This is a genomic window from Paenibacillus sp. (assembly GCF_035645195.1).
In the GTDB taxonomy this organism is placed as follows: Bacteria; Bacillota; Bacilli; order Paenibacillales; family YIM-B00363; genus Paenibacillus_AE.
Window position 1 is genome coordinate 57,672 of the sequence record NZ_DASQNA010000025.1, and the last position, 230,686, is coordinate 288,357.

The following is a 230,686-nucleotide window of genomic DNA, read 5'->3' on the forward strand; positions in this document are numbered from 1 at the left end:
GCGCACATCCCCGCGATCATCGCCGCGGCGAGGGCGAGCGATACCCGCTTTTTCCAAAACTGCAATTGCAGCAAGCTTTGTCCCTCCTTTCCCAAGTCCGGATGCTACATTCGGAACAGCAGCTCGTTGTAAATCGTGTATACGAAGAGCCAAGCCTGTTGAAATAAGGTGTAAAACAGAACGAACAAAAATACGATGATGCCCATAGCCGCGACCGTCAGCGCCAACGACTGCACCGTCCGCGCGAAGCCGTAATCGTGTACGATCTGCATGCCGATCAGCAGGAGCGCGCCGCTCCACAGCGTGCCGACCGTCGTCATATAATGGAGAAATACGCCCTCCTCCCGCAAAAACACGTTGCTCAGCGCCGTCGCAAGCAGGAGGGACGCGACATACGGCACCAGCGCATAAGCGCTGACGATCGCGATTTGCGCCGCCTTCCCTTCGCCGTCGAGCCAGGTGGCGACTGCCCAATTGCCGACCACCCAGAGACCGAACAGCAGCGCCGTTTTCGCCCCGATCAGCCATACGTTCAAATCGTCGGGATCGTTCATGTTGAAGGCGTACCCCGTGTTCTGCCGCTCCATCATCGCCGCCGCGAACCACGCCGCGACGATGACGACGGCTTGCATGGGCGAGCCTTTGCCTTCGTCTTTGATCGCGCCGAAGCTCTCGAACGGATGAAATACGATTTTAACGAGATTCATCATAGCGCTCGTTCCCCCTTGGCCCCCGCTTCAGCCCGCGGGCCGGCCTGCGCGCCGGCCCGCGCGGCGAGGGCGGCGCGAAGCGCGCGAATCGCTTTGTAGGCGTAACGGCCGGCGATCGCCGCGAGCAGCGCCGTCATCGCGATCGGCAAATTCGCCCGCACCGCGTCGATCCGAAGATACGCGAAGCTGTCCGAGTAGCCCGACCGGTCCGCCCCTAGCTTGTAGTAATGCATGGCGGCGCGGTAATCCCCCTGCTTCTCGAGCGCTTTGGCGATCCCGACGTACGCGATGCGATTATGGACGTTCCGGACGACGACGTCCCGCCACACGTCCGCGGCTTGTTCGTACAGCCCTTCGTTGTACAGCAGCGTAGCCTTGTAGACGAGCTCCCCGTACTCCGTCCGGCGGAACGCCGTGACGTTCCGTTTGCCCGCGTCCAAGACGACGATCGCATCGCCCCAATACGCGACGGCGGCGGGCTGCAGGAACGTCCCCTGCTGGTTGCCCAGCGCGCCGAAGACGGCGACCGGATTGCCTTCCTGGTCGTATTCGAACACCCGGCCGCGGGTGCGGTCGAGCCCGGCGATGAAGCCGTTCCGGTCGACGTCGAGATCGACGAACGACGTGTCCAGCGCGACCGCCCCGACGACCGGGACTTCCCGGTCGCCGAAATCGCCGCGGCCGTCGCGCCCTAGAAGTACGTTGTTGCCGAGCGGGTTCAATTTCTTAATTTCCTCGCGCGAGTTTTTCGTCACGACCGTCGTCGTGTAGACGAAACCGTCCCCTCCGATCGTCACGTTGGAATATTCGATCGGCAGCAGCTTCGCCATCCCTTCCCGCTGCTCTTTGGACAAGATGCGCTTCCAGAACGTCTCGACGAGGACGGCCGGCGTCACTTCCACCTTGTTGCTGCCGAAGTAGCCGAGGAACGCCCCGTCGCGGTCGAACTGCATCAAGCCGAAATATTGCCCTTCGGACAGCACGTAAATGCGCCCCGCTCGATCCGCGGTCACTTTCACCGGCTTGAACGCGAAATCGTCCGGGATAAGCGCGTGCCTCGGCTTCTCGATGACGAGTTCGACCTCCCCCCGAGGGCCGACGCGCAGGACGCGCCCGTTGCCGCGGTCGGCTACATACATCGCGCCGTCCGGCCGGACGAAGACGCCGGCAGGCTCCTTCAGCGCCGTTTCGCTGCCCTTGAGCCGGAACGACTCGATCGCCTCGACCGCTTGGAACCGTTCGTCGACCTTCACGATGCGGTCGTTGCCGGTGTCGGCGATATACAAAAACCCGTCTTCGGCCGCGAATAAGTCCTGCGGTTCGTCGAAGTGCCCGACGCCCGCGTCCGCTCCGGTATACGCAGCCGCCGGTACGTAGCTGGTCGGCGCCGCCTTCGATTTCCCCCATTCGTCGTACACGTAAGCTTGGTAAGGCGCCTCGGCCCGCGCCGCCGGCAGGCAGAACAGCAAGGACGGAAGGAGCGCGGCGGCGGCGAGCAAACAACATTTCATTTTCATGACCTCTGCCTCTCCCTCACTTGATTCCGGCGAACGTCATCGTCTCGACGACTTTGCGCTGGAGCAGCACGAAGACGACGATCGGCGGAAGCATCAGAATGACCGACGCCGCGGCTCCGGCGCCCATGCGGGCGATCGGGTCGCCCGCGACGATTTGCTCCAGCGCCATGCGGAACACCTTCAGCGACTCGCTGTACACCAGCTCCTTCGGCGAATAATTCCACAGGTTGATGAACTGGAAAATGACGACCGTCATGATCGCCGGCTTCGTATTCGGCCAGACGATGCGGAAGAACGTCGCGAATTCGTTCGCCCCGTCGATCCGCGCCGCTTCCAAAATCGCGTCGGGCAGCTGCTCGATGAACTGCTTCATAAGAAACAGCCCGAGCGAAGCGCCGATCCAAGGCAGAATCAGCGCGGCGTACGTGTTGACCAGCTTCAGCTCCGACATCAGAATGAATTGCGGCACGAACGTCACCTGCGGCACGAACATGAGCGCCATGACGATGACGGAGAAGATCGCGTTCCGACCGGGGAACCGGTGCTTCGCCAGCGGATATGCGGCCATCGCGGCGAACGCGACGTGGAGAACGGTGCCGACGACCGCCACCAATGTCGTATTGAACAAATAGCGGAACAGGGGCACCCACATATTGGTGGCGAGTTGAAACAAATCCCCGTAATTCGCGAGCGTCGGCCGCGCGACGGAGAACCGAGGCGGAAACTGCATCAGCTCGTCGATCGGCTTGAAGGACGTAATGACGGCGAACGCGAACGGCAGCGCCGAGAACAGTCCGAGCAGCGCGACGAAGCCGAAGACGAACGCGTTGCCGGCGAGCGAGCGCCGGGCCCGAATGCCGGCCTTGTTGCGAACGATGCGTATCATAAGGCGCCCTCCTTCGTCATATTCCCACTTTGTGCAGCAGCTTCGTCACCGTCCGGTTCGTCGCGACCATCATCGCGAACAGGACGACGGCCATCGCCGACGCATAGCCCATTTCGTACCGGATGCTGCCGAAGTCCATAATGTGCGTGACGATCGTCTCCCCCGCGTACTCGGTGCTCGGGAAGCCGGCGAGCTGAATCGAGACGTCGGCGACGCCGAACGAGATGACGATTTGCATGACCGCGCCGAACACGAGCTGCGGAATCATCGAAGGCAGCGTAATATACCACAGCTCTTGGAACCGGTTTTGGATGCCGTCGACGACCCCCGCTTCGTACAGACTCGGGTCGACCGTCTGCAGCCCCGCGACGAACGCCAGGAAGCTAATGCCCATGCTCATCCACAGCTGCACCAGAATAAGAACGCCCAGCAAATAATTTTGGTCGATCAACCACGCGACGGGCTCGCTGACGATCCCGAGGCTGAGCAGCGTGCCGTTCAAATATCCGTAAGCGTCGGGACTGAAAATGAGCCGCCACATCGGATAGACGGAGACGCCGACGATGGCGGGGATGTAAAACAGCACCATCGCGATCGACCGGATCGTCCGCGACAAATCGTTGATGATCCAAGCGACGACGAAGCTGAGCACGTAGCTGACCGGCCCCGTCACGAAGGCGAACAGCATCGTGTTTTTCAGCGCGACGATGAACACGTCGTCGTCCAAAAACAGTCGGATGTAGTTGTACCAGCCGATGAACCGCGGCGGTTCGATCAGGTTGAAGTACGTAAATCCGAGCGCGATCGACAGCGCCACCGGCACGATGGTGAACGCGATAAAGAAAATCATGTACGGGGCCATTAACAAGTAACTTTCCCGGTGTTTGCCGAGTGCGGACGCCCAGCCTCTCATCGTTCGCTCACCCCGAATTCATACCGCTTCCTTAGCAGTTCTTCATTGATTTGTTTGTTCCAGGCGAACAGCGCTTCCCGCGGATTTTCCATGGAAAATACGACGCTTCGGAACGCGTTGTCGATATTTCTCGATGTGTAGTAGCCTCCCGGCAGTTCGGGAATTTCCTTCACGTGCCGCCATTGCTCGAGCAGCGCCGACTGCTCGCCCCGGCTCCAGTTCGTGCGCGCGAACGCGTCGAGATTCGCCGGCGATCTTCGGCCGAGCACGCCCATTTCGTTCTCCAACTCGAGCGCGAACCGGCTTTGGGTGTCGGCTCGGTTCCACCATTTGAGGAACGTCCAGGCGTCCTCTACATTGTCGGCGTCCTTCAAGATGATGCCGGCTTTCCCCGTGGCCGCCGTCGATCGGTCGACGGCGCCGTCCGGCTGCCGCACGCCCGGAATCGGCCGCATGCTCCATGTGCCCGCGATTTCGGGCGCCGCTTTGACGAGCCGGTTGTACAGCTTATAACTTTCGATCACGATCGGCATTTCGCCGGAACGGAACCGATTGAACGAGTCCTTGTACAGCGGGTAATCGTACAGCCGGTAAAAGTCGGTCCACTGCTTGAACGCCCGATACGCCTCCGGCTCGTCAAGGCGCGTGGCGGCGCCCGCCTCGTCGTACATGCCGGAGCCGTTCTGCATGAGCAGCGTCGGGAACAAATTCAATGTGCCCGTTCCGCGCGCAAGCAGCTGGTAAGCGTCCAAATCTTCGTAAGGCAAGCCGATTTGGAGATGTTTGTTTTGCAGCGCCGGCGCGATGTCGAGCAGCTCCTCCCACGTCTCGGGCGGCTCGATGCCGAGCTCCGAGACAATGTCGTCCCGCACGAACATCATGAAAAATTCCTGCTCGTCGGGTATCGCGTACGTGCGGCTCTCGTAACGATACGGGACGAACGCGGACGGCATGTACGGCCGCGCGACCTCCTCGAAATCCTCGAACGCATCGAGCGGCGCGAGCGCGCCCCGGAAGGCGAGATTCATCGCGTCGCCGCGATTCGTCAGCAGGCTGACGTCCGGTCCTTCGCCCGACATGACGGCCGGCACCAGCGCGTTCTCGACGAGATTGAACCGCACCGCGATGCCGGTTTCGGGGGTGAACGCCTCGTCGATCAACCGTTTCACGACGTACGCTTGGTCGCGTCCGAGCCCCGTCCACACCTCGATGGAGTGTTCCCCGTCCGCCTCGTTCCCGAGCGTATCGTAGTTTTCCACGAACGAACCGGCGAACGCCCGCAGCTCGTGAGCCGCTTTGCCAAGCGCGCTCGCCTCGGCCCGAGGCTTCGGCTCCCCCGGAGAAGCAAGGTATAAATAATCCAATTCCAGCGGCTGGCTCGTGACCGTCAGCATCCAGTCCGCGAGCGCCGTCAAATTCGTTTTGTAGCTGTCGAGCCGTCTCGGAATCGTGTCCGGCCGGTCGATAAAGCTGTCGATCTGCCGCGCGAGCAGCTCCAGCGAGCGTGTCCCGGCGTTCCCCCCGCCCGTCAGCGATTCTAGGCGCTCGGCTTCCGCCTTCATCCGCTCCGACAGCGCTTCGAACGCGGGCAGCAGCTCCGGGATGCTCTTCTCCAGCTCGTAATCGCGGTACGGGTCGGGCCGGACGCCCGTAATCATGACGATCTGCCGGTACATCCGCTGGTGCTCCGCCGTCATGTCTTTGACCGCCTGGATGGAAGGCGCCAATTCCCCGAGCGTGACTTCCATACGAATTTCATGCATGCCTTTCGTCAAATACACGAGGTACGGCTTGCCGTTGCCGCCGCCCGGCTCTCGGACCGCCCAGTCGAGCCCGTAAGGGAAGCGGACGTTTTGCAGCTCCTCGAACGGAACGGCGCCGTCGATCGCGATCTTTCGGGACACGAACGCGCCCTTCACCTTGTTTTGGCGGTAACGCATGCCGATTTTGTACCAACCGTCCTTCGGAACCTCCGCCTGCCAGCTGATCCATTGCCCCGGCGTATCCCAGTTGCTGCCGCCGATCGTATTCACTCGAAGCTTCACCGGATGGTACGGCTCCGTTAGCGGACTTGCGCGGTCCATCGTCGGATACAGCCCCGAGGACGACTTCAAGTACGCCTGCTCGGCCTGCATCTTGACGATCACGTCGCCGGCGCGCTCGGCCTCGCCCCCCGCGGCTGCAACGCCTTGGCTGCGGACGTACTCCGCGTACGGCGCCGGAGCCGCCCGCTTGGCGAGCGTTACGTCCGCGATGACGGCTCCCTCCCGGACGCTCTCGATCCGGATCCGGCGGCGCCCCTTCTCGAGGTCAAGCGCCAGCGGCTCGATCTCGAGCTCGCCGGGCCGCAGCACCGCGCCTCTCATCCACATCCGCTGCTCGAGCTGCCGCGGCCGCAAATCGTTGCCGCGGCTTTGCCTGATCGGCCCCGCTTCGTCGCGCCACGCCCGAGTCAGCCGCAGCGGTTCGCCGCCGGCCGCCGGCTTCCCGTCGACGGTCATCGCGAGCTCGATATCCTGCCCGGTTCCTTCGAGCGGATAATACCCGACGGTTACCGTATAATCGCCGGCTTCGGGAATGTCGACCTCCCATTCGATCGCGTCCCCTTCGTTCCACTCCGCGACGTTCCTCCGGCCTTCCCATTCCTCCAAGCTTCGCGCCGTGGACGCTTCGCCGATGCGGCCGTCGGCCGCAAGGACCAGCCCTTCCGCCGCGGGCGTCGCGTCCGGCGGGACGAAAGCCGCCGTCGCCCGCTCGCCGCCATCGGTCGGGACGGGCGACAAAACCGCGTATAAGGCAAAGAACAAAAGCGCGCAACCGACCGGCGCCAAAAACCAAATGTTGTTCGTCTTCACCGTCGACCCTCCGGGTACCCATGAAAGTGTTCGTGCTCGTGAGTTCAGTTATAGCAGAGCCGCCGCCGGATGAATTTCACGATTCTCCGGCGGACGGTTTCAATTTGCTCAGATTTTTCGATTCGGCTTACCGGGCGGGCCGCAGGAAGTCCCCGACGAACACGTTGACGTTCCTCGACAGCTTGCCCGCTTCGTCGGTCACCGTAATTTGCGCCTTCCCTTCCCGGACGCCTTCGACCGCGTACGAGCCGTCCTCGTTCCTGCGCACGACCGCTACCTTCTCGTCGCTGGAGTAGGCGCGGACGGCTTGATTCGCGCCCGCCGGTTCGATCGCCGCGGCTAGCGCCGCCGTCTCCCCCGGCTCGACGTGCACGATGCCGGGGCTGACCCACAGCCGGAGCGGCGTCTTCCCGTCGGGATCCTCGTCCCGCCAAATCGTTCGCATCGGATAGAACGCCGCGCGATGCAGCACCGCCTCCCCGTCCGCCGCGAACAGCTCGAGGCCGTCGCTCGTCGGCTCCGGGAACACGATCGCGCTCAGCACGGCCTCCCCGTCGTTCGCGAACACCTCCACCGTCGTCTTGTCGACGAACAGGCGCAGCTTGATGCGGCCGTCCTTCAATTTCGCCGGCGCCGTCATCGCTTCGGCGAAATTCGCTTCGAAGCCGCTGACGCCGGCGTTCGTCCGGTCGAGGACGAGCTGCTGCGCTGCCGGGTCGTACGTCAGCTTCGTCTCTTGGCCGCCCCCCTTCAGGAAGGCGACGCCGAACGGATGCCCCGTCTTCGGCGACCATTCCAGCTCGAGCTCGAACGAGTTCCCCCGCACGCCATCCAGCGGATTGGGCCCGCCCGCCGCGATCGTCCGCCGCTTGACCGTCACCGGACGGCCGCGCAGCGCTTCGAGCTCCCGAATCGGCGTCTGGACGAGCCGAACGCCTTCCCCGGGGATGTCCCGGAGGCTCAGCGCGCGCGGAATGGACAGATTCCCTTTCCACTTACCGGTCGGCTGCGCGAACGGATACCGCCAATTCGACATCCACCCGAGCCAAATGCGGCGCCCGTCTTCCTTCGGAATATCCGAATACGTGATCGCCGCGTAAAAATCTTTGCCGTGGTCGGTCCACAGCACGTCCGCCGGCAAATTGTCGTTCGTAAACGTGGTTCCGTCGAACCGGCCGATAAAATATTGCGCCTTCGATCCTTTCGTCGCGGCATTGTTCCCGATGCTCACCGTCAGCACCCACTTCGTCTCGTTCGTCCCTTCGACCGGGAGCTCGAACAAATCCGGGCATTCCCACACCGCGGCATGCGAGCCGTGACCCCAGCCGAACTCGCCCGTCCATTCCCACTCCCGCAGGTTCGGGGAGCGGTAAAACCACACCTTTTGATCGACGGACACGACCATCACCCACCGGCGCGTCGGCTCGTGCCAAAACACCTTCGGATCCCGAAAATCTTTCTGTCCCGGATTCGGGATGACCGGATTCCCGTCGTATTTCGTCCACGTTCGTCCGCGGTCGGCGCTATAGGCGATGCTTTGCGACTGCACGCCGTCCTTGAAATGCGTAAAGACGGCGACGAGCCCCGGTTTTCCTCCAAAGAAGCCGCTCGTGTCCCGCCAATCGACGACCGCGCTGCCCGACCAGATGTCGCCGAGCTCGTCCCGAGGCAAAGCCAGCGGCCGATGCTCCCAATGGACCAGGTCCTTGCTGATCGCGTGCCCCCATTGCCCGCTCCGCTGATACATCTGGTGGTACTCGCCCTCGAAATACACCATTCCGTTCGGGTCGCTCATATTCGCGGTCTCCGGCGACAAATGGTACTGGGGCCGGTACTTCTCCGTGTAATACGCCGGGTCCGGATGGTATCGGTGCTCGATCCGCCTTGCGGTTCCGCCTTCCCCGCTTTGCGTTGTCTCCCAAAACAGCGCCGCCGCCGCGACGGCCAGCGCCGACGCGGCGAGAACGACGACGCTGCGCGATTTGCGATGCGCCATGAAGCGACAGCCCCCGTTCCTTCAGTTTTGCTCGTTCATTGTACCCGGCGCCGGCGCGGAAACCTTTCGATCTGCTCGGGTCTTCGCTTTTCATTTGCTCAGCAATGCGAAAAAACCCCCGGGTTCCCGTAGGTCCCGAGGGTCTGAAGCTTCGGTTATTCGGTTGGCCGCTGCGTCTCGCCCGGCTGCGTCTCGCCCGCCATCGTCTCGCGGTACTCCTTCGGACTCATGCCGTAAAATTTCCGGAACGACGTGCTGAAGTAGCTCGAGCTCGAATAGCCGACCAGCGTCGCGATGTCCGTCAGCTTCAAATCGCTTTCGACGAGCAGCTGCGCCGCTTTTGTCATCCGCAGCTTCGTCACGTATTCGCTGAAGGTGATGCCCGCGTTTTGTTTGAACAGCCCGGAGAGATAGTTTTCGTTCAAATGGAACAGGTCGGCCAAAGCGGACAGCGTCAGCTCGTACGAATAATTTTCGTCCACGTATTTGCGAACGGCCTCCGCGAGGGCGGAGCCGCCCGCGTCTTTCGCTTTCTTTACCGCATCCATGACGCGCTGGGCCAGCGATCGGAGCTGCTCGAGGATGTCCTCTCGGGACCGATGCTCCCAGACGGTCATTTGGCACTGAAGCAGATGCTGCTGCAGCGAGGCGTCGCCGGTATGGAATTTCTTCGCGACCGACGCGAACAGCAGCAGCAGCCGGAACGTCAGCGACGCGAACGCGAACATCGGCGTATCGCGATGCTCGGGAAACAGCGCGCGCAGGTGCTGTCGGAACGCGTGCAGATCCGCATGCTCCAGCGCGGACGCGATTTGCTTCTCCAGCTCCGGCGTCAGCGCGTACGTCGATTCGAGCGCGGCCCGCTCGCCGTCCCGGACGGTGTCGTGCACCGTGCTTTGGCTCCATGACAGCATGCTGGACGCGTACGCGTTCTTGAGCTGCTTCAGGCCGCGGACCGGCTCCCCGACGCCGACGACGCAGTCGAGCCGCAAATACCGCCTGACGTGGTGCCGCAGCGCCTTCGCGAATGCGAGCGCCGCCCCGTCGTTCTCGTCCTCTCCGTCCAGCATGACCAGGAAGTGCATCATCGCCGGTCGGCTGACGTCGTGGAACGGCACGATGCGCGGCCAGCGCTCCGCCTCCTCGCGGCAGAGCATCTGGTAGGACAGCTGCAGCAGGTCGACCCGGTCGCTCCATTCGTCCAGCCGCCCGTACGGCACGCGCATTTCGGCGGCGACGATTTGCGCGCGCCGGTCTTCGGCCGCGAGGGCGGACATTTGGAGCTGGTACAGCCGCTCCTTGACCGCGGACAAGCTGAACAGCTCGCTGCTGACGAGCTGGAGCAGCAACTGCTCCTGCAGGATACGAAGCTGCTGGCGACTGTTCATCTGTTCCTGGAGCCGTTTCTGTTTTTGGTGCCGGTCCTGCTCCAGCTCCACCGCGATCCGCGAGAGGAGCTCTTGCAATTCGCTGCGGACGACCGGCTTGAGCAAATAGTCTTTCACGCCGAGCTGAATGGCCGCCTTCGTGTACTCGAAATCGGAATAGCCCGACAGCACGACGGTGCGAATCGCCGGATAGCGCTCATTGCAAGCTTTGATGAATGTAATGCCGTCCATCTGCGGCATGCGGATGTCCGAAATGACGAGATCGGGCGGCGGCCGCTCGGCCAGCAGCCGGAGCGCTTCCTCCCCGCTCCCCGCTTCGGATTCGATTCGAAATCCGGCCGCCTCCCAGTTGATTTTCGCCTTGATGCCGTTGCGAACGCCGGTCTCGTCGTCCACCAGCATGACCTTGTACATCGTTTGTCATCTCCTCGCGGCGGGAAATTGCAGCGTAATTTCGGTTCCGGCGTCCCGCTCGGTTCGCAAATGCAGCGTAAACCGCTCGCCGTACATTAACCGGCAGCGGGCGAGCACGTTGCGCAGGCCGATGCTGCGCCCGCCGCCGCCGAGCACGCGCTCCGCCTCCTCGGCGTTCGCCTCGGTCAGCAGACTTTCCGCGAGCGGCGCCGAAATGCCGATGCCGTTATCTTTCACGGTAAGGAAGAGCGCTCCGTCCTCCGTCCTCGCTTCGACCGAGACGATCGCGGTCCCCTGCTTCTCCAAGCTGTACTTCACGGCGTTCTCGGCGAGCGGCTGCAAAATAAACTTCGGAATAAGCACCGCGCCGGCGCTTTCGTCTTCCTTAATCGAAAACCGCAAGCTGTCGGCGTACCGGAGCTTCAGAATGAAGAGATAGTCCCGCATATAGTCCAGCTCTTCTTTCACTTGGACCAAGTCGCTGCTGAGATCGAGCGAATAGCGCATCATTTTGCCCAGCGATTCCGTGGCGTCCATGACGAGATCCTCGCGCTTCATCGCCGCCAGACCGCTGATGATTTCCAGCGTATTGTTGTAGAAATGAGGGTTGATTTGCAGCAAAAGCGCTTTATACTCCGCGTTCTTGCGGCGCAAATTCGTCTCGAATTCGGTTTCGATCAAATAGCGCAGCCGCTCCGTCATCCCCTGGAACGTCCGCGTCACGTACCCGATCTCGCTGTGCCCGCTGCGCACCGCCGGCATGAGCCGAAGCGCTTGCCCGAATTCGCCGCGCTCCACATGCTTCATCGCGTTCGCCATCGCGCTGAGCGGCTTCGTGATGCCGAACGACAGCCAGACGGCGACGAGGACGACGATCGCCAACATGAGCACGCCGACCGCGATCATCAACCGGCGAACGTCCTCGATCTCTTGATACAGCTCTCCCTCGGGGACGACGCCGACGATGACCCACCCTTGCGCCGGAAGCGTTCTTGAGAAAATCAAATACGTTTTCCCGCCGCGTTCCAGCGGCAGCGCCCCGTCCGGGACCGGTTCGACCCCCGAGCCGATCGCCTGCAGCGCATCGGCCACCACGGCCTGATTGTCGCCGAACGACTGCCCCAGCACGCTTTCCCCTTCGCTCGTGACCAAATACACCTCGCCGGTGCGGCCGAAGCCGATTTTTTCGATCGCGTCTTTCAGCACCTTGGTCGGATAGTTGATTTTCACGAACCCGACCTGGCGCAGCGTCTGCAAATGGACGAGCGGCAAGATCAAGCTGTTGACGCTTCGCTCCGAAAATAGCCGATCGGTCTGGTCGATGTCGAGATGCGTGCTCGTCCACCGTTGCCGGCCTTCGGCGAATTCCCGGTACCAGGCAGTTTCGGCGTACTGCCGGTCTTGCGTGTACAAGCCGCCCGACCGGTCGGAATACGCGCTGATCGTAATGCCGTTCGAGTTGTTGATCGCGAACGACGAGAAGAACTCCCGGATCCGCTGCTTCGCGAACACGAGCTCTTCCTCGGGCGGATGTGGATTAAGCTGCAGGGCTGCCCAGTCCTGCGTCATTTGACTGCTCATCACCTGCGTCCCGATATCTTCGACCTGAGTCAGCAAGGTAGTGACGTGAAACGCGAATTGATCGATCGTCTGCGTCGTCGACGTTTCGATGGACCGCCGAATCAAGTCGGCGGATTCCCTGCTCAAGATTGCGATCGCGGCCGCTAGCGGTACAACGCACAAAATGGAAAAGACGAGCATCAGCCTGCTGCGCAGCGAATAAAACAATGGAGTCCTCCCTCCGGCGGGCGCCGATTCTCGTTTCGCTTCCGCTTACGCGTTCGCGGGGCCGCCTCCCAGCGCGTTCAAGCCTAATGCGACGGCGCCGCACAAGCCGGCGTTGTCGCCTAGGCCCGGCGGCACGATGTACGCGTCGATGCGCTCCCGCACCGCTTCGTGGCTTACGTATCCGTTCAGCCGCCGCGCGACCCCCTCCCGAATCATCGGGAACAGGTGGCTTTGCTTCATGACGCCGCCTCCGAGGATGACCTTGCCCGGGGACAGCAGCAGGACGGTGCCGGCCACCGCCTGCGCGAGGTAGTGCGCCTCCATTTCCCAAGCCGGATGGTCGGCCGGGAGCTCGCTTCCTTTCGCCTGCCAACGCCGCTCGATGGCGGGACCCGACGCGAGCCCTTCCAAGCAATCCCCGTGATACGGGCAATTGCCTTCGTAGCGGTCCTGTTCGTGGCGTCTCGGCCACACATGCCCGCCTTCCGGGTGAACGAGGCCGTGCACAAGCCGGCGTTCTGCGTACACGCCGACGCCGATGCCCGTCCCGACGGTGTAGTAGACGCAGCTGGCGAGACCCGCCGCCGCCCCCCAGGTCGCTTCCCCGAGCGCGGCCGCGTTCACGTCCGTGTCCCAGCCGATCGGCACGGGGAAGGCGCGCCGCAGCGCGCCGACGAAATCGAAGCCGGACCATCCCGGCTTCGGCGTCGTCGTGACGCTGCCGTACGTCGGGCTGGCCGGGTCGAGATCGATCGGCCCGAAGCTGGCGACGCCCAGCGCCGCGATCGGCTTCTCCTTGAAGAACGCTTCGATGCGCGCCATCGCGCCATCCGGCCGATCCGTCGGGAAGGCGATCCGGTCGATAATTTCGCCGGACGCCGTCCCGATGCCGCATACGATTTTCGTGCCCCCCGCTTCTATCGCTCCAATATACATCTAGGTTGCTCCTCTCCATAATAACCGCCTTCGTCGGCAAAAAGCCTCCGGCGACGGAGGCTCTTCGGTGACCGCTATTGCTGCGCATGCAAATCCGCGTACGCGGCGTCGATGGCGTCGACCGCTTCGGCGATCGCCGCGTCGATGTCGTCCCTGCCGATCGTCGTCTCCTCGAACATCCGGTTGACCGCCTCGGACATTTGGGGGAAGATCGGCGTAATCGGCCGGGATCGGCCGAATTTTTGGTTTTGCGCGACGAAGATGTTTTTCGGATATTCGTTCAGCTCCGGAATTTCCTTGGCGACGGAATACCGAGCCGGGATGTCCTTCGTGATGGAAACGTACAGCTTTTGCCCTTCGTAGCCCGTGATCCAGTTCACGAACGTCCAGGCCGCGTCCTTTTTCTTGCTCGCGGACGATATCGCCAGCGCCCAGCTTCCGTTGGCGACCGCTTGCTTCGCGGCTTTCGGCAGCGGAGCGATGTCGTAATCGTCGCCTAATTCGAAGTCGGGGAAGTTGGCCGCGTAATGGGACAGCGTCCACGAGCCTTCGACGGTCATGCCCAGCTTTCCGTTCGGGAACGGATCGGGCGGGTACTCGAACGCGGACACTTTGTGCTTGTGATACAAATCTACATAAAATCGAATCGCTTGCTTCGTTTCCGGCGAATCCAGATACCCTCGGGCCGACGTGCCCTCGGGATTCATCACCTCTCCGCCGAACTGCCAAATAATCGGGTATTTGAAGTACGCCGTCGCTCCCGCGTTCTGAAACCCTTGCGCGGGATCGATGCCGTAAATCCCCTTCTCCCGATCCGTCAGCCGGATCGCCGCATCCAGCACCTGATCCCAGGTCATCGGCCGATCCGGGTCTTTCGAGGGGAGCGGGATACCTTTCTCCTCGAACATTTTCTTATTGTAAAACAAAGCGATGGACGACTCGGTCAGCGGCGCCATATACATGTCGCCTTGGTACATGTACGCCGACAGCGTGGAAGCGGGAATGTCGTCCGCGTTCCCTTCGGCCGCGAACCGCTCCGTAAGCGGCTCGAGCGCGTCCGCCTCGACGTAGGAAGCCATATTCGGCGCGTCGATCGTCATAACGTCGGGCGGATTGCCGGAGGCGATCGACGCCCTCAGCTTCGTGTCGTACCCGGAGTACGGAATCGGCGTCATTTCGACCCGAATGCCCGGATGGCGGGCCATGAACGTGGAGATGAGCCGCTCGTACGCGGCGTTCTCCGCGTCGTTGCCCGAATTACGCCAGAACGTGATCGCGACCTGCGGCTCTTCCGCCGCTCGCTCGACGCCGTCGCCGGCTTCCGGCCGCGAATCGCCGGCGCAGCCGAAGAGCGCGAGGCCGAGCGCCGAGGCCGCGAAGAGCGCCGCAGCCCGCGCGGCCGTTCGTATCGTGTGTCTCACCATGGATGACCCCTGTTCGTCTACAGTTTCATACTCTCGATTGTAACAGACCAGAGGCGCGCGATGATTCGATTTTCTCGGGTTCCATGTTTCGAAATAATCAGATTATGCGTTCGACGGCGCAACGGATTCCCAAATCGAGCGGATTCGGTAAACGTCCAGCGACACGATGCGCGCGCCTTCGCCTTTCGCGTACAGCGACAAAGCGGTGCTCGCCGGATCGGGGAAAATAAGGTCGGTCATGACCAGCTCCCCTTCGCCGGCGAACACTTCGACGGACGACCAGTCCGCGAACACGCGAAGCCGAAGGCGCCCGTTCTCTGCGCGGCAGGCCGCTTCGTGCCGGCAGGCGAACGCGTCGTGGAACGCCGAGGCGCCGGAGCGCGTCCGGTCGATGAACAGCGACTGCCGGACGGCGTCGTAGCCGATGACGGTGCGCTCGTCGCCCCCCGCGCGGACGACAAGGCCGAGCTCTTCGGCGTCCCCCAGCTCGAATTCGGCGACGATTTCGCAGCGATCCTCCGCCAGCCCTTGCAGCGGATCGTCGCCGGGCGCGAGCGGCGCGTCCGAGAGCCGGAGCGCCGGTTCGCCGCGCAGCGCGGCCGTCTCGGCGACGGGTTGCTGCACGAGGCGGACGCTCCCTTCCGAAGCGCGCAGGGACAGCGCGCGCGGCAACGTCATCGCGCTTCGCCATCCGGACGTCGGCGTCGCATTCGCGTATTTCCAGTTGCTCATCCAGCCGATGAACAGCCGGCGCCCGTCCTCGTCCGGCACGTCGGACCACGTGACGCCCGCGTAGTTGTCCCGGCCGCAGTCGAGCCAGCGGACCGTGTCGGGCGGATCCATGCTTGCGAACCGGTCCCCGTCGAACGAGCCGACGAAATATTGCGTCCGCGACCCCTCCGGCGCGTCAGGCGCGTCGCCGATGCTGACGACGAGCACCCACCGGGAGACGCCTTCCTCCCCTTCGACCGGCAGCTCGAACAAATCCGGGCATTCCCATACGCCCGCATGGGAGCCGTGATCCGCGCCGAATTCGCTGCAGAACGTCCAATCGATCAAATTCGGGGAAGCGTAAAACAAGACGCGGTCGCCGGCCGCCAGCACCATGCACCACCGGCCGCGGCCTTCGTCCCAAAATACTTTCGGGTCCCGGAAATCGACGAAGCGGTCGTCCTCGAGCACCGGATTGCCCGGATACATCGTCCACGTGCGTCCGCGGTCGACGCTGTACGCGAGGCTCTGGCGTTGGATTGCATCGCGCTCCCCGAGCTGAAGATGATGGGTGAAGACGGCGACGAGGCCCGAGCCCCCGCGAAAGAAGCCGCTCGTGTCGTTCCAATCGACGACCGCGCTTCCCGAGAAGATGTAGCCGTTGTCGTCCGGCTTCAGCGCGATCGGCAGCTGCTCCCAATGGACGAGATCTCGGCTGACCGCGTGCCCCCAATGCATCGGCCCCCAGACGTCGCTGTCCGGATGGTGCTGGAAAAAGAGGTGGTATTCCCCCTCGTAATACACCATGCCGTTCGGGTCGTTCAACCAAGCCGACGCAGGGGAAAAGTGAAATTGCGGTCTATATTTTTCTTTATAAGAGGTTGTGGTTAGCAAACTCTCAACTCCCATCGATAGTTTCTTTGTTATGCCTCCGTTAGGAACGCAGGCGTCATTTCCCAAACTTCTACCGCAATTCTCTCCGCCGGTCCGTCCGCCCACAGCCGCAGCCCTAAGGCGTCGCTGCGGGACGGGTACGTTCGCGTAGTCAGGCTCTTCCGTTCGTTCGCGTAGCACTCGATCATCGACTTATCGACGTAAATCGCGAGTCGCAGCGGCTCGCCGCCTAGGGCAAGCGTTCCGCCCTGCACGCCGCCGATCCGCTCGGCGGGGTCCAGCGTCGCCTTGCCCCGGTCGACGGCCAACCATTCCCGCTCTCTGTCGTACACGAGCAGCGTCTCTTCCTCTCCGCCGGGCGACCGCCTGAGGGAAATTCCGTACCGCCGGGCGCCGGCGTCCTCGAAGACGAGCCGAATTTCCAGCATGTCCCCTTGGATCGCGGCCAGCCGTTCGTTCAGCGCTTCGATACCGCCCCGCGCATCGACCAACTGCCTGCCCCGGAGCCGTCGCAGCTCCTCGATCGGCTCCACGCCGAGCGTCCCGTCCGGGCGCAGATACAAGGACACGGGCAGCCCGGCGCCGTGCGCCCAGCCGCTGTCGTAGTCGATCTGCGGCGTCCGCTCGCCCTGCGCGATCGTGAACAGCAGCGTTCGACCGGTCTTCGGGTCCGCCATGCCGCTCGGTCCGGTAAAGTGGAAGTCGCCGACGTCGATCAAGCCGGGCTCTTCGTCGTCCGGGGTAAACCGGCACGCTTCCCGATCCCACCGCCCGATCCAGTAGTTGACCTCGACTTTGGCGCCCGGCCCCCATGGACATATCAACAGCACGTGCTTGCCCGACGGCCGATACGCGTCCCCATCCCTCAAGGGCAGCGGCAGCAGCACCGGCAGCTCCCACATGACGCCGAGATACGGATATTTGGCGTAATCGCTCACGTATAGCGGGCCTCGGTACGTCCATCGCGTCATATCGCCGTCCGACGTATATACCGCAGCCGTCCCGCCTTGGCCCGCATCGCCCGTTCCGGTGCCGACGAGCATGTACCAGACGCCGTCTTCCTCCCAAACGAACGGATCGCGAAATTCGCCGTACAAGCCTTGCCCCTGCGTCTGCTCGACGATCGGCTCCGGATGCTTCGTCCAGCGCGTCAAGTCGCCGTCCCGATCTTCGGGGTACCGGCTTCTCGCGAGCGCGACCGACTGGGTCGGGAACGCGTCGAAATCGCCCGCCGTGTAAAACAAGACGGGGACGCCGTCTTTGTCGAAGCACGCGCTGCCCGACCAAATGCCATCCCGATCGAACCCGTCGCCGGGGGCGAGAGCCGGAGGCAGGTCGCGCCAGCGCACCAAGTCGTCGCTGACCCAGTGCCCCCAATGAATGTGGTTCCAGTACGGCCCTTGCGGGTCGTACTGATAAAACAGATGATATTTGCCGTTGAAATAGATCGGCGCATGCGGCTCGTTCATCCAGTGCGCGGGCGGACTCAAGTGGTACTGCGGGCGGTGGCGGTCGCCGGCGCGCTGACGGCGAATTTCGACGTAGTCGTCCGGCGGCGCCGCCGGAACCGCGCCCCCGTGCGCTTCGACATCGAGCCGGAACAACGCGGCGATTTCGCCCGCGTCCAACGCGCGGTCGTACACGCGAAGTTCGTCCATCAGCCCGTTAAAGTGATTTAATACGAACGCATCCGCCAGCACGACGCCGTCGTTATGACGTCCGACGAGGAAGTCGCCGCCGCACGGCTCGATCGGCGACGGATCGGGAACGATGCGCGCGGCGACTTCCTCCCCGTTCGCGTACAGCGCCATGCGCCCCGACCGGGCGTCGTACGTCGCGGCGACGAACGTCCATGCGCCGAGCGGCAGCGAGCTTGGCGGCGCCCAAATCTCGTGCCACGCCCCGTTCGCGCCGAGCTGCAGCGACCAAGACCCGTCCCGGTATAGACCGACGATGTAGCCCTGCGCTTTCTCCTGATTGTGTTGATTCACGATCGCGGACAGCTTTCCGCCGTCGCCGCGGCCGTACGTTCTCGGCGCGATCCACGCCGCGACGGTCAAGGCGTTCGCCGGCCGGCCGATCGCGCCGCTGGACCGCCGCAGGAAGGTGGAGTACCCGTCGAACAGCAGGCTGTTGCCTCTGACGCCGCGCCTTCGAATCGGATCGACAGGCGCTTGATACTTTCCTTTCCGCAAAGCGAAATGAATTTCGTCCTCCGTCCCGCCGGCGGCGTCCGACGCGTATCCGCCGCGCGCTTCGTCGAACGGCCAGTACGCCAACAGCCCCGCATTCAAACGTTCCAACTCGTGAGGCAAAGCCCTTCTCTCCTCCGTCATCCGTATGGGGGACAAGCCGGAACAAGCTTTTGCTGTTCCGGCTCGCCTTCGTGCCGTTTACTGCTGCGCCGCCAAATAACGGTCATATCCAGCCTGATGCACCTGCAGCAGCTCTTCGATGCCCATATTTTTGAGCGTCTGCTGGAATTCGGCCCACTCCGCTTCGACGCCGCCTTCGAGCAGCCATTTCGCGCGCATCTTGTTGACGTACGCGGAAATGTCGGGCTTGAGCCGCTCGATCGTCTTCAATTCTTCTTCGGTGAAGAAAATGTTCGGGAACCGTTCTTTTTCCATCTGCGGAACGTAGATCTCGACGCTGTCCTTGATCCGCTGAGCCGCGCGCGGCTCGATGTAGTCGACTTTGTCCAGATGATCGTACAGCAAGAGGCCGATGCCGTTCGAGACCGCGGAGCTTTGGCGGAATTCGCCAGGGCTGTCGACCGGCTTTTGGACGAGCTTGCCGGAAGCGTCCTTGTCGAACCAGACGCCGATCGGGCCGAAGCGCGCCTGCGCCGCCACCGTAGGCTCATAGAAAGAATCGAGCCACGCCGCCGTAATTTCCGGATGCTCGTTGTCCTTCGTGATCGTGACGCCGTCGCGGCCGAACCCGCCGCCGTTGTTCCACTTGACGACCATGCCTTCGAACGGAGGAACGAGCACCCAATGTTCGCCTCGCTCCGGCCCGACGACGTCGTTCTTATCCCACCAGATTAAAGAGCCGATCGTCTCGACCTCCGTCTTGCCGCGAGCAAAGTACGTGTCGTAGTCGTGCGTGAACGCTTCGAGGTCGACGAGCCCTTCGGCGAACCATTGGTGCAGGTAAGCCACGGCTTGCTTGTAGCCTTCTTGCTGCGGCGCGAACTGCACGTTGCCGTCCACGACGTTCAGATGATCGATGTAGGTCGGGTTGTTCGGGCGGTACGTTTTGTCCGGGACGCCGAACGCGCCGAACAGCACGCCGATGTCGCCCGTCCAGAAGTTGTCGATGTACGTGAGCGGAATTTCGTCCGCCTTGCCGTTCCCGTTCGGGTCGCGCGTCTTAAACGCCCGAAGCACTTCCGTGTACTCGTCGATCGTCTTCGGCACCTCGAGGCCGAGCTTGTCGAGCCACGCTTTATTCAGGTACAGGAAGTCCGGGTTGGCGCCGATCTCTTCTTGGCCGGAGCCGAATTCCTCCCCTTGCGGCAGCGAATAAATATGTCCGTCCGGGGCGGTGAGCTGCGCTTTAATGTCCGGGCGCGCGTCCAGAATCGCCTTCAAATTGGGCATATGGTTCTCGATCAAATCGTCGAGCGGGATCAGCGTGCCGTCCTGCGCGTACCGGACCAGCTCGCTGTCGGAGAACCGGCCGCTGAAGAAGAAGTCCGGCAGCGAGCCGCTGGCCAGCAGCAAATTGCGCTTCTCGATGTAGTCCGCTTCGCCGACCGTGTCCCACTCGATATGGACGTTCGTCTTCGATTCCAGCTCTTGGATCAGCGGCTGCTGGTTGAAATCGCTCGGCGCGAGCGGCGGGCGGTGCGCGACCGCTTTGAGCGTGACGGTTTCTTTGAGCGGGAACGTGACGTCGGCGCTCGCTTCGCCGCCCGTCTCCCCGGTTTGCCCTACGGGCGCCGGCTTCGACTCTTCCGGACCGGCCTCGCTGCCGCAGGCGGCGAGCGCCGCGGTCATTGCCGTTGTAACCGCTAACAATAATACTGTCTTGTTTCGCTTCATGTGGATGAACCTCCCTGATATGTGGATTGTCCCCTTGCGTTTCCCCTTGAGCTTGATTTATTCGAACGCGATTTCACCGCCTGCGTCACCTCCTTGAAGAAATCGCGCAAGTGCCGAAAATTACCCTTTCACGGAGCCGATGAAGACCCCTTTCACGAAATAGCGCTGCAGGAACGGATATAAGATCAAGAGCGGCAGCGCCGCCACGATGATGACGCCGTACTTGATCAAGCCGACGATGCGCTGCTTCTCCATCGCGGTTTGAATGTCGTCCACGAGGTTGCCCGACGGCTGATTTTCGATCAAGATGTTGCGCAGGATGAGCTGGAGCGGGTATTTCTCGCTGTCGTTCAAGTAAATCAGCGCGTCGAAAAATCCGTTCCACTGCCGCACGACCGCGAACAGCACGAGCACGGCGATGATCGGCTTCGACAGCGGGAGCACGAAGCTGAGCACGTATCTCATGTTGGTGCACCCGTCCACGACCGCCGCCTCGCGGATTTCTTCCGGCAAGCCTTGGAAGAACGTCCTCGCGATGATGATGACGAAGGCGTCCACCGCCGAGACGAGCACCACCGCCCAAATCGTATCCATGAGATGTAAATTTTTCACGAGCAGGTACGTCGGAATGAGCCCGCCGTTGAAGAACAACGTTACGGCGAAGAAGATCATGAAAGCGTTTCTGCCGAGAAAATCTCTTCGCGACAGCGGATATGCGGCCATGATCGCCAGCGTCGTGCCGATGAGCGCCGTCAGCGCGGCGTACAGCAGCGAATTCCGGTACCCGATCCAGATGGAGCCGTCGCGGAAAATGCGCAAGTACCCTTCGAACGTGATGCCTTGCGGGATAAGCCACACGTCGCCTGCGTTCACGCGGTTCGGGTCGCTGAACGAAGCGATAAGGATGAAGTAAAGCGGGTAAAGAATCATCAGCGTTAAACCGATCAGCAGCGAATAATTGAGGACGTCGAACGCGATGTCGCCGCTTGATTTTCGTCTCGATAATGCCGGCATCTTTAGGCCGCCCCCTTTAGAACAAACTGTTGCCGTTCATCTTCTTCACCGATTGGTTGACGATGACGAGCAGGATCAAATTGATCGCGGCGTTGAACAGCCCGATCGCGGCCGAGAAACTGTACTGCGCCCGCTGGATGCCGATTTTATACACGTAGGTCGGAATGATTTCCGATGCGTCCGCGTTCAAATCCGTCTGCATCAGGAACGCTTTCTCGAACCCGATGTTCATCAAGTTGCCGATCGCCAGAATGAACATGATGAGGACCGTCGGCAAAATGCCGGGCAAGTCGATGTGCCGCACCCGCTGCCATTTGTTCGCCCCGTCCACGACGGCCGCTTCGTGCAAATGCGGATCGATGCCGGCGAGCGCGGCGAGGTACACGATCGAAGCGAAGCCCGTATTTTGCCATACATCGGTAAACACGTAGATCGGCCGGAACCACTCCGATTTCCCCATGAACAACACCGGTTCGCCGCCCAGGGCGACGATGATGTTGTTGACGATGCCGCTGTTCGGCGAGAGGAACACATACACCATGCCGATCAAGACGACGGTGGAAATAAAGTACGGCGCGTAAATCGACGTTTGGATGAATTTTTTCAGCCGCCGGTGCGCGACCTGATTGATCATCAGCGCGATCAAGATCGGAATCGGAAACGCGATCAGCAGCAGCAGCATACTAAGAACGACCGTGTTCCTCAAAATTTGCGTAAAATTGTACGACTCGAAAAAGGCGACGAAATGGTCGAACCCGACCCACGGGCTGCCCCAGATGCCTTTCGCGGGCGAAAATTCCTTGAACGCGATCAAAATGCCGTACATCGGCAAATACCGAAAAATAACAAAGTAGGCGACAGGCAAAGCGATTAACGCGTACAGTTCCCAATTCGCCAATACCCGTCTCGCAGCGGTTCTCAAATGCGGCACAGGGCGCCCCCCCCGGTCTGAAGAATAAGTTTATACGATTACGTAAACGTTTAACTTGCGGTCAAAATTGTAAGGGGCGGCTGTTTCAGCACGAACCCCTCAAGACGAGAGCGGTATCCAAGCAATATTCTTCGAACGGCTTCGCGGAATCGGCGAGCCGCTCGAGCATGACTTCGGCGGCTTTCTCCCCGAGCTCGAAGGACGGCTGCCGAATGACGGTGAGCGGCGGCGTCGTAATGCGCGTCCAATCGTAGTCGTCGAAGCCGATGACGGCCAGCTGTTCGGGAATGCGAATGTTCATATCCTGTAAATATTTCATTGCCCCCATCGTGAGGACATTGTTGGCGATAAACAGGGCGGTTACGTTTTGTTCGTCAAGCAGCCGCTTGGCGTTTTCGTATCCGCTTTCGAAACTGGGGTGCGCGATCCTTACCATGTCTTCCTCGTAAGGAATGCCGTGGTCGGCCAGCGCCTGCCGGTAGCCGTTGAACCGTTCGTCGCTCGTCGAGATGCCGAGTCCGCCCGTGATCAATCCGATGTTCCGATGCCCCTTGTCGATCAGCGTCTTCACCGCTTTGTACGAGCCTCCGTACCCGTCGGCGATGACGCAATCGGCTTCGTACCCTCTCGCTCTCCGATCGATGAACACGACCGGGTAATTCGAGACGATGTCGTTCAAATAACTCGTCTCTTCGGCGATCGACGCGATAAACAAGCCGTCGATCTGCTTCGAGTTGAACAAACGGATTTGCTCGCGTTCGTCCTCGATCGACTCCGTCGTATTCGTGCTGAGCAGCAAATGGTACCCGTGATGCTTCAGTTTGCTCTGGATGCCCTGCGCGACCGTCATGAAAAAGAAGTTCGACGTGTCGGAAGGTAAAATCGGCACGACCAAACCGATCGTGTTCGTCTTATGGCTTCGTAAGCTTCTGGCCACGGAATTCGGCTGATAGTTCAGCAGCTTCATGGCCTCATACACTTTCTTTTTTGTCTTCTCGGATACGAATCTCGTATTGTTGATGACGTGAGATACGGTAGCGGTGGAGACTCCCGCTTGCTGCGCCACTTGGCGAATATCCGCCGGCATTTTCGATTCACCTGCCCACTTAGGAAAACGTTTACGTAACCGTTTTCTTTATTATATTCCGGGAGGTTAAGGCTGTCAACGATTATCGAGGTAAAATCCGGGACCGCGCCCCGCTTGCCCGCGCGCGGTCCCCGGCAGCAAGCGTCAGCTGTTAAATTCGTCCAGGCCCTTTTGGTAAATGTCCATGAGCTCCTGCAAACCGATATCGTTCAACTGCTGCACGTAAGCGTCCCACTCCGCGTCGATGCCGCCTTCCATCAACCATTTGGCTTTCATCTGGCTGACGATCGGCTTGATTTCGGATTCGATCCGGTTGATGCGGTCGAGATCCTCCGGGCTGAAGAAAATCATCGGATACGATTCCTGTACTTGATGCGGTTTGTAATACGTCTCCAAATCCTTCAACCGCTGCTTCGCGCGCGGCTCCATATCGACGACGGTGCCGAAATGCTCCCGCAGCACGACGAACGGACCGCCCGGCGCTACCTTCTGGCGATACTCGCCCATCGACACGCCCTCGGGAAGCTCTACGTTGACGAGCATGCCGTTTTCGTCTTCCTTATAAATTTCCCCGATCGGTCCCCAGTTGATTTGCGCGGACATTTTCGGCTCGTACAGCTGGTCGACCCAGCGCATCGTAATTTCCGGATGCTTGTTCGCGCTTGTCAGGACGAACGCGTCGCGGCCGTACTCGGAGTAGTTGGTGCGGCCGATCATAATTTCGCCGTTCACGCCTTTGAGCGGAGGCAGAATGACGTAATCCTTCGCCCGCTCCGGCCCGACGACTTCCTCGATCTCCCACCAAATGTACGAACCCAAGATCACGTCCTCAGACTTTCCTTTGGCGAACAGCTTCGTCGGGTCGTTCGTGACGATTTCGGGATCGATGAGTCCTTCTTGAAACCAGTTGTGATAAAATTCCAAAGCTGCTTTATACTCGGGCTGCACCGGGGCGTAAATGACCTTCCCGTCTCTCACGACGCGGTGATCGTCCCCGTTCGGATTGTCCGGAAGGCCGAACATGGCGAACAAATCCGCTTCGTTGCCGCACCAGCCCTGCCACCACCACGAGAGCGGAATTTCGTCCTTCTTGCCGTTCCCGTTCGGATCGTTATCGCGGAACGCCTTGAGCACTTCGTAATATTCGTGGATGGTCGTCGGCATCGCGAGGCCGAGCTTGTCGAGCCACGCCTTGTTGATGACCATAATGTTCGGCATGTTGATGAGATCCATCTCTTCCGCCCGCGGCAGCGAGTAAATATGTCCGTCCGGGGCCGTCACCATCTTCTTCAGCTCCGGGCGCTGCTCGAACAGCTTCTTGAGATTCGGCGCGTATTGATCGATCAAGTCCTCCAGCGGAAGCAGCACCCCTTCGGCCCCGTACTTGACCAAATCGTAGTCCGAGAAGCCAGAAGCGTAGAACGCATCCGGCAAATCGCCGCTCGCCAGCTTCAAGTTCTTCTTCTCTTGGTACCCGTCGCCCGGGATGTTCTCCCAATCGATATGGACGTTCGTTTGCTCCTCGAGTCGTTTGAAGATCGTCATGTCGTTATAATCGGGCGCGATCGGCGATTTCGGCGACACGAATTTGAGCGTCACCTTCTCGTTTACGATCGGCAGTCCGGCCGGGTTAAAGTTCGCCGCCGCGGCGCCGTCCGCGGACGCCCCGCCGGCCTTTCCGCTATCGCCGCTGGGGCCCCCCGACGTCGCGCTCGAGCAGCCGGCGACGAGGAGCGCCGTCGTCATGACGCATGACACTAAAATCGAATTCCGCTTGTTCATATTCCGGATTTCCCCCTACATCATAATTTGGAATTGAGACGAACCCTGCGAATCGATCGGCTTCCTTCGTTCGCATCCCCCCTTTCGCCGCGCGAACGGCGCCTCGCGTTACCCTTTGATGCTGCCGATCATGACGCCCTGCACGAAATACTTTTGGATAAGCGGGTACACGATCAGCAGCGGCAGAGCGGACACGATGATGACGCCGTATTTGACCAGCTCCGCGATTTTCCGCTGCTCCGCGAGCGACTGCACGTCGCCGAGCAACTGCGCGGACAGCTGGTTCTGGATCAAAATATTGCGCAGGATGAGCTGCAGCGGGTACATCTTTTCCTCGTTTAAGTAGATAAGGGCATCGAAGTACGAATTCCAGTGCCCCACCCCATAGTAGAGGCCCATGACGGCGATGATCGCCTTCGACAGCGGCAGCGCCATGCGGAAGAAGAAGCCGAAGTCCGAACAACCGTCGATTTTCGCGGCTTCGAGCAGTTCGTCCGGAATCGTCGATTGGAAATACGTTCGCGTCACGATCAAATTGAAGAAGGCGACCGCCTTCGGAATGATCAACGCCCACATCGTGTTGAGCATCCCTAGCTCTTTGACGAGCAAATAGGTCGGAATGAGTCCGCCGGAGAAAAACAGGGTGAACAGCAGGAAATACATGACGGCTTCCCGGCCGATCAAGTCTTTGCGAGACAGCGCGTACGCCCCTGCCAGCGTCATAGCGAGGTTAAGAGCGGTGCCGATGACCGTATATTTGACGATATTGAAATATCCTGTCCAAATGCGTTCGTCTTGGAAAATGCGTTCGTACCCGCTGAACGTCGGCTGGTTCGGCCACAGCCACATTTCCCCCGCCATCACCTTGTCGGGATTGCTGATCGAGGCGATCAGCACGAAATACAGCGGATACAAAACGGACAACGCAACGAGCGACAACACGATGACATTGAACGCATCGAATAAGCGGTCTCCTCTACTCGTTCTTGCTGCGATATGCATGCGGCGTTTCCTCCTTTACAACCCGGTTCCGGAAATGCGTTTGGCGACGATGTTGACGGTGACGAGCAAAATCAGATTGACGACGGCGTTGAACAGTCCGACCGCCGCGGAAAAGCTGTATTGCGCCTGCTGCAGGCCGACCTTGTAGACGTAAGTGGGAATCACCTCGGAAGAAGGCAAATTGAGCGGCGACTGCATCAAATACGCCTTCTCGAAGCCGACGTTCATGAGGTTCCCCACCGCGAGCACCAGGAGCACGACCGCCGTCGGAATGATCGTCGGTATGTCGACGTTCACGATGCGCTGCCACTTCGAGGCGCCGTCCACGATCGCCGCTTCGTGCGTCTCCGGATTGACGCCGCTCAATGCGGCCAAGTAAATGATGCAGGCGAAGCCGGTTTCCTGCCAAATGCCGGATAAGACGTACAGCGGTTTGAACCACTCCGGGGCGGACAAAAAGTTCACCGCATCGCCGCCGGCCAGCCCGATCGCATGATTGACCGGGCCGTGGTGCGCGAGGAACACGTACAGCATGCCGACGATGACGACGACGGAAATGAAGTGCGGCGCGTACAGCACCGTCTGGACGAACCGCTTGAACCGCTTGCTGATCAATTGGTTCATCAGCAGCGCCAGCACGATCGGCAGCGGAAAGCCGACGATCAGCGACAACGCGCTCAAGCCGATTGTGTTTTGGATGATGGTCCAAAACCGCGGGGATTCGAAAAACCGCTGAAAGTGCTCGAAGCCCGCCCACGGACTGCCGAGAATCCCTTTGGTGACGGAATAATCCTTGAACGCGATAATGACCCCGTACATCGGCAGGTATTGGAAAATCAAGTAGTACAGCACGATTGGAAACAGCAAGAGATAGAGCTGGTAGCTGTTGCGAATTTGTTTCCAGCGCTTTTTGTCTGTCATTGCGATGCCTCCTATTTGCGAAAACGTTTACGTAAACGTTTGCTTTTTGTTGCAAAAAAATAGTCCTAACATGAACTTCGCAAAATAAACTCCGTCGGCAGCCGAATTTCCTGCATGCTCGTCGACGGATCGCGGATCCGGTCCAAAAGCACCTGCGCCGCGACTTCTCCGACCGACTGGGAAGGCTGACGGACCATCGACAGAGGCGGTTTCGTAATCAGCGCCCATTCGTAATCGTCGAACCCGACGAGCGCGACTTCCTCCGGAACCGTCACTCGGTGCTCCTGCAAATACTTAAGAGCCCCCATCGTCATGACGTTGTTCGCGACGAACAGCGCCGTCGCCCGATGGTCCCGGTGCAGCCGGCACGCGAGTCGGTATCCGTGCTCGAAGCTGGAGCCGTGCTCCTTCGCCGCCTGCACGAGCGCATCGTCCGGCTCGATGCCGTGTTCGGCGAGCGCCCTGCGGTACCCTTGAAGCCGTTCCTCGCTCGTCGCGAGCGAGAGAGATGCGGAGATGAAGCCGATTCTGCGGTGGCCGCTGCGGATCAAATGCGTCACGGCGCGGTACGTCCCCCCGCCCCCGTCGGTGACGATGCTGTCCCCGGCGAACGCGCGCGGCTTTCGGTCGATGAACACGAGCGGGTAATCGCCCGTCATCGCCTCGCGGAGGTACGGCAGCTCCTGCGACGACGGGGCGATGATCAGCCCGTCGATCAACTGCGAGTCGAACACCCGGATTTGTTCCATTTCCGTCAGAGCGTCGTCGTTCGAATTGCTCAAGATTAAATTGTAACCGTTTGCTTTCAGCACCTTCTCGATCCCTTGCGCTACCGACATGAAATACGAATTGGATACGCCTTGCGGCGTCATCGGGACGAGCAGCCCGATCGTCCTCGACTTCTTGCTGCGCAAACTTCTGGCGACCGAATTCGGCCTGTAATTCAATTCGCGCATCGCGTCGTACACCTTCATCGCCGTTTCGCGGCTGACGTACCGGGTGCCGTTCAAGACGTGCGATACGGTTGCCGTCGAAACGTTCGCTCTGCGCGCGACGTCTTTCATTCCGACCATGTCGCTCTCCTCATCAAGTTAAACGTTTACGTAATCGTTTGACTTTATTATAAACGCTTACACTTTCAGGCGTCAATCATATATTGGATAATTTACCTTATTATATACGAATGGAGAAGGCACCCTCGGAGCGCGGAAGCCGCGCGCCGGGGGTGCCGGTTGGAATGCCTTGGGATTTATTTCTTTGCGGAACCGTTCGCGTCGACGGGGACATGGATATCGTCCAAATTGATGTGCCCCCACCCGCCGGTTTTCGAATCGACGACGCGCAAGTACAACTCCTCGCCGATGTAGGCCGACGCATCCCATGCGACTCTGCGGTATTGCTCCCCGTCGTGGCCGGTCGCTTTCATGAGCGTCTCGCCGGTCGAAGCTCGAACGAGAGCGATGTACAAGTTCTCGGGGTCGTACCCGCCTCCGATCAGGAAGTCGATGTTGCCGTCTCCGCCCAGCCGGAACGCTGCGGATCTCATTGCGCCCGTCGCATCGTCGCCGTACCGCGGATGGAAGCCCCAGTAATGATACCGGTTCGGATCGGCGCGGTCGGACGCTTGCTGGAACGGTCCGCCCCAGCCCCAGTCTTCGGCGTTCGTCACGTGATCGTTCGTGAACGCGCTGCCTTCTTCGACCGTCCACCCGGTCAGATCGCCGGTTTGGAAATCATGGTTCGCCAAATCGGACGTCTTCTTCGCCTTCGGCGCATCGTCTTCCGGCCAATATGCGCCGGCGGTTTCGCCGTATGCAGATCCGAGCGACCATACTTGAAGCGACTCGACGACGGCGCCTTTGCCTTCGCTCCACAGCTCCAAGCCGAGCGCGTCCGCTTGCGTCGGGTAGACGCGGGACGTGATGCTGCGTTTGCCGTTCGCGTACGCCTCGATCATCGAGCGATCCAGATAAATGCGCAGCTTCAGCCGTCCGTAGTCCAACGTCATCTTTCCGCCGTGAACGCCTTTCGGCACATCGGGGTCGAGGCTCGATTCGGTGCGGTCGATGTTCAGCGTTTCGGTTTCGCCGTCGTAATACAGCAGCGTCTCCTCCCGCCCGTCGCCGGTCGACCGCAGCTTCAAGCCGAGCGCCTCGGCGCCGTTCAGCCGCGCTTCCAGCACGATCTCGAGCATATCGCCTCGAGCTTTCTTCAGCGCCGCATCGGCCCGGGCCGCGTTGGCGTTCTTGACGTCTACAAGCAGCTCGCGGCGCAGCGACTTCAGCTCCTCGATCGGTTCGATCCCGAGCGTGCCGTCGTCTCTCAGGCTCAATACCAGCGGCAATCCCGCGTTGTGCGCCCATCCGGCGTCGTAATGCTGCCGCTCGGTCCGGCGATCCTGCGCGATGCTGAACAATATCGAACGCCCTTGGCCGTCCACCATGCCGCTCGGGCCGGTAAAGTGTTCGCCGAAATCGAACAGCCGCGGCTCCTCGTGGTCCGGGACGAACCGGTTCGCCGCTTTGTCCCACGTCCCGATCCAATGGAACACGTACTTCACGTTATGTTTGTTGTAGTGGTCGAACCACGGGTTGATCAGGAAGACGTACTTTTGCGCGCCGTCGTCATCCTTGCCGAGCGGCAGCAGCACCGGCAGCTCCCACACTTGGCCGGTCTGCGGATATCGCGCATAATCGCCGACGAAGAACGGATTTTCGTATGTCCAATTCACCATGTCCGGGGACGAATAGAGCAGCGCCGTGCCGCCGACGTTCTTGATGCCGGACCCGACCAACTGGTACCACGTGTCCCCGTCCTTCCATACGAACGGATCGCGGAATTGGCCGAACCACACTTCGCCTTCCTCGGCGGGCAAGCTTCTCGCCTGCGTCGTCACCGCTTGCGGCTCCATGATCCAACGCTTCAAGTCCGTATCGCCGTCTTCCTTGAACGCGCTGCGCGCGAGGCCGGTCGCTTGGTTCGGCACGGCGGCATCGTTCCCGGCCGTGAAGAACAGCGCCGGATTGCCTTCGTCGTCGACGACGGCGTTCCCCGACCATACGCCGTCCGGAGCGGCCGAGCCTCCCTCCGGCGCCAGCGCGATCGGCAGATCCCGCCAATGCACCATATCGTCGCTGACCGCGTGGCCCCAATGGATTTGATGCCAATACGGTCCTTGCGGGTTATGCTGGTAGAAAATATGATATTTCCCCTCGAAGTATAACGGGCCGTGCGGCTCGTTCATCCAATGCCCGGGCGCAATGAAATGATACTGCGGCCGGTACCGGTCTCCGTCGTATACGCTCCGGTCGAAATCGAGCTCGGGCTCCGGAGCGCCGGCTTCCGGGAAGGCTGCCGCGACCGACTCGTAATTCGCCCGGATGTCCTCGCCGCTTAACGCGACGTTGCGAATATGCACTTCATCCATCAACCCGTTGAACATGTTGGCGGTGAAGGTGCCGTTCACGACGGCTCCGGTATTGTGCTTGCCGATCAGGAACGGCCTTGCGGACGGCGCGATCGCGCCTTTCCTCGGCACCGTCGTCTCCCCCGCCGGTTCGCCGTTCAAATACAGTTTGATCTTGCCTTCGGTACTGCTGTAGGTGACGGCGACGTGCGACCATACGTATTTACGCAGCGGTTTGTCCTCGTCCGCCCACGCCTCGACCCAATTGCCGTTGATGCCGGCTTGGAACGACCACCGGCCGTGGCGGCCCATGCCCAAGATGTACCCGGTCCGCGCCGCCTTGTCGTGCTGATTCACGATCGCGGACAGCTGTCCGAGGTCCCCCCACTCGTACGATCGGGGCGCCGCCCACGCTTCGATCGTGATCTCGTCGTCCGGCTTCGCGATGGCGTTCGCCGGCCGTTCGATCCACGTGGAGTAGCCGTCGAACAGCAGCCCTTTGCCGCGCACGCCGTCTTTCCAGAGCGGATCTGTCGGCGGTTTATACTTCGCTTCATTAAATACGTAATGAATGTGGTCTTCCGCGCCTCTTGCACTGTCGACCGTCGTCTTCCCTTGGCCTTCGTCGAAGCTCCAGCCGCCGAGCAGCCCTTCGCCTCTCACCTGGAAGTCGTCGACGTTCAGATGGCCGGCGGGGCTTGCGTCGACGACGCGGAGGTACGCTTGCTCGCCGAGATAAGCGGTCGCGTCCCAGGTCACCCTCATATACGACTCCGAACCCGTCCCGGTTTGGCGGAACAGCTCAAGGTCGTCGGAAGAACGCACGAGCGCGACGAACAGCCGGTCCGCGTCCTGTCCTCCGCCGATCAAGAACGACACGTCTCCGTTGCCCGACAGGACGAACGGATGCGATCGCATCGTCCCGACGGCGGCATCCCCGCCCGGCGCGGCGCTTCCCGCAACGTGGTACGCCCCTTGCTGGCCGTACGGCCGGCCGTCGGCGTATGTCGCTTCGTTCGTCAGCGCGGCGGCGAACGCTTCGCCTTCCGCCGTCCAGCCGCTCAGATCGCCGGTTTCGAAATCCGGATTGGCGAGCCGGTTCGGCACGACCGGTTCAGCGTTGTAAACCTTGAAATCGTCGACGTTGATATGGCCGAAGCCGCCCGTATGGTAATCGACGACGCGAAGGTATAGATGTTCGCCGATGTATTCCGAAGCGTCCCATTCGACTCTCCGATACGCTTCGCCCATCGTCGACGCCTGCCCCGTCGCCTTAAACAAAATTTCGCCGTCGGACTCGCGCACGAGCGCCGCGTACAGCTTCGCGACGTCTTCGCCGCCCCCGATCAGGAAGCTGATTTTGCCGTTGCCTCCGAGTACGAACGTGCTCGATTGCATGACGCCGGTCCGCCGGTCGGAGAAGTCCGGATCGCGCGCGCCGGCGAAGCCCCAAGCATGGTATTGGCCTTGGTGGTTGAACGGCTGCGAGCCCCAATACGTCGCGGCGTCGCTGACCGGCGCGGCGAACGCGGAGCCGACCGTCGTCCACCCCGTAAGATCGCCGGTCTCGAAATCCGGATTGACGATGGTCTGCGGGTGCTGCAGCACGCGGAAATCGTCGACGTTGATATGTCCCCAACCGCCCGTATGCTTGTCGACGACTTTCAAATATACCCGCTCGCCGACGTAATCGGCCGCGTTCATGGACGTTCTGCGCAGCGTCTCGTCGTCCGCCCATTCCGTGTTGGTCGCTTTCATCAGCTCCGCGCCGTCGGAGGCGCGCACCAACGCGACGTACAGCCGCTCTAAGTCGTTGCCGCCGCCGATCAGGAACTCGATTTCTCCCGTGCCGCCCAGCGTAAACTCGGCCGAGCGCATCGTCCCTGTCGCGTGGTCGCCCGTCTTGGCGCCCCAGACGTGATACTGGCCCTGCCGCTCGAAGCAGCAGCCCCAGCCCCAGTCCGTGTCCGTCACGACGCTCGCGTTCGAGAACGCGTCCCCTTCCGTCGTCCAGCCGGTCAAATCGCCCGTTTCGAAATCCGGGTTCGGAATCTCATGCTCTGTGAGCGGTTTGCCGCCGCTCTTGCCGATACGGGCCGACTGCAGCGGGTAGATCCGCAGCGAAGCGACGGAAACCGCCCCGTTCTCCGCGAACAGCTCGATTCGATGCTTGGAAGGATCCGGGAAAATTTGATTCGTAAACACGACGCGGCCGTCGTCCGCGAACGCCTCCACGGACGTCTTATCGACGACGAGATGCAGCTTCAGCGCATCTCCTCCCGCCGCGTACTCCGCTTTCTGCGGGCTCGCCGCGAATTCCGGGCTGAAGCTTGTGACGCCTGATTGGCTCCTGTCGAAGAAGAGCTCCCCGACGGAGGCGTCGTAACCGAACGCCGTCCGCTGCCCGTCGCCGGCGTGCACGCGGAAGCCGAATCGGCCGTACGCGGCCTCGGTCACGGTCGCGCCGACATCGAATTCCGCGACGATCTCGTAAGCCTGGCCTCCGAGGTCGGCCAGCTCGATCGTACCGTTCTCGATCGTCCCAGGTGCGATTTCGATCGGGGCCCCCCGGAGCTGCTGCAGCTCCGCGACGGGCTGCTGCGTCAGGCGCAGGTCTCCGTTCTCGTCCGTCCGAAGCGTCAGCTCGCGAGGCAGCGACATCGTTCCGCGCCAGCCCGCGGACGGGATCGTCTGGGCGTAATGCCAATTGTTCATCCACCCCAGCCAGACGACGCGCCCGTCCGTGCCGCTGAACGTCATTCCGGCATAGAAGTCCGCGCCGTAATCGACCCACAGCGTCCGTTCCGGCGGGTTCGCATTCGTGAACGTCTTGCCGTCGAAGTCGCCGACGAAATATTGCATGCCGGAGCCGAACGCCGGCGCGCCTTGCGACACGCTGACCGTCAGCACCCACTTCGTGCGTCCGGCGTCCCCGTCGACCGGCAGCGGGAACAAATCCGGCGTCTCCCAAAACCCGCCGTGGAACCCGTGCCCGGCGCCGAAGTCGCTCTCGTGGGTCCAAGACTTCAGGTTCGGCGACGAATAAATCCGAACTTGATCGCCGATCGTCAGCGCCATGACCCACCGCTGCGTCGGCTCATGCCACCGCACCTTCGGATCCCGGAATACCGACAGCCCTTCCGGCTGCGGGATGACCGGATTTCCTTCGTATACGGTCCAGCTTCGCCCCTTGTCGCTGCTGTACGCCAAGCTCTGCACTTGACCTCCGGCGTATTCTTGCGTGAACATCGCTACCAGCGGGGGCGTCGTCCCGTCCCCGAAGCCGGATGTATTGTTCCAGTCCACGACGACGCTTCCGGAAAACATATGCCCGAGCTCATCGGGATACAGGGCGATCGGGAGCTCTTCCCAGTTCACCAGGTCGGTGCTGACCGCATGCCCCCAAAACATTTCGCCCCACGTATCGCCGCTCGGTTTATATTGATAAAACAGGTGGTACTCCCCGTCGAAATAGACGAGGCCGTTCGGGTCGTTCATCCAATGCTCTTCGGGGGTGTAATGAATGTAAGGACGAAGACGCTCCTCCGTGTACGAAGATTCCGCGCCTGCTGCGGACGCCTTCGGACCTTGCGGTACGTACGGAACGACCGTCGTGCACATAAGCAGCGCCGATAATATCCATATCAGCGCCCTGCTTGCCCCGCTCCTCCTTGCCGAGCTCCTGCTTGCCGCCATATTCGTTGCACCTTCTCTCCCTGAATGATTTACCTTTCCGCTACACCGCCTTCTTTCCCGCTCGAGCCGACGGCGGCGGAATGCGCCGGGCGGATCGGCCGCTTCCCGATCGATATGTCCGATGCATCGACACTCAACCTGCTTGATAGTCAGACGCGCTGAAAGGCCGATCCCCTCCTTCACAACAAGCAATTCAGTAAACGTTTACGTAAACGTTTACGTAAACCGTCGCAGGAAAGCCTTCGACCGTATGGCCAACCGCGGCTCCAGGGGGCGTAAAAAGCGCGTCTCCGTCCGTACGTAAACGTTTACAAACAGAACTTTATTGAATCCGCTTCCGTTTGTCAATAACGATGTTGGCGCGAGGCGAAAAAAAAGCGGATGCCGCAGCGAATTGATGCGCCAGCACTTTATCCGTTTGCTCGCTGTTGCGGCGCTGCGCCGCCTGAGCCGCGTATGAGTCATGCGGACGCAAAAAAACCGCCGAGCAGTACCTCGACGGTTTCGCACTTCGTTATTGCCCGTACGGATCGATCGTCCGGATCGTGCCGTCCTCGTTGTAATGCAGCTCCGTATACTTCACGCTGCGCTTGTTGTTGGCGCCCCCGGACAAGGAGCTGTCGTGGTAAAACAAGTACCACTTCCCCTTAAATTCCACGATGGAATGATGCGTCGTCCAGCCGATGACGGGCGTCAAAATAGTTCCTCTATATACGAACGGGCCCGTCGGCGACTCGCTGGTCGCGTACACGATGCGGTGGGTCGTGCCGGTCGAATACGAAAGGTAGTACAACCCGTTGTATTTATGCACCCACGGACCTTCGAAGTAGCGGCGATCCTCGTCGCCCGCCTCGATTCTGTTCCCGTTCTCGTCGACGATGGCAACTTCCTGAGGCGCGCCGCGGAACGACAGCATATCGTCGCTCAATTCTGCGACTCTCGGTCCGAGCGCCGGCTCCGAACCGGACGGCCCTTGGGCGTTCGGTTCGTAAGCGCCGGTCTGCCACTTTTCCAGCTGACCTCCCCACAATCCGCCGAAATACATGTACGCGCGGCCGTCGTCGTCCACGAGCACGGCGGGGTCGATGCTGAAGCTGCCGGCAATCGGCTCCGGCTGCGGCTGGAACGGCCCGTACGGGACGGAGCTCGTCGCGACGCCGATGCGGAAAATGTCGTTCTTGTCCTTCGCCGGGAAAAATAAGTAATACGTCCCGTTCTTGAAGGCCGCGTCCGGCGCCCACATTTGCTGCTTCGCCCACGGCACGTCGCGAACGTGCAGCGCTTCCCCGTGATCTACGCACGGGGCGCCGTCATCCTCCATCGACAGCACGTGGTAATCCTCCATATCGTATTGGTCGCCGTTGTCGTTCGACTCCCGGTCGTGGTCGAGGTCGTGGGAAGGGTAAATGTACAGCTTCCCTTCGAACACATGGGCGGACGGGTCGGCCGTATAAATGTGCTTCACCAATGGCTCGTTGCGTTTCGTCGGTTCCGCCATCGTCGTAGTTCCTCCTAAACCATAACGAAATGAAAAACCCGAATTTCTTAAGCGCGGGCGTGCAGCGGAGCAGGCGATTCGCAGCCGCTCTCCATCCGATACACTGTTCCGCTGTCGGAGCTGTCGTGGAAGCCGTGCATCGCTTCGAGCACGTGGAACGCCAGCTCGGCGTTTGCCCGATGCGGCCGGTTTTCCCGAATCGCGTTCGCCATGTCGAGGACGCCGACGCCGCGCGAGTTGCCGGCGTACGGCAGCTCGACAGGGATGTCCGTCCACTCCGTCTCGCCGAACCGCTTCAGCCGCACCGGGCCGCCGAACGTGTTCGGATCCGGCACCGCCAGCGTCCCCTGCGTGCCATAAATCTCGATGTTCGGCAACGTGCTGCCGGCCGGGATGTCGAACGACGTAATCATCGTCGCGATGGCGCCCGAGCCGAAGCGCAGCGTGCCCGCCACGTGCGTCGGCACTTCGACTTGAATTTTCTGCCCGGCCTTCGGCTTGCTCGAAATCGTCCGCTCCGCGTGCGTAATCCGCGTCATGCCCGCGATCTCCTGAATCGGGCCGAGCAGCGATACGAGCGCGGTCAAGTAATACGGACCCATGTCGAACATCGGGCCGCCGCCCTTTTGATAATAAAATTCCGGCGACGGATGCCAGTGCTCGTGGCCGCGGCTCATCATGAACGCGACGGCGGACAGCGGCTCGCCGATCGCGCCTTCATCGATGAGGCGCTTACACGTCTGGATGCCGGCCCCGAGGAACGTGTCCGGCGCGCTGCCGGCCCGGAGGCCCTTCGCCGCCGCCGTTTCGAGAATGCGGCGCCCGTCCTCGCGGCTGATCGCGAGCGGCTTCTCCACGTAGACGTGTTTGCCGCTCTCGAGCGCCCGCAGGCATACCTCCGCATGGGCGGCCGGAATCGTCAAGTTGACGACCAGGTCGACGTTCGGATCCGCGAGCAGCTCCTCCACGGAGCAGCCCTTCGGCACGCCGTGCTCGGCCGCCTTCGCTTTCGCCCGTTCGACATCGAGATCCGCGCAGGCGACGACGTCGACGCCTTCGAATTCCCGCAAATTTTTAAAATAAATGCCGCTAATATTTCCGGTTCCGATGATGCCGACTCGAATGGTTGTCACTGTACCCTCTCCTTCGTCCTTAAACGATGCTATCGCTCATGCCCGTATAGGCGCCCGCGCCTTGAGCGGCGGCGGCGTCCGCGCGCGCCTTGCCTTCGGCGGCCCAGAGGAAGCCGCGGCGCATGATTTCCGTCACTTGCGGCATCGCGATAATGTTCGCCTGGTGTCCGAGCGAGCAGTAGAAGACGCGGCCCGCGCCCCACCGTTTCGTCCAGACGACCGGCATGTCGACCGACTTGTTGGTCGTATGCGGGCCCGGGACGTTCGGGTTCGGGAACCGCGTCGTCGCGAGCACCTCGACCGCCGGGTCGACGTGCATGTAATACTGCTCGCTCTTCACGACGAAGTCGTCGATGCCGTCGAGCAGCGGACTCGACGAATGCTTCACGTTGACGACGTATTCGACGCCGTCGTTGCCCGGGTGCGCGACCCATTGGCCGCCCGTCATGAACTGCCAGTCGACGTTCGTGCGGAACGAGTCGCACATGCCGCCGTGCGTGCCGGCGATGCCGACGCCCGCTTGGACGGCGGCCAGCACGTTCTGCACGAGCCCGCCGTCGATTTGCCCCATCGTCCAGTTCGGCGCGATCAAATCGAGCGACAGCAGCTTTTCTTTATCGGCGAACGCGTCCAGCGTATCCGACACCTCGACCTCGAAGCCTTCCGCCTCCAAAATGCCGCGATACAACCCGGCGACTTCCTCCGGTTGATGCCCGAGCCAGCCGCCCCATACGACCAGCGCTTTCTTTTTCCCGTTGCTCATCGTTTCGCCCTCCTTTTTCGCTCTCGCCTTACATTTCGTCGACAGACACCCAGCGGCGCTCTTCGATCGACCGGTCGACCGCTTCCAACACCGCCTGACACTTCACCCCGTCATGGAAATTCGGCACCGGCTGCCGATCTTCGCGAAGCGCTTCCATCAATTCGTGCACTTCATGGATGAACGTGTGCTCGTAGCCGATCGTATGTCCCGGCGGCCACCAAGCCTGCGCATAAGCGTGGGACGGATCGGTCGCCAGCACGCGCCGGAAGCCTTGCACGTCGTCCGCGTCGTCCGTGAAATACACCTGCAGCTCGTTCATGCGTTCGAAATCGAATTTGACGCTGCCCTTGCTGCCGTTGATTTCGAACGAATTCGTGCAGCGGTGGCCTGCGGCGAAGCGCGTCGCTTCGAAGCTGCCGAGCGCCCCGTTCGCGAATCGCGCAAGGAACAGCGTCGCGTCGTCGACGGTGACGGCGCCCTTCGGCGCGTCTTTGCTGCCTTTGGCGCTGAGGCCCGTCATGGAAGAAGGCAGCGGGCGTTCTTTGATGAACGTTTCGTTCATGCCGACGACCTCCGTCATGTCGCCGACGAGGAAATGCGCGAGATCGATCAAATGCGCGCCGAGGTCGCCGTGCGAGCCCGAGCCCGCCACTTCCTTCTGGAGCCGCCAGACGAGCGGGAAATCCGGGTCGATGATCCAATCCTGCAGAAACCAAGCGCGGAAGTGGAAAATGCGGCCGAGGCGCCCTTCTTCTACAAGCTTCTTCGCAAGCTGGACGGCCGGCGCGAACCGGTAATTGAAGCCGACCATATGCTTGACGCCGGCTTGTTCGGCCGCCTGCAGCATCTCGCGCGAGTCGGCCAGCGTCAGCGCCAGCGGCTTTTCGCAGAACAGATGCTTCCCGGCCGCCGCCGCCGCGAGCGCGATCTCCTTATGCGCGTCGCTCGGCGCGTTGATGTCGACGAGGTCGATATCGTCGCGCTTCACGAGCTCCCGCCAGTCGGTCGTATAGCCGCTCCAGCCGAACTGCTCCGCCGCCGCGCGCACGCCCGCCTCGTCGCGCCCGCACACCGCCGTCATTACCGGCTTCAACGTGTCCGGAAAAAACATCGGTAAATCCCGATACGCATGACTGTGCGCCTTCCCCATAAACTTGTACCCGATCATTCCTACGCGAACGCCGCTCACATTCCATTCCTCCCTAAATGCAAAATGAGTTCTTATGTTATAAGGGACGAAGCCCTTACCACAAGCCGCGTGTCGAGCAGCTCCGCCTGCGGAGCCGCCTCTTCCTCTTCAGCCTCGATCTGATCCAGCACCCGCTCGGCCGCCCGAAGTCCGATTTCGTAAAAAGGGACGTGCACCGTCGTCAGCGGCGGATCCGTCGAACGGGAGGCGTCCGAATCGTCGTAGCCGACAAGCGCGTAATGCTCGCCGGCCTGCAGGCCGCGCTCCTTGAGCCCCTGCATCAGCCCGATCGCCATCCGGTCGTTCGCCGCGAACACCGCGTCGAACTCGCTTCGCCGCTCGTACAGCGCTTCGGCGAGGGCGATCCCGCTCTTGCGGCTGTAGTTGCCTTCGAACCGAAGCGCGGGGGCGTGCCCCGCGGCGCGCAGCGCGTCTTCGAAGCCGCGGGCGCGGTCGACGGAGTTCGAATACGAGGCCGGCCCGTTCACGAACGCGATGCGCCGGCGGCCGGACGCGAGCAGATGCTCGACCGCCAGCCGGCTCCCCGTCACATGGTCGGCGTCGACGAGCGGGAACGGCGTCGCGTACCGCTGGCCGACGACGCAGAACGGCCAGCCTTCCTCGCGCAGCTCGGAGAGCGCCCGCTCCTGCGCTTCGTCGGACGTTGCGCCAAGCACGATGCAGCCATCCACCTTGCGCATCCGGAAGGCGCTTCCATAGTCGGGCGGTTCGTCGGCCGCGCGGAACTGCACGAGCAAATGATAGCCTCGCCGACTCAGGGCGTGCCCGATGCCGGACAAAATTTCCGAAAAGTAATACGAAGAAAATAACCGAACGCCCGGGACGACAGGAAGGACGACCCCGATGTTGCCGCTCCGCTGCAGAACGAAGCTGCGAGCGATCGCGCTGGGCGTATACCCGAGCGCTTCCGCCGCTTCCAGCACGCGCCGCTTCGTCTCTTCGCGGATCGGCCCGACGCCGTTCAGCACGCGCGAGACGGTCGCTTCCGACACGCCGGCCAGCTCCGCCACTTGCTTGCGTTTGGACATGTGACCATCTCCTCCCCTGCCAGTGTACACGCGTACATTTTAGTCGAAAACAATACGGCTCCACCTTGCGGGGACAGCCGTTAGTTGTTGATGTACACGTGTACATTTTCGCATCCGTACCCCGGAGTTGTCAATCAAAATCGATGCCCGCGTCCTTCGCGCGGCGCCGGTTCTCGCCGCGAGGCGGCGATAAACCGGCGATGCCGCCAATCGCTATTTTTCCCTTCGAGCCAAATCGGCCAGCTGCGCTTTCGCCTCCGGACCGCATAACCCGCCGTGGTAGCAAATGACGCTGTCGATTTCGTACGGGAGCAGCTTCTCGAGGGAACGGACGGCCTGATCCATATCCAGCGTATACGCGGGACTCGGGCCGAGCAGCCGCCCGGCTTCCGCGACCGTCGCATCCGCCGCGATCAACGTCCTGCTCGGGTGATGGTACAAGCAGATGTGGTCCGGCGTATGGCCTGGCGTATGAATGACGGTAATGCCTCCGCAGTACGGCAGCCGTTCGCCGTCCGCCACGGTGCCGTCGACTTTCGCCTTCGGCGGAGTCGCGCCAGGCTTCATTTTCAGCGGCAGCCGTTCGCCTTCCACGTACGGCTTCGTCATCGCATGAGACAGCACTTGCACATGAGCGCCGCACGTGTCGACAAGCTCCGCCAGTCCGCCGAAATGGTCCAAATCCTGATGCGTCACGATGATTCGCGTCAGTCTGCTCAGCGGAACGCCGTGCTTCTCCGCTTGCTCCGCGATGTCCGCCGCCTGACCGGGCAGCCCGGCGTCGATCAGCACCGCCTCCCGCTCGTCCCAAATCAGCGTAGGATAAAACCCTCGCTCCGCGCCGATGCGAATCGCAGCGATGTTCGCCGCTTCCGTCATGGTCCTCATCCTCCCCGCAGCCTCGTTACCTTTCGGTCATTGCATCAGCAAACGAAATGCACTTCGCAATCTCCGGCCAACAAGCTTAACAGACCGAAGAGCTGCCCCCGCTGTTCGGGGGCCAACCGTTCCAACAGCGACTCGGAAATGTCCTTCTGGATCCGCTTCACGTTTTCGATATGCGGCACGGCCTCCGCGGACAACCGCAGCAGCGTCGCTCTGCGATCCATCGGGTCCGGCACGCGGATCAGCAGACCGTCGCGCTCCAGCGCGTCCACCAGATCCGTGATCGTTCTCGCTTTCACGCCCAGCTTCCCGGCCAATTCGTTCATTCGAATGGGTTCCGCCTTCCAAACCGCGAGCAGCAATCGCAATCTCGGTCCGGACAGCGGAAACGGCAATGAAAGCGCGGAAAGCCTAGCCTCGTATTGTTGTTGGATATGATGGGTGGACCGCAGCAGCAGTTGAATCACTTCGGCCGCTTGCGGCGCGTTTGAACTTGGGGATGTCGTCACCCTCCGGGCCCCTCCTACAGTAAACAATCGTTCCCCTCATTTTACTACATCCCGCCGCAAGCAAACAGCAAATTTCCGAGGGCGAGAAGAAAAGCTCTTCGTCTGGAAAGTAATCTCGGGCTGCCCCGACGCTCGGTTATTCAGTAATTTCTACGCGGTTCGATTCCGGATCGAGCACCACGCTCTCGTAATAACCGTCTCCGGTGACGCGCGGTTCGCTTAAGACGGCGTAGCCCGCCTCCCGCAGCCGATTCGTCAGCTCGTCGACCTTCGCGCGCGAGCCGGTCGAGAACGCCATGTGGACGTAGCCTAAGCCCTGCGTTTCGGCCGTATGCCGATGCGGCTCGCTTACGGTCGGCATCGTCATCAACTCGAGCCTCGCCCCCGAAGCGAAGGACAGGAAGTACGACGAAAATCGGTTACGCGGATTCTCGTACTTCTCGTTGGCGGTCCCTTCGAAAAAGGTTTCGTAAAATCGCTTCATGCCCTCCAAGTCCGACACCCAGACGGCCACGTGATCGATATGCACAATAAGTCCTCCTCGCTTATGTCATAAGTGGTTTGATGCATATATTAAGTTATATTGCTTAAACAATCAATATATTCCACTGAAAATAAGTAAATACGTGCAAATAACATACTTGTTTGATAAGGCTTTTTGCGCATACAATGGAAATAACGAAACGATGACGCAAGGGGAACGAACACATGGATCAGGACGCTCGGTTACAACAGATCGCGCAGTGGCTGCAGTCCCAGCCGCTAGTTACCGTGAGGGATATTTGCGAACGGTTCGGCGTCTCGCGGGATACGGCCCGCAGAGACTTGGTCAAGCTGCAGGAGCAAGGAACAATCATGAGGGCAAGGGGAGGCGCGGTCCCGGCGGCCGTACCGGATTTCCGGCAGCGGCAGGACGAACAGGCGGAATCGAAGCGAGCGTTGGCCGCGGCCGCGGCGTCATACATCCGCGACGGAGCGACCGTATTTCTCGACGCTTCGACGACGGTGTCCTATCTCGCCGAATTCGTGAAGGAGAAACGTCTGACCGTCGTGACGGCCTCGGTGCCGATCGCGCGCAGCTTCGCGGAGTTGGAAGGGACGGACGTATACACGCTCGGGGGCAGAGTAAACAAAAGAGATTTATACGCATCCGGCTCCATGGTCATCGCCATGCTCGATTATTTCCGGGCGGACGTGGCGCTGCTGGGCGCCTGCGGCGTCTACCGCGGGGAGATGACCGTGCAGGACGCGGAGGACGCGATGATCAAGCAAAAAATGATCGCCCGTTCGGACGAGGTGCTGCTGCTCGCCGACCGGACGAAGCTCGGCATGCGGCTTCCGTTCAGCGTCGGTGCCCTAGAGGACGTCGACGTGCTGCTGACCGACGCGCCGGCGGAGGCGGTTCAGCAGGCGAAGGCCGGCGGCGCCGCGCCCAAGCATATTCATACGGTCGGCATATGACCGCCGGCGCCTGCCGATTTTATGCGGGCGTACGATACTCGCCCCGCCTCTATTTTTCGATCGACACGGATGCAGGGACGACCCGTTCGTCCCTGCGCCGGAACAGCAGGTGCCCGAACAGCGACGCCGTCATCTGCTGGAACAGCATGCCGATGATGACCGGCAGCGCGACGGGCGGCGGGAAGTACTGAATCGCGAGCACGGCGCCGGCGCTAATGTTGCGCATACCGCAGTTGAACGTCATCGCGACCGTCGTTTCGCGCCCCCACCCGCACAGCCTAGCGACCGCATACCCCGCCAAATACCCGCCGACGACGACCAGCATGCAAACGGCGGCGATCCACGCGACGCGGAAGCTCAGCTCCGTAAAATACGGCGCGATAACCGCGCTGTTGATGAGGATGACGGCGGCGAGCCCCAGCTTCGAAAACGGCGCCAGTTTCGGCCCCCACGCTCGCTTCAACTCGCCTCGCGTCGCCTGATTGAGCGCCATGCCGACGAGCGACGGGAATACGACCATCCAAAACAGCCCCGTCATCATGCCGGCGACGTCCATCTCCACCTTCGCGCCGACCAGCGCCGACAGCGCTAAGGGAACAAGGAACGGCGACAGCATCGTATCCAGCAGGATCATCGTGAGCGTGAGCGCCGTATTGCCCTGGTACATCGTCACCCACATGAGACTGATGATGCCCGTCGGAACGGTAAGGAGCAGCACCAACCCCGTCGCCGTTAGCGGGTCGCCCGAGAAAAACAGATGTCCCGCTCCCCAGGCGTACAGCGGCATTCCGACGTGCAGGATCAGCAAGAACGCGAACATCGGGGCAGGCTGCCTCAATGCTTTCTTCATATCCCCGAAGTTTAAATTGAGGCTCCCGATGAACGTGATCCCTGCGAAAATCCACGGCACCCAGCCCGACCATCCCGCCGCGCGGTGCGAAAGGACGAGCCCCAGCAGCACGCTCGCCGGCGTAATGAGGGGCATCCAGTTTTCTAATTTTCGGTTCAATCGTTCTAGAATCGTAAGCGCCATCTCCTATCCTTTTAAGCCGCTCGTGCTGATGCCCTCTGCAATGTATCGCTGGAACGAACAGCGCGCTCCAATCGGTAATCGTCGAATCCGGATCGGAAAACATCCGTAGTCCAAGCGATACCGGATACAGCTTCGAATTATTTAAGTATAGCAGAGGACCCATGAAGTCGTCCCATCTCCTGCTTCATTTTTGTAGGTCAACCGCTCGTGCGGAGAAGCGAGGCGCCGTTACGACGGCGAACGGCGGTTGCGATACTGCCGGGGCGTCAGACCGGTCACCGCTTTGAACGTTTTGTTAAAATGCGCGATTTGGCCGAAGCCCGCGGCGAGCGCGATGTCGGCGATGCGGTCCCGCGTTTCCCGCAGCCGCTTCTGCGCCTCCCGAACGCGAACGAGGCGGACGTACTCTTGGTACGGGTATCCGGTGTATTTCGCGAACATGCGGCTTAAATGACCTTCGCTGATATGGAACCGCTCCGCGACGCTGCGCAAGGTCAGCGGCTCGCCGTAATGCTCGTTGATATAAGCGGCGATCTCCGACACTTTCAAATGCAGCGGCGGCGCCTCCTGCATTCGGAGCTCGGGGTCCGCCGGTTCGGCGCGGCGGATGTGGTGCAGCAGCTGCGATAGGAGCAAGCGGAGATAGTCGACGTAGTCCGGTTTGCGGTTCACGCTTTCGCGGATCATGCCGCGCAGCGTCGCTTCCACGACGTCCCGCTCCTCGGGCGCGAAGGCGACGACCGGCGGCAGCGCTTCGTGCGCGGCGGCGGCCGTCCCCAGAAACTCCGGCGTATAGTGCACGATGATTCGCTCGTAGGCGTACGCCTCGGCGCTGCTCGTTCGGTGCAGCTCGTGCGGGCGAACGATGACCATCTCGCCCGGCCTCGCCGTCAACACCCGGTCGCGGATGAAGAACACCCGCTCCCCGCTCAGCACATAAAACAGCTCATAGTACGGGTGATAATGCGGCTTCGGCATTTCCGCATATTCGCCGATCTTCGCGTATTGGACCGAAAAATCCCGGCCTTCCGTCCAATAGCGGGGATGAATGTCGTTGCGCTGCATCGTCGCCACCTCTACCCCTTCAAAACATCATGAAAAGCAAAGTTACTTCGTAATATAGCATGAATCAGGGAAGAAAGTATTCGTTTTATGAGATATGATCGGGGAAGTTAAAGAAAAAGGGGAGAATCGATGTGACGAAGCCTTGGTCGAGCTTGATGGCGGAATCGTTCATGGAGCAATACCCGCTCGTGTCCGACATGAACGGAAGAAGGCGCTGCTGGAATTATGAGAACGGATGCATCTTGACCGCGTTCGAGCGCATGTACCGAAAGACGGGAGACCGCCGTTATTTCGATTACATCCGGACGAATATGGATTTGTTCGTTCGAAACGACGGTTCGATCGATACGTACAATCTGAACGAATATAACGTAGATATGATCAATCAGGGCAAAACGTTGTTCCTGCTGCTAGCCGAAACCGGGGAGCCGAAATACAAGAAAGCCCTAGATCTGCTCGTAGCGCAGCTCAAGGGCCATCCGCGCACGTCCGAAGGCGGCTTGTGGCATAAGAAAATTTATCCGTTCCAAATGTGGCTCGACGGCGTATACATGACTTCGCCGCTGCTCGCGCAATACGCGGCGACGTTCGGCGACGACGAGTGGTTCGACGACGTGGCGCAGGAGATCGTCTTGATGGAACGGGTGTCGCGCGATTCGAAGACCGGCCTGCTGTATCACGGCTGGGACGAAAGCCGCGAGCAGCGATGGGCCGATCCAATTACGGGCTGCTCGCCGCATTTCTGGAGCCGCGCGGTCGGCTGGTACATGATGGCCGTCGTCGACGTGCTCGATTTCCTGCCGATCGATCATCCGAAGCGCGGGCTCATCGTCGGCTTGTTTTACCGGTTGGCCGAAGCGGTCGTCGCCGTGCAGGACGAACGAAGCGGGTTATGGTACCAAGTGCTCGACCAGGGCGACCGCGAAGGCAACTACTTGGAGGCGTCGGGCACGGCCATGTTCGCGTACTCGCTCGCGAAGGGCGCGCGTCACGGCTACCTCGGCGGCTGGGCGGTCGACGCGGCGCGCCGCGGGCATCAGGGCTTGCTCGACCGGTACGTGGAACGGGACGAGAACGGCGCTTACCATTTGAACGGTATTTGCAGCGTCGCCGGCCTCGGCAACAAGCCGTACCGCGACGGCTCCTTCGAGTATTACATCAGCGAGCCGATCAGCCGCGACGACCCGAAGGGCTACGCCCCGTTCATTATGGCGTGCCTCGAGCTCGAGAACTTCGACTGAATACCCGCGGGAAAGCCGGCCCTAGGCCGGCATTTTCTTTGCTTTCTACGCGGAGCTCACCGTGGGTTCCACGATCGTCAGCGTGCCGTTCGTAGCGTTCAAATTCGCCGCGGCTCCGATCGGAATCGCCGCTTTGTACGTGCCGTGGCCGGAGGCAAGGCCTGTCAGCAGCGGCTTGCCCAGCGGCACGAACACCTCGCGGATCAGGTCTTCGTACGAGGTGCCGTATGCGGTTTGGCAGCCGGTGCATTCGCCGAGCACGATGCCGATGCAGTCGCGGATTTTTCCGGCCTGCTCCAATTGCTGAACCATGCGGTATACGCGGTTGATCGGCTCGTGCGTTTCTTCAAGAAACAATATTTTCCCGCGCGTGTCGACCTCGTAGGGGGTGCCCAGCGTACCGGCCAAGGACGTAAGGTTGCCGCCGACGATCGGCCCGGTGACGTTGCCCTGCACGCGTCCGACGAGCGGACGTCCCTCCGGATTCGCGATCGTTCGCGAATCGGCCGTCGACGCCGTCGCGGCGTAAAATTGGTTGAAGTTGTACTCGGGTTCGGTGCCGGCGAAATTGACCAGCAGCAGGCTATGGAACGAGACGAGGTTCGAGAAGCGGTACAGCGTGTTCAGCAGCACCGTGATATCGCTGTAGCCCGAAACGATTTTCGGATTGCGAGCGATAACGCCGTAATCGAGATGCGGCAACACGCCCGCGACGCCGACGCCGCCTCTCGTCGGAAGAATCATCCGCACCGCCGGATTTTCGATCATGCTCATGAAATCGGCCGCCCGCTCCGCGTCGGTGCCCGCGAGGAAGCCGGCGGCGGCGTACACGTGCCGTCCGACGACGGCGCGGAAGCCGAGCGACTCGAGCCTCCGGATGCCGGCGTCGATCGATGCGGCCGACAGCGGGCTGCCGAGCGTCACGATGCCGATCGTATCGCCCCTGCGCAGCATCGGCGGTTTCGTTGCCAACGCCATCCCTCCCCATCCGTACCTGTCGTTACCGAGAGTATATGCTCGAACGGCAGGTCCGCATGATTCGACGGCGCAGGCCCGCATGCGTCCGCGGCCGCTAGAGCGGCTGCCAGCGAAGCGCCTGCTCCAGCATCGCGATCAGCGCCCGTCCGCGCGCGAGATCCGGCTTCGTTCGGAGCAGGCGGAACTGCTCCTCCGCGTACCGTACGTAATCGCCGCGCAGCCGTGCGACTTGTTCGCCGGTGAGCGCGTAAAGATACTTCGGCACGTCCGTGTAATCGAAATACCCTTCTCTGCTTTCGAGGAACGCATGCCCCGACTCTTGATACCACGCTCTCGCGTAATGCCGGAGCGCTTGCGCGGCCGTTTCGTCGCCGCCGGCGAACGCCGCGAGCCGGTCGGCGGCGATCAGGCTGCGGTAATCGGCCTCCGTCCCCGCCTGGTACGTGCTCGGCAGCGCATAAAATCGAAGCTGGGCGTCTAAGATCGCCACGTACCGCTCCGGCGACGCCCGGCCGGCGGCGAATTGGATCTCAATCGCCGCATGCGCGACGTCCCGCAGCAGGCGCAGCGCCTCCTCGGCCTCTTTCTTGCTCGGCGTGCCCGCGAAGAAGACGCCTTGATTGCCGGCGCGAATGTCCGCGCGGTCGACGGCTTCGTGCAGCGCTTCTTCGAAGCGGTCTTTGGCGTAAGGCGCCCACCGGTCGAAGCGCTCGATCGCTTCCGCGTCGATGCCGAATTCTCTGCGAATATAAGGCAGCAGCCGGATGCCGCCGCTGCCTCCCGCCTGCGCGAAAATATCGTGCAGAAATTTCTCCAGCGTTTTCGCCCGCCGGATCGCCTTGAACGCTTCTTCCGGAACGGCGTAGACGGCCGCCGCTTCCTTCCGCTCCAGTTCGGCGACGAACGCCTTCATTTCCGCCAACAGCTGTTCCTCCATCGCGAAACGGCCTCCTTTCTCTCTAGTATTCCATCTTTCTCCCAAAATCCATGCCGTTCGCGCGAAAAAGGCCGCCGGAATCGCTCCCGGCGGCCTTGAAGCATATTAATCCCAATCCGACGCCCAGCTTTGCGCGTAGGCGCCCGACGCCGTCGCGTCGGGAGACGAGGCGGACGAGGACGCGTTCGCCTGCGATCCGGCGCCGCGCAGCAGCCGGCCCGCCGCTTCGGCGGCGGCCGCGGAACGCAGCTTTCGACCCTCGCCCAGCTTATAATCGGCGCCGAGGTAATCGGCGAATCGTTTGCTCTCCGCCCTCCGAATTTTGCGCGCTTCCTTCCGTTCGGAGGCCGTTTGATAGAGCAGCATTTCTTCTTCCGTCTGCGGCACGACGCCGGGTACCGGCGTCGGCCGGTTGTCTTCGTCCAAAGCGACGAACGTCAGGAACGACGTGGCGCAGACGACCTTCTCGCCGGTCAGCAGGTCTTCCGTCGTGACGCGCACGAACACTTCCATCGACGTGTTGTGCGTCCACGTGACGAACGCGGAGAGGCAGACCGCGTCGCCTTTCTTGACCGGGTGCAGGAAGTCGACCGAATCGGTCGACGCGGTGACGACGGGGCGGCGCGCATGGCGCGTGGCGGCGATCGTGGCGACGTCGTCGATGTACGCCATCAGCTTCCCGCCGAAAATCGTGCCGTGATGGTTCGTGTCCGGCGGCAAGACGACGGACGCCTTGATCGTATAGGAATCGCTCGTAGGTTTCCCTTGCAGCGTCGTTCTCAGCATTTCGTTTCGACCTTCCTTCGAAAGTGATGCATATCACTGTACAGCGGAATGAAAGATAAGTAAAATACATACTCCGAATCGTTTTCATTCCGTTTGTCTATACATCCTTCCGAGAGGACGAAAACTTATGGACATCCGCCACTTGCAATATTTCGCGGCCGTCGCGCGCGAGAACAGCTTTACGAAAGCCGCGGAAGCGCTCCACGTCACCCAGCCGACGCTGTCCAAGATGGTCCGCCAGCTCGAAACCGAGCTGAACGCCGAATTGTTCGACCGCTCCGGGAAAAAGATCCGCCTCACCGACGCGGGCGAAACGGTATACCGGTCCGCGCTGCGCGTCCTCTCGTCGCTGGACGATATGACGGCCGAGCTCGACGACGTGCTTCTGCTGCGCAAAGGGCAAATTCGCCTCGGACTGCCGCCGATGATCGGAAGCCGATTTTTCCCGGCGATCATGGAGCGGTTCCACGAACGATATCCGGACATCGGGTTTCAGCTGTTCGAGCAGGGCGGCAAAGCGATCGAAGCGAACGTGCGCGGCGGCGAGCTGGACGTCGGCGTCGTCCTGCTGCCCGTCGAGAACCGGGAATGGTTCGAGCTGCAGCCGCTGTGGGAGGACGAGCTGACCGTCGTCGTCCCGCCTTCGCATCCGCTGGCGCCGCGCGAGCGGCTCGCGCTGCGGGAGCTGGCGGGGGAATCGTTCCTCTTGTTCCCCGAGCCGTTCACGCTCCATCATACCGTGAAGCGCGCCTGCCGGAACGCCGGGTTCGAGCCGAACGTCGTCCTCGAGACGTCGCAGTGGGATTTCATGACCGGCATGGTGTCGGCCGGCTTCGGCATCGCGCTGCTGCCGCGGAACATCGGCGAAACGCTGGATCCGTCCCGCTTCCGCGCGATCCCGCTTCGCGAGCCGGCGATCTCCTGGAATTTGGCGGTCATTTGGAGCAAGGAGCGTTACGTGTCGCACGCCGCCCGCGCGTGGATCCGATTTTTGCGGGAGGAAGGCGGCGCAGACGAATAAGCGGCGCGCAGGCCGCCGCGAGCGTCTTTAGGCGTCCCGCCCCGCGTTGACCGGATCGTGCTTTGCGGCCGGCGCTTCCAGCCGCCCTTCTTCCGCCAGCCAGCGATCCATGTCCGGGAGATCGAAATATCGAAGCATGCCCGGCAAAATAAAGCTTTGGGAATCCGTTTCGTCATAGAACGGTTCCTTGATCCAATCCGCGATGCTGCTCATACGGTCGTCCATGCGGACGCTCCGCACGCGGGGGTCGAGCAGCGCGGCTAAGCCCGCGTACACCGCATAGCGGCCGCATCCATACAGCCGTATATCGTCCGGATCGGCATTGCGCAGATGCGCCGCCAGCTCGACCGCGCGCAGAACGTCGTAGGTGCGCACCGCGGCCATACTGTCGCCGAGCAGGATGAGTTCGTCCGTCACCTTGTCGAGCGCGCCGAACCGCTTGAACGGTTTATCCTGCGGCGAGTTGAGGTGCGGCAGCAGCGGGCCGATCCCGGTCGGGTTCAGCACCAGCGCGATTCTTCCGGACATGCATGTTTCTTTGATCCATCGGTCGTGAGGGGTCAAGCGGTTCGTTCCCTCGTCCCATACGGCGATCGAGACCGGAAGCTTGCGGCCGGCCAGCTCCGCGTCGAAAAATTGCAGCGCGTGATTCATCAGCCCGCGCTGGCTCCACCAGACGGTCCGCCACACGTGCATGCCTTCGACTTCTCCTCCGCCGTACAGGCGCGGATTGAAATCGAATGCCGTCCTGCCGCGGTGGACGGCCGCGCGCAGCCAGTCGATCGCCTGCCGTTTGCGCTCCGCATCGGGGATCGCGAGCCGAATGCGCTCCGTTTCCTCGAGCCGCTCGACATTTTCCCGGTGCACGTTTTTCGCTTGGTCCAGCTCCCCGATCACCTGCCCGCTCTTCGTGCACCACAGCTGTTCCGCGGGCACCAGCCGGATGCGTTCGTCGGAAGGCACGTACTCCCGCCCCAGCAGATGCTTCGAGAAAAACCGCGTCGCCGCGCGGACGAGCGGCAAGGTGAACCTGTGCCCGGATTCGTCCTCGAAGATCTCCAAATCTCCGCCAGCCCCGTGCATCTCCCAAAACCGTCGGTTGACGTTCACCGTATGCCGGGCGGCCTCGATCGGCACGGAATCGTAGGTGGTGGCGAGCACGAGCACCGGCCGCGGCGCCATCGCCGTCACGATGTCTTCGTGGTCGAAGCCGAGCGCGGAGAAGCCGGGCCACTTCTGCTCGGCGTCCTGCGCTTTGCCCGTCATCAGAAAGTACGGCCGGTTCATGATGAAGCCGCCCGGCGCGGCGGCTGCGATGCGGCTGTCGTACATCATGACCAGCGACGTCTGGGTGCCGCCGCCGGAATGGCCGCAGACGCCGATCTTCGCGGGGTCGACCTCCTCGCGCTCGCACAAATAATCGATCGCCCGCACCGCGTCGTGAAGCATATACCGGGCGAGGTTGTCGCCCAGCGGCAAACATTGCCTTCCGACCTGCTCATGCTCGGTCACGCTCGTCATCGGCGCCGCCTTCTCGGCCGGGTCGTAGAAGCCGAACCGTTCCCCTTGTCCGATCGGGTCGACCGCCAGCACGACGAGTCCGGCATGCGCGAAGTAATGGCAAGGCGTCTGGTACTCGTCGCAATGCTTCGCTTGCTCGCGATGGCCGCACAGCAGCACTACCGCCCCGCGGGGCCGGTCGATGCCGTCGGGCACGTACAAATTGGCCGTCACGTACACGCGCGGGCGCGATTCGAAAATCACCTTCTCGATGCGAAACCCGTCGCACTGCACGACCCCTGTAATCCTTGGGTTCAACGGTGTATCGAGCGGCGGCAGGCCGCCGAGGCATCGCTCGATCCCTTCGCGGATGAACCGCTGTCTTTGCTGCAGTCCGGCGATGTCCTGCACAGCCTCGCGCGCGCGTTCCCCGCTTTCGGCGGCCCGCAGCGCCGCATCGTGAATCCACCGGGGCAATTGGCTCTTGATATCGAAATTCGGGATTTGGGTAGACTCCAAATTGCCGTACACGCTAATCACCCCTCCCCATTCAAAAGTTCGTCGATGCGGATCGGCCGGTTGGCGCGAACCGATTTCCAGACCGCTTCGCCGGTGAGCACCGACAAGGTGCCCGCTTCCGCGCCCGCCACAATGTCGTACTCGCGAGCCGGATCGGGACCCAGGAACAAATCCTCGAGAAGCAGCGGATCTCCGCCCCCGTGCCCCCCTTGCCGGTGCACGACGTGAATCGTTTCCTTCCCGCCGAACAGCGGGAAATAGTCGATCGTCTGCTCCCCGCCGTGGGATTGGCTTCGCTTAACCACTTCTTTGGTTTCGATTCGTCCCTTCGTGCCGTTGATCGCCAGGCGGTACCCTTCGTACGGCAGCGAGAAGTTGACGGAATAGCTCAGCATCGCGCCTTTGTCGTATTTCACGACGGCCGTGTACGTGTCCTCGATATCGATGTCCGAGTCGAAGATGCAAGCGTCCGGCCGGTACCCGGAGTAGCTCTTCGTTTTCGTATCGAAAAGGCTCAAATGGTCGTCTGCGGGCGCAACCGCCTTCGAGCGGGATGACCAGCGCATGTAATAGGCGCACTGCTGCTTCACCCGGCAGGTGCCGCAAAAGCGGCCGTCCTCCTTCGCCGGGTTGAGCTCCCCGTTCGAGCCGTAATAGTTCAGCGCTCCATACGCGAACGCCTCCACCGGCTTTTGGTCGATCCACCAATTGACGAGATCGAAGTGATGCGTGCTCTTATGGATCGACAGCCCGCCGGAAATTTCCCTCTTGCGGTTCCATCTTTTGAAATAGCTCGCGCCGTGATACGTATCGAGATACCAATTCAAGTCGACCGAAGTGACTCTGCCGACGCGTCCTTCGAGAATCATCTCTTTGATTTTGGAATGAATGGGATTATAGCGGTAGTTAAACGTGACGTATAACGTCCCCTTGCTGTTCGCCTGCGCTTCCAGAATGCGTCTGCAATCCGAAGACGTCGTGGCCATCGGCTTTTCCGAAATCACGTCCAAGCCGCGCTCCAGTCCCTGCACGATGTAGTCCGCATGGGTGTAATCCGCGCCGGCGACGATGAGAACGTCCGGCTTCGTCTCGTCGATCATCTGCGCGAATTGCTCCGGTCGATACGTCGGGACGCCTTGAAGCTCGGGAAATTTGGAGACGCAATTGTCAAACCGGACCGGATCCGGATCTAGCAGGGCCGCGATCTCGCAGTGCGGCCGGTAGGCGTCGAGCATCGGTTTAATATACATGCCGTTCGCCCTTGCGCTCACGCCGCAGATGGCATATCGTTTCTTCGCCAACGTCGCTCCCCCGTTTCTTCGTTGATCGTTTTCGTTCGTCCATTATACAAGCATCATTCGAACGGGGCGGGGTGGAATTCTGCTTACTTTATAGGCTGATCGCGCCGTCTCGCGGCGGACGGCTGGGCGGCCTGGCGAAGCCTTCGACCATGCTCGCCTCGTCGGCATGCCGCGGCCCGCGATGGCGAACGGGTGCCCGGGAAGCGGTAACCCGCCGCATCGTTCACCCTCCCCTCCAGCCCAGCTTGATCGAATCAGGGGGTATTTCGCCTCTTTACGCTAATTGACTTCCATAACCCGAGCGGTACACTAATGCCAACGAAACAATGGTTGGATCAAACCGGTATCGGAGGGACAGGGATGGAACGCTTTATCAAGAACGCAATCGATGTACATCGGATGGACGACGCGCTCGTGCCGCTGCGGTTTTCGAAATCGCAAATGGCTTATTTCGAACCGACGCCCTACAAATTCCGCAGCAGGAACGCTGCGGGCATTTGCCTTGACTTTATGACCGACTCCCCGTTTTTCCGAATGCGCTTTCGCGCGAAAGTGAAGCCGGGCACGAGCGAACGACTGTATTTCGATATATTGGCGGACGGCCAACTCGTCGACTTCCCCGCCGTTCCGATTGCGGACAAGGGCTCCGGCGACTGGACGGCGGAGCTCCCGGTCCGAGCCGGCGAACCGCGGCGCATCACCGTCTATTTGCCGTATCAAGCCGAAATCGCCATCGAACATATGGAGGTTGCCCAGGGTGCGCTATGGGAGCCGGCGAAGCCTTACGGCAAAAATTTGTTATGCCTCGGCGACTCCATAACGCAAGGGATGAACGCCGCCCATCCGTCGTCGACGTATGCCGTGCTGCTGTCGCGCGCCCTGGACATGAACCTGCTGAACCAGGCGGTCAGCGGCTATGTATTCGATGCGGGGACGATCGATCCCGAGCTGCCGTACCGTCCGGATCTCATTACGATCGCGTACGGCACGAACGACTGGACGGTTCGGGAAAGCGCCGAGCAGCTCGAAGAGCGGGCGGCGGCGTACATCCGTAAGGTAACGGCAACGTATCCCGGCGTTCCCGTGACCGTGCTGTCTCCGATCTGGCGCTCGGATTGCGCCGAGGCGAAGAGGACGGGCGAGTTCGCCGCTATTTACGACATGCTGGAGCGCGTATGCCGCGGCTTGGAGCAGGTCCGCCTCGTCTCCGGCATGACATTGGCGCCGCATCATCCCGCTTTCTTCGCCGACGGCCTGCATCCGAACGACGAGGGCTTCTTGCATATGGCGCTGAATTTGGTGAAAGCGGGCGTCGGCGATCTACGCTAAAGATGCGGACTGACGCCGCCTTCGCTTTGAATCGCTTTCGTCTCGTCGATCGCTTTGTTCATCTTTTCGTTGACGAGCCTCAGCGCCGCGGAGCTGTCCTTCGACTCTTCGAAGATGTGCGGGTTGAACACTTCGCCCACCTTCGGATCGATGAACGTCAGCCCGGGCCGGCGCGGAAGCGGCGCGGCGTTCTGCAGCGCGAAGAGCGCGTCTCGATCTTTGTCTCTCAATCCAGGCACGAATTGTCCGTACGCTTCTTGCACGGCGCTGCTCATCAGAGGGGAGCGGATGCCCAGCTTCGCCCTTTCGATTTGCACTTCCTCCGACAAGAGGTACGAGATGACCTGGAAGGCCAAATCTTTCTTATTCGATTGCTTCGAGATATACAATCCGCCAACGTAAGGCTGATACTTGGCGTTCGGCGCCTCCGGGAAGACGGGCACCGGGGCGACGTCGAAGTTCAGATCCGGGTATTCCGTCGAGTAATTGTAAATCCACGATTCCACATCGACCGCCATCGCCATTCGTCCCTTAGGGAAATCTCGGACCGTGGTAAATTGATTGCCCGGAATGTCGTAAAACCGCCTCAAATTGTCTACGATCTTCACCCAATTCTCGCTGAGCAGGTTCGCTTGATCCTCGTTCGGGTCGAGCGCCGGCTCGGCGAGCTGGTTTAACATCATGTAATATTCGGGATGCTGCTGGTAGCCTTTATAAGTGATGTCGCCTTCCTGCCGCGTCATATGCTTCGCCAGCTCGTACGCCTCGTCGTACGTCATGCCCGCCTTCGGATAATCGACGCCGAATTTATCGAATATGTCCTTGTTGTAATACAGCACGTAATCGTAGCCTTCGAAGGGCAGCGAATACAGCTTGCCGTCCGACGAGTTGAGCGAGAGCTGCAGGTAGGACGGATCCAGCGCGCCCGTGTCGAAATTGTATTTCTTGATCAAATCGCTCATGTCGTATTCCAAGCCGAACCTTCGAACGTACCGGTGCGCATTGCGGCGGGTATCCTCGAAGATGATGTCGGGAATCGTCCCTTTCGCGATCAAATCCTCGTATCGCGTTCCGTCGTCCCACAGCACATGTTTAATCTTGATGTCCGGAAACTTCTTGCGAATAAATTGGCCGATGTACTTCTCGAAATCTTCCTGCTGCACATAGCGCTTGGTCAAAAAGAGGTCGACGGTGTAAAAAAACAGCGTGTCCTCCGGCGTCGTGTTGACGACGCTCCCTTCCGGCGCCCCCCCGCCGGCCGCGTCCGACATCGCGCGGTCGTCCGCCGCGTCGGAAGCCTCCCCGCCATCGACCGGTTCGCCGGGGCTTCCGCCGAAGCACCCGGCAGCGACCGCGAACGTCAGAGCGAGCGCGATCGCTGCAGGCAAACCTTTTTTGTTCATCACTCAAATCCCCCTTGCCAAGGTAAAATGCGGCCGAATCCGCAAGCAAGCGTTTCCAGCCACTAACAGCGTATCCAGTCCGCATCCCCCAAACAATAGGTCGTTCCTGTCATGCGTAGGGCGGTTCCTTCGGTTATTGGTACCACTGCGCCTGCAGCCGATACATTTCCGCGTAATATCCGTTTCCGTCGAGCAGCTCGTCATGCGTCCCCATCTCTTCGATCCGGCCGTTCTTCATGACGATAATGCGGTCGGCCAACTTCGCCACCCCCAGCCTATGAGAGATGAACACGACCGTCTTCCCTTCGGCGACCCGCTGGAACTGCCGGTACATCTCCACCTCGGCTTTCGCGTCCAGCGATGCCGTCGGCTCGTCGAGCACGAGCAGCTCGCTGTCGCGGAAATACGCCCGCGCCACGGCGATTTTTTGCCATTGGCCTCCGGACAGCTCCGTTCCCCCGAATTCTTTGCCGAGCAGCGTGTCGTACGACTCGGGGAGCGTTCGTATGAAGGAATCCGCGCCGGAAAGCTGCGCCGCCCGCTGCACCCGTTCGTTGCTGCCCCTATGCTCGATGTCCCCGATGCCTATATTGTCGCGGACGCTGAGCAGCTGATACTTGTGGAAATCTTGAAAGATGGCCGTCGTTCTCGCCCTCCACGCGTTTTTGTCGATTGCGTTCGCGTCGATTCCCTCGATGGTGACGGTCCCTTCCGTCGGCTTATACAATCCGAGAAGCAGCTTGACGAGCGTCGACTTTCCGCAGCCGTTGTCTCCGATCAACGCAATTTTCTCGCCGGGTCTGATTTCCAAATCGAGATGGCGCAGCACCGGCCGATCGGTCCCCGGATAAGTGAATCCGACGCTGCGAAATCGAATGCCTTGCCGAAGCGGTACATCTCGCGCCAATGCGATGCCCGTCCGTTTCTCCTCCGCTAAATCCAAATATTCGAAAAACTCTTCGACGTAACGCAAATCGTTCTGGATGAGCGCGGCAGTCCACATCAAGCCGTTCAGATTGTGCTGGAACGACTGCACCGCGCGAAGAATGGCCGCGAGCCTGCCGATCGACAGTAAGCCGTTCGTCCCGAGCAGGAACAACCCCATAATGACGAGTGCGAAAACAAGCGAATGTCCGGCGGAGCTGACGAGCTGGAGACGAAATACGCGCCCCGCCAGCTTCAGCCGCTCGCCGACCAATCGAGCGTTCAACGACGTCCATGCCTGCAGCACATAATGCTTCAACCCGTACAGCCGCAGCTCGGAAGCCGTTTCCCGCGACGTCATCAATTGATGTAAATAATTAAGCTGCCGTCCGGGCGTCGTCTGCCGCCGATGAAGCAAATATCTTTCTTTCAACGACCTGACCTGCACGAACGTAAAGATAAGGCTGCCCGCGGCGAAAACGAGCGGTACCGCCCAGTGGATAAACACCAAATAACTTAATGTCGAGACGACGGCTACAAGATCAGCCACGAGATTGAATACGGAGGACAGCGTAGAGATAAAGCGCCGGTCCATCCCGCGGTTCACCCGCTGCAGGGAGTCGTAAAGTTCGGCTCGATCGAAATCCGCCAATGACAGCCGGTAAGCCTTCTGCATAATCTCGCTTTGACAGCGTTCCTTGACGATCTCCTGTACCTGGCTTGAAATCAAACGTCCGATCACGTGCATAAGCGCGGAGAACAATAAGGACAGAGTGAAGACGCTCAACCAAAGGGCCGTCTGCGGAGTCATTCCTTGCCGAGTTTGGACGGCGGCGCCGATCGCATCGACGAGATGCTCCAAGGAAAACAGCACGACAAGCGGAAGCATGCCTTGCGCCAGCCGGATCGCCAGCACCGATGCGATTCCTTTCGGAGACAGCTTGGCGCACAGCTTGACCAAACGCAGCAGCGTCGCGAAGCCGGTTCGATACACGTGCCAACGGCGTTTCGGTTCTTCAATCGACAAGCGCCCGCCCCTCCTTTCGACTACGCTGCTCATACCATTGCGACTGCAATCGAAACAGCGTCGCGTATTCTCCGTTCAGCTCAAGCAATTCGTCGTGGGTTCCGGCCTCCGCCAAGCGGCCGTCCTTCAAGAACAAAATACGGTCGGCGAGCCGAGCCGAGCCTAACCGGTGGGATACGATGAGTACCGTCTTGCCTTCGGACAGGGCGATAAATTGTTCGTACACCTCGTGCTCCGCGAAGGCGTCCAGCGCCGATGCAGGTTCGTCCAATATCAACAGCTCCGCATCTCGGAAAGCCGCGCGGGACATCGCGACCTTCTGCCATTGTCCCCCCGACAAGTCCCGCGACTCCTCGTATTGCTTCCCTAGCAGCGTGTCGTACCGATTCGGGAACCGCTCGATCGCTGCATGAATGCCGCTTCGCCTCGCCGCGGCTTCCACCATGTCTCGATCCGCGAGCCGCTCCACGCTGCCGAACCCGATATTTTCGCCGGCCGTCAATTGATAACGCACATACTGTTGGAAGACGGCCGCAGCCGCTTTCCGCCAGCTCGCGGGGTCGATCTCGGCGAGGTCGATGCCGTCGACCGTAATCCGCCCTTCCGTCGGCTTATACAACCCCAACAACAACAAGCATAACGTGCTTTTGCCCGCCCCGTTCTCGCCCGCCAAAGCGATGCGCTCGCCCGGCCGCAAATGAAAGCTAACGCGCTCCAATACGGGGCGGGACCGGCCCGGATACGCAAAGCTCACATTGTCGAAGCGAATGCCGTCTTTCAACGGCAGGGGGGCGGGCAATCCGTTATGGTTCTCTTCCTCGTCGATCTCCAAAAATTCCGGAACGACTCGGAAATTGAAAAAAAATTGAGCCAGCGCGCTTACCGACGAGGTCGCGGCGACCATCGTTTGCTGCAGCCGGTCGAGCATATAAAACGCCGATACGACCGCGCCGAGCGATGCGGCGCCGCGGACGCCGGAGTACGCCGCTGCGCCCATCATGACGAACAGAAATACGAAATATGCCGCTTCCCCTTTTACGATGAGCAGCGACTGTTTTTTTCTGGCCTGCCACAGCTCCGACATCAGCGCCGCCGTATATTGACGCCACTTGTCGATCACGAACGGCCCGAGCTGAAACAGGCGAAGCTCGGCCGCGGATTGCCTGCTTGTCGCCAGTTTCCGCCAATAGCCTTGCATTCTCCTCGTCGGCGATTGCTTGTACGTGACTTCTACGAACCTTTTGTCGCTTACGATATGAAAATAAAAGACGGGAACGCAGCATACGAGAAACAGCGCGGCGTACCCTGGACTTAGCCGATGGATCGCGTAGAAAATCACAAAAAACTGCATAAAGGCGCCGATCGCCGAGCCGACCTCCTCCAGCGCCCGCGCGACATACCCTTGCACTCGGACCGCACGTTCCAACTTATCGTAATACGCATCGCTCTCGAACGCTTCCAGCCGCAATTGCATGGCTTTCGAAAACGTTCGGCGGTTCACGACGAGCGTTACTTTCTCCTCTAACCGCGCCGACAAATACGGACGGATCGCCGAGGCGAACTGCTGAAACAAAATCGCTCCGACAAGAATGAATATATAGGGAAGGAAATGAGCCGCTACCTTCCAATACGAATCGGACCAGCCGCTAAAAACGGTCGTCTCGTCGATAAAACGGGTGATCGCGTACACTTCCGCGAGGCCGGTGACGCCCCCGAACACGCTTAACAGCAGCAGCAGGAGCGTCAGCGGCCAAGAAGCTTCGATCCAGATGGCGCCGATATATTTCGCGATACCGGCGGCTGTTTTCGCCTCGCTCGCGATCGTTTTCCAGCTCCGCATTCGACGCACAGGCACATCCTCCTTTCCTGCAAAGAAAGAAACCTCCGTTTCCACGTCGATCGGGTGTGGATCAGGAGGTTATAGGTTACCGGACGCAGCGCTCACCCCTTTAACACCAGGACGCCCGCGGGCGGAATGTTCGCGACGCCGCTGACGGCGGTTTCGCTCAGCATATCGATGCGCGGCTCTGCGCCGATGTCCACGGTTTGCACCTCGCCGGTGTGATTCAAGAGGAACGTGTACCGCGTTCCGTCTTTGATCCGCTGCGTCACTTCCACTCCCGGCGGCGCCTCAAGCGGAGGTTGAATTCCCTTGCGCGCGCACAGGTGAGCTGCCCACATTCGCAAGAAGGCGGGCTCCGGATCGGAGGCGGTGTACCACGCTTCGCCCTCGCCGAATCGGTGACGCGTCAGCGCCGGCGATCCCCTGTAAAATTCGTCGGCGAATTCTGCGATGACTTCGGCGCCTTCCGGATGGACGACTTCGCAAACGAGCTCGCACGTATACGTTTCCCCGAGCGCTTCGTTCTCCCGCTTGACGACGGCGGCGTTCTTCTGATTCGGGAACAGCGCGTCGATCTCCTCCACCCATAGGCCGAGCAGCTTTCTTAGTTCGCCGGGATATCCGCCGGGCACGATGAGGTCGCTCTCGTTCACAATGCCGCTGAAGAATGTGGCGATCAGCGTTCCGCCGCCTTCGACGAACCGTTCGAGCGACTTCGCCGCACCCGGCTTCACCATGTAGAGCAGGGGTGCCGCGATGATGTCGTACCGGCTCAAATCGGCGTCGATGCCGACGATATCGGTTTGGATATGGTTTTGATAGAACGCATCGTAGTATTTTTGGACTTGATCCAAGTATTTCAATCTCGTGGTCGGGCCGCCGCTCAGCTCGACCGCCCACCAATTTTCCCAGTCGAACAGGATGGCGACCTTGCTCTCCGTGCGCGAGCCGGTCAACGCATCGCCCAGCTTCGCCAGCTCATGTCCGAGCTCCGCGCATTCTCGGAAGACGCGCGTATGTTCATGCCCCGCGTGGTCGATCACGGCGCCGTGAAATTTCTCGTACGCCCCGAGCGAACGGCGCAGCTGGAAAAACATGATCGTCTCCGCGCCTCTGGCGATCGCCTGATAGCTCTGCAGCCGCATGATCCCGGGCCGCTTCAACGGGTTGACCGGCTTCCAATTCAGCACGCTCGGGCTCGATTCCATCAGCATGAACGGCGCGCCGTCCTTAAGTCCTCTCATGAGATCGTACCGAAGCGCCGTATAGCTCGAGGAGGCGTCGCTCGGCGGGTACATATCGAGCGCGACAATATCCATATGCTTCGCCCAGGCGGCATAATCGAGCGGTTTATACGTCCCGTTCCCTTGGAAATTCGTCGTGACGACCGCGTCGGGCATGACTTCCTTAATTGCGTTATATTCGGTTGTATAACATCGCAGCAGGCTTTCGGAAGCGAAACGATAATAGTCGAGGGTCATGCCTTGGAACGCCGTTTTGTCGGAGTCGCCCTTATCCAATCCTTCGCTAAGACCGCTCGGCAGCACGATTTCATCCCAATCGTAAAACGTATGTCCCCAAAACCGGGTGTACCACGCTTCGTTCACCTTGTCCAAGGAGCCGTATCGCTGCTTCAACCATTCTCGAAACGCTCGCTCGCAGCGGTCGCAGTAGCAGCGGATGCCGTACTCGTTATTGACGTGCCACAGGAGCAGCGCCGGATGGTTCTTATACCGCTCGGCCAGCTTGCGGGCCATTCGAGCGGAATAATGAAGGAAGGTCGGGCTGTTCGGGCACGAATTATGCCTTCTGCCGAATTTACGTTTATTCCCCTGATAATCCACGGCTAACACGTCCGGATATTTCCGCGCCATCCACGCCGGATGCGCCGCCGTTCCGGTCGCCAAACAGGCGTACATCCCGCCCGCATGGAGCAAATCCATGACCTCGTCCAGCCAATCGAACCGGTACGTCTCCTCGTCCGGCTGATTCAACGCCCAAGAGAAGACGTTCACCGTCGCGATATCGATGCCGGCGAGCCGGAACAGCCGCATGTCCTCGTCCCAGACCGATTTCGGGAACTGCTCCGGGTTGTAGTCGCCGCCGAATAAAATTTTAGGAAACGCTATGCCGGGCATCGCGATCCGCCTCCTCGAATATCGGGTCGGATGCGGCGACGCAGATCGTCCGGAATTCCTTCCCGAAATTTTTCGTCCGGTCTCCTTCCCGGTACAGCCTGCAGCCGGTGTAGAAGTGGTATAGCACGCCGTTATGCGTCACGACCGACGGCTTATGGGCGTGAATCGTATCGATGTCGTCCCCCGTCCCTACCGCAAGGATGGGCTCGGGAAGCTTTTCCCAATGAAACAAATCTTCCGACACGGCGACGCCTTCTTGCGCGCGCTTATAGTCGTACCCGAAGAAGTACATGACCCAGTTCTCGCCGTCGCGCAGGACGCACGGATCGCTGACGAACTTCGAATCCCACGCGTCCGGCGTCACCCGAAGGACCGGATTCCCTTCGTATCGCGCCCATGTCCGCAAATCCTTGGAAGACGCGACGCCGATCTGCTCGAGCCATTTGCCGGTTTTCTGGTTTTTCGCATTGTAAAACAAGTAAAAGGTTCCATCGTGTTCTACGAGACATTCTTTATATAGACCGCCGCGTTCCCAATCGGCGCCCTCTTCCGGCGTCAGGATCGGGTCGGGCAGTCGATGCCATTCGAGCAGCCGTTCATCGTCCGTCCAAGCGAGCCCGATACAGGCGGAGCCTTCCTCGTAGCCGTCACCCGGGTAGGAATGATACGCAAGCCAATATTTCCCGTCCCATTTTTTCAGCACGGGCGGGGCGTCCATCCGATTTTCGCGGAGCATCCAAGTCCCGGCCACGTTTCTGGAATCCCAGCCGTTTCCTTCCCCGCGGCGGAGAATGACGGAAAGATGCTCCCAGTGCAGCAAATCGTCGCTGACGGCGAGCGCCGTTTGGTAGCCGATCCCGTCGAATCCGACATACATCATGTAAAACTTGCCGCGGTGGCGGAAGACGAACGGGCAATCGACGGCCCGCTCGTCGAACGCGCCCGGCTGTCCCGAGCCGATCAGCACCGGCGTTCCTCGTTTATACGGGGTTGCATAACGTTCGATCATTTCGCAGCACCTTCCTTCGCCGCTTCGTCGCCGCGGAATTTCAAGGCGTTGGACAGCACAAGCGCGATGATCCAAGAAGGGTTCCACGTATTGCTGCCGCCGCGCTGATGATAATGGGTCGGGTAAAACCCTTCGCCCTGCTCGCCGACGACCGTAAATCCCCATTCCCCCGGCTCCCTGCAGATGCCTTGCCCCATCGCGTCGAACGACAGCCGCCCCATTCGCTCGTACGTCGGATTGCCGGTTAACCGGCCGAAACGCCATAATTCGTACGTCGGAAAAAACACATCCAAATGGTGGTTCTGCACGCTCACGCCAGGCCAGCCGACCGCGTTGAAGCCGGCTTCCCGCAGCCTCGATCCGCGGTCGCACACGGGGTTCCAGACGTAGACGTACGTCAGCAGCCAGTCCGCCGCGATTTCCGCCCAAGCTTTGTATTGTTCTTCCTTCGTGAGATCGAACAGCTCGTAAGCGGCAAGGAAGAAGTACATGCCCGCCTCTTTGTCTTCGCATTTGGCATCGAGCGTCGAGCGGGCGAACGGTCGTTCGAACGTGGCGGCATGCAGCTCGTAGTAGCGTAGCAGCGTCTGCTCCGCGCGTGCCAAGTACCGCGATTCGCCCGTTAACCGGAACGCTTTCAGCATCGCGATCGCGCACGGGATGCCGGCGGCCGTAATCATGTCGTCCGCGGGCGTTCCGTCTTCCAGCCAAGCGGCGGGATAAATTCCCGACGGCAATACCGCGCCGTCGAAGAAGTCGGCCGCATCCCGCACGGCGTCGACCCACGCGCCGGGCGCCGCCCCTTCCCGCTCCTTGAACAGCATCGCGATGTCCGCAAGGTCGGAGACCGTCTCGCCGTACGCCCTGCTCGAAACGGCGGGTTGTCCCTTAGACCGGAAATTTTCCCATTGCCCGTCGTTCAGCCGATACGTGCTTCGTCTCAGCCCGGGAGTCATGCTCTTGCTCTCCCGAACATAAAAGTCGACGGCCCGTCTGCAGCGGTCTATGCGCACGTCGCCGCCGCCTTCGAATCCGATCAAACCGTCGCACCATGCCAGCTTCAAGCACTGCCCGGTCCACCCGTACAGGAAATGAGGCGGATGGCGGGAAGCGCTTCCGAACGCATTCGAGTCGTTAAACTTCACGTACCCGGCGGCTCCCTCCGCTTCCCGCCACCGGTCATCCATCGCGTTCGTCTTGAGCCGAATCATGTCGTGCACCGTCAACGGCTTCGCCCCTTGCGGGTCGAACAACGCAATTCCTTTCTCCACCGCCTTGCGGAACCCTAAGCCCGTACGTTCGGCCGTTCCCCAGTCGAGCGCGTATTCCTTCGACAGCGAAAACCCGGGCGGGACGTCGACATACCCGCCGTCGTATGGCTGCGTCTTGCTTTTGCCGACGTACACGACGTCCTTCTCCCCGTTGAACATCAATACGCCGCTGAGAGAGGCGATCGTCGTCGCGCCGCCGTCGCGCACCGCGCCCAGCGAAAAATAGTTCACCTTGCCGTCCTCGGTTTCTACGTAAGACGGAACGGCGAAGAGCGTCAAATAATGCGCCGCCGCGCGCCCCGGCCACTCCACGTTGACGCATGGAATCGGCAAGCGGTGTTCCTCGCAAATAAACCCGTTCCCCGGGCCGACGCCCAGTCTCGGCACGACCCGCTCCGGATCCGCGGAAGGATTGTTGTTATAGATCATGTGCGGAATCGTCGCGTTCTCCGCCGCCCTGGCCGGGAGCTCGAGCGCGACGCCGACGGCCGCATCGGACAGCGCGCGGTCCGTCCGGTTGGTCCATACGACCTTGACGTACAGCAGATCATGCCGGCCGAACGAGAAGCTGACGAGAACGTGCAGCGGACCGAGCATGCCCGCGATCCGCAGCTCGCCGTTGTTTAGGACGATGTCTTCCCGGCGAAATTGCGTAACGTCGAACCGCCACGGCCTGCCCTCGGAATAGGTCAACAGGCGCTCCATGCTTCCGTCGAAGTACGCCTCGGCCTGGTTCTCATAGCGCAGAACGAGGCGAACGGAATCCGGCGTCGCCGTCGCTTCCACCCGCTTGCGACCGTCAAGGCCGGACAGCGTGTAACGAGTCATGGACGATTCCCCCCTCCCTCCGAACGGCGTCGCCGCCGGGAACGTAGTCTTCGGCAAGCCCTAGCAGCGACACGAGAAACCGGTCGAGCGTCGGGTTGAACCCAAGACATCCGGACAAGGGCAGGGCGGAGATGACGATTTCGCCTTTCCCCAACCGAAGCTTGCCGACGACGGGAAGCTTCCCTTTCCCCCCGGCTTCTTTGCGTTTGCGGTACGTGTAAGCGATCGGCTCTAGTCCCGCCCCTTCCAACCAGCGGTCGGCGGCCGGGCCGATCCGGTCGTAAGGTACGTGATAAAAGTACGACAAATCGTCCTCATGCATCCATGACAGCCGGCCGCTGCCGCGGTTGACGGCGAGGACGTAGACGCCTTTCATCGGCGCCGCTTTCACCTCGACCCCATCGATCCTCCAGGCGTCCGGTCCGGAAGCGCCCCGGAGGAGCATGACGGATGCGCCTTCTTTGACTTTCTCCACGATCCGGTCGTGATGGCGGGCGAAGTCGTCGCCGGAAGAAATGACGAGCGGATTCCCGTTCCAACGGTCGGGATCGAACGGCTCGCCGCCGAGCTGCAGCACCGAGCACGCCAGCTCGGCTTCGCCGCCGAGGTACGCCACTTTCGAAGCGGCGGCCCGCGCGCCGGCTTTGGCGAACGCCTCGAACGTGAACCGTTCCGTGTTCAGCGTTTCGCCCAGCTCGCTCATCAAGCAAGCATCGACATGCAGCGTTCGCCGGTCCGCCACCGCAGGCACGGGGATCCGGATCGTGCCCGCGTATCGGGCCGATACTCGTTGGACGCTCCCGGTTATTGCGTAGTGGCCGTATTCCCGCTCGTCGTCGCGCAGCGTCGCGACCACCCGGCAGCGGTCGAGATCTCGGTGCGTATCGTTCAACAGCCATGCCTCGACTTCCAGCGTATCCCCTTCGTACGCCCTCCACCGATCGCTTCTCAGGTTGACGCGGATCGGCTCGAGACACGCCTGATACGTGAAGAACGCCGGCTTCGGGATGCGGTCCGCGCCGACCAGCGCTTTCATCCAGCCGGAAGGCCACGCGTCGATCAACAGGTGGATCGCGGTGGACACGATATAGTCGGCACGCCTTCGCCAGGCGTCGGTCATCAATTTCGTTGCTAGGCTCTGGTGCTTCTGGCTCGCCCGCACCCACTCCGCGAGCGTGCGCTGCTCCGGGAACCAGTCGCCGTGCAGGCTGTAGGTTTGGGCTCCGACGATGCTGTCCGGGGTCCACGGTTCGCCCTCACTCGCCGGGAGCCATTCTTTCGGATAATGCTTCATCATGACGTCGACGTTGTCCAAGCCTTCCGTTCCGTACTCCCCGCACCCTGCCTTCCAGCCAGGCTTGATGGTCGGAAGGTAGCCCTTGTACATTTTGCCGAGGGGAATGACGTTGTCCGTGTACCACATGTTGTAGCAATGAAAGTCCGGCAGTCCTTCGCGCGTCGGGGGGTTGTAGTCCCCTTCGGCGTTCTTGACCGCCCGATCCGGATTTTCGATGTAAATCGCCTGTCTGGCGGCGACGAAGAACGCTTCCAGCTCGTCGCGGTGCAGATGGCGATGGCCTTTCCTTCTCTTTTCCGTCCGAGACGGCTCGTTGATCAGCGAAACCATTACCGCCGAAGGGTGGCTGCGAATCAGCCGTTCCATCTCGGCCGCCTGCCGCACCGCTTCGCTGAATTGATTGCGGCGAATAAATCCGAACGTCGGCAAGTCGCATTGATGCATCATGCCCAGCATATCGAAATAATCGTAAATTTCCTCTTGTACGGGACGCTGCGTAATCCGGTAGTAATTCATATTGGCGATTTTCGCGATCAGAATGTCGTCGATCAGCTGCTCGTAATTGCGGTTCATGACGCACTGCTGCAGATGCCCCATCTCGTTGGCGCCTCGAAGCATCACCGGACGGTTGTTTAGATAAAGCGTGCCTTTGGGCGTATCCCGTTCGTCCACATGAAATTTCCGCATGCCGAACGTTCGGTCCCTTACATCCAGCAGCTTCGTCGCCCTAAGGCTCACTCTGGCGGCGTACAGATGCGGCGCGTCCGGCTCCCACAACCGGAACTCCGGCAGCGAAAGCCGGTATCGGCAGTAGTTGAGGCCCGGTCCGGCGTACGCCACTTGGAACGTAACGGGACCGACCTTCTTCCCGGCGAAATTTTTCGGCATCAGCTCGATCTCGATTTCGAAGTTTTCGACCACGCGGTCCATCGTGTTCATGATGTCCGCCCATACTTCCGCGCTGCCGTCGTCGATGTTCGGCCTCACGAACACATCTTGAATGAACAGTTCCGAACGCTGCTCCAAATACACCGTATTGTAGATCCCGCCCCCTGGCGGGCAGTGATGCCATCCGCTGTACGGATCGTCCCAGCCCGGTCCGGTCGCCGCATAAATTTTGTCGCCGTCCAGCTTCGTGCCGCCGACTCCCATCATCGGGTAATCGTTCTCTACCTCGACCACCAGACTGTTTTCTTTGCGCAGCAGCGCGGTGACGTCGAACTCGAAAGGGGCGAAAAACCCTTCGTGCGAGCCTACGCATTTGCCGTTCACATATACCGACGTTTTGTAGTCGACGCCTTTGAATACGAGGTATACCCGCTTTCCTTCCGGAATCGGACCGTATTCGAAGGAAGCGCGGTAAAACGCGGTCCATTTGCCGTTCTCCCCCGTAGGTCCTCTGAAATCGGGAACGGTCACGGGCTCCCAATCGCCCTCGCCCTCCAAGACGCGGCGGAAATCGTCGTCTTCGGGCGTCCTGTACCGGAATAGAAATTCGGTAATCAGCAGCGCGTCTCTGCGGTACTCCGGTTCGGAAGTCAAATCGCGCAAATACGGACGGTACTGCTCCCGCAGCTTGTTCAACTGCTCCTGAAATCGGGCGAGCCGCTCCTCGTGCGGAATCGGCCGATCCGCAGGCGCCCGGTCGCTGCTGGGAGTAAAATAAGTTTTCTCGATCGGCATCGGGGGGATTTCCTGCAAATCGCCCCTTCCCGGATGTTCTCGAAATGCGATTTCCGCAAATTGATCCGGCTGCATCTCTTGCTCCAACGGTTCGTCCTCCTCTCGGCCTGCGTCCGCGGCGCCCGCTCCGGCGCGGGCGCCGCGATCCGTTGCGCGGTTATCCGTTCGACGCTTGGTTTTCCATCCCCGCGGCGCTCTTCGCCGGCTCCGGCGAAAGCACGTAGGTCTGCCCGGCGACCGCGTTGAATTCGATCACGAACCCGTCGGATTCGCAGACCACTTTCCGTCCGTCCGCCTCCACGGTCAGCGGCGCTTCCGGCCGTCGGCAGCCGATGCGGCATACGCCGTCGACGCCGGCTTTCAGGCGGCAGCTGACGAGCCGCCCGTCCGCCCATTCGAGATCCACCTCGAATCCGCCGCGGGCGCGAAGTCCCTGCACGCTCCCCCGCTTCCAGTCGCTCGGCAAAGCGGGAAGCAGCGCGATCTCGCCGCGATGGGATTGCAGCAGCATCTCCGCAATGCCCGCGATGCCGCCGAAATTGCCGTCGATTTGGAACGGCGGATGCGTATCGAGCAAATTCGGAAGCGTGGAGGAAGCCAGCAAGCCGCGAAGGTGCTCGCCGCATTTCTCCCCTTCCTCCAGACGAGCGTAAAAGTTCAGCACCCATGCCCTGCTCCAGCCGGTCCTTCCGGCGCCGTTCTCCAATCTTCGCTCCAACGTCCGTTTAGCCGCTTGAGCCAAGTCCGGGGTATGGCGCGCGTGAATGATTTCTCCGGGATGCAGCGCGAACAGATGCGAGATATGCCGATGCCCGGGCTGCGCTTCGTCCCAATCCTCCAGCCACTCCTGCAGCTGTCCGTGTTTCCCGACGGCGGGCTGAGGCAGTTTGCGAATGGCGTCGATCCATTTCCTGCGCATGACATCGTCGGTCTGCAAAATTTCCGACGCTTTGACGCACGCTTGGAACAACGTGTAAATAATCTGAGTGTCCATCGCCGGTCCGATGCAGAGGCTTCCGACGCCTCCGTCGGGACGGATGAATTTGTTTTCCGGCGAAGTGGAAGGCCCGGTCACGAGCCGTCCCTGCGCGTCCTCCGTAAGGTATTCCAAGAAAAACTCCGCCGCTTCCCGCATCACCGGGTACGCCCGCTCCCGGAGGAACGTTTCGTTCATGCCGTACCGGTAATGCTCCCACATATGGAGGGACAGCCAAGCCCCGCCCAACGGCCAGACGGACGCCGGCAAGTAATTGCCTTCGATTTGACTGGACCCCCACATGTCCGTATTGTGATGGGCGACGAATCCTCTGCATCCGTATACTTCCATCGCCGTCCTCCGGCCGTACGGAAGCATCCGCTCGATCAAATCGAACAACGGCTCGTGACATTCCGGCATATGGCACGATTCCGCCGGCCAATAATTCATCTCCGTATTGATGTTCAGCGTATATTTAGACTCCCATGACGGCGTGTAGCTATCGTTCCACAGCCCTTGCAAATTCGCCGGGTTCGATCCCGGGCGGGAGCAAGCCATGAGCAGGTATCTTCCGTATTGGAAATAGAGCGAAATGAGTCCGGGATCGGATGCGCCTTCTTTAAATTGCTGCAGTCGAACGTCCGTCGGCAGCGACGCGGCGCTTCCGTCGTTCCCGCTATCCAGCGTGAGCTTCACGCGGCGATACAGCGCTTCATGCTCCGCGACGTGGTCCTGCTTCAGCTGCTCGAACGGTTTGCGCGACGCCGCTTCCACTCGGTTCACGCATTCCGCATTCGGATCCTCGTGGCGGAACGTCGTCGCGGCGGCCAAGTACAATACGATCTCGTCCGCGTGACGAACGAACAGGAAATCCCCGACCGTCTGGACCAGTCCGCCCTTCGCCACGGCTTTAAGCCCCGTACTGAAAGACACCCCGCCCTCGCCGCAATTCCCTTGCATGAGCAGCGTATCTCGAGACGCCCGCAGCGTGCCGCCGTCGAAAGGTCTCCGGGTCAGATGGAATCTCATGTTGAGATTCCCCGGCTGCTCGCAAGTAAAGCGCACGACGATGACTTGATCGGCCGCGCTGCTGAAAATTTCCCGCTCGTACCGAACATCGTTCAGACGGAAGCTGACGCGGGCGATCGCCTGCTCCAAGTCCAGCTCTCGGCGGTATTCGGAAATCATCCCTTTCCCGCCGTTATGATAGAAGTTCAAGTCGCCGAGCGGCTGATACGGGTTCAGCGATTTCGGGATCGACAGCATCGCCATTTGCGCGAGCTCCTCCGCCTCCGTCTGCTTCCCTTCCGCCAGCAAGCGGCGAATTTCCGGCAAATAGCGCTTCGCGTCCGGATTGTTTCCCTCTTTGGGGCCGCCGTACCAAACGGAATCCTCGTTCAGTTGAATTCTTTCCTGGTATACTTTGCCGAAAATCATCGCGCCGAGCCGGCCGTTCCCGATCGGAAGCGCTTCGTCCCACGACTTGGCCGGCTTATTGTACCAGAGCTTGTATTGCATCCTCATTCCTCCGTTTCTTCGGTAGCGGAGATCTTCCGAATCCGCAAGGCGTAATATAGTTCCGCGGGCAGATCGATGCGAAGTTTGCCGCCGGCCGACTCCATCTCGTCGGTCACGGTCATGTTCCAGGTATCGATAACATCGACCTTGTAGCGTCCTTCCGGCAGCGAAAATTCGCGGAATAAGAAGCGGTGCGGGCCTAAATACTGCAAATAATATTCACCCGCGATCTCGAGCGTGGAGGCGTCCATGCGGTTGCCGCTGTAACGAATGTCATCCGGCGCCTCTTCAAGCACTTCTCGCAAAAACGCGATTCTTGCGGCGCTTCGTCCGCGAAGCTTTCCCCCGTGCGAGCGCCAAAGCCCCTCCTCCGGGCGCAAATACGTTTCCCCGTGAGTGACGAATCCGCCGCGAAACACCCCCTCCCATACGCGGAGCGTCATTTCCTCCGGGGTAAGACTGCCCCATGAGGTGTGGAGATTCCCTTCGCATCCGCAATCGTCGACGATGACCGGCTTCCCGTAATGCCGAACCCACTTCGAAATCGCCCTGACGTCTTCGGTTTGGATGCTCGCGTGCGTCACCCAAGGTTTTCCGTAATCGTACAGCGATTCGCCGCTGGAGATGGAGCGCAAGTGCCCTGCGTGATCGCATTCCTGCACGACGCGGAACAGCGCATCCCAATGCTCGGCCGTTTTGCCCTCCATAGCGCCGAAATCGTTCGCCAGCGACCACCACACGTTGCGGTACGCCGCGAAGCGCGCGACGACGTAGCGTACATAATGTTCGTCCTCTTCGGCCGACATCCGATCGAACCCCCAGCGCCCTCCGTCGTGCGGGTGAAACAAAACGAGTTCCGCTTCGATGCCGAGAGAGGACAAATCTTGAATGCTCTTCTCTAGGCGAGAGAAATATCGGGGGGTAAAGCGCGTCGGGTCGAACCCTCGCCCCGGCTTCGCGGCGAACGGGTAGAGGCTCGGCTCGGCGTCGTCGAAAGCGTTGGAAGTCGGGAAGACGCACATGCGCAGTTTGTTGAATGGCGACGTTCGCAACGTATCCAGCGTTTGCGCCTGCTGCCGTTCGCTTTGGAGATGCCAGACATCGCAAGCGGTGCCGAAGGGGATGTAGCGTGTCCCGTCGGCATACCGGAAGCCGCCGGCGTCTTTGACCGCGACGGGCCCTCGGTTTCCGGGCTGGGGAGGCGTACTTACAAATTCGCCTGCGATCCCGTTCAGCTCCGGGACGTCGCTGATCGTCTCATACGTGTAAACGCCTTCTTCTTGCGGCATAAAGCGGAGCTTGTAGACCGAATCTCCGTCGTAAAACCCCTCGACCTCGTATCGCTTCGCGTCTTTGGCGAATCGCGCGCGCAATCGCACGTCGACGAACGGGTTCCCGACCGGCGGCCCTTCCAGCGCCAGTTCGAACACGCCCCAGCGTTCCGCTTGTGTAGGCTTATGCAATAATCTCACCTTCCCGAACCGATTGCTCGTAATTTACGTCTTGCGAATGCGCAAAGCGATGTACGGCGTACCGGGTAATTCGATGACGCTTCTTCCCCGGAACGTTCCCTCGGCGGGCGACACCGTCATGTTCCACGTATCGATGATGTCGATGCGGTACGTCGAATGCTCGGGGAGGTCGACTTCGTAATAAGCATGCTGGCGGTTTCCGAGATATAGCAGCATGTAGGTGCCCTCCTGCCGCGAACGGATCCAGTCGTCCGGACCTTCCTCGAAGATGGCGCGCATGAAAGCGATCCGTTTGACGCTCTCCCCGTACAGCCTGCCTCCGGCGCTGATCCATGCTCTCGTCTCCCGATCGACGAACGCCTCGCCGTGGCCGGCATAGCCGCCGGCGCACATCGTCACCCAAAACCGATGCGTCATCTCTTCGCCGGAAATGTTCCCCCATCTGCGGGAGCTGTTGCCTTCGTACGACATTTCGTCGATCACGACGGGCTTCTTGACCTCCGCCAGCCACCGGGACGTCATGGACGCATCCCAATGCTGTATGCTTTGGTGCGTGATCCACGGTTTGGAAAAATCGTAAAGCCACGAGGATTCGTACATTTTCGTCCCGTTATGGATCGATCGCAGATGCTGATAAGGGTCGTGTCGCTGCACGAAGCGAAGCAAATCGTCCCAATCTTCTACCGATTTCTGCTTATTGAAATCGTATTCATTGGACAACGACCACCAGACGTTGCGGAACGAGGCCAAACGGGCGATCACGTAACGCAAATAAAAACGGTCGGTTTCGCGTCCCAAGTCGTCAAAACCCCAATGGCCTTTGTCGTAAGGGTGGAACAGCACCAAGTCCGCTTCGACCCCGAGGTTCATCAGATCTTGAATCCTGCGCTCCAAATGGGCGAAAAACGCCGGATTAAACCTTGTCGTATCCGCATCCTCCGGGCATGTGCCCGCGAAGGCGAACGCCGGAGGAGACATCGCGCGGGTAGGCAAGATACACATTCTCACTTTGTTGAAGGGAGACGCCTCCAAGCTGCGCAGCGTCATCTCTTCGAGCCGCTCGTCGCCGGCGTGCGTCCAATGGTAGCAGGTCGTGCCGAACGGCATATAGGGCGTTCCGTCTTCGTATGCGAAGCGGTAATCTCCCTTCACTCTCACCGGGCCGCGATTGCCTTCCGACGGAGCGACGCATCGGAATTGTCCCCTCCGACCGTCCAGTTCGCTTCGATTGCTCCGGGTTTCGTAGCGCCATTCGCCGATCCGATCCGGCATGAACCGAATTTTGTACGTCCCGTCGCCGTCGTAAAAACCGTCCGTTTCGATTTCGACGTTTTTATATTGAAACCGGGCCGACACCTGCACGTCCTGGAACGGGTTTCCTTCGTCCGGACCGCTCAGGCGAAGCTCGAATATGCCCCATCGCTCCGTCTCGCCGTCGATTCGCTCCGCGCACATAGGTCGATTCACGCTCCTCGCCTCAAAAAGCCTAATAATGCAAATAACAATTATTGGTTCTCTTGGTTTTTATCATTATACAAGTTTCAATTTGAGGCATTATAGGTGATGTTTACTTATTGTATAGGCGAATCGTGTCATTCCGCCCACGCCGATCCGGCGGAAGGATAGAAAAGGCCTCCGAACAGGGAGGCCCTTTTGCATAGTGCACCGCTTATTTTCCGTTTTATTGATGTTTCCACCAATCGCCGCCGGCCGCTTTGAGCTGGACCGTCTCTTCGATCTGTTTGTTCATGGCTTCCTCGATCAAACGAAGAGCCGTCGGCGTATCTTTCGATTCCTCGAAGATATGCGTTTGGAACACGCCCCATACGTTCGGGTTCACGAAGGTGAGGCCCGGCTTGCGCGCCTTCGGCACCGCCGGCTTCAAAGCGAAGATGTTATGAACGTCCTTCCCTTGCAGCTCCGGCACGTTCTGCGCGAACGCTTGAACGACCGTCTCGTTCATCAACGGACCGGCGAGCGCGTCCTTGGCCCTCGCCAGCTGCACTTCTTCCGAAAGCAGGTAGGAAATCACCTGGAACGCCAGATCCTTCTTGTTCGATTGTTTAGTAATGAACAGCCCGTTCAGGTTCGGCATGTATTTGGAATTCGGCGCCTCCGGGAACACAGGCACCGCCCCGAACGCAAAGTTCAAATCCGGATACTCGCGGGACCATTTCGTTACGTTCTCCAACGTATCGACCGAAACGGCCATTCTCCCCCTCGGGAATTCCGAGGTCGACGTGAACTGGTTACCCGGAATATCGTAGAACCGTCTCATGTTATCCACGATTTTCACCCAGGTGTCGGTCGTCAGCGAAGCTTTGTCTTCGTTCGGATCGAGGGCCGGTTCCGAGAGCTGATTGTACATCATGTAATGGCTGGGGTGCTGCTGCCAGCCTTTGTACGTGACGTCGCCGTCCTGTCTCGTCATCGTTTTGGCCAGTTCGTACGCTTCGTCGTACGTCATGCCGACATACGGGTAATCTTGGCCGTATTTGTCAAAGATGTCTTTGTTGTATACGAGCACGAATTCGTCGTTTTCGAACGGCAGCGAGTACAGCTTTCCGTCCGAAGCCAATTTCGAGTTTTCCAGCATCGCCTGGTCCAATACGCTCGTATCGAAGTTATACTTTTTGATGAGGTCGGACATGTCGTACTCCATGCCGAATCTGACGATCATCCTTGTCGTGTTGCGGCGCACCTGTTCCAGTACGATATCGGGAATCGTACCTTTCGCGATCAAATCCTCGTAGCGGGTGCCGTCGTTCCAATGCACGTGCTTGAGTTCGATATCCGGGAACTTCTTACGGATATACTGGCCGATCAGCCGCTCGAAATTTTCTTCTTCCTCGTAAATCTTATTTTGCGCCGTGTAGAAGAACAGCACGTTATCCGGCGTCGTGTTCACCGCCGCGGCGTCCCCGCCCTCCGTCGTTTCCGCATCGCCGTTGTTCTCGGTCGCGTCGGTACCGGTCGGCGCAGCGCCCCCGCCGAAGCAGCCGGCGGTCCCGACAAGTATAAGTGCGAGCGCAGTCGTCGTGGCAAACCATTTTTTCATCATCCAAGAACCTCCCTTTATGAATTCCAATTTGAGTAACCGTTTTCAAGAGAATCTTACTATAAGGCGAAGGCGTTATGATTAGGGTGACGTTCGACATTTATAGGCTGTTTACCTCATTTTCCCGATACGGCCCAAGTTAAGACGGCCTCGAGCAGCTTCCACCCGTCTTCGGTGTGATATACCACGCTGTCCGGATCAAGGTAGATGAACGCCTGGCGCGCCGGCACCGGATGGCCGTTTAAGTTTTTGCCGCCTTTCTCCACGGCGAAGACGACCGCTTTCTGCTCGTCGTCCGCCGCCGTCGCCACGATTTGCGCGTCGCCGCCCGGCTTCGCGAAGCCGATAGCGCCTTCCGATTTGTACACGTCGACGTTCCCGCTGAAGCCGGCCGCGATCGGGTGGTCGGGATTCGTGATCGCGATCGTTTGCCCCGGAACGGTCCCGTTGTCTACGGTATCGTCCCAACCGGCCAAATCGATGTCGCTTATGTTTTGCGGTTCGGCGTACACGACGGGTACCGGGGATTTGTACAGCTTGCTTCCGACTTTGCCGGAGCTGATGGAAGAGCTGACGAAGACGAGGTCGAAGCCTTCCGCCGATTCGGTCGTGAAGTCTCCGTCGAAAATTTCCGTCACCTCGAACCCCATCTTCTTTATTTGGGAGACGGTAAGGAAGTCCCCGCCGCTGCTCGCCTTCTCCACGTACAACAGCTTTTTGCCCTCCAAGGATACGGCGGCCGGCTCCGTCTTTTGGCATGCGGCCAACGATACGATCGCAAGGATCATGGCAATGAAGGTTAACGCCTTTCTCATAAAACAGCACCCCTCCGATTAAAATGATTTCGGCGGCGTCAGCACGATTTTGCCGTCCACCAACGATACTTGCATGCGGCTTGCGTCCCCCGCTCCGACCTCGTCGAGGTACGTTTTGGGGATTTGCAGCCGGCCCGCTTTGTCCATCACCGCGTACTCGATAAAAGCCTCTTCCTCTTGTTTCCGCATGCCCATCTCCAGCTCCATCAGCTCCTGGGCGTACGAAGTGCGGCGGACGATTTCCGAAGATGCCTTGCCGTCCCGAATCGCCACGACGCGGTCCACCTTTTTTGCCAATTGAGGATCATGCGTGACGACGACGACCGTCAAGCCGAAATTTCGGGTTAACTCCCGAAACAGCTCGAGAATCTGATTCGCCATTTTCGTGTCCACCGAACCGGTAGGCTCGTCGGCCAGCAGCAGCTTCGGCTGGTTGGCCAGCGCGATGGCGATGGCGACCCGCTGCTGCTCCCCTCCGGACAATTGGTTCAATCGGTTTTTCCGACGATGCAGCAATCCGACCGCATCCAGCAATTCGAGCGCGCGCTGCCGCTTGCGCCGCCCCCGAAGCATGATCGGCAGCTCGACGTTTTCCTGAGCGGTCAAATACGGAATCAAATTGCGAGCGCTGTTTTGCCAAATAAAGCCGACGGTTTCCCGCTTGTATTTCACCAGGTCGCTTTCCGTCATCTTCAGCAAATCTTTCCCGTCGACGGTCAAATGCCCGGCGGTCGGCCGGTCGAGGCCGCCGAGCATATTCAGCAGCGTCGATTTGCCGCTGCCGCTGTTGCCGATGATCGCCATCAGCTCCCCGGCTTCCACGTGCAGATCTAGTCCCTGAAGAGCGAGCACCTCCAGATCGGCGATCTTATACACTTTGACGAGACCTTCGCAGTGGATCAAGTTAATCCTCCCCCAGCTTGACGGCCTGATGGATTTTGATGCGGGACACGACGTAACCGAGAATCGCCAGCCCGATCGCGACCATGGCCGACACAATCATATACAGACGCATGTAATCGTCCGGGTCGAACGTCACCTTGAACGGCAATATTTGCGACTGCGCATCGAACGACATCTCGAACAGGGGCACGAACAACCGGCTGGCGATCGTACCGGTGTAGATGCCGATCGCGATCGACGCCGCCGAGATCAAGATTTGTTCGCCCGCAAGCATGGCGATAAGCCTCGAGAACGAGATGCCCATCGCGCGGAAGATGCCGAATTGGAGCGTACGCGCATGCAGCGAAATGACCCAATACAGCAAAAATCCGACGAACGTAATGCAAATCGAAATGAGAAAGTCCAGCGTCATCACGCCGTTGATCGCGAGAATGAACGGGTCGTTGATCGATTGAATCCGCTCCTGCCGCGCGTTCTGCACCGACAGCACGTCGTACCCTTTTTCGGCAACCGCGTCGTACACTTCTTGGCTGCTTGCTTCCGGCTGCAGCCTGAACCATACCTCGTACGGCTCGAGAGCGAGCTGGCTCTGGATGTACGGCAAATTGCCGACGATCAGCTTGGGCGTTTCGGCCCGCTCGCTTCCGGCGGGAACGTTCGGCAGGGGGTTCCAGGACGGCCAATAATCGATGATCGCGAATACGATGAAATCGGCTTGATCCGTTCCGCGCCAGCCGAGGGTGAGCGTATCCCCGGGCCGGAGTCCGAGCTCCGCGGCCACCGATCGGGAAATCAACACGGCGGACGGTTCCGAAGCCATGAGATTCAAGTAGCTGTTAAACGGGTACTCCAACAGCCCGCTTCGCATCCAGGCCGTATGGCCGAAGTCGTACGTTTCAATTCCCATCAACTGAACTTCGCTCTTGGCGGAATTCCCTTCGAACACGGCCGCGTCTTCCTTGATGAACACCTTCGCGGCGTGGCGGACGCCGGGAATTTCCGTGAAGGGCAGAAACGAGGGCTCGGAATATTGCGTCCTCCTCGGCGCCGCTTGAGAATCCCCCGCCCCCTCATCGTCGGAACCCGACAGGATGAGCGGCGGCGCGTCGTTCTGCCAATAAATTTGCATCCGGATGTCCGTCCCGATATCGTAATAAATTTTGTCTTCCACGTTCTTGTTGATCGTCCGGTTGGCGCTCGCTCCGAAGATGCCGGTGGCGATCGTCACGATCATGAACACCATGATGAATTGGTACTGGGAGGAAGACCGGCCGATTTGAACCAACGACGACGACAACGCCGGCGTCCACCAGCGCCTCCCCAGCCTATACACGAGGCGGATCAACAGCGGATACCACCGGAGCAAGAACAAGGCGGCGCCTAAAATGAAAAACGACGGTATTAAAAATAACAGCGGATCGATCCGGATATCGGCGGCGGAACGGATGCCGAACGACAGCATATGCCGAATGCGGGATTGGTAATTTTGCAACCCGTACAGCGCGACGGCGATGAGCGCGACGTCGATGAAATACTTGTGCCAGAACGACAGCTTTTGGAGCCTCGCCATCTGCTGCTTTCTTCCGACGATCGACACCCCTGTCGCAAGAAACACCGGGATTAACGTCATCAGCAGGGAAAAGCCGACGGCGGCCAGCGCGTATTCGAACGCTTCCCGGTTTACGGAAGCCTCTACCTTGGCGCGCTGCACGAATTCGAGGAACCCGCTCGACGCCCCGAGCAGCTTGGTCAACAACAAGCCTAAGTAAGGACCGGCGGCGAAAGCGATCGCGCCGAGAATCGCCCCCTCCGCCGCGTAGCTCGCGATAATTTGCCAGCGGCTGGCCCCGCGGCTCCGCAGCACGGCGATTTCCGTTTTCTGCCGCTCCGTAATTAAATTGGCTACCATGTATAGGTAGAAGGCGAGCATCAGCATGATCGGCACGTGCAACGACCACAGCAGGATGCGGAGCTTCGCCTCTTTTTCGAAATAAACGCCGAGCGTGCCCAGCGCCGGAACGTTCGAACCGGTATCTTCGAATGTGCCGTTCATGAATTTGCCGATCGACCGGTCCGTCCTGAGAAAATCGCCGACGGACGACAGCGTCATTTTCGAATAATCGAGAGCGAAGTACCAGTAGCCCGACTTGACCGGGAGCTTGCCGCCTAGAACGAACTCTTCGGTATACAGGTCGAAATCAAGCAGGAAGCTGCTTTTGTAGCTCCCCGGATGGTTATACCAGAACAAATCCGAGCGGTCGTTCGGTTCGATGACCCCGACAGGCCTGACGCGGATCGTCTCGCTCACGCCGTCGTCCCGAATGGTAAATTCGTTGCCGAGCACCATGTTAAACTCGGTCAGCGCCTCGGGTACGACGAGCGCCTCGTAGACGCCGTCCACCGCCTCTTTGGCGGGAAGACGGCCGTCCGTAAGGCGGACATGGCGCTCGATGTCGCTGATCGCCGTCAAATCGGCCCACACCATATTGTCGATATCGACCTGCTCCGCGCTGGCCGGCGCGAAGCTGTATTTGTCGGTCACGCGCTCCCGCACGAAAAATTGCACGGGGATGCCGAATTTGCCGCCCGCTTCGCGCAAATATTCGTCGGCGGCCGTCACGTCGCTCCCCTGCGAGTCTTCGGGGGTCAGGTTGGCCGATAACCAATAGGTGCCGGGATATTGATTCATCGAAATTTGCAATTGTTGAAGCTCCTTGATGAGCAAGCGGTGCAAAATCGCGTTCGTATAAATCGGCAAGCTGCTCGTCAAGGCGACGGTCAAGACAAGTCCGAACAGGAGGCTGAGCTCGAGCCATTTGTTTTTGATCATTTTGCGGATGATCATCACCACTAATGCCAACGTCAAGCCCCCCTAATAGTTCAAAATCACCTTTTGCCCTTCTTGCAGCCCTTGCCGGATTTCGACCTCCGTCGAGGTGACGATCCCTTTCTCCACATCTACTTCTTTGCGGCTTTCGCCCTCGAGCACCTGCACGAAATCGCGGTTCAAATACGTTTGCAGCGCGGAGCGCGGGATGATCAGAACGTCGTCCCTTCGTTCCGTCACGATCGTGATTTTCGCATGCGTCCCGATCCCGGCGTCTTTCGGCGCGTCCGGCACGTCGATGACGATCGATCGGGAATTGCGTTCTTCGATGTCCTGATCGTCGCTTGCGGGCGCCGTCAGCGGCGTTTGCACGACCTTCCCCTTGTACGTTTGGCCGTTAATCTCCACGTCGACCTCCATTTGGACGGCCACGCCCGCCAGGTCGGCGCGGTTGCCGGCCGTATACACGAGCTTCAGCGAAGACGGGTCGGAGATCGTGATCAACTCTTTGAACGCCGACACTTTGTCTCCGGGTTTCACGCCGTCGAGGTAAGTCACGATGCCGTCCATCGTCGCCGTCAGCCTCGATTTTCGAAGCTGCTCCTTTAGGACGTTCAATCGAATTTCCGCGCTTTTCAGATCGAGCATTTTCAAACGGACCGACGGATCGTCCGGTCCTTTGTCCGCCTTTTCCTGCGCCAGCGAAATTTTGATTTTTTCCATATCGATCGTTCTCAGCTCGATTTCCGCTTCCAGATCGTTCGTCTCGACGGAGGCCAGCACGTCGCCGGCTTTCACTTCGTCGCCTAGTTGCACCTGCATGCCGGAGAACGTTCCTCCGGATTCCGTGAAATACAAATATTCCATCCGGTCGGATTGGAAGGTCGCGTCGCCGACGATTTGTTTCATGATCGAGCCGCGCTTCACTTCGGCGGTGGCGATGTTTTGCTGCACCGGCTTGACCAGCGGCGGCTGCAGTTCCTGCTCCTCGACAGGCAGAAGGGAACAACCGGGCAGCGCGGAGGCGAAGATGACGCAGATCGCCGACGCACGGAACCATCTAGTCTTCTTTAACAATTTCACCATCCTCCAGTGTGTAGACGTGATCGACGATCTCCTTGATCGCGGGATCGTGCGAAGTCAATATAATGGTAATTCCCTCCTGTTGGACGAGGTCCCTGAACACCTTCATTACGTGAAGCCCTGTTTTGCTGTCGAGCTCGGCCGTCGGTTCGTCCGCCAAGATGATCGACGGCTTGTGGGCGATCGCTCTCGCGATGGCGACTCTTTGCTGCTCGCCTCCGGACATCTCGAACGGTCTATGGTGCATCCGTCCCTTCAAGCCGACCGCCTCCAACGCCGCATGCGCATACGCCGGGCATCGCGAAGCGGGCACTCCCGCGACCCGCAACCCGAACTCCACGTTTTCGTAAGCGGACATCAACGACACGAGCCCGAACGATTGAAAGATCAAGCCGATCTCTTTGCGGCGCAGCTCGTTGCGGCTTTTTTCCGGCAATCCGCCGATTTCCATCCCCTTGAAGTAGACGGCTCCTTCCGTCGGCCGGTCCAGCGCCCCCAGGATATTGATCAACGTCGTTTTGCCCGAGCCGGAACGCCCTCGAAGCGCGACCAGCTTTCTGGGCGGAATCGTCAAGTGAACCCCTTTCAGCGCATGCACCGCTTCCGCGCCGCGTCCGTACACTCGGGTAACCCCTTCCGCCCGCAACAGAGGTTCTGCATATTGCGGTTGTTCCGCTGCGCTCATCCTGCGCCCCCCTTTCGCCGGGAAAAGCTTCTACTATTCGACCAATCCAGTCCGTTCCACGCCTTCGACGAACCAGCGCTGCGCGAAGAAGTATAGGACGATCGGCGGGACGATCATCATGAACGTCGTAGCCATGCTGAGCGGTTCGGTATAAATAGACGGTCCTCCCGATTCCGCTTCGGCGCGCATGACCGAGGCGATTTTCGTGATGCCCATGGAGAGCGGCTGCACTTCCACATTCGACAAATACATGCTCGGCAAGTAAAAATCGTTCCACGTCCACACGAAGGAAAACAGGAACACCACGAGGATCGCCGGCTTCGCCAGCGGCATCATCACTTTAAAGAACACTTTGAATACGTTCGCGCCGTCGATCTTCGCCGCTTCTTCCAGCTCTTTCGGCTGCGTCGAGAAAAACTGCCTGTAAATGATGACGAACAGCGCGCCTTTCAACCCCAGCCCGAACATCGCCGGCACGATGATCGGAATCGCCGTGTCGAGCACGCCCAGCACCCTCGCGAAAATCAGATTCGGCAAAATCGTCAGCTGCAGCGGCACGATAAACGACACCAGCAAGCAGAAAAACAAAAACGATTTGAACGGAACCTTGAGCCGGGCGAAGGCGTAGCCTGCGATCGCGCACGAGAACGTCTGCAGCAAAGCGACCGACCCGGCGAGCAGCAGGCTCATGCCGAACGCCTTCGGGTATTCGAGCCACTCCCATACCTCTTGCAAGTGTCCCATATAGATGGCGGTAGGGATCCAGTTTACGGCGGGATCGAGCAGATCGTTGCCGTTCTGAATCATCATGGACAGCATGCGGAAGATCGGTTTCAAATAAATGTAGGCGGCATCGAGCAGAATGACGTAGATGAAGAGCTTGAACAATAATCCTTTGTCGGCCTCCCGGCCGAGTATGGCGAAGCGCAGCCTCGTGATCCGGTCCATCAGTCCGGACAAGTCCGCCTGCCGCGTCCGCAGTTTCATGTTTTCCAGCAGCTTGTTCACGCCGAAACCCCCTTTGTCGACTCGTTATACCGCCTGCTTGTGCGACTTCATCGTTCTGTGGAAAAGAATGAAGATCAGGCATAGGAAGGCGCTGATGATGACGAAATAAATCCAAATGAGCGCGCTGAATTGCCCGTATTCGCTGTCCCTGACCTTCGCCACGATCGGGTTCGTCGGAAACGTAAACAGGTCGACGACCGTGTAAATCATGTTCAGGAAAATAAACGGCGTCATCGCCGGAAGCGTAATTTTCCAAAACGTCGTCCACGGGCCCGCTCCGTCGATTCTGGCGGCTTCGTAAGCGGAGTTCGGAATCGTCTGCCGTCCGCCCAAGAAAATTAAGATTTGAACCCCCGAATACCACAATATCAGGACGAACGAATCTAAAATCCAAATGAGCGGCGTCGCCCAGGCAGAGGACAAATTGGCGCTGATCAGGTCCGAGACGTTGTACTTGGACATGAACCCGAGGTCGCCTTCGCCCTGCGTCAGAAATTCCTTCACGACCTCCCCCGTCGACAGGATGACCGGCAGGAAGAAGATCGCTCGGAACAAGGAACGTCCGGCGAATTTCTGGTTCAATATGATGGCGATCAGCAAGGCGAAGATGACGATGATCGGAATCATGAAGAGCGTCTTTTGCAAGAACGGCAATAAATCGTTGTACAGCTGGCTGCCGTCCTCCAACAAAATATATTTGTAGTTGGCCAGCCCCACGTCGTAGCTCGTCATCCCCGTCGCGACGATATTGACTTTGCGAAAGCTCATAAAGAACGAAAACCCGATCGGGAACGCCATGAACGCCAAAAATCCGATAAACCACGGAGCGATAAACAGGGTGCCTTCCAAGTATTCAATAAGCGAAGACCGCAATTTGAGCCTCTTGATCACTGGCCGGCACCTCCCGGAATGATGATGAAGTCCTGCGCCGGCACTTGAATGTCGCCGTCCGCGTACGGTTCCGTGTTATAATTCACGATAATTTTTTTGCCGTTTGCATATACGGTTTCCTTCACCTTGTCCGCCAACGTCCTGTGCCCGACGATGAATTGGTCCTGGACGTCGCCGAGCGCCTCGTTGAAGCGCGCGTATTCCTGCGTGACGCGCGAACCCCAATCTTCGTAATTGGTGCTGTAAAAGACGGTATTGTAGGAATTGATAAACTCCTTCGTCTCCGCGGCGGTAAACACGTACGACGGGGCGGCTCCGTACTCGATCTCGCGCAAGAAATCGTTCACGTTCTCTTCCCGGTTGTTCGCGTAGCGGAACGTGTACGACACCAATCCGTGCGTCGCGATCTGCGCGAACGGCACCGCTTCGTCCGTGAACAAGTCGTAGGAATAATCGGATGCCATCCCCTGGACGACGTCGATGTGCGGCAAGGCGTAAAAGTTTGAGCTTCTTCCGATGACGCCGCCCAATTCCTCCTGGATCGTTCGCAGGATCCTCTCCTGCACATCCCTAGCCTCGTCCCGGCCGGATCCGTATTTCGTATTGTAATCGCTGAACAAATGGCCGCCGATTCGGTTCACGGCAAGGCCGTCGACGCCCAACTTCTTGTAAGCGTCCAAATCCGCCTTGATCAGCTGTTCGGCGAATTTGTCGCTGACGACGGAAAGGCCTTCTTCCCCGATCGTGTGTCCGGCCAAATTGACCATCGCGTGGAATTCCTCGCGGAATCCGTTCGCGCCGGTGTTGTTGATGCCGTACACGGTGTCCAAATATACCCGGTAACCGAGACGATGCGCATAGTCCACGAACCGCTTCATGCCGTCGTAACCGCCGATGCGGGAATCTACCGGGAAGGTCGCCCCGAACGAGCTGACGCCCCCCTCCTGCCAACCGGCGTATGTCACCGTCATGTTGCGAATCCCGCCCGCATGCATCGAACCGACGATCCGTTCCGCTTCGGAGGTAGACGTCCCTTTAATGTAGACATCGGACAGCGTCCCCCGTTCCCGGTCGCCGCCGATGATGGAGACGTAGAGCGGGATATCCGAATGTTCGGGCGAAAAACGTTTCAAGCCTTTCTCGTCCATCAAATACTGGCGGTACCGGGAAGCCATGCCGACATAGTCCGTGCTGCCGCTGTCCAGCAAGTAATAGCGCGTCACCCGGTCGCTTCCGAACAATTCGTCTTCGTTATAAGAAATGAACCCCCATTCGACCGGATCGTTCCTTCGCGCGAACTGCAGGAAGCTGGCGCGGAAGTTCGTCTGAGACGCGATCCAGTTGTAATTGCTGAACACGCCCGCGGGGGACGCGACGATGTTCGCGTATTCTTCTCCGTCGTGAAGGACGGCAAGGAAGCCTTTGCCTCCCGACCTCATGCCGAATACGGGCATGCCCACCGGGTTGCGGTTATTGATCAGCCCCGGGAACGTCATGTCTCTCCCGTACACGCGCTCGTCGTAAATTTTATTGACGTTTAGCTTGTTGTCTTTGAACCGGATCAACGCGCCCGGACCGTCGGGAATGAACAAATAGCCGTTCGGATCTTCCTCGGTGTACTCGGCGCCGAAGAACGGATACAGCCTGACCCAGATCAACCCCAGATCCCTTTCGCCGATTCCATCCCGGACGACGGTCGTCTCCACGTAATCCTGCTCGATCTTGACGCGAACCGGAATGGAAAACCCTAATTCCGGCAGCTCGAACGTCATCTCGATGCCGCCCGGAATTTCCCGCATCCCGCTGACCGCGCCGCCCTCGGCGGATAAGCTCGTTTCTTTGGGCTGCAGGATCGGCTTTGAAAAATCGACGTACTGCAGCATCAGCGGCGAAGACAAGTGATGCTTCCATACTTTGGACACCTGCTCGCGTTCCCAATAGTCGGGATCCGGGTACGAGCGATATACGTTCCCGTTGCGTTTATCTTCGACGATGAAATGCCCGGTCGCCTCATGAACCTTCAACCGTAACGTTTCGTTTTCGGCGACCGGGCGAAAATCGCCGTCGGCGGGTAAGCCCGCCGTTTCGTCGCGAGCGGCGGCCGGCGCGGACGCCGCCGGCGCGGCGTTCGCCGTCGCCGTCTCTTCGGTGCGCCACTCGATCTTCGCGGTAGAAGCTATGTATGCGGCGGCGGCGACGAGGACGGCGACGATCGCGACGCGGGGATTCAACAAACGGAGTCGTTTCATCCATGTCATCGCAAAGCCACCTCCCTAAGAACTTCCAGCACGAACGAAATCAAATCGCGGGTCAACCCGACCATAATGAAAATCAGCAGTCCGAGAACCAGCATCGTGGCGAGCGTCAAAATGATATTCATGAGCGTCTCTCCGACGCTGTAATTGTGGATAAACTGAACCTTCCAGAAAATGAGCAGCGCCACCCAAAGAATCATGCCTTGATCGACGAACTGATACACGCTAGATTCCGACAGCGTCATCACGTTCGATACGATCGTCAGCGGGACGCCTACCACGATGTACGGCACCATCGCGTATGCGCTGCCGATGAATATATCTCTCAGCCGCCCCTCGCCACGGTAAATCGAACTGACGAGGTGATTCGCCGCGACCCAGGCGATCCACACGACGAAAAATTGCGTGAAAATCGTATACACATTGACGCGCAAGGCGTTGTTAAACACGAAGCTGGTATGGAACTCGCGAAACAGCATCGAAGCGTACACGAGGAGCAAGATTAGAATCGCGCTCCAGTAACTCCCTTGCCCCTCGTACCGGAGGGCCGTAAACCCGTCGATCGGATGCTTCAGCAAGCGGAACGCATGTTTCATATGCAGCGCGAACTCAGGAAGCTGCCTGCCGTTTCGATTGCGGCGAATGCCCCGCCCGCCGCGCTTCTTCGTCCATTTGTCGAACAGCTGCAGCAGGACGAAGAGGGCGAGAACGCCGCTCGCGATCCACGAGAAGTATTGCTGAAACCATCGCAGACGGATTTGCCAGTACGCTTCGGAATAGCCTTCTTTATCGCCGGCTTCGCGAAACAGCTGCTTCGCTTCTTCGAATTGCTCGTTCTTGTACGCCGCCTGCGCCAACGCCAAAATCGCGGGGTTGAACTGCGGATTCATCCGAAGCACTTCGCGCCACAATTGTTCGCCTTCCTCGTAAAAGCCCGACAAAGTCAACTGGTTCGCTCGGTCGACCAACTGAGCGAATTCCGACATGCGAAATTTTTGGACGATGTTTTCTTGGTCGTCAAGGACGTACAATTCGTTCTTCGAATTGAAATCGAGCGCGACCGGATTTTTCATCAATCCGACTTGAGAGGTGCCGAAATCGGACGGCCCGCCCCAGAAATACAGCAAGTTTCCATTCGGGTCGTAATGCGTAATGTATTTGAATTGTTTATCCGCCACCGCGATATTGCCGTTGCGGTCGACGGCCACATCGATCAACTGCGGCCATCGGGCGGCCGGATTCACGACGGACGTCCGGGCGTCCGATCTCAGATATTCCCCGAACGACCCGGTCGAGCCGCGAAGCAGGTTGATGCCGCGCGTGTTTAACTTCTTCAATTGATTGCTCCTCGCGGAACCGCCGGTCACGGTGTAAATGTACCCGTTTCCATCGGTTGTCAGGCTATTGATCGTCTCCGGTCTTTTCAGCACTTCCCGCTCGTACATCGCGTCGGTATACAGCCATTTCTTCAACGCTTCCAGCGGCGTCAACACCGTACGATTCGTGCCGAAGAACCCTTGAAACCGGCCTTCCGGATCGAGCACGAGCACCCCTTCGTAACTGCCTTGCGACGCCACATACAAAAACCCGCGCTTGTCGACGATGAGTTTCACGGGCGTAAACACGAAACTATCGGAAATAAATTTCGAATCCGGCCGCTCGTACTTCTGCTTCACATGGCCGTTCTGGTCGAGGCGCAGCACTCGTTTGTTGCCGGTGTCCGCCACGAATATATCGCCGTCCTCGGTGACGAATACGCCTTCCGGCTTGTTGAACGGATCTTCCGGGGAGGTCAGATACCTCAGGAACGTCCCGTCCGAGGACAAATGGACGATCCGGTTATTGCCCGTGTCCGCGATATAGATTTCGTCTTTGCCGTCGATAAACAAATCCTTCGGCTCTTTCAAAGAGGATACCGTGCGGACGCCGGGATCGTTCGGATCGGTCACGTACAGATCCGCGCCGATGACGCCCACGGGGAAGTAAGCCGGCTGCAGATATACCAAATGGCCGTAGCTGTTCCTCGTGTACGTCGAATATTTCACGTCGGCGAAAGCCGACGCCGGCAGCATCGCGGTGCAAACGACGACCAAGGCCAAGATCAGGCGCCACCCGCCTCGCTTTAGTATCATGGAAAACCCTCCAAATCCGTTTGACGTCTCTCACTTGATCCCCGAATGCGCCATCGTGTTGATCACCTTGTTCTGAAATGCCAGAAAAATAATGAGATTGGGCAAAAACATGAGCAGCGCCGCCGCCGCCGCCGCCCCCTGCCTGGCTACGTTGTTGGCCATATTGGAAGTGAGCGTCGAGATGAAAAACGGAAAGGTTTTCATCGACTCTTCCTGCATGAATAAAGACGAAGTCTCGGTGTTCCCCCAAGCGTTCTGGAAAGCGATGATGCCGATGGTAGCCACCGCGGGCAAACAGAACGGCAGGACGATCTTCAAGAAAATCGTCATTTCCCCCGCTCCGTCCACCTTGGCCGCGTGGATCAAATCGTCCGGCAGTTGATCGATAAATTGCTTCATTAGAAACACCCCGGTGGGGACGGCCACCATCGGGAACACGTGGCCGAAGTACGTATTCATAATGCCCAGCTGACTGACGACCAAATAACGAGGGATCGAAACCGTCTCCGGGGCGAACAGCAGCGTCAGCAGAATGGCTGCGAACACCGCCTTGTGCCCCGGAAACTTGTGCTTGGATATCGCGTAAGCGCACATGGCGCTAACCGCGGTCACGGCGACGACGGTCAGCGCGGCGACGAACACGCTGTTGAAAATGTAACGCGACATCGGAACGGCCGAATTTTTCGTAATCGCCCACAATTCCAAGAAATTTTGGAACGAAGGATTTTCAACGAAAATCGTCGGCGGGTACAAAAACAGCTCTTGATACGGCTTCAGCGCGTTGTTGAAGATGAACACGAGCGGCATAAGCATAAAGACGCTGAGCAAAACAAGCAGAACCGCCGCGACTCTCTCCGTCGGGCTCAAGCGAAACAGCTTCGAGCTCGTTCGCCACATCCGCACTTTGCGAAGCGCTGCGTTGGCTTGCATTTATTCGTCCTCCTTGGAACCGAAAATTCGCCAGCAAAACTTGTTGGCCACGTACATAAATAGGAGAAGGAATACGGAGAGCGCAGTCGCGTAACCGAGCTCCAGCCGGGTGAACCCGTAGTCGTTAATGTGGTTTACAACGAGATGGCCCGAATATTGCGGCGTCGGATTCATGCCCGACAATTGGGTTCCGATGCCGCCCGCGTTGAACGTGCCGACGATCGCCATCACCGCGCCGAACAGCATCTGCGGCTTCATCGACGGGATCGTGATGTACCAAATTTCTTCAAGGCGGCTTTTGATGCCGTCCAGCCTGCCGGCTTCGTACAACTCTTGATTCACGTTCAAGATGCCGGCCAGCATGGCGAGAAAACCGATTCCCATGCTGGACCACAAGGTGACGAAAATCATCGAATTCATCAAATGCTCTTTGCTCGTCACCCACAAAATCGGATCGTTGATGAATCCGAGATTAAGCAAATAGCTGTTCAAGTAGCCGATTCTGTCTCCGGAGAGGAGCGGCACCCATACGATCGTCATGATGAGCCCCCCCGTAAGCGACGGGGTGTAGATGGCGAGGGCGAACCATTTCCGCGTGACGGACGGCAAAATCGAGATCAGCCACGCCAGCAAAAAGGAAGCGATATATCCTCCGGGACCGACGATCATGGCGAACTTGAACGTGTTCGGCAGCGCGTATTTCATAAAGAGCAAATCCTGGGACAGCATATACCGGAAATTATCCCAGCCGACGAAGCGCGGCGGCTCCAACGAGTTGAACTGGGTGAAGCTGAGCAAAAAGGCGGCGGCGACCGGGATCATGATGAACAGCGTGAAGCAGATCATGAACGGCGCGATAAATATATACGACAACCGGTAGGACCAAATCAGCTTGGCGGTCGACGCCGCTTTCCGCAGCAGCTTGTTTCCGGGAACGTCAGGCGCGCGAAGCTTATTCGCTTCCATCTTCAACATAGCGGTCCACACCTTTCCACGGTTCCGTCACCTGCGGCAAATCCAGCGTTCGAACGACGTTCCCGTTCTTGTCGATCAGATTGAATTCCTGAAACTTGCGATACATCTCTCTCTCGATATCCTTCACGGCGGTCTCGAGCGAGCTTCTGTAATTGATGCCGTCCACGACGGTCCGGTTCCACGCGTTTTGGATTTCGCGGTCCAGGTAGTAAGAGCCGGGGACGTTCGGAACCTGCTTAAACCAACGCCACTGCTCCAAGATGCTTTGGAGGTCGTCCGCTTTCCAAGGCAGCTTGACGAACGCGTCGACGTTGGACGTATTCCAGCGGAACGTCACGCCGTTCACCGTTTCGAGATCGGTGCCGTAGCGCTCCTGTACTTCGGCGGACGTCCACCACTTCAGAAACTCCCAAGCCTCTTCCGACTTCTTCGTCTTTTTGAAGATGACGCCGGTGTCCATGCCCCCGCTCATCCATCGAGCGACCGTCCCGTCGGGCTGCCGCACGCCTGGAATCGGGGCTACGCCCCACAAGCCGTTCAATTCGGGAGCGGCCACCATCAGCTGAATATACGTGTTGATTTCCGAGATGCCGATCGGGTAAATCCCGCTGCGGAACGTCTGATAGAAGCTGGACGACTGACGCTCGACGGCGTGCAAATTGTACAAATCGGTCCACGTCTTGAACGCTTCGAACCCCGTGGGGTTATTAAATCCCGTCTTCATCCCGTCCGCCGTGAAAAACTCCGCCCCGTTTTGGTAGAAAATCGGAGTATACGGAACGGGCGGCATATTCATATTGTTTTGGTGCAGCGTAGGAAGCATTTTGTAAACGTCTTCCCACGTATCCGGAACTTCCAGTCCTAAGCGGTCGAGTATGTCTTTGCGGTAGTACAGCATCTCGAACGTTTGCGTTTCCGGCACCCCGTAATATCCTCCGTCGTAATACAGCGGGGTCCACACGCCCGGTGCAAACCGGTCGTACATCTCTTTAAAATCCGGAAACGTCGACAAATCGTAGAGCGCGTTGCGAACCGCGTACTCGAACGGCAAATCTTGCGATAAGCCGAGCGCGACGTCCGGGGAGATGTCCGCGGCGTTCATCAGCACGAGCAAATCCGATCCCGGCAGCAAATGGACCTTGACCTTGATTCCGGTTTGCGGCGTGAACATTTCGTCGGACAGCTGCTGCAGCAAATTGACGTAATCTCTGCCGCGCTGCACCCACACGTTCAGCACCTCTTCGTCGTCCACATCGGTCAGCCGTTTCTTCGTTTGGAAAGAATGCAGAAAGTTAAAAAACGCGCCTTTGAGGGTTTCCAACATGCTCGGCGTCATTTTAGGAACGTCTTGATCGGCAGGCACAATATAGATCCGATCCAGCTGAAGCGGCTGGCTGTTCAATTGCTGCACGTATTCCGCCAGCTTCCCTTGAATCGACACGAACTTGCCGCTTTCGAACGGAATGTCGTTGACGTCTCTCAGCAGCGTCTCGATATCTTTCTCCACGGTGACAATCCCTTGCGTGACGGCATCGGATCGTCCGTTCACCGCCTCGAGCCGCGCCCTGACGCCGCGCAGTTCGTCGTACACGCCGTTCAGCTGTTCGACAAACCCGGGCAAATCTTTCCTTGTGTTCCATGTTCGATTCGGATCGACGGTGCCGCCCGTCAACGCTTCGATTTCGAGCACCATCTCCTTCAGCTGCGAAATCAAACGTTCCAATTCCGCCGTAAGCGGTTTCACTGGCGCTTGCGTGACCCGCATCGATAACGTGTTCAAGCCCTTCTCCAAGTAAAATTCGAATGGCTTACCGTCCTCGTCCCGCAGCGTAACTCCCTGCCACCCCGTCGAATACGGAAAGCGGTAGGCTTCAAGCTCGGCGAAAGGAACCCTCCCGTTGATCGAGATCGTTCGGAACGACGAACGGTTGGAGGAATATACCTGCAGCGCGCGCATCCCGATTTTGTACAACCCGCTCTCCGGAACCTCGAAGGACCAGGCGATCTCCTGATTTCCAGACGCCCACTGCGTACCGCCGATGACGTTGTACGTAATATTCCCCCTTTTGTACGGCGAGGCGTAAATATCGTTGTCGTACCCTAACGCGATGGAGGAATCGTTTTTCCAGGCCGCTTGCTCCGCTTCGATCCGAATCGGTTCGGTTCCGGAGGCGTTGCCGTTGTCGTGTATGGCGCTGCGCACCGTCTCGTAATCGGCGGTCTCGACCGGCGGTTTCAACGTTACGGATTCGATCGCGACGGGGGAGCTGCCCGCGAAGCGCAGCGTATGCTTCCCCGGCGTCAAGTACCATAAAAGAGGACCCGTGTAAGCACCTGCCGAATCGCGCAGCGCTTCCGTCATCCATGCGCTCGCGTCGATCGTCTTCGGGCGCATCTCGTCGCCGTAGTCGTCCTTCTCCGCCGGAAACTGATCCTGCCACTTCCGATACAGCCGGATCGATCTCGATTCCAAATAGGGATTCCCGCCATCCAGCGCAACGTTCCACGTGATCGGCAGCCGGTTGGCGCCTTCTTGGATCGGGTAGTAAGAAACCTCGATGGCATACAATCCGCCGATTTCGACGTCCATGGCGTATTCGACCCACTCGTCGTTCGCCGCGTTCCAAATGAGGACGTTGTTTTTGCCGCCGTAGGCGCCTACGGAAACATTCGCGTTTTCGGACGTCCCGGCCAACGCCGTGCCGGGGATCGAGATCTGCCCGCTATGGCGTTCCGAAGCCCCTTCCTTTTTCCATGCCTCCAAAACTTCGCGATAAGACGGATCCAGTCCGCCCGGCGCCGCCGATCGGAGCCGTTCGCCGCCCGCTTCGGGACGTTCGGGGGACGCGACTTGTTCGCTCGACGTGGCGGAGACGGCCGGGTGCATGGCCAATGCCGCCGCCAGCGCGATTCCGGTCCAGGTCCGAGCTATTCGCAAGAGCGCTTTCAATTTTACCCCTCCACTGTCATCAAATTATTGCAGCAAGCTTTCGCCCGTATCCCTGTCGAAGAAGATGGCCTTGTGCAAATCCATCGTGAGCGTCAGCGGCTCCCCGTCCGTAAATCGATGTTCCGGGTGCGTGCGGGCAACGAGCAAGGAAGGCGCTCCGATATCCAGATACAAATACATATCGGCTCCCATCAGCTCGTAAATTTTCTGGATGCCGACGACCTGCGCGCGCGGGCGGGCCTCCTTCATCGCGTCGTCCAAATGGACATGCTCGGAGCGGATGCCCAAAACGACCGTTTTATTCGTTTTGTTATGCGCTTTCAATTTTTCCGACTGCCATGCGGGAATTTCGAGATAATAGCGGCTGGTATGAAACTCGAGCAAACCGGAGCCGCCCTCGGCAAGCTTGCCTTCGATGAAATTCATCGGCGGGGTGCCGATAAATCCAGCGACGAACATGTTCTTCGGGTTGTTGTAGATCGTCTGCGGCGTGTCCGCCTGCTGAATGACTCCGTCCTTCATGACGACGATTCGGTGGCCCATCGTCATCGCTTCCACCTGGTCGTGCGTCACATACACCGTCGTCACGCCGAGCTGTTTGTGGAGTTTGATCAGCTCCGTTCGCATTTGCACCCTGAGCTTCGCGTCCAAGTTGGACAGCGGTTCGTCCATCAGGAACACCTTGGGGTTGCGGACGATCGCTCGGCCGAGCGCCACGCGCTGCCGTTGACCGCCGGACAGCTGCTTCGGTTTCCGTTCGAGGAACGATTCGATTTCCAGCACTCTGGCCGCCTTTTTGACCGCGATATCGATCTCATGCTTCGGCAGCTTCCTCATGCGCAAGCCGAAGGCGATATTTTCGTACACGTTCATATTCGGATACAGCGCGTAATTTTGGAACACCATGGCAATGTCGCGATTTTTCGGCGGGAGATGATTGACCAGCCGGTCGCCGATATAAATTTCCCCCGACGTAATATCTTCCAATCCGGCGATCATCCGCAGCGTCGTCGACTTCCCGCAGCCGGAAGGGCCGACCATCACGAGGAATTCCCCCTCGTTGATTTTCAAATGAAAATCTTTAACGGCGTACAATTTATCCTTGCCGTAACGTTTCTCCACATGGTGTAACGTAATGCTTTCCACTGCGACACCCCCTGAAGGTTTTGATCGGTTCCGCCCCATCATTTTCTGGAAACTGATATCGGTTCCATTATACAAGCGATCGGATGACGCGATTATGGGTGAGGTTCATCCATTCTATAGGTCGATTGCGCCGCATTTCCGATGCAGGGATGTTCCAGCAAAAAAAGCGCCCCTGCCGGGAGTTCCCGACAGAGGCGAAAATGTATGGAGTAAAGGGGGAGAAGCCGCATTTCGAAAAATCTTTGCAATTATTGCACTTCTACATCAGTAGTAACGGTCTTCCCGTTCGGCAAGACGAACGAAATCGTGAAGCCGATTAAGTTATTATCCGACGGATTGCCGCTCGTTGGAACATACACGATTTTGTAATCGGGGCCGACATAGATTCGGTCTTGTGTTCCCGCAGCGGTGCCCGGCGCGAATTTGAGGTTGTTAATGACGAACACCCCGTTAAACAACCTGTTATAATAGAGGAATCTATCTACGCCGTTCGACTTTCCGCTATTGACTTCTCCGAAGTTGTGCACGATCGTGATCTGATCCATCACCTTGGCGTCCCACGGATACAACCCGTTCAAGACCGCGCTGTCAACCTTGTTATCCTGCTTCTTCGCTTTAAGTTCGCCCACTTCCAGCGGATCGTATTTGACCGTAACATCTTTGGACAGCATATGACTGCCGTTCGGCGAATTAAACAGAACGGTCAATTTGGACGTTCCGGCGTCGAGTCCGATAATGCGGTCCAATGCGCCGTTCACGGCTACGGCCGACGGATTCGAACTCAACACATTAGTAATCATTTTGCTCGGCAGGACGACTTTCCTCCCGTCAACGTCCTTCGCGCGGATTTCGATCGACGCCCCGAAGTCGTTATACCAGCTGAATTGGTACGTTGCGTCGGTGACGGTCGTCGTGATCCCGCGGTCGTACGTATACTTGCCAATCGCGTACAACGTGTCTTCTTCGACGTCGAATTCGTAGACGAGCGGCGGGTTTACCCCGTCGATCACGTCCGCCACGATCGATGCAGAGGAGAGCCGCTGCACCACCGTTTGATCCTCCGGGTTGATTTTGACGAGCGTAGCGGTTAAGCGGTACGATCCCGTCTTCGTTCGATCTGGAACGAATTCGATGTCCCTATCGGCAATATCCTTGATCTCCTTGATCACGGTCGGAGTGTCTTCGGACAGCGCGACCGCTCTCGTGGTGACGACGGCTCCGGCATCGCCGCTGATTCGTTCGAGCTTCATTTCGACTTTAATATCATGCAGCGCATTTTTGAAATCTTTATTGTATTGATCCAAGATGTCGAATTTCATTTTAGCCGGGGTCGTATTCAGCACCGCTATGCTCGTTTCGCCCCCGTCCACAACGATCGACGACGGTCTTTGATCGGTCGTTTTCGGTTGAATATGCAAATCGAACGTCGCTCGAACCGGCTCGCTGCCGCCGGTCATGATATAAACGTTGATCGAAGCCGGACCGAACCCCGTTATGCTGGCGATTCGTATTTTACCTTTTTCCTTGCCACGATCTTGAACCGCGACGTTTCTATTCACATACGGGGTAACAGTAACATCCGTGCGTACGGCGGGGTTGGCGCCCAGCGTAATCGGTCCCGTGCTTATGATCATCAGTTTGCCGGTCGTTTCGGCATTCACCACTTCGTCCGCCGTCAGCTTGTCGCCGTTCGCGTCCTTCACGATCATTTCGACATACTTATTCGTATCCCCGTCGCTCAACGTTTCGTCCAAATAAGCGAATTCGATGGAAGCCGGCAGCCGAGGCACGGCGACGCTGACCGTCTGCGTTACGGTTTCACCGCTCGCGACCGAGATCAGTTTAACGGTCGATTCCTTGTTACTGTTCAAATTCGGCACAGCGTCCAGCTGCAGCTCGGGGTACCCGTCGTTATCGTAATCGATGAATGGGTTGGCTTGCGGGTCGGACTTGAGCGCCTCCCCGGTAACCAATTTCATGATATCCCTTCTGACCGTCTCGAGATCGCGGACACGGAAACCGTATTGATCCAGTAAGGTCAAAGTCAGGTAAGCGGTGCCGCCCGGCTTCAGCACGGTGTCCTTCCCTTTTATTTTCAGCTCGCCGAGCTCGATCGTCTTCACGACTTGCGGATCGCCGACGGTGAACACTTGGTTGGCGGATACCCCCGACAGCTCGTTCATGAGGACGACCGGTACCGGAGTTCCTTTGGTTACATTTTTCAAGTCGATTTGGAGTGTTTGCTTGCCGGGAGTAAGGACCGGTACGGAGTTGTTCGGGTACGATCCCATCACTTTCACATGAAAACCGTCCGTCTCTTCCCCGTACTGATTTTTCATCTTGTATTCAAGCGTCACTTTCCCCTGCGGAAGCGTGGTCGACGGGGAGACGATGTCGATCGAAGCCAAAGTTTCGTTGTCCGCCTCGAACACGATCTCGCCGACCTCAACGGCGTCCTCCTCCAATCCGACGAGCTTGATCTTGTATTTGCCTTTCGTCAATTTTTTGTCCATCGTAATTACGGCGGACTTCGAATCGTCATCCCATTCGACGGTTCGATTCAGCGACGTGGCGCCGCTCCACACTTCCAAATCGGCTTCGACGTCGACGCTGCGGTTCAGCTTGACGGCGATGAGCTTGGCGCCGATCACTTCCGCTTCGACGATCGAAGCTTTCGCCTCCTCAGGTCTCGCGTCGAAAGCTGCAACCGCTAGCATTTCCCTGGTGGCGGGAACGGTTCCGCCGAACGTTCCGTCCTCGAGGTTCGACATGATCCCCTTCTCCAGCGCTAACGCGACGTAAGTTCTCGCCCAGTCACCCACCGTCTCGTCTTCGACGGGCGCGGTCGCTTTCGCCTCTTCCTCCAGACCGAGCCCTCGGATTAGGAAGGCCGCCAGCTCTTGACGCGTCACCTCGCCGCCCGGGTTGAACAAGGTCCCCTCGGGATCGCTGCCTTTCGTCAGCCCCGCCTCTTTAAGCGCTTCTATGTAAGGTACTGCATATGCGAATTCGTCAGTGACGTCGGAGAAGCTCGATGTTGTAAGCGCTTCATCAATAGGCAACGAAAAAATCAGGGCGATCACTTTCGCAAGCTGCGCGCGATTCATCAACTCGTGCAACCCGAACTCGGTTTCGGTCAAGCCGTTGAATACGCCGGCCCGAATTAACGCGTCGATTTTCCCCCGAACGTCTTCGGGCACATCGGTCAAATCTTCGAAGGAGTCGGCGCTCAGCCCGGCGGACGACGATTCCTCGTGGTCTTCCGACTCCGAAATCGCCTCCTCCGACGTCCCCTCGGCTTGCTGCTCCGCGCCGCTCTCCTCCGCCGCCTGAACGGCTGGAACGACCATGTAAAACATCAGCAAAACAGAAACCAACAAGCTCAATTTACGAAATCCCATCATCTCTACTAGCCTCCCGTCTAACAAATGGAATGTTCCGGATCTGGCATCGTTTGCATCCTCATTGTATCTCGCTTGTATGCAAAAGTTAGGGGGGATGTTCGACGATTGTATAGGTCGATTCCGCTTTTCACCCGACCGATATTTCCCCGTCTTCCGTTTCCTGGAAATTCTTCCGGTACTGCTTCGGCGTAACCCCGGTCTTTTTGCGGAACAGCGCATGGAAAAACTTCATATCCTGGTACCCGACATGGTTTGCGATTTCGTGAATCGATATATCCGTCGACTTCAGCAAATCGCAGCATTTTTGAATGCGCACGTTCTGCAAATACTGGGTAAACGTCAGCGAGGTCGATTTTTTGAACAAGCGCTGGAAATGGCTGGAGCTCATGTAAAAATAATCGGCTACCGTCTGTACCGTAATATTTTTGGAGTGATTGTTTTTAATAAAATCCACGATATCGTCCAGTTGGCTCTTGGGGGTAGGCAGCGCGCCGTACGTCATCTCGAAGCGCCGCATCAACGTCAAAATTTGCGCGAGCTGCGTGAACAGCATAATGCCGTAGCCCTTGTTTTTATTCAGATATTCCCAGTGCATGTCTTGGAAAATAGACAGAAATCTGTCGTGTTTGTCTTGAAAATGCAGCCACCGCGCGGAACACGTTTCCGGGCTGAAAATCATATCGCGGATCCCGGACTGTTCTCCGAAGTTATGCTCCCAATCTTGCAAGACCGAAGCGCGGAAAATGCAGTTGTAGACGACAAGCATTTTATCTTGCTTCGGTGAAGGCGGCCGAAACACATGCGCGGTGCCGACCGGAATGAGAAACACGTCCCCGCGCTTGACGGACAGCACCTGCTCCTCGATGTAGTGGTAACCGCTTCCTTCTCCCACAATGCAGATTTCGACGAAATCATGCGTGTGCAGGCTGGTTTTGAACGATTCTACTTCCCGATTTACAAAAATGTCGTCATCGTGTTCGAAGAAACGCTCGCCTTTTAATTGTTCGATTCTTCCGTTCATGATTTCCACCCCGGTTTCATAACGCGTAAATTGACCTTGATGCAATCACAAACTAGTTGTGTCCCCGTTCGATCCAATCGCTTTCCATGCGCACGTATTTAATCCCCTTGCGCAAATAAGAGAAAGCGATGTGGATGCGTCCGTCTCGCGTTTGCATAATCGAAGGGTACGAATACCCGATTTGCGAATCCTTGTACTCAAGATCGGCCGTTTGCACGTTTTTCATCAGCGCCAAAGGCCAGGTGTTCCCGTCATCCTCCGAAACGGCCAGCGTCAGCGGAGTGCGGAGCGGTTTTTTGCGCCATTCCCCTTTCCGTTCGATCCAACGGAACTGATCGCGTTCCATCGTGGCGTTGTTGAACACGATGGCGATCCGGCCGTCCTGCAGTTTGACCGTCTGCGTGGAAGAGTTGTTGTTCGGCAGTTCGCTCTTCGCAGGTACGGACCAGGTTCTCCCGTGATCGCGGGAGACGCTCGTGTAGATCCGGTCGGCCTGCCGGCTGCGATACATCGCGAACAACGTCCCGTCGTTCCGTTCGACCACGTTCATTTGCACCCTGTGGACGCTGCCCGGCACTTCGAATTCCTGCCACGTTTCGCCTTGATTCGCGCTGATTTTGACGACGCTGTAATGTCCTTCGCTCGTACAATAGTACGCCGGCAGCAGCCACTCTCCGGTTTGCAGGACGATCGGCGGATGGCGGAGAAAGATGCCGGGCTTGTCGTCGAACAGCACGCGCGGCTCGCTCCAGGATTGACCTCGGTTTTCCGAAGTCCTGACAACGACCCTGGACGTTTTTTGATTGTGCGGCTCGTTGGACGTATGGAACAGCCATAGCAACCCGCTCGGATCTTGGAACAGCACCGGATTTTGTTCGGACCGTTCGGGATCTCGCGTCAATTCGTCCGGCGCCGTCCAGCGGTCTGATCCCGCGGGCAGCCTGGACATGACTACGTTCGTATCGGGGTTGCCTTCCCCGCTCCCCGAAAACCAGACGCACAGCAGATCGCCGTTGTCGAGCTCCAACAGATTAGCGGCATGGTTGTCGTTCTCGTGCGAAATCGGCAAGTACGCTTCGACGATGCTCGGATCTTTGTCCGATGCGCGGATCACTCCGTCAAACCGATTCATGTCATTAATTCCTCCTTGTTATCGTTACCGGCAGTTCCTTTAACGGCGTCATGAACCGGCGGCCGGCTTCGCCGCGTGCGAATGCGTTGTCAATTCCCCCCTGTCCGTAGTGCCCTGCATCCGGCAGCGCGCGGTCAGTCCCTTCCGCGGCCGAGTTCGCGAAGCGGCAGCTCTACCCGGCTCAGCGCGGCGCTCGAATACACGAGTTCGCCGTCGACGAAAAGACGGTACCCTTCTTCGATTCCCGAATCCTCGCGGACGCCGGGTTTCCGGTAGGTGATCCGAATTTGCAGCCCTGCGGCCTTCACGCGGTCCAAGCAAAAGTAATCCAAACCGGCGTCCACGGGATCGAGGACCAACCGATCGCTCTCGACGGACAAGCCGGCGACATGGGAGACAACCAAATCGATGTAAAACGAATGATTGTATTCATGCTCGTCGCTGAGCGGTTCGCCGGTTTCGCTGTTGTAATGCTCCACGAGTCCCGGTTGGTTCAAGTCCCGATGAAAGAAGTGGAGGAACGAGTACTCCCGCAAATAATAGGCGAATTGACGGTCGAAGCGGTGATCTCTCCGCTTGCTCTCCTTCGCGAGCGCATCGAGCGCGATGGAATTCGTGTAAGGCCATGTCGGACCGTCCCAGACGCACCCGTTTCGGCCTTTGACGAAGTGCCCCATCCATCCCCCTTCTTTGGCGTAGGCGGGGCAATCGGCGGAGACGGACGGGAACGGACATTTCGTGCGAAACTCCTTCTCGTCGAACAAATGATGGATCAACCCGTCGTATCGTTCGTCGAGCATTTGCGCCCAGGCCGGGTAAAAGCCGACGATGTTTTTGACGAAAGCCTTTTCATCCGTTTGGTGGTGAAGATCGTAAAAGAAGCTCGTCTCCGCATCCCACATTTTCCCCAGCACGTCTTGCTTGATCCGCTCCGCGATGCCGCGGAAGACGGCCGCCTCCGGATCGCCCAGCTCCTCGCACAACCGGGCCACGCCGAGGGCGTTCAAATAATGGTACACCGTCCGGTCGACCCGCTTTAGATGGGTATATGTCTCCGGATCTTTCGGATTTTTCGGGTAATTGTGGAAATACCAATAGCTTGGTTGATATTCCTTGCCCGTGCGCGTGTGCCGGTATTCGATCATCAATTCGTCCCGCTCGTTGCCGTGAATGCTTTTCCACAGCCATACCTGCTTTTTCAAGGAAGGAAGCAATCGGCGCATCGTTTCGGCGTTTCTATGCACCAAATACAGCTGATACGCGGCCCAACAAACGAAGTTGGCGAACGAGTGCATCTTTTGGTCCACCGTCAGGCACACGAACAATCCGTCGTCGACGGCGCCTTCTTTCATGTTGTTCAAGGCGCCCTCGCTAACCGTCGGCTCGTGATACCACCTGGCGTCCGTAATATGCAGCGGGACCGATAAGTTGATCAGCTTGCTGAATTCCCATCCGCCCTTCCCGAACGGCGTTTTGCTCTTCTTATGCGATCTTCCCTCGTAAAACAACGGGTGCTGGAGCAGCCCGTACCGCGGATCCGCCAAATTGTGGCGAAGCAGAAACCAGCGGTACGCCCAGGTTCGATCCAGCAGCGGATCGCTGCTGCGGAAGACGGGAGCCTTCTCGAACCAGGCTCCGTACGCCGTACGGTATTCGGCGAAAACTTGTTCTGCCGTGTCTCCCCGATTCGCGTAGCGCGCAGCTCGTTCCGCCAGCCGGTCCGGCAGGTCCAGTCCCCGAATCCCCAGCGCGGCCGCGACGACGAATTGCCGGGATTCGCCGGGCTTCAGCCGCACCTCAGTAAGCAGCGCCTCGTCGCTCGCGGCCAAGACGGCATCGATATCGAAGCTGTAATGCTCTATGGGGAACGAGCCGTAGAGCTGCGCTTCGCCGCGCTTGCCGAAGTTCCGTTCGAACGTCGCCAGCCGAAGCACAAGATCTTCGCCGCTCCGGTTCGTCCACGTCTGACAGGAAACGGCGCAATCGTCCCAAGTGATAAATTTCCGTTCCGTAAAATGCAGAGCGCTGCCTTCATACTCTAGGAACAGATGGCTCGGGTACCATTCGGCACGGCACGGTTCGAAGCTGTCCGTTGCGCTATTGTCGACGGTAAACAGCAGCGGGATATTTACTTTATGAATGAAATCGAACCGGCCGGAAAATCCGGGTTTCGGATCGACATAGTCCGCCCATAGCCGAGCGCCCGTCGAACCGAGCAGCAGCGAACCGGGCCGGGTGCGAAGCGATTTTTTGCCGGCGGCCAGCCGTTCGTCCCAGTGCGCGATAGACATGGCAGTTTCCCCCTCCTCCGTCGTGCCGGATATCGGTGATGAAAGCGTTTTTTTATTTATACCCTTATTATAACTGCCTTTTTTATCCTGTTAATGCCATTTCTCCCTACAACTATAGGTGTATCGTGCTTAATTCGAAAGCGTTAGTTTCCAAAAGGCGATCCGCTCTCGTCTCCACGTATACGTAATGTAAATATCGTGTCCGTTCGCGATGACGGCCGGGTATGAATATTGCTTTTCGCCCCGGTCCAGCTCGAACTCGTGATCCCAGGTCATCCCGTTATCCTCGGACACGCGAAGGACGAGCGGCGTTCGCGGACCTTTCGTGCCCGTTTCCGGCCGCACAGGATTGTACACCAGCACGAGACGGCCGTCGTCCAGCTTCGCCAGATCGATGCCGCTGTTGTTGTTCGGAAGCGGCGTCGGGTACGCGGGGCACCACGTTTTCCCCCCATCGGCGGAATCGCTTCGGTAGATGGAGCCTTCCGTGCTGCGCGTCAGCATATGTACGACGCCGGGGGCGGACTCCCATAACGTCGGCTGAATGATGCCTTTGCCGATCAAGCGGCTGTGGTCGAGCGGCACCGTTTCGCTGCGGACCCACGTTTCCCCGCCGTCGCGGGAGATGTCGACGAAGGCGTCCCAAGCGGGCTCGACCGACGCCGGCGCTACAATCGTGCCGTTCCGTAAGACGATCGGCTTGTTTTTCACCGGCCCTCTCCCTCCCGAGCGGTCGCCTTCGACCAACGGAACGGGGGCGGACCAATGACGGCCGTCGTCCGTCGACCTCATGACCATCGTCGTCCACTCCGCTATGCTGTATCCAACCTTGTAATATAGAAACAGGACGCCGTCCCGTCTTCGGAACAGAACGGGATTCCAGTGCGGCACGCCTTCCTCGTCGGCTACCTTCTCGGGGGGCGTCCATCCGCCTTTCTCCCTTCTTGCGGTCCATATCGCGACATCGCCGGCCCGCTCTCTCGTTCCGCCGAACCAAGCGGCGATCACTTCGCCGTTCGGCAGAAGCTCGAGCGTGGAAGCGTGGCAGCTTAGGAACGGCCGGTCCTCCTCGAAAATAAATTCCTTCACGCAGTTTACGTATTTCATGCATAGTCTCCTTGTCTATATGTGCCGACCTCAGTGAATCGGTACGATATCGTATCGCTGCCCCGGAGCGGTTCGGAATGCGACCAAGCCGGCTTCGATGACCTCGGTCTCGACGTCGCGGCCCTCCTGCCGCACTCGGACCGGAACGCCGGCGCGCAGCCGGCAGCCGCCGCCGGACGCCGAGGTCACCGCCGCGCGGCTGAGCGAACCGCGCTCCCATGCGATATCGACGAGATAACCGCCGCGCGCTCTCAGCCCCGTCACGCTTCCCCGGTTCCACCGCTTCGGGAGCGCGGGGAGCAAGTGCACCGCGCCGTCATGGCTTTGAAGCAGCATTTCCGCGATGCCTGCCGTACCCGCGAAATTGCCGTCGATCGAAAAAATGTCCATCTTCACCTTCGGATGCCGATGGGCGTTCATCAAATTCGGATGCAGCCCGCCCAGCAGCTCCGTCAAGAAATGGTCGGCGGCGTCTGCCTCCTCCAGCCTTGCCCACAGGCTGATCAGCCAAGCGCAGCTCCATCCCGTGTGTCCCCCGCCGTGTGCGAGGCGCCGTTCCAGCGACTTGCGGCAAGCCTCCGCCAGCTCGGGATGACGGCGGAGCGTGATCCGATCGCCGGGATGCAGCGCGAACAGATGGGCGGTATGACGGTGTCCCGGTTCGGACTCTTCGAAATCTTCGTCCCATTCCTGCAGTTGACCGTACCGGCCGATCCGGAACGGAGGAAGGCGCGAAAGCGCCTGCTCCAGCTCGGAACGGAACGCCTCGTCCGTGCCCAAAATTCGGCAGGCTTCGATGCAGTGTGCGAATAAAGAGCCGATGAGCGCCATGTCCATCGTCGACCCTTTCGTCACGCTGCTTTCTTGTCCGTCCCCCGCGATAAACATATTTTCGGGAGATGTCGAAGGACATGTGACCCAATACCCGTCCTCGTCTTCCACCAGATAGTCCACGCAAAACATCGCCGCTTCCTTCATCGCTGGGTACCATCGTTCGAGGAACGCCCGATCCCGACCGAATGCGTAATGCTCCCATATATGGAGGCTCAGCCACGCGCCGGCCATCGGCCAGAACGCCCAGCTCGGCGATCCGCCGCTGGGAGTCGCGGTTCTCCAAATATCGATATTGTGGTGCGCGGTCCACCCCCGGCAGCCGTAATGCACGCTGGCGACTTTGCTCCCCGTCGTTCTCAGATCGTCGATCAAATCGAACAGCGGAAGATGGCATTCCGCCAAATTGCACACTTCCGCCGGCCAATAGTTCATTTCCAAATTAATATTGGTCGTCCAAGCGCTGCACCAAGGGGGCTGAATGCGATCGTTCCAGATGCCCTGCAAATTCGCCGGCTGGGTTCCGGGACGGGAACTCGCCAGGAGCAAGTATCTTCCATACTGAAAAAATAAAGCCGCAAGCCCGGGGTCGTGCTCGCCGTTCTTGACCGCTTCGATGCGGGCGTCGGTCGGCCGCTCGCTACGATCCTCTTCCCCGATCTCGAGCGCGACCCGGCGGAACAGTTCGGCATGATCGGCGGCATGGCGCTCCTTCAATGCGCGATACCCCAATGCCGCGGCTCGCTCCAGCCGTTGGGCGCACCGGCTGGCGGAGCGTTCCGCGTATGCCGAAGGATCCTTGTCGTATCCGGCAAAGCTTGTGGAAGCGGCCAGCAGCAGGACGATTTCGCCCGAACCGCTGACGCGAATTCGGCCGCCGCTGACCTCCACCTTGCCTCCCGGCGCCGCCGCGTGCAGGACGACATCGAACGCGATGCCTTTGTTCTCCGCATAATGGACGGGCTCCTCCGTTCGGACCGTGTTCGGAAGCACATGCGCGGGCGATCGCCCCGACATTGCGATCCGATCGGCGCCCGCCTTCCGCACCGAATACTGCAGCGGGCTGCTCAGCGATACCGTGAACGTTTGTTTGGCTTCGCTGTACAACCTCACCGCCATGACCTGGTCAGGGGCGGATACGAACACTTCGCGGCTGCAAGCGGCGCCGTTCAGACGGTAGGACACCCGCGCGACGCCTTCCGTCAAATCCAATTCCCTGCGGTATTCCGTCATTTCGCCGGCATCTTCGAACTGCAGTTCCAGATCGCCCAGTGGCAAATACGATTCCGTCCAAGGCCCTTGCATGTAATGCTCTATGGTTCGTTCCGCTTCGACGTACTGCTTCGCGAAGACGAGCTCCCGGACGCGGCCGAGATGCCGAATCGCATCGTAGCGAACCGGATCGCGCGGTTCTCCGGACCAGAGCGTCTCCTCGTTCAATTGGATCCGCTCGCGGCGCGTCCCGCCGAACACCATGCCGCCCAAACGGCCGTTGCCTACCGGAAGCGCCTCGATCCACCGCTCGGCCGGCCTTGCGTACCACAATTTCAGCTTGTTGTCGGACATGTCTCCCCTACTCCTCTCCCTGCCGCTTTCCCTATTTCAACGGCAGCGGCATATCCGTACGTTCGGATTCCGGCTCCTGGACGGACCTAACGACATGCAGCAACGCGAGCGGCGCAGGATCGTTCGTCAGCGCCAACCCGTCCGCCGTAAACCATCCGTCGCGGTATCGATTGCGGAGCAGCCATTCCCCCGCGCGGATCGCGTATTCGAGGTACTCGGCGCGTTCCGTGGCGCGGTGAAGCTCCAGCATGCCGTACACGAGCCGATGGTCGGCCTCCTTCGGGTCCGGCAGCCGAACCGTCCCGGCGCCGCCTTCGCTCTCCCCGATATCGCCGATGCCGAGACCCGCCGCGATGTCTCTCGCCATTCGCCACAGGAACGGGTCGCCGGACGCGCGGTACCCCGCCGCGTACATCCAAAAAAAATCGACGCTCGCGCGAATCGGACCGAACGCTCGTCCCTTCGGCCCGAAATACCCGTTGCGGTCGAGCGTCAACCCTTCGATGCTCCAGCCGTCCGTCAGCATCGGCGCAAAGCTGTTGTCTTGCCTTCGATACGACTTGTCGCCCCAAGCGGCCATCTCTTCGCTGGACCAGCGAACGAACTCCTCGCCGGCCGCGCCGAGCGTCTCCCCGATCGCCAGCTGGCATCGCTGCACGACCGGCCGAGGCTTAAACAGCGTCCCTTCGTAAACAAGGTGCCCTTCCGGAATGAGCGGCGCCAATTGGTACTGCGCGCGGTCTCCGCGAACCGACGGCCCGTCGCACCACGCGTTAGCCGATTGGCTGAATTGGTACCCGCTGATCCCGACCCCGTCCTGCCTCGTGTCCACATACCGTTTCGCCAGCCGTTTCGCCCAAGCGAGCGGATGCGGGTCTTCGGACAAATGCGACAGCATCGCGGCGGCATAATACAGGTCGCTTCCGGTGTTGACGAAGGTCAATCCTTCCCCCCAGAAGAACACGTCTCCCCCCTTGTATTCGCTGCGCCAAAGCGGCCCGAGGGGCGTGTTGTAAGGCCCGTGACGGTTGAAGTCGAGAATCGACCAATCGATCACATGCGCATTCCAAAACGCCTCGATATAGGCGCGGGTCGATGCGGGGTCCGCCGCCCACATCAACTCGTAGTCCGGATAATGGAATTTCAGCTCGTGCACCTTCTGCTTGTCGGCGGCGAATTCGATTCTTTGATGTTCCAAGTCGTAAGCCGTGTGGCCGCCCCAATGGATCAGACCGCTATCGTCGACGTGATGCCGGAACAGGTGACGCAACGCCGATTGCGCCGCCTCCGCGTAAGCGGGATTCTCCGTCAGCCGGGTCAATCCGGCAAGCAAACGCAGCCAATGGTGTTGGCTGGCCGTGTTCGAGAGCACGGCGTCCTTGCGTACGTGGTCGGTGTCCACCCGCGCCGGCAGACCGGCGGCGGCGTCCACCCCGTTCGCGAACAACGGCGTCGAACCGTACGGGTCTCGAGCCGCCTTCATCATGCGGTCCGCGTGGCTGACCGCCGCTTCGAGCAGCGCGCCAGCACGCTCCTTCCATGCCGATGTGCCGGAGCTCCATCGATTCCCGTCCATGCCGCATCCCCCCATAATTGAACGTTTCTGCGAAACGAACGTAGTTATTCGAACAGCCAATCGAGCGTGTCGACGCCGTCGTTGCGGTGTTCCACGTCCCGAGGCCGCAGCGACTCGTCTTCGCGGATGACGCCGAGCAGAAGGTACGCCCCTTTGCCGAAATCCAGCGTATGCCGCCCCGCTTCATAACGAATTGCGTGAACGTTGACGGAAGGATAAGCGAACAGGCGCAGCCCTTTGCGCAAAATCGGCATATATCCGCCCCGGTCGTCCGCGTGCGTATTTTCCTCCAACCTCGGGGGCTGCAGCCATTGTTCATCCGTCGAATTGAAATACCCGACCAACACGTGAGCCGGCTGCGGCAGCTCGATCTCCACTGCACGGCCGGCCGCGGCCGCCTCCCGTTGGCTGAAGCGGATCCCGGTGAGCCCTTCCAGCTCCTCCGCGCAGCCGGTAATCCGCGTATCCCCGTCCGTGAACGCGAATGCGCCTTTCTTCAGCACGTACGTCTCGGCGCCGGTCGAATGCAGCGCGAACGGCGCTTCCCGGTAAGCGGCGATCCGTTCTTCCTCGCGCCGAAGAGCCTCCGGCACGACGCCGGACGACAGTTCGCCGACATGCCGGCGGAAACGCTCGAGCTCTTGTTCGTACACCGGCAAGCATTCGCTCCAATGCCGGAAGGCGAACCCGTCTCGGATCGGCACTTTGCGCTGCGGCGTCTGCATGCTGTTGGCGTAGAAATACGTCCGTTTCGTGATCACCGTGAGCTCTCGGTAATGTTGAACGCTCTTCTCCAGATGGGAAAGCGCTTCCCTAAGCAGCTCCGCATGATCGAAGCACGTCTTTCTCGGCAGGTGCTTATACGTGAGCACGGCGATCGCCGCCCTTACTTTGTGCGAATAGAAATACACCATCCGACGGATCGCCTCCACGTCGTCGGCCAGCCGCTCGAACGATTCGCGGTCTCGGGCCGCGAACGCGCGCGCCGCTTCGATCGCGGCGGCCGCGGTCTCCGCGTGACGTTCCGCGTCGGCGATCGTCTCGGGCGGCGTCTCCCCGATATGCGGTTCGCCTGACAATTCCTTGACTACGTATTCCTCGAGACGTTCGCCCTGCGGCGATTGGGATTCCCATAAATCCGGCCACGGCATGTGACGGTCCGGGTTCGTCAGCTGGCTCATCGTCATGCCAAGGCTCATCGTTTGCCGATTACCTTCGGTAATGCCGAATCTTCGCAGCAGCTTCGGAGCGCACTCGCCGAACGCATCGTACGCTTCCAGGATCGCCGCGCCCGCCCGAGAGCTGCCGAATCGCCGGCCGATCGTATCCTTCCAGTACCGCCGCTCGGCCTCGGGATCGCGGTCAGGATTCCAGGCGTACCGGAACCATGCGGCGAACCAAATCCAATCCCGATCCATCTGACGCAGCCGCGGCTCCGTCCGGTCCGGCGAATACGGCCAATCCCAGAAAAACAGCGGATACAGATGGAGGCCGTTCGCATGGAGGCGATATTTCGCCGCTTGCATGCACTTTTGGATGAATGCCGGCGAGCCGTAACGGAACGGCTCCAGATTGGCCAAAATATGGACGTTGATGATATGCACCGATCGATGCGAGGCGAGCTGGCGATGAATGTCCTGCCACTTGCCGCGCGGCGTCCAGGTCGTCAGCGATTCTCCGTTGTACTTCGCTTCCGTATACAAGTTCGGATACAGCGGCAGCGCCGCTTCGACGACCTTGTTCGCGTCGATGGCGTGCGAGCGCAGGATGACCGGGGGGAGCTCCTTGACGCCGGACTGACGCAGCCCATCCCGGATGCCCTCCAGAATCGTTCCGGTAAACCACTCCGCCCCATACATTTGCCCCTGCAGCGCTTCCCCGAGGCAAACCATCAGCCCCGCGTTCGGATACGCGCTCACGAACGCCGCGAGCGACTTCTTGTAATAATCGCTCGTGATCGGAAGAGGCTTCGGTTGATGCAGCTTCAACCCGTGCTTCTGCGCGAACGGCAGCGGGATGTGTATGTTGTAAAATTTCATTACGACCCAGATGCCCCGCCGGCCCGCTTCTTCCGTCAACCATCGGAACGTATCCGCGTTCAGCGCGAATTGCTCGTCCGTCACCTCGAGCGCTTCCGGATACTCTTCCAGCCTCACGAGCGAGGAGAACGGATGGCCGCTCCACAGGTAAATGACATTGCAGCGCTCTTCCATTAGCATATCGAGGAACTCCGTCCACAGCGTCCGGTCGTAAAACCAAGGAAACCGGTCGGGCGTGATCGGATATTCGTACGTCTGACGGGGCGGTTCGACCGTCATCTTCTGCAATCCGATCGCCGGACCCCGCAGCCGAAAACGGGGCGCATCCCCGAACGCGAGATCGTTCGGCAGCTCCCCGGCGATGCGGATTCGGCGCGCAAGCTCCTGGCAGCCGTAAAGCACGCCGGAATCGTCTCCTCCGGAAACGGCCAGCAAATCGCCGGGGACCGACGCAAGATAAAACCCCTCGCTCCCCGGCGCGTCCGTATGATACAGCAGCACATCCCGCTCTTCCAACCCGCGCAAAAACTGCGACGCGCCGCGATTGCCGGCGTAAATTTTCCTTCCCTCGCCGGTTCGGTAACGGTCCCACTCCCAAAGCTCCGAATTCTCGTACACGTGATAACCGCATTCCTGCAGCGCAGCCTTCAGCAAATCGAGACCGTACCTTACCCTCGGCGAGGGATTTCTGTCGTATCCGAGACAAATATTGTCCAACGCGGACCTCCTTTCTGCTGCCGCGTTCATTGAATCTCTTCCTTTATGTAGCCTAATTCTTTGTAACGCCGGAGCAGCGTTCTAAGCTCTTCCTTCAAGGCGGGTTCCGGCGGGGCGATCGGAGGCCGGCACGGACCGGCGTTCAGCCCCATCATGTTCATCGCTTCCTTAAAAACGGACGGCAGCGTCGCTCGCTTGTACAGCTCCGACAACGGCCGCAGTAGCGATTGCGCTTCTTTCGCCGCGGGAAGCTCCCCGTTTTTCCATCGGGCGTAAATCGCGGTCATCAGCGCCGGAACGACGTTCGCCGAGCCGCTGACGCCTCCCTTCCCGCCTGCGGCGAGCGTCCACAGCAGCAACGAGTCGGAGCCGGACAACACCGCGAAGTCCGGCGTCGTTGCGTGAATATATTGTAAGATCGTGTCAAAGCTGCCGCTGCTGTCTTTGATCCCGACGATATTCGGAATGCTCGACAACTCGGCCACCGTCCTCGGTTCCAGGTGGACCCCCGTGCGTGCCGGGAAGTTATACAGCACGATCGGCAGCGACGTCCAGGAGGCAATGCTCTTGTAATGACTTATTAATTCCTGCTGTGTCAACGGCAGAAAATACGGCGTGATGATCGACAGCGCGTCCGCCCCGACGGCCTCCATCCTTTCCGACAGCTCCGCCGTTTCCTTCGTGCCGATTCCCCCCGTGCCCGCGTAAACCGGAACTCTCCCTCTCGTTTCGTCGACGACGATCTCCACGATGCGGATCTTCTCCTCCGCCGTTAACGAAAAAAACTCGCCGTTCGTTCCCAAACAAAACAAGCCGTCGGCCCCCGACTCGATAAACCGGTTGACGAAACGGCGGAGCGCGGGCTCGTTCAGTTCATGTTTTTCCGTGAACGGCGTGATCAGCACCGGAATAACCCCTTCAACACGCAGCATTATGATCCACTCCTTTGAGTTTCAATTTATTATGAAAGTCGAAGGCAGTTATAGGGGGTTTTACCCACGTTTATAGGTTGTTTTGCCCTTTTTCCCTTCCGCTTCGAACGGTCTTCAAACTAGCAACAAACAACCTATATTTATGGAATGAACCCCCTATAAACAGTAAACTCTCTTTCCGTACAATGTCTTTGTAAGCGCTTCTAAATCTCTGGAAAGGCGGGTGGCAGCGCAATGCCGCGAAAATCCGAAAATCGTTCTAACGGAGGGGAAACGCCATGAAGAAGCTATGGCTGCGTATTTTATTCATTGTTCTAGCCGTGTCGGTCATCGCGTCGCCTGCTCTGGCGGCACACAGCGGGGTCTCGAGCGCAACGACCAAGAAGGCGGCGGCGAACGCAAAGGAAGTATCCCCCAAAGGGAAGAAAATGGCGATCGTCGGGCGAACGGGCGGGAAGGCGGCGGAAGATCAAGCCATCGCGAAGCACATGAGGACGCTCGGCTTCAAGGTTACGCTCGTGGATGAAAAGAAAGTAACCGTCAAATCGCTGGAGACATACGATATCGTCTACTTCAGCCCGACCATGAACGAAAAGTATTTGAAAGACGGGCAAATGAAAGGACTGAAAGTGCCGCAGATTTATGGCAAACGGCAGGGACTCGCGGGCATTAAGTTAGTTCCGCCGCCGGACCCGAAGGACGATCCCGACGAGGATGCTTCCGACAAGAAAGACAAAATCAGGTCGATCAGCTTCGCGGACGCGAAGCATCCGATCGCGAAAGGGTTTAAAGGTCAGGTGGAAGTGTTCCGGAAGGTGGAGGCGAAGGAGAAGCTTACGCAGCTCGGTGTGGCCGGTCAAAAAATCGGCAAAAACGCGAAAGTGATCGCTACGGTGGCGGGACAACCGAAAGAGGCGTATATCTTCGTATACGAGAAAGGATCGAAAGCGGATGACGGCTCGGTCGTACCGGCGCGCATCGCTTATGCGTTCGGAAACATCGGTTTCCATGAACAGCTGACCGACAACGGCTGGAAGGTCCTCTCCAACATCGCCCTTTGGGCATTGCAAAAACCGTAATAACGCGGAAGACCCCTCGTCTGAGAAGACGAGGGGTCTCTGCTATTGCGCCCGATGCGTCGATAGGCGAACGTTAAGCTCGGGCCGAAGCACGATGCGCTGCTTGACGGAGTCGGCGTTCGCTGCGTTCTCGATCAGCAGCTTGAACGCCTGCTTGCCCATGCTGGCGATCGGCTGCGTTACCGTCGTCAGCGGCGGATCGGTTACCGTCGCCAAGATCGTGTCGTCGAACCCGACGATCGACAGCTGCTCCGGCACGCGAAGGCCGAGCTGCTTCGCCGCTTGCAGCGCCCCGATCGCCAGCACGTCGTTGCAGCAAAAGATCGCCGACGGCCGGACGGGCCGGTCGAGCAGCTCGAACGCGCCCCGTCTTCCTTCCTCGATCATAAATTCGCACGTGACGATATCGCCGTCGTCGAACGGGACGTTCATTTCCGCGAGCCCCTGCTTAAAGCCGCGAATCCGCTCGCGGCTGCTGCTCACTTTCAGATTTTCCGCCAAGATCGCGATCCGCCGATGCCCGAGCTCCGCCAAATGCCGCGCGGCCAGCACGCCCCCGACGTAGTCGTCGGCCACGACCGTGTCGGCTGCCTGCGCGGCGCTCTCGCGCGCGATCAGCACGAACGGGATCGACTTCGACTGAAGCCGCTCCAAGATGCCCGAGTCCTCGACGCCTGTGCCGATGATCATGCCGTCCACTCGCTTCTGCTCGAGCAGCGTAATGTACCGTTCCACCCGTTCGTCTTTGTTGTCTGTGCTGCAAATGACGACGCTGTAGCCAGCTACGTGCGCCTCGTCCTCGATCGCGCGGGCGATTTCGGCGAAGAACGGGTTGGAAATATCGGGGATCAGCAGGCCGAGCGTGAACGTTTTCTTCCCCATCAGGGCGGAGGCGATGACGCTCGGCTGATAATTCAGCTTCTCCATGATTTTGAATATTTGCTCGCGCCGCTTTTTGCTCACTTTGCCCTTGCCGTTGATGGCGTTGGAGACGGTCGCGATCGACACGCCGGCTTCTTTGGCCACGTCGTAAATGGTCGCTTTCATGCTTGCTCCTCTGGCGTTCAAACTGGGGGCGGCGCGCGGCCGTTCCCTTGCCGTTATTATGCGCGTTCCGGGCAGAGCTTGCAATACGCCGCTTACTTCGGTCCCGCCGTCATGATCCATTCATGGTCGGGGTCGTTGTGAAATTTCCAGGTGCGAGTCGGACCGGCCATCACGTTCAAATAGTAGACGTCATACCCGGGCGGCGCCGACACGGGATGATAACCGCGAGGAACGAGCACCGCTTCGCCGTCCTTCACGACGAGCGTCTCGTCGAGCGAACGGTCGTCGGTATACACCCGCTGCACCGCGAACCCCTGCTCCGGCTTCACCTTGAAATAGTACGTCTCCTCGAGCAGCGACTCCTCCGGCAGCGCGTCCCGGTCGTGCTTGTGCGGCGGATAGCTCGACCAATGCCCGTTCGGCGTGAACACCTCCACGACGAGCAGGCTGTCGGCCGGCTCCCGCTCCGGCAAAATGTTGTGTATGCGCCGTTCGATATTGCCATAGCCGCGAATTTCGACGCCGACCTGCTCCGGCGCGATGAGGCGCGCCGCATGTCCGCCGCGGCCCGGCGCCGTGCAGATCGCGAGCTCCACGTCCGTGCGCGCCTCCACCGCGTAGCCGTCGCCGCTCGGCACGTACACCGAATAAGGCGGCGTCCCCTCGAACACGCTCATTCTTCGGCCGATGCCGCGCCATTCGGCGCCGCCCGCAGCGACGTCCGCGACGCCGCTCAGCAGGACGAGGCACGCTTCGTTCGCCCCCGTTTCGCGGCGGAGCGTCATCCCCGCGGACAGCTTCGCGACTTCGAAGCCGACGTACGTCCATCCCGCCGACTCCGGCGTGATGGCGATGACCGTTCCGTCCGGTCCCGGATGTCGTTCGGGAGTGACGATGAGCTTCTGTTTCGTCATACCTGCACCTCCCTGTCGTTATTTCGCCGCCGGCTCGCGGCGCAGCTCGTTCAGTTCGCTAAGCTTGACGGCTCGGTTCAGCTTATAGCTCAGCTTCGCCGCCAGCGCGATCCGCTCCGCCTGCAAGCCATCTTCGCCGTCGATGGCGGGCGGCGCGCCGCTGACCAAGCTGTCGACGAAATGCTGCACCTCGTCCGCATACGCTTGCATATAACGCTCGAGGAAGAAATGCAGCGGCTTGTCGGACACGATGCCGCTCTCCGTGCTGACCACCGCCGTGCTCGGGTGATCGTTGGCGATGCTCACGCTGCCTTTGGAGCCGAACACTTCGACCCGCTGGTCGTAGCCGTACGCCGCTTTGCGGCTGTTGTCGATGACGCCGAGCGCCCCGCTCGCGAATTTCAGCGTAATGATCGCCGTATCGACGTCGTCGTATTCCGCGAATACCGGGTCGACGAGCACGCCGCCCTGCGCGTATACTTCCGTCACTTCGCTGCCGGACACGAAACGCGCCATGTCGAAATCGTGAATGGCCATGTCCATGAACAGGCCTCCGGACACTTTGATGTAGTCTCTCGGCGGCGGGCTTGGATCGCGGGACGTAATTTTCACGATGTGCGGTTCGCCGATGGCGCCTCCGGCAACATGCTCCCGGACGCGCTTGAAGTTATGGTCGAAGCGGCGGTTGAAGCCGATCTGCAGCTTCACGCCCGCTTGTTTGACGGCCTCCAGCGCCTTCTCCGTCTCATCGATCGACATGCTGATCGGCTTCTCGCAGAAAATATGCTTGCCCGCTTCCGCCGCTTGTCGAATGAGCGGAACGTGCGTGTCGGTGGAAGAACAGATGAACACCGCATCGATCAGCGGATTGCGAATAAGCTCGGAGCTGTCCTTGGTCAGGATGCCGATCCCTCGCGCCGCCGCCCAAGCTTCCAGCTCGGGTCCGGCGAACAAGTCGCTGACCGCGACGAGTTCGACGTTCGGATGGCGGAGCAGATTGTCCGCATGAATTTTGCCGATCCGTCCCGCGCCGATGATGCCGATTTTGATTTTGGTCATAGGGTTGCCTCCTATTTTTTCCCTGCGCTTCCGAACAGGCGGATTTTCGCCCGAACCGCGGCTTGAATCGCATCGCGGGCCGGAATCATATAGTTTCTCGGGTCGTACGCCTCGGGATGCTCTTCCAGATAGGCCCGGATGGCGGACGTGCAGGCCATTTGATTGTCGGTGTTGACATTGATTTTGGCGGTGCCTAGGGCGATCGCCTGCACAATTTCCTCCTCCGGCAACCCGCTGCCGCCGTGCAGCACGAGCGGCAAACCGGTTAGGCGCTGAATTTCGCCCATCCGGTCGAAGCCGAGCTTCGGCTGGCCGCGATACGGCCCGTGCACGGAGCCGAGCGCCGGCGCGAGGCAGTCGATGCCGGTCTCGCGGACGAGCCGGACGCATTCCTCGGGGACGGCGTACATCGCTTCCGCCTCGTCGACGACGAGATCGTCCTCCCGTCCGGTGATCCGTCCGAGCTCCGCCTCGACCGAAGCGCCGAGCGCGTGCGCCGCTTCCGTCACTTTCGCCGTGAGCTCGATGTTGCGCTCGAGCTCGTGATGCGAGGCGTCGATCATGACCGACGTAAAGCCGGCGTGCAGCGCGCGGATGCATATCTCATAAGTGGAACCGTGATCTAAATGCAGCGCGACCGGCACCGTGATGCCGTAATAGTCGATCAGCGAGCGGACCATCCCGGCGATCGTCGGAAGCCCGCCCATATACGGGATGTAGGCTTCGCTGACCCCGAGGATGACGGGGGCCTGTTCAGCCTCCGCCGCCTGCAAAATCGCCTGCGTGAATTCCAGGTTGTTCAAATTGAACTGACCGACGGCATACCGTCCTTCCAGCGCTTTGTTCAGCATCGCCGACATGGATACGAGCGTCATGCGGGTGATTCCTCCGTCCGTTTCTTCCGCCGCTTACCAGCGGGCGGTGACCATTTTTTTGCGGGTGTAAAATTCCACGCCGTCCGTGCCGTTCGCATGCAAATCGCCGTAGAACGACTTCTTCCAGCCGGAGAACGGGAAGAACGCCATCGGCGCGGGCACGCCCAGGTTGACGCCCAGCATGCCGGCGTCGATCGTTTCGCGGAACTGCCGCATCGCGGCGCCGCTGCGGGTAAATAAGCAGGCGCCGTTGGCGAATTCCGAACGGTTGGCCAGCTCGATCGCCTCTTCTAATGTGCCTACGCGCGCGATGGACAGGACAGGAGCGAAAATTTCGTCCTCCCAAATTTTCATCTCGCACTGCACTTGATCGAACAGCGTCGGGCCGACGAAATAGCCGCCGCCGCTCGCCGCCGCGTCCTTGCGGCCGTCGCGGAGCAGGAGCGCGCCTTCCTTCTCGCCGATTTCGATATATTTCAGCGTCCGTTCCTTGTGCGGGCCCCGAATGACCGGACCGAGGAATACGCCTTCGTCCATGCCGTTGCCGATCGTAAGGCTGTCCGCGGCTTCGACCAGCTTGGAGACGAGCGCATCGCCGATGTCTCCGACCGCGACGACGACCGAGCAAGCCATGCAGCGTTCGCCGGCGGAGCCGAAAGCGGCGTTAATGATTTCCTTGACGGTGAGGTCCAAATCGGCGTCCGGCATGACGATCGAATGGTTTTTGGCGCCGGCGAGCGCCTGGACGCGCTTGCCGTGGGCGGAAGCCGTCTTGTACACGTACTCGGCTACCGGCTGGGAGCCGACGAAAGACACGGCGGCAATGGATGGATGCTCGAGAATGCCGTTAACGACGTCATGCGCGCCGTGCACGATATTGAATACGCCCGCGGGAAGTCCGGCTTCGTGGAACAGCTCGGCCAGACGGTTCGCGAGCAGCGGCGTCCGCTCCGACGGCTTCAACACGAACGTGTTGCCGCAGGCGATCGCCAGCGGGAACATCCAGCAAGGAACCATCATCGGGAAGTTGAACGGGGTAATGCCGCCGACGACGCCGATCGGGTAACGGTACATGCCGGATTCGAGGTTCGTCGCAATGTCGGGCAGCTGCTTGCCCATCATGAGGCTCGGCGCTCCCGCGGCGAACTCGACGCATTCGATGCCGCGCTGCACTTCGCCGTAAGCTTCGTTGTAGCTTTTGCCGTTCTCCAGCGTGACCAGCTTCGCCAGTTCGTCCCAGCGCTCGACCAGCAGTTGTTGATATTTGAACAAAATGCGCGCTCTGCGCGGAACCGGCGTGCGGCTCCACGTTCGGAACGCTTCCTTCGCCGTTTGCACGGCTTGGTCTACGTCTTCCTTGGCGGATAGAGGCACGTAAGCGAGCACTTCTTCCGTAGCCGGGTTGTATACGGGATCGGTTTGCTGCGCGCGAGCTTCGACCCACTGGCCCCCGATCCAATTTTTCAACACTTGCGTCATCGCGAAAGCCCCTCCCTGGAATGGTTATTGACGTCGGTTAAACGACGATCTCTCCGCGCTCGCACCGGGCGATGTATTCGTGGACCTCGTCCGCTCTCGGCATCGCGTCGGAGCAGCTGTGACTGGAAATGACGATGCAGGCGGCGGCGCTGCCGAATACCATGCTTTTCTCCAGCGTCCAGCCCTGCATCAGACCGTACAGAAATCCTGCCGCGTAGGAGTCGCCCGCACCGAACGTCTTGACGACCTTCGCCGGGAACGACTTGGCGCGATGGCTCGCTCCGTCCTTCGTGTAGGCGATGGAGCCTTCTTTGCCGTGCTTAATGATGACAATCTTCGCGGAATAGTCGAACCATTTGCCTGCGGTTATTTGATCGTTTCGCTCCGGATTGTGTTCGAAGCGCTCCATCATGTCGAACTCTTCGCGCGTTCCGATAATGACGTCGCATTTTTCGGCGGCCAGGTTGTAGTAGACGGCCGTTTCTTCCGAGGACTTCCATGTATAAGGGCGGTAATCGAGATCGAATACGATGACGCAGCCATGCTTTTTGGCATAGCTCAGCGCCTGGAACACCGCTTCGCGGGAAGGGCTTTGCGCGAGCGCCGTTCCCGAGATAAGGAACATGTTCGTGCGCGCGATCAGCTCTTCGCTCACTTCCCCCGGCGTCAGCAGCAGATCGGCGGCGTTGTCGCGGTACATTAGAATGCTGCACTCGGTAGGGCTCTTAATTTCGGTAAAAGCGAGCCCGGTCACGGCCCCGGTCCGGTCCGCCACGACACTGCTCGTCTCGATCCCGTTTTGCTCCAAATATCGATGAATGAACCGACCCATTTGATCGTTCGCGATTTTACCGACGAAAGCGGTTCGCAGGCCGAACCGGGACATGCCGATCGTAATGTTGGCGGGAGAGCCCCCTACGTATTTCGTAAAGGTGCGCGTCTCCTCCATCGGGCGGTTGATTTCGTTGGCGTTAAGGTCGATGCACAGCCTGCCGATGGCGGTGAAATCGACGCTCCGGCCGCTAGGAAACTGGATGTAACTCATCGCTATTGCCCCGCTTTCGTTGAAATTAGGCGTTCGAGATACTTCAGCGCTCTGTCGGCGTATTCGTAAGCCGGGTAAACGGCCGGGTCTTGCTCGCCCTCCAGCATCGCCCAACCGGTATAGCCTCGAGCGATCAGTTCTCGCACGATCGGCCCGAAATCGAGATCCCCGGTCCCCGGTACGGTGAACACGCCTTTGCGAATGCAGGTTATGAAATCGGCGTTCTCGTTCCTGGCTTCCTCAAGGACGTTGATGCGCACGTCTTTCAAATGAACGTAGGCGATCCGGTCGTAATGCTTGCGCAGCACCTCGAGCGGATTCGCGCCGCCGTAGTACGCGTGGCCGGTGTCGTACAGCAGATGCACGAGGTTCGGGTCGGTCAGCTCCATCAGGCGGTCGATTTCGTTCGGACGCTCCACGACGGTTCCGCCGTGATGGTGATACGTAAGCTTAAGGCCGTGTTCCTTGGCGATCGCTCCGGCGGCGTTCAACCCTTCCGCCAAGCTCCGCCAGCCGGCTTCGTCGAGCCGCAGCACTTCTTTCTCGTTCGGCGTGCGGCGCGGATCGAAGTGCTGCGAGCCTCCCACTTCGCAAGTGCTGACGACCGTGCTGCCCATTTCTTTCAGGAACTGAACATGCGCTCGGTAGGCGGCAAGCTCTTGTTCGCGGTACGCCGGATCGGAGAACAGTACCGATTTCCACTGGGACACGAGCTGCAGGCCCCTCTTCTCGAGCTCCCGCTTCAGAACGGCCGGGTCGGTCGGATACTTACGGCCCATTTCCGTTCCGCGCAAGCCGAGCTTCTGCATATCGTCCACGATTTGCTCGAATGAGGTGCCCTCGCCGTGTTCTTTCACGTCTTCGCCGACCCAGTTGATCGGATGGGCGCCTAATGCAAACGGAACATTCCGCATTGGTCTTCTCCCCCTTCGTCGCTCAGTACGGTCTAGCCGACTGAATGCGCCGTTTCATTTCCTCATGCGCCTTCACGACGTTGCCGCTGACAGACACTTCCGGCACGCCGACGTTCCACCACGATTCGTAGCCGGACGTATTCGTGCCGGGCACGACCGGAATTTCAATCAACGTCGTGACAGCTTCTTGCTTCGCCTGCTCCAGCGCCTGTCTCAGCTCGGCCGGCGTAGACGCCTTGTAGGCTTTGGCTCCGAGACTGCGGGCATGCGCGGCGAAATCGATCGGCATATAGGCGCCGGTCAACCGGCCCGTCGCCGACTCCCGGTAGCGGAATTCGTTGCCGAATCCGTCGCTGCCGTGACCCCGCTGCAAATTGTGGATGCATTGAAAACCGTGATTGTCGAACAGCAGAATCGTTATTTTCACGCCTTCCTGAAGGCTGGTGACGAGCTCGGAATGAAGCATCAAGTAGCTGCCGTCGCCGACGAGCGCGTATACCTCGCGGTCCGGTTCGGCCATCGCCGCCCCGAATGCGCCGCTCACCTCATAGCCCATGCACGAGAAGCCGTATTCCATATGGTACGTTTTCGGCTGCGCCGGCCTCCACAGACGATGCAGATCCCCCGGCAGGCTGCCCGCCGCGCATACGATGACGGAGCTCGGGTCGATCGTTTCCTGGATGACGCCGAGCGCGCGGGTTTGGGCGAGGCCCTCCTCATGCTCCAGTGAGAACAGCCGCTCTACTTCGTCGTCCCATTGACGCTTCAGGTTCGCGATTTCGTCCTCTTCGTACCCGCTGCGGTAGCCCGCCCCGCCGAGCGCTTCCGCGAGCGCCGTCAGCCCCAGCTTGGCGTCGCCCGTCAGCGCGGCGCCGCTCCACTTGGCGGCATCCAGCGCGCTGACGTTGATGTTCACGAACTGCACGTCGGGCCGGGCGAACGCCGATTTCGAAGAGGTCGTGAAGTCGGAGTAGCGCGTGCCTACGCCGATCACGACGTCCGCTTCCTTCGCCAGCACATTCGCGGCCAGCGTTCCGGTCACGCCGACGGCGCCGACGTTCAGCGGGTGATTCCAAGGCAGCGAGCTTTTCCCCGCCTGCGTCTCCGCGACCGGAATGCCGAACGATTCGGCGAACGTCCGCAGCTCTTGAACGGCCGATGCGTAGAGTACGCCTCCTCCGGCGATGAGCAGCGGCCGCTTTTTCCCTTTCAGCAGCTCCGCCGCGCGGGACACCGCCTCCTTCGCGGGCGGCCGGCGGTCGATATAGTGAATCCGTTTCGCGAAAAATTCCTCCGGATAATCGTAAGCTTCCGCCTGCACATCCTGCGGCAGCGCCAGCGTCACGGCTCCCGTCTCGGCCGGATCGGTGAGCACCCGCATCGCCTGCAGCGCCGCCGACATCAGCTGCTCCGGACGAACGATGCGGTCCCAGTACTTGCTGACGGCTTTGAACGGATCGTTCGCGGAAATCGTGTAATCGCCCGGGACTTCGAGTTGCTGCAGCACCGGATCGGGCTGGCGGGAAGCGAAATTGTCTCCCGGCAGCAGCAGCACCGGGATGCGGTTCACCGTCGCCGTCGCGGCGGCCGTCACCATATTGAGCGCCCCCGGGCCGATCGAGGACGTGCAGGCGAAAATTTGCCGCCGGTTCCTTTGCTTTGCGTAAGCGGTTGCAGCATGGACCATGCCTTGCTCGTTTTTGCCTTGGATGTACGCGAGTCCGCCCGCGCTCCGCTCCAGCGCCTCGCCGATGCCGGTCACGTTCCCGTGGCCGAAGATGCCCATCACGCCGCGCACGAACTTCGTTTCCTCGCCGTCAACCGAAACATACTGTGCATCGAGGAAACGGACTAATGCCTGCGCCATCGTCAGTCGAATCGTCGCCATCGTTACCCCCCTAACAATTGGTGGTTAAGCGCTTTACCCTTTAGGGAAAAATATAATTGCACCAGTGATATGGACGCAATCGTTGTCTCGAAGATTTGTTCGGAAAAGGTTAGGTTAAGCGCTTTCCCTTAACTATACACCCAATTCCGCTGCCGTACAATGCTCTAAGCAAAATTTTTCCCTCTTCGCCGCCAGAACGTCGAACGGATAAGGGACATTTGTCGCCTGCTGACGCAGCCGTCTTGTTTCGCCCGCGGTGCGCCCCCCTCCCCCCGCAAAGCGAAAAGGCACCCGCTCCCGGGTGCCCCGCCTTCCTATCGTTTCAACATCCGAATGCCGTGCGTCGGCAGCGCCAGCTCGCCGCCGACCGCCTCGCCCGTCTCGAGATCGACGTAAGCGCGGTCGTCGAGCTTCACCGTCTGCGGCGCGCCGCTGAAATTCATGACGAACACGTACTCGCGTTCGCCGTCGGTCCGCGCCTGCGCGGTGACGCCCGCCGGAAGCAAGGCGTTCAACACGCGCGGCACGCCCGCTTCCGCGGCGACGCTCGCGTAGAACCGCTCGTAGAACGGATCCTTCGCCCTCGTCGCGAGATAATACGCCTTGCCCCGCCCGAACCGGTTGACGGTCAGCGCCGGGCGGCCGGCGTAGAAATCGCTCGTATACGTCGCGAGCACCTCGGCGCCTTCCGCGTGGATCAGATCGCACAGCTCGTGCGACTCGTACGCGACGCCGCCGTATACGAATCCGTTGGCGTCGTGCGGATGCAGCCCCTCGATCTCCTCGGACCAAATGCCGAGCGTCTTCCGCAGCGGACCCGGGAAACCGCCGAGATGGCACAGGTCGTTCTCGTCCACGATGCCGCTCCAATACGTCGTCACGAGCGTGCCGCCCGCTTCCACATACGCTTCGAACTTGCGGCCGGACGCCTCGTCGAGCATGTACATCATCGGCGCGACGACCAGCTTGTACTTCGACACGTCCGCATGGCGGCTGACGACGTCGACCGTAATGCCGAGCTCCCAGAACGCCCGGTAATGCTGCACGACCGTTTGCTCGTAATGAACGCCCAAGTTCCGCGGCCCTTGCGCGTCGCGCACCGCCCAGCGGTTGTCCCAGTCGAACACGATGGCCACACTCGCGTCCGTGCCCGCGCCGAGCACGTCGCCCGACAGCTTCTCGAGCGTTGCGCCGACCTCGGTCACGTCCTGGAACACCCGCGTGTGCTCGTGCCCGACGTGGTCGACGACCGCGCCGTGGAACTTCTCGCTCGAGCCCCGGCTCTTCCGCCATTGGAAGTACTGCACCGTATCGGAGCCGTGCGCGACCGCCTGCAGCGAGCTCAGCTTATGCATGCCGGGACGCTTCAGCTTGCTCACCGGCTGCCAGTTCGTCAAGCTCGGCGTGCTCTCCATCAGCATGAACGGCTTCCCCTTGAGCGAGCGGAACAGATCGTGGTTGAACGCGAACCACGATGCAACCTTGCTGTCGCTGCCGGCCTCATGCCATGTCGGATACGCATCCCACGAGACAACGTCCACGACGTCGGCGAATTTCCAATAATCGAGCCCGTCGAACAAATCCATCATGTTCGTCGTCGCCGGCAGCGACGGATTCGCGGCCTTCAGCGGCGCGACCTCATGGCGGTAGAAATCGATCGTCTGATCGGTGACGAAGCGCCGCCAGGCGAGATTTAGGCCGTGAACCGCCTTCTCCCCGTGCGGGGCGGGCGATTCGATCTGCGACCAGTCGGTGATCGTATGCGACCAGAACGCGTTCCACCACGCGTGGTTAAGCGCTTCAAGGGTGCCGTACTTGCGCTTCAGCCAGCCGCGGAACGCCTCTTGGCAGTAGTCGCAGTGGCACTCCCCGCCGTACTCGTTGGAAATATGCCAGCCGACGACGGCCGGATGGAACGCGTACCGCTCCGCCAGCTTCGCGTTCATGATCGCGACCTTCTCGCGGTACACCGGCGAGGTGTAGCAGTGGTTGTGGCGGGCGCCGTGCAGGTTGCGCAGCCGGTTCGCTCCGACGCGCAGCACTTCCGGGTACTTCGCCGACATCCACGCGGGCCGCGCCCCGCTCGGCGTCGCGAGCCATGCGTACAGCCCGTTCGCCGCGAAATCGTCGAGCACCTTGTCGAGCCATTCGAACGTGAATACGCCTTCTTCCGGCTCGAGCGCAGACCAGGCGAAAATGCCGAGCGCCATCACGTTCGAATTCGACAGCTTCATTAAGCGAATATCTTCTTTCAGCACCTCCGGAGCGTGCAGCCATTGATCCGGATTATAATCGGCCCCGTGCATGAAGACGGGGAGTTTGCCGCTGATCGGGGGAAAACGTTTGGCCATGCCGCTCATCGCTCCTTATGGGTTGGAAGGGTGTCCATCTTCTAATAATACTTCGACCGATCTCAGCTTATTTCCTGCGTAATCGAACAGCGTCAGATTGGACCAATTGTTCGCGTGCCCGACCGACCAGTCGTCCTTCGCCGGAATCCAGCACGGCTCCCACCAGTGGAAGCCGGCGCCGAGCCCGTTCGGCACGCCGCGGATCGTCTGCATGAACTCCCGCAAATACGCCGCCTGGCCTTCCACCGTCGCCGGATGCGGCGTCTTAAGCGGCGTGTCCGCCGTGACGATGAATTCGAGACCGTCCGCCGGCTCCGTCGTCCACGGGTACGCCGTCTCGACGACGACGATCGGTTTGCCGTAACGAAGCGCAAGGTCGTTCACATTCGCCGCTAAATCGTCGAGCGTCCCGTGCCACCACGGGTAAAACGACAAGCCGATCGTGTCGAAATCGACGCCGAGCGCCGCGAACCGGTCGTAAAACTTCACGCTGGACGCGTTGTCGCCTCCCCGGTCGATATGAATCATAACCTCGACGTTCTGATCGACCGCCTTCGCCGCGTCGATGCCCGCCTTCACGAGCGACGCCAACGCCTCCCACTGAACGTCCGTATCGAATTCGCCGTCGACCTTGCCGGTCGGCCACAGCATCCCCGGCGTTATTTCGTTGCCGATCTGCACCATGTCCGGCGCCGCGCCCGCTTCCTTCAGCGCCGTCATCACCTGCGCCGTATAGTCGTACACCGCCTGACGCAAGCCGCCCAAGTCGAGCGTCTCCCACGCCTTCGGCTTGAACTGCTTGCCCGGGTCCGCCCACATATCGGAATAATGGAAGTCGAGCAGGAAGTGAAAGCCCTTCTCCTTAATTCGCTTCGCGACGCCGATCGTACGCTCCAGATTGCAGAACGTGCGCGGCGGTTCGTTCCAAATGCGCAGCCGAATCGAATTGACTCCGTTCGCCTTCAGGATGTCGAGACAGTCTTCGGCCGCGCCGCCGTCGCGGAACGTCCCGCCCGCCGCTTCGATTTCGTCCAGGAACGAGACGTCCATGCCTTGAATGAATGCCGGTTTCATAGTAAAAAACGACCCCTTTACTCCGTGTAAATGTACGCCGCAAGCCGAGCGCCCGCCGCCTTCCGCGCCTTACTCCTTGACCGAACCGAGCACGAGCCCTTTCACGAAAAATCGCTGAAGGAACGGATACACGAGCAAAATCGGCAGCGCGCCGATGAAAATTTGCGCCGCGTTAATCGTCTTCTGCGACAGCAGCTCCATATCCTTCGGGGAGATGCTCATGTCGCTCATGTCTCTCGTAATGATGACCGTCTGCAAATACGTCGCGAGCGGATATTGATCCTTGCCGACGTACAGCAGCCCGTCGAACCAAGAGTTCCAATGGAACACCATGCTGAACAGCGCGAGCGTCGCGATCGCCGGCATCGAAATCGGCAAATAAATGCTGAAGAGCGTCCGGAAATGGCCCGCGCCGTCGATGAGCGCCGCTTCCTCCAAATCCTTCGGCACGCCGCGGAAAAAGTTGAGCATCAAAATCGTCAAGTACACGTTCACCGCCGCCGGCAGCACGAGCGACCAGAACGATCCCATCAAGCCGATTTTCTGAATGACGATGTAGAACGGGACGAGGCCGCCGTTGAACACCATCGTGAAGACGAAAATCCATGCGTACGCCGTACGGCCTTTGAACGCCGATTCCTCCTTCGAGAGCGGATACGCGGCCAGGAAGGCGAGGAACAGCGTCAGCGCCGTGCCGAGCACCGTCCTCTGCACCGACACCCACAGCGCGCCGAGGAAGGCCGGGTTGTTGACCGTTTTCTTATAGGGCTCGAGCGTAAAGTCTACCGGCCACAAGCCGACCAAGTTCGCGTCCGCCGCCGCCTTCGCGCTGAACGACACGGCGAGCACGTGGACGAGCGGAATGACGCACAGCAGTGCGAGGAGAGCGAGACCGGTCATGTTGAATGCGTTGAAAATGCGGTATTGCAGGCTTTTGTAGTACATGTCCGCACCTCCTTAGAAAATTCGATAGTTCGCCAGCTTGTAAGCGAGCCGGTACGAAACGACGATCAAGATCATGCTGATGACCGACTTGAACAAGCCGATCGCGGTGCCGAAGCCCATTTCGCCGTTCAATATTGCCGTCCGGTAGACGAACGTGTCGATGATGTCGCCGGTTTTGTAGACGAGCGGGTTGTACAGGTTGAAAATTTGATCGAATCCTGCGTTCAAAATGTTGCCGAGCGACAGCGTCCCGACGACGACGGCCATCGGCAGCATCGATGGAATCGTAATGTACAGCGTCTGCTTCAGCCGGCTCGCGCCGTCCACCTCCGCCGCCTCGTACAGCGACGGGTTGACATTGGCGAGCGCCGCCAGGAAGACGATCGTGCCGAAGCCGAATTCCTTCCACACCTCGGAAACGATGACCGTGACGCGGAACCATTGCGGGTCGCCGAGGAAAAAGATCGGCTCAATGCCGAACCATGACGTCAGGACTCGATTCACGAAGCCGCCGTCCGTCGACAAAATGTTCAGCAACACGCCGCCGAGGATGACCCAGGACAGGAAGTGCGGCAAGTAGACGAGCGTCTGGACGGCGCTCTTGAACAGCCGCTGACGAATTTCATTCAGGAACATCGCGAACGTGAACGGCGCCAGCAGGTTGAAGACGATTTTCAGCGACGCGATGATGAGCGTGTTCCAGATCACTTCGACGCTGTCCTGCCGCTCGAACAAATAACGGAAGTTGTCCCAGCCGACCCACGCCGAGCCGCCGATGCCGAGCCACGGTTTGAAGTCTTGGAACGCCATAACGATGCCGCCCATCGGCAGGTACGCGAATACGATTAAGAATAGTAGGGAAGGCAGGATCATGAGATGGAATTGCCAGTTGCGTCGAATCAGTTTCATCGAAAGCTCCCCCTAGCGGTATATACCGAAATTATATCAACCGACCGACTCCCGAAAGTAGAAGCCAAACGCAACATTCATGGCACGATTGCAACCTGTTCGTTCCGTCAAGCCAGCCGGACTCGGGGGAGCGGCGTCGTAAGTGCGCATATCGCTCCTGCTGGCTGCGGGCGAACGAAGTATGTACTCATAACGTCCCCCACTCCCGCAGGCTGCGGGCGCTCGCGGGGCTTGATGGGAACGAAGTACGCTTAAGAAGGGTAGGGTGGTTGCTTCTTTTGCGTACCTGCTTCCCATAACGTCCCCCGCTCCCGCAGATCGCGAGAGCTCGCGGGGCATGATGGAACGAAGTACGCTTAAAAAGGGTAGGGTGGTTGCTTCTTTTGCGTACCTGCTTCCCATAACGCCCCCCGCTCCCGCAGATCGCGGCCGCTCGTGGGGCATGATGTGAACAAAGTACGCTTAAAAAGGGTAGGGTGGTTACTTCTTTTGCGTACCTGCTTCCCATGTAACGTCCCCCACTCCCGCAGGCCGCGAGCGCTCGCGGGGCAAGAAAGGACGCTTAAGTAGGGCAGGACGGTTGCTTCTTTCGCTCAACGCAAAAACTCCGCCCGTTTCGCATGGAAACCGCGGAGTTTTCCCCTCGCATTCAGAGCGGCCCGCCGTTCGCGGACCGCTCTTGTGCTGCGCCTTATTTGTTTACGTTCGCATACCACTCGTTGACTTCCTTCGTAATCTGCTCGCCGCCCGCGGATTTCCACGAGGCGACGAACTGGTCGAACGAGTCGATCGGCTTCTGGCCGTAAATGATCTCGTTGAACGTCTGGTTCTCCAGCTTGTTCAAGTAGTCGAGCTTCGTCTTCATCGTTTCCGTAGGCGGACCCGTGAACATATCCTTGAAGGAGATGTCCTCCTGCGACAGCAGCACCTTCGCCGCCGCCGGCGTTTCCGGACCGTAGTTGTTCCTCACTTCCTTCTCGAGCCGCGTCGTCGGCTCCTTGCCGTCCGCGAGGTTGAGCAGCGCCTTCATCTGCGCGTCCGGAATGCGGGCGCCGTCGCGAATCAGGAAGTAACGCATCACGTTCACTTCGCCGCCCGGAATGTCCGACAAGTACAACGGATTGCCGTTCGCGTCGAGGTCGTAGTCGTAGCCTTTAAATATACCAATTTCGTATGGGCTGCCCGGTTGCGGATCGGCGATATGCTCGTACATGTAGTTCTGGTACGTGAACAGCGCTTCCGGGTTTTTCATGTTTTTGTTGATCAAGACGACGCCGTTCGTGAAATGCGTGCCGTGGCGGCCCGCTTTGCCGTCCGGACCGGCCGGGATCGCGTACGGCTTCCATACCGCGTGCGGCACGTTCTTCGCCGTATCGAGCAGCGGCCAGCCGCTCATCCAGTACGGTCCCGGAATGATGCCCGCCGTGCCCGCCACCGCCGGCTCGGCCGTCTTGTTCGCGTCCCACAGCGCGACCTCTTTCGGGATGAAGCCTTTCTCATGCCATTCCTTCAGCTTCGCGAGGCCGTCCTTCATGGCCGGATTCGTGGAGCCGTACTCCAGGGAGCCGTCCGCCGCGGCGTTCCATTGGTTCGGAATCGTGCCGAACGCGCCGAACACCCAAGACGGATCGCCCATCCATGTGTTCATATCGTCCTTGAAGCCGATGCTGAGCGGAACGACTTGATCCGGGGACAACCCGTCCGGATTGTTGTTCTTGAACGCTTCCATGACCGTCTCAAGCTCCGCGAGCGTCGTCGGCGCTTCCAAACCGAGCTTGTCGAGCCAATCCTGACGTATCCACAGCAGGTAATCGTGGTTGTACGCGTAATCGAGGAGCGGAATGCCCATCCGCTTGCCGTCGCGCATGTACGGATCCCATACATGCGGATCGATCGCCATCGCGGCCTTCCATTTGTCGGACGCATATTTGTCGAACAGCGGGCCCGCTTCTTGGAAGATGCCCGAATCGATCAAGTCCTGAGCGAGCGTCGGATCGTCTTTGCCGATCGTGATGACGTCCGGCATCGGTTGACCCGACGACATCGCGAGGCGCAGCTTCGTCGCGAACGCGCCGTTCGTGTCCGTGACGGACCACAGTGTATTGATCTGAATCCCGAACGTGTCGAGCGCCCATTTCGTCGCTACGTTGTTTTCGATCGTCTCGCCGTTTTTGAATTTCAAAGCCGGATCGACGCCCCACGCGACGTTGATCGCGACCGGCGGATCGTACTTATCCTTCAGCTCGCCCACAGCCGCTTCCGTCGAAGCGCTGTCGCCGGAAGTCCCCGCCGGCTCGCTCGCGCCGTCTTGCGCTCCGCCGCCTGCGCAGCCTGCAAGCAGCGTGAACGCCATGGCCGTCGCCGCCGCAGCCGTTACCCCTTTTTTCGCAAAGGCTTTCATTGCGTCGTTTCCCCCTTCGGTAATGTCTACGTTTTCATTATAGGGGGGCCGTATGTGACAGCCTATGTCGCGATTCGAACATTTCTGCACCTTTCGCAAGGGAAACGTCAATCGCGGAATTCGTTCGGCGTCATCCCGTAAAACTTCTTGAACATTTTGCTGAAATACTGCGGATTTTGGTAGCCGAGCTCGAGCGTAATCTCGTATATTTTCTTGTTCGTAGATTTAAGCAAATAATGGGCGCGCTCCATCCGCATGCGGATAATATAATCGCCGAGACTTTCGCCCGTCTCCGCTTTATATATTTTGGACAAATAGACGGGATGCAGATAGACGCGGTCCGCGATCGTCTTCACGGACACATCCTGTCCGAGCTCGCTGGAGACGATCTCCTGCACCTGCTTGACGATGTAGCTTTTCGTAAATTTGTCGTTCGCGGACAGCTCCTTCTCAAGCTTCTCCAGCATGCCGAGCGACCACGTCCGAAGCTTGTCGATCGAATGGACGATGCTGCGGTCGAGCAGGAAATCCATGCCCGCTTGGTCGATTTCCGCAATGAAGTGCCCTTGCTTGTGCGCCATGTACATGAAGGCGTTCGTCACCGACAGGAACAGCTCGTACAGATGCTCGCGGGACGCCCGGGCCTGCTCCAGCTGCGCGAAGACGTCGCCGATTTTCGCCCGCGCCGCCTCCCACTGCTTCGATTCCAGCAGATGAATGAGCGTCGGAGGCTTATACAGGCATTCGAGCGATTTGATGTGCGCTTCGCCGCTCCCCGGCGCCGAGGCGCGGTCTTCGAGGAACGCGATGGACCGCTCGTCGTCCGATTGCAGCAGCATCGCTCCGAGGCCTGCGCGGTACGCCCCCGGCAGCTCCTCCGGGAAAGCGAACCAGCCGGTGATCGCAAGCGAGATGCCGCCCTTCAAATAGTTGCTGACATGCTTCTGCAGCACGTGCGCATGCTGCTCCAGGAGCGCGCGCCGCGCCGCCTCGTAATCCTTGCGCATCCGAATCGACTGATGGTATGCCTCTTTCATCTGCGCGATGATCGCGAGGCAGTCGTGAGGCGCTTTGCCGTGCCACACATCGAACTCGCCGCCGAACACCTCTTCGGCGATGTTGCCGACGGCGTATTCCATCAGCGCGGCCGAATTGTGGTCCATCGCGCGGAAATGATTCCCCATTTGGACGAGAATCATGACGGCCGGCTCGTCGACCTTCAGCCGAATTTCGTACTGCTCCATTTTTTCCGTGATCGTTTTGTTAAGCAGCTTGCGCCCGAGCAGCAGATCGTGCATGAGGCTCGACCGCAGCACCGTGAAATCGGCTTTCCGGTTATGCAGCAGCTGATGATACTTTTCCGTTTCGCTCCATTCGTCCTTCAGCGACTCGATCGCATTCGATAGGCTCGCGATAAATTCTTCGTCGTTGACCGGCTTCAAAATATAATCGAACGCCTGCAGCTGAATGGCCCGTTTCGCGTATTCGAAGTCCGAGTGACCGGTCAGCAAAATGCAGCGGATATGGGGCCACCGCTTCGCGATCTCCTCGATCAAGCGAAGCCCGTCCGTCACCGGCATCCGAATGTCCGTCACGACGATATCGACGCTCTGCTCCTCCAGCAGCCCCAGCGCTTTCGCCGCGGAATCGGCTTGGTATACCTGCTCTACCTGCAGCTCTCTCCACGGAATCGTCTGCGCGAGACTTTCCGTCACGTACGATTCGTCGTCGACCAATAAAATCTCGATCATCGGCGTCCACCCCTTTTTGCGCTATTTTGCGAGCTCCTGCCTCTCCGGCGCGACGCGCCATTCCAGCATAACCTTGAGCCCTCCGAGCTCGGAACGGTCGAACCGGAGGCCCGCGCCTTCGCCGAACCGGAGCGACAGCCGCTGATGCACGTTCCACAAGCCGCAGCCCATCTCTTCATCCATCGGCCGATGGAGCTTGGCGAGCAGGACGCGCATCTGTTCCTCGGTCATGCCTTTGCCGTTGTCCTCGACGACAAGTCTCGCGGCCGTATCGTCCCAATCGCCGGAGATGCGGATGAAGGCAGAATCGGCATGCGACTCGATGCCGTGCAGCACCGCGTTTTCGACGAGCGGCTGCAGCGCCAGCGGCGGGATGAACAGCTTCTTCATCCGCGGCGGCAGGTCGATGGCGCACTGCAGCCGGTTCATCCGCATTTTCTGAATCTCCAAGTAACTCGAAATAAAGTCCAACTCCTCGCCGAGCGGTACGACGTCCCGTTCCTGCCTCGTCGTGTAGCGGTAGTATTTAGCTAAGTTTTCCGCCATCGCGATGACGGCTTGATGGTTTTTCAGCTTCGCCATGCTGGAAATATAGGAGAAACAATTATAGAAAAAGTGCGGATTGATCTGGGATTGAAGCTGCTTCAGCTTCGCTTCCCGCGAATGAATTTTTTCCAGATACACTTTCTCGAACAGCTCTTGAATTTGCTCGACCATCGAGTTGAAGCGCGTAAACACGAAGCTAAATTCGCTGTTGCCTTTCGGCGTCACGCGTATGGAGTAATCTCCGTTCTTCAGCCGCTGAAAGCCGGTAACGAGCTTGCGGATCGGCACCTGCACCTGCGCGTACAGCAAATAAGCTGCTAGAAGGCTCATGAGCAATAAACAAGCCACCGAATAATAGAACAACCGGCTCGACTGCTGTATCGGCTTCATGACTTCGCTCAGCGGCATGTAGTCGATCAAATACCATCCGGTCGTGTCCGAATGGACGATATTGACGAGATATTTCTCGCCGCCCAGCTCCACGGTCCGGTTTTCCTTCGGCTGCAGCGGCTCCCGCTCGAGCGCCGCGATCAGTCGATCCGCGAGCGTGCGATCGGCCGTCCGATTGTAGATGATGCCCGCGTCCTTGCGGTAATACAACGGGTCGCGCCGCCCGTCGCTTTTGAAGGTATCCAGCATGTCTTGAATGTTACCGCTGTCAAAACGCACTTCGATGACGACGGTGGCGCCGTTCGCGCCGCCCGGCCGCCGCAGCGTATCGTACGGCGAAACGGTAAACCACGAAAATTCGAATTCTTGTCCGGGCACGCCGGTTTTCTCGACATGCCAGCCCCGCTGCACGATGCGATTGAGCTGCTCGACGTCGTACGTGCGCACGTCGTTGACCGAGATGACGCGCTGCAGCTTCGGCGAATAAATGTACAATTGGCTCCGCCAGTTCGAAGAGCTTTCTTGTATGCGGATCTTCGTTTGAATTCGCTTGACGAGCGTAATCGTCTGGAGGTCCAGATGCCGCTGATATTCGAAAATATCGCGAAAGCTCTGGATATCCGGATCTTGGATAAGCAAATTCGGCCAAAGCGCCAGCAAATCGATGTTCGTATTGACTTGGTTTTGGAAAAACGTGAGCTGGTTGATATTGGACTGGTTCAGCTCCGATTCGAGCACGTTCGAGCCGGTTTCGTTCGAGTAGAAATATAAGCCGACGATCGGAATCAGCATAATCACGATCAGGATCACGATTTTTGTGAAAAGGTTGGATTTCGGCATCGCTGTATTCACGCCTTGTCGAAAAATGTCGTGTCCCTCCTATTATACTGGGATTCGGACCGCTCCGATAGCGGCAGACTTCGGCGCTCCTTCCAGCGCGCGCCGGCGCAGACGGCACGGAACGCTTCGTCCAAGAAATAGGCGGCGAACACGCCGAGCAGCCCCCAGCCGGCCCAAACGCCGAACGCGTAAGCGCCGGCCGTTGTCGTGAACCACATGCCGGCGACGCTGATGACGGCGACGAACCGGGCTTCGCCGACCGCCGTCAGCGCTCCGGTCAGCGTGAACGTCCAGATGCGCATCGGCTGCCACGCGAGGCACAGCAGGAAAATCGGCGCGGCCGCGGCGACGACGTCCGCGCTGTCCGTAAACCAGCCGAGCACCGGCTTCCCCGCGAGCGCGAGCAGCAGCGCCGCGCCGAACGACGCGAGCATGCCGATCTTCGCGCCGGCGTACGGGGCGCGGTACGCCGCTTCGTGCCGCGCCGCGCCTTTCAGCTGGCCGACTTGGATTTGCACGGCCATGCCGAACGCCTGCCCGAGCATGAACGGCAGCTGCTGCACGAGATTGACGTACGTGTAGGCCGCGAGCGGCGTCGCGCCGAGCCCTGAAACAATCGACACAACGACCATTTGGGAGGCGCCCCACGAAACCGACGTGAAAATCGAAGGCATCCCGATCGCGAACACGTCCCGCAGCAGCGGCTTGTCGTACCCGAGCCACGAGGCGAAGAAGCGGCGCGCGCCGAACGTGCGGAGCAGCACCCACGCGCATAGGCCGAGCGCGGCGAACCGGCTGACGACGGTGGAAATCGCAACGCCCTTCACGCCGAGCTCCGGCAGGCCGAATGCGCCGAAAATCAATCCGTAGTTGAGAACCAAATGCAGGACGTTCATCAGGATCGAGACGATCATCGGATCTCTCGTGTTTCCCGTGCTGCGGATCACTGCGGACAGCGTCATATGCAGCACGGCCGCCGCCATGCCCGCCCCGACGATGCGCAAATACGTCTCTGCGTGCGGCAGCACCTCCGGCGGGCACGACATGAGCCGCAGCAGCCATTCGGCGCTCGCGTATAGGAGCAGGCTGATCGCAAGTCCCGCATATAGATTGATTTTGACGGCCATGGCCGCCGTCCGGCCGGCAGCCCGGCGGTCGCCGGCTCCCCACCGGTTCGCCGTCACGACCGAGGCGCCGGAATTGACGAGGAAAAATATCGTCATCAGCGACATGACGATCTGGTTCGCTACGCCGACGGCGGACACTTCGTGGTCCCCCAAACTGCTGACCATCAACGAATCGACCGTACCCATAAGAAATTGAAGAATCATTTCGATCGCGAGCGGCCAGGCGAGCCGCCATAACGAGATCGGTTTGTCCTGCGCGTTCGTCATCGATGTCACAGCCCCTGTATGTTGCATCATAAAAGCGGAACCCCCCGCTGCTAGGAACGGGGGGTCGCCTGTCTTGTCTTTATGATACCGAGGTTGGAAGCGGCAGGAAACGACACGATTGCAACAATTCTGCAGTTTTCGCAGCCGGGCGCTTCAATGGCGCGCACATGATTTTCGCTTTCCGCGCGGTTACACTGCATTAGCGAACTTTCTGCACTAATAGCGAGTTTAGACTCGCTATTAGTGAGAAAAGCTCGCTATATTTTTCATTGCGGCGACGAGGGCAGAGCTATTCGAAGATTATTGCTGCGCCTGGTAATGTCCGGCGCCCGTGAGCCGCTCCTGAGGGAACGCGCGGCGCAGCGAGACGGTGACGATCGTCGCCGCGAACGCTTTGATCATATCTCCAGGAATATAAGGGTAAAAGCCGGCGGCCAGCGCCTTCGTCATCGGCAGGTTGAGCGACTGCGCAAGCCACGGCACTCCCGTGACGTACAGCAGCAGCGAGCCGAAGCAGGCCATGGCGAGAAACACGAGGACTGTGCCGCCGAAGCTTTGGCTCCGAATTTTGCCGACGACGAGACCGATGAGGAGCGCCGCGAACGGCCACATGACGACGTAGCCCCCCGTCGGGCCGAGCAGCGTCGCGATCCCGCCTTTGCCTTGGAGCAGCGGCAAGCCCAGCGCCGTCAGAACGACGACGAGCATCATGCTAAAGAAGCCGTAGCGCGCCCCGAGCAAGCCGCCCGCGAGCATGACCGCGAGCGTCTGCAGCGTAATCGGCACCGGCGTAAACCCGAGCGGAATGCTTATGTACCCGAACACGACGACCAACGCGGCGAACAACGCGCTGAATGCAACTCCTCGCAACGTAAACGACTGTTTCAATTGAATCCTTCTCCTTTTCTGTGATAAAGTAGACGTGTGATTGTTAACCTAATATACTCGATTCTGGTTAACAACAAGCAGACTGGATTATAACATGTCTTCGAAGGATTGAATAGACCGTATGGAAACAATTTTTATCCGGCTTCAGAATGCGACCGTCCGTTACATAGGCGCTCCGCTCGAGCGGCCGGCGGCGCTGGACGGCGTTACGCTCGACGTCGTGAGAGGATCGTGGATTGCTGTCGTCGGCAGAAACGGCGGGGGCAAAAGCACGCTGTCGAAGGCAATTGCCGGCATCGCTCCTCTTTCGGAAGGAATCCGCACCGTCGAGGGCGGCGGTTCCGTACATATGGTGCTGCAGCATCCGGAGACGCAGCTGCTCGGCGAAACCGTAGAGGAAGAACTATCCTTATGCGCGCCGTCAGACCGGTTCGCATCGGACCCGGAGCAGCTTCGCGCACAATGGCGGGGGCTGCTTCGCGAGCTCGGCTTGGCCGTCTCGCTCGATACGCCCGTGAAGCGGCTGTCCGGCGGCCAGAAGCAGCTGCTTAACATCGCCGGCTGTATCGCGGCCGGCGCCGACTGCGTCGTCTTCGACGAATCGACGGCCATGCTCGATCCCGCGTCCCGGCAGACGGTGCTGGACGCGGCGGCGGCGCTGCACCGCGCCGGACGGACGATTGTTTGGTCGACGCACCGGATGGAAGAGGTCGTTCGCGCGGGTCGCGTCATCGCGATGGAGCGCGGGCGGATCGCGTTCAACGGAACGCCGGAGCGGTTTTTCTACGGGGAGGACGGCGGCGCTGCCCCATGCGATGCGCTCGGCTTCGAGCCGCCGTACATCGTCCGCGCGGCGCGGGCGTTAATGGAGCGCGGATACCCGCTGGGCGTCGCGCGGCCGCTGCTCCCGGAATCGCTCGCGGAGGCGGTGGCGGCATGTCGATCGTAGCGCAAGGCTTGACGGTAACGGCCGACACGGGCGCGACGCTGCTCCGGAATGTCGGCTTTGCGGCGGAAGCGGGCGCCATCACGCTGATCGTCGGACGGACCGGCTCCGGCAAGTCGACGCTGCTGCGCACGCTGGCGGGGCTCGTTCCGCCCGCGAGCGGCAACGCCAATGTCGGCGGGCGGCCGCTGTGGGTCGGGAAGCGCCCGGATCGCGCGCTGTTGCTGGACATATCGCTCGCTTTCCAATTTCCCGAGCATCAGCTGTTCGCCTCCACGGTGCAGGGCGAATTCGATTATTCGCTTCGGCCGTTCAAGCTGCCGAAGGACGAACGCGCGCGGCGGACGATCGAGGCGCTCGACGCTCAAGGGCTGCCGGCTTCGATGCTCGCGCATCCGCCGCTGCTGTTAAGCGGCGGGCAGAAGCGGCGCGTTGCGCTCGCGACGATTCTTGCGCCCCGGACGCCGTGGCTGCTGCTCGACGAGCCGTCCGCCGGCCTCGACGCCGCCTCGCTGTCCCGTCTCGCCGACGAGCTGTCGCGCTGGAAGCGGAGCTGCGGCATCGTGCTCGCGACGCACGATTTGGACGCGTTCTTGCCGGCCGCGGACCGCGTCGTCATCTTGAAAGACGGACAGGTCATCGCCGAGGCGTCGCCCGAGGAGCTTGCGGACGATCCTCGGCCGCTGCTCGACGCCGGCGTCGGCCTGCCGGAGTCGATGCTCGCGGCGGCAGCGCTGCGGCGCGCCGGCGTCCCGGTGCCGGCGGGCTTGTGCCCGCCCGAGCGGCTGGCCGAGGCGATCGCCGCCTGGCCCGGCCCCTCCGGCGGCGCGGGCGAGCCGCAGCCGGCCGCCTCCACGGAAGCGGCCGAGCAAGCACCGCATCGGGAGCCGCCTGCGGAGGCGGAGGCTGGCGGCGCTGCGACCGACGGCGCAAGAGGCTTCCTGTACCGCTCGGACGCGACGCGGAAGTGGCTCGCCTACACGCTCGTCTCCGTAGGCATCATCCTGCAGACGGACTGGCTCGGCACCGCCGTCGCGGCGCTGTTCGCCGGGGCAGGCCTCGCGGCGCTGACGCCGCATGACCGGAGGCGCTCGCTCCGCCTCAGCCGGCCGCTCGTCTGGCTGATGGCGTTCGCGGTGACGTTCTCCGGCCTGCGATTCGGCGCGCAGCTCGGCTTTTCCGTCGAGCCGGCGCTCGAGACGGCCCGCAGGCTGATCGGCTTTTTCGAAATTACCGTCATCGGGCTCGTCTTCACGCTGTCGACCGGCACCGCCGAAATGAAAGCCGGGCTCGAACGCGGCCTCCGTCCGCTGCGCCGCGTCGGGGTGCCCGTCGAGGCGATCGCGCTCAGCGCGTCGCTTGTGCTCCGCTTCATCCCGCTCATTCTGGAGGAGGCGGACCGTTTCGCCGCGATCGCGGGGACGCGGGGCAAGCGGGGCACGAAGCCGGGGAAAGTGCATCTGCTCGACATCCCCGTCTTCGTCATTCCGCTGCTGACAGGTTTGTTCCAAGCTGTCGAAGATTTGATTTTGGCGATGGAGCTGAAAGGGATCCGTCTCCAGAGCGGCCGTTCGGACAGCGTCGGCACGCGCCGGACCGCGCCGCAGCGGCCGCGAGATCGCCGGACGTTATGGGCGGGCGTCGCGATGTTCGCCGCGCTCGCATGCATTCGATTGGTCGGGGAGGGTGTACTGTGAAGGTTCGGCTGCGAGGGCATCATTTATTATGTTTATTAGGCTACACCGGCATGGGGTACTCCCCGGGGTTCGTCCGAAACATGACGAGCGTGTACGAGCGGCTCCGCGCCGAGCCGTCGACCGTCGTCGACATCGTCCGGGGGCCCGACGATTTGTGCTTGTGTTACCCGGAGGACGGCCCGTACCATTGCGACGGGGAACGCGTGCACGCGCGGGACGACGCCGTGCTGGAGTCGCTCGGAATCCGTCTCGGGGAGCGGACCGAATGGCGGCGCATCGAAGCTGCCGTTCGGTCGAAGCTAACGCCGGACGACATCCCGCGCCTATGCGCGACTTGCCCGTGGCTGTCGTACGGCGTTTGCGAAGCGGGCGTCGCGCGAATCGTCTCCGGCGAAGGGCTGGCGCCGCTGCCGGATCGAACCGTATAACATTACAACGGCGGCAGGCCGGGGGATGCTGAACTGCACCCCGTCAAGTAGACAGTACAAATAATTAAAATTAATTAAGCGGCCTTTGTCCTGAATTCCATCGGACTGAGGCCGTTTAGTTTTGCTTGTAATCGTTCGTTATTGTAAAAGTGAATGTAGGCCTCAATGTCCCTCTTAAGCTCCTCAAAAGTATGGTACACGTGCAAATAATATTTCTCACATTTCAAGGTCCCCCAGAAAGATTCCATTGGACCGTTATCAATGCACCGTCCAACACGGGACATACTCTGAATTATTTTGTTGTCATCCAAGAGCTTCTTAAAGCCCAGGGAGGTGTATTGGTAGCCTCGGTCGCTATGAAGCATAGGCCTGCTCACAGGAGCTGCTTGTAAGGCTAAGTTCAACGTTTGGAATACAAGTGGATTGTTATTTGAACGTCCTAATACATAGGAGACGATGGACTTATCATGAAGGTCGAGAATGGCGCTCAAATAAGCTTTCTGACCATTACCGTACTTAAATTCCGTTACATCGGTGAGCCACTTTTCATTCGGAGCATCAGCTTGGAAATTTCGGTTCAGTAGGTTCTCCGCCAGCTGCTGCGGCGTCGCGTTCGTGTACTTCTTCTTCTTTCTCCGGATTACAGACTGGATTCCCATTACCTTCATTAACCGCCTTACGCGTTTATGGTTAATGGTTTTTCCAGTTTGTTTTCGCATATGAAGAGTTAATTGACGGTATCCAAAGGTGCGCTCTACTTTCTCATAGATGGTCATCATCACTTGGGTCAACTGCTCATTCTCCTCTTCGCGAGCACTGGGTTTACGATTTAGCCACTTGTAATAGCTCGAGCGTGCAATTCCTGCAATTACGCATAGAAGTTGAACGCTAATTGATGCATTCTTTTGGAGTGCTTGGATAGCAAGGTAAATCGTTTCCTGTCGTGTTTGTTTTAGCGTCGCCTTCTTTCGAGTTCCTCTAACTTTTTTAAAAATGCATTTTCTGCCCGAAGTCGCTCAATTTCGTGTTCCATCTTCTTCATCTTGAGTTTCTGTTGATCGGCCTCCGTTAACTCTTCCAGGGCTTTTTTTCTCCCTCGGCCATCCTTTAACGCATCCTGACCGCTATCTTCGAACTTCTTCACCCATTGGTATACTTGCTGGTAGGAGACCTGAAACTGTCCCGCTGCTTTTTGGTAATCATGTTGATTGGTCAGGCAATACTGGACAATCTCGATCCGTTCTTGCCAAGTCGTAGAACGCCCTTTTGTCATAGCTTTTGCTTCCCCTTTATAGGCTTTAAAGCTGCTATGACCATTATACTTGTTGATCCAATTGAAAAGCTGTCTCGTACTTGCAATCCTGTATTTATCGATGATCTGGTACTGAGATAATTTCCCCTCAAGGTAATCCTTCACCGCTTGGAGCTTAAGCTCTGCGCTATAACTTTGAAGATGCGCTCGGCGTTCCAGCCCTTCATATCCATACGTCTTGTACCGACGCTGCCATTTCATTAAAGTCGTCTTGTTAATCCCATACTTCTTCGCAGCTGCCAAAAAACCAACTTCCCCATTCGATACCTCTTCCAGAATGGCGAGTTTCTCCAATGCATTATATTTTCCTCTAGACATGAAAAAGCTCCCCTTACGGTAGCAGGTTTTATTATTTCACCTGTCTACCGTATGGGGAGCATATCAATGCCGATCTGCCGCCGTTTTTTAGTTTCCTCCCATAATATCCGACAGAAGCGACAAGCAAAGCACGATCGCCATCGCCGCCCCCGATGCGTGCGCCTTCCACCGATGGGGCGAGGAATTTCCTCTTCGGTGAACGGATCTCCAATATAGCACCGCCCCGCTCAATACCAGTACCGCTTCCACCGCGGCGCTGGCGGCCGGTATGTTCCACAGCCCCAATCCCAGCAGCGGGAAACCGCCGATGTTGCCGGGGACAATGGGCAGATCCGGACGATGGACAAGCAGATCCAACAGCCAGTGGCTGAACGCAACCGCGCCGACCACGATTCCGCTTCGCTTGCCCCATGCTTTCGCCGCAGCCAAGCCGGCGATTAAGGACAGAAGCAATGCGCCGAGTAACGAATGGGTATACATAGCATCGATAACGGCTTTGCCGTATCCGGTGCTCTCGATCGACTCCACGCCTGCCACCGTCAACGGAAGGAATGCGAGATCCGGCAGCTGCGTCGCCGTCAACAGCGCCCACAGCGGAACCTCAGGATGTCTGGCTTTTACAATTGCGGCAACTCCGAAATGTCCGGCGAACATCAGCCTCTCCCCCTTTCAGTTGTTACAGCAGAGATTCCAGCGATTCCAGCGACGTACAACGAGGTCAACATAACGTTCATAATACGGGATCACTCCTTAAGATAAGTTAACGTACTAGACATTCGTCAAAACTAATTTTATTAGTTTTTATTCAGAGGCATCCTGCTCACCTCTCAAAACTATCTATGTTTTCATTTTAACTAATTTAATTAGTTTCTGCAAATGTTTTTTTCTTTTTTCTTGGTTCTGTTAACACCCAAAGAAATAAGCCACTCCGTTGAGTGGTTTCCAAAGTCATGAATCAGCGGAAACAGCTGATTCTTCTTTTGCTTTTTGGACCTTTTGAGTACTAAGCAGAAAACTAACGAGTGCTGCAACGCTACAAACGTATGGGAGTAGATCATAACCCCAATGCGATATGACATAACCGCCAATCATTGACCCAAAAGTGATACCAATATACAGAGCGGTATTATTCCATGCCATAACAATTCCTCGTTCTTTGGGATATTCCGCCGCCAATCGAGCTTGATATGATGTAAAACCTGCATACCCAACCAAAGCCCATATAAACAGAAAGAAATAAAGCCAATCGCCGGATGAGAACAATATCCCCAAACAAATAAGTATTAGTGTCAATGAATTTAGCGCAGCCTTCGAAATATTCTCTACTCCAAATTTATCCGTTAATTGCCCGCTTGTAAGACTTCCAAAAACGGCACCGACACCATAAAAAGTAACAGCTAATGCGATTTCCGTTGATGTGAATTTATTTTCGGAGTAAAGAGCCGCACCTAAATATATATACAGGGTATACATAGAAATAGCCCAAATCGTCGTAACACATACGGAACCAAGTATTCTTGGCAAATTTCCTTCTAACGGATTTCTCGTTACATCTCTTTTAGGAATCGATCCCCATGTTTTGAAATTCACTACCGCCAATATGGTTCCTATGATGGTCATTACAACAAATACCGAACGCCACCCAAGAAAATGCTCTAATAACGTACCGAATGGCGCCCCTGCCCAAAGAGCCGTTAAGTGTCCCGAAACAACAATCGAAAGCCATGTTCCCCTTCGAGTTGGCGGTGCAATATCTCCAATGATTGCGTAAATCAAAGGAGTGATTGAAGCAACGGATAGACCGGCCAAAATACGGCTAACAATTAGCCACAAAAATGAAGGAGCAAAAGCGGTTAGCGCGTTAGAAACGGCGAACAGGAATAAACCGAACGTAATAAATGATCTCCGTCCCTTTCGATCTGAAAGCCATCCAAAGAAAGGAGCCGCAACAGCGTATGTAACTGCAAAAACAGTTACCATCCATCCGGTCGTTGCTGAACTAACGTGATATGCTTCCGAGATAAACGGTAATAATGGAGAGACCACGAATAAGTCAGTACCCATTAGAAATAAAGTTATCCAACCAACACTTAAACTTAACCGCCCTTGCATACTGGGTCCCCCCCCTTGCTAAATTATTTTTACATATATATTCTCAAGTGGCGTAAACGCGACTGCCGACGAACGACGACGGCCCGCAGAACTCCATTCGGAGCGCTGCGGGCCATCCAAAATCAGTTTATCATTCCCCATCGTACCGCTGCCATCCCGCCCCGCCGGGAAGCGGGCAGCTCTTCGCCTTCAGCTTCGCCGCGACCGGCACGATGCATCCGCACAAGGAGCACGTGTGACCGCCGAGCAGCTTCGGGCACGCCTCGCACTGCCGCAGACGCGCTTCATACACGTCGTCCGGCACGCAGTGGCCGCTTCCCGGCGCGAACATCGGCGCGGACAGCAGGTGCCGAATGCGTTCTTCCGTTACGCGAAATTCGTCCCTGCAGCCGCGGCAAGATCGATCGACCGCCGTCTCCACGTTACCGATCCGCCGCCAGCTCGAACACCGTCACCGACATCGGCGGCAGGTTCGCGGTCAGCGTATGCCCTTCGATCGCAAAGTCCGAGAAGGCGGCCGGCTTCACCTGCTCCGGCTCGTCGAACGTGTTGTGGCCGTCGATCCGGCCAGACGTCAACGTCGTCGCGGTCGCGCGGACGCCCCCTTCCCAGCCGCGCAGCTCGATTGCCGCGCTTGCGCTGCTCGCGTGGTCCAAATTGCACACGCTCACGTGCACCCGGCCGTCCGCGGCGCGGGAAGCGGACACGGACAGCTGCGGCAGCTCCCCCTTCGCGCTGTCGATAGCGCGAATCGTCTCATGCGCGTCCAGCAGCTCGGCGTCCTGGTGCACCTGGAACAGATCGAACACATGATACGTCGGCGTCAGCACCATCCGTTCGCCTTCCGTCAGCACGACGGATTGCAGCACGTTGACCAACTGCGCGATGTTCGCCATCCGGACGCGGTCGCAGTGACGGTGGAAAATATGCAGCGTGATGCCGGCGACGAGCGCGTCGCGAATCGTGTTCTGCTGGTACAGGAAGCCCGGGTTCGTGCCCGGCTCCACGTCGTACCACGTGCCCCATTCGTCGACGATCAGACCGATGCGCTTCTCCGGATCGTACTGATCCATAATGGCCGAATGCCGCGTAATCAACTCGTCCATATGCATCGCTTTCTTCAGCGTGCCCCCGAAATCGGCCTCCGGGAAGCCGGTCGCCGGTCCCTTGCTCGCCCACGTTCCGGGAATCGTATAATAATGAAGCGTGATCGAATCCATGAACCGGTGCGCCTGCTTCATGAGCGTCTCCATCCAATGGTAATCGCCTTCGCTCGGGCCGCACGCGATTTTGTGAATGCGGTTGTCGCCATAATTGCGCACGTACGTCTGGAATTGGCGGTACAGGTCCGCGTAATACTCCGGCCGCATGTTGCCGCCGCAGCCCCAGTTTTCGTTGCCGACGCCGAAATATTTCACCTTCCACGGCTGCTCTCGGCCGTTCTCCCGCCGCAGTTCCGCCATCGGGGAGACGCCGTCGAACGTCATGTACTCCACCCATTCGGACATCTCCTGCACGGTGCCGCTGCCGACGTTGCCGTTGATGTACGGCTCGGCGCCGAGCAATTCGCACAGCATCAAGAACTCATGCGTACCGAAATGATTGTTTTCGACGACGCCGCCCCAATGCGTGTTGATCATACGCTTGCGGCTTTCCCGAGGCCCGATGCCGTCCTTCCAATGATACTCGTCGGCGAAGCAGCCGCCCGGCCACCGCAGCACCGGAATGTTCAGCCGCTGCAGCGCCGCCAGTACGTCGTTCCGGATGCCGTTCGTATTCGGGATGTCCGACTCCTCGCCGACCCACAGCCCTTCGTAAATGCATCGTCCCAAATGCTCGGAGAAATGCCCGTAAATGTTTCGATTGATCGTGCCCTTCGACCGATCCGTATGGATCGTGATCCGGTTCGTCATTCGCTGATCTCCCTCTCTTTTCGCGGCGGTACTGACCGATCGTCGTTTCCCCGCCCGGCAACCCTCGCCGGTCCGCTTGTCTCATTATTTAGAATAATCCTCTTGCCGGCCGATTTGGAATGATATATTATCCCTTTTAACTGATCGATTGTACGAAAGAGAGGAAGAGTTTCCGGTGATCGAAATCAAGCGCTGCGGCTACAACGTCGTCCACCCGGACGGCCTCACGATCGACCGCCCGCAAGGATCGGGGGACTATTTGTTCCTCTTTTTCCGCAGCAAAATGGAAATCGAGGTGCGCGGAGAGCTCGTCGTCGCGGACAAAAACACGTACGTCATTTACAAAAAGGGCAGCAAGCAGTTTTACAGGGAGCTGGAAAAGCCGTTCGTGCACGACTGGTTTCATTTCGACGGCGAAGACGCCGAATCTTATATCGAGCGGCTCTCCCTCCCGTTCGACAAGGTCATGAAGGTGTACGATCCCTTGTACATTTCTAGAAAAGTGAACGACATTCAGGACGAAACGCTCCATAACGGCACATACCGCAAAGAAATCATCGATGCGACGGTGCGCTGCCTCTTGATGAAGCTCAGCGATATGCACAACCGGATCGAAGCGAGCCATCCGCTCAGCAAATTTTACGAGCCGTTCGTCCGCCTCCGCAACGCCATTCGCGAAACGCCGTCCGCCCCGCACACCGTCGATCGGCTGGCCGCGCAGGTGAACATGAGCCGGTCGCATTTCCAGAGCATTTACAAGGAGCTGTTCGGCGTGCCCGTCATGCGGGACGTCATCCAAACGAGACTCGAATACGCCATGTATCTGCTAGAAAATTCCTCGGACAGCATCGGCGACATCGCCCGCAGCTGCGGGTATGAGAACGACGTCCATTTTATGCGCCAGTTTAAGAAGTACATTCATGTGACGCCGAGCCAATACCGGGCAGCGTACCGAAGTTCTTGACGTGCGCCGCGCCAAAAAGAAAAACGCCTCGACAGCGAGGCGTTTTCTTATAGAAACTATTAATTCCGAATCAGGTAATCGAATGCGCCCAATGCGGCGGTCGCGCCCGATCCCATGGAAATGATGATTTGCTTGTACGGGCTGTTCGTGCAGTCGCCTGCCGCGAACACGCCGGGCATGCTCGTCGCGCCGCGGCTGTCGACGACGATTTCGCCGAAGCGCGTGCGCTCCACCGTATCGCCGAGCCATTCCGTGTTCGGCACGAGGCCGATTTGCACGAAGACGCCCTGCAGTTCGACATGCTTCTCTTCGCCGGAATCGCGTTCGACGTAGGTAATCCCTTCCACCTTGTCGGTGCCGGTAATTTCCTTTGTCTGCACGTTCTTCAGCACCGTCACGTTCGGCAGGCTGAACAGCCGCTTCTGCAGCACGGCGTCGGCTTTCAACTCGGGCATGAACTCAAGCACGGTGACGTGCTTCGCGATGCCGGCGAGATCGATCGCCGCCTCGACGCCGGAGTTGCCGCCGCCGATGACCGCTACGTCCTTGCCTGCGAACAGCGGTCCGTCGCAGTGCGGGCAGTACGCCACGCCTTTGTTCTTGAACTCCGCTTCGCCGGGCACATTGACGTTGCGCCAACGAGCGCCCGTCGAGAGGATGACGGTTTTGCTCTTCAGCACCGCGCCGCTTTCCAGTTCGACCTCGATGAGGTCGCCCTTCGAGAGGCGCTTCGCGCGCTGGAGCTTCATCACGTCGATGCCGTACTCCTTCACGTGCTCTTCCAGGCTGGCCGCGAGCTTCGGACCCTCGGTATACTTCGTGCCGATGAAGTTCTCGATGCCCAGCGTCTCCAGCACTTGACCGCCGAACCGCTCGGCGACGATGCCCGTGCGGATGCCTTTGCGCGCGGCATAAATCGCCGCGCTGGCGCCGGCCGGACCGCCGCCGACGACGAGCACGTCGAACGGCTCCTTGTCCGCAAGCTCCGACGCGTCCGGCCGCGAGCCGAGCTTCGCGAGAATTTCTTCGATCGACATCCGGCCGCTCCCGAACGTCTCGCCGTTCAGGAATACCGTCGGCACCGCCATGACTTTCCGGCGCTCCGCTTCTTCCTTGTACGCCGCGCCGTCGATCATCGTGTGCGTAATGCCCGGGTTGAGGATGCTCATCAAGTTGAGCGCCTGCACGACGTCCGGACAATTGTGGCACGTTAAGCTGATGAACGATTCGAAGTGATATTCCCCGCGAATGCTCTTGATTTGATCGATGACGCTTTGCTCGACTTTGGGAGGTCTTCCGCTCACCTGCAGAAGCGCCAACACCAACGAAGTGAATTCGTGACCCAAAGGAATGCCGGCGAACGTCACGCCGGTGTCTTCGCCCACGCGATTGACGCTAAAACTAGGAGTTCTAGGCAATTGCGCTTTTTCAACCGTAATTTTAGATGACATGCCGGCGATTTCTTCCACCAGCGCCAGCATGTCATTGGATACGGCATCGGACTCTGCGCTGACTTTCAGCACAATATCGCCTTCCATGAGCTGGAGATATTGCGCTAATTGTGCTTTTATATCCGCGTCCAGTGCCATTCGAGGTCTCCTTAGATCTTGCCTACGAGATCGAGGCTAGGCTTGAGCGTTTCGGAGCCTTCCTGCCACTTCGCCGGGCATACTTCGCCCGGGTTGTTGCGGACGTATTGAGCGGCTTTGATTTTGTTGACGAGCGTGCTCGCGTCGCGGCCGATGCCGCCGGCGTTGACTTCGTACGCTTGGATGACGCCGTCCGGGTCGATGATGAACGTGCCGCGCTCGGCGAGACCGGATTCTTCGATCAGCACTTCGAAGTTGCGGGAGATGACGTGCGTCGGATCGCCGATCATGACGTACGTGATTTTGCCGATCGCCGGCGAGCTGTCGTGCCAAGCTTTATGCGTGAAATGCGTGTCCGTCGATACGGAGTATACTTCTACGCCGAGGCTTTTCAGCGTTTCGTATTCATTTTGCAGGTCTTCGAGCTCCGTCGGGCACACGAACGTGAAGTCGGCCGGATAGAAGCAAACGACGCTCCACTTGCCCTTCAGGTCGGCTTCCGTAACCTCGATGAACTTGCCGTTGTGATACGCCTGCGCTTTGAACGGTAATACCTCTTTGCCAATCAGAGACATGCAAAATTTCCTCCTTAAATGTGGTGTCAGAACTAAATATAGCTTGCGCAGGAAATCGTTCGGACAAACCTACAACAAACTATATTTATTCTAATTTGGTTTTCATTATTATGTAGAAATCATTCGCTGCTACATATACTAATTTAAAAGTTTTTGGGGAGTTCTGTCAAGTGCGAATGAGACTGATTATCAAAAGTTACGCCGCGTTTACGTAGTGATGCGAAGTATACCTACTGCATAACATTTCAGTTCTTACAATTCGTTCCGCACTTCTATAAAATGAAGAAGAGTTTTGGTTGCCGTTTGCCGTCCTGACTACATTTCTATAAGGGAGAGATTGACTGATGAGAACGATGAGACTCGGCGTCAGCGCATTGGAGGTCCCGGTTGTCGCCGTAGGCTGTATGCGCATCAACCGATTGGACAAGCTCGAAGCGGAGCGCTTCGTCCGCACGTCGCTGGAGCTGGGCGCGAACTTTTTCGACCATGCGGATATTTACGGCGGCGGCGCTTGCGAGGAAATATTCGCGGAAGCCGTCGGCATGAACGCGTCGGTTCGCGAAAACATGATCCTTCAATCCAAGTGCGGCATTCGCAAAGGGATGTTCGATTTCTCCAAAGAGCATATTTTGCAATCGGTGGACGGCATTCTGAAGCGCCTTAAAACCGACTATTTGGACGTTCTTCTGCTGCACCGTCCGGACGCGCTCGTCGAGCCGGAGGAAGTCGCGGAAGCGTTCGACCTGCTCGAAAGCTCGGGGAAGGTGCGCCATTTCGGCGTCTCCAACCAACATCCGATGCAAATCCAGCTGCTGAAAAAATTCGTCAAGCAGCCCCTCGTCGCCAACCAGCTGCAGCTCAGCATCACGAACGCGACGATGATCTCGAGCGGCATCAACGTCAATATGGAAAACGAGGCGGCCGTGAATCGAGACGGCGGCGTCCTTGATTTCTGCCGTCTGCACGATATTACGATCCAGCCTTGGTCGCCGTTCCAATACGGCTTCTTCGAGGGCGTCTTCTTGGGCAGCGAGAAGTTCCCTGAGCTGAATAAGAAGATCGACGAAATCGCGGCGAAGTACGAGGTGAGCAACACGACGATCGCGATCGCGTGGCTGCTCCGCCATCCTGCGCGCATGCAGCCGGTCACCGGGACGATGAACATCGAGCGCCTGGCCGATTGCTGCAAAGCGAGCGACATCACCCTGACCCGCGAAGAATGGTACGAGATTTACCGGGCGGCCGGCAACGTGCTTCCGTAACCGCTCCGAATTGAAGAACGCATCGCAAAAGCTAGCGCAGGCTCCGCCGGCGTTAGCTTTTTTGTGTTTCATTTTAATGCGCTTTCATGTATCATTGATAGAAATAGCATAATTCTCATATAACAATATACTGTATATCTAATATATTTTTTATATCTACGGAAGAAGGCTGGATGATTCGTGAGTATCGACAAGAAAGCTAACAGCTATTACCCGAAAACGCCCGTCGTCATCGAATGCAATATCGAGAAAACGTTGAACGTGCTCGGCGGCAAATGGGCGTTCCTCGTCATCCGCGAGCTGTTCGGCGGCACCCGCCGGTTCGGCGAGCTGCAGCGCCTCATCCCGGCGGTCAGTCCGCGGGCGCTGACGAGCACGCTTCGCCATTTGGAGGAGCACGGCGTGCTGGAGCGCCGCGTCTACCCGACCGTCCCCGTTACGGTCGAATATTCGCTGACGCCGAAAGGTCAGGATCTGCACAACGTCTGTCACGAGATGAAGCTTTGGGCCGCCCGCTGGACGTAAGCCGATAGCTTTTGCGAGGTCCTTCATAACGCCCTGGATCGCACCCGATTCGAAGAAATCGGCTTCCTACATCATAAATCGTACCGCCATCATCGCGGCGACGCCCGTCAACACCGTGACCAGCAGACTGCGCGTCAATAGCGCGGCGGCGAAGGTCGGCAACGCGGCAATCAGCTCCGCGTTCCGATGGAGCGGCACCAGCTGCCCTTCGGGCGCCAAGACGTCTTGACCGATCAAAGCCGCCATGACGGCGACGGGCACATAGCTAAGCCACCGCATCGCCCAATTCGGCAGCTGCACCCGGCTTAGGACGACGAGCGGCAGCACCCGCGGCAGCACGGTGACGAGCGACGCCCCTGCAATGATGAGCAGCATGTCTCCTCTTACTTCCATGCTTCCACCGCCATTCCGATCGCCGCGGCGATCATCGTCGCCAGAATGATCCCGACGCTGCCGGCTCCCATCAGGCTCGCCGCGACTCCGATCGCGGCGGCGCTGACCGCGACGACGATATCGGCCTTCAGCTTGTTCCGGCTGACGAGCTGCAGCACCAGCAAGCCGATGAACATCGCCGGCAGCGCGAAATCGAGGCCGAACGCTTCCGGATTCGCGATCCATTCCCCGAATATCGCCCCGGCGATATTCGCCGCGATCCAATTCAAGTACGCCGTAATATTCAAGCCGTGCATCCATTTCTCGCTGATTTTGTTCGCCTTGGCCGCCTCCTGCATTGCGACCCCGAACGTTTCGTCCGTCAGCAGCGCGCCGACGAACGTATTTTTCGCCGGCGTCAGGTGGCGGAAATACGGCGACAGCGCCGCGCTCATCAGAAAATGGCGCAAATTCACGATGAAAATCGTAGCGATGATGCCCGCCGCCGGACTGTGAGCGGCGATCATGCCGGCGGCGATGAACTGCGCCGAACCGGCGTAAAGCAATATGCTGATCAACGCGATTTCCATGATGGACATGCCCGCCGTCTTTTCGACGACCCCTGCGGCAAATCCGATGCTTAAGTATCCTAATAATGTCGGGACGCATGCCCTCACCCCGTCGAGGAAGCCGCCTTCCTCCGCCCCGACCGCATAACTGCTGGTTCTCATCGTTCTCTCCCGCTGCAAAAACGCCATCGTCGATTTCTCTCTCCCAATGTTATCTCTACTTTATGGATATGACCCTATTTTGAGGTATCCATTGTATTATAATCAAGGTTCGATTATAACAAGGAGGCTGCGGGGAGTCACTACATTCCTCTCGTTATTGCCCGGAAAATAAGCGTATAGATAAAAGCAAAAGCCGCCCTGAAGGCGGCTTTCATGCGTTCGGCGTTATGTCTGGCGGATGTCGACGGGCATGACCGCATTACATCAAAAACCGATGGCCCAGCAGCATGACGCACGGCATCGTGATCAACGACAGCAGCGTGGAAGCGGCAGCGGTCCAAGTCGCCAATCCTTCGTTCGCCCGATACCTGGCGAATAAAATCGTAGAGAGCGTTAACGTCGGCATCGCGGTTTGCAGCAGCACCGCCTGCGCCGTCGTCGGATCGAGCTCCAGGTACGCTAGGACCAGCAAACTGACGAGAGGAAAGATCGCGAGTTTAATAACAATAGGAGCGATAAGTTCGGCAGGCTTGACCTTTTCCTGCTTCCCCGCGATAGTTCTGATAAGCATTCCAATATAAAACAAAGCAAGCGGACCCGTTAAAGCGGAAAGCATCTGCGTCAGCTGAATCACCACCGCGGGCGGCTTCGCATTCGATACGACGAACAGGATGCCGATCGCGATGGCGAGCAGGGGGATATTCACCAACGATTTGACCGTCGACCGGAAGGAAACTCGCCGATCCTGCAGCAACAGCACGGCGACCGACCAAATCGCCACCCCGACGCCGGCGTCGAACACGGCCGCCATGAGTGCCCCTTTCGGCCCTAGCAGCGAAGCCGTCAAAGGAATACCTAGAAACCCGGAGTTTCCGAGGCCCGACAAAATCGCCAGTTCCCGGGAGCGCTTCGATCCGGCGCCGGTACACCTCCCGACGGCCCAGCCTAAAAGCATGCCGAAAGCGTTCAACCCGACGGACAATCCGAAGACGATGCCGATCTGCGGCAGCAGCGCCCGGTCGATCGGCAGTTGGAAGATGCTGTAGAGCACGATGCATGGCAGGGCGACATTCACGATTACCGTGCCGAGGAAATGCCGCACCTCCCCTTCGAAGGGGATGCGCTTCGCGAGGCCGATGCCGATTCCGATGATCGAGGCGACGACGAACATCAGGGAAATCAACGTTTCGTAATCCACGGCGCCGGTTACTCGAAGAGATTCCCGTCCGCGTCGAACGGGAATTCATAGGGCTCCGAGATTACGGTTAGATCCGTTCGGTGCCGGATCGAATCCAAATACGTTTCGGATACCTCGATAACGTCCATTTCGAGCGTATTTTTGATTCTGACGATCTTGGGCTTCGCCGGGTCGATTCGATTGCACGTCTTCACCGCCAGGACGATCGCCTCTCGATCGTTGTTCATCATGACGGGCAGCTTGGCGGGAGCTAAAATCGTCGCGGTGATCGCATTCGTGTACATGACGCCGAGATCGATTTTGCTGACGCATTTCGTCGTGGAAATATCGCACATGCCGATTCCGGCGCCGTTCCCATGAGAGATGTCCGTGACGTCGAGAACGACGATTTTCTGGATCGCCGGCGCTGCGAAGCCTGCTTGCAGCATGGAGCCCGGGCGTCCCGTCACATTCGGGTCCATCCCCTCGCCGCTGATGTTTTTGCCGATTTCATCGACGATGAGCACATCGATCTCGTCCAAGAGCAGCTTGGCGACTTGGCTCTTCGCGATCTCGAGCAGCTCCCGCTCCCGGCGCAAGATGTGTTCGGGTTCGATCGCTTCGATCAACAGCGGTTCGTCGAACGGGTTTTCTACGATCGCCAATCCGAACAGAACCGGCGCTTTCTCCAAAAACAGCTTCGCCGCCCGCGGCAAAAGCTCATGGAACGTATCGAACCCTTGCTGATGCAACCGCGTCGCGCCCGCATGCTTGCCGAGGCCGATGACCATCATCTTGACGAGTCCGCTCTCGTACTCCCCTTTGAAGTCGGCATGCGGCTTGATCTTGTTCATGACGACGATCCCGTCGGATTCGTAAGCCAGTTTGTCGCAGTACAGCGGAACGCCGTCTTCCAGCACCCCGATCTGCACCGTTTCCATCGAGGATAAGATCGGCACGCCCATCGTTTCCTCGGTAATGTTGTAATTTGCAAGAAATTGAAGCTGCCCCTCCGCGTTGGCGCCGCCGTGACTTCCCATCGAAGGCACGATGAAGGGCTTCGCGCCGGCTTCTTTCAGCGCGTCGATCACTTGCCTGGTCATCCGATCGATATGCTTGATGCCGCGGCTGCCGGCCGTCACCGCGATGCGCTTGCCCGCAACGTCCTTAGCGGCGAGGACGCTCGTTACCTGCTGCATCAAATGCTGCTCCAGGTTTTCGATTTTGCTTACGTTGAAGGTTTGCTTCACCTTGACCATCTTGGGGAGGGGCAGCGTAAAGCCTCCCTCGATCGTGACATTGATTTTGCCGAAATTCATCGATTTCACCCCTAACAATAGGGAAAGGTTTGGAAGCGGGTGCCCCAAACCGTCCACTATAAACTTATATCGACATGCCTTCCGCCAGCCGAATCAAGCCGAATCCGGCAAGATCGCTCGTCGTCTCCCCGCCGACCGCCGCGACCTGCCCGCAGCGACCGTCGTGGCGAAGAATGCACACCAATGCCTGCGTAAGAATGTCTTTCCCCGCGACGATGACGTTCGCATGCGGCGGCGCGCAGATCGCCTCGCTGTTGTGCAGCGCCTTCACATCGTCCGCAAGCACGGCGCCTAACAGAAAATTCGCCTTCTCGTTCACCGAAGCTTCCGTAAATTGATCCAAGATGCGTACGGTAAAGCAAGTCCGAGCGAGCCCGGTCCGTAAGCTTGTTTCGTAACCCCGTAGGACATACTCTTGATTGAATTCGGAGGCCAAAGACTTCTCCAGCGCGTTGGCGATCAGCGTGTTCCGGGTAATTTCCGAGATCAGTTCGCCCGCGATCGAGGTGAGGCACCCCGTGATTCGGCCTTGCTCGTCGATGGAGACGATTTTCGTATGCGATCCCGGAAGTATGAGGACGGCCGGTCCCTGCAGGTTTAAGCGCCGCAGGAGACCGAACGCCTCCACTTCTTCGCCGCGCATCATATCCATCGTCTCGCAAGTTTCCAGCGTTACGTCGGAGACGCGGTTTTTCACCCCGGGAGCGAACCAGATTTCCTTGTCCGCCACCTCGGGGATGACGCGCGAAACCATGGCGTTCGCCAGGTCGCTCATACTGACGGGAGCGACCAAGTGAGGAATTTCTACCAAACCGACGTTCGAAGTGATCATGCCGGAAGCCAATATGCGTTCCACGTCGCTTATTTCGATGGAATGCTGTTCGAGCAGCGAGCGAATCAATTCCCGCAGCGTCGACTGCAGCTTCCGGTTATGACCGTCCTTCGCCGTATCCCGTACGCCTACTTCCCGGGAAAGCTTGCCGATCGGCAGTCCGTCCCGCCATAACGTGACCCTGCTGTTCGTCGTTCCGGTATCTAGCGTGATCGTGTACATGTTAAATTCTTCCGAACTTGGCGAGCAGCTCCTCTACCGTCGCACCCTTCAGGATTTCCTCCCGCGTCGCGGCTTCTTTGTCCGCCTGTTCGCGCGCTCTCGGATAAACTTCCTCCAAATCTTTGTACGGGACAACGACGACGCCGATCTCGTCGGCCACGACCAAGTCGCCAGGATTGACGATAACGCCGCCGCATGTAATCGGCACGTTGATCTCGATCGGCTCCTTGCGCCCGGAATACGCCGTATGCGCGGCGCGCGGGCCGCACACCTTCGCGGATATCGGGAACCCCAGCATTCTCGCCTCGTCGGTGTCTCGGCAGCTTCCGTCGATGACGGCGCCAGCTACGCCGGCGTTGCGGGCGAGGCCGGACATTAATCCTCCCCAGATCGAGGTTTCCGTTTCGCCGAAGGCGTCGATGACGATGACGTCCCCAGGCTTCGCGATCTCGAATACGCCCAGGCAATCCACGATGTCTCCCGCCGTCAATTTGACGGTAATCGCCGGGCCGATAATTTTCTTGTCCGCGGCTTTCGGCTTCATGTCGTGCCGCATGACGTTATCCCGCTCCATCGCATCGCCTACGACGCAGGATAAGGACAAGACGTCCTCCATGGCGCGGAACGGCGCGATCAAGCTTTCATCGATTTCCGGTCTTGGGTTTACAATGTATTTCATATAGATTCCCTCCACGTTTAGTTATTTATGCTGTGAACGAATTGCTTCGCGGCGGCGGCGATCCGATCGAACGCGCCCGCCTCGATCGACGTTGGCGATACGAGACTGCCGCCTACCCCTACTCCGGCGAGACCGGCTTGCAGGAACGTCTTCACATTATCGGCGGTGACGCCGCCCACCGCGAGCATCGGAATATGCCGCAGGGGAGCCATAAGCGCCTTAATATACGCGATTCCGATTTCGCCGGCCGGAAACAGCTTGACGTAGTCCGCCCCTGCCGTATGCGCGGCCACTGCCTCGGTCGGCGTCAGCGCGCCGGGGATGGACACCTTCCCGAGCGCCTTCGTTCGGCGAATGACATTCCCGTCCGCATGAGGCGAGATCATATACTGCGCGCCTGCTTCGACCATGGCCGTCACCTGTTGCTCCGTCAAGACGGTCCCGGCGCCTACGCACATCTCGTCTCCGAATGCATCGCGGATCGCTCGGATCTTCGCCGCCGTCCGGCCGACGGCGTCGTCCCGGTCGTGATCGATCGTCACTTCCGCCAAGCGGATGCCGCCATCGTATAAGGCTTGTACCGTCGGGATGATGTGCGCCGCATCCACCCCTCGAACGATGGCGATGATCCGATGCCGATCGATTAGCTCCTTGACCTGCCGCTCATCCATTTCGAACGGTCTCCCGGACCGGCGCCGCCTTCGGCTTCACCAAATTCGGCGGCGTACGGCCCAGCAGCACCGCTTTGACGTTCTCCGCGGCGGTGCGGCGCGCTTCGTCCAAGGAAGCTTGCGACACGTACGCGGAATGCGGCGTGACGATGCAATTGTCGAGCGTGAACAGCGGGTTCATCGCAGGAGTCCAATCTTTCACCTTCGCCGGCTCTTCTTCCGTGTCGTCCAGTCCGGCAGCCACGATCCACTTTTCCGTCAGAGCCTTAAACAGCGCTACATTGTCGACGACCTTCCCCCGGGCGCAGTTCACGAGGATCGCGTCGTTCCTCATCTTCCGCAGCGCTTCCTCGTCGATGAGGTGATGCGTTTCCGGCGTATACGGGCACATGACGTCAACGACGTGAGACGTTTGCAGCAGCGTGTCCAGGTCTACCTTCTTTACCCCGCACGTTGCCATGTAGCTTTCGGACACGTACGGATCGTACGCGACGATGTCGAATCCGAATACGGCGAGCTTCCGCGCCATATTTTGGGCGATGCGTCCGAACCCGACGAGACCGAACGTCATATCTCGCATCCGGTGAATCGGCGCATACCAATCGCTCCAATGCCATCTGCCTTCATGCGTAGCCTTGTTATAGGAGGGGATGGCTCGAATCAAGGTGAACGCCATCGATATCGAATGATCCGCCACCTCTTCGATGCAATAATCCATTACGTTCGTAACGACCATTCCGTGCTCGTAAGCCGCTTCGACGTCGAGGATATCCGTTCCGATCCCGTACCGGGCAATTACCTTGCAGCGCTCCAACTGTTCTATAGTCGCGCGAGGAATTTTGGCGTACTGCTGAAGAATGGCATCCGCATCTTTCGCCAGCTCGGCCAAGTTTTCGCCGGTGTTGCATTGCAGACCGATCACTTTCGCGCCGATCGGCTCGAGCACGCTCCGCTCGATATCCAAGTTCGGAAAATCGTAATCGCTGATGTAAACCTTGAATTCCGTCATGTTGTCTCCACCCTATCTGTATATGATTTAGCCCGTGATCAACCTGGTAAGCCCTAACGAAATGACGGGGATATACGTCACCAACAGCAGCAGAATAATCATTACGATGAAGTAAGGAATAATCGCTTTGGAAATGCGCTCGATCGACAACCCGCTGATCCCGCTCGCGACGAACAGATTGACCCCAAGCGGCGGCGTACAAAAACCGATGGCCAGGTTGACGGTCAAGATGACGCCGAACAAAATCGGATCCACGCCCATCTGCACGACGACAGGCAGCAAAATCGGCGTAAGGATAATAATGGACGCCACCGTCTCCATGAACATGCCGACGAAGAGCAGGAAGATGTTAATGACCAGCAGCAGGACGATTGGGTTATCCGTGAAAGAGGTCAGGAATCCGGCGATTTGCGCAGGCACCTGCTCCAAAGTGAGGAGCCGGCCGAACGTGGAAGCGAAGGCGACCAGAGCAAGCACCGTAGCCGAAGTAAGGGACGATTTCACGAACACCTTGAAGATGTCTTTTACTTTCAAATTTCGATAAACGACGACGCCGACGAACAAGGAATAAAACACGGCAACCGCCGCGGCTTCCGTCGGAGACATGACGCCACCGTAAATGCCGCCGAGAATAATAAACGGCGCCAGCAGCGCCCATACGGCTTGCTTCAACGTCTTGCCGACATTCGCCAGTGAGAACGCTTGGGAGTCGGCCTTGATACTTGCCTTCCTGTACAACAGGTACGCCACGAAGCTGAACCCCGCCGCGAACAATAGACCCGGCACGATCCCGGCGATGAACAGCACGCTTACGGATTGTTCCGCGGAGATGCCGTACATGATGAACGGAATGCTGGGCGGGATGAGCACGCCGATCATCCCGGACGCGGCCGTCAAGGACGTGCTGTATTCCTTGGAGTAATTCCGCTTCTCCATCTCGGGAATCATATTCGTCCCGATGGCCGCTACCGTGGCGGGCGAGGACCCGGAAATCGCCGCGAAGAAGGTGCTCGCGAGTACGTTGACATGCGCCAAGCCCGCTTTGAAATGGCCGACCAGCGAATCCGCGAAGGAGATGATGCGCTTCGACAACCCCCCGGAATACATGAGGTCTCCGGCTAAAATAAACAGCGGAACCGCTAGCAGCGGATACGAATCGACCGCAGTGACGACCGACCGCGCCTGGAATACCAGCGTCGACGTCCCGAACAGCATAATGAAGATCATGGACGACATGCCGAGCGATATCGCGATCGGAATGCCGATCGCAATGAAGAAAAGCAGAAAACCGAACAAGTAAAGAGCTTCCATTCCGTCCTTCCCCCTTTCCCGCCTGAAGGTTTACGACGCGTTCCCGATCAGGCCCTTAATGTCTTCCACAGAATTTTGAACGAGGCGGATGACGGACAACGCTGCGCCGAACGGCGCGGACGCGTAATACAGCCACATTGGATATCCGAGCAGCAAGGAACTTTTATTTTGAACGGCGGGATTCATCATCCACTCCCAGCCGACCTTGAGCAGCATCGCAAAAAAGAGTATCATCAGGAGATTGATCGCGATGCCGTGCAGCTTCTGCCCTTTCGGAGGCAGACGTTCGACAAGCGCGGTGACGCTGATGTGCTTCCTTTCTTTGAAGGCATAACTGATTCCGATCCAGACGAAAAACACGAACATTAACAAGACGCCTTCGGATGCCCAAGCGATAGCTTCCTTGAGGATAAACAGCATGGCGACGTTTAAAATCATTAAACCGCTAAAAAGCAACAACAAGCCGGCAGCCAAGCATTTTTCAAGGTTTTCGTTCACCCATCGCAGCGCTGACACATCGTCCACCTCTCTTCTTGATGAAAATCGGTACCCTCCCCGGCAGACGCCGACACGAAGGTACCGACTTCTCACACCATTACTTGCCGGCCGTTTCGATCGCTTGTTTGAATGCGTCGAACGCTTCCGCGCCCAACTCCTCGCGGTAATGATCCAAGGTCGGCTGAGCCGCCTCGATGAAGGCTTGCTTTTCCGCGTCCGTCAATTCGATGATTTCCGTTTTGAACTGCGCATGACCCGCAATCTCCTCGAGCTGCTTGCTCTCCTCTTCGGCGATCAGCTGGAGCTGATATTCGAACGCTTGGTTGAACGCCTCTTGGACCTGCTGCTGTTCCTCGCCGGACAAGCCGCTCCAGAAATCCATGTTCATGACCGGAACGTACCCTGTGTACACATGTCCGGTTAACGTCAAGTAGCTTTGAACTTCGTAGAACCGCTGCGCATAAATGTGGGCGATCGGATTTTCCTGGCCGTCGAAGCGGCCTGTGCTCAGGTTGTTATACAATTCCGCGAACGGCGCGCCTTCCGCGGAAGCGCCGAGGTCGTTCCACAGATAGACGTGCGCAGGAACCTGCATCGTCCGCAATTTCAGTCCGGAGAGATCTTCCGGCTTACGCACCGGCAGCTTGCTGTTCGTAAGATGGCGTAGACCGTTTTCCAAGTAGCCCAAGCCGTACAAGCCGTCGTCGTTCAGTTCGGCGAGCTGCTTTTGGCCCCATTCTCCCTTCAACGTGTCGACCGCGGCATCGCGGGACGGGAAGACATACGGCAATTCGATCAAAGCCATCTCGGGAGCCTGATCCGTCAGGAACGAGGACGGCGGCGTAGCCATAGTCAAGTCGCCCGTTTGCACGTTTTCGATCATTTCGGCGTCATTGCCGAACTGCGAGGACGGATAAATTTCGACCGCGAAATTGCCTGCGCTTTCCAGCGTCTCTTTAAAATTCAGCCATGCGCGATGCATATGGTAGGACTCGCTGGCGCCATGACCGATCTTAATCGTCTTTACTTCGGACTTCGTTTCGGCCTTCGGCGGGTTGGATGCGCTCTCATTTCCGCCCTGGCTAGCTGCGCCGCCGCCGCAAGCCGTCAATGTAACCGTCAACATCAGACCCAATACCATTGCTGCGTTCTTTTTCATCGTGTACGTTCCCCCGTATTGTTATTGTCGTCTTTCAGCGACTTGGCCTGCCTCAGCTTTTTCAGCGCTTCTTCCAAATGGCGTTTCATATAAAGCGCCGCCAGTTCCGCATCTTTCTTTTCGATCGCCTCGATAATGACTTGATGGTAGTACATGGCGTTGTCGGGCCCTACATCGTAATACATCTGCTTAATGTTGTATTTCAGAATCGTGGTCAAAATTTCGCTGATCGTAATGACCATGGCATTCTTGGTGCCCTTCGCGATCAGTTCGTGGAAATCGTAGTCGCATAAATAAAATTCGCTGGGGTCTTCGTAATGCCGTTTCATTTGTTCGTACGTGTCTTTCAGCCGGTCGACGATGTCTTGATCGTACCGTTGAATCAGCATTAGAACGTTCGACGGTTCGAAAAAGATTCGAAATTCGAGGATCGATTCCAAGTCGCTTTCCCCAAGCGTCATGATCGGCACCAGGCTGCGAAGCACGGTCGTCGGCTTCACTTCGCTTACCACCGTGCCGGACCCCTGCTTCTTCACCAACAGTCCGAACGCAACTAGTTTTTCCAGCGCCTCTCGCACGGAAATTCTGCTCACTTCCAGCTCAAGGGCCAATTGGTTCTCCGTCATGATCTTCTGGCCTGGCATCCATTCCTTCGAGATGATCTTGCTCATGATGTAGTCGTAGACTTTCTCGCTAGGACTCACATAGTCGGTCAGCGGGCACACCCCCATTCCAAAACTTGTATGATCACGTTTTCTTATTTGTATTACAACTTTATCGCTTGCAAGAACAAATTTAACACATGTAAGCGTTATTGTAAACGATATTTTTGGTTATTATTAAAACTTGTATGATGTATCTATGAAAGATCTATATGGTTGTAATACAATTCAACCCATGTGTACTGATCTTACCTAGAGCCGACACATAGAAAAAAAGCTTAGGATCGATCCTCCTAAGCTTTTTACAAGAAGACGCGGAATAACGCGCCCTAAACCCTTATTTTACGAAAAAACAACCTTAACGCGTGCGTGCGTTAAGGTTGTTCCAACCTGAGAACAGACCGTCGTCGCTTATTGCCGAGCGCCCCTCGGGAACGTCCTCTCGATTTGCTCCAAATCGTCCGCCGACATTTCCCAGCCCATCGCGTTCAAATTGTCCATGATGTGGTGTTTGCTCGCGGCTTTCGGAATCGTGACCAACCCTTCCTGCCGCAGCACCCAGTTCAGCGCCGCTTGGTACGCCGTTTTCCCGTATTTGGCTCCGATCGAATCCAAGACGTCCCGCTCCTTCGTCCCGGCTTCGGGGAAGCCTTTCCCGCCGAACACATGAGGCGCGTACCCGAACGGGGAATAGCCCATGATCGTAATTCCGCGCTCCCTTGCGAACGGCAAAATTTCTTCCTCGATATGACGATCGTTCAAATGGTACGCTACTTGGTTGCAAACCAGAGGGACGCCGCCTAAGTGCCGCTGCGCTTCTTGCATTAACGATACGGAAAAATTGCTGACCCCTATGTACTTGACCCATCCCTTATGGACAAGCTCGGCCATGGCCGCCATCGTTTCCGAAACCTCGTGCTCCGAACTCGGCCAATGCTGCAAATACAAATCGATATGGCTCGTTTGCAGCCGCTCCAAACTCGCCTCCGCCGACGCCAATACGCCTTTGTAAGAGCAATTTCTGGCGGCCACTTTCGTGACGAGGAACACATCGTCCCGGTTCAAATCCCGGATCGCCTTCCCGACGACTCTCTCCGAACCGCCGCTCGCGTAATCCTCAGCCGTATCGATCAAGGTAAGACCGTGTTCAATTCCGAACCGCAGCGCTTCGATTTCGTCTTTCTCGCGGCTCGCGTCTTCGCCGAACTTCCAAGTTCCTTGACCAATTGCAGGAATGCTGACGTCCGTACGGCCTAGTTTTCGATACAGCATGGGAAGCCTCCTACGTTCGAGATTAAAGCTCAGCCTTATTGTAACATGCTATCCGCCCAACGCTTTCAGCACCAAGATGCCTGCGATTGCGAGGGTCATGCCGGCCAATTCAAGCCGTTTGAAGGAAACCTTGACGAACACTTTCGTGTAAACGAGGATCAGTACGATGTTCATCGCGACGACGGCCGATACGAGCCCCGTCACCCCGCGGGCGAACGCCTCGAGAATGAGCACCATGCCCCCCAAATTCGTCAAGCCGACGACCATGCCCCACAGAAACACTTTTCCATCGCCCCAGCCGAGACGATTGGCGACGGCCGGTACGCCGGCGGCGCGGCGTCGGGCCGTCTCCGCCCACCAACTGGCGCCGAACAGCGCGCTGCCGGTCAAGAACATGAAAAACAACGTCGGCAGCATGCTGGCGCCGAGTAAGGTCGATTGCTTCCCGGCGACGTCGTTGAAGGCGAAAAACACCATCGCGAGAACGCCCCACTGGGCGCCTTGCAAATTTTTCAGCGAGATATCGTTCGAATATCGAATCATGACGAGGCTGGCCACGATGACGACGAACGCGACCGTCTGCCAAAGAGACAGCGTCTCGCCCCAGAAAATGTAGGCGAGACCGACGACGACGACCGCGGGCAGAGCGGTCAATACCGCGATAATGGACGCTTTCCCGACGGCGAACCCTTTATACAAACTGGCGTTCGCGCTGAACGAGCAGACGCCCATCACGATGCCGATCAGCGTTTCCCGCGTCCACGCCTGCCCCGACGCGGCGCCGGCGAGCAGCGAGATGACCATGCCGGTCGCGAACACGCCGCACAGCATCGCATTGCGATCCAACCCCCGCTGCGACGTCCAATGATACAAAATTCCCCGAAATCCAAAGCACAACGCCGCCAATATGGCGTACAACATCCACACGTTTCCGTCCACTCCCTACCGTTCCGCATTCTGTTCTTTAATGTAACACTCCTCGCCGAAACCGGCCTGCTTTACCGGCACGCACGGTCCGATTCGATGGAGGTTGCGGTTTGTTTAAGCGTCGTAATCCACGACGATGACGTCATCGAAATACTCGCGGACTTCGTCCACCACCCCGACATGCTGCGGATGCGGCAGATAGCCTTCCAACGCCGCTTGGTCCCGGAACCGAACGCGCATGCCCACCTCGAAACCTTGGCTCTTCCCTTCCTTGGAATGGTTGATGCCGACGGACATGTCCACGATGCCGTCGATCGACTTCAGGCGCTTCAAGGTGTCGACGACCGTTCGCCGCTGCTCCTCCGTCGTGCCCGGTTTCAGTTTGAAAAGCACCAAATGCTCTACCATACGATTCATCTCCTCGGTTGTGTTGTCGGCCGCTCGGGGCAGCCTAAGCTCCGGAATCGGCACCTTCGACCAATCGATGTCGGACGCGAAATAGAAACTCGGATAGCACGGCTGGTTGTACGCAACGTTCTGCCATGCGACGCCGGTTCGGTACTGAGCGTCGTGCATCAGCGTATACAATTTCCGATCGGTGATCTCTGTGCTGAAGTAAATGCGAATCGCCGAGCTGTCCGCGGTCCGAACGAGCAGCTCCTCGCGCCAATCGCCGAAGACGTCCGCGACGAGGCACGGGTTCCCTTTGGTGCCGTTGTTCGACCTCGTGCCTTCCGCCGTCAGCAGCCGTCCGCGCCGCCAATCTTCAATGACGACGGGATCGTCGAAGGTGCCGCCGACGATTTGGGTCGTCATATCGGCCGCCCATTTGATGCTCATGTTGGTGCCGGGCACCTTCGTATCGATCTGTTCGCCCGTCGCCGTCATCAAACCGAACGTTTGCCGGCTGTAAATATCTTCGCTCGACCACGTCTGCAATCCCCTGTACCTCGGGTCGACCTGACCGATCATGCCGCGGCCGACGTCGTCGGCGGCGAAGCCGCCGTAAATGACTTCGCCCGTGGCCGCATCGCGTAGCGCATATCCGTACGGCGCATGCACTCCGCCCTCGTGGACCATGAAAATTTCCAGTCCCGGGCGGTCCGGATCGATATCGGCCACATGCAGCGCATCCCCGTGGCCGAGCTTGGCGACGAAGCCAGGCGATGCGCTTCCTTCGGGCAGCACGTCCGTCGAGCTGTACAGCAGCGTCCCGTCATGATCGATCGTCGCCGCTCCGTAAATGATCTCGTGACAGCCGTCCCCGTCCACGTCCGCGACGCTCAAGGAATGCGCGCCTTGCCTTGCGAGCGCGCCGGATCGTTCGTCCCGGCCGTCCTGCAGGCGCAGCGTATCTCGGAACGGGTTATCCATCGTCACCCAGCCGCTGTCGATGCACCACGTTTCCTCAAGCCGCCGGCCGTCCCAGGCATACGCGGCGACGACGGCTCTCGTGTAATAACCGCGGGCGAAGATCGCGTAGGGCTTCTTTCCGTCCAAATACGCCACGCCGGCGAGGAAACGGTCGACCCGGTTCCCCGGCTCGATCCGGTTCCACGAGTAATCGCCCCACATCAATCCGTCGTCATGGCGTTCGGGCTTGTAGCGGATCGTCGTCAACTCTTCCCCCGTCTCGCCGCGGAATACGGTCAAGTATTCCGGACCGCTCAAGACGAAGCCTTCGATTCTCCGCAAGTTGTTCTTGGCGCTCCGGCTCGGCGCATACACGTCGAGGAAGTAATCGGCGAGCCGTTCCGCGTCCTCGCGGGACAACGGATAATCGTACCGGCGCTCGATGCCGAAGCACTGCTCCAATGTCGCCGGCCAATGCCCGTTCGCGACTTCTTCGTGCGCATGCCAGCCCATGAACAGCCGCACAATATGCTCGTAGTAATCCTCGCTGCTGATCCGGTAGTCGTCCTCATGGCCGTACCCGGCCGCCGCATCTTCCGGAAGCAGGGTAATATACGTTTCGGAGACCGGATTTCGGCCGGAATCGAATCGGACGACTTTCGTTCCGGGCGCCGTCTTCAGCATCAATTCCGCTTTGCCGTCCCCGTCGAAATCGTATGCGAGAAACTGCGTATAATGCGCGCCCGCCCGAATGTTCACGCCGAGATCGATTCGGTACAGCAGCGTTCCGTCCAGTTTATAGCAATCGATGTATACGGGCCCGGTGTAGCCGGAATGGGATACGTCTTTGGCGTTCGACGGATCCCATTTGACGAAAAACTCGTACTGGCCGTCGCCGTCCACGTCCCCCACGCTCATATCGTTCGCGGCGTAAGTGTACGCCTCCCCGGCGGGCGTTACGCCGCCCTCCGGCTTCAGGAGCGGAATTTCGCAGTACGCGCTCCGCCAAGGGACGATCTCCGCGCTGCGATCCGCTTCGCGGCCGTCGACTAAAGCGCATACATAATAAACGGATTCGGGCGACCCTTCGCGATCCAAATAGTTCGTGCTGTCCCGAATCGTCGCGATCAACGTCCCGTCCCGGTAAAGGTTGAAATCGGCGCCCGTCAACCCTTGGCCGCTATAGCCGGTAACCTCCGTGCCCAGCAATCTCCAACTGAGAAATACCCCCTCCGACGTGACGGCGGCTATCAATCCTCGGTCTAAGTATTCAAGCTGTACCAACGTTCGAATCCTCCCCGCGCTTTCGTCGTTTCTTGCGAATCCGCAAATTCCCTCCCGTCCCTTTTACACCTTCGCTGCGCTCGCGTCAAGCGGGCGCGCCGCTTTGCGCCAGCATTATTTCCCCGCCAAGCGCTGTTTGCGGTAGTCGCTCGGGGGCAGGTCGAACGTTTTTTTGAACAAATTGGTGAAATACGCCGCGTCCGCGAACCCCAGCCGCTCGGCGATTTCCGTCACGCGCAGCGACGTCATTTCCAACAATCTCGCAGCTTCCTTCATCCGCATCGCGGTCACGTAATCGGTGAAGGTCGTTCCTTTCGTCTGTTTGAACAGCTTGCTGAAATAGCTCGGGTTCAGATGGACCCAGTCCGCCGCTTCGGCCGACGACATGTCGTACAGGCGGTTCGATTCGATGTAATGGATGACTTGATCGACCGGAGATAACTCGTGAACGTTCACGTCCGGTTCTCTCCACGCCCCCGCCGACGCCGACTGTTCTCTTTTATCGATCCACTTCCGCAGGCACGTCTCCAACTCTTCTTGCTCGACCGGCTTTAACAAATAATCGAAGGCATCGTGCCGCATCGCTTGCTGCGCGTAACCGAAATCGTCGTGACCGCTGACGATGACGACGTCGACGTCGGGACGGCTCTGCTTCATCTCTTTCAGAAGCGCCAATCCGTCCATGACCGGCATGCGAATGTCGGTTAACACGAGTTCTGCGTCGTTGGACTTGAACCACTCCGACGCATCTAACCCGTTCGACGCTTCGTATACGATGCCGATCGGCAGATCGATCTTCTCCGCCACTTTGCGGATGGCGGTGCGCACCCATTTCTCATCCTCTACCAGCACGATACGATAGTTCATCCTTCTCCCCCCTGCTCCGCCTCATAAGGCAATATGACGCCCACCTGCGTGCCGATGCCTTCGACGCTGTCGATGCGCAGCCCGCACGGCTTCCCGAATACATGTCGAATACGTCGCTGCACGTTCGTCATTCCGATATGCGCGTCGTCCCCGGCCTCCGCTTCGTCCTCCAATCGACGTTGAAGCCGTTCGAGCGTCTCCGGCGGGATGCCGGGGCCGTTGTCCGAAATCCGGAGCTCGAACCGCCGATCGGGCAGCAGCGCGGCGGAGATCCGGATCAACGTTGTCCCTAAATTGCGCTCCATGGCGTGTACGATACAGTTCTCGATGATCGGCTGAATCGTAAATTTGCAAATTTGCTGCTGCAGCGCCCATGGCGGCACGTCGAACTCGAACGCGAGCCGCTCATCGAAACGATACTGCTGAATGCGCAGGTAGAGCTGCGCGATCTCGACCTCCTGCCGAACGGTGACGTTGGCTCCCGCTTCTTTGACGTTATACCGCAGCAAGCGGGCCAAGGCGGCGGCCATCGAACCGATGTCTTCGACATCGTGCTCGAGCGCCATGCCGCGAATCGTATCGAGGGAATTGTACAGAAAATGCGGGTTGATTTGCGCTTGGAGCATTCGCAGCTCCGTTTCCTTCTGTCTTAGGTGCATCTCCGTCTCCCGCATTTTCGAGAAGTATACTTCCTCGAGCAGCTCGGAAAGCCGGTCCACCATCCGGTTGAAGCCTCGCGCGAGCATTCCGATTTCGTCGGTCGATTCGACGGGGAGCTTTCCCTTGAAATCGCCGTTCTCGACCCTGCCCATGTAGTAGTAAATTTTGCGAATCGGCCTTGCGAGACTGGCGGCGAACGTGAAGCTGAGCACGAGCGCGACGGCCATGAACGCCGCGGTCGTCCCGAAAATCATGCCGCCGATATATTCCCTGCTCCTCATTAGCGTGCCGTACGGAATCGAGGTGACGACCTGCCACTGCAGCGTTTCGCTGCGGCTGAACGTCAGCAGCGTCTTAGCGCCGTCCGCTTCCGTGATGAACGAACCGCTCGCGCGGCTGCCGATGGACCGCACGATGTCCGGATTCGCCATCGTGCCGATGAAGGACGCATTCGGGTGGTACACGAAATACCCTTGTTCGTCTAATATAAACAGAAATCCTTGACCCGCTTCCCCGAGCTTTACTTTGCGGGCGACGTCATGTAAGCGTTTGTAATTCACGTCGATGACAAGCATGCCGAACGCCTGAAGCGTTTGAGGATTGGCGATCCGTTTCACGATCGACACGACGGGCTCCTTCCTTCCGTTCCAGTCGATGATCCGGCTGTACACCTTCGGCCTGCCCGTCACCGGCATCGTGCGGTACCAGTATTCCTCTTCGATGCCGTTCACGCTGGACACCCCGTCTTGAACCGCCGAATGGATCGTTTGGATTCCGTCCAGAATCAACGTAATATTGATCACGTCCGATTGCGAGTAAGCGGAATTTTTCAGCACGTCGCGCACGGCGGGAACGATTTCCGCGTCGTTGACTTCTTCCAGCGTTTTGAGCTTGAGGAAGGCGACGGTATCCGGGTGATTGACGATCTTCAACGTGCTGATTTCGAAATCGCGGAAATAATCCTCGATGTACATCTTGACTTGCTCGATAATTTGCCAGCTGTACTGCCTCGCTTCGGACTCCAACGTCCGGGAGGATTCCCGGTAGGAGATGATGCCGACCATCAGCATCGGAACGACGACGAGCAGCGCGGAGTACGCCGTCAGCTTGGTCATGAGCGGTTTGTCGCGGAGCAGCGCTTTGCGAATGATGTTGGTAAGAAATTGTCGGTTCATGCCCCTCGCACCGTCCTTGCGCTGAATTTGAAGTTACTTCTTCTCCCTCGCCCGCCCGAATCCCTGCTGAAGCAAAGAGAGAGACCCCGTTAGGGCGTCTCTCGTTTCGCTTTATTTCGCTGCTTCGATCGCTTCGAGAATCGTGCCGAATTCGGCGCGGTAGCTGTCGATGACCGGCTTGACCGCGTCCTTCCACGGCGTAAGGTCCTCGACCTCCGTAATCGTGACGCCCGCGGCGCGCACGGCGTCCTCGGATTCCTTCTCGTACTTCGCCCACTCTTCGCGCTGGTATTCGATGGAATCTAGAGCGGCTTGCCGAATGAGAGCTTGATCTTCCGCGGACAACTTATCCCACACCGTCTTGGAAACAAGCAGCACCTCCGGAACCCGCTGGTGACGGTCCAATAACAGATGCGGCGCGACCTCGTAATGCTTGCTGGAGTAATAGCTCGGGTAGTTGTTTTCCGCGGCATCGAGAACGCCGGTCTGGAGCGAGCTGTACACTTCACCGTACGGCATCGGCGTCGCGCTGGCGCCCAGCGCGCTAATGATCGCCAGGTTCAGCTTGTTTTCGATGACGCGAATTTTTTGCCCCTTCAAATCTTCGATGCTCGTGATCGGTTTCGAAGAGTAGAAGCTCCGGGCGCCTGAGCTGTACCACCCAAGGCCTTGCAAGCCGGACGACTGCAGGGTGTCGAGCAGACCCATGCCCTTATCGCTTAACAAGAACTTCCATACGTGTTCGTCGTTGTCGAAAATGTACGGGAGACTGAACACCCCGAAATCTTTGTTAAATTCCGCCATCGGCCCTGTGCTGACGCGCGTAAATTCGATCGCGCCCAGCTGTACCTGCTCGATGACCGCTTTCTCCTCCCCGAGCTGCGCCGACGGGAACACCTCGATCGTGATGCGCCCGTTCGATCTCTCTTTCACGAGCTCGGCGAATTTGACGTCGCCCTTCGTCGTGGGATAATCGGCCGGGTGCGTTTCCGCGAGGCGGAACGAGTAGGTCGGCCCTTCGCTCGCGCCGGAACCGGACGTTCCCGATTGCGCCGTCCCTCCGGATGAGTTCGCTCCTGCGCCGCAGCCGCTGACGAGCAGCGCGGCCAATGCGACGGCGATGACGCTGCCTCTGTTTCTCTTTGTCCAAAACATGTGTGTTACCCCTTTCGTCTGTGAAGTAAAACGCTTTCTTGTTGAGTATATTGAAAGCGTATACAGTGTGCCATGTACAATTTTGGCGTACTTTTGCAAAATTTTTGTTCCGTCACAAGCCGCCGTTAACCAAATTCGGCAGCCACAAAGAAATGGCCGGTACGTACGTAATGAGCAGCAGCACGGCGACCATGACGCAGAAATACGGGATCAACCGCTTGGTAGCCGCTTCGATGCTTACTTTCCCGATGGCGCTTCCGACGAACAGCACCGTTCCGACCGGAGGCGTAATGAGACCGATGCCCAAATTCAGTATGAGCACGATGCCGAAGTGGACCGGGTCCATTCCGAGCGAGGTCACGACCGGGAACAAGATCGGCGTCATGATCAGAATGAGCGGCCCCATATCGAGCGGCGCCCCCAAAACTAAGAGCAGCACGTTAATGATCAGCAAGATGATGATCGGGTTGTCCGAAATCGCCAGCAAACCTTCGGTCAGCATCGCCGGTATTTTCAGGTACGTTAACACCCAAGCGAAGGCGCTGGAGGCCGCTATTAGAAATAATACCATGGCTACGGTCCGGAAGGTTTTCAGAAAAATGACCTTCACGTGCGATAACGGCAGATCGCGGTATACGAAGAACGTAAGAATGAACGCGTAGACGCATGCGATCGCGCCCGACTCCGTCGCCGTAAACCAGCCGGAGAAGATGCCGCCAAGGATGATTACCGCCGTGAACATCGACAGAAATCCGTCCGCGACGATTTTCGGCACGTCCTTCAGTTTTACCGGCTCGCCTTTAGGGTACCCTCTCTTCCGCGCAATGAAGTACGAGGTCGTCATGAGCGAGACGAGCAGGATCAAGCACGGAACGATGCCGGCGAGGAACAGGCTGGAGATGGAAACCCCGCCCGCGGCAAGCGCATACAAAATCATGTTATGGCTCGGCGGCATGACGACGCCCTGGATCGCGGCCGCGGATGTGACCGCCACGGAAAAATCGGCGTCGTACTTTTTCTTTTTCATCATCGGGATCATGACGGAGCCGACGGAAGACGCGTCCGCGGCGGCGGAGCCGCTAATGTTGCCGAACAGCATGCAGGCGACGCAGTTGACCATGGCGAGCCCGCCTCGGATCGCTCCTACGGTCAGCTGCGCCAAATTGATCAAACGGACCGCCAGCTTCCCCTCGCTCATAATTTGGCCCGCCAAAATAAAGAACGGGATCGCAAGCAGCGAATACGAATTTACCCCCTGCACCATGCGCTGCCCGATGACGGCCAGCGGCAAGTCCAACGTAAGCGCGACGAGCAGCGACGACAGCGCTAATACCATCGCGATCGGGAACCGCAGCAGGATCAAGCCCACGAAGCTGACGGCAAGTACGATGATCGGTATCGTGTAGCTCATTCTCCCGCCACCTCATCCAAAGATTTGTGCTGCACCGTGTCGACTCCGAGCAAATGAAGGATGGAGTAGATACACACCATGACCCCCGTGATCGGCATGATGACGTACATGACGCTGCTGGACCAGCCGGTGGCCGTCATCGTGTTGTTCCCCATCAGCACGGTGAATTCCCAGCCGTTCACGACGAGGAACGCGCCGAAGCCGAAGCTGCACAGCGGGATCAACTTATCTAGAAACTTGTTAAAAGGCTTCGGCAGCCGGTTCGCGAACGCATCCATGGCGATATGCAGACGATCCCGAAACCCGATGGCGATGCCCAGGAACGAAAACCAGATCAACAGCAGCAGCGTAATTTCCTCTGACCAAAAAAAGACGAAATGAAACAGTTTCCGGGTAATGACTTGAAGCGTTACGATCAAGGTCATTAACGCCACGGCGCTGACGGCGAACGTCTCGATGGCTCTGTCCGCCGCGACGGCGACCGTTTTAAGCCTCTGAAATAATGCGCCCATGTTGCTGAATTCCCCCATTTCCAATGTCGTTAACCTTTCTGCCCTCCAATTGTAAGTGTTTTCATTTCACTGAAACAGAAGACGATCTTGTCGTTTATTTGTGAAATTTTTGTTTTTGGTTACGATGACGAACGTCCTGCGAGGCAATTTCTTAGCAGGGCGTCTAATGGTTTGTTATTCGGAAAAAGGCAAGTCGCCGCAAAAAAAGACGGGAGCCGCGGCTCCCGTCTCTCTCCCTTTTCGTTATTGCTTGTCGCTCTTCCGCGACGCTCCTTCGAATGCCAAGCTGTCGATGCGCAGGTCCGGCGCGTGGAACACGACGTACAGCGTATGCTGCCCCGCGAGCTTCGCATCCGATAGATCGGCGGCGACGTCCGTATAACCCAACTCTTTTACCGTGACATTCGTATGGTTCACTGTGTACGTTCTCATGCCCGTCGTCGGCACGTCGATGGTCGCGATCGGCGCGCTGTCCGGAGAATCGAGATGAAGCGTGATCTTGCCGCCCGGACCGTCCGTCGCGACGCTGGCCGTAACGGATCGCGAGCCGGCGAACACCGTCTTCGGAATCGCGACCCAAGCGCCGGCCTGCTTGGAACGAACGGCGTAGTAGCCGCCGACGACCTTTTCCGCCTTCAGATTCTCGGCCGTGCGCGCCTTGGACACTTCATGGTACACGACCTCGTCGGAGGCGAACGCATGGTCGAATACGTTGAACGGTTTGTTCGTCGGAAGCGCAGCCAGCGAGTCGCCGGCGATCGCGACGGCTTGCGACGCGCGAATGTCCTGCGACGACGCGCCGACCATGAACGTGTACTCGCCCGTCTCCACCTTGAACTTGCCTGCGTTGACGTCCCAAATCGCGAGAACTTGCGGGTCGACCTCAAGGGTGACCGGCTTCGTTTCGCCGGGCGCGAGGAACACTTTCTCGAAAGCGACCAGCTGCTTTTGCGGCGCGTATGGGCCGTAAGCGGACGCAGGGTTGCTCGCGTAGAGCTGGACGACTTCGGACGTGGCTGCCGCTCCGTCGTTCGTAACGTTGACCGTCGCTTGGAACGGCGCGTCTGCCCGCGCGTTCGCCGGGGCTGCAAAATCGCTGAAGGTGAAGCTGCTGTACGACAGCCCGTATCCGAACGGATAGGTAACCGGGGCCTTCGTATACATGTACGTCAGCTCCGCTTCGACCGGATCGGCGTTCGCCATATCGACGGTGAAACGAGGATCGACCGTGTGACCCAGCACATCCGCGGTGTTGCCTTCCGGAATCGAATACTTGCTAATGGACGGAAGCGCGGATTGATCCGCGTACCAAGTAGATGTCAATCGCCCCGTCGGCGCGTAGTCGCCGTAGAGCACATCCGCGAGCGCGACGGCATCGTACTGCCCGCCGTATGGTTGGTACACGATCGCGGATACGTTCGGGTTGTTCTGGATCGGCTCCATCCCGACCGGGAAGCTGGATCGAACGACGACGATCGTCTTCTTGCCCTGCGCCGCGAAGGCGGCGGATACGGCGTCGACCAGCTCATAATCGGCTTCGCCCATATTCAAGCTGGAACGATCGTTCCCTTCTCCGGCGCTGTGGCGCGGAATGGCGCCGACGAACACGATCGCATAGTCGTCGACCGCCGCGCGCGCCGCGGCTTCTTCGCCCACGTCTTTCACGACCGTCTTCTCGAACTTCACGTTGTCCCCGCGGATGGCGGCGAACGTCGCGTTCGTCAGCGTTCCGGGAGACGTCACGAGCTTCCCGTCGCCGCTCGTCATCGCGAATCTGCCGTTCACATAATACCAGTTCGAAAATTCCCCGGAAAATCCGGTGCGGAAGCCGTTCGTAACGATGGAGACGGTCCCGTCCTGATTCGGTTCGATGCGAAGTCTCGGCGGAATCGTGCTCGTATTGCCGAGCAGCAACTCTTGGCTCCAATCGTTGCTCGTGATGTTGAGCACCGTGCCGTCCGTGTTGCCGATGGCCGCGTTCGCCGCGCCCGGCGACGTGACCCAGCGGCCGTTGAATACGGAGCGCAAGCTCGAGCCTTCCTGTCCCCAATCGTACAATTCGAACAGATGCGCGGCGTTCGACGGGTCGAGCGGCTCCGAAGTCGTGACGAGGCTCGCGCCTTCCGGCGGCGCGCTCGGATCCGCGCTGACCGTCTTTCCGTTCAGCTTGGACGTCAAACCGATGACGGCTGCGCCGGTGTCATAAGACACGTTGCCGCTTCCGATTTCCTTAATGATCGCGAGCAGCGGCGAGATGCCCGAATTCGGAAGCGGCGGCGTGTCCCGCAGCGAAGCCGTCGGCTTGAACCGGGCGTCGGCGTAAATGCCGGAGATCGCCGCCGACTCGTTCTTGCTAAGCGGCAGCGCGCCGTCGTTCTTCAGCAGCACGATGCTTTCCCGCGCGGCCTGCAGCGCGATCTCTTGATGCTCGGGCACGAGATACGTCGACTGCGTCGCCGATACGTCTTTCGCGTACGGCGCGAACGGGTAGTACTTCGGAATGCCGTTCTCGTCGACCTCGTTGAAAATGCCGACGCGCACCATTTGATTGACGTGCGGACGCGCCGCTTCAATCAAATCCTCTTTCGTGATGCCGTACAAGCCCTGTTCGACGGCGTCGACCAGCGCGAGCACGTCGGCGAGACCGTTAGCCGGATTCGGCGAAGGTCTGCCGGCGTTCGCCTTCGCGAGCGCCATCAGAACGGTCGCATGCGTGCGGTCGACGGCGTACTTCGTGTCGTAGCCGTTCCCCTGCGTGTTTTCGCCGAACACATGCGCATCCGCGTTGAAGTCGGGCGAACTGTACGCCCCGTACTTCGCGAAGTTGTTCGCATGCAATTGAATCGGAGACAAAATATTCGGGATGCCGTTCGTCCGGCCGAACGACGTCATGACGCCGGACACCGAGCCGGAGGCGAGCGCCGGCAGCGCCGAGCGCGTCTGGTATTCGAACAGGGCCCTCGCGCCAGCGCTGTTGCTGGCCGAGAAGCGGTACCACTGCGAGTTGTATACGGAGTAATGCTTCGTGCCGACGGCCGCGCGCATCCAGAAGCCGCCGTCGCTTTCCGGCAGGTCGGTTCCGCCGAGGCCGGCCGCCATCCGATCGACCAGCGTGGCGGCCAAGTATGGATCCTCCGCATAGCCTTCGTCGAAACGGCCGCTTAACGGGTTGATCCGCAAATCCGTCTCCACCGTGAAGGCTACCGTCGTAGATGCGTTCGGGCCCCCATGGATGTTCGATTCGCCCTGTTTCACTTTGAGCGTGCTGATTTTTTCGCTCCCGATCACGCGGCCGATGTCGGACAGCAGCTGTTTGTTCCACGTTTGGCCCATGCCGACGAGCGCCGGGAAATCGGTAGAGACCCCCTGCACGTTGTCGGCGGCCGACAGCGCCCCCGGAATGACCTTCCCGGCGTTGGCGCCCCGCTGCAGCGTGTAATGATTGCGCGATCCCGTCGCGTACACCGCGGGTCCCTCAAGCCCCGTGTATGCGAAATAGGCGTCCACGAACGCATCCAAGTGATCGGGGTTCCCGTCGAACAGCGGCATGCCGTCGAATACGCCGCCGACCTGCCGTTGGAAGACGATTTCCTCTTCGCCGCCCTGCACGGCCTCCGCGTACGGCGCCGCCCCGCTTCCGATCAGCGACAGCCCCAGCACAGCCGCAAGACATGTTTTTGCAATCGTTCGAAATCCGGCGTTCCGCAAAATACCTCATCCTTCCCTGGATTGAATATGCTGCTAACTGCCGACGCGCCTGTCCGACTTAGCGACCACCCCCTTTGCGATAAGCGAAGCGTCCCTCTATCCCTTGACCGACCCGGCCGTCATGCCCGCGACGATTTTATTGTTGAAGAAGATGAACAAAATGAGCGGCGGAATCGTAATGAGCAAGATGTTCATAAACAGCAGGTTATACTGCGAGACGAACTGGCTCATGAAGTTGTACAAGGTGAGCTGCACCGTCGCGTTCTTCGAGCCCGGAAAAAAATAGAGCGGGTTGGTGAAGTCGTTGAAGATCGAAACGGACGAGGTGACGATGATCGTCGCGGTGACCGGTTGAAGCAGCGGAAAAATCATACGGAAAAACAACCGGAAGCCGCCGCAGCCGTCCATGATCGCGGCTTCGTCGATTTCCCTCGGAATGCTGGCCATGAAATTGCGGTACAGCAGCACGCCGAACGGAAAACCGAGCGCGACTTCGACCAACACGATCCCCGTCATCGTTTTGAACAGTCCGAGCCCGTTCAGCACCCAGATCGTCGGCACGATCGCCGGCGGGATGATGAGCCCGGCCAGGACAAAAAACGTGATCCACGGCGTGTACCGATCTTTCCTGCGTTGCATGACGAACGCCGCCATCGCGCACACGACGACCATCACGACGATCGACAACACCGTCAGCAAGGTGCTGTTGTAGAACGCGCGCAGCAGCATGAAGTCGCGCGCGCTCACGACTTCCCGAACGTTGTCCCACAAGTAAACGGCGGACGGCCAAGCCATGTTGAGTGCGGACGCCTCTTTGCTGTCTTTGAGCGCATTGACGAACACGAAATAGAGCGGAACCCAGAAAATGACGACGGAGAGCAGCACGGCGACCGTTTCGACGACGATCCTCGGGGCGGCGCGTTTCATAAGTCCACCTCTTTCCGATTCAGATACATCGTAAGCGGGTAAGCCAGCAGCGCGACGAAGAGGAACAAGATGACGTTGCCGGCTGTAGCCAGACCGTAAAATCCGGCTTGGTACTGTTTATAGATGATCGAAGCGATCAAGTCCGTCGTAAAGCCCGGTCCGCCTCTGGTCATCGTCCAGACGAGGTCGAACGAACGCAGGCCGCCGATGAACGCAAGTACGATAACGGCATTCGTGGCCGGACGGCTCAGCGGCACGATAATGTTCCAAAATTTATCCCAAGCGTTGCCGCCGTCGATATGCAGCGCTTCGTAATATTCCTCCGGAATCGACATAATGCCGGCGATGTAGATGACCGTCGCGAATCCGACGCCTTTCCATACGTCGACGAGGGCAACGGACAGCAGCGCGATGCGGGTGTCCCCCAGCCAATCGGGGCCGACGATGCCGAACGCTCCGAGCGCGACGTTGAACAACCCTTGCGACGGGTGCATCATCATGCTGAACGCGATCCCGACGGCGATCGTGCTCACCAGCGTCGGGAAGAAAACGACCGATCGCAAATACGCTCTCGTTTTAATATTGGTCGTGAGGAACACCCCGAGGAGCAAGCCGAGAACGACTTTGAGGGAGCAGGTCACGACCGCGTAGACGAACGTATTTCGAAATCCGATGCTCAGCGAGGCTTCCTGAAAGAACGTTACGAAATTATCCAGTCCGATGAACTCCCAGTCCGCCAGCGTCCATCTCGTCATGCTGAAGAAGAACGACATCACGGTAGGCAGAATGAAGATGACGAGATAAATGAGCGCCGCAGGCAGGATGAAGTAATAGGTATAGGTCTTCTTGACGACCTTGTTCATCGCGTTTCTCTCCTCATGTCCTGTCGTGAATTCGGCCCTGCCAGCATGCGCAGGGCCGAACCGATTCCATGCCGATTACCAGCCTTCCAGACCGAGCTGCTGCGCTTGCTTCTCGACGTCCTTGTCGTAGGCGGCCGCGGCGTCTTCGGCCGAACGGAGACCGGAGCCGACCTCGACCGTGAAATGCTCCAAATTCGGCCCTTTGATCGGAGACAAGAATTCCAGCGCCGGCGCCGTCATGTTGTTCTCGAAATACGGGAGCATGTCGAGAATGACCTGAGGCGTATCTTCCGGCATCTCCGCGCCTTTGACGACGTACGGACCGGACGGCTTCGACACTTGGGACATCGCCGCGATCCCTTCGACGGAGGCGACGAACTCCACGAATTTTTTCGCTTCTTCGATATGCTGGCCGTTCTTGTATATATAGGCGGCTCCAGGCATCCAGACGGTTAACCCGTTCTGATCCGCGCTGTCGCCCGGCTGCGCGAAGAAGCCGATGTTGTCGATCTGCTCCGGGTTGTTTTGCACGAGAGCAGGCACGGCGAACGTAAGCATCGGATAGTGGGCGCCTTGACCTTCGGCGAGCATCTTCAACCCGCCGTCGTAGGTCGTGGCGAGGAAGTCTTTGTTCATGTATCCGACGGTTTCCTCCAGCTTCTGGAAGCTGCGCAGCGCCGCCGGCGTCGTTGCGTATTTCGCCTTATTGGCGGTGTAATCGGCCGCGAAATTCGGAACCTGCGCCTGCACGTTGTAGTAGTCCGCCAGCATGATCAACTGTGACGTCCACGTTTCTTTGTACGATCCGATGATCGGCGTAAGGCCGGCCGCTTTAATTTTGTCGTTGTTCTCCATCAGCTCCGCCCACGTTTTGGGGATGGACAGCCCGAGGTCCGCATATATTTTCTTGTTATAAAACCAGCCGCCGCCCATCGTCGAACCGACCGGCGCGCCGTACACCTTGCCGTTGAACGTGACGGTCGGTTTGAACGAATCGATGACGTTCGCTTGGAACGGTTCGTTCGTCAAGTCGACCATGTTTTGCTCCGGATTCAACGCCTGCATTAAGGAACCGGAGTTGTAGAAGAACACGTCATTCATATCGCCGGTAGCGAGGCGCGTCTTCACGAAGTTATCGCCTTCTGCCCCCTGCGGCCGCGTCTCGTGCTCGACCGTGATGTGCGGGTACTTCGCCTGGAACGCTTCAATCAGAGCCTTCGCGCCGTTCACTGCATCCTGCGTATTGTCCGTCAACAACGAAATCGTAACGGGCTCGGGCGCGGCCTCTTCCTTCGCCGCCGCTTCCGTTGCCGTTTCCGACGTCGTCGCCGCCGCGGCACCTTCGGAAGCGCTTCCATCTTCCTTCGACGCCGGCTCCGCCCCGCCGCTGCAAGCCGCGAGCAAACTGATCAACATCGCGCCGCTGACGAGTAAACTAGCGGCATTCTTTTTCGTACTCCGCATGTGGATCCCCCTCTTCAAGTGTTTGCCTAGGGATTGGGCTCCCTGTAATTCGATTATAAAAAGGGCAGCGCCGCGGCGGCACTGCCTCATTTCATAGATTGACCTGCGGTTTCTTTAGGTCGGAGCGGCGCCCGCTTTTTTCAGGAACGGCTGCTCCTCTTTGTACTGTCCCGGCGTACAGCCCGTGAACTTCTTGAACACCTCGGAGAAATGCCGGTACGAGTGGTATCCGACCTGCTCGCAAACATCGTTGACCTTGACGCCTTTGGACAACAGCTTTTTCGCCAGCTCCATCCGCTCGCGAGTCACATACCGAATATATGTCTCCCCCAAGACTTCCTTAAATAGGACGCTCAAATAAGACGGGTTCATTCCGACATGCTCCGCGACTTCCTCCAGCGACAAGTTTGCGGATATGTGCTCCGCGATGAAGGCGCGCGCTTTCCCTACGGCGCCGTGTTTGCTCGTTTCCCTGCTTTCGAGAGACCAAGCCGCGATCTCCTCCATCTTCTCGCGGAACCATTCCAGCATTTTCCCCTTCGCAAGCATGTCGCGGATTTCGACGTGCGGCACAAATCGCTCGCGGCTCCGCTCCGCCCCGCCCTCCTTCGACACTTCCAGCGCCAAGTAAATCAGCTTTACCATTTCCCGTTCGGCAACCTCCGGATCCACCTTCTCTTCTTGAATCCATGCGATAAACCGATCGACCTCTTCCATCAAGCCGTCATGGTCGCCGACGCGCATCTTCAGCGTGATCGCCTCTTCCCGCTCGCTCAGCCCGTCCGGCGCCGTTAGAATGTCTCCTAATTGCTCGAAGCGAAGCAGGCCCTTCATCTTTAGGAAATACGCGCAGCGCAGCGCCCGTTTCGCTTCTTGGTAACCGACGGCGGCTTGCGACAGATCGAACACAGTGCGTCCGGCCCCGGCGACGAGTTCCGACTGCTCCGTCTCCTCTGCGATCCGATCCCAAAACTCGAATGTCGGCGGAAGCAGGTGAAAGACGACCGTCAGCCGCTCCTCGCCGTTCCGCAGCGCGACCGTCCGATATTCCGGCTGCTCCGGCAGCGCGAACGCATCGGAACAGGCGAGGATCGTCGCGCAGGCGATGTGATCGGCCTCCGGACCGAAATAGTCCCGCCACTTCCGTACGGCGTCTTCGCCGAGCAGCAGCAGATCCAACGTCGCTTTCTCGAGAAGCTCCCGCTTGCTGTCCTCCCACTTTTCTTTCAAGACGGCGGTTTCGTGCTGGGTCCGAATTTTGTCGAGCGACTTGCGGATCGCCTGCTCGATCGTTTGTACGGAAATCGGCTTCTGCAAATAATCCGCGACCCCCAATTGGATCGCGCGCTTCACGTATTCGAATTCGTTGAACCCGCTGAACACGATGCAGTACGTTTCCGGCGCTTCCTTCAAAATGGCTTCGACCAGCTGCAGGCCGTCCATGCCGGGCATCCGAATATCCGTCAGCACGATGTCCGGCCGTTCGCGGCGGAACAGCGCCAGCGCCGCGACGCCCTCCGCTGCGGTGCCCGCGAATTCGATCCCGAAGCCGCGCCAGTCGATCATCGATTGAAGGCCTTCCAACACAAGGTACTCGTCGTCGAACGCAACCGCTTTCAACATGTGTCGTTCCCTCCCTTATCGTTCCGGCTTCAGCCGCAAGGCGACCCTCGTTCCTTCTCCGGGGCGGCTCGAGATGTCGAGCGTGCCGAACTCCCCGTAATACAGCGCTAACCGCTCCTTGACGTTGCGCAGCCCGTAGCCTTGCTCCGTCTTCGCGACATCGTCGATCCCGACCCCGTCGTCTTCCACCGTAAAGACGATGCATTCGCCGTCCCGCCTGCCCGAAACGCGAATCGTGCCCGGTCCGGCCCTCGGCTCTAAGCCGTGGTAAATCGCGTTCTCGACCAGCGGCTGCAGCAGCAGCTTCAAGATGCCGACGCCCATGATCGATTCGTCGACGTCCTGAATGTAGGCGAACCGGTTGTTGTACCGGATGTTTTGGATCGTCAAATAATGCTCGATATGCTTTAACTCTTTGAAAATGGGAATCGTTTCTTGCCCTTTGTTCAAGCTTAATTGGAAGCTCTCGGACAACGACAGCGCCATTTGCGCGATATCTTTCGGGTCTTTGTTTAACGTCGCCATCCAGTAGATCGAGTCCAGCGTGTTGTAAAGAAAATGCGGCTTAATTTGAGCCTGCAGCGCCCGCAATTCCGCTTCGCGCTCTTTCAGTGCGGATTTCAGCAGTTTCTCGTTCAGCTCGACGTTTTCCGCGGCCATCCGTTTGAACGTTTCGCCGATCGCGCCGACCTCGTCCTGCTCGAACGTCTCCGCGAACTCCCGGGTGCCTTTGGTCCATTCGAGCATCATTTTCTTCAGCTGCAGCAGCGGCCGGGTGATGCTGCTCGAGATAAGGAACGAAAACAAGATCGCGACGAACGCGATCGAAGAAGCGATGAGCGAAGTGAACGTTCCGATTTGGTTCGAAGGCTGCAACAGCTCTTTGATTTCGATCAAGTGCAGAAACATCCACTGCGTCGTCTCGTTACGGTACCGGCTGATCAAAAAACCTTCCCGCTTCAACCGTTCTTCGATCGAAGCCAGCGTGCTTTCCCCTTGCAAGCCCGGCGGCAGCGGTTGGGCCGAATAGACGACCTGGGCGCGCTCCCCCGAGCCGTCGATCGCGAGGAACTCTCCGCCATACGGATTCGTTTTCGCGAAAATCGTGCCGAACACCGTCTTCGATACGTTGACGATGACCATGCCGATCGGTTCTCCGTTCAAGCTGGACGGGTCTCGGTACAGCTTCACCGCGGAGAACGACTTGTCGGAGTCGCCGAGCACGTTATAGCTGAAAAACACGGTCCGGCCGCGCGCTTCCGAAGCCGTCGCATACCATGGTTCCCTCGGAATCGCGGTGCGTCGGTCCCCGCTCTCGTATATGCCGGTATCGTCGGAGCGGCCGATGCAGTACGGATCCAGCTCCAGGTTCAACAGACAGACCGACTCGACGAACCTCGAATCGAGGAAATTGTTGTTGATCAACCGTTGTATTTGGCTGTGCATTCGCATCCGGATCGCGATTTGCTCCTGTTCGGTGCGGCCCGTACTGTTCACGAGATCGCTCCGGATCGGTTCATCCATGACGATCGCCCGGCTGAGATGAATCATGTTCCGAAACAGCAGATCCGCCACCTCGCTCGACGTGCGAAGATGGTCTTCGTTTTTCTGCGTATTCGTTTCCATCAGCGTATTTTTGGCGACGTTGTAGGACACGTACCCGAGAACGAACAATGGGGGCACGGTCAGGAAAATCATCGCGGTCAAAAAACGGGTGCGGATCCGGCGAAAGCGGGAAAAGACAAACCATTTGTACCTTCGATGGTCCATGGGGATCGCCTCCGATTCGCTCGTTGCAACGTGAAAACGGGGCACAATTCGCCGGGCCTCGTGCGGCCGGCGAAATCGCCCCTTTACCTATGGAATCGTCGCCGCTTCGTACGCGATGACGTACGTTATCCCCGGCTCGATCGATACTTCGTACGTGCCGTCGCCTCTCGCGCGCGCTTCGCCTTCGCTGCATGCCGGCGGCGCGGCGCTGGCGAACGTCAGGACGCCCGTTCCCGACGAGGCTTCGACGCGGATCGAGGATCGGTCCATCTCGACGGAGATCCGCCCCTCGCCGGTCGGCACCGTCCCTTTCATATAGGCGAGCCCGCCGAGATTCGGCGCGACGCGGAACGTTGCGTAGCCCGGGGACGTCGGCGCGACGCCGAGGAAATATTTTCCGATCAAATAAATCGGACTGGCGCCCCAAGCGTGGCACAAGCTTTTGCCGAACGGCATGCCGTACATGCCGTAATGCTCGCCGCCTTCTTGGGACGGATCGTACTCTTCCCAGAACGTCGTCGCCCCCAAATCGATCATGCCGCCCCAATAATCCAGCATTTCCCGGCGCACATAGTCGTGCTCTCCGCTCTCGCACAGCGCCGCCAGCTCGTGAAACCGCATATACGGCGTCTTGATCCGCGGCGCGTCGGGGTTCAGCATGACGCTCCGAATGACGCTCCGCCGCCGTTCCGGAGACAAATACCCGTAAAGCAGCGCGAACATGTTGGCATGCTTCGTCAACGCGGGCTTCGTGACGCCGTCGACCCGATGATGCAGGAGGCCGCCCTTGACTTCGTCCCAGAACGCGCGAAGCGCGGCCTCCTTGACTTCCTCCGCCAGCGCTCCGTACGCCGAGGCGGAAGCGGCATCTTCCATCAACGATGCGAACAAGCTCATCGCTTCGAGGCTGCGCGCGAACAGCAGCTGCTCCGTGCTGACGGCGCCGCTGTTGTCGAGGTCCGCCCAGTCCACGAACACCCAATCCTGCGGCCTGCCGACGATGAATCCTTCGCCGTCGCGCTGCGCGAGACAAAATTCCATCAGGCTGACGGCGCGGTCGTAATACTGCCGAATGAAGGAGAAATCGCCGGTGTACAAATAATAGTCGTACAGCGAAATAAACCAATACAACGAATAATCCAAAATCGTATTGATATGCATCGTCACCGGATCTTTGCCCCTCAAGGCGACCAACGTTCTCCGAGTGACGTCGAGGTCGAAGAAGCTGTAGTAGTTCATGAGGAACGCTTGATAGGCGTCGCCGGACCATACCCAGCCGTCCCGCTTGATGCCGTCCAAGAAAAACTCTCTCGTATTCAAGTGGAGCGTATATAGGGACATTTCCCAAATGGCGTTCAGCTTCGGATCCGAGCACTCGAACGAGCTCCGGTATTCGAGCGGCACATACTCGTACAGCAGCGAAACGCGCTCCCAGCGCACGCCCTTATCGGCGTGAATCCACGCGTACCGGAACGCCCGCCCTTCTTCGAGCGCGTAAACCCCGCCTTGAGCGCGGGCCGCGGCGTCGGAAGCGTCGAACCGATCCAAGGAAACGCATTCCTCCGGAGATAACGCCTCCTCCAGAGACTCCCCGTAATAGATGCGTACGGTCCCCTCGCCCGTAATGCTATGAAACTGCAAGTAGCCGAACGTTTCTTTCCCGAAGTCCAGCAGCGGATATCCGTCGCGGAAGTCTATCGTCTTAGGCTCCTGCGCGGCGACGGCAAGGCGGAACTTGGACGGACGGTCGTCCGGCGAATCGAACGTCCACGATGCCGCCGGCACCCAATCGTTCTGATAGGAATTTACTTCCCATGCGGAGTCCGTGTTCACGGTTTCTCCCTCGATGTACAGCGCCGGCATCTCCGCATCGTTGAACACGCTGACGACGAGCTCGTGCCAGCCGGCGGGAAGCGTGAGCGCTTCCGCGTTCGAACGGTAATTGTCTTTGCCGTCCAAATAGACGGAGAACGTCCCTTCCGCTGCGATCGCGATTCGCTCCTCTTGCGCCGTCTCGTACGTATAGCGGAATCTCACGTTGGAATAATGCCGATCGAGCCGCCAATACGCCGGATACATGACGCCGCGAGCTCTGCGTCTGACCGATGCTTTCTCGTGCAGCCTGATTTCGAAATCGCCCGGGTACCAAATCCAAGTCGCTTTCCGGCCGTCGTTGTTCTTCTCCGACATCGACTTTTGCAACCCCTTTCAATCTGCTTACGATTGATTGTATACTAGGCTTGCGCACAAGAAATCGGGGAGAAGTGACAAAGATTATGGACGATCATGACAAAACGGGCCGAATCCGGGCCAAAGGCGTGAAAACGCCGATCCACCATTCCGCGCTCTCCGAGCATTTTGAAGGCGCGTTTCCTTTTTATATGAACCGCTGGGAAGAAGGCTTCGACTTGCGGAAGCACGACCATGCGTATTTAGAAATCGTATATGTCGTCGCAGGCGAAGGCTACCATTACGTCAGCGACCAGGTGGAGAAAGCGGAGAAAGGATGCTTGTACGTCCTGCCCGTGGGCACGTCCCACGTGCTGCGCCCCAAAGGCGCCTCGGGGAAGCTCGCCGTGTACAACCTGTGCATCAGGCCGGAGTTCGTGTCGGAATGGAAGCGATGGCTGTCGGGGATCGGCGCGGGCGTCGACGGGGATCGACCTTTCGCCATGTTCGACGGGCCCCCCGGCTCCCACGTCGCGCTGTCGGACAGGAGCATGGAGTTCGTCCCTATGTTCGAACGGCTGCACCGGGAATTTACGGAGAGATCCTTGGGGTACGAAACGATCGTGTTCGGACTTGTCATGCAGTTGATCGTAGGCATCGCGCGGCGTCTCCGCCCGGATCGCGGCGCTTTCCCCGCGAGGCCGGCCGCTTCGGCGTTCGCCGAGGTGCTGGAATACATCCATTCGCATCTCGCGGAGCGGTTGACCGTCGAACAACTCGCCGAACGGTTCGGGATGAGCGCTAGACATTTCATCCGGCGGTTCCAGCTCGCGACGGATATGAACTTTACGGAATACGTGCAGCTCAAACGGATCGAGCGGGCATGCGGCTTGTTGGTCGACACGGATCACAAAATCGCTTCGATCGCCAAACAGACGGGCTACCAGGATGCGGCGCATTTTTCCGAGGTGTTCCGCCGTCTCATCGGCATCGGTCCTTCTCAGTACCGGAAAGGAGCGGAACGGACAAAGTAAAGGGGCTCCCGCTAGGGAACCCCTAAGAATTTACAGCTCCACCATCGCCTTGATCGTCTTCGACTCCGGCTTCAGCCACGTCTCGAACTGCGGGATCATGTCGTCGAATGAAGCGCGATGCGTAATAAACGACGAGACGTCGATGTCGCCGGCCGCAATCGCTTCCGTGACGGCGTCGAAGTCTTCCTTGGTCGCGTTGCGGCTCCCCATCAGCGTCAGTTCCCGCTTATGGAACTCGGGATCGTCGAAGGCGATGCTCGATTTCACGAGGCCGACGAACACGAGCGTTCCGCCGTGCGCCGGGTAGCGGAACGCCCCCTCCATCGACCGGGCGCTGCCGGTCGCGTCGAACACGACCGTCGGCATCTCTCCGTTCGTCAGCTCGAGCAGCGCCTGCTCCGGCTCCCGCAGCGCGTTGACGCAGGCGTCCGCGCGAGCCCAGCTGCGGCAGAACGACAGCCGCTCCTCGTTGATATCCATCGCGATGACGGCGGCGCCGCGCCGCTTCGCCATCGCCATGACGCCGAGTCCGATCGGCCCCGCGCCGACGACGAGAACGGTGTCGCCGGCCTGCAGCCCCGACCTCCGCACCGCATGCGCGCCGATGCCGAGCGGCTCCAGGACGGCGCTCTGGTCCAAGGTTAACCCGTTCGTTCGGATCAAATGCGACGCGGACACCGCGATCCGCTCGCGCATCCCGCCGTCGACGTGGACGCCGAGCACCTGCATGCGCGTGCAGCAGTTCGTCTTCCCGCGTCGGCAGGCGATGCACTCCCCGCAGTGCAAATAGGGCATGACGGCGACCTGGTCTCCCGGCCGCAGCCCTTCCACGCGAGCGCCGGCGCTCCGCACGATGCCGGACAGCTCGTGTCCGAGGATGCGCGGATAGGCGAAGAACGGCTGATTTCCTCGATAAGCGTGAAGGTCCGTGCCGCAAATGCCGATCCGCTTGACGTCCACGACGACGTCGTCTTCGGACGCGGCGGGCTCCGGCGCGTCGATCATCGCAAGCCGCCCCGGTTCCAAACAACTGATCGCTTTCATGACGGATTCCCCCGTTTCTCCAAATCTCGATTGTATTCCGCTCGTCCGCTCGGCCACGTCCGATCCTTCACGGGACGGAGCGCCTCCTGAACGGCCGCCAGCAGCTCGCGGTCCATCTCCTCGCAGACCCAGCGCGCGTTGTTCCGCAGGTTGGCCGGATTCGCCGTGCTGACCAGCGTCGTCGGAATCCGCTCGTCGCTCGTGGAGAACTGCACCGCCAGCTTCGCGATGTCCGCGCCGCGCGACGCGCAAAGCTCCGCCGCCGTCCGGCAAACCCGTCGAATCTCTTCGTCCGCCGGATGCCAATCCGGCGCCCCTCTTGCGCTCAGCAGACCCATCGACAGCGGCGAAGCGTTCACGAGCCCGACGCCCCCGCGCGCCTCGAGCAGCGGCAGCAGAGCGAGCAGCGTCGTATCGTTCAACGAATAGTGGCAGTACGACAAAATCGAGTCGACCTCGATGCGCGGCAGCATCGATTCGAACATCGCGAGCGGCAGCCCGCTGATGCCGGAGAACCGAATTTTGCCCTGCTCCTTCAGCGTTTCGAGCGCCGGCAGCGCTTCTTCCAGAATGATCCGTTCCGGAACGAATTCGATATCGTGCAAATACAAAATGTCGATATAGTCGACATGCAGACGCGCGAGACTTTCCTCGACGCTCGCCATGATGCGCGCCTTCGAGAAATCGAATCGATCGACCCCGTAGCGTCCCGCCTTCGTGGACAAATAGTACCGGTCTCGCGGAATGTCCTTCAGCGCCTTCCCGAGCACCGTCTCCGCCTTCGTAAGCCCGTAATACGGCGACACGTCGATCAAATTGATGCCGAGATCTACGGCCTCATGAACCGTGCGGACGCTCTCCCGTTCGTCCGTGTCCCGGAAGACGGATCCCAACGACGAAGCGCCGTAGCTGAGGATGGACACCATAAGACCCGTTTTGCCAAGCTTGCGATATTTCATGGACTTCTCCCCCGTCTCTTCTTAACTCCCATTCTAGCGGCAGAATCGAATAAGAAAAGAAACAATTATTGCGCTTTCATAATCAATTTTGCTATCTTTAGCGAAAGGAGGCGCAGCCCGATGGAACCTGTTTACCGGCCGTTCCCCTCCGGCGAACCGTTCCCGTTCCGACTGGTGTACAAAGACACGAAGCGGCCGCAGGACGAGATGCCGGATCATATGCATGATTGGTGCGAGATGGTTTACGTGTACAGCGGACAAGGGACGTTCTTAATCGACCGAACGTTCTACGAGATGCGCGCAGGGGACTTGTTCTTCATCCCGCCGAATTGCATCCACCGCGCGTTCCCGGACGCGCAGCATCCGGTGACGTCGACCGCGGTATTTTTCAGCCCGAGATGGATCCGCCCGGAGCCGGACGAAGGCGAAGCGCTGTCGCCGCTCCGCTGCTTCGAGCGGGCAAGGGAGACGAATCGGTTCCGGGCCGCGGCGGCGATCGCGACGAGGGAATACGTCGCGTCCGCGCTCGATTCGTTCCATGCGGAGCTGCAAGACGGGCGGGAAGGCTGCCGGCAGCTCGTGCGATACGGTCTGCTGCTGCTGCTGCTCCGCCTGTCGCGGGACGTGCGGACCGACATCGGCCCGCGCGAACAAGCGCCCGCCCACGTTCCGACCTGGCTGGAGAGCGCGCTCCGTTACATCGACGAGCGCCCGAAGGAGGACCTGAGCCTCTCGGCGCTGTGCAAAGCGACGTCCGTTTCGCCGGCGCATTTCTCCCGCACGTTCAAGCAGGCCGTCGGCATGTCGGTGACCGATTACGTCGTGGCGAAGCGCATCGCTTTGGCGAAGGAGCGGCTTCTTTCGACGAACGACCATGTGCAGTGAGTCGCGGAGGAGTGCGGCTTCGCAAGTCTTCCGTATTTTCATAAAAAGTTCAAGAAGCTCACAGGGTATTCCCCGTTGGCGTACAGGCGGCTGCGCGGTTAACGACGCTCAACCGAAATTAAAGCCTGCGCGGCCGCCGCGCCGCGCAGGCTGTACGTTAAGCGAAGGGCGTGCCCCGCTTCACTTCCTCGATCAAGCGCACTACCTCAAGCGCCTCCTCCGCCGAGATGCGGAACGGCTTGCCGCCGCGATACGATTCATACAATTCGTCCCAAAACTCGAACGACTGCTTCGGCCCGACCGGAATCGTCTCCTCGCGCCACGGAATCCGCTCGCCGGAATCGTACGTGCCGGTCGTGCCGAACGCCTCGCCCGGCGTGCCCGGGTCGGCCTCCTGCGGAGCAAGACGATAGTTCGGGTCGATATACTTCAGTTGGATCGTATTGCCCGTCAACGACAAGCTCCCCCGGTCGCCGTGCGCCATGAAGGTCGGCGAGCCGATGGCGACGCCGCCGCTGATTTCGATATCGACCAGCCGGTCGTTCGCGCCTTTCAGCACGATTTTCAGATGGTCCTCCGCATCGCCGGCGGCGACGACCCGCTGCAGATGGCTCCAATGGGAAGCGACGGGACCGTCCAGCAGCCGAAGCCCATGGTCGATAATGTGCGGGCCCCAATTGAGAAGCTGTCCGCCGCCGTACTGCTTGATCGTCTGCCAGTCCTTCCTGCGCTGATACGTATGCCGGCACAACCGAATCAAGTGCACGTTCCCCAAGATGCCGCTGTCGATCAGCTCCCGCACATGCAGGAAGTCCGGATCGTACCGTCGGTTGTGCCGGACGAAGATGCGCCGGCCCCGCTCGGCCGCCTCCTCGAACAGCCGGCGCGCCTCGTCGTACGTCTGCGTGAGCGGCTTCTCGACGAGCACGTCTTTGCCGGCCGCGAGCGCCATCGACGCATGCGCGTAATGGTCGCTGGAGCGCGTCGCGATGTCGACGAGCTCGATCTCGTCGTCCCGCAGCAGCGCCTCCAAGCTGTCGTACGCGCGAATGCCCGCATCAAGCGCCATGCTTCGGCGAGCCGGCAGCGCGTCGTACGCGGCATGAATCAAGAACCGCTCCTCTCTTCCCTGCAGCTCCTTCGCGTGCATGCCCCATCCGGCCCGGCCGAGCCCGACGAGGCCGATGCGGATCGGTGCCTCCGCTTTCGGAGCGCCTGCGCTTTCCGCCATATTACCATCCTCCTTTGCGCAAATACGCCCGGCTGTCGGCCAAATCGACGTACGGGTCCTGCAGATGCGTGTCGTGCTCCACGAAAATCCACCCGTCGTAACCGCGGTCTGCGGCGGCGGCGAGGACGTCGAGGTTGTTCAGGCCGATGTTGCCTCGGCCCAAGCCGCAAAACCGCCCCCGCCGATGCCACTCGGGCGCCGACGGGTCGGTGGACAGCCAATCCTTCACGTGAATCGCCGCGAACCGGTTCGCGTATTTCCGCGCGATGTCGACGCAGTCGCCGCCCATCGCGGCGAGATGCGCGGTGTCGAACACGAGCTGCGTGTCCGGGCAAGCGGCAAGAAACCGTTCGAGCTCATCCTGCGTTTCGACGAGCGTGCCCATATGGTTGTGGAGCGCGGCCTGCACGCCCCACCGCCGGGCGTGATGCGTCATGATGTTGACGCGCCGGCAGAACGTATCGAAATCGTCCGCTTTTGCGACGTCCGTCCAGACGTACGTTTTCCCGAGTCCCGCCGTCCATTGGATCGACAGCTCGACGCTCGGGCCCCGAACGGTCGCGAACCCGAGCCCGTGCTTGCGGAGAGCGGCGGCCTTCCGCACCGCCTCCTCGGCGCCGAACGCCGTCAGCCGTTCGAGTCCGTCGTAACCAATCTCCTGAAGCGAAAGCGCCCGATCCTCGAAGTCGTAGTGTCCGCCATCCCATACATACAAGCCGTAATCGGCGACGCCGATGTTCATCCGTTTCTTCCTCCCTCATGATAGAGCTCGGTCCCCGCCGGGCCGTCCTCGATATACCATTGCTCGGCCGCCTTCAGGACGGTCGATTCCATGATCATATATTTGGCGTAAATGTACGAGGTGCTGCCGTATTTTTTCAGCTTCAGCGAGCTGATGTGTGCGTTATTGAGGGCGATGTTTTCCAACAAATCGCTGGCTTCCTGCAGCGTCAGATCGATCGACTCGATGTTCATCGTCGTCAGATTGTTATACGAATGGACCGCTTCGTCGCGAATGACGTTCATGCTGTACGTGTTGATGCAAAACAACAAACCGACCAAAGGCGCGACGACCGTCAGCAAGGCGACAAGAAATTGGGTGCGGAACGTGTGCATCCATTTCATCTCGCGTTACCTCCTTGGTGTCGCGCCCCGGTCGGCCCATGGGCGGAAATTATGCGGTGACGGTGCCGAAAAATTGCGGCAGGTACGCCTTATGAGCTTCCAGCAATTCGCCCGCCAGCGCCTCGACGGCGTCCTTGCGGTGAACGATCGGCGAGACGTACAGCGCCTTGCGCACCAAATCTTTGTCGCCCGAAAGCGCCGCTTCTACCGTCAGCTCCTGTTCGGTCACGATCGACAGCATCGAGCCGAGCACGACGTCCGGCACGTCTCCGCTCATCACCGGATGAATGCCGCCGCCGCCGGCGATCGCCCACGTCTCCACCGCCGCATGAAGCGGCAAATTCGAAATTTGCCCCTCGTTCGGCATCGTCACGATGATTCGCTCCGGCTTTCCGGTGAGAAGCGCCTCGCAGATCGCGGATAAGCCTTCGCGGGACAGCTTCGGCGCCGGCACCGGGCGCTCGCCGGACAACACCTGCTCGATCTGCCGCTTTCGGTTGTCGATCAGCGTCTGCCTTCGCGGCAGAACGCCTTTCCTCCGAATATGGTATCGCCGCAGCGTCTCCTCGTCGTTGCAGTAGTAGGGCAAGTTTTCCGCTACGTGGTTGGACGAGCCGACCGGAAAATACCCGAGCCGTTCGTGCAGAACAAAGTTCAAGTAATATTCCATGTTGGTTTTCATTTCCAACGCTTCTTTGATCATGTCGTCGGTCGTGTTCGTGAGGAGCGCCGCGTGTTTCTCCCGATGGTAGTCCACATACCGGTCGAGGGTCAGCAGATGGTCGACAGGTTTCCCTTTGCACGTAATGCGCTTCATCCAGGTGTAGTGGTTTACGCCGACGCTGACCGCGTCGATGTCGTCGTACGCGGCGTCGAGATAATTCGCCAGCATCGAGACAGTGCCGGAGAAATTGTGGCATAATCCGACGACCTTGATCGACGTCGCCTTCGCGACGGCCCGCGTCAGCTGCGACAGCGGATTCGTCACATGCACCATCCACGCGTTCGGGCACAGCTTCTCCATCTGCCTCGCGATGTCGACCATGACGGGAACGTTGCGCAGCGTTCGGGAGATGCCCCCCGGACCTACGGTGTCGCCCACCGTATGGTACACGCCGTATTTCTCCGGAATATGGTAATCCTCGTGCATCGCCGCAAGGCCGCCGGTCGAAATCGAGACGCACACGACGTCGGCGCCGACGAGCGCCTGCTCCAAGCTTTCGGCCGCGATCGTCCATTCGCTCTTCAGCGCCTCATTCATCATGTCGCAATATCGCTTCATGCTTTCGGCCGCGTTCCGATCCAAGTCGACCAGCGACAAATGTCCGCCCCGCAGCGGCTCCCGCAGGAACAGGTCGCCCGCGAGCGTCGGCGTCCAAGTGAAGCTGCCTCCGCCGATAATTACGATTTTCATGCTCATGCCGCATTCGCCTCCCAGGTCTCGTTACGCGTCGATGCCGTGCCGGTCCAACATTTCCTGCACCGTCACGCGCCGGCCGTCTTCCGCCGCGCTGAGAAGCATCGCCTCCACCAGCGCGATCGTCCGCACGCCTTCCCGGATGTCCGGGAGCGGAACGGCGCCGCGGTCCAAGCAGTCGGCGAAGTACTCGATGTAGTTTTGGTACTCTCCCGCATGATGGCTCTCGCCTTCGAACCGGAAATAGTAGGCGTGCTTTTCGTCGAATCGCTGCGTCCGCCTGCCTTCGCCGGCGAAATGCGTATGATACTGCAAATTCGAATATTCGGCGCGGGAGCTGCCGTTCGTGCCCCGCAGCGTGCAGCCGATCGCCGGCTCCGCCGCCTTCCCGAGCGACGGGGACGTATAATTGCCGGCAGCGGTCGCGATTCGGCCTTCGTCGTCCCGCAGCAGAAACCGCATGCTGTCGAACGCCTCGATGCCGTGCTCTTTGCTGTTCGCGCTGCAGCGGCCGAAGCCCATGACTTCGGTCACGTTCGGCATATACCACCGGACGAGATCGACCGCGTGAATCATGAAATTGTACATCCAGCTGAAGCCGGCCTGGCGGCTCCACCCTTTTTTCAAAAACCAGCGCGCATCCGTAATGTAGTGAGCCTCCACCGTTTGCAGCTCGCCGTGCTTGCCCGCTTCGTAATCTTGCCGCTGGCGAATCATCGGCTCGAAGAAGCGCGAGCTCTGCCCGACGAACACATGCTTGCCGGTCGACTGCGACAGCTCGATCAGCTCCCCGGCGCCGTCGAGCGACACGAGCAGCGGCTTCGTGCAGATGACATGTTTGCCCGCTTCCAGCGCCTGCTTAATATGGGTATAATGAAGCTGATCCGGCGTATAGATCGCGATGACGTCGATCGAATCGTCTTCCAGCAAATCGGCATATTGGGTCGTCCAGCGATCGAATCCGAATTCTTGTTCGCGCAGCTTGCACATGTCCGGGTTGATGTCGCACATGCTGACGAGATTCCATCTCGAGCTTTGCAGCGCGGCGGACAAGATGCTCCGCCCCTCGCCCAATCCGATGACGCCGAGGTTATACACGGCAGATCCCATGATCGTTCCCTCTTTCCCGCTGCGGCGGCGCAACCGATATACCAGCCCCGCAGAGTTTAATATAATCGTTATGCACGTAAAATGAAAGCGCTTAATCAAAATCTGTCGCCGGCATCGATCGATAAGGAGGCTCCGCATGGCAAACCCGATCCAGCTGAAACAGCAAGTTCCTCATACGAATCCGTCGTTGCCGTTCCGGGTGTTCGACATCGTGCCGCCGGAGAGGCAAATCATGCATCTGCATTGGCACGACGACTGGGAGATCGTTTGGTTCAAGCGCGGCACCGTCGTATTTCATATCGGCTCGGAGCGAATTCGCCCCGGACCCGGCGACCTGCTGTTTGTGAACTCCGGCCTCATTCACACCGGCTTCGCGGAGGACGATCGGCCGGTCGAATACGCCGCGATCGTATTCCATCCGTCGGCGGCGGGCGGTCCGGCGGCCGATCCGTTGCAGCGGCGCGTCGTCGACCCGTTCGTGACCGGGAGCAGCTTCTTCCCGGTGCACGTGCCTTCCGGCCATCCGCAGTACGCGGCGCTGCTCGGCATCGTTCAAGGGCTCATCGACGAGTACGCCGCCCGCTCCGTCGGCTTTGAGCTCGCCATCCGAGCGAAGCTGCACCTGCTGCTCATCCACTTGATCCGGCACCACGACGCGTGGAGCGGCCCGACGAGAGCGCACGCCGTCGACCGGGAGCAGTACGCGAGCTTCAAGAAGCTGATCGCCCTCATCGAAGAACGATACGCGGACAAATGGACCGTCTCTCAGGCGTCGTCGATCGTGAACGTCAGCGAGTATCACTTCTGCCGGACGTTCAAGCGGATTACCGGCAAAACGTTCGTCGAGTACGTCAACCTGCATCGGATCAACGTAGCCGAACGGCTGCTGCTCGAGACGTCGGCGCCGGTCACCGACATCGCATACCTTGTCGGCTTCGGCAGCGTCAATTATTTCAGCCAGCTGTTCAAGCAGTACAAACGCGTCTCCCCGTCCCAATGCCGCAAACGGAGCTAGCCGGCCGCTTACACGCTCCGGCTGGCCGCCTCGGCGATCTCGAATTCCAGCGTGAACCCCGCGTCGTCCCCTTTGTACATCCGCACTTCCGTATCGCCGAACCGCTGCGACCAGCAGTCCGGACGGCCGATCCACGGGAGAATCGCTTCCTTCGCCCGGTCGTCCGCAAGGAAATGCTCCGCGACGACCCATCGCCCGCCGCCGACGCGTCCGCTGTCCGCCCACGCTTCCGGGACGAGCCAGCGGCCGATGACGACGTGCGCGCCGTCTTCGGCCTTCTTGCGAAGCAGCGCCAGCGTCTTCTGCGGCATGCGCGAGCCCGCCGCGACGATGAGCTTCGCGTCCGCGAGCTCCGCCTCGCCGACGCGTTCGTCGAACGCGAGCACGTTGCGCATCGGGTAAAACAGCGGGTGCACGCCCTGCCCCCGGCCCCACTCTCTGCCGCGCTCGAGCGGGTAGCCTTCCAGCGGAACTTCCGCCTTCAGCCGATGGCGCGGGAAGGCGTAGCCCGGAATATGCATGCAGCTGCCGTGCGCGGGGATCGTGCCGTGGCTCAGCAGATGCCATACGTGGAACACGCTCTGCGTCGTCTCCGGCGCAGGGACGGTCCGGTTGCCGAACAGCCGCTCGTTCTGGCCGTAATTGCTGTCGTCCGCATGCACGAAGGCGATGTCCGCCTTCGCGTCCCGGTGCGACCAAGACAGCGGGTGGTTCGGCACGAAGCCGCGGACGAACTCGCTCCACGCCTCGCCGAATTCCGTGCGCTCGAACCGCCCGTCCTTGTACCGCAGCAGCACGTCGACGTTTTCCGTAAACAGGTGGCTCGGCGCCATCCAGTACGCCATGCGCAGCGCCGAGGCGAATTCCTCCGGGGAATGTCCCGGGAAGCCGGAGGTGCGGGTAAACCAAGGCCCGACGTCCGGTCCCCACAAATCGGCGCAAATCCACAGATTTCGTCCGTACTGCTTCGCCGCGCCCAGCGCGGTGGCGAGCTGCAGCGACTGGAACGATTCCTTCATCACCTTCGGGCAGACGTCCATGCCGCCGCGCGCCATCGTATGGAACATTACGGGAAACACCTGCTCGCTGATGAGCGGAGCCGACGCCGGCGCGAAGCCGTTCCGCTCGAGCAAGCTCCGAACATGATCGGCGCGCCGCGACGCCGCGGACGCCACCAGGTCCGCGGACGCATCCAAAGAGAGGCCGTCGGTCGCGCCCCAATGCGGCAGGAACGCGTCCTTCCGGTACTGCCCCGCGTTAATTTGCAGATGCTCGGGCTCATCGTACAGCAGTCCCATCAGGGCGCCGCTTTCGGCCGCTTCGAGCACCGCTTCGTCCGGCACGTCATACCGGTTCGTCCCCTCGACGTACGGCCCGTTGATGTTGCCGTATTCGTTGCCGAGGCATACTTTCAGGCCGCTCTTCGCCAAATCGCGCAGCAACTCCCGCTGCCCGGCCAAATTCGGCATGACGTGATGCACGTAAAATTCCGCGCCCAGCTCCTGCAGCGCTTCGACGTATCGATCGGGCGGAGGCGTCGGATCCTGCGACGGATACGGCATGCCGGTCCCCGTGCGCATGATGCGGTCGGACTCCTCTTTCGCCCAAGGGTCTTGCCAGGCGACGACGGGCCCTTGCAGCCCGAGCGCCGGCCGGCGGATCGCGCGGTCGCTGTCCGCAGTCACATGTCTCGCCTCCCGCCTTATTTTAAGAACAGCTCGATGACCGGCACGGTAACGTTCGGCTTTTTCACCGGAAGCTTCAGCGTCAGCGTGTCCGCGGGACGCCCTTCGTTGAAGGCGCCCGCCTCCATCGTCATCTCTTGCTTTCCTTCGACCATCCCGATTTCCGACGCGTCGTTCAGCAGCTGCGCGTATTCGACGCGGCCCGAGAAGCCCGGAAGATGCAGATGCTTGAACGGCCAGCTGAAAATATGCAAATACAGCCGGTTCGTCTCGGGGTTGTACGTGAATCGGCAGTCGTCCGGGACGGCGAATTCGTCCGGCGCCGCCGTGCAGCCGTAGATGGAGCGCTGATGACGCTTCATCCACTCGCCGATGCCCTTCAGCCGGTCGATCGCCCGCTCGTCGATTTCCCCGCGTCCCGTCGGCCCGACGTTAAGCAGCAGGTTGCCTCCCTTGCTGACCGTATCGATCAGCATCTTGACCAGCATATCGACGCTCTTCCACGATTCTTCGTCCCGGTAATAGCCCCACGAACCGCTGAACGTGTGGCACGCTTCCCAGACGACCCTCCGGCCGTTCACCCGGATCCACTCCCGCGGCTGATACTGCTCCGGCGTCGTAATGTCCCCGCCCACCTGCAGGCGGTCGTTCAGAAGAATGTTCGGCGCAAGCTCCCGGATCATCTTCACGAGCTTCTCGCTTTGCCATTCCGCTTTGCCTTTCCCCGGGAACCCCTTCTCTGCGGGAATCGAGAAGTCGTAAAACATGAGATCGACGGGGCCGTATTCCGTCAGCAGCTCCCTGGTTTGGTTAAACATGTAATCCACATAGTTTTGGAAATGACGGGAAGCGTCCTTCTCCAAAAACTCGTTCCGAAACCGAAGCGGATGCTTGACGTCGGCGGTGTAATCCGGATGATGCCAATCCAGCAGCGAGTAGTACAGGCCGGTCTTCAGCCCGCGGGAGCGGAACGCGTCGACCATCGGCCGCAGCAGATCTCTGCCGGCCGGCGTGTTCGTCGCCTTATAATCCGTGTACTTCGAATCCCAGAGGCAGAACCCTTCGTGATGCTTCGTCGTTACGACGAAATATTTCATGCCCGCGTCCCGCGCGAGATCCGCCCACAGTTCCGGATCGTATAGGTCCGGGTCGAACCGTTTGAAATATTTGCTGTACTGCTCCGTATCCATGAATTCTCTGGATTGCAGCCACTCGTGTCTGGCACCGAGAGAATACAGCCCCCAATGGATGAACATGCCGAACCGGTCGCGCGTAAACCATGCGGAATCGCCGGCCGTCTGCCGGATTTCCTCAGCTGCGGCGCCTGCTTTCATTGCTCCCATCCCCCTATGCGATATTGCGGTTTCGTTCGTTCCGAGTTCATTATAAAAACATCCCGTCCGCGGCGTCTCTAGCCGATCTTGCCGGAAAGTTACGCGATTTTGCTGTCCGGCGCGCGGCGAGCCGCGCGCGCTAGTCCGCGCTGCGGTCTTCGAACAGCCAATCCAAATCGTCCGCGCTGCCCGCTCCGGCAACGTCCCGCGCGCGCAGCGGCTGATCCGCCTTCACGACGCCGGCGATCACGTATGCGCCCTGCCCGAGCACGAGCTTGTGCCGGCCCGCTTCGTAGAGGAAAGCGTGGACGTTCACGCTCGGCTGGAAAAAGACGCCGATCCCGTTCTTCAGCACGGGCGACAAGCCGCCGCGGTCGTCGGCATGCGTATTCTCCTCGAGACTCGGCACCTTCAGCCACTGCGGGTCCGCGGAGTTGAAATAGCCGACGAGAATGCGGGCGGGCTCCTTCAGTTCGATGTCGAGATGGACGCCGTCCCGAATCGCCTCGTCGCAGCTGAACCGGATGCCGGTCAGGCCGACGAGCTCCTCGGCCACGTTCGACGCCAGCATCTCGTTGTCCGTGAACAGCTTGCTCTGAACGCGCAGCTCGTACGTCTCCGCGCCCGGCGTGTGCACCGCGAACGCCGCCTGCGCGTACCGTTCGGTCGGCCGCGACAGGAAGGCGACCGTCTCGGGCAGCTTCCCGGAACGCAGCGCGTCGAGCCGCCGCAGGAAGACGGCGAACTCCTCCTCGTACAGCGGAAGGCAGTCCTTCCAATGCCGGAACGTTTCGCCGTTCGGGAACGGCACCTTCCGCTGCGGCGTCTGCATGCTGTTGGCGAACAAATACGTCCGCTCCGTCAGCGCGGCCAGCAAGCGGTACTGCTCCAAGCTTTCGCGGAAGCTCGGCGCGGCCGCCTCCAGCCGGTCCAAGTGCGTCAAATAATCGCCCCGTGCGAGCGCTTTGTACGTCAAGATCTCGATCGCCGCCCTCGCCTTGTGCGTATACGCGCGCGTCATCAGCGCGATCGCCTCGATATCGGTCGAGAGCCGTTCGAACTCTTCCCGGTCTCGGGACACATGGCGGCGCGCCTTGTGAATCGCCCGCTCCGCCTTCGCGGCGTGGCGCTCCGCGTTCTCGATGATGTCGACGGGCGTCTCCCCGATATGGGGCTGCCCGCTCGTCTCGCGCTCGACGTAGACGTCCAGCCGCTCCCCTTGCGGCGCCTGGCACTCCCACAGCTCCGCCCACGGCCGGTAGCGCGCGGGGTTCGTCAGCTGGCTCATCGTCATGCCGAGGCTCATCGTCTGGCGGTTGCCCTCCGTAATGCCGAACCGCCGCAGCAGCTTCGGCGCGCATTCCCCCGACGCCTCGTACGCGTCTAGGATCGCCTCGCCCGCCTCCCGGTTCCCGTACCGCTCGGCCAGCTTGCCGATCCAATATTCCCGCTCCGCCTTCGGATCCAGATCCGGATTCCACGCATATCGGAACCACGCCGCGAACCAGATCCAATCGCGCTCCATCTGCAGCAGGCGAGGTTCCGCGCGGTCCGGCGCGTACGGCCAATCCCAATAAAACAGCGGGTATAGGTGAATCCCGTTCACGTGAAGCCGGTATTTCGCCGCCTGGACGCATTTCTGGATGAAGCTCGGCGATCCGTACCGGAACGGCTCGAGATTCGCCAAAATATGCACGTTGAACAAATGCACCGAATGCAGCGAAGCCAAATGCCGGTGAATGTCCTGCCAGCGGCCGCGCGGTGTGTACGTCGTGAGCGACTCTCCGTTGTACTTCGCCTCCGTGAACAGGTTCGCGTATTTCGGAATCGCCGCTTCCATCACCTTCTCCGCCGGAATCGCGTGCGCCCGGACGATGATCGGCGGCAGCTCTTTGACATCCAGGTCCTTAAGCCCTTCCATCACGCCCTCGAGAATCGTTTCGTTGAACCACTCGACGCCGTAGAGCGCGCCCTGCAGCGCTTCCCCGAGACACACCATGAGCCCGACGTTCGGGAACGTCCGAATGAATTCGGCGATCGACCGAATGTAATAGTCGCTCGTGAGCGGCAGCGGCTTCGGCTGGTGCAGATCGAGACCGTGCTTCTCCGCGAACGGCAGCGGAATGTGGATGTTGTAAAATTTCAGCACGAGCCAGATGCCGCGCCGGTCGCACTCCTCCGCGAGCCAGCGGAACGTCTCGACGTTCAGCCGGAATTCGTCCTCCGTCACCTCCATCGCTTCGGGATATTCCTTCAGCCGAACGAGCGAGGAGAACGGGTGGCCGGTCCAGATGTAGATGACGTTGCACCGGTATTCCAACAGCCGGTCGAGGTGATCGATCCACAGCGGCTTGTCGTAAAACCACGGGAACCGGCTCGGCGTAATCGGGTATTCGTACGTTCGTCTCGGCGGCTCCACCTTCGTCAGCTGCAGAGGAATCGCCGGGCCGCGCAGCTTCATGGCGGGGGCGTCCCCGTAGGCCAGCTCATCAGGCAGCTCCCCGCGCTCCGCGACGAGCGAAGCCAGCTCTTGGCAGCCGTACAGCACGCCCGTATCTCCTCCGCCCGCTACGACGTATAACGAACCCGGCAGCGACGCCAAATAGAAGCCTTCGCCCTCCGGCGGGTCTGTATGGTACAGCAGCACCTCGTTCTCTTCCAGCTCGCGGAGGAACGGCGTCGCGGCGCGGTCGCCGATCGCGATTTTCACGCCTTCGGTTCGCCGGTAGTCCGACACCGACCAATGCTCCTCCGCGTACGCGACATCGAAGCCCGCGTTCCGCAGCGCACGCTCGAGCAAGCCGGCGCCGACGCGCACGCGCGGACTCGCGCCGGCCGGGACTGCAATCGTTACGTTGTTCATAAGCTGCCTCCTTGGAAAATTAGCCTCGCAAAGGCAAGTTCCCGACCGAACGGCCGGGAACCCCTTGTTGGACGATGCGGATTATTGAACCGCCTTGCGGTGAAGCTCGAGCAGCTGTTCAAGTCCGGCTTGGTTCAGCTCTTGAATGTACTGGTTCCATGCCGCGTCGTCATGGATATCGACTTGCCCCATGATCGCCTTGACGTAGAACTGCTCCGCGATGTCCGTCACGCCCGTGATCAGGCTGTTCGCCGTTTCCCGGTCCTCGGGGGACATCTTGAACGCCGTGAACGGCACGTACGGCTTATCCTTGAACGTCTCCGACACCGCCAAATCCATCTGACGATCCGGATTCGATTGGACGTATTCCGGATCCGTCACGAGGAACTCGATGAAGCCGGTCTTCTGGAACATCTCGTGCTTGTCGGCCGCGCCGTTGCTGTACTGCGGCTTCCCGTCCACGACCTCGTACGTCTCGCCTTCAACGCCGAGCGTATGGAACTTGACGCCCTCGGGAGAAGCCGCCCAGTTGAAATATTCCAAAATGCGGTCCAGCCGCTCGCCTTCGAGCTTGCTCGTAATGATCGGACCGTACGAGAAGAACGGCAGCTCCCGGTCGACGAAGCCCGGCTTGTCGCCCGTCGACATGTTGACCGGCGCCCATTCCCATTTCGCTTCCGGCGTATCCTGCATCAGGTTCTGGAAATACGCCGCGCGCGTTGCGTAATCATACATGAGGAAGGAGCGGCCGCTCACGCCGCGCTGCGTCCACTGCTCGGTCGTCATCGTCGGGAATTCTTTCTCGATGAGATCTTCTTTGTACAGCTTGTTTAAGAACTTTAACGATTCGCGGAATTTATCCGTCGCCTGCGCATACATGACCTCGTTGTTCGCGTCCGGATCCCGATAGAACCCTTCGAAGCCGTACCACATATCGCCGGGCAGCCGGTGGGCGAGGACGGCGATGCCGATGACGCTGTCCTTGCCGCGGTTCGAAATCGGCGTCGAATCGGGATACGCGGCTTTTAGCGCTTTCAACGTTTCGTACAATTCGTCCAGCGTTTCCGGGAACGTGAGGCCGAGCTTGTCGAACACGTCCTTGCGGTAAATCCACGCCTTCGAGTGGCTGCGATAGTTTTTAGCCGGCAAATAATACAGTTTGCCGTCGGCGTTTTGCGCGAAATCCAGCATGACGTTCCATTCCTCGTCCGTCCACCATTTCCGGTATTCCGGAATGGCGTCTAGATGTTCGGAGAACGGCACCAGGAAGCCGGCGTCGCCCCATTTTTTCACTTCCGCTTCGTGATTCAGGTTCGGAATGTAGTCCGGGTAGTTGCCGCTCGCGAACAAGACGCTTAACTTCTCCAGCCCTTCTGCAAGCGTGATGTAGTTCGTGTTGGTTTTGATGTTGAACTTTTCCATCACGAGCCGATCTTTCATCGTCGGGTTTTCGTCGGGAAGGTTTTGATACTCCGCAATGACCTCGTATTCCAGCAGTTTCGGCCCCTCGTTCGCCGGCGCGGCATCGCTCGACGCGCCGTCGGTCGACGCGGGCTGGGTCTGGGTCGTTCCTCCGTCCGAACCGGCGCCGTTCCCGGCGCTGCAGGCGGAGAGGACGAACGACAGCGCGACGATCATGCTGATCCATGCTGCGAATGTTCTCTTTGGCATGCTTAAGAACCTCCTTCAAATGTGAATCGCCCTTTTTTAACGTACATTGCGTCGTTGTTACGGCTGGCGTCTCGCGGCGGCACCCCCTTTCCATATCCGCGTGCGGCGGTTACCCTTTGAGCGAACCGATCATGACCCCGCGGACGAAATACTTTTGGACGAACGGGTAAAGAACCAGCATCGGCACGATCGAGATGACGAGCGTTCCGTATTTGAGGCTCTCCGAATTGACCTGCGTCTGGTAATCGACCGGGGTCCCTTGCATCAGGTTCTGCACCTGCGATTGCAGGACGATTTGCCGCAAAATGAGCTGCAGCGGATATTTATCGTTCGAGTTGATGTACAGCAGCGCTTGGAAGTAGGAATTCCAGTGCTGCACCGCGTAAAACAGCCCGATCGTCATGACCGACGCCATGGACAGCGGCAGCACGATGCGAAGCAGCACCTGCAGCTCGTTGCAGCCGTCCATCTTCGCGGACTCTTCGATTTCTCTCGGGAAGTTCTTAAAGAACGACAGCATGATGATCAGGAAGTACGTGTTGATGGCGAGCGGCACCGTCAGCGCCCAGAACGAGTCGTACATGCCGAGCGAATTGACGAGCAGAAACTTCGGCACCAAGCCGCCGCTGAAAAACATGGTCAGCAGAAACATCTTGAGGAAGAAAGAGCGGAACGGCAGCGTGCTTTTCGCCAGCGGATAGGCGGTTATGACGGTCACAGCCATATTGATGGCCGTCCCGAGCACCGTGATGATCACGGAATTGACGAACGATTTCGGGATGAGGAAATTGCTGAAAATGAGCTTGTAAGCCACCAGATCGAAGTTTACGGGCCATAAAAACACGTTCCCGGCCACGACGTCCTTCGGTCCGCTGAACGAAATCGCCACGATGTGGACGAACGGCAGCAGCGTGACCAGCACGACGGCGACCATGACGCTGTGCGTAACGACATCCAGCGCTTTCGATGAAAACGAGCGATCCTTCACCATGTCTGCCGCCTCCTACCATAAGCTTTCGTTCGTTAATTTCCGGGCCGCATAATTCGCCGCGACCAGAATAACCAGATTCACGACTCCGTTAAACAATTCGACGGCGGTGCCGAAGCTGTAGCTCATGTCGACCAGGCCTCGCCGGTAAATGTAAGTCGACAGCACGTCCGCCGTTTCGTACGTCGCGGGGCTGTACATCAGCAGCACCTTCTCCACGCCGACGTCCAATAAACCGGACAAATTGAGCAGGAGCATGACGACGATCGTCGTCTTCAGCGCCGGCAGCGTAATATGCCAAATTTGCTGCGTCCGCCGCGCGCCGTCGATGACGGCCGACTCGTACATCTCCGGATTCACCTTGGACAGCGCCGCCAAATAGATGATCGAGCCCCAGCCGAGCTTCTGCCAGATGTCGGAGGTGACGAACAGCGTCCGGAACCAGTCCGCGTCCCCGAAATAGTACGTCTTCTCGAGGCCGAACAGCGCATAGAGCAAATTGTTGATCGCTCCGGATTCGGGAGAGAGCAGCATCTTAAGCATGCCGATGACGGCGACGGTGGAGATGAAATACGGCAAGTAGCTGACGGTTTGCACGAATTTCTTGTACAGCATGTGCCGCACCTCGTTCAGCAAAATCGCGAACAGGATCGGCGCGGGAAATCCGAACACCGTGTTATACAAGCTCAGCAGAATCGTGTTACGAAGCAGCTTCCAAAAATTCGGACTCTCCACGAACGCGGTAAAATGCTTCAGCCCGACCCACGTGCTCGTGAATACGTTTTCAATATAGCCGAGGCTCGCGTTCAGCTTGAAGTCTTTGAACGCGACCAAGATGCCGTACATGGGCAAGTACTGGAAGATGAAGTAGTACGCGAACCCCGGCGCGAGCATCAGCAGCAGCAAGCGATGCTTGACGATCTCCCGGCGCAGCTGCGACCACTTCCCGATTCCGGCCGACGCGGACCGGATCGGAGCTTGTTGCCGCACATCCATGGCCTTCTCTCCTTCTTTCGATTTCGCGGTCCGGCTTGGGCGGTGCCGCTCGACGCCAATGTACCAAGACGCCATACGAAGCCGCAAGGTACATTCCCTCCGATCGGCACCCATCGCTTACGGGAACGAGGAACGGCACACCGTTTTATCGCAGACCCACACCGTTTCTACGATCGCTTCCCCCAAGGCGCGGCCGGATCCGGACCCGAGGACGCTTCATGGAACAGCGCCAGCTTGGCGTACATGTCTTCCAGCGTGAATCTGGAGTCGACCGAGCGGTACACGCGGATGAGGCGCGGCGAATCGCCGGACGCCGGCTCGTACGAGCCGTCCTGCCGAATTCTCGGCGCGGGCCGCAGGTCGTACTCGAACGCGTGGTCGTCGAGCAGGAGCGAGACGGCCGGCGAGTCGCCGAGCATCCACATTTCGCCTTTGGGCCAACGCGGTTGATCGCCCCAATTTACGTTGAAGGCGACGAGCTGGTCGAACAAATACCGACCGAGCTCCCCCTGCGGCCGCACCCGAACGGCCAGCTCCGCAAGGCTTACGCGAATCATCGAATATACGTTCTTCGGCACCTGCCACAGCTCGATCGGGGAGCCGAGCACGACGTTGGCCGCGGCGATATCGTTGCCGGCGTTGAATTCCGCCCCGCCGTTCGGGTATGTCCCTCCGCCGATCCAAACCGCCGTCAGCCTGTCCGCGATGCGCGGGTCCGCCAAATACGCGCTCGCGAGATCGGTCAGCGGCCCGAGGAAAATTACGAACAGCGGCGCAGGATCGTCGCGCAGCGCCTCCTTGACGATGAGCTCCGCCCCCGCCGACGGCACCGGCGTCCTCTCGTCCGGCATCGCGCCGGGCGCGCCGGGAACGGCGGCGTATCGGTCCTCCAGCTTCATCAGCCGCAGCAGCTTTTCGATTTCGGCGCAGGACTCCTCGAGCGACGTCGCGCTCCTCGTGCCGAAATGCGCTCCGATCAATCCTTCGATGCGGAATCTCGGCGTCAGCAGCGCATGCGCGATCGCGAATTGGTCGTCCGCTTCGTTGGCGGCGTCCGTATTGACGATAAGGCGAATTTTTTTCGGCTCCGGCACGGCGTAAGGCATCCAATCGAACATGAAACATCGCTCCCTTTCAGGTTTGGAATCGTTTACAAACTAGGTATTAGCGCGCCTGCTGATGCACATGCTCCTTCGCTTGCTCCCTGAACGCGGTCGGCTGTATGCCTTTGACCCGCTTGAACGCTCGTCGGAACGATTTGTCGTTCGCGTATCCGACCTTCGCAGCGATCTCCTGCACGGACAAAGACGTCTCCGTCAGCAGTTCGCAAGCCTTCTCCATCCGCAAATTTTCCAAATACGTGGAGAAGTTGTTCTGCGTTCGATCCTTGAACAGGAACGAAATATAATTTTCCGTCAACGCGAAGTGCGTCGACAGCGTGGAGAGCGACAACGACGCGTCGTCGAAATACCGGTCTACGTACTCCAGCATGAGATGAATGAGCTCGTGGTTTTGATCTTTCCTCTGCTGCTTGTTGTAATCCAGAAGCTTGCCGAACGTGTCGGACAACGAGCCGAACGCTTGCATCGCGTCGTCAAGGCTCAGCGTCTCCGTCTCCCGTTCGATCGAGCGGCGGAACGCCGCGTCGTCTTTGCGGATTTGTCCCGCAATTTTATACACGGTCCCCTTCATTTCCATGATGAGCTGCTGCTTGCTATCGACGGACAGCATTCTCTGGCGGAAGTTGCCGTCTTCGATATGCTCGAGCAGCGATGCAAGGGCGGCTTCCTCCCCCGCCTTCACCGTTTGGACCAGCTTGTTTTCGATTTCGAGCGGGTAGTAGTACTCGTTGGTCAGCTCCAGCAGCTCGGACCAGGTGATTCGGTTCAACTCCGCGAAGTCGAGCGCCCCGACCGCCTCGTAATACGATTTCCAGCTGTCGGCGATGCGCGGCTGGCGGGAGCCCGCGGCGCACCGCACGTTGAACCGGAACTTCTCCGCGGTGAAATAGATCAGCTTGTTCAGCTTGCCTTCCAGCTCCTCTTCGCCCTCCGGCTCCGGAGCGCCGATGAGGAACGCCACCGCGTCCTCGCTGATGTCGTGGGCGAACACCGCGGCTCCGATCAGGTCGTTCGCCAAATTTTTCATAACGAATTTATTGAACTGCAGCTCCTGCACGATTTCGTCCGTGATCGCGCCGCCGTACTTTTCGATCCGGATGACGACCCACAGGAAGCTGTCCCCGCGAAGCGTCAGCTTCGCTCGATCCGCGAACGTCCGCGTTTCTTCTTCGCTCTTGAATTCGCCCCTCATCACTTTTTCGATAAATACGTTCTGCAGCACAGGCAGCTGCTGTTCCATGACGCCCTTGAGGTCGTCGTGACTGTTCGCCATGTTCTTGTACGTGTTCAAGATGTATTCGAATTCGTCTTCCCCCGCGTCGCGGTGGAATTTTCCCGACTTCTTCATTTCTTGAAGCAGCCGGGCGAGCGGCTTCCGGTGGCGGTACGACATATAGAGCGCCGTCAGCGCGCCCGCGATGAGCGACAGCGCCGTAATCGAGAGAATCGTCCGGCGAATGTACGTCAACCGCTCGAGGAACGTCTCTTGCGGAATGATCGAGAAATATTCCCACCAGGAGAATCGAGACTCCGTCGACGTGACGTAGTATTTCTCCCCGCCGTAGTCGACGTACCCGTTCGTCCGGGGCAGCGTCCGCAGCGCTTCGACCGGCAGCTCTCCCTCCGGGCCGGTCGAAACCATCAGCGCGCCTTCCTTGTTGGCCGCGAACGCCCACCCGCCGACGCTGTTCGTCAGCGGCAGCAGCAAATTCCGAATTCTCGCCTCGTCGACGTAGACGATGATCGCCCCTTCGGTCTGCCGTCCCGCGCCGAGATTGATCGGCGCCGTGAACGCGACCGTCTCGTACGCCCCGTTGATCGCATGGACGGTCGCCGGTTCGTGGAACGTGTAGGCGGGCGCCGTCATCAAGGACGACCACTCCTCGTAGGACAAATCGCCGTACCGGAGGAAATGGTCGTATTCTTCGCTCCCGTGATAAATGCCGCGCGTCGTCAAGATCGTATCCGACTTTTTAAAATAGAGCAGGATGTCTTTCACGTATACGTTTAAATATTGATGGCTGGCCAGCTCCTCCGACATCTCCATCAGCTCGTAATGGTGCTGATCCGAGAGCGGCAGCGATACGTTCGCGAACCGCAGGACGTTGGTGTCGGCGCTGAGACGGTTGGTTACACCGAGAATGAAATTCAGCTGTTCGTCCACGATCTTGCTCGTCTGCTCCAGCATCGCGGTGCCGGTGCGCTTCGCTTCCTCTTCGAACGCGTTCAACGTCTGGTAGTGGACATAAGCGCCGATGATGATCGGAATGAGCAAAATGAATAAGTAAGAAAACAACAACTTATGAAAGCCGTTCACTCTGTTTTTGATCTGCCCCATTGGTCGCCCCCGATTCCAAAGGTACTGTTTACATTACCCCCACCTTAACAGCACACCCCCTCGCGCACAATCGGCATTTCCGACCTTTTTTGTTAGCCAAACCATATCCGGAGCGACCTCGGGCCGCAAGGTACATTATTTATGGACCCACCCAAATCCTCGGTTTCGCCGGACAACTGGCGTTCCTTCCGGGGTATCCATCCGTAAGGCGATGCGCAAAAAAAAAATAGGACTGCATCGTCCGATGCAATCCCTCGTTGAATACGACTTTATTTGTCCCGGCCGTCCCCGCCCAGCTGCAGCTTCTTGAGCGCCTCCGCCAGCGCGGTGTTGACCGGCTCCTCCTGCTTTTGCGATTGCAAATATTGCTGAACCGACCGCTTATCGGCTTTGCCGCCGCCCGTCTCCTTCTTGCGCCGCGCCTCGAACGCCGACAGCTTCTCGCGGTAGCCGCAGGCGCAGACGAAAATTTGCCCTTCGCCTTCGCCGCGCAGCTCCATCTTCTTCCGGCATTGCGGGCACCGGGCGTTCGTGACGCGCGAGACGGTTTTCCGGCGTCCGCATTCCCGGTCTTGGCAGACGAGCATCTTTCCTTTTTTCCCGTTCACCTCGAGCATCGGCTTTCCGCAGTCCGGGCAGGCGGTGCGGGTGACGTTATCGTGCTTGTAGGTTTTGTCGCTGCGCTTGATGCTAGAGACGATCTCCCGCGTATACTGCTTGATTTCGGCGATGAACGCGTCTTTCTGCAATTGCCCCTTCGCGATTCGCTCCAGCTTCCGCTCCCATTCCGCCGTCAGAGCCGGCGATTTGAGGTCCGCCGGGACGAGCTCGAGGAGCTGCTTGCCTTTCGACGTGAGGTGGATCTCCTTGCCGCGCTTTTCGATCAGGAACGAGTTGAACAGCTTCTCGATAATGTCCGCGCGCGTCGCCACCGTGCCGAGACCGCCCGTCGATTTAAGCGTCTCGCTCAGCTGCCGCTGCTCCGCAGGGAGGAACGGCGTCGGGTTTTCCATCGCGGACAGCAGCGTCGCCTCCGTAAAGCGCGCCGGCGGCTTCGTTTGCCCCGACGTCTGGGCGATCAGGCGGATCGGCAGCGTTTGCCCTTGCTCGATGCGCGGCAGCAATTGCTCCCGGATGTCGTCCGGCGACTCCTCGTCCTCGTCGAACCGTTGGTCGTACGCTTCTTTCCAGCCTGCCTGCAGCACCGTCTTCCCTCGCGCCGCGAACGTCTCGGCGCCGATCTTCGCGTGCAACGTAAGCTGCTCATACTCGAACGCCGGATACAGCACAGCCAGGAACCGCCGCACGATGAGGTCGTAAATTTTCCGCTCCTTGTCGGTCATGGCCGACAAGTTCGCCGGCTCTTCCGTCGGCACGATCGCATGATGGTCGCTGACCTTGTCGTCGTCGATGAACGCGGAAGCTTTCGTCACCGGCTTATTCCACACCTTCGCCGCCAGCGCGCGGTACGGGCCGACTCCGCAGCCGCGCAGCCGGTCGGGAATGGTGCCGGCCATGTCCGATGACAAATAGCGCGAATCGGTGCGGGGATACGTAACGGCCTTGTGCTGTTCGTACAGCTTCTGCACGATGCCCAGCGTTTCTTTCGCCGAGTAGCCGAACAGCTTATTGCCGTCTCGCTGCAGCTCCGTAAGGTCGTACAGCGCCGGCGCGTACGCCTTCTTCGGCTTTCGCTCGATGTGCGTCACTACAGCGTCTTGCCGGCCGAGCTTGTTCACGATCGCGGCGATCCGCTCCGCATCGAAGCTGCGGCTGTTCCCGGCGGCGTCCCGCCACGTCAAGACCAGCTTATCGTTCGTTTGCGCTTCGATGCCGTAATACGTCTTCGGTTGAAAATGCTTGATTTCTTCTTCCCGCTGCGCGATGATCGCCACCACCGGCGTCTGGACGCGGCCGCAGTTCAGCTGCGCGTTAAACCTCGTCGACAGCGCCCGGCTCGCGTTCAGTCCGACGTACCAGTCGGCCTCCGACCGAGCGACCGCGGAGTAATACAGGTTCTCGTAGTCCTTCCCCGGCTTCAACTGGCGGAACCCTTCCAGAATCGCCTTGTCCGTGACGGAGGAGATCCATAGCCGCTTGATCGGCTTGCGCACGTTCGCCTTCTCGAGAATCCATCGGGCGACCAGCTCCCCCTCCCGGCCGGCGTCCGTCGCGATGACGATCTCGTTCACGTCGCTCCGGGCGAGCTGCGATTTCACCGCGGCGAATTGCTTGCCGGACTGCTTGATGACTGTGAGGCGCAGCTGCTCCGGCAGCATCGGCAGATCTTCCAACCGCCAAGTCTTGTATTTATCGTCATAGGCTTCGGGATCCGCCAGCGTCACCAAGTGACCCAACGCCCAAGTGACGATGTCGTTCGCCCCCTCGAGATAGCCGTCCCCTTTTTTATCGCATTTCAGCACCCTCGCCAAATCGCGCGCCACCGAAGGCTTTTCCGCCAAAATCAATCGTTTCGCCATGCCGTGTTGACCCCTTTTCATTGCTTGCTAGCTATGAACACTATACCATAATTCGGCGGAGGGGCCTCCCGGGGGCTCGAAACAAAAAAGGCCTCGGCCGCAGCCGAGACCTTATTCGTCTTAATACGCCGTCCAGCCGGCGTCCGCGGTAACCGTCGTGCCGTTGACGAAGCTCGATTCGTCCGACGCGAGAAACAGCGCGACCTTCGCGATCTCCTCCGGCTCGCCGACGCGCGGGTTAATCCCCATCCCCGACATCGCGCGCTCGGCGCCGAACGGGTTCGGAGCCGTCATCGATGCGGAGATATTCGTCTTCACGCCGCCCGGCGCGATCGCGTTGCACCGAATGCCGAGCTTCGCGTATTGGTAGCCGACGCTCTTCGTGAGGCCGACGACGGCATGCTTCGACGCCGTATACGCGGCGCCGGCGCGCGAGCCGAACAATCCGCCCGCGGACGCGATATTGACGATGACGCCCGATTGCTTCGGCGCGAATATCGACAGCGCCTTGCGCGTCGTACGCATCGGGCCCGTCGTATTGACCGCGAACACTTTCTCCCAAAGCTCGTCCGTCAGGTCGCCTGCCGGTACGAAATTGTCCATGATGCCTGCATTATTGACCAAAATATCGACGGTGCCGTATGCTCCTACCGCAGCATCGAACATGCGTTGAACGTCTTCTTCGAGGGCGACGTTCGACTGTACGGCGATCGCGCTTCCGCCGCGCTCCTCGATGCCTCGGACGACTTGGCTTGCGCTCTCGAGGTTCAAGTCCGACACCACGACTTTCGCGCCTTCGGCGGCGAACAACTCCGCGATCGCTTTCCCCATCCCCGAAGCCGCACCCGTTACAACTGCCACTTTCCCGGAAAGTCTCATGCATGTCCCTACTTTCATGGTATAATCAACACATGTTGGGTAACCACACAAGTGTTTCCTTTAGTATAGGGACTTGTTGTAAAGGGTTTCAATCAGCAAAATCGGTTGAAATGCCGTCTACCCGACAAAACGGTTCGGTTTGTTCAGTACTTTTTCCCCCGAAGGAGGAAGCGACGTTGAATCCATCAAACCCCCGAATCGACCCGAGGGTCGTGCGCAGCAAAGCGGCGCTGCGGGACGCGCTGCTTCAACTGATGGCAGAGCGTCCGTTCGCTTCGATTTCGATCACCGACATCGTCAAACTGGCGAAATACAATAGAGGGACCTTCTACGCGAATTACGCCGCGAAAGAAGATCTCCTCGACGATGTTCTCTCGGAGTTAATGAAAGATCTCGTGCAAGCGTTCCGGGCGCCGTACGAGCACGCGCCTACGCTGAATTTGAGCGAACTTCACGCCAACTCCGTCCAAATTTTCGAACATATTCGAAATAACGCCAAGCTGTACTCCATCTTATCCGGGAACGACGTGCTTCCGCTCCTGCGGGAGAAAATGTTCTCTACCCTGAAGCAAATCGTGAAGGAAGAGTTCGTTCACGACGACCCCGAGCTCGATCCGGAGCTTGCCGTGATCTTCTCGATTCATGCGCTGCTCGGGCTCATTTTCCATTGGATCGAAAGCGGATATGCGCGCCCGGCTTCGTACATGCAGGACCAGTTGGTCAAATTGGTCACGCGCAGGCCCTTGGCCGTCAAGACGGTGCGCCCGCCTCGCCTAGGCCGGTAACCGCGGCACGGGCGTTATGCGTTCTGCGCGGTCAAGGCTTTGAATTCGAGCCGCCTGCGGTGCAGAATCGGCTCGGTGTAGCCGTTCGGCTGCTTCGCGCCCTCGAACACCAGCTCGCACGCCGCTTGGAACGCGACGGAGCGGTCCAAATCGGCGGACATCGGCCGGTAGGCCGGGTCCCCTGCATTCTGTTCGTCCACGACGCGCGCCATCCGCTTCATCGTCTCCATCACTTGCTCCTTCGAGCAAACGCCGTGGCGAAGCCAATTCGCGATATGCTGGCTCGAAATGCGCAAGGTGGCGCGGTCCTCCATCAAACCGACATTGTGGATGTCCGGCACTTTCGAACATCCGATGCCCTGCTCGACCCAGCGCACGACATAACCGAGAATGCCTTGCGCATTGTTGTCGAGCTCGCGCTGAATGTCTTCCTCGCTCCACTCCGGGCCGGCTGCCACAGGAATCTCGAGGATGTCGTCCCTGAGATCGACCGCGGTCGACCGCAATTGACGCTGTACCTCTTTCACGTCTACTTCGTGGTAGTGCAGCGCATGCAATGTTGCGGCCGTCGGGGAAGGCACCCAAGCCGTGTTCGCTCCGGCCTTCGGATGTCCGATTTTTTGCTTCAGCATCTCCTGCATCAAATCCGGCATCGCCCACATCCCTTTGCCGATCTGGGCGCGCCCCTGCAAGCCGCAGCCCAGCCCCGCGTACACATTCGATTTCTCGTAAGCCGTCAACCAGCGGGATGTCTTCATTTCGTTCTTGCGGATCATCGGCCCGGCTTCCATAGACGTATGAATTTCATCCCCGGTGCGGTCCAAGAAGCCTGTGTTGATGAACACAATGCGGTCTTTCACCTGCTTGATGCAGGCCTTCAAGTTTACCGACGTGCGGCGCTCTTCATCCATGACGCCGATTTTGAGCGTATACCTGTTCATCTCCAGCATATCTTCGATTCGGTTAAACAGTTCGTTGGCGAACGCAACCTCCTCGGAGCCGTGCATCTTCGGCTTGACGATGTAAACGGAGCCCTTCGACGAGTTCGGGTAACGCGTATTACCGTTCAACGTATGCTTGGCGATCAAGCTTGTAATGACGCCGTCTAAGATGCCTTCGGGCACTTCGTTGCCTTCTTCGTCCAACACCGCGTTGATCGTCATCAAGTGGCCGACGTTGCGCACGAACAGAAGCGATCGGCCCCGCAGACGGAACGCGGCGCCCTCAGGCGACGTATATTCGCGGTCCGGATTCAGCGTCCGCGTTACCTGACGTCCCCCCTTCGCGAACGAAGCGGTCAAGTCCCCCTTCATGAGGCCAAGCCAATTTCGGTAGACGAGCACCTTATCCTCTGCGTCGACGGCCGCTACGGAATCTTCGCAATCCATAATGGTCGTGAGCGCGGATTCCACCACGATATCCTTCACCCCGGCGGGGTCCGTACAGCCGATCGGATGCGCGCGGTCGATGCAAATTTCGAAGTGAAGCCCATTGTTCCGCAGAAGCACGGTCTCGGGGTTCGACGGGTCGCCTTGGTACCCGGCCAGCTGCGACTCGTCCCGAAGCCCGGCTGCCGCTCCGCCGCGAATAGCGACCGAAAGTTTTCCGCCGACGACGGCGTAAGATACCGCATCCGCATGAGATCCTTCGGTTAGAGGCGCGGCTTGATCCAGGAAACGCTTAGCGAAGGCAATGACCTTCTCGCCGCGAACCGGATTGTACGCCTCCCCCCGCTCGGCGCCGTCCTCCTCCCCGATCGCATCCGTCCCGTACAAAGCGTCGTAGAGGCTGCCCCAGCGCGCATTGGCGGCATTCAGCGCATACCGCGCGTTATTCACCGGAACGACGAGCTGCGGACCCGCCTGCATCGCGATTTCGTCATCGACCCCGTCGGTCGCGACCTCGAACGGCTCCGGTTCCGGTTCCAAATAGCCGATTTCCTGCAGGAAAGCTTTGTAGGCTTGGAAATCGAAAGAAGCTTGATGCTCGCGATGCCACGCGTCGATTTGCGCCTGGAGGCGGTCCCTCTTCTGTAACAAAGCTTTATTGACCGGCGCCATCTCGCGAATCAGCGCTTCGAACGAAGCCCAGAACGACTTGCCCTCAACCCCGCTGCCCGGCAGCGCTTCCGTCTGGATAAATTCGTACAGCGCGGAGGCGACTTGAAGCTTCCCAACCTTTACATAACGCTCCATTTATTTTTCCTCCCTCATCGATTTGTTCAATATAATGAACAATGTTCATAAATTCTAATATAAGTGTATCATCCGAAAGAAGATGGGTCAATTCAAATTAGCTGACAAAGGAACATTGAACAAAACCCCAACCGTCAACGTTGGACGGTTGGGGTTTTTCGCATTTATTCTCCTTCGAACGCTCGCCGCAATTGCGCGAGGTCAAACTTCTTCATCGTAAGGAACGCCCTCGTGACGCGGTCGATCTGCTCCGGCGTGCCCGTCGTCATCATCTCGTCCATGGCGGCGGGGACGACCTGCCACGACAGGCCGTATTTGTCTTTCAGCCAGCCGCACTGTTCGGCCTCCGGCACGGCGGACAGCTTGTCCCAATAATATTCGATGTCTTCCTGCGACTCGCAGCAGATGACGAACGAAATCGCTTCGTTGAAAGTAAACCCGTGCTCGTACGCGCTGTCGATGGCCGCGAACCAAGTGCGCTCCAGCATAAAGTCGGTAAACATGACCGTTCCCTCCGGATTGTCCGCTTGACCAGGGCCGTACTTGAGAAGTACGCCGGGTTTCGAATTGCGGAAGACGGACAAGTAAAACTCGCGCGCCTCCTCCGCCTTGCCGCGGTTGCCGTCCACGAACATCAAAGAAGGGACGATCGCGGGCGGCGGCTCATCGGAGGCTTCCGCCAGCATCAGCTGCCACGAGACGCCGAACTTGTCCTGGATCCAGCCATACCGTTCGCTGAACGGGTAACGATCCAGCGGCATCAGCGCGGTACCGCCGTCGGACAATTTGTCCCACACCCGGTCTAGCGTTTCCCTAGCGTTCTTGTCTCTCGCCGGGTCGAAATTGACGATAAACGAGATCGAAGGGTTGAACTTGAACAACGGCCCCGCCGAAATGGCCTGAAACATCTGGCCCCGGACGGTGAACGTAACGACGTCGCAATCGCCGGAGGGCGTGTCCGTGAGTTTTACGACACTCACGACTTTCGAATCCGGGAAAACGGTGCAGTAAAACTCTGCGGCGGCTTTCGCCTCGTTGTCGAACCAGAGGTGCGGGAAAATGGTTGTTCCGAGCGTTCCGCTCATGCGCGTTCCTCCTTCTCCTTGGCAAACAATTCCATCTTATCACACGGAAGAAGTTAAGGGCCGCCCCAATCGGGACGACCCTAGATTTTTCCTGAGGAAATATAATTACTCCGGTTTCGCCGCTTGGCTCATCTCCGCGCACATGAGGACGAATGCGCCGGCGCCGTGCAGATCGTTCTCGCTCGTCGGACGGGCGATGTAGTGCGCGTAGTCGCCGATGCCCGTGCCGATGCAGATGTTGCCGATGACGACATGACCGTTCTCGTCGAACTTCAAGGTGTCGATGACGCCTTGATAGCCTTTCCAAGCATATTCCAAATACTTCGCATCCAAATACCCGAGGCGTACGGCCTTAGCGATGGCATGGACGTACAGCGACGTGCAGGAGTTTTCCAGCCAGTTGTCCGGGCGGTCTCCTTTGTCGACGACCTGATACCAGAGGCCGGTGGCTTCGTCTTGGAATTTCGGGAGGGCGATCAGCAGGTCTTGAAGGATGCTTACCAGCTTCGCTTTATCCTTGTGATCCTCAGGCAGGTGCTCGAACATTTCCAGCAGGGCGACGGGGTACCAGCCGATGGCGCGGCCCCAGAATTCCGGAGCGAGGCCCGTTTCGGGATCCGCCCATTTCGCCTGTTTCGTTTCGTCCCAGCCGTGGTACAGCAAACCGGTGACGGGATCCTTCGTATGCTTCTCCATTAGGATCGCTTGGAACGTCATCATATCGAAATATTCGCTCTCGCCGAACGTCTTGCCGAACTGGACGGCGATCGGGCCGGCCATGTACAGCCCGTCCAGCCACATTTGGTTCGGGTAGTGCCCTTTGTGCCAGAAGCCGCCCGACGGGTTCGTCGGCCACGATTTCAACAGCGGGACCAGCGTATGCAGCGCCTTCTTATAGCGCTCGTCGCCCGTTTGCTCGTACAAATTGAAGAGCAGCACGCCCGGCTGAATATCGTCCAGCTCGTCGGGTTTGAACTTCTTGATGCTGCCGTCTTCGAGCACCTGGCTGTCGACCCAGCCCTTGATGTAATCGTAGTAGGCTTGCTTGCCGGTCAGCTGCCAGCATTTCTCCATGCCGGACAAGAACACCCCTTGATGATAGTGGAACCGATCCGGGGGGAGCGCTTCCGGTTCGAATTTGTGCATCAGCGCTTCGCAAGCTTTCTCCGCCCAGTCAAGCGGAGTCAATTCGGCCGTCTTCACGGCGTTCGTTTCCGAGGTTTGCATTGGACGATGTCCTCCCTATCGCATTGATACGTTCATCGTAGCACAGAGATATGTACATTTTTTGCGGGAAACGAACGATTCTTCTTATATCTTGCGGTTTCCATGCGATCGGGTATAATGGTGCATGACGAAGGAAGGCGGTGCGGACGCAATGGAAGAGCTTCATTACCGCAGCAGCTCGGAAACCTTTTCGGTATCCCACCGGAAAGCGCTGAGCCACAATATGCCAGTCAAGCATTTTCACAATACGTACGAAATCTTTTACTTGCTGTCCGGCAAGCGGGAGTTTTTTATTAAAGACCGGACGACGGTGATCAACGAGGGGGATATCGTCATCATCTCCCCGAACATTTTGCATCGGACCACCAATACGGAAATGCCCCAGCACGAGCGGCTCATCGTCAACATCCATGAGAAGCATTTGGCGATCGCGGACGGCTCCGCCGCGGACTTGCTGCAGCAGCTGCTGGAGCGGGAGTACGTCGTGATCCGCAGCTCCCCGGAGGACCGGCCCGACGCGGAAGCGCTCGCCCGGCGGATCGTGCGCGAGCTGCGGGAGCGTAAGGCCGGGTTCGAAACGTACATGCAGACGTTGACGCTGCAGCTGCTGATTCACTGCTGCCGGCATTGGAGCCACGCCGACGCGGCGGCGTTGGAATTTCCGAGCCCGATGCACGAGAGGATGTCGGAGGTCGTTCAATATATCAACGTGCGGTATCCGGAGGAGCTGTCGCTCCACCGGCTGGCGGAGACGTTTTACGTCAGCCCTTATTATTTGAGCCGTTCTTTCAAGGAAGCGACCGGCTTTACGATCGTGGAATACATCAACAGCGTCAGGATCAAAGAGGCGAAGAAGCTGCTCATGCGCACCTCGATGCAGGTGCAGTCGATCGCGAGGAAGGTCGGCTTCGGCAGCGTCACCCAATTCGGCCGCGTGTTTAAGCAGGTTACCGGTCATCCGCCGTTGTTTTATAGGAAGGGAAAATAAGACCGATTCGGCGTCATCCGAATCGGTCTTATTGCTGATTACATATCCGGCGACGGTACCGGAACGTCCGCCTCGACCTTGATCCAGCTGAGCATCGGTTTGGAGCCGCCCGCCTTAACGACCTTCACGACGAGCTCACCGCCGGTCGCCGCAATGCCGCCGAACGATTTTTCCTCTCTGTTCGAACCGATGACGTAGTTGGTCTGCTTCGTCTCTCCGTTGATGACCAGCTGCATCGTACGATCCCGCGCGCTCCACGGGTCGTAAAACCCGACCGTGACCTTATACGTGCCGTTAGGGATTTCGAACCGGTATGCAAGCCCTTTGCCGTTCGTATTCCCGTCGTATTGACGGATGGAATCGTACGGATCGGCCGATCCGGTTCGCGCCCACGTCAGTCCGTCGTCGGCCTCGTACCCCCACTTCATCCCGGTCACGGGATCGCTGCCGTACGGCTGCTCTTCCAGCGTTTGGAGCGATCCGAACGTTTCGCCTTGCTCCGCGGCCGCAGGCGTATCGTCGCCGGCATCCACGTAGTAGAGAATCGAGCTGCCGGATCCGTTCGGCGTCGCTTCCGCCGGCTCCGACGCCGCTTCCGCCGCTCCCCGCTTCGCGACGACCGTGAAGACGTACGTTACGCCGTTCGTCAAACCGGCGACGGTCGTCGCTCCCGGATTAGCGGTCGTTTCGGCGTACGCGTCGTCTTCGGCCGTTACGGGCTTATACCGGATGACATACGCGTCCGCGCCGTCGACCTCGCTGTACTGCAGCGACACCTGCCGATCGCCTTCCTTCACTTGATAAATTTCAGGCTTCGCCTCAAAGTCCCGCTCCGCGTTCGCCGCCTTCACATAAGCGAACTGCGCGTCCGCCCAGCTGTGCAGACCGACGCGCCCGCTCGTGTACATCGTATCCGCGACATCGAATACCGGCTGACCGTCGATCGACGCCCGAATCCGTTTCCCCTCCAGCCGAACTTCCAGCTTGTATAGCTCGCCGAGCTTCGCCGTGAACGGAACGGCAGGCGCGAGGCTTTGGCCGTCTCTGCGCAAAAACAGGATGCCGTTCTCGAACCCGAACATGTACCCCTTCGAGTAGCTTGTTCCCCGGAAGGCGATCCCCCAATCCGCGCCCGGCGTGGCGTGCTTCGCGACGGCGGTGATCGTGCCGTCGATCAGTTTCACCCCTTGGAAGCCGATTTCGCCTTGATGGTCTCCTCCGGACACATGCTTCAGCCATCCGTCTTCCATGACCCAAGCGCTGAGTTCCTGCCGGTAGCGCGACAGGTCTCCGTCATCGAAAGGATCTTCGACGCGGACGTATTCCGTTGATGGCGTGACGACCGTTTCCGCGAATCCGGTGCCTTGCCCTCCTTGGCCGACGGTGAATACGCGTACCGCGGCGGGGGTGCCGTTGGGCAGTCCCGTCACTTCCGCCGAAGGGCGATCGGTCGGCACGGCTGCGGCGGTTTGCGAATCGACGATCGCCTGAACGATATAGCCGGTCGCGCCCTCGACCGCGCTCCACTCCAACTGCGCCTTCCCGTCGCCGGGTACGGCGACGACTTTGCCGGGCGCGGCCGCGTCCGGGGTGACCGCGAACTCGGCCGAGGCCGGGCCGACGTTCGGCCCGTCGACCGCTTCGACGACCCCATAGTAGGTCGTGCCGTTCGCCAGTCCGGCGACCTCGACGGAGCCGTCCGGCGCGTCGCTGACGACTTCCTGCGCGTATACGCCGGGCTGCGTGCCGTATCGGACGCGGTAGGCGGGAATGCCGGCTTCGACGTCGTACGATACCGTGAAGGCGCCGTCGGAGCCGGATGCCGCGACGCCGCTCGGCGCGAGCAGCTGCGGCGTGCCGTAGGCGCGCTTCGAAGGAGGGCCGAATCCGTTCCGGTTGCCCCCGCGTACGGTCACGAAATACGTCTCGCCGTTTTCTAAGCCCCGGATCACCGCGGATTCGCCGGCTTCGAGCGCGATCGTTCGTTCGGCGATGTCGTTCTGCGCGCCGTATCTGATTTCGTATGCGGAGGCGCCCGCCGGCGAGCTGAATGCAACGTACAGCCCCTTGTTGAGCGGCTTCACTTCCAGAATATCCGGCGCTTCCGGCTTCTGCCGATCCTTGACGATGTCCCCGTAGAGCGTTACGACGGAGCGCGCGGGAATGACGGTTTCGAACGTCCCGTCGGCGTGAGCCGGCACATCCGCGCCGCGCGCCAAATCTTGGCCGGCCGAGGTGACATACGATTTCATAACGAATACGGTTTCTTTCGGATCCAGTCCGGTCAAGTTCAACCGAACGCGTCGATCCTCCCCGCTGTCGTTGACGAACACGGCCGTCGCCGTCTTCTCGCCCTCGTGCAGATAAGCGGAACCGAGCAATCCGCCGCGCGACTCTTCGTCGAGTCCGGTCAGGGCGATCCGTTCCGCGCCGGGGCGGATGAACTTGCTGTAGTTGCCGAGAGCCCACAAGATTTTAGATGTTAAAATGTTCTGCTCGTCGCCGGGGTTGTTGAAATCGGTATAGATCAAACCGTCCTTGTAATCCTCTTTGGAAACCGCCGTCCACCACTGCCATGCCGACGCGTTCGCCTTCGTCAAATCGAAATGAATCGTGCGCGCCACGTGCAGCGCGGGATCGATGCCGAGATCGCGGCCGGGGCCGTAGGAACCAAGAATGCAGTATTCCGTCATCCAATACTTGGCGTCCGCGGAGTACTTCCGCAAATTGTCGACGAGCAGCTCCCGCAGCTTGCCCAGCCGGTCGTCGCCGGGTCTGCTGTAGTCGGACCAATACGAGTGCGACGCGATCTTATTGCCGACCGCTTCCCTCAATTCCGGGTCGCCGAGCAAATCTTTGATATACTCCCGATATTTCCCGAGACCGAGCTGGTTCGCCCCGCCCATGTAGCGCTCGTTGTTCGTGAAAGCTTTATAGAACTCGTCATCAAGGAGCGCCGTAATTTCGACGCCGTCCGGGGCGCTGATTTGCGACGCGAGGCCTCGTGCCTTCAGCTCCCGGTGCAGCTCGAGAAGAACCCGTTTCATGTCGTCGTTGTTATACCGGTTTCCTTCCTGACCGGCGTAGTTCCAATCCCACGTCGGCTCGTTGATCGGGCTGATATATTGGAACTCTAGGCCTTCCTGCCGGAAATGCTCCAGCACGTCGGCCAAATACGCCGCGAATTCGTCTTCGTAGCCTGCTTTCAAATTGGTCGAGCCTACGCTCGGGTCCGGCTGCGCGTGGCCGTTCTTCGTCATCCAAACGGGAGGGCTGTTCGCGAACGCGATCAGCGTATCGACGCCCCGCTCCTTGGCGGCTCGAAGGAACCACTGCTGTCCCGCCTGCTTGCTCCAATCGTAAGTTCCGTCTTCCGTCTGCTTGAACGCCTCGGCCCGGCGCCATGGATTCGAGATGATCGCTTGATCCGTTTCCGCGGAGCCCGCCCCGATGTTGAACCGCCAAGCGGACAGACCGATTCCTTTCTCCCTGGAGAACAGCAGATCGGCGACGCGCGCTTTATTTTCCTCCGTCCAATATTTTCCGAGCGGATCCATCGACCACGCGTCGGACGCCCCGAAGTTGTCGATCGTTTGGTGCTTCGCCGACGCGTCGATCGTCACCTGTACGGCCCCCGCTTCGGCGCCTTCGGCCGCATAACCGTTATTTGTGCTGACGAAACAAAAACAAGAAAGCAGCATGGCCGTCAGCTTTTTCATTCGAATCGCTCCCATCGGCTTACCTCCCTGTACGTTGCGGGGCGAACGCGATCCGGCCGATCGCCGCGCCGGATGAGCGCTCGCCCGCTTCCATTACGGCTTGCTTACGTTGACCTCGATCGTCGCTGTCGTCGTATGACCCGCCGCATCGGTGACGGCGTACGTGATCGTGTACACTCTTCCCGCCCCGGTGCCGGAACGTTCGGCCCGCAGGCTGAACTCGGTATCGTACGCGCCGAATTCGGCGTCTTGAATATCGGCTTCGGTGCGGCCGTCGCCGAGTCCGTCATCCGGTTCGCTGCTCGTAATGGACACCAGCTCGACGCGGGCGACGCCGGAAATCGCGTCGTGCGCGTCCACGTCGACGCGGATGGGAACCATCTGATGATTCGGCGGTCCGATCTGCGGGCGGTCGACGGCGAGCGCCGCGACCGGAGCGCTCTTGTCGATCCGGATCGTCACCGACTTCGCTTCCTCCACGTTGCCCGCATGATCCTCGCTGCGGTACTCGACGGTCGCGACGCCTTCTTCCGAGAACGCGACCGGCGCCTCGTAAGGAATCCAATCCCCGCCGTTCACGCGGTATTCGGTTCGCTTGACGCCCCGTCCCTCGTCCGCCGCCGACAGCGCCAAGGTCGCGCTAGAGGCGTGCCAACCGCCGCTCTCCGGCCGGTCCGACGATAGCGAGGCGGTCGTCACCGGCGCGGCATCGTCCTCGGGATAAGCGAACACCTTCACCTCGTGCAGGCCGCGGTACCAGGTGACCGGCCGATCCGCATTGTTCGTATGACCGTATTCGCCGAGCACGGTCAGCTTCACGTAGCGGTACGTGCCGGACAGCTTGTGGCTGTTGAACGACGTCGTCCGGTTGCCGCTTTGGTCGATCAAGAGGTCGTAATGGACGTCGTCGTTGCTCGCCTCGAGTTTGTACGTGTAATATACCTCCGACCCGTTCCACTCCCGCCAGCTGATATCGATCCGGCTCAGTTCGGTTTCGCGCTCCAGATCGACCCGCCAGGTGACCGGGAACGACGTCGTGTTCCAATCGTAGTAGTTGTATTCGTCCCCGTCGTTGGCGAGGGAAGCGCCCGCCTGCGTGCTGGCCGCGACCGGTTTGCCTTGCGACACGAGCACATCCACGGCGGTTTCGTACGTTCCGGCAGCGACGTCGAGGTCCCACTCGGCCGCGTATTCCATGCTTGCCGTTCCGCCGCCCAAGTGCAGCGGCAGCCAAATATACTGCGAGGTTCGCAGCGCCGTCGGATTCCATCGATCCCCGACATAAATGTAAGCGTCCGCCTCGCTGCCCTGCACTTTGAAGATGAAAGCAGGCTGCGTGTAGTACGTGGACGGGTTGCCGAGCAGCTTCAATTCGGACCACCCGAACGGGTCGGTCAAATCGGCCGTCGTCGCGTACTTCCCTTGGTTCGGGTACCAGCCGGAGGCGCCGGACGTGACGAGATAATACAATCCGTCTTTCTTCGCGATGGCCGGCGCCTCCCGATGCTGGCCGACGAATGCCGTGTACAAGTATTCGTCGACGTACAAGTAATCGTCGGTGAGCCGGTACACGTTCATGTCGTAGTTGTTGTTCGTCGAGCCGAACAAATACGCCGTGCCGTCGTCATCTTGGAACACGGTGAAATCGCGGGAAGCCATGCCGTTCGGACGGAAACGGTACAGATACTGATAATCGCCGTCGACCGTATCCGATACGGCGACTACGACGTTCGCCTGGTTGTAGTTGCCGGCTTCCTCCCAATGCCCCCAGAGCACGTACTTGCCGATCTTCTCGTTGTAAAGCACCTTCGGACGTTCGATTTTCGCATGGGCGAGCTCCGGATGGGATTTCGTCGTAATGACGTCGTTGCGGTATTCCCATGTCTTCAAGTCTTGGGAAGCATAGACCGACACGCCGTTTAAGACGGCCGAATTATGCCCTTTGTTTTCGCCGAACCAATAGTACGTGCCGCCCACCTTCATGATGTGCCCGCCGTGCGCTTGGATCATGGCGCCGTCGGTGTCGTACCAAAACTCCCCGTTGCGGATCGCGTCGCCGTAGGCGCTGCCGTCGATCACCTGCACCGCGGCCTCTACCCGCGTGCTCGTTCCGGCGAGCGTTCCCGCGGCCGTGAACGTGCCGACCTCCGCGTATGCGGCCGGATCGACCGCGTCCCACGCAACGTCCATGTTCGTATACAAATTATTGGTGTAATCGACTTTCACGAACGCCGGCAGCCTTGGAGGAACGCCGGTCTTCGTCGACCATTGGACGACGTTCAGCGTTCGCGGCGTCGACAAGGCGTGGACCAGCCGGCTCCATTCCGCTTCATCGATCCTCGAGAAGCCCCCGTGCAGCGCTCCCGCCGGCAGCGCGAACGATTCGGCGTCTCTAGCCCACGGGCCGGATTCGCTCGCTGAGGAATACAGCGTCCATGTTCCGTTCGCGTACTCGTATTTGTACCATTTCTCCTCGGAATTCAGCTTGAATACGCTGCCGCCTTCGCGCGGAACGACGACCGCCGGGTCGCTGCCGAGCTCCGTCCACGTCCTCCCGTTCCGGCTGACCGCGTAATGGAGCGTATCGGTTCCGTTCACCTTTTTGTAGTAAGCAAATAAATACGCCGTATAGTCGTCCTGCTCCAAAATTGTGATCGGAAACTCGCGCGTGCCCGATACATCCCCTCGCGCAACCGTCGCGGTCAGCGTAACGTTCAAATCGCCCGCGCCGATCGGGGGCCGGCTCACCATGCCGTCCGGCCGGAGATGCAGCTCGTCGGCAGATGCCCACGTTATGCGCGTGCGGTTCGCCCCGGCGGAAGGCAGGCTCAGCTTCGCCGTCACAGCGTTCGCGTTCGGAATCGACAGCGCCGCCAAATCCGCCGCGACCGCATCCTCGTCGGCGAGCTCCGCCAGCACCGTCAAGCGGAACGTCTTCGCGTCCTCCGCGTTCCCTTGCCGGAGGGTCGCCGTCAGCGTCACTTCGGCGTCGGGTTCCCCTACCGCCGGACGCGTAACGAGCCCGGTCGTGCTCACGACGTCCGGACGATCGGACGACCAGACGATCGACGAACCGTTCGCTCCTCTCGTCGGGAGCGCGATGTCGTTCATGACCGCGCTCGTGTCGCCGAGCGTTAACGCCTCTTTGTCCGCCGCCACGTTGGCGGCGTTCTCCGGCTCCGTAAACATAGCCACCTCCGCCGGCCCCAGCGCCCTGTTAAAGACGTAGAAGTCGTCGATTTGTCCGTCCAAATACGGGTCGGGCCAGAGCGATCTTCCGATATAGTTTTGCGTCGTATTGCCAAGGTCTCTCGGCCGGATGCTCACCTGTTCGTTGCGGGCGGCCTCTTCCCCGTTGACGTAGAGGATCGCCGTGCTGCCGGACAGCGTCACGGCGTAATGCATCCAGCCGCCCGCCTTTTCCATCGCCGGGAGGACGGACACGATTTGCTCGCTGCCATTGTTCTTGAACACGTAGCGAGTTTCGCCTTGACTGCTTTTCGGCGACAGGAAAATATAACTATTCGTATCGTTGCCGATATCGAAAATGCGCGCCCACGTTTTCAGCGTATCCTGCTTCACCCACGCGGCGATCGTAAAATCGTCCAGCCCGTTCAACAAGCCTCTCGGCAGCACGATATGATCGTTCGTACCGTCCAAGTTGACGGCGCCGCCCGTGCGGCCCGCGGTCCAGGCCGCCCCGTTCGCGAGCGCGGCCTTCGTCTGGTTGGAGCTCGCCGCGGTCGGAGAAGCGGTCGTTCCGGAGCCTTCGTCGAACTTGTATGCCGCGACGATGCCCGGAAGCTCATCCGGCGAATCCGGCAGGACGAGCGTCGTCGTTTCGTCCACGGCCTCGGACAGCGCGGATTCGTCGTCGCCGAAAACAGAGCTCACCTTGTAGAAGTACCTGACCCCGGAAGCGAGCCCCGCGTCGGTCGCGACGTTGTCCGAACCGGTGTACACGACGGCATAAGCGCCGTTCAAGCTGGTCGATCGGTACAGCTTATACGCGTCCGCCCCGGACGCCGCATCCCACTCAAGGGACAGCGAGTTCGACGACTTGCTCGTCACGGCCAGCCCGGTCGGCGCGGCCGGTCTCGCCGCCGTGACGACCTCGACCGAAGCCGACGGGATAGATTCGTATTTGTGCCGCTCGGCGGTCACCCGGTAGTAGTACGCCGTTGTCGACGACAAGCCCGTATCCTTGAACAAAGCCAGCGTCCCGGCATACACCTGCGCGTAGTTCGCGTCCGGCGACGTAGAGCGGTACAAGCGGTACATCGCATCCGAATCCGCCGAAGCCGCGGCCGGATCCTCCCACGTCAACGTCGCGGTCGTCGCCGTCACCGCCGCCGCTTGCAAGCCGCTCGGCGCCGCAGGCTTCGCCGCGGGAATACGGCGAATGTCCACATCGTCCAACGCCGATTTCGCCCAGCGCGAGCGGAACCCCGCCGTGCCCGTCGGGAAGGAAGCATCCGTCGCCTCGATGACCAATTTGCCGTCTATGTAAGCTTTCAGCGAGCTGCCTTCCGCCGTCACCCGCAAGGCGTACCACTGCCCCGTCGTCACCGGCAGGCTGTACTGTCCGAGCGTACCGCCCGTCCCTTTGTTCAGCTTCACGGTATTGCCGTCGAATTGGAAATTGTAGTACCGCGTCGTCCCGGGGGTGTAACGGACCAGAATGCCCGGATACGCGCCGCTTTCGAGTTTCCGGATTTTCGCTTCGTACACGTAGTCCGCCCCGATGTCGGCATTCACGGAGGCGAAAGCTTCGTCGCCCCCGTTGACGTATAACATTTTGTTGCCGGGCGAGGATGCGTCGTCCACGACGGACAGCAAGCCCGGTCGATTGATCGTCCAACCGTTCAAGTCTCCATCCTGGAAATCGTCTTGAAACAGCGGCGGCGAGGAGAATTCCCCCGTCTCCTCCGAAGGCGCGGGACCGCCGTAAACATCTTCGGTCACGACAGCTGCCTCGAACGCGGGCAGCTCCGACGCCGATGCGCGAAGTCCAGCGTACGGCAGCGCGCCGGATGCGGCGAGCACGACGGATAAGACGGCTTTGGCCAACACCGATTTGGCGATCATGTTCGCAATTGCCCTCCTAGCGAATTTATATTTGACAACGCTTACAATACACTCAATTTCAGCAGCCTCGCCAACGGTCGGTTCTCGACGCTGCGCTCAGCCGTGCAAATCCTCTCTCGCGCGCACGACTCGAAACCGATCCGGAAGCTCCTCCATCTCGTAAATCTTCGCCCGCGAATCCGGCATGCGGAAGGGCTGATGAACAATGAGCAGCCGCGTCCCTTCGAACGTGCGGAACAGCATTCCGTGTCCGCTGTCCTCGTAGACAAGCGGCTCCAGCTGCTCCCATGGCCCCTTGAGCGTACCGGAAGCCGAGCGGGCGATCGTCTGTACGTACCCTTGCTCGTTATAGCTCGACCACAGCATGACCAAATGTCCGCCCTTCGTCCGATACAACTGACAGCCGTCGGACACGTACACGGACGGTTCCGCGCTCGGTTTGCGCTCGGCGTTGATCCAAGGCGCGTCCGACGCTTTGAACAGATGGATCGGATCCCCGTCGGCTTCCGACAAATCTTCTTTCAACGGGATCGCCTCGAACGTGCCGTCCGCGATTTGAATCCATTCGTGGCAGTACACCATCCAAGGGCGACCGGCGTCGTCGACAAACAAGGTGCCGTCGAGCGTCATGAACGATGGCGGGGGGACGGGGGCGTCTTTCTTCAACAGAACGAAAGGCCCCGCCGGCGAGTCGGCCACGGCGATGCTCGTTCCCCGCAAATGGTTCTTGCGCCATACCTCCGGAACGTCCGCGATCACCGCGTCCTCGTTATGGAGCGTGACGAACAAATAATATTTTCCCTTGTATTCGTGAACTTCCGGCGCCCACGTCCCGTGCTGGGGATGCGCCCACGCGCCGTCCGGAACGGTAAACACGACGTACGGCCCTTCCCATTCCGTTAACGTTGTGCTCTTGTACATGAGGACGCCGCAGCGCGGCAGATCGGTAAAGCGCGGGGTCCCGCTTGTATATAGGTAGTAAGTTTGATCGGCCGCATGGGACAGGACGAATGGATCATGGACGGGAATGTCGGCCAAACGGTGACCTTGGCGCGGATGGGATGTATCGGAAGCAGCGTTGTACACGGGCATGCGCTTCTCACCTCATTGCGGAAATATGGTTTTTCCTGTAACGGGTTTCATGAAATGGGTTACATATTTCTGCACCGCAGATAAGCCCCGTTAAGGAACCTACCTCGCGCGATAGGGGCCGGTGCTTTGCCGGACGACCAGCTCCGGGCGCAGCATCGTTACTTTCTTCGTCTTCTCCCCGTTGATTAGCTGATGGAGGAGCGTGACGGATTGCTTGCCGAGCTCGTACGTCCGCTGCGCGACCGTCGTTAATTCCGGAATCACGGTCGTGGACAGCGGCGTATCGTCATATCCTACGATCGAGATGTCCTCGGGGATGCGCAGCCCGCGCTCGATCGCGGTTTTGACGGCGCCGACGGCGGTGAAGTCGTTCACGCACATGACCGCGCTCGGCCGCTTCGAACCGCGCAGCAGCTCTGCCATCAGTTCCTTGCCGTTTTCCACGGAAAAGTCTTTGTTCAGCACCCATTCCGGCCGGATCGGAAGGCCGTTCTCCGACAATTTTTTCTTAAAAGCTTTCACCTTCTGCATCGTCGGGATCATATCGGCGACGCCGCCGATGAACGCGATGTCCCGGTGTCCCAAATCGATCAAATGCTGCATGGCCAGCTCCGCCCCGAGCGTTTCGTCCGACATGACCCGATGGACGCCGCTTTTCGGCAGCGCGCCGTTCACGAGAATGACGGGAATTTGCTCCGCCAGCTCCGCGACTTCGCTCGCCAGCTCCGGGCTGCAGCGGGATGCATTAATTCGTCCTCCGAGGAAAATGATGCCGTCAACTCGTTTCTCCTTCAAGGCGGACAAATACTCGGACTCCCTGCGGTAGTCGCCCCCCGAATTGCATAGGAAGAACGTATACCCCTTCGCCCGAGCTTCGTCCTCGGCGCCTTTGAACACTTCCGGGAAGAACGGGTTCGTAATATCCGGCAAAATCATCCCGATCATCCCGGTCGCCTTGCTGATCAAGCTCCTCGCCAGCGCGTTCGGTTGGAACTGGTATTTTTGAATGACGGCGTTGACCTTCTCCCGCGTGCTCGCCTTCACCGGCGCGGTATCGTTGAGCACCCGCGAAACCGTCGCGACGGACACATTGGCTTCTTTCGCAATGTCGTATACCGTGATCGTTTTCATGGGATGATCCTTTCAGCATTGGTATCTTCGTTAAAGATAACAATAAATGCTGAAGAAATAAATGTAAATGCGGGGAAGGGAGGCAAACCCGCCGCCGGCCGGACTTAGGTTTGCCTCCGCTTGCAAAAGCGCGATCCCGATTATTTCTCCATGAACGCTTTATATTCGTCCATTTGTCGCTGCAGCTCCGCCAGCACCTTGTCGTAGCCCGCCGTCTTCAGCTTCTGGCGGAATTCCTCCACCGCTTTGACGGGATCGCCCGCTTTGCCGTACGAAATCGCGGCGCCCATCTCGCCCGTTACTTGCGAAATCGCGGTAATTTCGGCTTCGACCGCGGACTTGTCGAAGACGAATTGACCGTACGGGAACGGTTTCTTGTACTGATCGTATTCCGCGTACAGCGTTTCGTCGATCTGATCCCACGTCGTTACGCTCGGAATTTCGAACTTGTCGACGCGGCCGCCCCAGAAGTTGGAGTAGAAGCCGTCTCTCGCTTCGTCGTAGCCTTCCGGACGCACCCGCTTGCCGTCTTTGATCTCGTACTGAACGCCTTCGATGCCGTAGTTGATCAAACGGTAAATTTCTTCGTCGTTGCGGATCAATTCGTACGCCATCAACGCCCGCTCCGGATTTTTGCTGTGCGCGCCGACCGACGTGCCCCCGTGCGTAATCGTCAACTCCAACAGGTTTTGTCTCGTCCGGGAGAACGGGAACATCTGCAGCTCGGAGCCCGGCTGTTGATTATCCATCTCCACGCGCAAACCGGAGAACGTTTGGGTATGGTGCTGGTCGAGACCCGACAATCCCGCTTTCAGCGACGCGCGGTTGTCGTTTTTGTTGTTCAGGACGTCCTCGCGCCAGAACCCTTTGTCGCCCCATTCCTTCATCGTCTTCGCGAAGTCCACGAACGTTTCGTCGAAGACCGGGCTCACGACCGTATACCGTTCATCGTACGATTTCGTGAAAAACACCGGCATATAGCCCGTCGAAATCGGCAGTCCGAGCGCGTCGGTATACGACGTCACCCAACCGTCCCACACGCCGGCCGCTCCCGTCGCGTCCCACGGAATGACGTCCGGCTTGTTGTCCTTGATCCACTGGAGGTACCGCCCGATGCCTTCGAAATCTTTGATCGGCTCCGTAATGCCCGCTTCCTTCGCCCAGTCGCCGCGATAGAAGAACCCGTGGTTGACCCACTGCGTAAAGCTGTTCTCCGGAATGAGCACGATCTTCCCGTTATATTTGCTCTCGGCCCAATGGTTCTCCGGAATTTCCGACCACGTCTGAGGCGCGTACTTCGGCAGCAAATCGTCCAGCGGCAGGAATGCGCCGCGCTGGGCGTTGCCCCATGTGTCGAGCCAGTCCGTGCCGATCGTGATCAAATCGATCGGTTCCCCGGACGCGAGCAGCAGGTTGTACTTCGTCTGCCAATCCGCCCACTCGACCCATTTCCATTCGAGCTCGGCGTTAATTTTCTCCTTCATCTTCGCGTTGACCTGCGCCATCACTTTCTCGAACTGCCCGTTCGTCGGCTTGTTGCCGAGCACGACGTAACTGATTTTGACGAATTTGGACGTATCGATGCCGCCTTCGTTGCCGCCGTTCTCGTTCGTCGACGTCCCGGTGCCGCCGTCGCTGCCTTTCGGCGCTTCGGCTCCGCTGCCTCCGCCGGTGCAAGCCGCCAGAACGACCGTGAGGACGATCGCCAGCAGCATCGCGAACCATTTTCTTGCTTTCACCATGTGTTTTTCCTCCCCGATTTTCAATGAATTGGATGCTACCGCTATGTGAAGAGGTCCCCGTCTCGCGATGTCCGGACCTCGGTTCACCGTTATCCTTTGACCGCGCCGACCGTGATGCCTTTGATAAAGTACCGCTGCACGAACGGGTAGAACAAAATGACCGGTCCCGTCGCGACGACGGCCGTCGCCATCTTCATCGATTCGAGCGGCACGTCGCGGAGATCGACGTTGGACGCCGCCGCGGAATTGCGGATAAAGTCGGCGCTGGTGATGGTGTTGTACAGGAACAGTTGGAGCGGCCTGTATTTCATATCCGCCGACAGGAACAGCATGGAATGGTACCACTCGTTCCAGTAGCCTAGGGCGATAAACAGCCCGATCGTCGCCAGCGCCGGCGTCGTCATCGGCAAAATCAGCTTCATGAAAATGGTGAAATCGCCGGCGCCGTCGATTTTCGCCGATTCGGTAATTGCGTGCGGAATCGAACGAACGAACGCTTTCATCATGATGATCAGGAACGGACTCATCAGACCCGGGAGCAGCACGGCAAGGTAGTTATCCTTCAAGCTCAAGTACTGCGTAATGAGCAGATAGAACGGAACGAGCCCGCCGGAAAACAGCGTCGTGAAGTAGATGTAGAACGAGATCCCGTTCCGGAACTGGAAGTCCGGGCGCTGCAGCGCGTAGCCGGTCATTGCCACGAGAAACAATCCGACCGCCGTTCCCGCGAGCGTGATCCCCATGGTTACGAGGTACGAACCTACGATCATGTCCGGGTTTTCGAACACGATTTTGTAGGCGAACGTGCTGAACTCCCGCGGCCAAAAATTGAAGCCGTGTCTCTTGATCGACATTTCGGACGTGAACGACGTGCCCAGCACGAGCAGGAACGGCAGCAGGCAGCAGAGCGCGAATAACGAAATAAACGCGTAGCCGACAATTTTGATCAGCGTCCCGCTGAGATCGGTGCGGATGCTGCCGCTGCCGGTCGAGTGCTCCAGTTGATGTTCCATGGTCCGCCCCCCTTAAAACAACGAATTTTCCGGCGAAAATTTCCGAACGAGCCAGTTCGCCGTAATGACGACGAAAAACCCGAAGATCGACTGATACAAACTGACTGCGCTGCCCATCGAGAAATTGAAGTTGTTCATCAACGATCGGAATACGTAAGTTTCAATAATGTCCGTCGTCGCGTAAAGACTCGTGTTGTTAGCCCCCACCAGGTTGTAAAACAATCCGAAATTGCCTTTCAGTATGCCCCCGAGCGAGAACAGCAGCAAAATAATGAACGTCGGCTTCAGCCAAGGAAGCACGATATACAGGATGCGCTGAAACGCGTTGGCGCCGTCGATTTCCGACGCCTCGACGATTTCGTTATCGAGCCCCATGATGGCTGCGAAATAGACGATCGATCCGTACCCCGTCGACTGCCACAAATACGTGAGCACGATAATGAACGGCCAAATGTCCGGGTTCGAGTACGTTTTGATCGGCTCCATGCCGAACGACTGCAGCACGCTGTTTAAATACCCGTAATCGTAGCTGAGCACGTTGTAAGCGATCAGACCGATCAAGACGGCGGAAATGAAGTGGGGCAGAAACATTAACGTTTGCGAAATTTTCTTGAACCACTTCAGCCGCAGCTCGTTCAGCAGCACCGCGACGAAAATTTGCAGCACGTTCCCGAGCAAAATGAACGCCAAATTGTACGCGATCGTATTGAAGGTGAGACGCCATAAGTCGCCGTTAATGATCAAAAACCGGAAATTATCGAACCCTACGAACGGGCTTCGGAAGATGCCGTCCGAGTAGTTGTATTTAATGAAAGCCAGATAGAGGCCGGGCATCGGCAAGTACGCGAAGACGAGGAAAAAGACGATGGCCGGCAAGCACATCAGCAGCAGCGTTCGGTTGTTCCACAATTTCCTGAATTTTGAGCTCGTGCCCTGCGCGGCTTCCTTGCGGAGCACCGCAGGCGGCGCGGTCGGATTCATAGGACCTCCTCCTTATCGACGGTATTAAATTACACGGGTACGAACGAGAAGCCGTCTACCCTGCAGCCCTGCTCCCCTTCCACCGCTTCGAGCAGGACGGCCAGCCGGGCGCCGTCTTCCTCGAACCAAGCCCCGGGCAAATAGAACGAGACGGGACTTCCTCCGGTGAAGCGCGGGCGCGCGGCGCTGCCGGGCAGCCATAACCGGCCGACCAGGCGTTCGTTCAGAAATACGGTCAGCTTTACGTTCGTTCCGGACGCCCTGACTCTCCAGCCCTTCCCATCGTTCGAGCCGCGCAGTTCCCCGAGCAGCCAAGCCATCTCGCCGGCCTGCAGCGCGACGGGAAGGTCCGCTGCCGCTGCCGTATTGCGCGTCGCGGCTGCGTGCGCCAGCAGCATCTCCTCCTCGCAGGACGAAATGCGCCAGTCCTTCGCGGATACTCCTTCGTAAAGCAGCACCCTGCCGACCGCCGTGCCTGCGCTTTTTTCTAGGAAAACCGCAAGCTGCACTCGCGCGCCCGGGACGACGAACGAGGTAATGTCGATGTACGGATCCGCCGCATCGATCCTTCCCGCCTTATGCCCGTTAACGTACAGGATGCCGTCCGCTTGGGTCCCTTCGAAATGCAGCGTCCACGAGTCCGCCTCGGCGGACGGTTCGAAGCTTTTCCGAAAGTACTCGAACGCCGGGCGGTTCGGCGAAAGCCATCCCCCGAAGCCGACGATCGGCCATTCGCGGTCGTCGGTTGACGTGGAAACGAACGGTTCGTTAGGCGTCGAGCGGTCGGGTGCCGAACGGATCCGCCAGTGCTGGCTAAGGTCCCTTACGCCGCGAACCGACACCAGACCTTCGATCCCTTTCGTCGCGTTCATCCGCAGTCCGGGCAACCGAATGTCGTCGAAGTTCGTGTGTCCCCAAATCTCGACCCTCGCCAGCAGCCGGTCGTCCTCGTTCTCTTGGCTCGTCGGTACGTATCGGCTGCTGCCGCCCGGCACGAGCGTAGTTACGTATTGCTTTCCGATGTAAAGCGAGACGATGTCGCTGCCTCGCCGGATCAAGATGCCTTGCCGCTTTGTCGCGAATGCCCTCCCTTCCTTAGCCTCGTACCAGGCGAAGCCCCGGTAGATGCCGAATTTCTCCAAATGCTCCGCCGCGGCGACCTCGGTCCGCTCTGCGGTCATCGGTTCGCCCGGATCGACGGAACCGAATCTCCAAGCGATCGGAAGGTCGACCGGTTCCGTATCGTATACCTCGCTTTGTCCGAACCGCGCGGCGCCGTCCTCGCCGACGTCTTCGAGCAGCAAGGCGCTTGACCTATCCATGGTGTGGATTTCCAGCGTATGGCCGCCGCGCAGCTCGATCGCGCACGAGGCGGCAGCTCCTGCATCGAACTTCACCGTAACGACGCCGCCGTCTACCTCCGCGGACGCGTTGTCCGCCTTCAGCACTGCCGGTCGTTCCAACCGGAACGCCACTTCCCCCGCACGCTCCGTATGGAACGCCAGAACCGTCTTCCCTTGCTGCCGGCGAACGAAGAACAGCTCCGCGCTCGCATACAGCAGCGTTCCTTCCAGACCCCACGTTCCGAGCGGCACGCCGTACGGCAGCGCCAACGAGCGTCCTTGCTTCAGCAGCAGCTTCGGAATCCGGTTGCCGACGATGTCGAGCGACACTTCCGCCGCCTGCGTCCCGACGTTCGCGACGAACAGAAGATAACCCCCGTCCTTCAAACGGAGCGCCCGCGGACCTACTACGCTTCCGTCCTTCGCCGCCGCCGTTCCGGCGACATTCCCGTCGGGCTCCGCCTCCGCGAGCGAAGCGCCGTACGCCCGAATGATCCGGCTCAGCAATCTGCCCTCGTACGCCTCCGCGCGAATATGTCCTTCCGGGGAAATCATCCCGCCGAAGTCGTAATCGGAGGTAAGGAAGGCGAGCGGCTCGCCCCAATTGTTCGTCGCATTCGTGAATCCGAAATTCGTGCCCGACACTTGCAGGTACGGCCCTAACAGCTTCGCCCCGCAGGAGAGCAGCCTTCGGAGCAGGAAGTGGGAGCGATTCGTCTCCGTCACTAGC

The 230,686-nt window shown here is 59.2% G+C and carries 164 protein-coding genes and 2 pseudogenes (2 of these 166 only partly in view); 16 read left to right on the forward strand and 150 right to left on the reverse strand.

Features of this window, described 5'->3' with window-relative positions; genetic code table 11:
- The 30 genes from VE009_RS12985 to VE009_RS13130 all read right to left on the reverse strand — a co-directional run.
- A protein-coding gene (locus VE009_RS12985; protein ID WP_325008223.1) for a DUF5696 domain-containing protein crosses the window boundary here: on the reverse strand, positions 1-74 show its beginning. Its footprint begins 2,143 nt before the window's first position; only the first 74 of its 2,217 coding nucleotides appear in the window; it begins with the start codon at positions 72-74; its stop codon lies off the left edge, out of view.
- Between the two features lie 30 nt (positions 75-104).
- Positions 105-710: a Yip1 family protein gene (locus tag VE009_RS12990; RefSeq protein WP_325008225.1), complete on the reverse strand. Its 606-nt coding sequence runs from the start codon at positions 708-710 to the stop codon at positions 105-107.
- A complete protein-coding gene (locus VE009_RS12995; RefSeq protein WP_325008227.1) occupies positions 707-2,227 on the reverse strand; it encodes a hypothetical protein in 1,521 nt (506 codons plus the stop codon). The genes VE009_RS12990 and VE009_RS12995 overlap by 4 nt, the downstream gene beginning before the upstream one ends.
- Before the next feature lie 16 nt (positions 2,228-2,243).
- Entirely contained in the window at positions 2,244-3,113 is an 870-nt protein-coding gene (locus tag VE009_RS13000; protein WP_325008229.1) for a carbohydrate ABC transporter permease, read from the reverse strand.
- 16 nt (positions 3,114-3,129) lie between these two features.
- Positions 3,130-4,026 carry a sugar ABC transporter permease gene (locus tag VE009_RS13005; protein WP_325008232.1) on the reverse strand — a complete coding sequence of 299 codons (897 nt, stop codon included), beginning with the start codon at positions 4,024-4,026 and terminating at the stop codon, positions 3,130-3,132.
- On the reverse strand, positions 4,023-6,881 hold the full coding sequence (locus VE009_RS13010) for an extracellular solute-binding protein (protein WP_325008234.1): 2,859 nt from the start codon (positions 6,879-6,881) through the stop codon (positions 4,023-4,025). Before VE009_RS13010 ends, VE009_RS13005 begins: the two co-directional genes overlap by 4 nt.
- 127 nt (positions 6,882-7,008) lie before the next feature.
- Positions 7,009-8,877: a GH32 C-terminal domain-containing protein gene (locus VE009_RS13015; RefSeq protein WP_325008236.1), complete on the reverse strand. Its 1,869-nt coding sequence runs from the start codon at positions 8,875-8,877 to the stop codon at positions 7,009-7,011.
- A gap of 155 nt (positions 8,878-9,032) precedes the next feature.
- On the reverse strand, positions 9,033-10,679 hold the full coding sequence (locus VE009_RS13020; RefSeq protein WP_325008238.1) for a helix-turn-helix domain-containing protein: 1,647 nt from the start codon (positions 10,677-10,679) through the stop codon (positions 9,033-9,035).
- A gap of 6 nt (positions 10,680-10,685) precedes the next feature.
- The gene (locus VE009_RS13025; RefSeq protein WP_325008239.1) at positions 10,686-12,467 is read right to left on the reverse strand and encodes a sensor histidine kinase; all 1,782 of its coding nucleotides are present in this window, start codon (positions 12,465-12,467) and stop codon (positions 10,686-10,688) included.
- 45 nt (positions 12,468-12,512) lie between these two features.
- Entirely contained in the window at positions 12,513-13,403 is an 891-nt protein-coding gene (locus tag VE009_RS13030; protein ID WP_325008241.1) for an ROK family protein, read from the reverse strand.
- Between the two features lie 74 nt (positions 13,404-13,477).
- Positions 13,478-14,827 (reverse strand): sugar ABC transporter substrate-binding protein, encoded by a 1,350-nt coding sequence (locus VE009_RS13035; RefSeq protein ID WP_325008243.1) that lies wholly within the window; start codon positions 14,825-14,827, stop codon positions 13,478-13,480.
- Between the two features lie 102 nt (positions 14,828-14,929).
- On the reverse strand, positions 14,930-16,432 hold the full coding sequence (locus tag VE009_RS13040; protein ID WP_325008245.1) for a glycoside hydrolase family 32 protein: 1,503 nt from the start codon (positions 16,430-16,432) through the stop codon (positions 14,930-14,932).
- 29 nt (positions 16,433-16,461) lie between these two features.
- Entirely contained in the window at positions 16,462-18,747 is a 2,286-nt protein-coding gene (locus VE009_RS13045; protein ID WP_325008246.1) for a LamG-like jellyroll fold domain-containing protein, read from the reverse strand.
- Positions 18,748-18,825: 78 nt separating this feature from the next.
- Positions 18,826-20,481: an extracellular solute-binding protein gene (locus VE009_RS13050; RefSeq protein WP_325008248.1), complete on the reverse strand. Its 1,656-nt coding sequence runs from the start codon at positions 20,479-20,481 to the stop codon at positions 18,826-18,828.
- A gap of 120 nt (positions 20,482-20,601) precedes the next feature.
- Entirely contained in the window at positions 20,602-21,495 is an 894-nt protein-coding gene (locus VE009_RS13055) for a carbohydrate ABC transporter permease (RefSeq protein WP_325008250.1), read from the reverse strand.
- Positions 21,496-21,511: 16 nt separating this feature from the next.
- Positions 21,512-22,426: an ABC transporter permease gene (locus VE009_RS13060; RefSeq protein WP_414694849.1), complete on the reverse strand. Its 915-nt coding sequence runs from the start codon at positions 22,424-22,426 to the stop codon at positions 21,512-21,514.
- Between the two features lie 85 nt (positions 22,427-22,511).
- The gene (locus VE009_RS13065) at positions 22,512-23,513 is read right to left on the reverse strand and encodes a LacI family DNA-binding transcriptional regulator (protein ID WP_325008252.1); all 1,002 of its coding nucleotides are present in this window, start codon (positions 23,511-23,513) and stop codon (positions 22,512-22,514) included.
- A 144-nt stretch (positions 23,514-23,657) separates the two neighbouring features.
- Positions 23,658-25,295: an ABC transporter substrate-binding protein gene (locus VE009_RS13070; RefSeq protein ID WP_325008254.1), complete on the reverse strand. Its 1,638-nt coding sequence runs from the start codon at positions 25,293-25,295 to the stop codon at positions 23,658-23,660.
- Between the two features lie 108 nt (positions 25,296-25,403).
- A complete protein-coding gene (locus VE009_RS13075) occupies positions 25,404-26,297 on the reverse strand; it encodes a carbohydrate ABC transporter permease (RefSeq protein ID WP_325008256.1) in 894 nt (297 codons plus the stop codon).
- 15 nt (positions 26,298-26,312) lie between these two features.
- The gene (locus VE009_RS13080; RefSeq protein ID WP_325008258.1) at positions 26,313-27,218 is read right to left on the reverse strand and encodes an ABC transporter permease; all 906 of its coding nucleotides are present in this window, start codon (positions 27,216-27,218) and stop codon (positions 26,313-26,315) included.
- 65 nt (positions 27,219-27,283) lie between these two features.
- Positions 27,284-28,291 (reverse strand): LacI family DNA-binding transcriptional regulator, encoded by a 1,008-nt coding sequence (locus VE009_RS13085; RefSeq protein WP_325008260.1) that lies wholly within the window; start codon positions 28,289-28,291, stop codon positions 27,284-27,286.
- Positions 28,292-28,467: 176 nt separating this feature from the next.
- Complete coding sequence (locus VE009_RS13090; protein WP_325008262.1) at positions 28,468-34,320, reverse strand: GH32 C-terminal domain-containing protein; 5,853 nt, start codon at positions 34,318-34,320, stop codon at positions 28,468-28,470.
- A 514-nt stretch (positions 34,321-34,834) separates the two neighbouring features.
- Positions 34,835-35,818, reverse strand: coding sequence for a glycoside hydrolase family 43 protein (locus tag VE009_RS13095; RefSeq protein ID WP_325008264.1), 984 nt, complete (start codon positions 35,816-35,818; stop codon positions 34,835-34,837).
- Positions 35,819-35,865: 47 nt separating this feature from the next.
- Positions 35,866-36,951, reverse strand: a complete 1,086-nt coding sequence (locus VE009_RS13100; protein WP_325008266.1) for a Gfo/Idh/MocA family oxidoreductase — start codon at positions 36,949-36,951, stop codon at positions 35,866-35,868.
- Between the two features lie 19 nt (positions 36,952-36,970).
- Entirely contained in the window at positions 36,971-37,714 is a 744-nt protein-coding gene (locus VE009_RS13105) for a ThuA domain-containing protein (RefSeq protein WP_325008268.1), read from the reverse strand.
- Positions 37,715-37,742: 28 nt separating this feature from the next.
- Positions 37,743-38,903, reverse strand: a complete 1,161-nt coding sequence (locus VE009_RS13110; RefSeq protein ID WP_325008270.1) for a Gfo/Idh/MocA family oxidoreductase — start codon at positions 38,901-38,903, stop codon at positions 37,743-37,745.
- A gap of 32 nt (positions 38,904-38,935) precedes the next feature.
- Positions 38,936-39,952, reverse strand: coding sequence for a LacI family DNA-binding transcriptional regulator (locus VE009_RS13115; protein ID WP_325008272.1), 1,017 nt, complete (start codon positions 39,950-39,952; stop codon positions 38,936-38,938).
- Between the two features lie 213 nt (positions 39,953-40,165).
- Positions 40,166-40,831 carry an MBL fold metallo-hydrolase gene (locus VE009_RS13120; protein WP_325008274.1) on the reverse strand — a complete coding sequence of 222 codons (666 nt, stop codon included), beginning with the start codon at positions 40,829-40,831 and terminating at the stop codon, positions 40,166-40,168.
- 44 nt (positions 40,832-40,875) lie between these two features.
- Positions 40,876-41,346 carry a MarR family winged helix-turn-helix transcriptional regulator gene (locus tag VE009_RS13125; protein ID WP_325008276.1) on the reverse strand — a complete coding sequence of 157 codons (471 nt, stop codon included), beginning with the start codon at positions 41,344-41,346 and terminating at the stop codon, positions 40,876-40,878.
- A gap of 136 nt (positions 41,347-41,482) precedes the next feature.
- Entirely contained in the window at positions 41,483-41,875 is a 393-nt protein-coding gene (locus VE009_RS13130) for a VOC family protein (RefSeq protein ID WP_325008278.1), read from the reverse strand.
- A 179-nt stretch (positions 41,876-42,054) separates the two neighbouring features.
- Between VE009_RS13130 and VE009_RS13135 the strand changes: the two genes are divergently transcribed.
- Positions 42,055-42,807: a DeoR/GlpR family DNA-binding transcription regulator gene (locus VE009_RS13135; RefSeq protein ID WP_325008280.1), complete on the forward strand. Its 753-nt coding sequence runs from the start codon at positions 42,055-42,057 to the stop codon at positions 42,805-42,807.
- A gap of 49 nt (positions 42,808-42,856) precedes the next feature.
- On the opposite strand, the gene VE009_RS13140 is transcribed toward VE009_RS13135, so the two are convergent.
- On the reverse strand, positions 42,857-43,840 hold the full coding sequence (locus VE009_RS13140) for a bile acid:sodium symporter family protein (RefSeq protein WP_325008282.1): 984 nt from the start codon (positions 43,838-43,840) through the stop codon (positions 42,857-42,859).
- A gap of 228 nt (positions 43,841-44,068) precedes the next feature.
- Complete coding sequence (locus VE009_RS13150; protein ID WP_325008671.1) at positions 44,069-44,905, reverse strand: AraC family transcriptional regulator; 837 nt, start codon at positions 44,903-44,905, stop codon at positions 44,069-44,071.
- Positions 44,906-45,036: 131 nt separating this feature from the next.
- Here VE009_RS13150 and VE009_RS13155 point away from each other — a divergent pair, with 131 nt between their 5' ends.
- A complete protein-coding gene (locus VE009_RS13155; protein WP_325008284.1) occupies positions 45,037-46,146 on the forward strand; it encodes a glycoside hydrolase family 88/105 protein in 1,110 nt (369 codons plus the stop codon).
- A 45-nt stretch (positions 46,147-46,191) separates the two neighbouring features.
- On the opposite strand, the gene VE009_RS13160 is transcribed toward VE009_RS13155, so the two are convergent.
- The 3 genes and pseudogenes from VE009_RS13160 to VE009_RS13170 all read right to left on the reverse strand — a co-directional run.
- Positions 46,192-47,118, reverse strand: coding sequence for an LD-carboxypeptidase (locus VE009_RS13160; RefSeq protein WP_325008286.1), 927 nt, complete (start codon positions 47,116-47,118; stop codon positions 46,192-46,194).
- A 100-nt stretch (positions 47,119-47,218) separates the two neighbouring features.
- Positions 47,219-48,061 carry a hypothetical protein gene (locus VE009_RS13165; RefSeq protein ID WP_325008288.1) on the reverse strand — a complete coding sequence of 281 codons (843 nt, stop codon included), beginning with the start codon at positions 48,059-48,061 and terminating at the stop codon, positions 47,219-47,221.
- A 273-nt stretch (positions 48,062-48,334) separates the two neighbouring features.
- Positions 48,335-48,847, reverse strand: a pseudogene (locus VE009_RS13170) (acyl-CoA thioesterase); the annotation flags it as partial.
- Positions 48,848-48,974: 127 nt separating this feature from the next.
- Here VE009_RS13170 and VE009_RS13175 point away from each other — a divergent pair.
- The gene (locus tag VE009_RS13175; RefSeq protein ID WP_325008290.1) at positions 48,975-49,868 is read left to right on the forward strand and encodes a LysR family transcriptional regulator; all 894 of its coding nucleotides are present in this window, start codon (positions 48,975-48,977) and stop codon (positions 49,866-49,868) included.
- A gap of 27 nt (positions 49,869-49,895) precedes the next feature.
- On the opposite strand, the gene VE009_RS13180 is transcribed toward VE009_RS13175, so the two are convergent.
- Together VE009_RS13180 and VE009_RS13185 are read right to left on the reverse strand one after the other, a co-directional pair.
- Positions 49,896-51,899, reverse strand: a complete 2,004-nt coding sequence (locus tag VE009_RS13180; protein WP_325008292.1) for an alpha/beta hydrolase family protein — start codon at positions 51,897-51,899, stop codon at positions 49,896-49,898.
- Positions 51,900-51,904: 5 nt separating this feature from the next.
- The gene (locus tag VE009_RS13185; protein ID WP_325008294.1) at positions 51,905-53,188 is read right to left on the reverse strand and encodes a Gfo/Idh/MocA family oxidoreductase; all 1,284 of its coding nucleotides are present in this window, start codon (positions 53,186-53,188) and stop codon (positions 51,905-51,907) included.
- Between the two features lie 360 nt (positions 53,189-53,548).
- On the opposite strand from VE009_RS13185, the gene VE009_RS13190 reads away from it, so the two are divergent.
- Positions 53,549-54,517 carry an SGNH/GDSL hydrolase family protein gene (locus VE009_RS13190; RefSeq protein WP_325008296.1) on the forward strand — a complete coding sequence of 323 codons (969 nt, stop codon included), beginning with the start codon at positions 53,549-53,551 and terminating at the stop codon, positions 54,515-54,517.
- Here the strand turns inward: VE009_RS13190 and VE009_RS13195 are convergent.
- The 33 genes from VE009_RS13195 to dapA all read right to left on the reverse strand — a co-directional run bounded on the left by VE009_RS13195 (position 54,514) and on the right by dapA (position 110,180).
- Positions 54,514-55,920 (reverse strand): ABC transporter substrate-binding protein, encoded by a 1,407-nt coding sequence (locus VE009_RS13195; RefSeq protein WP_325008298.1) that lies wholly within the window; start codon positions 55,918-55,920, stop codon positions 54,514-54,516. The genes VE009_RS13190 and VE009_RS13195 overlap by 4 nt on opposite strands.
- A 133-nt stretch (positions 55,921-56,053) precedes the next feature.
- Positions 56,054-57,871 carry an ABC transporter ATP-binding protein gene (locus tag VE009_RS13200; protein WP_325008300.1) on the reverse strand — a complete coding sequence of 606 codons (1,818 nt, stop codon included), beginning with the start codon at positions 57,869-57,871 and terminating at the stop codon, positions 56,054-56,056.
- Positions 57,861-59,711, reverse strand: coding sequence for an ABC transporter ATP-binding protein (locus VE009_RS13205; RefSeq protein ID WP_325008673.1), 1,851 nt, complete (start codon positions 59,709-59,711; stop codon positions 57,861-57,863). The genes VE009_RS13200 and VE009_RS13205 overlap by 11 nt, the downstream gene beginning before the upstream one ends.
- A gap of 101 nt (positions 59,712-59,812) precedes the next feature.
- On the reverse strand, positions 59,813-61,852 hold the full coding sequence (locus VE009_RS13210) for a beta-galactosidase (protein ID WP_325008302.1): 2,040 nt from the start codon (positions 61,850-61,852) through the stop codon (positions 59,813-59,815).
- On the reverse strand, positions 61,830-62,861 hold the full coding sequence (locus tag VE009_RS13215) for a hypothetical protein (RefSeq protein WP_325008304.1): 1,032 nt from the start codon (positions 62,859-62,861) through the stop codon (positions 61,830-61,832). Before VE009_RS13215 ends, VE009_RS13210 begins: the two co-directional genes overlap by 23 nt.
- On the reverse strand, positions 62,858-64,960 hold the full coding sequence (locus tag VE009_RS13220) for a hypothetical protein (protein ID WP_325008305.1): 2,103 nt from the start codon (positions 64,958-64,960) through the stop codon (positions 62,858-62,860). The genes VE009_RS13215 and VE009_RS13220 overlap by 4 nt, the downstream gene beginning before the upstream one ends.
- Complete coding sequence (locus VE009_RS13225) at positions 64,932-68,027, reverse strand: glycoside hydrolase family 2 protein (protein ID WP_325008307.1); 3,096 nt, start codon at positions 68,025-68,027, stop codon at positions 64,932-64,934. The genes VE009_RS13220 and VE009_RS13225 overlap by 29 nt, the downstream gene beginning before the upstream one ends.
- Positions 68,028-68,097: 70 nt before the next feature.
- Positions 68,098-70,440: a glycoside hydrolase family 95 protein gene (locus VE009_RS13230; protein WP_414694853.1), complete on the reverse strand. Its 2,343-nt coding sequence runs from the start codon at positions 70,438-70,440 to the stop codon at positions 68,098-68,100.
- Positions 70,437-71,897 (reverse strand): DUF5060 domain-containing protein, encoded by a 1,461-nt coding sequence (locus tag VE009_RS13235; protein WP_414694854.1) that lies wholly within the window; start codon positions 71,895-71,897, stop codon positions 70,437-70,439. The genes VE009_RS13230 and VE009_RS13235 overlap by 4 nt, the downstream gene beginning before the upstream one ends.
- Positions 71,898-71,930: 33 nt before the next feature.
- Positions 71,931-73,361, reverse strand: a complete 1,431-nt coding sequence (locus tag VE009_RS13240; protein WP_325008675.1) for a DUF5060 domain-containing protein — start codon at positions 73,359-73,361, stop codon at positions 71,931-71,933.
- Between the two features lie 226 nt (positions 73,362-73,587).
- Positions 73,588-74,967 (reverse strand): ABC transporter substrate-binding protein, encoded by a 1,380-nt coding sequence (locus tag VE009_RS13245; RefSeq protein ID WP_325008313.1) that lies wholly within the window; start codon positions 74,965-74,967, stop codon positions 73,588-73,590.
- A gap of 113 nt (positions 74,968-75,080) precedes the next feature.
- Positions 75,081-75,779, reverse strand: a complete 699-nt coding sequence (locus VE009_RS13250) for a hypothetical protein (RefSeq protein ID WP_325008315.1) — start codon at positions 75,777-75,779, stop codon at positions 75,081-75,083.
- Positions 75,780-75,797: 18 nt separating this feature from the next.
- Positions 75,798-76,682 (reverse strand): ABC transporter ATP-binding protein, encoded by an 885-nt coding sequence (locus VE009_RS13255; protein ID WP_325008317.1) that lies wholly within the window; start codon positions 76,680-76,682, stop codon positions 75,798-75,800.
- A 1-nt stretch (position 76,683) separates the two neighbouring features.
- Entirely contained in the window at positions 76,684-79,533 is a 2,850-nt protein-coding gene (locus tag VE009_RS13260) for an ABC transporter permease (RefSeq protein WP_325008677.1), read from the reverse strand.
- A 21-nt stretch (positions 79,534-79,554) separates the two neighbouring features.
- Positions 79,555-80,595, reverse strand: coding sequence for an efflux RND transporter periplasmic adaptor subunit (locus tag VE009_RS13265; protein ID WP_325008319.1), 1,041 nt, complete (start codon positions 80,593-80,595; stop codon positions 79,555-79,557).
- Positions 80,570-81,277, reverse strand: a complete 708-nt coding sequence (locus VE009_RS13270) for an ABC transporter ATP-binding protein (protein ID WP_325008321.1) — start codon at positions 81,275-81,277, stop codon at positions 80,570-80,572. The genes VE009_RS13265 and VE009_RS13270 overlap by 26 nt, the downstream gene beginning before the upstream one ends.
- 33 nt (positions 81,278-81,310) lie before the next feature.
- Positions 81,311-82,264 carry a carbohydrate ABC transporter permease gene (locus tag VE009_RS13275; protein WP_414694857.1) on the reverse strand — a complete coding sequence of 318 codons (954 nt, stop codon included), beginning with the start codon at positions 82,262-82,264 and terminating at the stop codon, positions 81,311-81,313.
- A gap of 45 nt (positions 82,265-82,309) precedes the next feature.
- The gene (locus tag VE009_RS13280; RefSeq protein ID WP_325008323.1) at positions 82,310-83,176 is read right to left on the reverse strand and encodes a sugar ABC transporter permease; all 867 of its coding nucleotides are present in this window, start codon (positions 83,174-83,176) and stop codon (positions 82,310-82,312) included.
- Positions 83,173-85,434, reverse strand: a complete 2,262-nt coding sequence (locus tag VE009_RS13285; RefSeq protein ID WP_325008325.1) for a DUF5696 domain-containing protein — start codon at positions 85,432-85,434, stop codon at positions 83,173-83,175. Before VE009_RS13285 ends, VE009_RS13280 begins: the two co-directional genes overlap by 4 nt.
- A complete protein-coding gene (locus VE009_RS13290) occupies positions 85,431-87,563 on the reverse strand; it encodes a YIP1 family protein (RefSeq protein WP_325008327.1) in 2,133 nt (710 codons plus the stop codon). Before VE009_RS13290 ends, VE009_RS13285 begins: the two co-directional genes overlap by 4 nt.
- A 30-nt stretch (positions 87,564-87,593) precedes the next feature.
- Entirely contained in the window at positions 87,594-88,493 is a 900-nt protein-coding gene (locus VE009_RS13295) for a carbohydrate ABC transporter permease (RefSeq protein ID WP_325008328.1), read from the reverse strand.
- Positions 88,494-89,468 (reverse strand): sugar ABC transporter permease, encoded by a 975-nt coding sequence (locus tag VE009_RS13300; protein ID WP_325008330.1) that lies wholly within the window; start codon positions 89,466-89,468, stop codon positions 88,494-88,496.
- Positions 89,446-92,418: an extracellular solute-binding protein gene (locus VE009_RS13305; protein WP_325008331.1), complete on the reverse strand. Its 2,973-nt coding sequence runs from the start codon at positions 92,416-92,418 to the stop codon at positions 89,446-89,448. The genes VE009_RS13300 and VE009_RS13305 overlap by 23 nt, the downstream gene beginning before the upstream one ends.
- A 24-nt stretch (positions 92,419-92,442) precedes the next feature.
- Complete coding sequence (locus VE009_RS13310) at positions 92,443-93,564, reverse strand: sn-glycerol-3-phosphate ABC transporter ATP-binding protein UgpC (RefSeq protein WP_325008333.1); 1,122 nt, start codon at positions 93,562-93,564, stop codon at positions 92,443-92,445.
- Between the two features lie 248 nt (positions 93,565-93,812).
- Positions 93,813-96,968, reverse strand: a complete 3,156-nt coding sequence (locus VE009_RS27325) for an S-layer homology domain-containing protein (RefSeq protein ID WP_325008335.1) — start codon at positions 96,966-96,968, stop codon at positions 93,813-93,815.
- A gap of 127 nt (positions 96,969-97,095) precedes the next feature.
- On the reverse strand, positions 97,096-97,989 hold the full coding sequence (locus VE009_RS13320; protein WP_325008337.1) for an AraC family transcriptional regulator: 894 nt from the start codon (positions 97,987-97,989) through the stop codon (positions 97,096-97,098).
- Between the two features lie 52 nt (positions 97,990-98,041).
- Entirely contained in the window at positions 98,042-99,121 is a 1,080-nt protein-coding gene (locus VE009_RS13325) for a sialidase family protein (protein ID WP_325008339.1), read from the reverse strand.
- A 134-nt stretch (positions 99,122-99,255) separates the two neighbouring features.
- Positions 99,256-101,412 (reverse strand): MGH1-like glycoside hydrolase domain-containing protein, encoded by a 2,157-nt coding sequence (locus VE009_RS13330; protein WP_325008341.1) that lies wholly within the window; start codon positions 101,410-101,412, stop codon positions 99,256-99,258.
- 129 nt (positions 101,413-101,541) lie between these two features.
- Positions 101,542-102,519, reverse strand: a complete 978-nt coding sequence (locus VE009_RS13335; RefSeq protein WP_325008343.1) for a sialidase family protein — start codon at positions 102,517-102,519, stop codon at positions 101,542-101,544.
- A gap of 30 nt (positions 102,520-102,549) precedes the next feature.
- Entirely contained in the window at positions 102,550-104,916 is a 2,367-nt protein-coding gene (locus VE009_RS13340) for a glycoside hydrolase family 95 protein (protein WP_325008345.1), read from the reverse strand.
- 31 nt (positions 104,917-104,947) lie between these two features.
- The gene (locus VE009_RS13345; protein WP_325008347.1) at positions 104,948-106,492 is read right to left on the reverse strand and encodes a hypothetical protein; all 1,545 of its coding nucleotides are present in this window, start codon (positions 106,490-106,492) and stop codon (positions 104,948-104,950) included.
- Between the two features lie 44 nt (positions 106,493-106,536).
- Positions 106,537-109,248 (reverse strand): hypothetical protein, encoded by a 2,712-nt coding sequence (locus VE009_RS13350; RefSeq protein ID WP_325008349.1) that lies wholly within the window; start codon positions 109,246-109,248, stop codon positions 106,537-106,539.
- A 26-nt stretch (positions 109,249-109,274) separates the two neighbouring features.
- Positions 109,275-110,180 (reverse strand): 4-hydroxy-tetrahydrodipicolinate synthase, encoded by a 906-nt coding sequence (dapA, locus tag VE009_RS13355; RefSeq protein WP_325008352.1) that lies wholly within the window; start codon positions 110,178-110,180, stop codon positions 109,275-109,277.
- A gap of 278 nt (positions 110,181-110,458) precedes the next feature.
- Between dapA and VE009_RS13360 the strand changes: the two genes are divergently transcribed.
- Positions 110,459-111,259, forward strand: a complete 801-nt coding sequence (locus VE009_RS13360; RefSeq protein WP_325008354.1) for a hypothetical protein — start codon at positions 110,459-110,461, stop codon at positions 111,257-111,259.
- A 42-nt stretch (positions 111,260-111,301) separates the two neighbouring features.
- Here VE009_RS13360 and VE009_RS13365 read toward each other — a convergent pair whose 3' ends face one another.
- From VE009_RS13365 to VE009_RS13445, 17 genes are all read right to left on the reverse strand, one after another.
- Entirely contained in the window at positions 111,302-112,306 is a 1,005-nt protein-coding gene (locus tag VE009_RS13365; protein ID WP_325008356.1) for a LacI family DNA-binding transcriptional regulator, read from the reverse strand.
- A gap of 92 nt (positions 112,307-112,398) precedes the next feature.
- Positions 112,399-113,220 carry a 5-deoxy-glucuronate isomerase gene (gene iolB / locus VE009_RS13370; protein ID WP_325008358.1) on the reverse strand — a complete coding sequence of 274 codons (822 nt, stop codon included), beginning with the start codon at positions 113,218-113,220 and terminating at the stop codon, positions 112,399-112,401.
- An 18-nt stretch (positions 113,221-113,238) separates the two neighbouring features.
- Positions 113,239-114,279, reverse strand: coding sequence for an inositol 2-dehydrogenase (iolG, locus tag VE009_RS13375; protein ID WP_325008360.1), 1,041 nt, complete (start codon positions 114,277-114,279; stop codon positions 113,239-113,241).
- A gap of 11 nt (positions 114,280-114,290) precedes the next feature.
- Positions 114,291-115,154: a class II fructose-1,6-bisphosphate aldolase gene (gene fba / locus VE009_RS13380; RefSeq protein WP_325008362.1), complete on the reverse strand. Its 864-nt coding sequence runs from the start codon at positions 115,152-115,154 to the stop codon at positions 114,291-114,293.
- A 33-nt stretch (positions 115,155-115,187) separates the two neighbouring features.
- Positions 115,188-116,633 carry a CoA-acylating methylmalonate-semialdehyde dehydrogenase gene (locus VE009_RS13385; protein WP_325008364.1) on the reverse strand — a complete coding sequence of 482 codons (1,446 nt, stop codon included), beginning with the start codon at positions 116,631-116,633 and terminating at the stop codon, positions 115,188-115,190.
- Positions 116,634-116,670: 37 nt separating this feature from the next.
- Complete coding sequence (gene iolC / locus VE009_RS13390) at positions 116,671-117,678, reverse strand: 5-dehydro-2-deoxygluconokinase (protein WP_325008366.1); 1,008 nt, start codon at positions 117,676-117,678, stop codon at positions 116,671-116,673.
- A 2-nt stretch (positions 117,679-117,680) separates the two neighbouring features.
- Positions 117,681-118,592, reverse strand: coding sequence for a myo-inosose-2 dehydratase (gene iolE, locus VE009_RS13395; protein WP_325008368.1), 912 nt, complete (start codon positions 118,590-118,592; stop codon positions 117,681-117,683).
- Positions 118,593-118,614: 22 nt separating this feature from the next.
- Complete coding sequence (gene iolD / locus VE009_RS13400) at positions 118,615-120,480, reverse strand: 3D-(3,5/4)-trihydroxycyclohexane-1,2-dione acylhydrolase (decyclizing) (RefSeq protein WP_325008370.1); 1,866 nt, start codon at positions 120,478-120,480, stop codon at positions 118,615-118,617.
- A gap of 314 nt (positions 120,481-120,794) precedes the next feature.
- Positions 120,795-122,831: a beta-galactosidase gene (locus tag VE009_RS13405; protein WP_325008372.1), complete on the reverse strand. Its 2,037-nt coding sequence runs from the start codon at positions 122,829-122,831 to the stop codon at positions 120,795-120,797.
- A gap of 15 nt (positions 122,832-122,846) precedes the next feature.
- The gene (locus VE009_RS13410) at positions 122,847-123,905 is read right to left on the reverse strand and encodes a glycoside hydrolase family 53 protein (protein WP_325008374.1); all 1,059 of its coding nucleotides are present in this window, start codon (positions 123,903-123,905) and stop codon (positions 122,847-122,849) included.
- Between the two features lie 69 nt (positions 123,906-123,974).
- Positions 123,975-124,850 carry a carbohydrate ABC transporter permease gene (locus VE009_RS13415; RefSeq protein ID WP_325008376.1) on the reverse strand — a complete coding sequence of 292 codons (876 nt, stop codon included), beginning with the start codon at positions 124,848-124,850 and terminating at the stop codon, positions 123,975-123,977.
- Between the two features lie 12 nt (positions 124,851-124,862).
- Positions 124,863-125,759 (reverse strand): ABC transporter permease, encoded by an 897-nt coding sequence (locus tag VE009_RS13420; RefSeq protein ID WP_325008378.1) that lies wholly within the window; start codon positions 125,757-125,759, stop codon positions 124,863-124,865.
- A 691-nt stretch (positions 125,760-126,450) separates the two neighbouring features.
- The gene (locus VE009_RS13425) at positions 126,451-128,160 is read right to left on the reverse strand and encodes a sugar ABC transporter (RefSeq protein ID WP_325008380.1); all 1,710 of its coding nucleotides are present in this window, start codon (positions 128,158-128,160) and stop codon (positions 126,451-126,453) included.
- Positions 128,161-128,267: 107 nt separating this feature from the next.
- Positions 128,268-129,911: a response regulator transcription factor gene (locus tag VE009_RS13430; protein WP_325008382.1), complete on the reverse strand. Its 1,644-nt coding sequence runs from the start codon at positions 129,909-129,911 to the stop codon at positions 128,268-128,270.
- Between the two features lie 21 nt (positions 129,912-129,932).
- Entirely contained in the window at positions 129,933-131,687 is a 1,755-nt protein-coding gene (locus VE009_RS13435; RefSeq protein WP_325008384.1) for a cache domain-containing sensor histidine kinase, read from the reverse strand.
- Between the two features lie 8 nt (positions 131,688-131,695).
- On the reverse strand, positions 131,696-133,111 hold the full coding sequence (locus VE009_RS13440) for an MATE family efflux transporter (protein WP_325008385.1): 1,416 nt from the start codon (positions 133,109-133,111) through the stop codon (positions 131,696-131,698).
- Positions 133,112-133,381: 270 nt separating this feature from the next.
- On the reverse strand, positions 133,382-133,969 hold the full coding sequence (locus VE009_RS13445) for a biotin transporter BioY (RefSeq protein ID WP_325008387.1): 588 nt from the start codon (positions 133,967-133,969) through the stop codon (positions 133,382-133,384).
- Positions 133,970-134,090: 121 nt separating this feature from the next.
- Here VE009_RS13445 and VE009_RS13450 point away from each other — a divergent pair, with 121 nt between their 5' ends.
- From VE009_RS13450 to VE009_RS13460, 3 genes are read left to right on the forward strand one after another with little or no spacing between them, the layout of a single operon-like run.
- Entirely contained in the window at positions 134,091-134,918 is an 828-nt protein-coding gene (locus VE009_RS13450; RefSeq protein WP_325008389.1) for an ATP-binding cassette domain-containing protein, read from the forward strand.
- Entirely contained in the window at positions 134,906-136,612 is a 1,707-nt protein-coding gene (locus tag VE009_RS13455) for an ATP-binding cassette domain-containing protein (RefSeq protein ID WP_325008391.1), read from the forward strand. The genes VE009_RS13450 and VE009_RS13455 overlap by 13 nt, the downstream gene beginning before the upstream one ends.
- Positions 136,609-137,040: a DUF1284 domain-containing protein gene (locus tag VE009_RS13460; protein ID WP_325008394.1), complete on the forward strand. Its 432-nt coding sequence runs from the start codon at positions 136,609-136,611 to the stop codon at positions 137,038-137,040. The genes VE009_RS13455 and VE009_RS13460 overlap by 4 nt, the downstream gene beginning before the upstream one ends.
- Before the next feature lie 74 nt (positions 137,041-137,114).
- On the opposite strand, the gene VE009_RS13465 is transcribed toward VE009_RS13460, so the two are convergent.
- The 6 genes from VE009_RS13465 to VE009_RS13490 all read right to left on the reverse strand — a co-directional run bounded on the left by VE009_RS13465 (position 137,115) and on the right by VE009_RS13490 (position 142,695).
- The gene (locus VE009_RS13465) at positions 137,115-138,035 is read right to left on the reverse strand and encodes an IS3 family transposase (protein ID WP_325008681.1); all 921 of its coding nucleotides are present in this window, start codon (positions 138,033-138,035) and stop codon (positions 137,115-137,117) included.
- Positions 137,993-138,670, reverse strand: coding sequence for a helix-turn-helix domain-containing protein (locus VE009_RS13470; RefSeq protein WP_325008396.1), 678 nt, complete (start codon positions 138,668-138,670; stop codon positions 137,993-137,995). The genes VE009_RS13465 and VE009_RS13470 overlap by 43 nt, the downstream gene beginning before the upstream one ends.
- Positions 138,671-138,757: 87 nt before the next feature.
- Complete coding sequence (locus VE009_RS13475) at positions 138,758-139,324, reverse strand: permease (protein ID WP_325008398.1); 567 nt, start codon at positions 139,322-139,324, stop codon at positions 138,758-138,760.
- Between the two features lie 294 nt (positions 139,325-139,618).
- Positions 139,619-140,782, reverse strand: coding sequence for an MFS transporter (locus VE009_RS13480; protein WP_325008400.1), 1,164 nt, complete (start codon positions 140,780-140,782; stop codon positions 139,619-139,621).
- A 130-nt stretch (positions 140,783-140,912) separates the two neighbouring features.
- Entirely contained in the window at positions 140,913-141,203 is a 291-nt protein-coding gene (locus VE009_RS13485; protein WP_325008402.1) for a DUF6171 family protein, read from the reverse strand.
- Position 141,204: 1 nt separating this feature from the next.
- Positions 141,205-142,695: an alpha-N-arabinofuranosidase gene (locus tag VE009_RS13490; RefSeq protein WP_325008404.1), complete on the reverse strand. Its 1,491-nt coding sequence runs from the start codon at positions 142,693-142,695 to the stop codon at positions 141,205-141,207.
- Positions 142,696-142,870: 175 nt separating this feature from the next.
- Between VE009_RS13490 and VE009_RS13495 the strand changes: the two genes are divergently transcribed.
- The gene (locus VE009_RS13495; RefSeq protein ID WP_325008406.1) at positions 142,871-143,659 is read left to right on the forward strand and encodes an AraC family transcriptional regulator; all 789 of its coding nucleotides are present in this window, start codon (positions 142,871-142,873) and stop codon (positions 143,657-143,659) included.
- Positions 143,660-143,718: 59 nt separating this feature from the next.
- On the opposite strand, the gene ahpF is transcribed toward VE009_RS13495, so the two are convergent.
- Both ahpF and ahpC read right to left on the reverse strand, forming a co-directional pair.
- On the reverse strand, positions 143,719-145,248 hold the full coding sequence (ahpF, locus tag VE009_RS13500; RefSeq protein ID WP_325008407.1) for an alkyl hydroperoxide reductase subunit F: 1,530 nt from the start codon (positions 145,246-145,248) through the stop codon (positions 143,719-143,721).
- A gap of 11 nt (positions 145,249-145,259) precedes the next feature.
- A complete protein-coding gene (gene ahpC, locus VE009_RS13505; RefSeq protein WP_325008409.1) occupies positions 145,260-145,823 on the reverse strand; it encodes an alkyl hydroperoxide reductase subunit C in 564 nt (187 codons plus the stop codon).
- A 344-nt stretch (positions 145,824-146,167) separates the two neighbouring features.
- On the opposite strand from ahpC, the gene VE009_RS13510 reads away from it, so the two are divergent.
- On the forward strand, positions 146,168-147,085 hold the full coding sequence (locus VE009_RS13510; RefSeq protein WP_325008411.1) for an aldo/keto reductase family oxidoreductase: 918 nt from the start codon (positions 146,168-146,170) through the stop codon (positions 147,083-147,085).
- Positions 147,086-147,271: 186 nt separating this feature from the next.
- On the forward strand, positions 147,272-147,610 hold the full coding sequence (locus VE009_RS13515) for a helix-turn-helix domain-containing protein (protein ID WP_325008683.1): 339 nt from the start codon (positions 147,272-147,274) through the stop codon (positions 147,608-147,610).
- 66 nt (positions 147,611-147,676) lie between these two features.
- On the opposite strand, the gene VE009_RS13520 is transcribed toward VE009_RS13515, so the two are convergent.
- From VE009_RS13520 to VE009_RS13650, 27 genes are all read right to left on the reverse strand, one after another.
- Positions 147,677-148,003 (reverse strand): AzlD domain-containing protein, encoded by a 327-nt coding sequence (locus tag VE009_RS13520; RefSeq protein WP_325008413.1) that lies wholly within the window; start codon positions 148,001-148,003, stop codon positions 147,677-147,679.
- Entirely contained in the window at positions 147,994-148,713 is a 720-nt protein-coding gene (locus tag VE009_RS13525; RefSeq protein ID WP_325008415.1) for an AzlC family ABC transporter permease, read from the reverse strand. The genes VE009_RS13520 and VE009_RS13525 overlap by 10 nt, the downstream gene beginning before the upstream one ends.
- A gap of 259 nt (positions 148,714-148,972) precedes the next feature.
- Positions 148,973-149,911 (reverse strand): AEC family transporter, encoded by a 939-nt coding sequence (locus VE009_RS13530; protein WP_325008417.1) that lies wholly within the window; start codon positions 149,909-149,911, stop codon positions 148,973-148,975.
- Between the two features lie 8 nt (positions 149,912-149,919).
- Positions 149,920-151,209 (reverse strand): lactate racemase domain-containing protein, encoded by a 1,290-nt coding sequence (locus VE009_RS13535; protein WP_325008419.1) that lies wholly within the window; start codon positions 151,207-151,209, stop codon positions 149,920-149,922.
- Positions 151,210-151,273: 64 nt separating this feature from the next.
- The gene (locus VE009_RS13540) at positions 151,274-152,263 is read right to left on the reverse strand and encodes a 2-dehydro-3-deoxygalactonokinase (RefSeq protein WP_325008421.1); all 990 of its coding nucleotides are present in this window, start codon (positions 152,261-152,263) and stop codon (positions 151,274-151,276) included.
- A 1-nt stretch (position 152,264) separates the two neighbouring features.
- A complete protein-coding gene (locus VE009_RS13545; protein WP_325008423.1) occupies positions 152,265-152,942 on the reverse strand; it encodes an RraA family protein in 678 nt (225 codons plus the stop codon).
- Between the two features lie 17 nt (positions 152,943-152,959).
- Complete coding sequence (locus tag VE009_RS13550; RefSeq protein ID WP_325008425.1) at positions 152,960-153,613, reverse strand: bifunctional 4-hydroxy-2-oxoglutarate aldolase/2-dehydro-3-deoxy-phosphogluconate aldolase; 654 nt, start codon at positions 153,611-153,613, stop codon at positions 152,960-152,962.
- On the reverse strand, positions 153,606-154,622 hold the full coding sequence (locus VE009_RS13555; RefSeq protein ID WP_325008427.1) for a C-terminal binding protein: 1,017 nt from the start codon (positions 154,620-154,622) through the stop codon (positions 153,606-153,608). Before VE009_RS13555 ends, VE009_RS13550 begins: the two co-directional genes overlap by 8 nt.
- 27 nt (positions 154,623-154,649) lie before the next feature.
- Positions 154,650-155,933: a TRAP transporter large permease gene (locus tag VE009_RS13560; protein ID WP_325008429.1), complete on the reverse strand. Its 1,284-nt coding sequence runs from the start codon at positions 155,931-155,933 to the stop codon at positions 154,650-154,652.
- 30 nt (positions 155,934-155,963) lie between these two features.
- On the reverse strand, positions 155,964-156,449 hold the full coding sequence (locus VE009_RS13565) for a TRAP transporter small permease (RefSeq protein WP_325008431.1): 486 nt from the start codon (positions 156,447-156,449) through the stop codon (positions 155,964-155,966).
- Positions 156,450-156,528: 79 nt separating this feature from the next.
- Positions 156,529-157,590: a DctP family TRAP transporter solute-binding subunit gene (locus VE009_RS13570; RefSeq protein WP_325008433.1), complete on the reverse strand. Its 1,062-nt coding sequence runs from the start codon at positions 157,588-157,590 to the stop codon at positions 156,529-156,531.
- Positions 157,587-158,321, reverse strand: a complete 735-nt coding sequence (locus VE009_RS13575) for a FadR/GntR family transcriptional regulator (RefSeq protein WP_325008434.1) — start codon at positions 158,319-158,321, stop codon at positions 157,587-157,589. The genes VE009_RS13570 and VE009_RS13575 overlap by 4 nt, the downstream gene beginning before the upstream one ends.
- Positions 158,322-158,663: 342 nt before the next feature.
- Positions 158,664-159,524 carry an aldo/keto reductase gene (locus VE009_RS13580; RefSeq protein ID WP_325008436.1) on the reverse strand — a complete coding sequence of 287 codons (861 nt, stop codon included), beginning with the start codon at positions 159,522-159,524 and terminating at the stop codon, positions 158,664-158,666.
- 48 nt (positions 159,525-159,572) lie between these two features.
- Entirely contained in the window at positions 159,573-160,445 is an 873-nt protein-coding gene (locus VE009_RS13585; RefSeq protein WP_325008685.1) for an EamA family transporter, read from the reverse strand.
- Positions 160,446-160,565: 120 nt separating this feature from the next.
- Positions 160,566-163,088: a Dabb family protein gene (locus tag VE009_RS13590; protein ID WP_325008438.1), complete on the reverse strand. Its 2,523-nt coding sequence runs from the start codon at positions 163,086-163,088 to the stop codon at positions 160,566-160,568.
- Positions 163,089-163,202: 114 nt separating this feature from the next.
- Positions 163,203-163,955: a response regulator transcription factor gene (locus VE009_RS13595; RefSeq protein WP_325008440.1), complete on the reverse strand. Its 753-nt coding sequence runs from the start codon at positions 163,953-163,955 to the stop codon at positions 163,203-163,205.
- Positions 163,952-165,790 (reverse strand): sensor histidine kinase, encoded by a 1,839-nt coding sequence (locus VE009_RS13600; RefSeq protein ID WP_325008442.1) that lies wholly within the window; start codon positions 165,788-165,790, stop codon positions 163,952-163,954. Before VE009_RS13600 ends, VE009_RS13595 begins: the two co-directional genes overlap by 4 nt.
- 111 nt (positions 165,791-165,901) lie before the next feature.
- Positions 165,902-166,945 (reverse strand): TRAP transporter substrate-binding protein, encoded by a 1,044-nt coding sequence (locus tag VE009_RS13605; RefSeq protein ID WP_325008443.1) that lies wholly within the window; start codon positions 166,943-166,945, stop codon positions 165,902-165,904.
- Between the two features lie 112 nt (positions 166,946-167,057).
- Positions 167,058-168,356 carry a TRAP transporter large permease gene (locus VE009_RS13610; protein WP_325008445.1) on the reverse strand — a complete coding sequence of 433 codons (1,299 nt, stop codon included), beginning with the start codon at positions 168,354-168,356 and terminating at the stop codon, positions 167,058-167,060.
- Positions 168,353-168,868, reverse strand: coding sequence for a TRAP transporter small permease (locus VE009_RS13615; protein WP_325008447.1), 516 nt, complete (start codon positions 168,866-168,868; stop codon positions 168,353-168,355). The genes VE009_RS13610 and VE009_RS13615 overlap by 4 nt, the downstream gene beginning before the upstream one ends.
- Before the next feature lie 243 nt (positions 168,869-169,111).
- On the reverse strand, positions 169,112-172,576 hold the full coding sequence (locus VE009_RS13620; RefSeq protein ID WP_325008449.1) for a glycoside hydrolase family 3 C-terminal domain-containing protein: 3,465 nt from the start codon (positions 172,574-172,576) through the stop codon (positions 169,112-169,114).
- Between the two features lie 96 nt (positions 172,577-172,672).
- A complete protein-coding gene (locus tag VE009_RS13625; RefSeq protein ID WP_325008450.1) occupies positions 172,673-173,503 on the reverse strand; it encodes a carbohydrate ABC transporter permease in 831 nt (276 codons plus the stop codon).
- On the reverse strand, positions 173,500-174,366 hold the full coding sequence (locus VE009_RS13630; protein ID WP_325008452.1) for a sugar ABC transporter permease: 867 nt from the start codon (positions 174,364-174,366) through the stop codon (positions 173,500-173,502). Before VE009_RS13630 ends, VE009_RS13625 begins: the two co-directional genes overlap by 4 nt.
- 75 nt (positions 174,367-174,441) lie before the next feature.
- Complete coding sequence (locus VE009_RS13635) at positions 174,442-175,830, reverse strand: ABC transporter substrate-binding protein (protein WP_325008454.1); 1,389 nt, start codon at positions 175,828-175,830, stop codon at positions 174,442-174,444.
- Positions 175,831-175,944: 114 nt separating this feature from the next.
- The gene (locus VE009_RS13640) at positions 175,945-177,453 is read right to left on the reverse strand and encodes a response regulator (RefSeq protein ID WP_325008456.1); all 1,509 of its coding nucleotides are present in this window, start codon (positions 177,451-177,453) and stop codon (positions 175,945-175,947) included.
- Positions 177,454-177,468: 15 nt separating this feature from the next.
- Complete coding sequence (locus tag VE009_RS13645) at positions 177,469-179,223, reverse strand: sensor histidine kinase (RefSeq protein WP_325008458.1); 1,755 nt, start codon at positions 179,221-179,223, stop codon at positions 177,469-177,471.
- An 87-nt stretch (positions 179,224-179,310) separates the two neighbouring features.
- Positions 179,311-181,413 (reverse strand): alpha-rhamnosidase, encoded by a 2,103-nt coding sequence (locus VE009_RS13650; RefSeq protein ID WP_325008460.1) that lies wholly within the window; start codon positions 181,411-181,413, stop codon positions 179,311-179,313.
- 86 nt (positions 181,414-181,499) lie between these two features.
- Between VE009_RS13650 and VE009_RS13655 the strand changes: the two genes are divergently transcribed.
- Positions 181,500-182,426 carry an AraC family transcriptional regulator gene (locus VE009_RS13655; RefSeq protein ID WP_325008463.1) on the forward strand — a complete coding sequence of 309 codons (927 nt, stop codon included), beginning with the start codon at positions 181,500-181,502 and terminating at the stop codon, positions 182,424-182,426.
- A gap of 30 nt (positions 182,427-182,456) precedes the next feature.
- On the opposite strand, the gene VE009_RS13660 is transcribed toward VE009_RS13655, so the two are convergent.
- On the reverse strand, positions 182,457-183,470 hold the full coding sequence (locus VE009_RS13660) for a zinc-binding alcohol dehydrogenase family protein (protein ID WP_325008465.1): 1,014 nt from the start codon (positions 183,468-183,470) through the stop codon (positions 182,457-182,459).
- The gene (locus VE009_RS13665) at positions 183,467-184,429 is read right to left on the reverse strand and encodes an aldo/keto reductase (protein WP_325008467.1); all 963 of its coding nucleotides are present in this window, start codon (positions 184,427-184,429) and stop codon (positions 183,467-183,469) included. The genes VE009_RS13660 and VE009_RS13665 overlap by 4 nt, the downstream gene beginning before the upstream one ends.
- Positions 184,430-184,549: 120 nt before the next feature.
- Between VE009_RS13665 and VE009_RS13670 the strand changes: the two are divergent.
- Positions 184,550-185,416: pseudogene (locus VE009_RS13670) on the forward strand (AraC family transcriptional regulator).
- A 55-nt stretch (positions 185,417-185,471) separates the two neighbouring features.
- Here the strand turns inward: VE009_RS13670 and VE009_RS13675 are convergent.
- The 5 genes from VE009_RS13675 to VE009_RS13695 are packed head-to-tail and all read right to left on the reverse strand — an operon-like array spanning position 185,472 to position 190,197.
- The gene (locus VE009_RS13675) at positions 185,472-186,545 is read right to left on the reverse strand and encodes a Gfo/Idh/MocA family oxidoreductase (RefSeq protein ID WP_325008471.1); all 1,074 of its coding nucleotides are present in this window, start codon (positions 186,543-186,545) and stop codon (positions 185,472-185,474) included.
- Position 186,546: 1 nt separating this feature from the next.
- The gene (locus VE009_RS13680) at positions 186,547-187,287 is read right to left on the reverse strand and encodes a sugar phosphate isomerase/epimerase (RefSeq protein WP_325008473.1); all 741 of its coding nucleotides are present in this window, start codon (positions 187,285-187,287) and stop codon (positions 186,547-186,549) included.
- Positions 187,284-187,670 carry a hypothetical protein gene (locus VE009_RS13685; RefSeq protein ID WP_325008475.1) on the reverse strand — a complete coding sequence of 129 codons (387 nt, stop codon included), beginning with the start codon at positions 187,668-187,670 and terminating at the stop codon, positions 187,284-187,286. The genes VE009_RS13680 and VE009_RS13685 overlap by 4 nt, the downstream gene beginning before the upstream one ends.
- A 49-nt stretch (positions 187,671-187,719) precedes the next feature.
- The gene (locus tag VE009_RS13690) at positions 187,720-189,090 is read right to left on the reverse strand and encodes a hypothetical protein (RefSeq protein ID WP_325008476.1); all 1,371 of its coding nucleotides are present in this window, start codon (positions 189,088-189,090) and stop codon (positions 187,720-187,722) included.
- A gap of 24 nt (positions 189,091-189,114) precedes the next feature.
- The gene (locus VE009_RS13695; protein WP_325008478.1) at positions 189,115-190,197 is read right to left on the reverse strand and encodes a Gfo/Idh/MocA family oxidoreductase; all 1,083 of its coding nucleotides are present in this window, start codon (positions 190,195-190,197) and stop codon (positions 189,115-189,117) included.
- Positions 190,198-190,333: 136 nt separating this feature from the next.
- On the opposite strand from VE009_RS13695, the gene VE009_RS13700 reads away from it, so the two are divergent.
- Positions 190,334-191,212: an AraC family transcriptional regulator gene (locus VE009_RS13700; protein WP_325008480.1), complete on the forward strand. Its 879-nt coding sequence runs from the start codon at positions 190,334-190,336 to the stop codon at positions 191,210-191,212.
- An 8-nt stretch (positions 191,213-191,220) separates the two neighbouring features.
- Here the strand turns inward: VE009_RS13700 and VE009_RS13705 are convergent, their stop codons facing one another.
- The 10 genes from VE009_RS13705 to VE009_RS13750 all read right to left on the reverse strand — a co-directional run bounded on the left by VE009_RS13705 (position 191,221) and on the right by VE009_RS13750 (position 207,567).
- Entirely contained in the window at positions 191,221-192,897 is a 1,677-nt protein-coding gene (locus VE009_RS13705) for a hypothetical protein (protein WP_325008482.1), read from the reverse strand.
- A gap of 17 nt (positions 192,898-192,914) precedes the next feature.
- Positions 192,915-194,231 (reverse strand): alpha-L-fucosidase, encoded by a 1,317-nt coding sequence (locus tag VE009_RS13710; RefSeq protein WP_325008484.1) that lies wholly within the window; start codon positions 194,229-194,231, stop codon positions 192,915-192,917.
- Between the two features lie 139 nt (positions 194,232-194,370).
- Positions 194,371-197,094 carry a hypothetical protein gene (locus VE009_RS13715; RefSeq protein WP_325008486.1) on the reverse strand — a complete coding sequence of 908 codons (2,724 nt, stop codon included), beginning with the start codon at positions 197,092-197,094 and terminating at the stop codon, positions 194,371-194,373.
- 81 nt (positions 197,095-197,175) lie between these two features.
- The gene (locus VE009_RS13720; protein WP_325008488.1) at positions 197,176-198,765 is read right to left on the reverse strand and encodes an extracellular solute-binding protein; all 1,590 of its coding nucleotides are present in this window, start codon (positions 198,763-198,765) and stop codon (positions 197,176-197,178) included.
- A 109-nt stretch (positions 198,766-198,874) separates the two neighbouring features.
- On the reverse strand, positions 198,875-199,756 hold the full coding sequence (locus VE009_RS13725; RefSeq protein ID WP_325008490.1) for a carbohydrate ABC transporter permease: 882 nt from the start codon (positions 199,754-199,756) through the stop codon (positions 198,875-198,877).
- 12 nt (positions 199,757-199,768) lie between these two features.
- Complete coding sequence (locus tag VE009_RS13730) at positions 199,769-200,749, reverse strand: ABC transporter permease (protein WP_325008491.1); 981 nt, start codon at positions 200,747-200,749, stop codon at positions 199,769-199,771.
- Positions 200,750-200,916: 167 nt separating this feature from the next.
- Positions 200,917-201,867, reverse strand: a complete 951-nt coding sequence (locus VE009_RS13735; protein ID WP_325008493.1) for a nucleoside hydrolase — start codon at positions 201,865-201,867, stop codon at positions 200,917-200,919.
- 46 nt (positions 201,868-201,913) lie between these two features.
- Positions 201,914-204,208, reverse strand: a complete 2,295-nt coding sequence (locus VE009_RS13740; RefSeq protein WP_325008495.1) for an AraC family transcriptional regulator — start codon at positions 204,206-204,208, stop codon at positions 201,914-201,916.
- A 269-nt stretch (positions 204,209-204,477) separates the two neighbouring features.
- Positions 204,478-206,688, reverse strand: a complete 2,211-nt coding sequence (locus VE009_RS13745) for a DNA topoisomerase III (RefSeq protein ID WP_325008497.1) — start codon at positions 206,686-206,688, stop codon at positions 204,478-204,480.
- 120 nt (positions 206,689-206,808) lie between these two features.
- The gene (locus VE009_RS13750; RefSeq protein WP_325008499.1) at positions 206,809-207,567 is read right to left on the reverse strand and encodes an SDR family oxidoreductase; all 759 of its coding nucleotides are present in this window, start codon (positions 207,565-207,567) and stop codon (positions 206,809-206,811) included.
- A 176-nt stretch (positions 207,568-207,743) separates the two neighbouring features.
- On the opposite strand from VE009_RS13750, the gene VE009_RS13755 reads away from it, so the two are divergent.
- Entirely contained in the window at positions 207,744-208,352 is a 609-nt protein-coding gene (locus VE009_RS13755) for a TetR/AcrR family transcriptional regulator (protein ID WP_325008501.1), read from the forward strand.
- A 14-nt stretch (positions 208,353-208,366) separates the two neighbouring features.
- On the opposite strand, the gene VE009_RS13760 is transcribed toward VE009_RS13755, so the two are convergent.
- The 3 genes from VE009_RS13760 to VE009_RS13770 form a co-directional block, all read right to left on the reverse strand.
- A complete protein-coding gene (locus VE009_RS13760; RefSeq protein ID WP_325008503.1) occupies positions 208,367-210,547 on the reverse strand; it encodes a malate synthase G in 2,181 nt (726 codons plus the stop codon).
- 164 nt (positions 210,548-210,711) lie between these two features.
- Positions 210,712-211,632, reverse strand: a complete 921-nt coding sequence (locus tag VE009_RS13765; protein ID WP_325008505.1) for a VOC family protein — start codon at positions 211,630-211,632, stop codon at positions 210,712-210,714.
- Positions 211,633-211,737: 105 nt separating this feature from the next.
- A complete protein-coding gene (locus VE009_RS13770) occupies positions 211,738-212,859 on the reverse strand; it encodes a glycoside hydrolase family 88/105 protein (RefSeq protein WP_325008507.1) in 1,122 nt (373 codons plus the stop codon).
- Positions 212,860-213,010: 151 nt separating this feature from the next.
- Between VE009_RS13770 and VE009_RS13775 the strand changes: the two genes are divergently transcribed.
- Complete coding sequence (locus tag VE009_RS13775) at positions 213,011-213,847, forward strand: helix-turn-helix transcriptional regulator (RefSeq protein ID WP_325008509.1); 837 nt, start codon at positions 213,011-213,013, stop codon at positions 213,845-213,847.
- A 38-nt stretch (positions 213,848-213,885) separates the two neighbouring features.
- Here VE009_RS13775 and VE009_RS13780 read toward each other — a convergent pair whose 3' ends face one another.
- From VE009_RS13780 to VE009_RS13815, 8 genes are all read right to left on the reverse strand, one after another.
- The gene (locus VE009_RS13780) at positions 213,886-217,581 is read right to left on the reverse strand and encodes a glycoside hydrolase (protein WP_325008511.1); all 3,696 of its coding nucleotides are present in this window, start codon (positions 217,579-217,581) and stop codon (positions 213,886-213,888) included.
- A 78-nt stretch (positions 217,582-217,659) separates the two neighbouring features.
- On the reverse strand, positions 217,660-222,654 hold the full coding sequence (locus VE009_RS13785) for an immunoglobulin-like domain-containing protein (protein WP_325008513.1): 4,995 nt from the start codon (positions 222,652-222,654) through the stop codon (positions 217,660-217,662).
- A 96-nt stretch (positions 222,655-222,750) separates the two neighbouring features.
- A complete protein-coding gene (locus VE009_RS13790) occupies positions 222,751-223,746 on the reverse strand; it encodes a glycoside hydrolase family 43 protein (protein ID WP_325008515.1) in 996 nt (331 codons plus the stop codon).
- Positions 223,747-223,845: 99 nt separating this feature from the next.
- Entirely contained in the window at positions 223,846-224,877 is a 1,032-nt protein-coding gene (locus VE009_RS13795) for a LacI family DNA-binding transcriptional regulator (protein WP_325008517.1), read from the reverse strand.
- A gap of 140 nt (positions 224,878-225,017) precedes the next feature.
- The gene (locus VE009_RS13800; RefSeq protein ID WP_325008519.1) at positions 225,018-226,619 is read right to left on the reverse strand and encodes an ABC transporter substrate-binding protein; all 1,602 of its coding nucleotides are present in this window, start codon (positions 226,617-226,619) and stop codon (positions 225,018-225,020) included.
- A gap of 89 nt (positions 226,620-226,708) precedes the next feature.
- Positions 226,709-227,632, reverse strand: coding sequence for a carbohydrate ABC transporter permease (locus tag VE009_RS13805; protein ID WP_325008521.1), 924 nt, complete (start codon positions 227,630-227,632; stop codon positions 226,709-226,711).
- A gap of 12 nt (positions 227,633-227,644) precedes the next feature.
- Positions 227,645-228,514 carry an ABC transporter permease gene (locus tag VE009_RS13810; RefSeq protein WP_325008686.1) on the reverse strand — a complete coding sequence of 290 codons (870 nt, stop codon included), beginning with the start codon at positions 228,512-228,514 and terminating at the stop codon, positions 227,645-227,647.
- 128 nt (positions 228,515-228,642) lie between these two features.
- Positions 228,643-230,686 carry the 3' portion of a beta-galactosidase gene (locus VE009_RS13815; RefSeq protein WP_325008523.1) on the reverse strand. Its footprint extends 737 nt past the window's final position, so 2,044 of the gene's 2,781 nt are visible here — the last part of the coding sequence; the start codon falls outside the window, past its right edge — the gene reads right to left on this strand; it ends in the stop codon at positions 228,643-228,645.

Bases quoted from the DNA above. Each gene is read 5' to 3' on its own strand.
- VE009_RS13710 (WP_325008484.1), bottom strand. From the start codon at position 194,231: ATGAAAGCAGGCGCCGCAGCTGAGGAAATCCGGCAGACGGCCGGCGAT.
- VE009_RS13650 (WP_325008460.1), bottom strand. From the start codon at position 181,413: ATGTCGGAGAAGAACAACGACGGCCGGAAAGCGACTTGGATTTGGTAC.
- VE009_RS13480 (WP_325008400.1), bottom strand. From the start codon at position 140,782: ATGCAAGGGCGGTTAAGTTTAAGTGTTGGTTGGATAACTTTATTTCTA.
- VE009_RS13525 (WP_325008415.1), bottom strand. From the start codon at position 148,713: ATGAGAACCAGCAGTTATGCGGTCGGGGCGGAGGAAGGCGGCTTCCTC.
- VE009_RS13605 (WP_325008443.1), bottom strand. From the start codon at position 166,945: ATGTTTTGGACAAAGAGAAACAGAGGCAGCGTCATCGCCGTCGCATTG.
- VE009_RS13735 (WP_325008493.1), bottom strand. From the start codon at position 201,867: ATGTTCGATTGGATGCCTTACGCCGTGCCGGAGCCGAAAAAAATTCGC.
- VE009_RS13220 (WP_325008305.1), bottom strand. From the start codon at position 64,960: ATGACTCGTTACACGCTGTCCGGCCTTGACGGTCGCAAGCGGGTGGAA.
- VE009_RS13690 (WP_325008476.1), bottom strand. From the start codon at position 189,090: ATGAGCATGAAAATCGTAATTATCGGCGGAGGCAGCTTCACTTGGACG.
- VE009_RS13610 (WP_325008445.1), bottom strand. From the start codon at position 168,356: ATGAGCTACACGATACCGATCATCGTACTTGCCGTCAGCTTCGTGGGC.
- dapA (WP_325008352.1), bottom strand. From the start codon at position 110,180: ATGCTGCGTGTTGAAGGGGTTATTCCGGTGCTGATCACGCCGTTCACG.
- VE009_RS13770 (WP_325008507.1), bottom strand. From the start codon at position 212,859: ATGCAAACCTCGGAAACGAACGCCGTGAAGACGGCCGAATTGACTCCG.
- VE009_RS13715 (WP_325008486.1), bottom strand. From the start codon at position 197,094: ATGAACAACGTAACGATTGCAGTCCCGGCCGGCGCGAGTCCGCGCGTG.
- VE009_RS13645 (WP_325008458.1), bottom strand. From the start codon at position 179,223: ATGGACCATCGAAGGTACAAATGGTTTGTCTTTTCCCGCTTTCGCCGG.
- VE009_RS13800 (WP_325008519.1), bottom strand. From the start codon at position 226,619: ATGGTGAAAGCAAGAAAATGGTTCGCGATGCTGCTGGCGATCGTCCTC.
- VE009_RS13635 (WP_325008454.1), bottom strand. From the start codon at position 175,830: ATGCGGAGTACGAAAAAGAATGCCGCTAGTTTACTCGTCAGCGGCGCG.
- VE009_RS13780 (WP_325008511.1), bottom strand. From the start codon at position 217,581: ATGGGAGCGATTCGAATGAAAAAGCTGACGGCCATGCTGCTTTCTTGT.
- VE009_RS13205 (WP_325008673.1), bottom strand. From the start codon at position 59,711: ATGCGGAGCTGGAAAACGATCGCGAGCGAGGCGAAAACAGCCGCCGGT.
- VE009_RS13290 (WP_325008327.1), bottom strand. From the start codon at position 87,563: ATGATACTAAAGCGAGGCGGGTGGCGCCTGATCTTGGCCTTGGTCGTC.
- VE009_RS13520 (WP_325008413.1), bottom strand. From the start codon at position 148,003: ATGGAAGTAAGAGGAGACATGCTGCTCATCATTGCAGGGGCGTCGCTC.
- VE009_RS13740 (WP_325008495.1), bottom strand. From the start codon at position 204,208: ATGGGGCAGATCAAAAACAGAGTGAACGGCTTTCATAAGTTGTTGTTT.
- VE009_RS13725 (WP_325008490.1), bottom strand. From the start codon at position 199,756: ATGGTGAAGGATCGCTCGTTTTCATCGAAAGCGCTGGATGTCGTTACG.
- VE009_RS13065 (WP_325008252.1), bottom strand. From the start codon at position 23,513: ATGCCGGCGGATATTCGCCAAGTGGCGCAGCAAGCGGGAGTCTCCACC.
- VE009_RS13275 (WP_414694857.1), bottom strand. From the start codon at position 82,264: ATGAAACTGCGGACGCGGCAGGCGGACTTGTCCGGACTGATGGACCGG.
- VE009_RS13405 (WP_325008372.1), bottom strand. From the start codon at position 122,831: ATGGCCAAACGTTTTCCCCCGATCAGCGGCAAACTCCCCGTCTTCATG.
- VE009_RS13270 (WP_325008321.1), bottom strand. From the start codon at position 81,277: ATGAGCGCAGCGGAACAACCGCAATATGCAGAACCTCTGTTGCGGGCG.
- VE009_RS13330 (WP_325008341.1), bottom strand. From the start codon at position 101,412: ATGTCTATCGCGCACTGGGACGAACGGCTGGCCGCCGGCAAAAAATCG.
- VE009_RS13095 (WP_325008264.1), bottom strand. From the start codon at position 35,818: ATGGCGGAACCGACGAAACGCAACGAGCCATTGGTGAAGCACATTTAT.
- VE009_RS13055 (WP_325008250.1), bottom strand. From the start codon at position 21,495: ATGCCGGCATTATCGAGACGAAAATCAAGCGGCGACATCGCGTTCGAC.
- VE009_RS13035 (WP_325008243.1), bottom strand. From the start codon at position 14,827: ATGGTGAGACACACGATACGAACGGCCGCGCGGGCTGCGGCGCTCTTC.
- VE009_RS13595 (WP_325008440.1), bottom strand. From the start codon at position 163,955: ATGAACTATCGTATCGTGCTGGTAGAGGATGAGAAATGGGTGCGCACC.
- VE009_RS13600 (WP_325008442.1), bottom strand. From the start codon at position 165,790: ATGAACCGACAATTTCTTACCAACATCATTCGCAAAGCGCTGCTCCGC.
- VE009_RS13435 (WP_325008384.1), bottom strand. From the start codon at position 131,687: ATGCCGAAATCCAACCTTTTCACAAAAATCGTGATCCTGATCGTGATT.
- VE009_RS13545 (WP_325008423.1), bottom strand. From the start codon at position 152,942: ATGAAATACATTGTAAACCCAAGACCGGAAATCGATGAAAGCTTGATC.
- VE009_RS12990 (WP_325008225.1), bottom strand. From the start codon at position 710: ATGATGAATCTCGTTAAAATCGTATTTCATCCGTTCGAGAGCTTCGGC.
- VE009_RS13440 (WP_325008385.1), bottom strand. From the start codon at position 133,111: ATGATGCAACATACAGGGGCTGTGACATCGATGACGAACGCGCAGGAC.
- VE009_RS13450 (WP_325008389.1), top strand. From the start codon at position 134,091: ATGGAAACAATTTTTATCCGGCTTCAGAATGCGACCGTCCGTTACATA.
- VE009_RS13745 (WP_325008497.1), bottom strand. From the start codon at position 206,688: ATGGCGAAACGATTGATTTTGGCGGAAAAGCCTTCGGTGGCGCGCGAT.
- VE009_RS13765 (WP_325008505.1), bottom strand. From the start codon at position 211,632: ATGAGCGGAACGCTCGGAACAACCATTTTCCCGCACCTCTGGTTCGAC.
- VE009_RS13490 (WP_325008404.1), bottom strand. From the start codon at position 142,695: ATGACGAACCGGATCACGATCCATACGGATCGGTCGAAGGGCACGATC.
- VE009_RS13085 (WP_325008260.1), bottom strand. From the start codon at position 28,291: ATGGTCGGAATGAAAGACGTCGCGCGCAGAGCGAACGTTTCGACGGCA.
- VE009_RS13325 (WP_325008339.1), bottom strand. From the start codon at position 99,121: ATGAATCGGTTTGACGGAGTGATCCGCGCATCGGACAAAGATCCGAGC.
- VE009_RS13660 (WP_325008465.1), bottom strand. From the start codon at position 183,470: ATGAAAGCGATCAGTTGTTTGGAACCGGGGCGGCTTGCGATGATCGAC.
- VE009_RS13080 (WP_325008258.1), bottom strand. From the start codon at position 27,218: ATGACAGACAAAAAGCGCTGGAAACAAATTCGCAACAGCTACCAGCTC.
- VE009_RS13470 (WP_325008396.1), bottom strand. From the start codon at position 138,670: ATGTCTAGAGGAAAATATAATGCATTGGAGAAACTCGCCATTCTGGAA.
- VE009_RS13115 (WP_325008272.1), bottom strand. From the start codon at position 39,952: ATGTCCAAACGCAAGCAAGTGGCGGAGCTGGCCGGCGTGTCGGAAGCG.
- VE009_RS13295 (WP_325008328.1), bottom strand. From the start codon at position 88,493: ATGCAAGCCAACGCAGCGCTTCGCAAAGTGCGGATGTGGCGAACGAGC.
- VE009_RS13365 (WP_325008356.1), bottom strand. From the start codon at position 112,306: ATGAAAGCGACCATTTACGACGTGGCCAAAGAAGCCGGCGTGTCGATC.
- VE009_RS13320 (WP_325008337.1), bottom strand. From the start codon at position 97,989: ATGAACGGAAGAATCGAACAATTAAAAGGCGAGCGTTTCTTCGAACAC.
- VE009_RS13785 (WP_325008513.1), bottom strand. From the start codon at position 222,654: ATGATCGCCAAATCGGTGTTGGCCAAAGCCGTCTTATCCGTCGTGCTC.
- VE009_RS13420 (WP_325008378.1), bottom strand. From the start codon at position 125,759: ATGAAACTGATTCGACGCAACTGGCAATTCCATCTCATGATCCTGCCT.
- VE009_RS13685 (WP_325008475.1), bottom strand. From the start codon at position 187,670: ATGAAATGGATGCACACGTTCCGCACCCAATTTCTTGTCGCCTTGCTG.
- VE009_RS13190 (WP_325008296.1), top strand. From the start codon at position 53,549: ATGGAACGCTTTATCAAGAACGCAATCGATGTACATCGGATGGACGAC.
- VE009_RS13430 (WP_325008382.1), bottom strand. From the start codon at position 129,911: ATGATCGAGATTTTATTGGTCGACGACGAATCGTACGTGACGGAAAGT.
- VE009_RS13455 (WP_325008391.1), top strand. From the start codon at position 134,906: ATGTCGATCGTAGCGCAAGGCTTGACGGTAACGGCCGACACGGGCGCG.
- VE009_RS13230 (WP_414694853.1), bottom strand. From the start codon at position 70,440: ATGAGGATGCAATACAAGCTCTGGTACAATAAGCCGGCCAAGTCGTGG.
- VE009_RS13030 (WP_325008241.1), bottom strand. From the start codon at position 13,403: ATGTATATTGGAGCGATAGAAGCGGGGGGCACGAAAATCGTATGCGGC.
- VE009_RS13775 (WP_325008509.1), top strand. From the start codon at position 213,011: ATGGAAGAGCTTCATTACCGCAGCAGCTCGGAAACCTTTTCGGTATCC.
- ahpC (WP_325008409.1), bottom strand. From the start codon at position 145,823: ATGTCTCTGATTGGCAAAGAGGTATTACCGTTCAAAGCGCAGGCGTAT.
- VE009_RS13070 (WP_325008254.1), bottom strand. From the start codon at position 25,295: ATGAACAAGCGGAATTCGATTTTAGTGTCATGCGTCATGACGACGGCG.
- VE009_RS13000 (WP_325008229.1), bottom strand. From the start codon at position 3,113: ATGATACGCATCGTTCGCAACAAGGCCGGCATTCGGGCCCGGCGCTCG.
- VE009_RS13750 (WP_325008499.1), bottom strand. From the start codon at position 207,567: ATGAGACTTTCCGGGAAAGTGGCAGTTGTAACGGGTGCGGCTTCGGGG.
- VE009_RS13665 (WP_325008467.1), bottom strand. From the start codon at position 184,429: ATGAAATATCGCAAGCTTGGCAAAACGGGTCTTATGGTGTCCATCCTC.
- VE009_RS13695 (WP_325008478.1), bottom strand. From the start codon at position 190,197: ATGGGATCTGCCGTGTATAACCTCGGCGTCATCGGATTGGGCGAGGGG.
- VE009_RS13655 (WP_325008463.1), top strand. From the start codon at position 181,500: ATGGACGATCATGACAAAACGGGCCGAATCCGGGCCAAAGGCGTGAAA.
- VE009_RS13410 (WP_325008374.1), bottom strand. From the start codon at position 123,905: ATGAAACCGGCATTCATTCAAGGCATGGACGTCTCGTTCCTGGACGAA.
- VE009_RS13585 (WP_325008685.1), bottom strand. From the start codon at position 160,445: ATGTTGTACGCCATATTGGCGGCGTTGTGCTTTGGATTTCGGGGAATT.
- VE009_RS13265 (WP_325008319.1), bottom strand. From the start codon at position 80,595: ATGGTGAAATTGTTAAAGAAGACTAGATGGTTCCGTGCGTCGGCGATC.
- VE009_RS13385 (WP_325008364.1), bottom strand. From the start codon at position 116,633: ATGACGCAAGTGTTGAAAAATTGGATCGGGGGCCAGTGGGTCGAAGCT.
- VE009_RS13680 (WP_325008473.1), bottom strand. From the start codon at position 187,287: ATGAACATCGGCGTCGCCGATTACGGCTTGTATGTATGGGATGGCGGA.
- VE009_RS13795 (WP_325008517.1), bottom strand. From the start codon at position 224,877: ATGAAAACGATCACGGTATACGACATTGCGAAAGAAGCCAATGTGTCC.
- VE009_RS13640 (WP_325008456.1), bottom strand. From the start codon at position 177,453: ATGTTGAAAGCGGTTGCGTTCGACGACGAGTACCTTGTGTTGGAAGGC.
- VE009_RS13615 (WP_325008447.1), bottom strand. From the start codon at position 168,868: ATGGGCGCATTATTTCAGAGGCTTAAAACGGTCGCCGTCGCGGCGGAC.
- VE009_RS13075 (WP_325008256.1), bottom strand. From the start codon at position 26,297: ATGCATATCGCAGCAAGAACGAGTAGAGGAGACCGCTTATTCGATGCG.
- VE009_RS13540 (WP_325008421.1), bottom strand. From the start codon at position 152,263: ATGTACACGATCACGCTAGATACCGGAACGACGAACAGCAGGGTCACG.
- VE009_RS13425 (WP_325008380.1), bottom strand. From the start codon at position 128,160: ATGAAAGCCTTTGCGAAAAAAGGGGTAACGGCTGCGGCGGCGACGGCC.
- VE009_RS13675 (WP_325008471.1), bottom strand. From the start codon at position 186,545: ATGGCGGAAAGCGCAGGCGCTCCGAAAGCGGAGGCACCGATCCGCATC.
- VE009_RS13810 (WP_325008686.1), bottom strand. From the start codon at position 228,514: ATGTGCTTGCCGGCCATCGTCTTTTTCCTCGTCTTCGCGTACTTGCCG.
- VE009_RS13625 (WP_325008450.1), bottom strand. From the start codon at position 173,503: ATGAAACGCGCCGCCCCGAGGATCGTCGTCGAAACGGTCGCCGTGCTG.
- VE009_RS13250 (WP_325008315.1), bottom strand. From the start codon at position 75,779: ATGAGAAAGGCGTTAACCTTCATTGCCATGATCCTTGCGATCGTATCG.
- VE009_RS13120 (WP_325008274.1), bottom strand. From the start codon at position 40,831: ATGACGGAAGCGGCGAACATCGCTGCGATTCGCATCGGCGCGGAGCGA.
- VE009_RS13415 (WP_325008376.1), bottom strand. From the start codon at position 124,850: ATGTACTACAAAAGCCTGCAATACCGCATTTTCAACGCATTCAACATG.
- iolB (WP_325008358.1), bottom strand. From the start codon at position 113,220: ATGACGAAACAGAAGCTCATCGTCACTCCCGAACGACATCCGGGACCG.
- VE009_RS13580 (WP_325008436.1), bottom strand. From the start codon at position 159,524: ATGCTGTATCGAAAACTAGGCCGTACGGACGTCAGCATTCCTGCAATT.
- VE009_RS13240 (WP_325008675.1), bottom strand. From the start codon at position 73,361: ATGTGCGCGGAGCGAATCGACGGCGAGACGGAGCGATGGGGCATATTC.
- VE009_RS13535 (WP_325008419.1), bottom strand. From the start codon at position 151,209: ATGAATTTCGGCAAAATCAATGTCACGATCGAGGGAGGCTTTACGCTG.
- VE009_RS13555 (WP_325008427.1), bottom strand. From the start codon at position 154,622: ATGACGGAATTCAAGGTTTACATCAGCGATTACGATTTTCCGAACTTG.
- VE009_RS13285 (WP_325008325.1), bottom strand. From the start codon at position 85,434: ATGACATGGATGAAACGACTCCGTTTGTTGAATCCCCGCGTCGCGATC.
- VE009_RS13700 (WP_325008480.1), top strand. From the start codon at position 190,334: ATGGCAAACCCGATCCAGCTGAAACAGCAAGTTCCTCATACGAATCCG.
- iolC (WP_325008366.1), bottom strand. From the start codon at position 117,678: ATGAGTTACATCCAGTTTCCTAGCGGCCGGAGCGTCGATTTCACCGCC.
- VE009_RS13245 (WP_325008313.1), bottom strand. From the start codon at position 74,967: ATGATGAAAAAATGGTTTGCCACGACGACTGCGCTCGCACTTATACTT.
- VE009_RS13575 (WP_325008434.1), bottom strand. From the start codon at position 158,321: ATGGGGGTGTGCCCGCTGACCGACTATGTGAGTCCTAGCGAGAAAGTC.
- VE009_RS13550 (WP_325008425.1), bottom strand. From the start codon at position 153,613: ATGGATGAGCGGCAGGTCAAGGAGCTAATCGATCGGCATCGGATCATC.
- VE009_RS13560 (WP_325008429.1), bottom strand. From the start codon at position 155,933: ATGGAAGCTCTTTACTTGTTCGGTTTTCTGCTTTTCTTCATTGCGATC.
- VE009_RS13050 (WP_325008248.1), bottom strand. From the start codon at position 20,481: ATGAAGCGAAACAAGACAGTATTATTGTTAGCGGTTACAACGGCAATG.
- VE009_RS13090 (WP_325008262.1), bottom strand. From the start codon at position 34,320: ATGGCGGCAAGCAGGAGCTCGGCAAGGAGGAGCGGGGCAAGCAGGGCG.
- VE009_RS13300 (WP_325008330.1), bottom strand. From the start codon at position 89,468: ATGTTGAAGATGGAAGCGAATAAGCTTCGCGCGCCTGACGTTCCCGGA.
- VE009_RS13570 (WP_325008433.1), bottom strand. From the start codon at position 157,590: ATGAAAAAGAACGCAGCAATGGTATTGGGTCTGATGTTGACGGTTACA.
- VE009_RS13005 (WP_325008232.1), bottom strand. From the start codon at position 4,026: ATGAGAGGCTGGGCGTCCGCACTCGGCAAACACCGGGAAAGTTACTTG.
- VE009_RS13335 (WP_325008343.1), bottom strand. From the start codon at position 102,519: ATGAAATACGTAAACTGCGTGAAGGAATTTATTTTCGAGGAGGACCGG.
- VE009_RS13760 (WP_325008503.1), bottom strand. From the start codon at position 210,547: ATGGAGCGTTATGTAAAGGTTGGGAAGCTTCAAGTCGCCTCCGCGCTG.
- iolG (WP_325008360.1), bottom strand. From the start codon at position 114,279: ATGACCAAAATCAAAATCGGCATCATCGGCGCGGGACGGATCGGCAAA.
- VE009_RS13165 (WP_325008288.1), bottom strand. From the start codon at position 48,061: ATGGAGGAACAGCTGTTGGCGGAAATGAAGGCGTTCGTCGCCGAACTG.
- VE009_RS12995 (WP_325008227.1), bottom strand. From the start codon at position 2,227: ATGAAAATGAAATGTTGTTTGCTCGCCGCCGCCGCGCTCCTTCCGTCC.
- VE009_RS13135 (WP_325008280.1), top strand. From the start codon at position 42,055: ATGGATCAGGACGCTCGGTTACAACAGATCGCGCAGTGGCTGCAGTCC.
- VE009_RS13730 (WP_325008491.1), bottom strand. From the start codon at position 200,749: ATGGATGTGCGGCAACAAGCTCCGATCCGGTCCGCGTCGGCCGGAATC.
- VE009_RS13340 (WP_325008345.1), bottom strand. From the start codon at position 104,916: ATGTCCGACAACAAGCTGAAATTGTGGTACGCAAGGCCGGCCGAGCGG.
- VE009_RS27325 (WP_325008335.1), bottom strand. From the start codon at position 96,968: ATGATGGGATTTCGTAAATTGAGCTTGTTGGTTTCTGTTTTGCTGATG.
- VE009_RS13630 (WP_325008452.1), bottom strand. From the start codon at position 174,366: ATGAACAAGGTCGTCAAGAAGACCTATACCTATTACTTCATCCTGCCT.
- iolD (WP_325008370.1), bottom strand. From the start codon at position 120,480: ATGGCGACGATTCGACTGACGATGGCGCAGGCATTAGTCCGTTTCCTC.
- VE009_RS13140 (WP_325008282.1), bottom strand. From the start codon at position 43,840: ATGGCGCTTACGATTCTAGAACGATTGAACCGAAAATTAGAAAACTGG.
- VE009_RS13150 (WP_325008671.1), bottom strand. From the start codon at position 44,905: ATGCAGCGCAACGACATTCATCCCCGCTATTGGACGGAAGGCCGGGAT.
- VE009_RS13345 (WP_325008347.1), bottom strand. From the start codon at position 106,492: ATGGACGGGAATCGATGGAGCTCCGGCACATCGGCATGGAAGGAGCGT.
- VE009_RS13510 (WP_325008411.1), top strand. From the start codon at position 146,168: ATGAGAACGATGAGACTCGGCGTCAGCGCATTGGAGGTCCCGGTTGTC.
- ahpF (WP_325008407.1), bottom strand. From the start codon at position 145,248: ATGGCACTGGACGCGGATATAAAAGCACAATTAGCGCAATATCTCCAG.
- VE009_RS13105 (WP_325008268.1), bottom strand. From the start codon at position 37,714: ATGAGCAACGGGAAAAAGAAAGCGCTGGTCGTATGGGGCGGCTGGCTC.
- VE009_RS13215 (WP_325008304.1), bottom strand. From the start codon at position 62,861: ATGATCGAACGTTATGCAACCCCGTATAAACGAGGAACGCCGGTGCTG.
- VE009_RS13015 (WP_325008236.1), bottom strand. From the start codon at position 8,877: ATGGCGCATCGCAAATCGCGCAGCGTCGTCGTTCTCGCCGCGTCGGCG.
- iolE (WP_325008368.1), bottom strand. From the start codon at position 118,592: ATGCGGAATGTTCCGTTTGCATTAGGCGCCCATCCGATCAACTGGGTC.
- VE009_RS13805 (WP_325008521.1), bottom strand. From the start codon at position 227,632: ATGGAACATCAACTGGAGCACTCGACCGGCAGCGGCAGCATCCGCACC.
- VE009_RS13790 (WP_325008515.1), bottom strand. From the start codon at position 223,746: ATGCCCGTGTACAACGCTGCTTCCGATACATCCCATCCGCGCCAAGGT.
- VE009_RS13020 (WP_325008238.1), bottom strand. From the start codon at position 10,679: ATGTACAAGGTCATGCTGGTGGACGACGAGACCGGCGTTCGCAACGGC.
- VE009_RS13475 (WP_325008398.1), bottom strand. From the start codon at position 139,324: ATGTTCGCCGGACATTTCGGAGTTGCCGCAATTGTAAAAGCCAGACAT.
- VE009_RS13210 (WP_325008302.1), bottom strand. From the start codon at position 61,852: ATGCCCGGCATAGCGTTTCCTAAAATTTTATTCGGCGGCGACTACAAC.
- fba (WP_325008362.1), bottom strand. From the start codon at position 115,154: ATGACGCTCGTATCCATGTCGGCGATGCTGAACAAAGCGCTGGAAGGA.
- VE009_RS13175 (WP_325008290.1), top strand. From the start codon at position 48,975: ATGGACATCCGCCACTTGCAATATTTCGCGGCCGTCGCGCGCGAGAAC.
- VE009_RS13720 (WP_325008488.1), bottom strand. From the start codon at position 198,765: ATGCCAAAGAGAACATTCGCAGCATGGATCAGCATGATCGTCGCGCTG.
- VE009_RS13195 (WP_325008298.1), bottom strand. From the start codon at position 55,920: ATGAACAAAAAAGGTTTGCCTGCAGCGATCGCGCTCGCTCTGACGTTC.
- VE009_RS13360 (WP_325008354.1), top strand. From the start codon at position 110,459: ATGAAGAAGCTATGGCTGCGTATTTTATTCATTGTTCTAGCCGTGTCG.